We start from the raw sequence: 213,719 nt of genomic DNA on the forward strand, positions 1-213,719 counted from the left end.
TTTGAGAAAAACCAAGAAATTGTACATAGGTGTCCAAAATTAGGGGGCTGGACCGGATTCGATGATATCCTCTGAAATTCGATGATAACCCCCTAATGAATGCTGAAATTCGATGATAAAATCAAAAAACCGATGATAAATCCTATCGACATGAGAAAAAAGTCGTATCACTGTACTATTGACCCATTATAAGGTGCTGCTTTTCTACCAATCTTGCCCCGGTGGGAAGGACATTTGCAAAAAATGTTGAAACCTGTATAACGAGCAAGAAAAAATTCAACAGGAGGAATTATATGAGAAAGCATTTAATCATAGCAGCGATAAGTGGAGCACTGGTACTTGGAGGTACTGCAATCACTTCACCTGTCGTAAATGCAGCAGGAAACGGACCCGAGTACCAGGGACACGAAACCATCAACACACAGATTCTCCACACATATCAGGAAATGATGACTTTCCTTGAAACGCAAAACAAAAAGCAGGCGCAAATGGAAGTGGAAGTGATCGGCCAAACGGTTAAAGGACGCGACATTCCACTAGTTAAATACATGAGCGACCCCGCAAATCCTACGATTCTATATCTTGCACAGCAGCACGGTGATGAGGCATTGACCACCGAGGGGATGCTCGATTACATCAAGTCTCTTGGCACCGGAAAAAACAAAGGCGTGCTGGACAACGTTAATATACTACTAATTCCAATGTACAATGCCGACGGGGCAATGGGTGATGTGAATTATGAACTGGAGGATTACGCAGCAAAAGGACCACGCCACCTGACACGCTATAATGCCAACCAGGTGGATCTTAACCGTGATCACGAAGCACGTACCCAGCCGGAAACACAGGCGTTGCACCAAAATGTCCTGCAGAAATATGACATTGATTATATGATTGACCTGCATCACCAAGGAGCGCAATGGGTGAAGGACGATAAATATGTATCTGGAGCAATCTTCTATCCGTATCCAGAACATACAAAAGCGGACGTCCTTTATAAGTCCAAACAGCTCGGAGCGGTCGTTTATGAAGCAATCGAACCAAAAGGCTGGGGACATCTAGCAAAATATGCCGGTAAAGGATCAGCATATGGAGCAGGAATCGGCGTGTACGGCATCGCCAATGAATATGATATTTCAACACTTCTACTAGAAATGCGCGGTACAGCCGACAATGCTTTTGACTTCGAAGTCCTTGGTCAAAAAAGTAACGGCTACCTGACCAAGCAGTCGGTAATCGGAATGGAGAAAACAGCCCAGGCAATCGCCGATGGATCTGTTCTTAATGAAAGCATTGAATTCTGGGAGGACCTGCCTGTACAGGAGTCAATTCTAGAAGATTAAAATATATGTGGAATCCCGCTCTATGCTTGGTTGTGGAGCGGGATTAAAATTGTAACAGCTTGGTCCAAAAACATATTGACAAAAAATAAGGAACTGCTATATAGTTAATGATGTCGATAATTTTATATCATGATTCCGTAGCTCAGCTGGGAGAGCGCATGCTTGACAGGCATGAGGTCGTTGGTTCGAGCCCAATCGGAATCACTCTGAAACAGAAGCCTGTAACCTTTATATCTAAAAGGGTACAGGCTTTTTTGCACTTATACAGCATTAAAAAGAGCAGCTGATAGAATATTTGAGTTAATCATTATTTGGCAAAAGAAGCATTATTTTAGTGGTAATTCAGCGATCACGTTTGTACCATCTAGTACTATTATTTTGGCGTTTAAAGCCATTTTTTTAATTTTATCTGAATCACTCTTATGTTTATAAATATACTCTGCATGAAAATCACCTATTTTATCAGGAGGGATTCTTCCTGTACCACCAAATCCAGCAGGCTTCATTTTCTTATACTTTGTATTAGGTAGCATTTTCATGAATTGTTCTAACTTCTTATTTGGAACTACAACAACTTCTATTCCAGTATATTTGTAGCCAGGATAATCAAACTCCGTTCCAATTGTAGTGGAACCGGTATTCTTGATTTTTAAATCATAACGGATTATTTTCTCAGGTACAATTATTGTGGTATCCACATCTATTAATTTCAGGTGATTTTGATGACTAAACCCTGATAGAAGGAAAAGCGAAATCATAATTAAAAACAGTAATCGTACCATATAATAGCCTCTCCATTCGTAAGTGTTTCTCATAGTTATGCTTCTAAAATTGGTTTAATATGCATTCTCATATGTGAAACCTCTATCTTTTATAATTTATACACAAGAGGAAGGATTATTATTGGTCAATAATTTAGTTTAAACTTTTTTTTGCAAAGCAGTAGATTAGCTTTATATGGCATTTAAATTCTATATGTTTTGGCAGGATATTAAGAACTTTTCATTTGTATAGAACTAATTGTGGAATGACTTTTATATTGCGTAGTAGACTATTACTGTGCAGTAAAGTTCTTCATTTTTAATGGACTTTTTGTAAGAATGTACTTAAGCTAACTGAACAGGTAAGTTCAATAAAAAATGATTTCCTGTAAGTTGAAATAGGAGGAATTATAGATCTATTGACGTTTTTTACTCTGTTTTTAATCCCTTTTTCTTGTGTCGAAATCAGCATGAGTATTCATCGAACACAAATACATAAAACACCAGAAATCGCCTAAACTAACCAAGAATAATACTTGATTGTTTTCATATGGGGAGGTGAGTGTTCCTTGAGGAATTTCATAAAACAAAAAAACAATTCAATACATGATTTGTTTAAAGAGGTTTCTAAATCTGATGATTTTTACCAATTTTCCACTAAAAACCTCAATGAGTCACCCATATATTTTTCCTATTATAAGAGCCTTATTGATGAAAAAAAAATTCATCATCATCTCCTTCCATATATTCAATCTGCAGAGGAGGTATTTACAGAACTTACGGATGTAATGAATACCATACCTATAGAAGATCGAGAAATCACTTCCGATGCTAAAGTATTCATAAACAAACTGACAAAAGGGTACATATTCATTCATTTAACGAAAACTCCTGAGAAAGGTATTTTGGTTAATCTTTCGAATGGAATGAAGGGTTATAGAGATTTTAATAATGCTGAACATGAATATAGTGTAATCGGACCAAATGTGGGCTTTGTCGAAGATCTTGATACAAACCTCAGCCTATTGAGAAGGCAAATTACATCCGAAGATCTTGTTTTTAAAGAAATTACTAAAGGATCTCTTTCAAACACTCGGGTTATGATTGGATATATTGATGGAATTACAAATCCACAGCACATTCAAACCATGAAACAACGTCTTGAGGATTTAGATATGGATGTTATATTTGATAGTTCAATTCTAGATCAGATTATTTCTGATAACGCAAAAACACCTTTTCCGCTATTCATGTCTACAGAACGTTTGGATCGTACAATCTATATGCTTTTACTTGGACAAGTAATCGTTATTAGTGACGGTTCACCTTATGTTATCGCAGGACCTACTAGTATATTTAACTTTTTTATATCACCAGAGGATTATTACTCACCGTGGTCAGTAGGGTCTTTCTTTCGATTAATACGATTTATAGGTGTCCTCTTTTCAATTTTGGCAACACCAATTTATGTCGCAGTATTAACACACCATTATGCAATCATTCCGGAAGATCTGTTAACCCCGTTAATCATGTCAAGGGCAAATGTCCCATTTCCTCCTTTACTGGAAGCATTATTTTTAGAAATTACAATAGAACTCTTGAGAGAAGCAGGAGGCAGACTTCCGACAAAAGTTGGACAAACTCTGGGAATTGTTGGAGGTATTGTAATTGGGCAAGCTGCGGTTCAAGCTGCACTTACAAGTAACATTTTATTAATCATCGTAGCCCTTTCAGCACTTGCTTCTTTTACTACTCCTATTTTCAAGATGTCTAATACCATTCGGATATTAAGATTCCCACTTATTCTCTTAGCTGCAATTTGGGGAGGTTTTGGGGTAACCCTGGGTCTTACTTTTATCCTGTGCCATCTAATAAGGTTAAAATCTCTTGGCATGCCCTATTTGGCACCTCTATACCCATTCAGGTACAGAGATTTAAACGATAGTTTTATTCGGTCTTCTTTAAGCGTCACGACTAAACGTTTTACCTTCTTTAGACCTCTAAAGTTGCATAGGTACAATGTCAAAAAGCATAAAGACATCGAGGATGACTATAATAACGAATAACTTATTCCTTTTTCAAGAGGTTGTGGGCCATGATGAAATTTTTAAAAATCCTATGTGTCATGTTGTTAATAGTAGGATGCTCTAGGAATAAAATAGTCGAGGATTTAAAAATAATTGAATCATTAGGCTATGATCTTGAAGATGATAAAATAAAAGGGAGCGCCTCTTTCCATGTTCATTATGATGTACCAGCAGGGGCACCAGTAAAGCTTCTTACAGCAGAATCCGAAACTGCAAATGGAATATTTACGACGTTTACGCAACAAGTACAACACCCTGTTGCAATTGGAAAAACAAGAACAATAATAATGGGAGAACCTTTTGCAAAAGAAGGCATTAAAGATTTAATTGGTACTCTTGTCAGAGATACAATCATAGAAAGCAATGCAAAAATGGCAATATCAAAGGTGGATGCTGCTGAAGTCCTTAATCTTTCTATGAGATTTCCACCCTTTTATCTCTTCGATGTAATTGAACAAAATATAACACACGGAAATACGCCACAAACGAACATACATACAGTATTAAATCAGTACTATGGTGCTGGGCAAGATGTTTACTTGCCGGTCTTAACCATTTATGAATCTGATAAGATAATGGTTGATGGTTTAGGAATTTTTAAGGGTGACAAATTGATGATGCTCCTTCAGGATAGGGAAGCGTTCCTCTTTAAGATCATTAAAGACAAAAATATTAGTGGTACTTATGAGTTCATCAGCGAACAGAAAGAGAAAATCTTTCTAAAAATTATGTATGGAAAACGAAAAGTCTCCATTCAAAATACTCATCAAAAACCACAGGTGAAAATTAAACTTGATTTGTTTGCTCTTATTAAAGATTACCCAAGGTCTCTTGATCTTTCTAAAAAGAAAGATGTAGATAAATTATCTAAAAAGATCGAAAAAGAATTAAGCACAAAAATTGAAAAATTATTGGAAGAGTTTAAAGAGGAACAAGTAGATCCTGTGGGATTTGGAGATTTATTTAGAAGTGAAAAACGGGATTGGACGCAAGATAGCTTTAATGATCAATACCCAAATTTAGAGTTTGAAATTGAAACGAAGATAAACTTTCTAAAGACGGGAGTGAATGGATAGTGGAGCAAAATAAAAAAGAAAACTATTTAGTTTCTACTTTTTTTGTTTTCTTTTTGATTCACTCCTCTCAAACAGGAATTGGTCTTCTGAGCTTCCAGAATACGATTATTGAAAATGCAGGATATGATTCATGGATCTCAGTTATTATCACTGGTCTAAGCCTTCATATTATATTATGGATGATACTAAAAATGGTAAGTAACCCTACCAAAGACTTGTTAAAAATCCATCAAATTTCGTTTGGTGAAAAGACCGGGAATTTTTTATCGGTTATTGTTATTGGATACTTTTTACTTTTGGCTCTTACCGTTTTTCGTACTTATATAGAAGCTATACAGGTATGGGTATTCCCAATGATCAAAACTTGGGAGCTTAGCCTGGGGTTAGCATGTCTAATCATTTATATCATTACCGGAGGATTCCGAACATTGACGGGAATAAGCTTCCTAGGAGTGGTTCTACCTTCTATTCTTCTGTTAACGTTATATTTTCCTTTACAATATGCTAATTTTAGAAACCTAATGCCGGTTTTTAACCATTCAATTCTGGAAATAGCTCAATCCTCTAAAGCATCTTCCCTTATATTTATTGGGTTTGAGTCCTTGTTGATTTACTTCCCATTTATTAAGCACCCTTCTAAATCTGCAAAATGGGCACATGGAGCATTAGCATTTACAACTTTCATATATCTATTAGTTACATTAATAACCTTCATTTATTTTAGCCAAGGTCAACTTAAGCATACATTATGGCCGACATTATCTATGATTAAGATTGTTGAATTTTCTTTTATCATGCGAATCGAATTTATTTTTATCTTTACTTGGCTTTTGGTTATACTTCCAACCGTCTGTATTCCAATCTGGTGTTGTACGAGGATCTTAAAGAAAATAATGAAAGTTAAACCAAGGAAATCATTATATACGATTATGCTATTCATATTACTTTGTAGCATCTTTATTGATGACCATCTGAAAGTAGATGCACTAAGGAAATTCACCTCAGAGGTAGGTTTCTATTTTATATATAGCTACATTCCACTCTTATTTGCCATTTATTCCCTACGTAAAAGCAAATTTAAAAGCTCTGAGTATTAAGTTGTATGAAAACCTAGAAAATAGCTACTTTGAAGAATCTGGTGTTTAAGTAATTCAAAAGTTTTTCTATGTTTACTTTTCGACTTTAGTTATCTTACTGCTATTTATGCAGTTAGTACTAATTGGAGCAATGTTTCTAGTAAGCGGAATTCAATATGACCCAGTACCAAACATGGTAAGTTCTTCATTAAAATAATATTGAAAGAAAGAATATTCATGCCATACGTAAATATTAAAATGACAATAGAAGATGCTACTCCCCAAAAAAACGTGAGCTTATAAAATGCACAACACAATTACTTGTCGATGTCTTATGGAAAAATCCAAACACAACTGTAGAAATGATTGATGAAATTGATACTGGTAATTTTTCCCCTGCTTTTCTTCAACTAAACTGATTCTATACTCAATAAAAAAGTCCTACTCCTTCTTGAAGGAAAGCCCCCGTTTGTTGAACAAATATCTTGATTGTTTCAGACAGTTCTTTATATTGAATTGATATTGTATTTCTTTCGACTTTTTGAAGGAAGTTCGTTTTAGATATTAACTTCAATATTTTTGAATCATTATATTACCAACATCAGTTTGGTCAGATATATAAAATGTTGTTCCTTTTCGAAAGGTTCAATCCTAACACGGAAATTCTATGTGTGTTTAGGAAGAATTACTGATTCATGAATAATCAAGAATTTTATTGACAAACTAAAAAGAATTAGGTCTTGAGGGGGTATAAGAATGAACGTAAATGAATTAGGATTCCTTTGGTACTTACAATCAAGTTCAAACATGATCAATTTATTATTGAAATATCTTAGTGAAACTTCTGAGGATACTGATTTAAGAAATATTTTAAATGAAATGTATGAAATCTCTACATATCAAGAACAAGAGGCTACTCAATTATTGTCTGAGGAAGGTTATAAAGATACACCGTTCTTCAGGGAAGATGATATATATAGATCAACAACAAAGCTATTTTCAGACCAATTAATTATAGAAATCTTAAAGCATATAACGAGTAATGGATTGCGACCGCTTGCTATTCAATATGTTGAATTAACAGATTATAAAGTAAAAAATTTTTATAAAAAACTACTCAATGATGTAATTCAATTAGATTTTTCTTTATTAAAATTACTTAATGATAAAGATTTATTACAAAATAATTCCTTCTCTTACAAAAAAGCAGATGAAAGGGATGGGAAACTATTCAAAGTTGCATCAACTCAGCAACGGCCACTTAATGCGATAGAATTGGCAAATATGTTCAGTTCCCTTCAATGTAACAATGTTGGAGTTGCTCTTTGTATCGGTTTTTCTGAAGTCGTAGAGGATATGGACACAAAGAAATTTATACTAGATGGGAAAAAGTTAGCATATTATCAATCAGCCACTTTATCTGATATCTACAGAGAAAATGGAATTCCAACTACAACTGGACTAGAGGCTCACGTTAATAAAGTAAAGGAATCACCTTTTTCAGATAAATTAATGGCAAACTTAATAATGTTCCTAAATCCAGTAAGTATAAGCAATCTACAAAATGCAGTGGTATCCAGTTATAAAAAGGATCATATAGATTCTTTAAAGGAACTAATCAAAATGGTTGAAGACTACTCAGAGAAAGGGCTGAAGTTATTAATAAGGAAAAATTGGTTTAATGAACCACCTGTGTCTAATTGGTCACATAAATAGAAACGGTGGCAGGTGCTAATCAAGAAATGGTAATAAGATAGTCTTTTTTCGGGTGCTTATGTTTAAGAAGAACAACTAACAAAAAAATTTATCTGCTGCACAGTACAACGATACTGTTGAAGAATTAACGAAGAGACGATTACGTTTAAATGTAATCGTCTCTTCGTATTAGACACGTACTGCGTAATAAATATGCCCATTTTTTGGTGATTTTGTGAAATGACGCACTTAAGCTAATGGGAAGCTTAGTTGAATAATCCAATAATACCAAAGCAAAACATCCATACATTTGGAAGTTTTGCTCTTTTGCTAAATATAAACATTAAACTTTAACAGAGCCAATAAAAAAGAAGATCAATCATTGCTCTTCTTCCTTAGTGATTTCATTGTTATTTATTTTTTCGACAAACTGGGAAATATCAAGAGAACTTAATTCTAAGTAACTTAACAATCTTGTTTTATCTTCAAGTAGCTTTTTTTGGACTTCCTCTAAGACCTTTTTTGCCTTTTCTTCATCCCATTTAATCTTTTGTTCTACTTCATTTTTTGCATTGCTCTTCAAGGCTTTTAAACCCCACTTTATTCCAGCTGCGGTAGCAATCGCTACACCGATTCCAGGTAGCGCAGCACCTAAGCTACGCGACGCCGTAGCAGCAATAGTTCCAGCTGACAATAAGGAAGAACCTGAAATCACTTTAATGTAAGCATTTAGTGAATCTGGAGACTTGTAAGCAGATGGATTAATTTCCTTGACTTCTTTTATGCGCTTCTTGATTTCGTATGAAATGGATATGAAAAAAGCAAAGGCTAAAGTTTTGGTTAATCGAGACGGATCCTGTTCAATTTTGACAATTGTGGGACGGCTTACTCCCATTTTTTTAGCTAAATCCTCTTGAGTAAGATTTAATAACTGTCGGATATCAGCAAAGTTACTACCAAGCATTATTAAGTAATTATTCATATTAACACCTCTCTTATATTATTTTAACTTAAAGGAAAACTTATTTCAAAAAATAAAAATTAAAACTTAGTGTAAAAATATTTACATTTTGTAATAGTAACCCTATAATGTAAATAAATAAACAATTAAAGTTTGGAAGAGGTGGAAAAAGTATGAATTTCAACCTATTTAAAGAAATTTTTCTCGAAGTATTGAAATCAATTGAGAATGTCACCAAAAATCTAAAATAGGAGTGAGGGGGTAATGGGATTGAATAATGTTGTTGAATTTGTAAATGAAAAAAAAGAAGCTGTAATGGACTGGGGAATTAAGACAGTGAGCGTTACGATTGGAACGGCATCAGGAGGCGCAGCTGGTGGATCATCAGGTGCAGGTTTAGGTGCGGGTATTGGAATGGTTATAGGAGGTCCTCCTGGAGCAGGTATCGGGTTTGCAATTGGTAGTTTTGTTGGAACAGGTTCAGGAATAGCAGCGGGTGCAGTAGGTGGGAAAAAAGTGGGGAAAATTATCAGTCAATCATTAAAGGAGGACTAATGAAATGAAAAGGATATTTCTAAAAGGTGCTGAAGAAGGAATTAAAGAATTCATCAACTTAATAACCAGAATTTTAAATAAAAAGTATTAGAAGTTCGTTCTTATTGCGGGGTCAGAATAGGGGAGTTTTTGCTAATGTTGACTTCCAAGATGGTAAACTAGTGGACTAATGGAGTTATGCCACCAGGGTGAACTGAAGGACTTGTACAGGCATCTAAAGGTTATTTCAGAGTAAGTAGATAGTCAAAGAAGGATACCTCTTCTTTTTGTCGAACATTATAATATAGGGAAAGTTCCTAAATAGTCATTGATAGGAGGTGGGTGCTGAACAAACATGGGTAAACGCTTATAAAGGCATATGCTTGAAGTAAAGATTCAGATGTGAGGAGTGAAATAATGAATACATGTGAAAACTGTCAACAATCGTTGTCTGGCGGCGACTTAACTCTTCCTTGGGAAGACGGAGATAATTCTTATGCATACGTCACATGCCGACACTGTGGACATGAAAATATTAAATACGGTTTTGGCGAAGATGATGACTAAAGGTCCTTCTTTTCTTGAAAGGAGAAAAATATATGAAATGCCCAAGTTGCGAAGAGCATTTTAATGTAAGCGAAACTAGATCATGGTTTAATCACTATTATAGTGGAAGTGCTGAATGGGATTATGATAATGATCTATTAGAACGTTTATGTAAAGATTGTGCCGAGGACGATGTAAATTCTAGATGGATGGATGGAACACTTAAAGCTGCTGATGGGGACCCACCTCCAGAAAGTCAGAAAAAATGGTGGAATTTAAAAAATTAAGTATTTTTTCATAAGTAAGTAAATTTCATAAATCATAGCTAGGGGCGCTTATGTTGAACAAGACCTGCCATTTAAAATAATATCTTTGCTGCACAGTACAACGATACTATGCAATTGAAAATGATACCTAACGACCGAGAGGATATACGTAAGTAGTAAAGAAAAGACCGCAAAAATGTGTAAGGTTATTAATTACCCAAAAAAGTAAGCTGAACCAAAAAACTGTATTATAAATGTTGCACTCCTATTTATTATAACAGACCAACTACTCATTAACTTGCTAACAGTTTTGCTAACATACATATTTTTTTAAACAGATTTCAATTTACCAGTTAGATTCAAAATTCCTCGTATCCCTACTATACCGCACTTTTATAAATTATTTTAGTTGAACTCTTTATTAGCTGGCAAATAAGATTGACAAGGTGGAGGTCGTTGGTTCGAGCCCAATCGGAATCACTCTGAAACAGAAGCCTGTATCCTTTATATCTAAAAGGGTACAGGCTTTTTTTGCAATTCTTAAATAACGAAGAGTTTGTGTTGGCGGTTAACAGTTTATAACATTTAAGCAAAAAAAGGACGGAGATATTAACAATATGTAAACTTTAAGACAAACAATGCACAAGTACCATTATGCTGTATATTTTAAAGCCATAGATTTAAAATTGAGCTTTGGCTCCAGAATAAAGTTTGCAATAATAACTGGCACCAGAAATTCAAATAGAACACAAGATTGTTTGCGAACTGAATACCCATGTTCATAAAATGCGTTAAGTTTTTTGAGTACAAACCGACAATGTTATCATATTCATAACTGCATTTAGAAGGGATGGTCTTCTATGAATAACTTTAAAGCGTTAGTATTGGACAAAGTAAATGACCAACCGAAGCTGGAAGTAAAGCAATTAACGAAGAACGATTTATCAGAGGGAGAAGTCATCATACGTGTGGCTTATTCCAGTGTGAACTATAAGGATGGAATAGTAGGGATCAATGGCCAGATGGTAGAGTCTTACCCTTTGGTACCGGGAATAGACTTGTCAGGTACAGTAATAGAATCAGCCGATCACCGTTTTAATTCCGGGGATGAAGTAATCGCGACCAGTTATAAATTAGGTACTGGACATTCTGGTGGCTTTAGTGAAATCGCACGTGTGCCTGCGGAGTGGGTTGTTCCTCTCCCTGAAGGATTGACACTTAAGGAATCCATGATTCTTGGTACAGCTGGGTTAACTGCAGCATTGTCTGTTCAGAAGCTTGAACATAATGGATTGGAACCGGGTAATGGTCCTGTTTTGGTAGCTGGTGCTACCGGCGGAGTGGGCAGTATTGCGGTAAATATCCTGGCAAAAAGGGGATATGAGGTAGTAGCAAGTACAGGAAAAACTAATGAGACAGACTATCTAAAAGGTATAGGAGCTGAACGCATCATTCATCGCGATGAAATTGTAGATACTGAACAGAAACCGATTCGCGAGGAAAAATGGGCTGGAGCTGTAGACCCTGTAGGTGGAAAAACCCTTCAGTATATACTCAGCACCTTAAAATATGATGGTTCTGTAGCCACATGTGGATTAACCGGTGGTATTGAAGTTGCGACTACCGTAATTCCTTATATCTCACGGGGTATCAATTGGCTAGGGATTGACTCGGTTGAATGCCCGATGGATAAACGCTTGGATGCATGGAACCGGCTAGGTGATGATTTAAAACCAACAGTGTTAAGTGACGAGCTAGTAAATGAAATATCTTTAGAAAAACTTCCCGAAACGCTGGCCAAAATTTTGGAAGGAAATGTGCGTGGAAGAACAATTGTAAAAATGTAACCTCTTTATTAAAGTGCCCCTACTTAATGAAAGTAGGGGTTTTGAAATGTAGTGGCGGTTTAACAGTTAAAACATGCCATTCTCATTCGGTGAATCTTCAGGTACAGGCTGCCCGATGTCCCACATTTCAACGATGCGATCATCCTGGAAGCGGAAGATATGTACCACTGCGCCTCCATGATCATCTGGATTCTGCTTTACATGCGAGTGTACAGCAACCGTTCCCTCTTCCTCGATAACAAGCTTGACCTCGAATTGTTTGTTTGGACTTTCAACCGCACTTTCTTTCATCCCTCGCATGAGCGACTCAGCATCGCCCGGAAAATAGGCGTTGTGGTGACGAAAATCAAGGCCTATGTAGCGCTTGTATGCTTCCTGAACTTCCCCTGACGCCACCATCTGCAGGAACGAAACTGCAATTTCCTTGTGCGTAGATTGCTCTGTACTCATTTCAATCAACCTTTCCTATCGATATATTTCTTTTTTTAGTTAATAGAAGTATAAGGTATCCGGAAATCAATGGCAATTGCCACAGGTGCCAGAAATATAAAGTAGGCTGTATCGACAGGGGAAGAAATAGAGAAGGGCTGTTACCTGAAGGTCGTTTTAGTATTGTTTGTTGCAATTGATATAAATTTGTTTAGGTAGCAGCACAGTGCAACCATATTAAGACAAGATGGTACAACTTGAGAACTGTTAAAGATCGTACCGATGAATCACATATTTCCACATCCCCTCCTCATACTAAAAAAAGGAGGGAGGGATATGGATGGCAAAGCGAACAAAGAAAAATGATGCTGATCAGAAGAACAAGCATGGATTTGATTCCAGCAAGCGTGATGCAGAGTTTTCAAAAGAAGTTGGAAGTGCCCAGGCTAATCGGGCAAAAAAGGAAGAAGCAAAACAAAGACGAGCCGATCAATGGGAATTTTGATGATGGTACCTTACAAAAAATAAAGGAGTCACAAAATTATGAGCCGTTCAAAAGGACAAAAAGAACGAAACTGGCGAGCTCGAAAGAATGCCAAAAATCCACATGGCAAAGTGAAGTCATTTGAACAACTCGCAGAAGAAGCAGGGAAAGAGGAAAAGAAATAGTAAGGATTAGATAGAGGGCTAGGACATATTAATGTCTAGTCCTCAATCCATTTATAAGAGTTCCTTCCGATGGTTGCCCTTTTTTTGGCACGTTTACTTGTTATCTTCTTTTTTTTCAGTGAATCTTAGTTGTCCAATCCCCATCTCTTTTTTCTCCTGCTGTAACGATTTAATCAAACTAAATACCATGAATCCCAAAATAACCGAAAATGGAAGTGCTGCAATAATCATAGTATTTTGAAGAGCTAGTAGTCCACCAGAATAGAGTAGGGCAAGTGCAGTAACGGAAAGTATAATTCCCCAGGTTACCTTAATCCCCTTGGTTGGATTTTGGGATCCGTTTGTTGTCATCATTCCTAAAACAAACGTACCAGAGTCGGCGGAAGTAACAAAGAATGTAACAATAATGACGATAGCTAATATGGAAAAGCCAATACTAAATGGATAACTTTCCAATAATCCGAAAAGAGATTCCTCGGGTAATAATTTTGATATGGATAATACCCCGGATAACTCTGTTGAGATTGCTGCACCTCCAAAAGTCGTAAACCACAGGAAACTGATAAGTGACGGAGCGAGCAATACGTACAAAACAAACTCACGAATGGTTCTACCCTTGGATACCCTCGCGATAAATACCCCTACAAACGGCGACCAGGCTATCCACCAGGCCCAATAGAAGATTGTCCAGCTGTCAATCCAGCTTCGGGTCTCTTCGTTAACCGGAGCACTTCTAAAGCTCATTTGGATAAAATTATGAAAGTATGTCCCCAGGGTATCCATAAATAAATTCAAGATGAAAAGGGTAGGACCGAGAAAAAGTACAACAAAGAAAAGGAGCACGGAAAGCCCCATATTAAAATTACTTAAGATTTTAATACCTTTGCCTATCCCAGTTAGTGTTGATATCATAAACAGGACTGTAACCACAAGAATAATCATCGTTTGAGTCATGATATTACTTGGTATTCCAAATAAATAAGACAGTCCACCGTTTATTTGCATGGCTCCAAATCCCAGTGATGTGGCCACCCCCATAACAGTTGAAATGACAGCCACGACATCAATTACCCTACCAACAGCCCCGTCTGCATGTCTGCCGATCAGTGGTCGTAATGTCTTGCTGATTAAGCCTGGTTCTCCTTTTCTAAACGTAAAGTAAGCAAGAGTTAAGGCAATACTTCCATATATCGCCCAGGGATGAATACCATAGTGAAAGAACGTAAATCTCATTGCATCCTTGATCCCTTGTTCAGTGCCTAGTTCCCCTGTAGGTGAGCTGATGGCAAAGTGACTAATTGGCTCAAATGTACCGTAAAAAATCAATCCAATCCCAACACCAGCACTAAAAAGCATAGCTAGCCAGGTTGGACGTGAAAACTCAGGCTTGTCGTCCTGTTTCCCAAGCTTAATCTTGCCCACTGGGCTTACCAATAAATAAATTAGTACGATTACGAACACCGATACTATTCCTAAATAATACCAGCCAAAAGTGTTGGTAATAAAACTTTGTGTGCTGCTGGTAATCCTCTCTAACGATTCAGGTATGAATACTCCCATCAAAATAAGACATGTAAGGAGTGCCAGTGATATGTATAAAACAACGAGAGGTTTTTTCATTTTAGAATAACTCCTATCTTTTGTTTATGCGGCTTTTTTTAATTGGAAAACAAATAAGATATTCTCCCCCATATGGCCCAAAATTGATATTCCTTTTTTAGATTGTCACCAGCGGACTAAAATATTCTTATATCTGCTATTCAAAATCGACCGATTATCTGGATGATTTTAGCCATAAAAAGGACATTGATAACTTTAAGAATGGGGTGTGGTGGTATTAGTTAGGGGATAGGGAATAAAGTAACCAAATAATTCGCTTTTGCGCTCAAAAAACAACGGTACTTACCGCTACAACCAACCATATACATAAGTAAATGCGTTATAGGGGTAGGTATGATTGGATAATCAATATAGCCGGTTTAGGTGGGTTGTCTTCGCTGCGGTATTGTTAACTTACTTATTAATGTCGAGTCAGCGTACTGCGCCTGGATTGATCACCGAACAAATCATGCTGGATTTTAATGTAACAGCAACAACAATTGGGTTACTTACAAGTATCCAATTTTTTGTATATACTGGTTTGCAAATCCCGATGGGCCTTTTGGCTGACCGTTATGGGCCAAATTTTTTTCTGATAAGTGGTGCAATCCTTACAGGTATAGGTACGATTATTTATAGTTTCAGCACGCATGAATTTGTATTATTTTTTGCCAGAGCTTTGACGGGTGTGGGGGATGCGACTATTTGGGTCAATATGGTGTTAATCCTGGGCCAATGGTTTAATGCCAGGGAATTCACGCGTTTAATTGGTGTAGCGGCAATGATGGGGAATCTTGGTTACCTTTTGGCAACCGTCCCATTCTCCTTATTGATTGACCTCCTCGGTTGGCGCTCAGCATTTTTTTCAGCGGGACTACTTTTATGCTTGTGTGGTATTTTCCTTTACATTGTCCTCATACGAAAAACAAAGCAACCGATATTTATAAAAAGAGAAATACAACGCGAAAAAACTTGGGCTTTACTGCGGAGAATATTTTCAAAACGGCAGGCATGGGCTTTATTCTTTTGTCACTTTGGGATTGTCGGAACGTATGTGGGATTTATCAGTTCGTGGGGAGTACCCTATGGAATGAATGTATACGGAATGACACGCTCGGCTGCTAGTCAGCTTATTATGCTTGGGCTGATTGGGGCACTTATTGGCGCTCCTTTAGCCGGTTGGATTTCCAGTCGGTTAAAAACAATTAAAAAGCCGTATATTGTTGTTCACCTCATTTTATTATTGACCTGGTCAGTCTTTCTTTTATTTAATGGGAATCCTCCGTTTCGCTTGTTAACAGTGCTTTTCTTCATTATTGGTCTTGCATATGGCGCGAATGCCTTAACATTCGCTGCTGTCCGTCAATCGTTTCCTATAAAAGAAGCTGGCATTGTCTCCGGGTTTGCGAACACGGGTGGGTTTCTAAGTGCCATATTGCTTCCGAGCATTTTTGGAAAAGTACTCGATCACTTTCAGGTTGTGTCGGGAAGTATTAGTGAAGGATATTACTATGGATTCATCACTCCTGTTATTTTTTCTATAATTGGCTTGATAGGGGTAATTTCTCTTAAGGAAAAACGACCGATGCAGGAGGAGTTATAACCCCCTTGATTGAAAGGTTTGGTTAGACAGGTTGATTAAAATGTCCCCATTTTCATAGGCGGCATTGCACAAAAAACCCCAAACATAAAGTATTATGAATAGTAACCTTTAAATTTGGGATTTTTAGCTTGAAATAATCAGACCCTTAACGAGCCACGGAAGCCTCTCGCAGAATAATAGGACTCTGCTCCATTGTGGTACACAAAGACAGTGTCGTAGCGACGATCACAAAAGATGGCCCCACCTAGTTCTCTGATATTGGAGGGTGTTTCCACCCAGCTAGATGTTTTAGTGTCGAAATCTCCAAGTTTTTGCATCTCTCGGTATTGTTCTTCCGTTAAAAGCTCAATGCCCATGTCAGCAGCCATATCAACAGCGTTATTTTCAGGTTTATGTTTTTTTCTTGACTCTAGTGCCTCACGGTCGTAACAAACACTTCTGCGACCTTTAGGACTTTGCGCTGAACAATCATAAAAAATGTATGCGTCATTCTTTTCATCATAACCAACGACATCTGGTTCACCGCCAGTGCTTTCCATTTCATTAAGCGACCATAGTTTTTCAGTATTATTATCCAGCTTTGCCTGGATCTCATTCCACTCAAGACCTTCATGTCGATTCATGTTTTTTTCAAAACGAGCTTTTAATGCTTTGAGTAATTCTTCACGTTGTTCTGATGACAATTCTTTATTACTTTTTGTCATGCTTGTTCCTCCTTATTTCTTTACTCATGTTATTTCAGTTTACAATAAATTATAGGACTAAACCACATTCAATACGGCACCTTAAAAAAGTAGAGGTATCCGAATGCCCATCAATAAATATATTTCCTCTTGAGTGTTACAATGAAAATGTAAATAATGCAATGGAGTCTAACTACTTTTAAGGAGTGAGATGAATGCAGGAAAAACACTTAGAAAAAATGAGAGACGGAAAAGGTTTTATCGCAGCGCTTGACCAGAGTGGTGGAAGTACACCAAAGGCGCTTGCAGCATATGGAGTATCAGAAGACGAATATTCCACCGAGGAAGAAATGTTCGATCTTGTCCATGAAATGCGAACTCGTATTATTACTGCTCCAGCATTTGATTCGGAGTATATTCTCGGAGCCATTCTATTTGAGCAAACGATGGATCGTAAAATCGAGGAAAAGTATACCGGAGATTACTTAGCTGAGGAAAAAGGAGTCGTACCATTCCTTAAAGTGGATAAAGGGCTTGCTGAGCTTTCCAATGGTGTACAAAAAATGAAGCCAATCGATGATCTTGATGAGAAACTGGAAAGAGCCAACCAGCGCGGTATGTTCGGTACAAAGATGCGCTCGGTAATTAAAGAAGCAAATCAGGATGGAATTAAAGAAGTGGTTGATCAGCAATTCGAAATCGGTAAAAAAATAATCGATGCAGGGCTGGTTCCAATTATTGAGCCGGAAGTTAATATTCATAGTTCCGATAAAGAAAAATCAGAGGAAATTTTAAAGCAAGAAATCAAAAAACATCTGGATCAATTAAACGATAATGAACTAGTGATGTTGAAACTTAGCATTCCTACCAAGGAAAATCTTTATAAAGAGCTCATCGATCATCCCCAGGTTATTCGTGTAGTGGCTTTATCAGGGGGCTATTCCAGAGATGAAGCAAACGCAAAATTAAAAAAGAACGATGGCTTAATTGCTAGTTTCTCCAGGGCATTAAGTGAAAACCTGAATGTAAACCAGACTGAAGATGAATTTAACGCAGCATTAAGAGAAGCGGTTCAATCGATTTATAATGCATCAGTTAATAAGAATAGCTAATAATTACGTATTATTAAGTTGACTGATAGCATCATTCGGTCGGCTGGTATTTACCTTTTCCCCCTCTATTTTAACATTAAAGTAGAGGGGTTTATGTCTGCGTCTTGAAATAAATCATGTAGTTTTAGAAAAGAGGGGAAGATTAACTAAATAACGATTCGAAAATAGACACATAAAAAGCTCACACTGAAGTGAGCCTTTCGTGTATAGAGAATGTATAAATCAGGATATGATTTTAATTTTTTTGTGGTTGTTGAATTGTTCTAGTAGGTAAACTCCAGCCGTATCTTTGTGAAATCCCCCGTAATAGTAAAATGATAGCGAAAAGAATATAGAATTGATAGGACTCTGATAACAAATCCATGCCTATAATGAATCCTGCAAAGAGAGCCCATAATAGATAGACATCCTGCCGTAAAACAATTGGCTTCTTCTGCGCTAGCACATCCCGAATAATACCGCCGCCTGCTCCGGTTATCGCAGCTGAAAACATAACAGCAAATAGCGGTAAGTCAATTGATTGTGCATACATTGCTCCCTGAACAGCAAATGCTGACAACCCAACCGAGTCAAAAATATTCCATTTTGTTAAAAGATCAACTGCTTTATTCGACAATAAGATGACGAAACTTATGGTGATAAGAGCAGCAATAAAAAGCGAGGTTTGTTGCCATAATTCTGTGATAGGAATGCCGGTAAAAAGGTTCCTGATAGCACCGCCACCAAAGGCAGTAATTAAACCTAATACATAAGCGCCGATAATGTCGTATTTTACCTCCAGCGCAACCACTGCCCCACTCGCCGCAAAGGCAATGGTCCCAATCATGTTCAATACATCCCAAACCATACAATCCCTCCTATCATTAAGTAAGTATCTCTGTCCTTGTACCTGAGAGTTTTACCTAATTTAGAAGGTTACCCCGTGGGTGTGTGAAACGTTCTCCAGAGAAGCGTCCTGCGGTGGTCTTTTTACCTGAGAGATTCATCTTTTCAAAGATTTGCCCCTTCGGTGACGTCCAACGTTCTCTCCCACAGCAGTCATTCGCTAGTATCATTTTTTATAATTATACAATATAGAGGAGCTGCTTGACCTGTCAAAAATTTGGTGTGCGTGAATTAATGAGTGCTGTTTCTATCAATAACTAGGACCAAACACTTAGCGTAAAAATGATACTTTCTTCCTGCGAAAATTCACAAAAATCGAGCAATTTTTTAACATTCGTTTGCTAGAATGTAATCGAATAGTAATAGAAAGGGGAGATTTATATCAAAAGAAAACGCTGGTTGGGTATTTTCTTAGCTGCCAATGTAATCATGGCTGCGTTTGGTCCATCCGTTCAAGTAAATGCGCAGTCAAATCCTGTGCCAGAGGTTCGGAGTGGGTCATCGGATCGTACGGAACCGATTGTTACGGTTGGTCCGTCGGGAAAGACGCTGCTTGCGAATGAACACACGACTACGATAGGACCTGGGATTAAGCTAAGTAGTTTTGAACGGTTTGATGCACGAGGCTGGTTGAATGGACAGGTTATGACGATTGATCTTTCCGAAGAATCGGTGTCCGCAGATTTACTTTATCCGGGTGTAGTCACTGATGCTAAGCCATTATCGGAAATGGCAAACAAGCTAGGTGCAGTAGGCGGTGTGAATGGAGACTTTTTTGATATTAATGATACGAATGCTCCTTTGGGAACAATGATTCAAGATGGGGAAATAATTAAAGGACCACAAGGATCGCATACGTTGACCGCTGGAGTTAACAAGCAGGGTTGGGGAGAAATAACGAATATTTATCTCGAAGGAACGGTCGATTTGCCTGCCGGTGATGTTCAGTTATCGGCAATGAATCAGTCGGGTATTTCTGCGAATGGAATTGGTCTTTATACATCAGTTTGGGGTGACGAAGCACGTCCGGACGGCGGAAGTTCTGTCTATGAAGTAACGGTTAGTGAAGGGAAGGTAATTGAGGTCTCCGATCAAGTCGGACAAGGAACGATCGCGGAAAATACTTATGTCTTAGTAGGCCGTGAAGCTGGAGCAGACAAGTTAAAGGAGCTTGCTGTAGGGGATAAGGTGTCGGTTTCCTATGCACCTAAAATTGACGAAGATACGTTAATGGATTTTGCGGTAGGCGGAAATGTGAAACTCGTTGAAAACGGGGAACCTGTTGCAAACTTAAATGACAGTACCACGGCACCACGAACGGGAGTCGGCTTTTCAGAAGATGGGAAAACAATGATTCTAGCTTTAGTTGATGGACGCTCGGTGGAAAGTCGTGGAATGACATACAAAGAATTGGCGGAATTAATGAAGGAATATGGTGCAAACAAAGCATTGAATATCGATGGCGGTGGCTCGTCGACAATGGTAGCTCGTACACCGGGTTATGAGGATGCCAAAGTTGTCAATAATCCTTCCGACGGTTCACAGCGGCCGGTGCCAAATGGAATTGGAATTTTTGTGGACGACGGCAGCGGGGAATTGACAAACTTTACTGTCGAGACTGTAATCGATTCAGAATACAGTAATCGAGTTTTTCCCGGTTTGAGCAGAAGTTTTATTGGGCTTGGTTATGATGAAAATTATTCACCTGTAGACATAGAAGGAATAAGCTGGCAGGCGCTTCCGTCCGATGTTGGTTCTTTTGATGAAAATGGTGTTTTTTATGCCAAGAAACCAGGTCAGGCGGTAGCCGAAGCGCAAGTGAATTCGTCAAAAGGTACGCAGGAAATCACCGTTCTTGGTAAACTGGACCGAATAGAAACAACTGAATCCTATTTAAGTATGGAAATGGGAAGAAAAGGTATGTTTTCTGTTACTGGTTATGACGAAGATGGTTATTCCGCACCAATAGAAGTACGAGATATTACACTCGAATATGATAAATCTATTATAGAGATTACAGAAAATAAAGCAGGCGGTTTTTCTGTTGAGCCCCTGAAAGATGGTGGGTCAACAACAATCAAAGTAACCGTACAAGAGAAAGTAACCCATTTGCCAGTCACGATTGGGTTGGAAACGAAAAAGGTTTCTGGATTAGAAAGTGCAGAAGGATGGACTTCTACGAGATATCCTTGGAATGTTGGGGTGTCGATGGACGTGGTCCCAGGCAGAGATGGAAACGGGCTTCAGCTTAGTTATGACTTTACAACAACAACCGCTACCCGTGCAGCATATTTACAGGCTTCCCCGAACATTGAACTCCCTGGTGATGTGCTAAAGATCGGTATGTGGGTTCACGGTGATGGGAACGGGGCATGGCTGCGCACGGTAATTGAGGACGCGACAGGTACGAACTATACGTTGAGCTTAGCCGATAAAGTGGACTGGACAGGATGGAAATACGTAGAAACCTCGCTGCCTGATGGGATCCAGTATCCAGCGAAATTATGGCGGATTTATCCGGTCGAAACGAACCCGAATAATCAGTATACCGGCCAGCTCATTTTTGATGATCTAATGGTGGAAGTACCACCATCAATCGAAATGCCTGAACAAGCTTCGGTGGAAAGAGACCCGATCATCATGCAGAATGAAGTGATTGGAAAAGAACGTTATAAGTTTGCTGTTTTGTCTGACACTCAATTTGTTGCCAAGAACCCTACTAGTAGACAAGTAGAAATGGCACGTAAAGCATTAAGGCAAATTGTCGAGCAAAACCCTGATTTTCTGGTCATCAACGGCGATCTCGTCGATACAGCGTGGAAAGAGGACTTCTCTTTTGCCAAACAAGTATTGGAAGAAGAAGTTGGAGATAGCATTCCTATATACTATACACCAGGAAATCATGAAATTGCAGGTCCTGGAAATCTAGAGAATTTCCTGAATGTATTTAAAGAAAATCGTTATACCTTTGACCATAAAGGTACAAGATTAATTTTGCTGGACTCATCAACAGGAAGTTTTCGGACGAGTGATTTTGATCAGCTTATCGAATTAAAAAAATCACTGAATGATGCAGCGACGGATCCGTCCATCAATAACGTCGTCGTGCTGGGACATCATCCAACACGTGATCCGCTGCCAACGGATAATAGTGACCTTTCTGACCCGAAAGAAGCAGAGCTGATAGAAAATTGGCTAACGGATTTCCGTGAGACATCAAAAGGAAAAGGCGCGATGTATATTAGCAGTCATGCCCATACCGTTCATTTAGAGCGAGTGGAGGGTGTACCATACATGGTCGTTGCTTCAGCAGGAAAATCACCGTATGGCTCACCGGAAAATGGCGGATTTTATGCTTGGACGATGTTTGGTATCGATCCTTCTCCAGTTCCTGATCAAGCGGTGGGACCTGAACATGCTAATGACACTAGCAAAGTAGAAGGAACAGAATGGATTCGGGCAGAGGTCCGTCCTATCCTGGAATCGATTGAATTTGACGCTCCAGAGGAACTGGCAGTAGGAGAGACGGTTAAGTTACATGCAACTGGCGTACAGCAGGGCGGATTGGAATTCCCGCTTCGCTATCCGGCTTCCATCATTTGGGAAGGCAGTGAGAATGTCTTTGTTGGAAGCGGAAGTAAACTGAATAAGGCAGAGAATTCCGGTAAGTATGCTGCAGTGTTTAATACAGAAACAAACGAACTGAAAACATTAGTAGCTGGCGTTATTTCTATTCAAGTTAAATCGAATATGAAGGAAGCTGGTGAAAAAATAGTCATCAAGTAGTTCGGAAGATTAACAAGCTTTTTTATAATTAACAGGGGAGTGGTTTACCTTATAAGAGGTAGACCACTTTTTTGTAATAAAAAAAGAGGCATGATTAAGTTACTGAACTAACGAAACAGTTGAAGAAAGTTGAGTTTCAACTCAAAAATCAGCCTGTATTTGTTTTACGCTTTTATACATTTTATTACTATCACTGTTTTTAAAATACAAACTCATTTTTATAACGAAGTGAGCTCGTACCTATTCAATCACCACCTAGAATAACACCTCAAAAATGAGAAACAATAGGTTTGTCATGACAAGTGCGACAAAGTTAGTTTTCATAGTCATTGAATCCGCCTCCATAACTCCCCTATGATTAAGCTAGAAAGTTATGATGAATGCTTTCAATGAAAGGAAGAGTAAAATGGGTCAATCAAATATTAAAGTTGCAGTACAGAAGTTCGGTAACTTTCTGAGTTCGATGGTATTGCCGAACATAGGAGCTTTCATAGCCTGGGGATTAATTACGGCTTTATTTATTCCTACTGGTTTCTTCCCAAATGAAAGCCTTGCCAAATTGGTTGGACCAATGGTTACTTACCTGTTGCCTTTATTAATAGGTTACACTGGTGGTAAATTGGTTCATGACCAGCGTGGTGGAGTTGTAGGTGCGATCGCCACGATGGGAGTTATCGTCGGAGCACCTGATACCCCGATGTTCTTAGGAGCAATGGTAATGGGGCCGCTGGGCGGTTTCGTTATTAAGAAATTTGACCAGGCGATCGACGGAAAAGTCAGATCTGGATTTGAAATGCTCGTTAACAACTTCTCAGCTGGTATTCTTGGAGGAATTCTTGCGATTCTTGCATTTTTAGGGGTAGGGCCGGCAGTAGATGCTTTTACCGAAGTACTTGTAGCTGGTGTTGACTGGTTAATTGCTGCGGGTTTACTACCGTTAACAAGTATTCTAATCGAACCTGCTAAAATCCTATTCTTAAATAATGCAATAAACCATGGTGTTCTTTCACCAATCGGTCTCGAACAGGTTCAACAAGGCGGACGCTCGATTCTATTCCTTCTAGAAGCGAACCCGGGGCCAGGCCTTGGTGTGTTATTAGCTTTCATGCTGTTTGGAAGAGGGACTGCGAAACAATCAGCTCCGGGAGCTGCCATCATTCATTTTTTTGGTGGTATCCACGAGATATACTTCCCATATGTATTGATGAAGCCAATGTTGCTTTTATCTGTCATCCTTGGGGGGATAAGCGGCGTCTTTACACTTGTTCTATTAGGTGGAGGTTTGGTTGCACCTGCATCCCCTGGTAGTATTATCGCGATTACAGCTGTTACCCCTCCAGAGGGTATGGTGTATGTAGCAAACTTTGCTGCAGTTATCGTTGCGGCGGTCGTTTCCTTCATCGTCTCGGCTCTCGTGCTTAAATCAGGCAAGCAAACTGATGAAGACATTAACGAAGCGACGAAGAAGATGGAGCAAATGAAAGGTAAAAAGAGTTCTGTTGCTGGAAACGTAACTGAAGAAACAGCAGTAAATAACGGAACTTTCCCTGAAAAAGTAAACAAGATTATTTTTGCATGTGATGCCGGAATGGGTTCAAGTGCGATGGGTGCCTCACTTCTAAAAAAGAAAGTGAAAGAAGCGGGACTTGAGGTAGCAATTACAAATACAGCGATCAGTAGTATTCCGGCTGATACAGATATTGTTATCACGCAGGAAGAATTGACACCTCGTGCGAAAAACAAGATGCCCAATGCTTATCACATCTCAGTGGACAACTTCTTATCAAGTCCTGAATACGATAAGCTAATCGCTAGCGTGCAAAATAAAATAACAGAAGAACAGGCAGAGATTGTGGAAGAATCTGAGAAAGATGCGGTAGATGTAGAGCCGAACATGGACAAAGATGATGATCTGTTGCTAGAAGAAAATATCTTTATCGGCAAAGAATTTTCCACAAAAGAAGAAGCAATTCGTTTTACAGGAGAAGCGTTAGTAAAAGCAGGTTACGTAAAAGATAGCTATGTAGATGCAATGGTTGAACGTGAAGAAATTACATCTACTTATATGGGCAATAACGTGGCCATCCCTCATGGAACGGAAGATGCGAAGAAATCTGTTATCAAATCTGGCTTCACGGTTATCCAGGTTCCAGATGGAGTAAATTTTAATGGAGAGCTTGCGAAATTGATCTTCGGAATCGCTGGGAGAGATGGTACACACTTAGAAATCCTTTCAGGTATTGCAGTTATTTGTTCCGAGCAGGAAAATGTCGACCAAATGGTACAGGCTAAAACTGCAAAAGAACTAATGGATATCATCAACAGCAAATAAACATCTCAGGCTAGAAAGGCGGGTATTCCTGCCTTTCTGTTCTGCTTTCCATGCTTTTTCTCTTGAAAGAGGGGCACATCAATAAGTGAAATGAGTGAGAAGAATGTTTATTACCTCAAGAGAAAAATCCATTATTAATTTAATCGTACGAACATCAGGTAAGCATACAGTTCACTCTCTTTCTTCGTTCTTAGATGTTAGCGTGAGAACGGTACAAAGAGACCTGAAATCAGTAGAAAAAATCCTTCAGCAATTTGATCTGGAATTGAACCGTACGGCGAACGATGGGCTATTTATTGATGGTAAAAATGAACAGATTTTCAAGCTCATACAGAACCTGACAGATGTTAATACGACCGATGAAACACCTGAAGAAAGAAAGCTTAGGTTACTTATTACATTGCTTCATGAGGGTCCTTCTTTTAAAAAACAGGTGCTAGCAAATGAGCTGAAAGTCAGCGGTGTAACGTTATCCTCCTATCTGGATGATTTAGCTGATTGGATGAGCAAATTTTCAATTACCCTTACAAGAAAAAGGGGAGTAGGAGTAGAGCTTGTAGCGGAGGAAGCTAACAAAAGGCATGCACTAGCCAGCTACTTCCTGGTTTATTTTTACGAAGAGTTAATCGAAAATTTATACATACTGCAACAGGGGGAAGAGTTAACCGAAAAAATACTCGGTTATTTTTCACCTCGCTATTTGTTAGAAATAGACCATCTGGTGAATCAAAAAATCAACAAGGGACAAACAAGGTTAGCAGACAGTGATTATATCGGTCTGATTGTACACATTTGTCTGACGATTCAACGAACTGAACATAACTTTTTGCTGCAAAAAGAATACAAAGCAGAAAGTGAATCGACGAGTGAATTTCAGTTGATGGCAACTATATGTGAAGAACTGAATGAGAAGCTAGCAATTTCGATCACTAATAGCGATATCCATTTTTTAACGATGATTTTAAGAGGCTCTAAAGTTCAGGCCGCTGATGTGGTCTATTATGATAGTGTTTTGCTGGGCAAGTTGATTAAAAACGTTATTCAGGATGTTTCATCCAAACTGCATGTCGATTTGTCGGATGATTTTTCGCTGTTTCAAGGATTGCTGGCCCATATGGAACCGTCGATTTTCCGCCTGAAACAACAGTTGGAACTGTTTAACCCATTAACGGAAGAAATAGAAAGAAAGTATCCGGTTTTATTTATGGCAGTAAAGAAAAGCCTTAAAAACGGATTTAAGGACATCGACTTTCCGGATGATGAAATTGCTTTTATCGTGCTTCATTTTGGTTCAGCTTTGCTTATGAATGAAGAGAAAGTGATGGTCAACGCGGTTATTGTTTGTCCGACAGGGATTGGAGCTTCTAAAATGCTTGCAAGCCGAATCCAGAAAGAATTGGCGGAGATAAGCTCCGTAGAAATCTTATCGATTAAAGATTTTCAAACAGCGAATCTTAATGAGTATGACCTCGTTATTTCGACTGTAAGGCTTCCTTTTACGGATGTGGATTATATTCTCGTAAGTCCACTGTTGAGTGAGAAAGATATCGGATTCATCCAAAATTACTTACAGAATAACCTTGAGAAATCAACCAAAGAAAAACAGTATTTTAACCCTGAACATCAACCTGATGTATCACCTAAAAACACCGGGCAGGATATAAAGATCCTTTTAGAAGAAATAAAAGATGTCCATTCAAGTATTAATTTCATTCTTCAAAACTTGCAAGTATATCGAAAGCAACATTACGGGGATCGCTGGGAAGTTTTAAAAGAAATGGTGGAACAGGCAGAACAGGATGGCCTTCTCACAAATTCGGTTATTGTTATGCAACAACTAATGGAGCGAGAGAAAAAGGGCGGTCTGGGAATACCGAATACAAACATGGGCCTTTTTCATTGTAGAGATGAAAGTGTACAGGAACTAATCTTTCAGGTATCCCATTTAGACAGACCCGTGAAAATCAAAGGGATGCACGGCCAAGAAATGGTAGTGAAAAACCTGCTCTTGATGCTGGCGCCGGAAAACTTGAGCAACCGAGAGCAGGAAATTCTTAGTCTAATTAGTACAAGCTTGATTGAAAGTGACGTCGCAATGATGATTTTCTCATCTTCTAACGAAGCAATGATCAGAAAAAAGTTGGAAGAAATGTTTTTAGATTATCTGCAAAATAATTTGATAAAGGAATGATGATGTTGAAGCAAACCGTCCATTTTGGAGCAGGAAACATTGGCAGGGGTTTTATAGGAGCACTGTTTTCACTGTCAGGGTATCATGTAACATTTATTGATATCGCCGAACAGATCATAAACAAATTAAATGAAGAAAAAAGCTACCAAGTTAAGTTAGCTACCAAAGAGAAAGAGACAGTGACGATCAAAAACGTTTCTGGATTAAATAACATTAATCAGGAAAGCGAAGTGAAAGAAGCAATTAAAAACGCAACCTACCTGACTACAGCAATCGGCCCTAACATTTTACCAAGGATTGCACCGTTAATTGCCCGTGGAATCTCCGAGCGCGTTACTGTTACTGATGAAAAGCTCTATGTGATTGCATGTGAAAACCAAATCGGAGCGACAGACATTTTAAAGAAACATATATTCGATAATCTTGACGAAGAAACTAAGGAAAAAATCGAAGGAAGAGTATACTTCTTTAATTCAGCTGTTGATCGCATTGTGCCAATTCAGGACCAGGATTCACTGGATGTACTCGTAGAACCTTACTATGAATGGGTAGTGGAAACAATAGAAGATATTCCGCCGGTAAAAGGAATGAAAATCGTAGAGGACCTTGCTCCGTTTATTGAACGAAAGTTATTCACGGTCAACACCGGCCACGCCGTTATTGCTTATCTTGGCTACCTTGAAGGTAAATCAACAATCGATCAGACATTGACTGATGAGGAAATTGCCAATCAGGTCAGGGAGACACTTAAGGAGACTGGCGCCTATTTAGTTAAAGAATATGGCCTGGATGAAGAAGAACATCTAAATTACATCAACAAGAATATTGAACGATTCAAAAATCCATATTTGAATGATGGCGTCACAAGAGTAGGGCGCGCGCCAATAAGAAAACTGGGTCCTGAAGACAGATTGATTCGTCCTGCAATCCAGGCGGAAAAAGCAGGACTATCCTACACAAACCTGGCAAAAGCGATTGCAGCAACCTTATTGTTCGATAATCCAGAGGACGAAGAAGCAATGAAAATCCAAGAGATGATCAAAGAACACGGTCCTGCATATGTTCTGAAAACAGTAAGTAAGCTGGATGAAGAAAGTGAGATTACAAAAGAAGTAGTTCGTCAATATAAAGAACTAAAAAAATAATCCCCAGACTATTAAAACAAACATTCAACGTACACAATTATATGCTAATTTAGAGTCTGATTTAAATAACAAATCAGGCTCTTTTTCTTTCGATATATACGGAGAGTAATCCAGGCACCTTTATTGTAAGCTATCTAGATTTCACTACCACAAACGTATTACACACGTAGTTACCTGTTCAGTACTTGTTGGATGGGTTATTGGAGCATGGGGCTATAGTCAAGCTTTTATACTTTATGGGCTAGTTGATATGGTGGCTATACTTATAGGCCCCAAAAACATAAAAAGAAAATGAATACATCAGCGACAATGGAGTAAAAATCATACTGTGCATTCAGAGGGGCCAAAGGGTTACTGAGGGTGGCGAGAACCATATTTTATGATCCAGCAAAAAGCTAATCTATCATATTGATAGGCTAGCTTTCTATCTGACTAAGATTTTTTTTGCAACGACAGTAAAAAGATCATACCGATGATACACGCTGTCCCCAACCATTGAAATAATCCGAACGGTTGTTTTAACCAAAATACGGTTGTTAAAACGGCTGACATCGGCTCCAAACTTCCCAACAGACTTGTTTCTTTAGGCGAAAGACTTTGTAAACTTTCAATATAAAACCAGAAAGCAATCATGGTACCGAATATAATAACAAATACCAAGTATAAATAGGCCTCGATAGTTAAGCCTGCAAAGTCCAGTTGCCAAGGCGGGTGTATAAAACTTAATGTAAAACCTCCGATAATCATAGCCCAGCCCACAATGACAATGGAGTCGTATTTCTTTGTAAGAGGAACTGCATACAAAGTATAAAAGGCTAATGCAACGCCGGAAAGAACTCCCCATACGATAGAAGATGTGGGTACATTCAGCTCAGAGAATGAGCCATTCGTCAACAGGAAAAAGCACCCGCTTAAAGCAAGAAAAACAGTTATCAAATCCTGTCGTGTCAATACAGTTTGTCTGCGTAAAAGCAAGTAAATGATGATCATTACAGGCGCCAAGTATTGTAATAGTGTAGCAACAGCAGCATTACCATAATTGATGGATGCCATATAGGTGTATTGAACTCCAAGCATGCCGAGCAACCCGAAGATGATCAGTTGAACTGCTATCCCTTTATTTTTCCAGACACCAAATACCTGAGAGCGGTCTTTTCCAATAAATTGAACTGTTAAGAGTAAAATACCGGCTATGAGCAGTCTTGTCGTTACAAGCCAATTAACATTAATTGCATAACCTTGAAAAAGCTTTTGAGCAACCGTACCACCAACACCCCATAGTGTCGCTCCTGTTATAACGAGAAATAATCCAGTTTTTCTGCTAGGTTTATTCATGAACAATTCTCCACCTTAAATACAACAATAGTGTTATAATAAGTGAAAAATTGTTCCGATGATACTTAAATTGAATGAAAAAATATAAGTATATTGAGGTGAGTTTTTGCAAATCAAAAATATCGCAATCGATCAAAATTTAAAAGAACTGACCCAACACCGGACAGTGGCATTACCTGTCGCGTGTTACAATACAACAATTAACCAGCATCTACATGGATACATCCCATTACACTGGCACGATGAAATTCAATTTGTTCTAATTATAGAAGGAGAGGCCATCTTTCAAGTTAATGAAGAAAGACTGGTGTTAAAGGAAGGTAACGGGTTATTTATCAATAGTGGCTGTTTGCACATGGTTGAAGATAACGACAATTCAGGCTGTACCTATATTTGCTTGAATGCTTCCCCGCATATCCTCCTATCACAGGAACTCTTCACAACCTATGTGGCTCCTTATATTCAAGCGACAAACTTACCTTACGTTTTCATAGATTCAAATGAGCTTTGGGGAAAGAATATAATAGATGCCATTTTAAAAGTTAAACAATTGATTGAGCAAAGCCCCCAGTACTTTGAAATAGATATAACCATGCAACTAGCGCTAATTTGGAAAAACTTAATCTTTAATGGTTTTCAACCTGAATACATACAGACGGAAATGTTAAAGAGTCAGCGAATGAAGCAAATGCTTAATTGGATACATCTGAATTATGGTGAAAAAATCAGGCTGGAGAATATTGCAAGCGCTGGTGGGTTGAGCCGTTCGGAATGCTGTCGATACTTCAAGCATATTTTAAAAACTACACCTATAAATTATGTTATGGAGTATCGCATTCAAAAAAGCCTGGTCCTATTGCAACAAGAAGAGTCTAATGTCACCGAAGTTGCCTATCAAGTAGGTTTTAATAGTACAAGCTATTTTATTGAGAAATTTCGGAAGTCGATGAACATGACACCATTAGCATACAAAAAACATAAACTGTCCAGCTAATAGATTCAGAGAGCGCTGCCGTTAGACAAAAAGGGCTAATATATCGAATAAAGTTAATTTGAAAATAAGTGGTAAATCCAGTGGCAATTATCCCATGTTAGGACAAAAAACAGACAATAATATTATTAACGGGTTCGGTTTTGGAATACAAAATATAAAAAAGTAACCCTTTTAGCAGTCCAATTAACATATGAATTGGACTGCTGTTTTTGTTTATTTAACAATGTTTATTGGGGAATCTGAATATAAATTAGATGGACAAGTAACTATAAAAACCGATTATAAATAGCCCAAAGGCAGGGGTTGTCGTAAAGGTAAAAACTTTTAAGGTTTATGAAGTAATCGGGTGCGATTATTCAACTAGAACAGTCGCTTTTTGTGTTAACAAGGCATAAAGTTAAAGAAAAAATATGTATTTGATCAGTCCTTTGAAACAATATACATTTTGTATCGTATTTAACTTTCAAGGGGCAATTATATGAAAATAATATTTCTTACTTTGGTACCTGGTACTTCATATGACAACTGTCCATGAAGAGTACCAGGTACCATTTTTAAATATGTCAAATTCGACAAAACGGGGTGATTCAGGCACCCTTTATTTTTTCCACTCATGTGCTTGGAATAGCCACGTCCAGCTCCAGTGCCTACCCCCTTGAGGTCTTAAGTCAATCCACTATGTGGCAAAAAGCGCCATGCTGAGGTTTGTCTTAAGTTTGTCAGAGGCCCGCCATGCGGGTCATGCAGGCGTTCCACACAAAGTAGTGGTCTAAGCCTGTACTCTTTTATCAAGGCACTTGCCCTTTTGTTCTTTTTGAAAAAAAATTTATTTTTATTTGTAACAAATGTAATTTCCGTGTTACTAATCATATGACAGGAAAAATTCCGGGAGCTTTGCTGTTAGGATTTAGATAAGGAGAAGCGTTATGGAACTGGAGGAGCTATATAAAGAGGTGCATCCACGAATTTATGCCTTCTTTTACGTGAAAACGAGTAATAAACAAATAGCAGAAGACCTGACTCAAGAGGTTTTCTATCAAGCTATTAAAAAAATTAGTACGTTTTCTTTTGAGTCTTCGGTAGAGACCTGGCTGTTTGCGATTGCTAAAAATCGGTTGAGGAATTTCTATCGAAGCAAAAAATATCAGGATCATCTTTTACAAAAGCTCCCTAAAGAGGAAGTGGCGTTTACTTCTCCTGAGGAACAACTATTGGAAAAAGAACAACAGAAAACGCTAATAGAGGCTATTCATCAATTGGAGGAGCTACCAAAAGAGATTGTCACACTAAGAATCTATGGTGAATTATCGTTTAAGGAAATTGCAGCGCTAGTGAAAAAAAGTGAAAACTACATGCGGATTATTTTTCATCGAGCGAAATTAAAAATTCAAAATGAATTGGATGATCAAAATGGATAAACAGGTTCGGAAACACGTTGTAGAAGATTTACTTCCGCTTTATCAGGAAGGGTTGTTGAGTGAGGAGACTACAAAATGGATAGAGGAGCAACTAGAGGAAAATGATGAGTTAGGAAAACTAGCTCAAACACTTCAGATGCCGTTGGAAAAAGAAGAAATTCCTGAGACTACCGAGACTGATCGGGATAAAATGTTTAAGAAAATCAATCGTAAGCTTTCCCTGTACCAAATTATTTTTGTCGCATTATCTTTTGTAATAGCAATACAAACATCTCTATTAAATGACAGTTCTGGTTTCATTCTTTGGTATACCGTATTGGGTATATTGGTTTATCTCTTTTATTCCGATATGAAAATTATCTTTTACTTTTCGTTTATTCCAATTTTTATTTGGTCTTGTGTGGATGGAATATCCGATTATATGGCCGGTCACATTGATGAAAATGTATCTTTGATTGCCTATGCGGTTCAAGTAGGCCAAATGGCTGTTATGACATCCGTTATTCACTATGTTTTCGCACTAATTGGGAGTATTATCGGACTATTAATCCGGAAGTTAAAAAATAAGGAGGGCCTCTCATGAATAAAAAGAAGATATTTTTCAGTGTGCTCCTGGTATTGTTAATCGGGTTTGTTCTGTTTGTTTACAACGCATTTAATGGTAATCCAATTAGTAAATTCATCTCTAAACAGGTGTTAGAAGATTATTTGGAAGAAACATATCCAGATCAAGAGTTTCGCATTAAAGAAGGGTTTTATAATTTTAAATTCAGCGAATACAATTATACTGTCATTGAAATTGGTAACACTAATAAAGACGGCAATGTAAAGGAATATCAATTTAGAATTAATGGTTTTTTTACTCCCGAAGTTAGGTGGGATGGCCTTTATTATGCGAATTTAGATGAACAATTAGCTAATCAATTAAGTCAACAAGCAGAGAATGAAATCTTACCATTGCTAGAAGAACAGATTGAAAATATTCATCATTTTGAAATACGAATGGAAGTATTAAAGGGGACTTTTGAAGAAGATGTAAAATGGAGTAAGCACATAGCATTGGAAAAACCGATGGAGCTGTTTGTTCAACTGGATTCAACCGATCAAACAAAAGAAGATTTTTATTCGACAGCTAAAAATGTGAAACAACTATTGGATCAACATGATTATGATTATGAATCTATTTTATTTAATGCAAGTGGATTTGATATGGAAGGAGTTAAAGCGCAAACACATGGCTATTTAAAATTTTCATTAAAGGTAGAAAAAGATGAAACTGTTGATATGGGAAATATAGAAGAGCATAATCAGGATGCGTGGTAAGGAAGCAAGGGGAGGTTCTTGTATATAGGGTGCCTGTCCCCCCGTTTCTGTCGACTTGTGAACAATTGTACTTAAAGTAACGGGTGCTTTAGTAGCATAAGACTATAAAAAGAAACCTTCAGAGATTAAAAAATTTCTGAGCGTTTACCAGTGTAATTATATTGTGATTTTACTTGTTATTTTGGTTGCTAAATCTATTGCGTTTTAACCCTCTATTTGTAATTTTGTACTTCAAAACCGAACTACTTAAAATATTATCTGTTTGTTCTTCTCCTTAAAAGGAGTAGGATTCCCCATCTTCTGGCACTAAGACGTTAGGGGAGATTCCTTTTTCATTTGTAAAGCTCTTTCACTAGCCGAATTCAAGACGAGTTCAGTAAAAGCCCTTACTGCTGGAGACAACCACTTTTTCTTTTTGATCAGCATATGAGAATAAATTGGCTCGAACACTTCATTATGAATTAATAGTTTAAGCTTGCCGCTATATATTTCATCTTTGACTGTAACGTAAGGTAAAACAGAAAATCCTAGTCCACTCGCAACCATTTTTTTAATTGCTTCGATACTCCATAATTCCATTGTTTGAGCCGTATTTCAAAGTTGCCGGTGCAGCGTATTTACTTTACTTGGCCTGGCAGGTTGGTTTGCATAAAAGTACAAAGAAAAATTCTGAAAAAGTGCAATCCTCTTTCTTAGCAGGTTTTTTCTTTCAGATGATAAATGTAAAAAGCACTTTGTTCTTTTTAACCGTAATGAGTGCTTTTATATTACCGTTTAATTCGTCAACTAAATCAATCATCCCTTATTTGGCCATAACCATTTTTCTCGGGTGGTTGGCATTACTGTTGTGGTCAGGGTTTGGCTCGTTTTTCAATAAATTTTTCGTTAAGCATGACAAGTCTTTTCGACTTATTATGTCTTTGTTACTTGTTTACTCTGCGGTATCTATTTTTTTAAAGTTAAAGAAGAGGAAGTTAAGTTTCTTATTTTCTTAAGATACACAAAAGAGAGAGTCATTTGATGAACTCTCTCTTAATCTTTATTTCAACTCTACTATTCATTTGTCTTCTTGAAATACTTCGAAAGCGATAAACTGTGTGATTTGACTATCATTGAAGTTATTATCAGAAACGAGCACCAAGCTATCGTTTCCGTTGGGAAGCTTTTTGCCCCAGGTCATTCCTTCTACGTTATCCACTTTATCTAATCCTAGAGAATTTAGATTAACAATTAGTTCTTTGTTTAATGGGGTTACATCTTCTTGATTAATGGACTCCATGTCGCTAATGTCGGTTGCTCCCATAGTGCTTATTTTGTAGATACGAACGTAATTACTGTAGCTGCCGTCATCCGCCTGTACACTGGCACGCTCAAGTACTAAAAGCTCCTGGTCATTAATGGACAGTATTTCAGTTACCGCGTTGTCTGCATGCATTCCTTTGCCAGGCTCTTCAGGAATAGCATCCAATGGATAAGCATATTCGGCCAGTACATTTCCGTCTCTGTCATATTGGGTAATCCGTGTTAATGATCCGGACTCTGGATTTGGTAATGTATCATCTTGAATCAATGGACCTTCCATTGCTGTCCAGAATGTTTGTCCGTCAGCGGAAAACGTACTTCCTTCTAATGCTAGATTGTTTCGGAATCCTTTTTCAGCTAAGGGATTGATTTTAGCTGTATCTGTAACAGAAATATGTGATACGTAGCTTCCGTCTAATGATGCCTGGCGAATAAAAGGATTTAGGCCAAGGGAACGATCGCCTTCACTTGTATACCAGATGTTATTGGTCAGTGGATCAAATCGGATTGATTCCGTATCCGCAACGACCCCCTGCAGTTGTGATTGGTACTCACCCCTGTTTGGATAAACGGTTCCATCTGGCTGTTTTAAATAGGTCACATCTGTTAGATTAACAGTCTGAAAGCCCTTGGAGTTGTAGTTGACTTTGGCTGAATAAAAGCGTGTCGGATTTATATTGGAACGGTCATCACTGATAAGCAGCCATTTATGGTTGTGTGGGTTATACGTAATGCCGGAAAGCCCTCCAACCGTCGTTCCTTTATAGGTTAAGTTGTAAGGAAGGGTAAAGGACCCAATCATTTTAACCTGATCGACAGTACGTGTATCTTCCTCAAGTTGACTAATTTTCGCAATTGGCGCGGTTTGACTGGATTGGGGGACATTTGCATGCGCCACGCTTGAATCACCGTTCACCGTAAATGCGGCAATGCAAACAGCAGTAATTCCTGCCAAAACCGTTTTGTGTCCTATCTCCATAAAATCTAGCCTCCTTCAAATATTCTAAAAAAAGTCACATAAATAATGGGGACCTCTGCGTCCCCATTATTTATGATAGATTGCTAGCTATACAATTGGCATACCGTGACGTTGTAATGCAGCAGCTTCTAAAGTAGAGATTCCCTGTACCTCTGCAAAAGAAGTAAGAGTGTCAGAAATCTTCGGTCCATAATTTTCTGGAGGTGCGGCATGACCCATCATTCTGCCACGCCCTGCATTTCTACGAGCAAATGGTCCCCAGATTGCCAGTGTCAGTCCAGGAGACTGGATATTGACGAACAAGGTCTTTCCGTCCGGTGAAAAGGTTGGACCGGCCATCTCTGAATTATTAAGTACATTTTCAGCGAAGATGTATGTTTCTCCTTCCGGTGTTAATCCGACAATCCGGTCTGATGCGTCCCCATCTTCCACAATCCATAAGTCACCCCATGGCGTGATAGTAACATTGTCCGGTGCTTCCAAATCGTTTGATGTCGTTGATTCATAAAAGATTTCCAATGTATTCGTTGCTGGAAAATAACGATAAACCCTTCCTAGTTCTTTTTCGCCTGCATCGGTATCCGAAAACCAGAATACCCCGGCAACAAAATGGCAGCCTTCTAGGCGTGAAAACCTGATGCATCCTTTGTTGCGTGCATCTAACGTAGGTTTTTCAGGGTTAACATCCTTCCAGACTACACCATACTTTGTCCCAGAATAATAATCACTCATCTGGTTGGAACTCATTTCTTCAAAAGCCGCTGCCTGTAAGGTTCCTCCTTTATGCAGGGAACCGATTTTCTGGCTTCGGTCATTTGGGACAAACCGGTAAAAATAACTTTCTGGACCATCGTCTTCCGTTAAATAAACAATTCCTGTTGCAGGGTCCACGTCTACTGCTTCGTGGGAGAAGGAGCCCATTTCCCTAATAGGAGTTCTGGACAGATTATTTTCCGGATCATGTGGATCTACTTCAAATACATAGCCATGTCCTGTTTCAAGGGTTTCTTCACAAGTAATCCACGTTCCCCAAGGTGTACCACCACCGGCACAGTTCCGGATGGTGCCCGAGGATGTTACATACTCCTTGTGCACTTTTCGATCAGAGCCCACGATAAGCGCTGTTGTTCCACCCGTGTTCTCTTTATCGTAAGGATTTTTCCCAATTACCGGATTATCTGTACTGCCGGTCAATTCATGGTTGCGTACAAGCACAGTGGTATTATTTTTGCCTGGAAAAGCTGCCATCCCATCAAACATTCCTGGAATAGGTCGTCCGTCTGATAGATTTTTGCCTTCTTCCGAGATAATACGATACTGAAATCCTTGCGGAAGATTCATTACACCACCTGGATCTTTAACCAGAGGACCATATCCACCAAAGGAACCTTTTGAGGGAGCAGATGCAGCAAGTGCTTTATTACTGTTTCCGTTTAAGGAAAGAATGCCTGTTGTTCCTAAAGCTAATGTCGCCGTAGTAATCCCGCTAACCTTTAAAAAATTACGTCTGTCCATGCTAGATTTGTTTTCCAAACAAGACTCCTCCTTGAAAAAAATTGAGTGGTTTTCCTCTTGTAGTCTTCATGTACAGCGTAACAGCGGAAAATTAAGCGAATGATAATATATTGTAAATGTTTAGTAAATTCTAGCAAGGGGTGCTATTTTTTCCAGATAATCATGTTAGACTACGATTAGAAAATTTTTTCATTCTACAAAATAAAGGATGGTGCACCGATGTTATCAACGATAGGTATTCCAGGATTAATTCTAATTTTGGTGATCGCTTTAGTTATTTTTGGACCAAAAAAACTACCCGAAATCGGAAAGGCCACTGGCCAAACACTTAAAGAGTTTAAAAGCGCTGCACAGGATTTAACGAAGGAAGAAGGCGAAGATGATACGAAACGCGAGTCTAAGAAAGAGGAAAAGAATGCTTAGTTGATTGTTTGCACGCACGACTCAAAAGGAGATGCACGGAGGTATGGTGTGTGGATGTTCTGCGGCGGTTGGATTGGACAATTCGATGATAATTCTTTCTGATCCGCTGATATCGGCTTAGGATTCGATGATAAATCGCTAACTAGCAAAAAATCCGATGATATATCACGAAATTCGATGATAAATCTCAGGTAGAACCTTACATTGCTAAAAGGGAAGGATGTTTAAATTGGCGATGAGGCTGGCATGGAAGTCTAAACATGATAACGAAATGAATCTTGTCGGACATTTAACGGAATTAAGAAATCGGTTAATTGTAACATTCGTCCTGTTCATTTTGTTTTTTGCTATAGGGTTTATTTTTGTCCAGGATATTTATTCTTTTTTCATCAATGATATCGAGACAGACTTAACAGTAATCAGCCCTACAGAAATTGTATGGATCTATTTCAGGATGGCGGGGCTTGTTGCGTTTGCTGGGATTATTCCAGTTCTCGCATATGAAGTGTGGGCATTTGTGAAACCGGCGTTAACTCCACATGAGCAAAAGCTATCGCTGTCGTATATACCTTTTCTGTTTTTACTTTTTATTGGAGGACTTATCTTCGGTTATGTAGTATTTGTAAAGCAAATATTCCCCTTTATTCTGTCATTATCAGAAGGTATGTTTGACGTCATGCTTACAGTGGATCAGTATTTCAAATTTTTATTCCGTATAACAGTCCCGTTTGCTTTTCTGTTTGAACTGCCAATCGTCGCCATGTTTTTAACGACGATTGGAATACTGACACCGGATTACATGAAAAAAATAAGGAAGTATGCCTATTTTGTCTTAATTGTGATTTGTACGATGCTCACTCCGCCAGATTTTATTATGCCGATTATTTTGGCCCTGCCACTTATTTTGCTTTATGAAATCAGTATCCATTTGTCCAAACTTGTTGAAGGGAAAAAATTAAAACAGCATGAGGAATTCATGAGGTCGGAAAGTCTTTAGAAGTATTGGCTCCTTTTCCTGAAAAAACGGTTAATTACTTTAACTGCAGGAAAAACAGATGCTACCTATGATAAAATAGTAGAATGCGTGTTTCATAAACACACGTTGACTACCAACATAGGAGTGGAACAGGATTGGACAAAAAAGACATAGCCGATATTCGTAAACAGTTTAAAGTGGATAATGACTTATTAAAAATAAATGAAATTTTTAATGTGTATATCATGAAGGAGTCAAGTGATATTTACCATCATCAGAGTATGCCCTTTGAAATGCTGGAACAGGAACAGAAAGAGTTATTTATAGAAAACTTTAAAAAAGTATTATCAGGCCAGTTGGACGAAAAGTTATTTGAATTAAAGTTCCAGCGGGATGTGGAAAACAGCAGTCAGCTCATTCTTCATCAGGGCTTGTTAAGTAATGAGACGGAAGATTGGAAAGGGCACATGCTTCAGCTCGTGGAGAAAATGCTGAAGGATAAACAGTATGAGATGGACATTGTCGTGACTTTTATTCGCGGAGAATACATGAAACCGATGAAGCGGCAGAGTGATGAGTCGGAAGGAAGTGTTCGGGATACGGTTTATTCGAATCCATTTATATTGTGCAGTATGAATAAAACGCAGGATCCGAAGAAGGAATTACTTTTTGATTATGTTGAAAAAGAATTCAAATATAATATTGTCGTAGACCCGATTATCAATTTAAAAGCACCGATTTCAGGATTTCTTTTCCCATCCATCACAGATAATGCAGCGGATGTTAACCATGTCCTTTATTCAGCAGGGAAGAAGAATGAAATGAGTTATCACTTTGTCGAAGAAGTATTGAACGCGGAAGAAACGATGACTGCTGCCGAGGATAAAATTGTATTTGAGGAAATTGTAAAGAACGTGGCAGGTGATCAGAAAATCAATACATCCACGCTTTCCAATGTATATGAAGAGATTCATCGTGTCGTGGAAGAGAATGAAGAGGACGACATACCGAGGCTTGATTACAAAGATGTAGAAAAAGTTTTAACAAGCAGCGGGATAGAAGATGTTAGTACTGAAAAGGTGGAGTCCGCCTTTAAAACGGTGATTGATGATGAAAAATATGCGTTCAAAGCAACGAGTATTGTACCGAAGTATAACTCAAAATCTATTAAAATAGAGACAAAAATAGCGAATATATCAATTAGCCCACAGGACTTAAGACACGTACGTCAAGTTCATTTTCACGGAAAACGTTACTTAATGATGGAAGTGGAGGAGAATACAGTGATTGAAGGATTTGAAATGATCCCGGAGGCTTTATTCCAAAAAGCGCCTGATGATGAAGAGTGATTTGACAGAGTAAAGGGCTGCAAATGAGGCTCCATGTGTATTGCCACGTAAAAAGGCTGTATAACTTCCTAAGTAGTCGTAAGACTTTGGAGAACACCCGAAATAACAAGCTAATGAGACCAAAACATCATAGGATTAGTATAGCAAATACAGTTCAAATAGCACGCGAGAGGCTGTCCCAAAAGTAGTAGTTTTGGTGACTGCCTCTTTTTAATATATTATCCCCGCTGTAATAGCAGTATCAACAACGAGTTCTGTCTCCGTTATAGAGATAACTGCCAATACTTTAAATTAGTAAATTCCAAACTAAAGGTATGTAATGAAATTAACTTACAATTAGTAAGTTAATAATATATTTATATTAAACTCTAAGGAGGAACTCACATATGGGTAAATTAGATGGTAAAGTAGCAATTGTAACAGGAGTGGGTCTGGTATGGGTCGTAGTTTATGGGTTTTAATTAAATCTTAGAAAGAAGATGTTTGTTCTAGTTTCCGCTCTCTCCGTATCCCTGCATTAATTCCTTGAATATCTGTATTAGTTTTAAAGAAAACCTCTATATTCCTTTAGGGATGTATCGACACTTCTTACTTGTTACCGCTATATTATTCTTCATTGTAGGCATTTGAGACTTTGTTGTTTTTTATCAGAGGATGAATTAACCATCGTATAGGGGGACCTCGGATTAGAAAAGCATAGAGTTAACTATTCAAGGATAAATAAACCCGTTTTCAGTGGGAACCGGAAGATATTGAAGCGGTAATGCTTGAAGCACAGGATGTTTCATTTAAGAAAGCGGCACATAATTGGATTGATGAAAATCAGAAAAAAGTAGATAAATGGACAAAAGGCGTAGACAAGGTAGAGGGGAAAGCAATCGAATTGGCATCAACCCCGTGAGATACAGAACGTGCGTCTGGAAATGTAAAGAAATTGGAGTAAGAACAACAAGGTTATAACGTAACATTGTTGACCCAGCTATAATGTTTCAGGCGTTTGCCAATGGTGAGGGAGATGCATCACTTGCGCCATGGTTGGCAGTAACACACGATGCTTTCTATGAGAAACATAAGGAAAACATTGATTATTTAGGTAAGAACTTAACAGGTGCAAAAATTGGCATGGTTGTTCCTAAATATATGGAAATTGATTCAATTGAAGATATATCACCAAAAGAATAGTACTGTGTCAGGGTAAGATTTACTTGCTATTAAAGTGATCTGGCCTTTTTTGAGTAAAAAATATAGTCAAGACTTTTATTACGCCGGGGTGAATTAATTAACTGTGTTTTTTATTAAACTTGAGTAATAATAGGAACAATATAACACAATGAAATGGGGTATATTTATTTATAATTGAATAAAGGAATTTGAAAATATTTTTATAATAAATTAGTTAACGATGACAAATACTACTACAAAAAGGGAGGTTGTTAAATGCAACAACAATTACGAAGCTTTATGACACCAAACGTTTATACTGTTAACGAGACACAGTCTGTACAAGAAGCTGCAGCTCTCATGAGTGAGCATAGTATCGGTGCTATTCCGGTCACTAATAACAATGGACAAATTGTTGGGATGGTGACGGACCGTGACATAACTCTACGTTCTACTGCCCAAGGCGAAGCTTCAGAAACACCTGTTTCTCAAGTGATGACTGCCCAAAAAATCGTCCAAGGAACCCCGGATATGGATGTTCATCAAGCAGCACAACTAATGGCGGAGCAGCAAATTCGCCGTTTACCGGTAGTGGAAAATGGACAAATTGTTGGAATGGTTGCTTTGGGCGATTTAGCTGTAAATAGTCAATTAGGAAACGAGGCAGGGCAAGCACTTTCAAGCATCTCCACACCATCTGATCCTCAACAATAGTAGTATATGGAAGAGATATAAACATGTAAAGGAACCCAAGGTTAGTTCTAAAAAAACTTGGGTTCTTTTACATGATAAATTCGTTCATCATCCTTACTCGCCTATGAAAAAATGAAGAATACTTGGAGAAATGTTTCGTCTGTTTTTAAATTCTGCTAAGACCTTTATTGGTGCAACTCAAAATATAGAAAACCCAAGAAACCTTGAAGTAAATAATATAAGGCGGTTAATTTGAAAAAATTATTTCAATTAATTAGAGGGAAACATAACTATATTAACTTAATAAAAATAAAATTGAACGCCCCTCCAATAAGGGAGATTTTATTTATTTAATACACGCTTCATGGCTTGAAGGGATTGCAACTTATGAAGTGGCAATAATAGGAGTTTAATAAAGAATGGTAATTGAGGAGTAAGTATTTTATAAACACTTGCCTGACACAAAGCTTCCAAATTCCATAAAAAATTTGTTCATAAACTTTTGACAAATTTGTGAACAAGATGAATAATGGTGGTAACACTAAAATGAAAGCGCTATTAATCTTGGGGGATAAGGGGGGGCTGTATTGAATACACGTTTGAAAATATTACACGCAACCAAATGGGCTGGCAGTGTCACATTTATAACGGGAATGATTATTTTATTTTACGGTTTAACGAGCGGGCTGATGCCTGTAGTCGGCATAGGAATAGGCACGGTTACAGGAGCGGTAATGGTTTTTCTAATAGGTATGTTTTTTATCGCTACCGAAGAAATGGTAGAAGGTATGGAAAAGGGGACTGAAGTAAGTTCGGCTAAAGCAAGAAGCAAGTTCTATGTAGTAAAAGGATATAAGAAAGGGAGCATCTAAAAAGACGCTCCCTTTCCTTTTTTTACATATCCCAAAGAAAAATGAGTAAAGTTCCAAAGATGGTTATTAAGGCTATCGCAATCATGAAAAACACTTTACCATAAATAAGCCATTTATCATCCGTTTCACCGGCGTGCATGAAGACAACCAGCTGGAGCAGTGCCTGAACAAATGCTGTTACAACAAGGATCGTCATCCCTTGCGCAAAAGTCATGTCAAAGAAATAAACAGTAAGAGCAGCTGCGGTGAGAACTAAGGAAAAGACAAAGCCTATAATTTGTTTTCTTGGAAATAATTCGCTCATCTTACATCAGTCCTTTCAGATAGATGAAGCTGAAGATAAAGATCCAGACAACATCCAGGAAGTGCCAATACAACGAGAAGATAAATGACTTATTCGCTGTTTCCGGAGTCAGACCACGTTTTTTGATTTGTATAAGAATGGCTGCGCCCCAGAATAAACCAAAGGTAACGTGAGCCCCGTGCGTTCCAAGCGTTGTCATAAGAATCGCGGTGAATGCACTTGTCTGCAATGTTGCACCCTCGTGAATATACAACATGAATTCCTCAATCTCCAGACCCAGGAAAGCGAGTCCGAGAAGAAGGGTAATTACGAAAAATGTTTTCATTGCTTTAATTCGCCCGATACGCATTGCGTGCACACCAAGCCCAATTGTAAAACTACTTGTCAGCAGAATGATTGTTTCCATTAAAACAGGAATAATTTCAAAGATTTCGGCGCCGCTCGGACCGCTCCCGACCCTATTCTCTAGTGCGAAATAGGAGGTGAACAGAGTCGCAAACAGCATGATTTCAGCAGCAATGAAAACCCAAAAACCGAATATATTTAAATCATTTTGTTTTGTACTGTATTCCATTGGTAGCGAGTTATCTGTTTTCATTAGTTAGCACCTCGCAGTTTTGTTTCAGTTTCTTCTATTTCTTTCACCGAAATATGCCGGCCATGATCTTTTTCAAACGAACGGTAAGCCATAAATGCAAATATCGCTAACGTTGAGATGATAGCTGGAATCCACATTGAGAAGACCAGCGAGAATCCCCATACAAAGAATATTGCACTCATAATAAATGGTGCACCACTATTGTTTGGCATATGAATTTTATCCAATTTGCCAGGGAAGAGGTAATGCCCACGTTTCTTCGCGTCCCAGAACGCTTCACTTGAAGCAACTTGTGGCTCAACCGCAAAGTTGTACTCTGGAACAGGTGAGTGGGTTGCCCATTCAAGTGAGCGCGCATCCCATGGGTCTGCACTAATGTTTCTTGGTGAATAACGAATACTGTAATATACGTTATAAACAATTAAAGCAAAGCTGATTGCCATAATTCCTGCACCGAAAAATGAAAGCATGTTTAATGGCCCATAACCGGTTGCTTCTGAATAGGTGTACATACGACGCAGCTGACCGTCTAGTCCTGTAATATACATCGGGAAAAATGCCAAGCAGAATCCGATGGAAAGCGTCCAGAATGACCATTTTCCAATTCGCTCATTTAACATGAAGCCAAACATTTTTGGCCAGTAATACGTAAGACCTGCAAGCATGGCAAACACCACGCCAGGAATAATCGTATTATGGAAGTGTGCTACCAGGAACATGGTGTTATGGTACTGATAGTCGGCGGCCGACATCGCAAGCATAACACCCGTCATACCGCCGATTACGAACAGCGGAATAAAGCCTAGAGAATACAACATTGGCACAGTAAAACGAATTTTCCCTTTCCATAACGTAAATAGCCAGTTAAAAATCTTTACACCTGTCGGAACAGCGATTGCCATTGTTGTAATGGAGAAAAAGCTGTTTGCAAGTGCTCCCTGACCCATGGTGAAGAAGTGGTGCGCCCAAACCATACAAGAAAGGCCGGAAATAATAACCATGGAAGCAACCATAGATTTATAGCCATAAAGATTTCGACCAGAAAATGTTGATATAATTTCACTGTATATCCCAAATGCAGGAAGGATAAGGATATAAACTTCCGGGTGACCCCAAACCCAAAACAGGTTGGCCCAGAGCATATCCATACCGCCATTGGTCGACGCGAAAAAGTGAGTTCCAAATAATCTGTCCATGGTTCCCATCGCAAGTGCAACAGTCAAAACAGGGAACACCGTAACGATAATAAGGTTTGTAACTAACACGGACCACGTGAACATTGGCATTTTCATCAATGTCATGCCAGGTGCCCGCATTTTGAATATGGTTGTAAGCATGTTGATACCGGTCATCAACGATCCCAAACCGGATATTTGAATGGCGATCATATAATAATTTGTTCCGACAGACTCGCTAAATTCGTTCCCAGCAAGTGGGAAATAGGAAGTCCAACCGGCATCCGGTGATCCACCGATGATGAAAGAAACATTAAACAGCATTGCTCCAAAGAAGAACAGCCAGAAGCTCAATGCGTTTAATCTCGGAAATGCCACATCACGGGCACCAATTTGTAATGGAACCACGTAGTTCATGAAGGCGAAGATAAACGGCATCGCCATGAAAAGAAGCATGATTACTCCGTGTGTGGAAAAGATTTCGTTATAGTGCTGGGAATCCAGCAGCTGATTTTCTGGCATGGACAGTTGGGCACGTATCATGATAGCATCCACTCCACCACGGAATAACATTAGTAGAGCAGAAAGCATGTACATAATACCGATGCGTTTATGGTCAACGGTAGTCAACCATTCACGCCAGAGGTATCCCCATTTTTTGAAATAGGTTAACCCTGCGATAACAGCAATCACGGTAAGGCCAATTGCGACCATTGAAGCGTAGATTGCCAGACTTGGATGGGGTACGGCAAATCGTTCAAAGAATTCCATCCTTTAAACTCCTTTCGAGAGATCTATTTTAACGTTAGGTTTTGAATAAAGTTGTTGTTGTCTTTGGTAGAGAAGACTGCGCATAACAAGCTGTGAAAAGCGCAGTGTATTTACAGAGCGCTACACAGGGTTATTTATTTACTCATGATTTTGATGATCGGACATATCCTTTTCTGTTTGTGAATCTGTGTGTTCTTTGTGTTCCTTTGTCTGCTCCTCGGTTTCACTATGCTTGTGTGCTGGAGGAGGACTGAATCCTAAGTGGGTACCTTTGAAAGTCATCTGTCCAAGGTGCCCTGGTTTTAGTAACTCGGTAAATTTCTTCTCAGTTAACGGTTTTGCTGTATCTTTGACTTCTTTTACCCATTCATCAAATTCTTTCTGGGACATTGCTGTTACATTAAACTTATTTTCGGCCGTACCTTTACCACTGAAGTTCGCATTCTTTCCTATCATTTCACCTGGCTCAGAAGCGGCTAAGTGCAAGGTTGTCACCATATCAGCCATGGCGTATTTTTGCCCGCCAAGCTGTGGAATCCAAAAACTTGTGATCGGTCCAAAAGAATAGAGCTTAAATTCGAGTGGCCGATCTGTTGGAAGGTACAGGTAGTTAACCGTTTCAATATTTTGTTCCGGGTAACTGAAGTGCCACTTCCAGTTTGATGAAGAAGCATAAATTACTAACGGTTCCTTCTCCTCATATGCCTCAACCTCGGACTCTACAATATAGTTGCTTTGTACAGATACAACCGATAGATAAGCAACTATGAGAACAGGAATCCCGACACAAATAAGTTCAACCCATTTATTTCCTTCAATGTGTGGCGGTTCATAATCTTCACTTTGATTTGATGCTCGATACTTAATTAACATGTAAATGAAAATGGCGAAAACAACCAACACGATAAACGACATAATTCCAATTGATAACAGAATATCGTGAGCTTGCCGTGCAGCCTGGGGCCCTTTTGGATTAAGGACTGTTAGTGGTTCACATCCTGTAAGCACTGTGGTAATAGTGAAAACCAAAAGTAAGAAAGCCTTTTTAAACTTCATACTAGTGCTCCCTTCTATATATCAGAAATATATTGGTTAATTAATAACTTCCTAGAAATATAGTAATACCAATTTGCTTTAAAGGATACCCACTTGTGAAATGTGTCACAAAATCTCCAAAAAGAAGTCAAAAAGAATTCGACATTTGGACGAATTCATGACAAATTATTCGCTTGTTGGTAAGCAGGGTTATTGCAAAAAGTTAGTATTTGTGCTTTCGTTCCAAGACCTCCGAAAGCATAAGTTCTGTCAAAAAGGGGGAAAGAAATACACTTTTTCCTAAATAAATAAGAAGGAATTTCACATATGATGAAGAAACAATTATATAGAAACTCATTTACGAGGAGTGAGCACGTGGATCAGGGAGTTATCAGTGAAAAATCTGTAAAAGAATTAGGTGAACTAAAGATAGTAGGGTTTAGGGTAATTTGTGAAGATGAAAAGTACATTGAAGAAATACCAAAAGCAGCAAAGGAACTAGAAGAAAGAAAGGAAGAAATTGAGCATATTTTAAACCCGAATCAACAGATAGGGGCTTTTGTAGTAGAAGAAACGATATCTGAGAAGGATGGTTATTGGATCGGCGTTCAAGTTAGCGAATATGGAAACATACCAGAAAGTATGACGACTTTGACAATTCCTCCGCAAAAATATGCTGCCGTTTTACACACCGAGCCAATTCACCTAATAAGAAATAGCTATGCCCAATTACATAAGTGGATTGAAGAAAAAGGGCATACACGTTCCTATACGGCTTGGAACTTGGAGATATATCATTTAAAAAATGGTCCTGAAAATCTTCAAGTAGAATTATTCGACTCCATTCTGTAACCAGGTTGAGATAAAGCTAACGGGTTCGGTTTTGGAGTACATAATATAAACATAAACAACAAACCTTTTAGCAGTCCAATTAACATATAATTGGACTGCTTTTTTTATTGATTTAACAATGTTTATACACGAAATGATAACAAATTAACATCCTGATTAGCAGGTGTTTTAGCAAGATGACAATAGCTATTGTCACCTGTATAATTCGGTTACTAAAACGCTCTCCAATTACATTGCAATTTCTCCATACAAAATAAAGAAAAGGGGATAATTATGTTAAAGTCATAATATGATTGTGAATAATTGTACTTAAACGAACGGGGCAGTAATGTTGAAAAAGGAATCCCATATTTACATAAAAGTGTATTGAATATATGTGTAATATTCTAAAAGTTATTGGAAGGGTTGAGTTGAAAATGGACATAAGAAAACCAAATGAGGTAGAAATTGAAAAGATATTAGCACTTTCTCCACAAGCGATATTTGAGGGAACTTTAGGTGAAGCAGAACCAACGATTGAAAAAGCAAAACAACTGATAGAACCTCTTTTAAAGAAGGGGAGTTATTATTTAATATCAATTGAAAACAATGTAATAACGGGTTGGATTCTTATAGGAGGAAGCAAAGACCAGTTTTCAGATAAGGCACTCGGATTTATTTATGAATTATTTGTTTTAGAGGAATACAGAGGTAAAGGTATTTCAAAACAATTGATTAAAACAGGCGTTAAACAATTGAAACAAGAAGGATACTCCGAAATTCGTTTAAGCGTATTTGATGGAAATCAAGCAATTAAGATATATGAAAGTCTGGGCTTTAAAAACAGGACAATTACTATGAGTATTTCATTATAAATAATCTTCTTTCATTAACGGGGGCTTTAGTTGAATAAGGAGTTGTCGGCAGCTCCTGTTGAATATTGAGTGGCAGTTTTGTTGAATAAGGTATTTTTCAAGGGGGGTATAGTGGATAATGCTGCATGGATTATAAGTTTAATTTTTTTCATTTTTATTTTAGTTAATACGATAGAAGTGTTTTCAATAAGTAAACGACAAAGACAATTAGAAGAAAAGGCAGATGAAGTAAATCAGGATTTAAATGAGCTAATGAAAAATTTAAAAGATTAGTTGGTTTTTAAGTAACGGGTGCTAGAGTGGAACGAGGAGCTATCGCTTTGATAGCTCTTCTTGATTATTTAACTAACTGATAGGATTGTTTAATAAGAAAACGCCTTGTAATTAAAGACTATCTTAAGGTAAGAACATATTTAACTTAAAGACATCTATTTTTAAAAAAATTTTTTTGCTTTAAAATTAGCACCAAGTCTTAATAGTAAGTGGTAAAATATAAAATAGAATAATTTAATTAGTAGGAGGTGAATGTTTATGTCCAAATCAAAAGCTCGAATTACGGCAATAGGCTCTTATGTGCCTAAAAGAAGACTAACAAATCTAGAGTTAGAAAAAATGGTTGAAACGGATGACGAATGTATTGTCCAACGTACTGGTATTAAAGAACGAAGGATAGCAAATGAAGATGAGTTTACAAGCGACATCAGTTATAAGGCTGTAAAAAATTTAATGGAACGTTTTGATAAAATTGTGAAAGATGTTGATATGATTATTGTTTGTACATTGACTCCTGATTTTAAAACTCCAAGTGTAGCTTCTATTGTTCAAGCAAAGTTAGGCATAAGGAATTCTGGTGCAATTGATTTAAATGCGGCCTGTGCAGGTTTCACTTATGGCTTGCATATTGCCAATGGACTGATAACTTCTGGTTTTAATAAAAAAATTCTTGTTATTGGGGCAGAAACACTATCTAAAATTACGGATTATGAGGACAGAACGACTTGCATTTTGTTCGGTGATGGTGGAGGGGCTGTTCTTGTAGAATTTGATGATGAAAACCCAAGCTTTTTATCTTCTTATATAGGTTCGGATGGAGAAAAAGGGAAAAATTTATATTGTTCAAATCTTTCACATCATATGTTTGAAGAAGAGTTAGTCGATAGTAATAAGATTGTACAAAATGGGCGGGAGGTTTATAAATGGGCTGTTTCTACTGTTCCAAAAGGGATGAAAAGTGTAATGGCAAATGCTTCTATTTCATTAAATGATGTTGATTGGTTTGTCCCACATAGTGCCAATTTGAGGATGATTGAGTCTATATGTGAAAAAAGTGATTATCCTATTGATAAAACACTATATAGCCTTGTGGATTATGGAAATACCTCGTCTGCGACAATACCATTGTCATTAGATAAAGGCCTTTCCGAAAAAAACTCCAAAATAGTGAAAAAGCTTTATTATATGGATTTGGTGGTGGCTTAGCCCACGCAGGGTTACTTATTAAATGGACACTTTAGAAGGTTATGTTATTAAACTCATGGGCAGTTTAGTTCAATAGATTAAAGAAGGAAATATTACTGTAAATCAAATTTGTGAAATTATAAATGTGTATAGATTTTCATTATATAAAAATCTCTCTGAAGGTAATCATTAATCAATGTTTATTTAAGTGCCCTTATACGTATCATTATAAGACCACATAACTATGCATTTTAGATTTTTTATAAGTAAGATAGTAGTGATTTGCGAGTAAAAGGTACATACTCAAAAAAAGAAATGAGGTTTTATTTAATGGAATTATTTATTTATGACATTATTCAGGCTAAAAATCGAATTAAAAATCATATTGTCGAAACGCCTTTAGTTTTTTCGGATAGCTTGTATGGTCAACTATCTTTAAATGTTTATTTTAAATTAGAAAATCTCCAAAAGACGGGTTCTTTTAAAGCAAGAGGTGCACTCAGTAAAATTTCAACATTAAAAAATCAGGACAAAAGTAAAGGAGTCATCACAGCCTCCTCTGGTAACCATGCACAAGCGGTTTCCTATGCAGCTTCTTTATTTGATACTTCTGCACTTGTAGTCGTTCCAGAAAATACAGCCCAAGCTAAAATAAGTGGCATTCAAAAATTTGGTGGAGAAATTGTACAGTATGGTGCTACCTATGATAAGGCAGAAGAATATGCGGAGCAACTAGCAAAGGATACGGGTAGAACGTTTATTCATGCATTTGATGATGCTGTTACAATGGCCGGTCAAGGTACGATTGGTTTAGAGGCTATGCTTGAAAAGCCCGATTTTGATGTCATTTTAGTACCAGTCGGTGGTGGTGGACTTCTAAATGGGATTGCTACTGTTGCAAAAGCTATTAATCCTGATGTGCAAGTAATCGGGGTACAAAGCGAGGCTTCACCAGCGTGGCACGAATCATTCATATCTGGAAAAATGGTTGATGTAACTTATCAAGCTTCAATCGCTGATGGGATTTATGGTGGCATTCATGAAGCCCCTTTACAACTAGCTTTTTCAAGAGTAGATAGCAGTATATTAGTTAGTGAGAAAAGCATTGCACATGCGATGAAGTGGATGGCGACAAATCATCGTTGTATGATTGAAGGTTCTAGTGCTGTAACGATTGCAGCCTTATTACAGAACCAAGTGACTGATATTTCCGAAAAAAATGTACTTTGTATCATTACAGGTGGTAATGTTGATTCTTCATTATTTATGAAAGTGATGAATGCACATGAATAGTAGGTCGATCAGACATAGTTTGTGAAAAGATGTACTTAAACAAATGGGTGCTTTTCTGGAACAACGGCAATACCGATTTGTTACTAACGAGTTTAATTAACGATTATACTACTTAAAGGGGTGAAATGATGAAGTATTGGCAAACATCTCTTTGTATTGGAATGACAATAATTTTTTGGTGAAGGATTTCTTATTCGTTTCGTGCGAGACTCAGACTTATATATTACTGAATTTATTGGTGGCATTATAGGTATTATCATTTTAATTATTGGGATGTTCACTAAGGGTGAAACCAAATGATGATTCCTTCTTAAAGTAACGGGTGCAAAACTTCAATAGAAATAAGGGGCTTCTTATGAGATTTAATCCTGGGATTATTATGGTTATAGGTTTGCTGTTAACAGGGTGTGTAGACAATCAGACTGTGTCTGTTGAAGGAAAAATATACGCGGTAAACCATGACAATAATACAGTAGTAGTCTATGTAGGGGATACATTGACAGAAAAACAAAGAGAAACAGCGGATTTTGACGAAAATGAAAAAAACATTGAAGCGTTTGTAGTGCAGGCAGAGGAAGACACAGTGGTAAAAGGTGAGGTCGATTCGTTTAATGATTTAAAAATGGAACAAAAAGTATCCATTAAGATTAAAGGGGATTATGAAAAAGAATTGGTTACGATTGGTACTCTTTTTGATAACCATGATAAACTGCCCGCCTATGATACAGAGCAGGTAACAGTCGTCCCCTATTCCAAAGAAGAAATCGTGGAGGAAATGACAGTGAACAAAGGAGGATACGGGGAATATGGGCTTTATATTTACAATTTTAAAACTGACGAAAGCGGACAATACAGCCCTCCAGATTCGACTAAAATTATTCAATTTCAAAAAGTGGTATTGACACATGCGAGTGACGTTAAAAATACTAAAGAATTGTTAGGGTTATATGACGATTCACCGACGTATATCATTACGGATGATAAAGGTATTCTATTTAAAACAAACAATGAAAAAGAACTCAATGCGTTTGTAAAAGAATTAGGAGAAAAAGAAAAGAACTAAAATAGGTAAACGGTAAAAACACGAAAATCCTTCTTCCAAAACGGTGCCTTATGTTAAATAAGTAAATACACAAGTGAGGGTAAAGGAATGCAAAAATGCTTTTGTTACAATGAAGAGACAAAGAATGAGATTAAAGAATTTAATTCAGTTTTCATTATGAACCATTTCAAAAGTTGATCCTCTTTTGGTAATTTAGGGCTAATGGAATAACAAAGGGAACATCCGAAATGGACGTTCCCTAATTTTTTTACCCTGTAAATCTAACATAGCCTATTTTCATTAAATTTGTCAGCAACAAACTGCCAATCCTCTACTAAAAATAACTTCTTTAAGTTAGGCCGCCTTCTTACAGCCAGGGGATGATATGCTACCGTCGTCTGAATACCCTTGACATCATACATCTTGCCCCGTAAGTTTTTCACTTCTGCTTCATCATCCTGAAAGAAAGATCGGACCGCTACATTTCCTAGACAAATGATGTATTTCGGATTCTTATTTTGTAATTGGTATTCGAGATGGCGCATACAGATTTCACGCGTTTTTTGTTTATAGTATTTTCGAGTAGGTTTCCGTTTTAAAATGTACGTTACATACAGATCATCCGGTTGTAAGCCAACAGAATTCACCGTTTCTTGTAATGTTTGTCTGGTACCACATACAAATGGGTTCCCTTCACGATCTTCACGAACACCCGGGTTATCCAGAACCACCATTATCGGCGCATCAGAATTTCCCTCTCCCCAAATCATTCTGGATCCATGCTCGGCTAAACCGCATTTATCACAGTTATCGCAATCGTCAGGTGGGAATTCTTCAGGCCATATGCTTGGACAAAAGTCGCTCATCGTATCGTCATCTCCTTTCTTCACACATAGGTCCGTACCGGTCATTTCCCCTAAAAGCTTACCCGAATTTAATAGACCATAGTACACGGTTTTGAAAAATATCTGGAACTTTTACTTCAATCCAACCTGTATAAATTTAAAGTTTTCTGTCAACCTGCTAATATATTATCAAAGCGAATTATATAGATTTTTTTAATAGGAAATATTGGATTAATTATGGAAGGTGGATTTTTTGAAACGAAGGGTTGTTGTTACAGGTACAGGGGTTGTATCGCCACTAGGAAACGATGTGGAAACCATGTGGAAAAATATTATAAATGGAAAATCCGGCATTAAACGGTTGGAATCGGAAGAATATGAGGATATTAACACAAAGATTGCCGGTGCTATTGATGACTTTTCCGGAGAAAGGTACCTCGAAAAGAAGGAATTAAAAAAGTATGATTTGTTTACACAGTATGGGTATGCTGCAGCGGTTCAAGCTTTGGAACAGTCAAAACTGGATATGGAAACAGTGGATAAGGACCGAGTCGGAGTTTATATCGGCTCTGGAACCGGTGGACTGCAGACACTATTAAGTAATCACGAGACCATGCTGGAAAAAGGGACGAAACGAGTGTCTCCAATGTTGATTCCAACGATGATCAATAATATGGCATCTGGTTTAACAGCGATAAAGACAGGATTTCGCGGGCCAAGTTTTGCGCCTGTATCAGCTTGTGCAACGAGTAATCATGCGATTGGCGAAGCATACATAAATATTGCCCATGGTTATTCAGATGCAATTTTGGCAGGCGGAGCGGAGGCTACTATTACACCACTTTATTTTGCCGGCTTTTCAAAGATGCGTGCCATGTCCACCCGAAATGACACACCTGAAAAAGCATCACGACCATTTGATGCGGATCGGGATGGCTTTGTCATGTCAGAAGGGGCCGGGGTTTTATTTCTGGAGGAATATGAACATGCGAAAAGGCGTGGTGCTCCGATACTAGGTGAGATTGTTGGGTACGGCAGCACTACCGATGCGTATCATATTACCACGCCAGATCCGAGCGGGGCAGCAAAAGCTATGAAACTGGCAATCGAACGAGCTGAGGTTAATCCAGAAGAAGTGGATTATATAAATGCCCACGGGACAAGCACTCCGACAGGTGATGTTTCCGAGACGAAAGCGATTAAGGACGTTTTCAGTGACCATGCAAATCGCTTAAAAGTAAGTTCCACAAAGTCCATGACAGGTCATATGTTTGGAGCGGCAGGCGGGATCGAAGCAATCATTTCTTTAAAAAGCTTGGAAGATAATATTTTCCCGCCAACAATTAACCTTGAAAATCCGGATGCGGAATGTAACTTGGATTATGTACCAAATGAGTCAGTCACAGGAGACATAAACATCGCGCTGTCCAATGGGTTCGGCTTTGGCGGTCATAATGCAGTCATAGCGTTTAGGAAGGTATAGGCTTCTTTGGCGGTTGTAGCTGGATAATTCCCATAAATCCGTGATTTAGGGGCTGTAAATGGAACCTCAGTAAGCTATTTGCCTATTTCAGCCCAACTTTTGATTGAAATGGAGCATTTAGCGGAATCAGGTTCCGTCTCACCTCACTTTGGGAAACTTTTTATCTTGTTAACGGATTAAGGTTCCACAGGCCTGTCTAACCATAGTCACATAATAAAAGGGAGGAATACGATGTCAACTAACACACAACAAACCACGCTTAGTCAACGTGTAGCGGAAAGAAGAAAAGCACTGGAGGATCGGTTTCCAGTGTGGCCACGGGACACGATAGCAAGACACTTCTCAAAAGCATGTTCAAGCTATAAGGACCGTCCGTATATTTATATCGATGGCGAGGAATTCACATATGGAGAAGTATGGGAACAAGCAATTCAATATGCAAAAGCATTTATAAAGATTGGGGTAAAACGACGGGATCATGTTGCGGTTTTAATGAACAATGATTCCACGTATCCATCGTTAATGATTGCCTCTTCCATTGTTGGAGCGGTCTTTATTCCGATTAATGCTATGCTTGCGAAAGATGAGCTTGATTATATTATCACTCAGTCAGATACACAGTTCCTGATTTTGCAGGAAACGGTTAAAGACAGGCATCATGGAGACGCTGTTTCAGAATTACTCGATAAACCAGACTTAAAGGAAAACAGTCAATTGGAGCAGGTTATCAGTGTTACAGACCAAGAAAAGGTAATCGATGACCGTTTTCTTTCATGGACTGATTTTACCGAAGGGGCGCACTCCATTTCAGATGAGGAAGTGGAACAACGCTGGAATGATTCCCGCTATCCGGATGAAGTTGCCATCATTATGTATACCTCCGGGTCAACAGGGAGTCCTAAAGGTGTCATGCTTACCGATGACATGCTCCTTCGTTGTGCGTATAGCACATGTGTGAGCCGGGCGATTGAGGATGGAAGAGTGACGTTTGCGCCACTGCCGTTTTATCATTGTTTTGCAATCATTGAAGCGATATTTGCTATGTCGTATGTTGGGGGTTCTTTTATATCAGCACTTGGGGCATCGCCGCTTCAATCATTACAATTAATGGAGAAATATAAAGCAAATGATTATCTTTGTGTTCCTTCAACGCTGGTGCAATTATTGAACCATCCACGTGTTTCAGAATTTGAGATATCTAGTCTATTCGCGATGTGGTGTGGAGCAGCGCCGGCTCCAATACCTGTGTGGGAAAAGGCTATCGATGTATTGGGTCTAACCGAGGTTATTACCGGTTACGGGCAAACCGAGGTGGCATCATCTGGTGTAACAACAGAAATAGGCGATTCCCTTGAACGTTTAACCACTAGAGTTGGCCGCCCTAAGCTTGGTGGTACCAGTGGTCTACCAGAATTTAATGGGAGCTCCGTTCAGTATAAGACGATTGACAGGGATACTGGAAAAGACCTGCCAGCCGGTTCTGTTGGTGAACTTGCCGTAAGGGGTGCTTCTGTTACGCATGGTTATTATAAAAAACCGGATGAAACGGCCCAAGTCATTGATAAAGATGGATGGCTGAGGACCGGGGATGTCGGCCGACTTGATGAAAACGGCTATATCCAGCTTCTTGGCAGAAGTAAGGAAATGTACAAAGTATCAGGAGAATTAGTATCTCCTCGTGAAGTGGAAATCGTAATTTCTCAGCACCCTGCCGTTAATCAGGTTAATGTAATCGGTGTACCGGATTCAATGACAACAGAAATAGGTGCCGCTTTTATCGAATTGAAAGAGGGAGAATCGTGTACTAGACGAGATATTATTGATTGGTGTTCTTCTCGTCTGGCCCGTTTTAAAAACCCACGGCATGTCTGGTTTATAGATGCGTCTGAATGGCCTATGACAAGTACGGGGAAGGTACAGAAATTCCGTTTAGAGGAAATAGCAAAAGAAAAACTTTCCAGCAAAAAGAGTTAGTCTTATTTTGGGGAAGCATGATTTAGTGAGGGGCGAGAATATGTCTGGAAAATGGTATCAAAAAAATATGCGCGTCCAGTATAAAGATACAGATCAAATGGGTATTGCGCACCATGGTAATTATGTAACGTGGTTTGAAGTTGGCCGGACCGAGTGGATGCGGGAATATGGGATGTCTTATCATAAGATGGAAGCGTTAGGTCTGCTTCTCCCGGTAATCAATGTAAATGTTGATTATAAAAAATCTGCTAAATTTGATGACTGTGTCGCTATATTTAGTAGTGTCGCGAACTATTCACCAGTTCGCTTAGAGTTTGCCTATGAAGCTAGAAAAATAAGTGAGGACGAGTTTTTACAAGAAAGTAACGAAGGAGAAACAGTAGAGCCGTTAGGTGAGTTGCTTGCAAGAGGAAGCACCACCCATATGTGGGTTAAGCAGGATTGGAAACCTGCAAAAATTAATAAAGCAGCTCCTGATGTCTATGCAATACTGCAAGATTTAGGAGAAAGTGACCAGTCCAAGTAAGCTTTTACTACAGATTCATTCCAATCTAAAAGGGATTCTCTAAAAAGCATCGAACACTTTTAGAGAATCCCTACACGTATGCCAAGTTTTATTAATATCGATTATCTGGGTGGAATACTGTCTCATCACAATACATGGTATGAGATTCATATTTTCCTAAAATCTTTTATGTGTATCCGTTTACATTATCATCAACTCGTGCAAGAATAAGGGTGTAGGATTGTAACTTCGGACTTCGGTTATCTTCTAAAACTTAACAAGGGAGAGATGGGTAGAAGTGAAAACGTACACGCTTAAGTCGTCAACCTTGAAGGAAGAGCACATTAGAACCAGCTTGAAATTTGCTTGCAGGCACGCACAGGAACGTTGCAGAGAACTAAAAGAAAAAATTTTCTTGCTGGATGAAAAAGGAGAAGTCCGAAAGGTATACGAGCCGAAAACTTGATAATAGTCTAACATTCTCGAATATATGGTGAGCAGCAGGCCCTAGAGCCTGCTGCTTTTTGTGTGAATAATTTCATTCTCGAACACACGGATAACTTGTATTTTTTTATATTCTAATGGCCCGTTGAAAAAGTTTCTGAATACCATCCTGAGAAAGTTAAATTCACTTATTGACCAATATAGTCATATTTTGTTAAGCTTGATTTGACCATGTTGGTCACTTGAACTTCAAGAAAGGAGATAATCAAGATTAATTCACAATTTAAGAGTCTGCCAACGGAGAAACAAGAACGGATCATAAATGCTGCAATAAAAGAATTTGTTAAAAATGGATTTGAAAAGGCTTCCACAAACGAGATTGTAAAAGAAGCACAAATTTCGAAAGGATCATTATTTAACTACTTTGAAAATAAGAAGGATTTATACTTAAGCATTATGGAGTATAGTGTGGAGGTTATCAATCAGATTTATCCACTTATTGATTATAACGAACGGGATATTTTTAAACGAATCGGCCAAATCGGGGTAATTAAGTTGGGGATTCAAAAAAAATTCCCACAGGTTTTTGATTTCCTGGTGTCTCAAATAGCGGAGGAATCAGAGGTTGTAAAGGATGAAATCAGCAACTATACGAATGCAGTTTATGAAGAAGGCTTTGCGAAACTATATGAGAACATCGACTATTCGCTGTTTCGTGACGATATTGATGTAGAGAAAGCGATTGAGATCATTAACTGGACGATGCTTGGTTTTGGGGAAAAAGCAAGAAAGCAGCTAACCTCTTTTGAAGAAGTTGGTGAGATTCATCTCAAAGAGTGGGAGGACTATTCAGAAATTCTGAGACAAAGTCTTTATAAATAGGGGGATGGCAGATGAGCGTATTAGAGGTAAGTAAATTGACGAAGAGGTTCGGGAAGTTCACAGCTTTGGATGGAGTTGATTTTGAGGTTAACCGTGGGGAAGTGTTTGGGTTTATTGGTCCTAATGGTGCTGGAAAATCAACGACAATTCGTGTGTTGCTTGGTGCTCTCAAGGCTACGGACGGTGAGGCGAAACTTTTTGGTAAGGATGCATGGGATGACGCGGTTGAAATTCATAAACGTCTCGCCTATGTACCAGGTGATGTCAATTTATGGCCCAATTTAACAGGCGGAGAAGTTATCGATTTATTTGTTAAATTGCGTGGTGGCAATAATAAAAGCAAAAGAGAAGAGCTGATTAAAAAATTTGATTTGGACCCAACCAAAAAATGCCGTACGTATTCGAAAGGGAACAGACAAAAAGTTGCACTAGTAGCGGCTTTTTCGTCAGACGCTGATTTGTATATTCTCGATGAACCAACATCGGGACTGGACCCACTGATGGAACGTGTCTTCCAGGAATGTGTAATGAATGTTAAAAATCAGGGGAAAAGTGTGCTTTTATCAAGCCATATCCTATCTGAGGTTGAAAAGTTGTGTGATCGTGTGGGGATTATTCGCCAAGGTAAAATTATAGAGACCGGAACCTTAAATGAGCTCCGACACTTAACTCGTACACACCTTCTCGTGCAGACGAAGCAATCCATTGAATCGTTGAATGAACTTGAAGGGGTACATGACATCGAAGACACAGACCAGGGTGTAACTTTTCAGGTCGATACGGAGCAACTGGATGCTGTAATACGACATATTAGTCAATATGGAATAGTTAAATTGGAGAGTGCCCCACCAACTCTGGAAGATTTATTTATGCGTCATTATGAGGGCAACGAGAGATCGGAAAGGGCTGAGTCAGGAGGTGTCCGGTAATGGCGCAAAATGTACTTGCTAACACAGGGAAATTATCACGGTTTATCCTTCGTCTGGATAGGCTTAGAGTGCCATTATGGCTGATAGGGTTAACTTTTTTTACCCTAATAGTGCCTCCTGCCTTTGAAAGTTTATATGCTACTCAACAAGACCGGGATACAATCACGGAAACAATGACAAATCCGGCTATGACTGCAATGCTTGGGCCTGGTGATCTGGAAAATTATACGATTGGTGCGATGACAAGCCACCAAATGTTACTTATGACAGCGGTGGTTGTTGGGTTAATGGCCATATTACTTGTGACACGTCATACCAGGGCTGATGAAGAAGATGGTCGGATTGAAATGATTCGTTCGCTACCTTCAGGCCGTCTCTCGTATTTAAATGCGACATTACTTGTTACAAGCGGCACAAATATTGCCTTAGCCTTAATTACAGGCTTGGGGCTATATGCAATGGGAATTGAAAGTATGGATTTGGAAGGTTCGTTACTTTATGGAGCTGCTCTAGGTGGAACGGGGCTTGTATTCGCTGGGATTACAGCGGTCTTTGCTCAACTCTCGGAAAGTTCCCGTGGCACAATCGGATGGTCAATCGCGGTTCTGCTGATAGCTTATCTTTTTAGGGCAATAACCGATGTAAGTAATCAATCATTATCGTGGCTGTCTCCACTGGGCTGGGTCACAAAAGCAGAGGCGTATTCCTCAAACAATTGGGGACCTATCCTATTAATGCTGGCTGGTTCTATCCTCTTATTTGGGCTAGCAAACTACTTAAATAGTATTCGAGATTTGGAACAGGGATTCCTGGCATCTAAACCTGGGAAAAGTCAGGCCTCTCGTTTACTGCAAAGTCCATTTGGTCTGGCGTTTCGTTTGCAGCGTACAGGATTCATTGCGTGGGTAGTTGGCTTATATGTGTTAGGGGCTTCCTATGGATCTATATTTGGTGATTTGGAGTCATTTTTTGGTGGGAATGAAATGTACGAAAAAATGCTGGTGCAAGCCGAAGGGGCTTCCGTAGTCGAACAGTTTATCCCAACTTTGATGACAGTGATAGCTTTGATAGCAACCGTACCTCCGCTTATGGCAATGAATAAACTCCATGGCGAAGAGAAAAAGGGTCGTTTAGATCATTTGTTGGGCAGGGCTGTTTCCCGGGAAAAACTCTTGGGATCCTACCTGGTTCTTTCAATTATAAATGGTTTTGTGATGATTTCCATCAGCGCAGTGGGTCTGTGGTCTGCCGGAGCTTCTGTTATGGATGATGGGCTCGACTTTGGAGTGGTTTACAAGGCAGCGTTGGTTTTTTATCCGGCAATGCTGGTCATGATTGGAATAACTGTGTTGCTTATTGGGTTTGTGCCAAAATTGGTTAAATTAATTTGGTTATATCTGGTCTATGCATTCTTCGTATTGTATTTGGGAAATCTGTTTCAATTCTCAGAGTGGGTAGGCAAAATTTCTCCATTTGGTTATGTTCCCAAAGCCCCGTTAGAGGACGTGACATTTATGCCACTGTTTCTGTTATCACTCGTGGCCATGGGGCTAATGGTGATAGGGTTTGTTGGCTTTAGAAAACGGGATATTGAGTCAGGAGAGTGAATATAATTCATTGGCAGGAGCTGACTGACGCCGCTTTGGATAAATTGGAAGAAAAATGGGGGGACGAACGGACGGTTTTCATCGTTATTTCCTAATTTATATTTAACAGATTATATTCGATGAGTGGTTACCGATGATGTATTATTATCTGCTCTTTGATATGATTCAATCTTTCATGAAGAAATCAGTAGAAGATAAATTCAATTATGATATCGGATTGAAAGTAAAGACGGCTTACCCTAAGGTGCTAGTGGAGTCTGAATTGGTCAGTTGCGATTATTGAGTGAAATACTTAAGGAGAAACAGTACTTTGGTAAATAAGAAAGGTCTGAGTTTGGTATAGAGGGCCAAACTTAGGCTTTTTGGTATTCTTGTAAAAATAGTATATCTTCGGTTGATAAGATACGGTTATAAATCATCGGTTTTCCGCCTTTTGTCTTACCAAGTATCACTTTTCCGTCCACTAATTCCTTTTCTTGTAGAATATATGGAATTTCCTCCTCAATGAGCTTTCCTTCATTATCATAAAATAAATATCCTTCTTTTTCGTCATATATAAAGGAATTGATTTTCATTTTTGGCGTAATAAACAACGTTATCTTCTCAACGTCATTCCACATGACTTTTACAAGAATTTTTTTCTTCACTTTCTTTTCTACCAAGGTTTTCAAAGCGCTTAACGAAACGGCTTCTTCCATTGTTTTTTCCTCCATTTTGCAGCACACTGCTAATTGCTCATTCTTAAAACTGCTCAAATATTACATCTTTATCTTTAACATATATTAACTAGACAATCCAATGGAATGTTCTATATGAAAGCTAGGGGACGATTCTTGTACTTCCCATTGAACATATTTGTCCATGGGAGTAAAATAGTAATATAGGGGTTAAATATATTACCCTGAAAGGAGATGTAAGATCATGCAAGTACGTGATTTTATGATCTATAATGTATATACAGTTACACCTTCTACCACGGTTAAAGAGCTTATCTCATTATTGGAGACGCATCGTGTTGGGGGAGTTCCCGTTGTAGATGAGAAAGGAAATCTGGTTGGTATAGTGTCTGATGGGGATGTTGTACGCTTTCTTTCTCCACATAAAGAAAAGATTTATTTGGCTTATTATATCTCTTATGTAGAAGAGGCAGAGGGAATTGAAGATGTACTGCGTGAGAAAATGAATACACCAGTTGAACAAATCATGGTTAAAAAACATATTAAAACCTTGTTGCCTGATGAAGATTTTGAAAGTGCGTTACGGCTTATTTCCAAGCATCATTTCAAAAAGCTTCCTGTCGTGAATGGAGCTGGAAGGGTGATCGGAATTATTAGCCGGGGAGATATTATTCATAACCTATCTAAGAAAATTTTTGAAAAGGAAAAAAATCCTTCATTATAAAATGTGATGCCAACTCGAGTTGAGTTGGCATTTTCAATTTTAATCTGTTGGTTAAATGCTGTCATTTTCCTAAGCAAAGCATACTAGTATCTCTGATAATTTACGAAGGAATTTTTGTATAATTCTTCCGTTATATCGAAAAATAATCGTACATATCGGAAAGGAAGTGGTTGTGTGAAACGCCTAATCTATTTAACTTTTTCGGCAGTCCTTTGTAGTGTGTTTATTTTCGGGTCAGTTTCTTCACTCGCTCAAGAGGAAAAGGAAGTAAAGCAGGATATAAAATTAACCGAAGAGCAGCAGGGTGAGCTGGAAGTTTTATATAATGGCCTGTTTGAAAAGCATAAACAGATCATTAATAAATACATGGAGTATGGGGTCTTTTCTAAAGAAAAAGGTGAAAAGATTATTTCACATTTGGAGGAACGGCAGACTAAAATGAAAGAAAATGGTTACGTACCACCACATGGTCCTCATCCAAAACCTAAAAAAGAAAAATGGGATAAAGAAGAGTGACAGTTAAACAGGAACCAGTAGCTAAGACGACTGGTTCCTGTTTTTTCAATTTAGAGTAGCATTCTCGAATAAAACTCTCCAATTAAGGGTAACCAAATTATAGATAGTTTGGCACTGGAGGGTTTAGGAATGAAAAAGATGAACAGAGGAGTAGTGACAGCTCTCTCATCAATTGGAATCGCTCAGGCACTTAAAATCTATACACATAAGCGATTAACGGGTAAATGGGATATAAAGCAAGTGGCGACCACGGGTGGGATGCCGAGTTCACACTCAGCTGGCGTTTCAGCACTTGCAACTTACATCGCAGCAAATAAGGGTTCTCGTCATACGGAAACGGCGCTGGCAGCTATTTTCGGTGTTATTGTCATGTATGATGCGCAGGGAATCCGCCGGCATACAGGGGAGATTGCGCAGTTGGTTAATGATCTTGAAGATAAGTTTGCTGATTTATCCGGGGAATTTCCGAGTTTCGAATTTGTTGCAAGGGACAAGGAATTGAAGGAACTTCTTGGGCACCAGCCTTTGGAGGTTCTTGGAGGAGCAATCCTCGGTAGCGTTCTGGGATACTTTTCTGCTATGTATGAAAACAGGGAAAGAGATTAATAAAGAGCAGGGACATTGTTAAGTAAGGGGTTTGGTTTTGGAGTGCAAAACACTAAAAATAAAGTGAAATTAGCACCTTTATTGTTTAGAAATTAACCCTACAATTAACACTGAAATCAGCACAATAAAAAGGAGCTTGGATATCCGAGCTTCTTTTGCTGTGAATCGTAATCCCTCTAATTCTACTAACGCACCCTTTAGTTGAAGAAATTGCGTCGATTACCCACATTTACAATTCTTTTAAGTTCAAAAATTCGGTCTGTCCATCCCACTCTATAGTAAATTTATAACTGGTCGGTATTTCACTAAAAGTATAAGGCAGTGAAACCTTACCTTTATCTGTCAAATAGAACGGATTAGTAAACACCGTCCCGTTTCGTTCTTTAGACAAAATTATTTTTTTTCGGGAACCGGTCCATTACCAATGTATTCGACAACCATATTTTTATCTCTCCCATAGACAACTTTCCAATTTTCACTTTCCGCGGTGTAAATCCCCCTATAACTTTCTGAATATGATTCTGAACAAGAAGTTAGGAAAATGATTAGCAACAGAAAAAACATCAACCTTTTTTTAATCATTTGATACCCCCTTTTCAACTAATCTGCCAGTTAGTTCAATATCTCGACACTTCAATATTAACATAATATTCCTATAACATTATTTGATTTTTTCCAAAAGAAAAAGGCAATCAACTTTTGAGGATCACCTTGGTTAACTATCGCACCCGTTACTTTAAGAAGGAATCATCATTTGGTTTCATAGTACCCTTAGTGAATATCCCAATAATTAAAATGATAATACCTATAATGCCTCCAATAAATTCAGCAATATATAAGTCTGATTCTCGCACGAAACGAATAACAAATCCTCCACCAAAAATTATTGTCATTCCAATACCAAGAGATGTTAGCCAATACTTCATCATTTCACCCCTTTTAGTAGTATAATCTTTGATTAAAATCGTTAGTAACAAGTCGGGATTGCCGTTGTTCCGAAAAAGCACCCGTTATTTTAAGTGCACCTATTCACATTATCTTTGTACCAACTTATAAAACGATTTAGCACCAATATATATTCCGACAAATAAGATTACACTAGTAACAAAATAAGGTGCTAAATACTGTATAGTATTTCTACCGATATCTGGTCCACCACTCGCCCACAAAACCTGGTGCCACCAAAACAATCCATATCCACCAAGTAACGCTAATAATACACCTAAAATTGTTTTCAAAACTATTTGCCTCCTTAACCATTATAAATTCCTTCCTCCACTAACCTGCTTCGTTCAATAAGCCGAATTCTAACTAAACAATTGCGTACTTTTGTTAAATAAAATTTATTAAAGATTATCAACTTCGCCTTCATAAGCTAGCAGTGGATTATACATCATCAGAGCATGATTTTCAGTAATATATTCATCATCTATTTGCTTTCCTTGACCATTATAAACCTTTCTGTAGATGGTGTTATGTCTTACATAGCCACCCCAATGTTCATGTGTAATTTTATGGTCTTTCTCATAAACTTCATAAGTCCTGATTTCAGGGTTAATTGCGCGCCACTCTCCCACCAAATGAGTATCATTCAGATATATAAGAAGCTGAAAAGTATTATTTGTTCTGTTCTGAATCTGTAAATCTAAATAATTATAAGAACAAGTGGCACCACTTCCAAAGGGCTGGGTGCGTTTAAAATCAGGAAACACATCGTAACTGTGGCGATAACGCTCCATTACTGTTAAGGGTGTGTGGAGAGTAATCCAATAAATCAGATTAGATAACTGACACAATCCACCGCCTATGCCCGGCTTATATTTACCATAATGAAGAACCATTCCTTTTTTGTACCCTTTTCGTTTAGAGGGGCAACCGATAAGTTTCCAATAAGAAAAGGTTTCACCTGGATGGATTGTGATTCCATTTAGCTTATTTAAAGCTATTTTTAAGTTATCAATCTTATTCTCTTGATACCACATCTCAACATCTTTTAGTTGCCTTCGTAAAATTGTTTTATGGTTTTTAATTTGAAAGGAGTATGGCTTTAAATCAATGGTTGAAGAATATTTCTTATTATCTATAAACCATTCAATTCTCCTCTTAAGTCGGTAGTATTGGATTCCAAGGTATATTCTTAATTTGCTCCTTCTTACAGGTTTTATCTTCTCTGATTCTTGCCAGTTCCAATTCATAAGAGCCCCCCTTTTATTCAACTCTTCTGCCCCGTTACTTTAAGAATGAACTTTCACAAATTTTATAATTATTTTAACATAAAATCACGACTATTTTTCAATATGGGGGATATTCCAAATATAATCATTGTCATATTGAATAATGGGACAATCGCAAGGTAACCGCAGTCGCTTTTTCCTCCTTCAAATAACGGTGCAAAAGTTAAACAAGGCGATCATCCCACTTGATCATCTTTTCTTATTGAAAAACTCAATCGCATATTTGGGATATTATGTTAGTTTTTAAGTATTAAGAAATATTGAACTCCCATGAAAATAAAAACTATTGAAAATCTAAAAAAGTGCATATTTAAATTGACCCAACTAAATGTTTTTTTAAAAAAGGCTGAGCCTGAAGTAACCTTTGTAAAATTGTATTGAATGTAATTGATCTCTTCCTTCTATGTTTAATAGAAATAATTAAGCAGGCTGGTGCAAAAACCAGATTAGGATTAATCTCCCATGAGTGCTACCCATATAAGGTGCGACAGTCAGTGATGCACCGTGGTCGTTGGAGTCAGACTAACGGATGGGCTCTACGGCACCATAGTTCATCGACCTTCTTCGCCAGCCGTACAATAAAGTATAGACAAAGACATACATTTTCATGCTCTGTGGTGCAGGGCTGGTCTTGCGCTGCATGTGTGACTAACGGGGCAGTTTAGTTGAAGAAGAATGTAACCTTTTAAGAGTTTTTTTAAAAGTGCTTGTTCAAGGTAATATAAGTTTTGTTATTTTAGACACTCTTTTTTTTGGGAGTGTCTATTTTTTTGAAAAGACTATTCGATAAAGTTTGAATATTTTGTTCTAATAATATAGAATATATTGGGAGGTGAAAATATGGAATTATACTCAATTAGAACAAAGGAAAGAGAAACCTATAAGGTAGAACTTAAATTTTCACTATTATGGGAAGCTGCGCTAGGGATTGCAGCTATCACTAATGAATCTCTTGTGGAAACATTAGATCTCTCCACAGAGAAAAGGAGAGATATTAATGAGTCACTTTCCAACGATATGATTAAGCAGCTTGAATATGTACAAAAAAATAATACCTGGAAAACACTTCTTCAGGTATTACATAAAGAGAACTTCAAAGATCTACCTTCATACTGTTCTTTTATAAGAAACTTATCTCCGGAAGAATTAAAGTCTATCGCAATTCCTTACCTGGGGAGTAACCTTGAGAAACAAAGAAACGAAATACTTCAAGGTTCAGACAAAGCTCTAAAGGAGTTGCAGCAAAAAACAAAAGAAAATTCTTTTCTTCCGACTTACTTAGAATTTATTTGCAAGGCAGATGTTGAAAAGTTAAAAGATCACTTAGTCGAAGTAATGTCTGGTTGGTATAAGTCAATTATTGATCCAGATAAAGAGAAAATCCAAACGATACTAGAAAAGGATATCAAGTCAAAACAAAAAATGTTGGAAAAGATAGAGCCGGAGCAATTCATAGAGTGGGCAACCGATGGGATAAAGTACCCACCTGAACCAGGTGTGTATAAAGTGATCTTAATCCCTCATTTTATTTATCGTCCCTGGAATGTCGAAGCAGATTTAGAAGGGGTAAAAGTATTTTATTATCCTGTTGCTAATGAAAGTATCTCAGCTGAAGGCAAATATGTACCTAATAAAATGCTCGTACAAAGATACAAAGCACTTGGGGATGAAAACCGTCTAAAAATATTAAAGATGATAAAAATGAGAGGTCTTACCCTTCAAGAGTTAACAGACGAATTGAAGATGGGGAAAACAACGGTCCATCACCATTTAAAGATATTAAAATCAGCAAGATTAATATCTGATAAATCTTCTCGGTATGTGGTAAATGATCAAACATTAGCTCTTGTATCAGAAGAACTAAAACTGTACTTAGAGAAAAATGAAACCGGGGAAGTTTAGTATGAACGAACCTATAACTAGCATTCGTACTAAAAATACAGTTCCAAGTTTTAAAAAGAACTATCAGGTTTTTCGGTTTATAGGAGGAAACCTCGTTTCATTTTTTGGAGATCAAATATACCTGATCGCTTTACCCTTAATTGTTTTAGCTATAACCGGTTCTCCCTTAAGTATGGGAATTGTTGCCGCTTTAGAAAGGCTCCCAGTTATTATTCAACCATTTACAGGGGTATTTGTAGATCGTTATAACCGAAAAAAAATACTGCTTATTTGCGATTTAGGAAGGTTTTTAGTGGTTGGACTGATAGGGTCCTTGCATTTGATGGATGCCCTTTCTGTCTGGGAAATCTACATTGGTTCCCTAATAGTAGGTGTCTTGACTCAGGTTTATAATACTTCCCAGTTTGCCTCAATCCCAAAGTTAGTACAGAAAAAAGATTTGCAGTTAATGAATTCAATTAATACAGGGTTTTTTCAAACAGCTGTTTTTGTTGGTCCTGGATTGGGTGGAATTCTTATAAGTATCTTCAATCCAGGCTTAGGATTAATCGTTAACAGTTTTAGTTTTTTAGTAGGTTTTTTGGCAGTTCTAAGCTTGGATATAAATTATTCAATAGAGAAAAAAGAAACCAACAGTGACTTTAAAGTTATGGCCGAGATAAAAGAAGGTTTTGCTTTTGTCATTAAAAATAAAATTCTATTGTACACCAACCTTGCGATGCTTTTCTCTGTTTTTGGCACGACTCTTTTCCTGACTATGTTGGTTATTCACTTAAAGGCATCGGTCGGGTTTAATTCAGTCCAAATTGGCTATCTTCTTTCCATTGGGGGACTCGCAGCGATAGGTGGTTCTCTAATATCGAACCTATTAAGAAAGTATTTTTCTTATAGAAGTATTTTGTTTTTATCAGGTATAATTGGGGGCTTATCCATTATAGCATTTGGTTATTCAAAAGCTTTTCTATTATTAGTGATAATGAATGCAGTTGGCACGCTCTCAGCTTCCATTATGAGTCCGTGCATTGTTACCATTCGACAAACGCTTAGTCCTGAACATTTATTAGGTCGCGTTCAGGCTACTAGTCGTTTTATGACTTGGTTACTAATGCCAGTCTCAGCATTGTTTGCTGGGATAATAGCTGAGTACTATGGAACCGAAATTGTTATTATGGTTGGAGGCATTATCGCATCGATTGCTTCTTTAATTTACTTACACCCCTCCTTAAAAAGAGCTTAATTTATTCTTTTATAAAGAACCTATAAAAAGATTATACAGTGAAGAATGTGAAGAATTGTACTTAAAGTAACGGGTGCTTAGTTGAAGAAGAAAATAAAAAGAAACGCTCAAGATTAAAAATTTCTGAGCGTTTTTCAGTGCTAATTATATTGTGATTTTACTTGTTATTTCTGGTGCTAAATCTATTGCGTTTTTACCTTCTATTTGTGATTTTGTACTCCAAAAGCGAACCCGTTACTTTTTTAGTTCCTGCGCTTTATCACGTATCTCTGAATTTATGAAATGGACATTCTTTTAAAGAAGTATGATCATCTCTCAAAAAATACTGCTCCCACTCAAAGTTATCGTTCTTTCCATAAACCTTGAGGGAGGGATGGATAGGAACCACATCATAATTTCCAAGACGTTTACGGATTTTCTTTTTTATTTTATCTGCGTGGGGAATCGACTCGAAAAATTCCTTGAATGCCCACCTGGGGGTGATTGCCAGCATCATTGTCTGAAAGTGTCTGCTTCTCCGTTTAACATGGGCAGGGCTTGCGCAATACATAAAGTACCGTTCACCTGTAAAGCAAAACTCCCAGAGTGGTTCAGATGGATTATAAGGTATATCCGCTGGCCAATCACTTTCATCTACAGCCGCAAGTCCATTCAATTGCTGCCAGAACAGCTCCTCGTATTCTTCAACCGTATAATTTTTTTCATCCAATGGTTTATAAAAAATGATGAGTGAGGTATATTTTCCCAATTCTCTTGCTATATCGGTATATTGGCGTAATAAGCCTGCCAGTTCTTCAACTGTGGATTGTTCTTTGGGTCCGCCGACAAAACCGAAACGCATTTGATTAAGCGAAACGCCAATCGTAGCAGGTATACAGGGGAAAGGCTTATTCTTATCTGTCACTTTTTTCACAAACTGGTCAAGTATCTTCTTTTCCCAATGGTCAAGCTGGTGTCTGTTATCAAGGGTATCTTTGTATAGTCCTTGAATAATTATCACCTCACAATAGCTTCTTTAGATTATTCATGGGACATGTGCTTGGGTGTTTGTCTAGGTGGAATATGGGCGTTTTCCTGAAAAAATCTTAAGAAATTCTTCATTTTTTTCTAAATTGAATTTAAGAACTCCAGTTTATACTGAAGATATTCATAAAAAAACACATGATTAGGGACGGAGGGACAGGCTCCTTGTACCTCCGTCCCACTTTACTGCCTCTTCATCTTTATGTGATTTAAAAAATGGAATAAAGGGTATTTATGTTTATGTATCCAATTCAAAAAAAGATGAGAAAAGGAGGCGGTCGGGCAATGACCAATGACATGCATTACGGTAAGGACTATAAAGTTGTTCCAGCCACTTCTACCAAAAGCGGTACATTTGAGAAGATAGCGGAAGATTTATGGTATCAAACCATTCAAATTGTAAATTTATGCTATGTAACTAATCCAATCGACAACAAATGGGTATTGATTGATGCGGGGATGCCAAAGTCAGCGAACAATATCATTGACCACGTTACCGAAAAGTTTGGGAAAGACTATCCACCTGCGGCGATTGTGTTGACTCATGGACACTTCGACCATGTAGGAGGGCTTGTTGACCTTGTCAAGCACTGGAACGTTCCAGTTTATGCTCATGAGAAGGAACTTCCTTATCTTCGTGGGGAACAGGCTTACCCTGAACCGGATACTTCTGTAGAGGGCGGCATGGTAGCGAAAATGTCTAAATTCTTTCCAACAGACCCGATTGAACTTGGAGATATGGTAAAACCGCTCCCTGCAGACGGAAGTGTCCCATACCTAGAGGAATGGAAATGGATTCATACCCCTGGCCACACTCCAGGCCATGTCTCATTTTGGAGAGAGAAAGACCAAACATTAATTGTTGGAGATGCTTTCGTTACTGTAAAACAAGAAAACTTATATGACGTGATGGTACAGAATAAGGAAATCAGTGGGCCTCCCCGTTATTTAACACCAGATTGGAAGGAATCTCAAATATCGGTCGAAAAATTGAGAAATCTTCATCCAAAATTGGCTATCACGGGTCATGGCCTGCCAATGGAAGGTGAAGATATGACCAAAAACCTTGACTATTTGGCAAAAAACTTCAAGAAAATAGCGGTTCCTGATCATGGACGTTATGTAGAGACGGACAAGGGGACAGGCACCGTGTCCCAGTACAGGAAATGAAGTAAAAGGAACTTCCCGGTCGGGAGGTTCCTTTTTTGAATGAGGGGGACAAGGTGCCTGTCCCCTTGTCCCTTCAATTAGATAATAAGTCTTAATTGAATTACCTTATCGCTTTAATAAACTTCCAAACTTGAAGCAGTGTAAGGGCGCGGAGGATTTATGGAAGACATAAAAAATTGGAGCTCTCTTAGATTTCACTAGGGACTTAACTCCTGATTATTGTTTTTTTGTTGCAGAAGCTATAATCCTGTGATACTCTATCAATACAATATATTGTGATTAATATTTACTTTACAACTATATATAGTACAAACGAGTTGAAGGTGACATTTGTTGTCTTAAAAGGGAACCCAGTGAAATTCTGGGACTGTCCCCGCAACTGTAAGTGTGGACGAACGAGATTTCCACTGTACCGATTGCTTCACGGCAACGGTACGGGAAGGACTCCAGTAGGGTGAAGCACGAGTCAGGAGACCTGCCTTAACTTGTAGTTTCAATTCCTCGGGGTAAGAGAAGGTGAAACGATAGAGAAGCAGATACATATTTTCTGTCGTTTTATGTCCGTCTATCCTTTGGGTAGGCGGATTTTTTTAGTAGTAAATGCTTTCTTACTCCATAGGTGCAACAAAGGGCTTTCGCCATTAATGCTTGGCGAAAATATGAATTTTAGGGAGGTAATGAAATGACAATCATAGCAGCAAGGGGTTTATCGCAATTGATTGATCACGCAACAGAAGGTCTAAAAGTAGACAAAAATGTATTAATGGAGAAGCTTAACCCGGAAACGAAACCGGATGATTTAATTAAACATGCTCTGGAAAACATCGATGAAGCCAATCCTGATTGGACATTTGTCGCCAGCAGGATCTATTTACGTCAACTTTATAAACGCGCCGCGGAAAACAGGCGGTATGATGCTAATTTACGGTATGGAAATTTTCATCAATTAATTGAGTCTCTAACTGAAAAAGGGATTTACTCCGAGCGACTTTTGACAAAGTATACCAAAAAAGAAATCGACTTTTTTGCCAGAGTTATTGATCCGAAGCAGGACTTGTTATTTAACTATCTGGGATTATATACGATGGCAACCCGCTATATGGCAACAGACCATGATAAAAATACATATGAGCTGCCGCAGGAGCGCTGGATGATAATTGCAATGTATTTAATGCAAGATGAAAGTCAGGTTTATCGCAGTCAATATGTCATCGAAGCGTACTGGGCATTAAGTAACCTGTATATGACAGTCGCAACACCAACGTTAACGAATGCCGGCAAATCACATGGCCAGCTTTCAAGTTGTTTCATTGATACGGTGGATGACAGCTTGCAGTCCATTTATGACAGCAATACCGACATTGCCAAACTTTCTAAAAATGGCGGTGGGATTGGTGTTTATATGGGGAAGATCCGAAGCCGTGGCAGTTCAATTAAGGGCTATAAGAACATGTCAAGCGGGGTTGTTCCGTGGATTAAACAGCTTAACAATACAGCGGTCAATGTCGATCAGTTAGGAACCCGTAAAGGCGCAATTGCCATATATTTAGATATCTGGCACAAGGACATTGAACCTTTTCTTGATCTGAAATTAAATAATGGGGACGATCGGCTTCGGGCTCATGATATTTTTACTGGGGTCTGTCTGCCTGATTATTTTATGGAAAAGGTTGAGGAGCGAGGAGACTGGTATCTATTTGACCCGCATGAGGTTCGGCAGGTGATGGGGTACTCGCTCGAAGATTTTTATGATGAAGAAAGAGGACACGGTACTTGGCGTGAGCGCTACCTGGAATGTGTTCACTCGGCTGAATTAACCAAGAAAGTCGTCCCTGCGATTGACATTATGAAACGGATAATGAAATCCCAACTCGAATCGGGAACACCTTTCATGTTTTACCGGGATGAGGTCAACCGGAATAATAATAATTCGCACAATGGTATGATCTATTGTTCCAACCTGTGTACAGAAATTACCCAGAATCAGTCTCCGACAGAGTTTCTGGAAGAATTTGTAGAATTGGACGATACGATTGTAAAAAAATACAAAACAGGCGATTATGTCGTATGTAACCTTAGCTCAATTAATCTAGGACGGGCAGTGCCTGATAAGGTGCTTGAACGACTCATAAAAATTCAGGTACGGATGCTTGATAACGTAATTGATATAAACACGCTGCCGCTTAAACAAACGCAAATGACCAATCAGAAATACCGCGCAATCGGCCTGGGGACATTTGGATGGCATCATTTGCTGGCAAAAGAAAATATACAATGGGAATCTGAAGAAGCAGTCGGCTATGCTGACCATTTATATGAAAAAATTGCTTACCTAACCATTAAAAACAGCATGGATCTAAGCAAGGAAAAGGGGCGATATCCAGCCTTTGAAGGAAGCAAATGGCAGTCTGGAAGTTATTTTGCTGAAAAAGGCTACAGCGATGAAAAATGGTCGAAGCTACAGAAGCAGATCGCTGAACACGGAATCCGGAATGGCTACCTGATGGCAATCGCACCAAACTCATCAACTTCCATGATTGCGGGCTCCACAGCCAGTATAGATCCCGTTTTTAAGCCATTTTATTTTGAAGAAAAGAAGGATTTTAAAATCGCTGTGACCGCACCGGAACTGACTCACAAATCGTATGATATTTATCGTAGATCAGCATACATTCTGGATCAGCGCTGGTCGATTAAACAGAATGCAGCACGTCAGAAACATGTCGATCAGAGTATATCGTTTAATTTCTATGTGCCGAATACAATAAAAGCTTCGGTCCTGCTCGATCTGCATCTCCAGGCATGGAAGGAAGGGCTGAAAACCACGTATTATGTCCGCTCCACAGCCAACGATGTTGAAGAATGTGAGTGGTGTGAAAGTTGAGAAGTGTTATTGCCTATTTATCCTATAGTGGAAATACAAAAGAAGTTGCGGAAATGATTGAAACAAGGCTTCGAGCTGATGGAATGGCGGTCGATATGCACCGGATAGGAATTGATTCTCCAATCGATGGGGGGTTGTACGATATCGTTTTTATCGGGACGTTTACGTGGGATATGGGAAGTACACCGGACGAGGTAAAGGATTTCGTAATTGAACTTGGCTATAAACCTGATCATGTCGCCGTCTTCGGGACCGGGGATACGCAATTTGGCGGGGATAAGTTGTTTTGCCGTGCTGTATCTAAGCTGGAAAAGTTTTATGAAAGTAAGTGGAAAAGCCTCAAAATCGAACAGTCACCGCGAGGGTCACAGGAACAATTAGTCGAAACTTGGTTGGAAGGAGTGCTGCATGATGTCAAAGCATGTTCTTGAAAAAGCAAAAACATTAGAACCGCTGAATCCCAATAAGTCAACAGCTCTATTTGGCGGAAAATCTAGTGGAATCCTGAATTGGAATGATATTGCCTATCCGCACTGGTATAAAATGTACAAGCGGTTAATCGGAAATTATTGGCAGGCCGATGAAATCAATATGTCCGGGGATGTCCGCCAATTTTCATCTTTGAGCGAGTCTGAAAAAGAAGCATATTTAAAAATAATAGGCCTGTTATCAACACTGGATGCGCCCCAGACCAGGACGGCGCTCCTATTCTCGCTGTATGCAAGCGATCCATCAGTTCATTCGATTATGGCAGTGATTGCTCAGCAAGAAGCAGTTCATAATGAAAGTTATTCGTATGTTCTGTCGTCTGTTGTCTCACTCGATGAACAAAATGAAGCGTTTGAGCTGGGGCGTAATAACGCGGTTCTTAGGAAGAGAAACGAGCAACTTATGCAGCATTATAATGCGTTTGTTGCCGAGCCAACGATTGAAAATATACTTAAAACGATGGTCTATACCAGTCTTCTGGAAGGGATGTTTTTCTATTCAGGATTTGCATTCTTCTATAATTTAGCAAGGCAAAATAAAATGGTAGGCACTTCGACTATGATCAGTTACATTAACCGGGATGAACTCGAGCATGGCCGCTTTATTGCAGAATTGTTCCGGGCGACTCTAGCTGAAAATCCTGATTTGAATACAGCTGAATTCTCTGAATGGGTATATCAGCAGTTCAGAGAATCAGTTATGTTGGAAAAAGAATGGTCCAATTATGTCCTGGGTGATGTGGAGGGGATTGATTTGGATGAGATGGACGGATATATCAACTATCGCGCCAATAAAATGCTCCGAATGATGGGGTTGAGTGAAATTTACCCCGACAACACGGATAATCCCATGAAATGGATTCGTGCTTATGTCGATAATTTTGATGGTACTAAAACCGACTTTTTTGAACAAAAATCCCGACAATATACAAAAACAAGCGACCTAAACGGCTTTGATGATCTCTAGGTGGTGGAACGGGGGGACAGGCTCCTTGTCCCTGGGACAAGGAGCCTGTCCCCCTGTCTCATTATATTTAAAAGTATAAAATTTATCCTTGCTCAAAACATATAGGTAACATATTAAAGGAGAAGTTTTATGCACTCAACTAACAATTTACCTTTGGCAGCTTCCGAAATGGCTAGTCTTTGGACCCAATACATGTTTGATACCATGTCTATATGTTTCTTTAAATATGCATTGGAACATATTGAGGATACAGATATTCGGACTCTTTACGAGGAGGCATTGGAACTGTCAGAAGCACATGTGGAAAAAATAAAGGGTTTTTTCCAGGGAGAGAACTACCCTGTTCCCAAAGGATTCATCGATGACGATGTCAATGTAAAGGCACCACGACTTTTCCGTGACCCCTTTTATCTTAATTATTTATATATTATGTCACTGCAGGGGTTAACCGGGTACTCGCTCTCTGTGGGGACTTCTATTCGGGCTGACCTGCGCCGCTATTATATTGAAGTGAATTCAGAGACCATGCGGCTGTTTGAAAAGATATTGGATGCAATGCTGACAAAAGGGCTCTTTGCACGTCCGCCAGTTTTAATACCCCCAGATTCTGTAGATTTCGTAAAAAACCAGAGATTTTTGACGGGATGGTTCGGTGAGCGCCGACCGCTTACGGCTATGGAAATTGGAAACATCACCTTCAACATGAACAAAATGCATGTGCACGTTGCTTTAAAAGTAGGATTCAGTCAGGTTGCTAAATCTGACAGGTTTCGGAAGTACATCAATCGCGGTGTGAAAATCTCCAACAAGCATATTGATCAATTTCAGAATATATTCCGGGAAGAAAAACTAAATTCCCCGATGTCATGGCAAGCGTTTGTCAAGGATTCTACTACTTCACCATTTTCTGATAAATTGATGATGTATACGATTCAGTTGTCTACTCAAATTGCGATCGCTTTTTATGGGACTGCATTTAGTGTCAATTCCAGAAGAGACTTGGGTGCAAAGTATATGGTGTTGACTGGTGAATTGGCAAGGTATGCAGAGGATGGAGCAAACTTGATGATAGACAAAGGTTGGTTGGAACAGCCCCCTTTAGCCCCGGATCGCAGGAATTTGTCTAAAGGTAAAAAAGTATGAAAAAACTCATGGGCCTTTCGTAAAAAGGGCCTTTATTTTTTTGTAGAGATAATTAGGTTTAAAATTGTTCGATATTTATTCACAGTAATTCCATTGATATGTCATTACTTCACTGGTACATTCTTAGTAGAAGTCCACGCGTGTTTTTTAAAGTGACTCGAAAAGGATGGTAACAAAATGAACCGAAAATTATTAGCGATGTTTTTCTTGTTTATAATAGTTTCAATACTGGCCGGCTGTAGCGAGCAAACTATTCCGGATAAACTGGATTGGAAAGTGAAAGATTTTGAAGCCACCGATCAAGATGGTGAAAAAGTTTCGCTTGCTGACCTAAAAGGAGAAGTATGGATTGCTGATTTTGTCTTTACAAGCTGTAACACCGTTTGTCCTCCAATGACAGCGAATATGGTGAAACTGCAGGATAAGATAGAGGAAGCAGATGTACCGGTTCAAATTGTTTCTTTTACCGTTGACCCGGAACGTGACACACCTGATGTTCGAAAAGAATTCATTACAACCCGTGGAGGAGATTTATCAAATTGGTCTTTCCTTGGTGGGTACTCTTTTGATTATGTTAGGGAAATATCCGAGACATCATTTAAGTCATCCGCTATGAAGCCACCAGAGGGGACAGATCAGTTTACCCATGGGACAAGCTTCTACCTGGTCGACCAAGAAGGAACTGTAGTTAAGAAATACAGTGGTTTCAAAAACGTCCCATATGACAAAATAGTAGAGCATGCAAAAATACTTAATTCGAAAGGTCAGTAACGTATGAAAAAATTAATCGCTTTAATTATCTTTCTTTCCGTTATGTTCATAGCAGCCTGCGGGAGTTCAGGTGACAGTATAGAGGGAGAGACAAATGCAAACACTTCCCTGGAGCCGTTAAAGGTTGAGTTTATTACCAAACCTGATACTTTCCAACCGGGTAAAGAAGGAACAATTGAGGTTAAGGTTACCCAAGGGGACCAAAACGTCACAGACGCTGATGAAGTTCTATTCGAAATATGGAATAAAGGGCATCAGGATAAATCCGAAAAATATGAGGCTGAAAATAAAGGTAAGGGTGTTTATTCACTGAAACATTCTTTTAACGAAAAAGGAGTTTATAAAGTGACCGCACACGTAACAGCACGGTCAATGCACACAATGCCGGCGAAGGAGTTTAATGTAGGCAGAGTAGAGGAGAAACATGCACACGGCAATCATCATGACGAAAATAATCTCATGGTAATGCTTATGAAAGAAGATACCATCCAGGCCAATAAAGAAGCAACACTGATGGCTCATCTGCAAAAAGATAACAAACCTCTCACGGGAGCATCCGTTAGATTTGAGTATTGGATGGAAGGTCAGGATAAACATACCTTCGTTGAGACAGAGGAAAAAGAAGCAGGGAAATATCAAGCAAAGATAATGTTTAATGAACCTGGAAACTATACGGTGAAAACGCATGTGAAAAAAGATGATCTCCACAGCCATAAAGAAGAGACTATCGAAGTACAGTAACAAAAATTCCATGACCCTTCGTCTAACCTCCTTTCTATAAGGCGGTTAGACTTTTCTTTTATTAAACCCAGACACTTAGTTTATAATGGAAACATTATGAATTTCCCGGGAGGACGTACTATGACGTTTAATAAACTTATAGGGTTGCCGGAAGTTGACGAGAATAAAAAATTAATCGAAGAGTTGCTGTCCGTGGCATCATCATTCGGGATGAACGCATTCTCCTTGTCCATCCCAATCTAGGAGACTACGAGTTTCCTGTCGGTGGAGTGGAATAGGGTGAGACCTATGAAGTGGCTTTGGTTAGGGCGAAGAAACTGGATATCTTAAAGGTATTGTGATTAAGAAAGCTGGCGTAGTTATTCAGCGGCATATTGATACATATGATGGAGAAGCGATTTTTGAAATGGATTCTCACTATTATGTTTGCGAGGTATCCGGTCAAAGAAGCACGCAGCAACTCGATGGTAATGAAATCGATCAGGAATATACCCCAATATGGGTTCCAATCGAGGAGGCCATTAAGCAAAATGAAGGCGTACTTTACGCAAAATCCGCAAAACAGGTGGATTCACCGGGAAAATTATGTGTTAAAAGTTCTAAAGCAAAGAATTTGATCCACCCGTACGAAGGTTCTAAACCGTAAATCGTCTTTTCAGATTTTTTTCGAGAAAAGACAGTGAATTACCGTTATAATTGAATTAATTAACTTATTTAGTGGGGGATATATATGAAACTTGCAATCATATTAATAATTATTGTTTCACTTATCGGTCTTGTACTTACTGTTAGGGAAATGGGAAGAAGTGACGAGGGCTACTACAAGGCTTCTAAAAAGAATGTTACATCTTTAACCATGATTTATGTAGTGGCAATTCTGGGGTCGCTCATTGCTTTAGCAGTGTTTATCGTTAAGACGGTTTAGTCATACCTGATAATGAAAAAAGCACCACTTTAATGTGGTGCAGAAAAAGAGTTTAATAGCTTCTCTTGTCAAATTCACTTCCAATGATAACCAACAATACAAATAGTACCACCAACAGAATAAAGTCATTTTTGTTGTTGAAAAAGGACATACAATACTCCTCCTTTCCTTTTATATCGTGTTTCTATATTAGGGTATGCCCGATTGTTTGTATGGGAAAGGCAAATGTCAGGGAAAGTTGAAAAATAGGGGAATGTCAGACGAGTTAACTCGTTAAAATAACCAGCAGAGTATTGCTGGTTATTTCTCGTGGGGTAACAATTTTCACCTAAGTCCATTAAAGTCTGATTTCCATAAATACAACATCGCAAGAACAGCTTTGATGGTAAAACAGCAATTCCCCCAGAAGTTTAAGGTCTGCGAATATATTCGCTGTAACCAGTGTGGCAGATCGCATAGCGTATTAAAGAAATTCCATTTGTGTCGTATCTGCCTTCGTGAATACGCGTGTAAAGGACAAATACCTGGCGTAAAAAAAGCCAGTTGGTAAATATATAACATGCATTTCCATCTTTGGAAGGCTTTTTATAGTGGGTTATAGTAACTAAGTTCTTTCGTATGTTTTCATCCGAGCGTTCCCCCGAAACATTAACTAGATTGGTCCCTGTGATATACTGAAAAAAGTCCGGGGGAGGGGATTCATTTGATTAGAGCAGTGCTGTTTGACCTGGACGGGACATTGCTGAATCGGGACTTATCTGTTCGGAAATTTATTCATGACCAGTATGAACGTTTACTTAACGTGTTAGTGCACATACCAAAAGAAGAATATGTGCAACGGTTCATTGAACTAGATTATCGAGGGTATGTTTGGAAGGATAAGGTTTATCGGCAGCTGGTCAAGGAATACGCTATTAACGAAATCACGTGGGAAGAATTACTCGAGGACTACCTTGCCAATTTCCGGCATAGCTGTGTGCCGTTTCCTAATTTGATCCAGATATTGGAAAACTTAAAAGGAAGTGGCATGTCACTTGGAATGATTACCAATGGAAAGGGTCAGTTTCAACTGGATAATATCCGAGCGCTAGGGATTGCGCCGTATATTGATGCCATCCTGATTTCTGAATGGGAAGGAATTAAAAAACCGAACGAGCAGATTTTTCAGCGTGCGTTGAATAAATTAAGTGTTCGGCCTGAAGAAAGCATCTTCGTCGGTGACCATCCGGAAAAGGATATTGCTGCCGCTCGCAATGTTGGGATGAGAACTGTATGGAAGAAGGACCTTCACTGGGAAGGCTCCAATGCCGATTACATAATTGAGGATTTAATAGAGTTGTCAAACATATTAGAAATGGAGGAAGCAGAGACGAATGAGAGATGAGAAATGCGTATTCTGCCATCCGCGCCTTGAAGCAGAGCAGCGGATTATTTTAGAAAATGAACACTGTATGTTTTTGCAGTGGGAAAGTGCAAGTCTAAAGGGTAGTCAGCTTGAAGGAGCTGGACTGATTGTACCAAGACAGCACCGTGAGACGGCTTTTGATTTGTCAAAAGAAGAATGGAACGCTACTCATGACCTGTTACATGAAGTAAAAGCGTATCTGGATGAAAAACATGGCCCTAACGGATATAATATCGGCTGGAACTGCGGTGAAGTCGGGGGTCAGCATATTTTCCATGCACATTTCCACGTGATTCCCCGATATGCCGATGAGCCAATGGCCGGAAAGGGAATCAGATACCTTTTTAAAGGGCCTGGTAATGTACGAAAAGAAATGGGGGAGTAATAAATTGGATAAATCTACTCTTGCAATGCGTTTTAAGTCATTTTCCGAAAAAGAATGCAAAGGGTCGAGCAGATTGTATGAGCATTTAGCGAGTAAGGTTGCGGACGATGAATATCTGCTCAGCTTATGTTCCTATGTGCGGGAAGGACAGCCGGTCCCAAACATGCTTTTCGGAGCAGTGCATTACCTACTATTGAAAGGTGAAAGTCACGAGCTTGCTGACTACTATCCCAGTTTAACTGATTCGCCCGGAGAGCCCCGGGATGCTTTTCCATCATTTAAGAACTTTTGCAAGATACATCAGGAAGAGATAATTCCGCTTATGAAACATAAGCTCGTGCAGACTAACGAAGTAAGACGAACAGGTTATCTATATCCGGCATTCTGTTTTATTTACGAAAAAATAAAGAAACCGTTAGCACTGATTGAAATTGGTACGAGTGCAGGACTGCAGTTATTTTGGGACCAGTACAGCTATTCATATGGTTCAGATCAAATTTACGGTAACCGCAGTTCCGAAGTGCATATAGACACAGAAGTTAGAGGCAATAATTTTCCGTTTCTACTTTCCGAAAGCCCGCCAGTTATCTCAAGAACCGGGCTAGACTTACATATCAATGATGTTACTGACCCGGAGGATTATCTATGGCTAAAGGCGCTTATTTGGCCTGAGCACGTGGAGCGGAGAAAGTTGTTTGAGTGTGCTGCCAATTATGTCAACACGAATTCCGTCAGCTTGATTGAAGGCGATGGAATCACTATGTTGCCAGAGACCGCTCGTGATATTCCAGTAGACGCAGCAATTGTTGTTTTCCATACCCATGTTGCAAACCAGCTTTCATATCAAGCGAAGGCCAATCTTCTTCGCAGTATAAAAGATATTAGCGGGGAGCGGGAAATATTCCATCTCTACAACAATATTCAGGACACTGACTTGCATCTCGATTATTTTATTAATAGTAAGGAATATAAAAACAAAGCTGGTGAGACAGATGGACATGGTAGATGGTTTACATGGGAGCTTGAGTAACCATTGTATCACCAAAAAGGGGCAAATTGGTCTCTTCTGCTGTGCCAATGAGCTAATAAGTAAATCAATAAATAAATTGGAAATGAATAATAATGTTCCCACTTTAGTAATTCGTAAAAATTAAAGTAAGTAAAAATTGATCCTCCTATAAATGAGGACAAAACTGCAAAAATTATACCCTTTAATAAAGGAGACAGATTGGGTTTGTATTCAATTAAGCTGATAATCGATATGGGGATTAACGTCCAATCCCACGGAATGAATGCTGGCAGCCAGGGGAGGACTTCATAGTAATAAATCCAAAGCCCAAATTGGGTCCCCAGAAAATCAAGGTATGAAGAAATTACTGCTACCAGCAAGCCGGTATAAAATAAGCGGTTCCTGCTTGCTTTTTTCGAGAGGAGCACCCAGACTATCCAAGGTACTATGGATAACAGCAAACCAACCCACCAATAAGTAGTGAATAACACATGTTCAAGCCAAAGAGAAGTCTTTTGTTCTTGTGAAAATGTTACTGGCTCATGTAACTGAAGTACTTTTTCCTGATATGAAGATTGCAGCATAAAGATACCTCCCGCTATTAAATGTATTGTGTCCTTTTTCCGGCTAAGCTATGAGGAATAAGTGACTGGCAATGGGAGAAGTGGGAGAAACAATTACCAAGCAACTAAAAAATAAAAGACCAAAGAATCATCTTTGGTCTGAATCCTATATTTCCTATTGATTTCGCAACAGGGTATCAAATAAGTCGCCAACTGACATGCCGCTTACCTGTTCAACGAGCTTATCTCTTTCGGTTTTCTTCCTTAACGAACCTAACGAACCTTCCAGTAGTACCTGCAAGGTTTGTTGCCGATCAAGCAAAACATATTCTACTTCGAGGACGTTCACTAAAATTGCTGTAATTACCGCAATCTGCTGTGACTACAGGTTAAGCCCTCCCAATAAACTGTTAAGTTCCGGATCACCAAACTTATCATTCTTCGCAGTATTCTTGGACATATTAGTCACCTGCTACTGTATTGTGGATGTACTGAATGGAAATACGTTGTCTTCCTCAGCCTAGGTTTCGACATCTTCTCCGTCTTCAAGGGCAAAGGAAATGAATACATATAGCGCTGCAATTAGTAATACCGTTCGTTTGAATTCATCATCCATTTAAAAACAACAATTCTTTTCAAAAAAACTGTAGGCGTTAATCTGCTCTCTATAAAGTGTATGCGTTTGCCCAGTTTTTGTGCTATATCCTTTGCCTCTACAATGATGGCCGTTTTAGCATGGAACAGGAGGGGAAATAATAATAATGAATACTGCTTCCAATCCAGTACGGAAGGAGGTAGTTATCATGGCGGATAAATCCGTAAATTTTTATAAGGCTTTTAGTCTTGGAATCGGATGGATTGGAATAATCGTCGCAATTATAGGTTTTCTTTATTACCCGTTATGGCTGGGGATTTCAGCCATTGTGTTGGGGGCCGTGGCACTGACCGGACCTGCGAAAGGTGTTCCGGCAACTTCAGTCGGATTAGGAATTATTGTTCTAATCTGGCCGCTTTTTAATTAATTTACTCAAGCAAATATTGTAAGATAGAATGTTTAGACCCTTGACCAGCGTGGAAAACTATTATTGAAAGATAAAAAAAACTCCACAATGTGCAAAGGAGGTAGTTTATAATGGCTACTAATACAGCGCATATGAGTAAAGGTACAGGTTTAAGTCTTGGTTGGATTGGTATTATCGTTGCCCTGATTGGCTTTATATGGGCGCCAGTATGGATGGGGATTATCTCCATCGTACTAGGAGTAATTGCACTTTCTACACCATCTACTACTGCTAGAGGTTCTGCAATTGCTGCGGTTATCTTAGGTGCCGTTGTATTGATTTCGACATTTATCGTCTGACTTGAACCATGGAACAAGTGGAGAATAATCAGGTTTGAATATGGAGCCTTCTGTGTCCTGTTTAGGGATGCGGAAGGCCTTTTTTGTACTGCCCAGGATTTTTTAAAAAAACCTTTGACAATTGATCTAATAGAGCGTAGTTTATACTTTATCGCTCTACGACAGAAGACTTCCTCTTCAATTGCGCGAAGGGCTTTAGCCCAGCGATAAGGGGGAGATGAATGTCGGTTGGCGATAGCCAATACACCTCCTTCCATGGTATAATGAGAACAAACGTTCCTGAGAAGTGGGTGATTTCATGTTGGTCAAAAAAGCTTTTAAATTTCGCATATATCCCAATCGAAGACAAATCGAGCTAATCAACAAGACCATTGGTTGCTCCAGATTTGTATTCAATTTCTTCCTTGCAAAACAGAAGCAAAAAGACGCCTACTGGTACATAACAGAAGAGATGGTCCAAAACGGCCAACTTCCCTCCAACAACTGGAAAGGTGGGTTTTTCAATAAATATGAAGCTGTAAGGGCGGTTCGTCAATTAAAAGACAATTATCCCTTTTTAAAAGAAGTGGATAGCATCTCCCTTCAAAAGTCCGTGGAGAATCTGGCTGACGCTTACCAACGGTATTACAAGAAACAAAATAAAGCGCCTACATTCAAAAGTAAAAAAAATAAGGTCCAGTCGTATACCACCAAACAAACCAATGGGAATATCACTGTTTTTGATCACCACATAAAGCTGCCTAAAATTGGTCTCATTCGTTTTGCCAAGAGTCGTGAAGTGGAAGGACGAATCATTAATGCCACCGTTCGGCGTAATTCGAGCGAAAAGTATTTTGTGTCTGTTCTTGCGGAAGTGGAGGTCTTACCATTACCAGCGAACAACTCCAATACGGGTGTGGACCTGGGATTGAAAGACTTCGCTGTGCTGTCGGATGGAACTACATACAAAAACAACCGTTACTATAAAACCCTGGAACAAAAACTGATAAGAGCTCAACGTGTGCTATCGAGGCGTGTGGTGGGTTCTGGTAACTGGAACAAACAACGAATCAAAGTAGCCCGCATTCATGAAAAAATCGCCAACAAGCGCGAAGATTTCTTGCATAAGACCTCTACCGATATCATCAAAAACCACGATGTGATTGGAATCGAGCGTCTGCAGGTATCGAATATGATGAAAAACAGGAAAAGCGCTCAATCCATTGCGGATGTGTCCTGGTATCAATTCAAGGTCATGTTGAAATATAAAGCTGAATGGTACGGCAAAACTGTGGTGGAAGTGAGTAAAACCTTTCCCAGTTCGCAGCTGTGTTCGTGTTGTGGTTATCAAAACAAAGACGTTAAAAATCTGCATGTGCGTGAGTGGACCTGTGTATGTGGGGCCCACCACCAACGAGATGTCAACGCAGGATTAAACCTTCAAAATGAAGCGATAAGACTTCTAACCGCAGGGACTGCGGGGATAGCCTAATCCATAACTGGCGGTTACGCCGGTGTTCTTAGGAATCCCCCACTTCAATCAGACCGCAAGGGAGATAAGTGGTGGGTAGTTCAACAAACTATATATGATCTGATACCTTTATCGCTGAATCTATTGAACGGGGGACCGAATAATGATAGATTTATTCTATCTTGGGGTGAATCTTACATGGTAAGAGGGGATACTCTCAGTCCCTAACCCGACAGCTAACCTCGTAAGCGTTGATATGTTGAGGGAGAGGTCGCAGGTTTATCCTAGGACCATTCTCTCGTGATGGTCTTTTTATGTTCTGAAAGAAATTGGGTGAAAATATGAGGAAGTTTACGGTGAAAAATTTTTACAGGAGTAATGGCTTAAGGCCGGCACAAATAATTGTGTTGTTCTATATTATAGCAGTTATGGTCTCTGTGGGTCTCTTGAGCCTCCCGGTAGCACTTAAACCAGGTGTTGATTGGACGTTTATAGATATCCTGTTTACCGCGGTCAGTGCTGTCAGTGTGACCGGATTAACCGTGGTTTCGACCGCTGATACGTTCAGTATTACGGGTAAATTTATACTGCTGTTTATTCTGCAGTTCGGTGGTATCGGAATTATGACGCTTGGAACCTTTGTCTGGCTATTAATGGGCAAAAAAATCGGATTGAAAGAGCGTCAGCTTATTAAAACAGATCAGAATCAGTCACACTTGTCAGGTTTGGTTGAATTGATGAAGCAGATTTTAATCATAATTATTGCTATTGAGCTTGCTGGAGCACTAATTTTAGGTATTCATTTTTTGAATTATTTTCCGACTTGGCAGCAGGCTTTCTTTCAAGGCTTATTTGCTTCTGTCAGTGCAACGACAAATGCTGGTTTCGATATAACTGGAAGTTCACTTGTTCCATTTGCCAATGACTACTATGTACAGTTTATAACAATCATTCTACTGACATTAGGGGCTATCGGATTCCCGGTACTAATCGAGGTGAAGGATTATATAAAACAAAGAAAAGGGCACAGGTTAAGTCGGTTTAGTCTATATACCAAATTGACAACACTCACATTCTTTTCACTAATGTTTTTCGGGACGATTGTTATTTTGCTGTTTGAAGCAAATCATTTCTTTGACGGAAAAAGCTGGCATGAATCGATTTTCTATGCATTTTTTCAATCGGCAACCACGAGAAATGGTGGACTTGCAACGATGGATGTCAGTCAATTTTCTTATTCAACACTGTTAGCTTTATGTTTTTTGATGTTTATTGGGGCGTCGCCAAGTTCGGTTGGTGGCGGGATACGAACGACTACTTTTGCCGTTATTATCCTGTTACTCATTACATTCGCTAAGGGCAGAAAAGATATTAAAGTGTTCGGGCGTCAGCTTCACGAAGAGGATATTCGTAAGTCGGTCGTAGTAACGTTCATGGCTGTTATGCTCTGTTTTACTGCTATTATGATTCTTGCCAGAACCGAGCCATTCTCCTTGATGGAAATCATGTTTGAAGTAAGCTCGGCATTTGGTACTACTGGACTTTCTATGGGAATAACTGCTGAACTCAGTACGATTGGAAAATCAGTAATTATTGCACTAATGTTTATTGGGCGAATTGGTATATTATCTTTTATTCTGTTATTCCATGTTAGACATCGAGAAGCAAATTACAAGTTCCCGGAAGAGCGTATTATCGTTGGTTAAAACTGCATGAAAATCACCGTAATAACCAGGAACAGGCAGAACACGCCAGTAAACAGCAGCGAATGCAGTCTTGATGTGCTGGCGTCCTGAATATTTTTCCAATTAATCGGTTTAATTCCACTAAGCCAGTAAACAACAATGGCGGATAATAGAATGGAATTGATGTTGATTACCAATAACAACAGAGGCTGAATTGCTGACTGCCATTCAAAGGCACCCATCATCATACCAAATACAATAGCAGGAGGGAGTACAGCAAGTGAAATCATCACTCCAACGAGCTGCCCCTGCGAGCGTTTTACAAATGAAAGTGCACCGGCAGCCCCGGCGGCAATTGCCACTAGAATATCGAGTAAAAAGACATTTGTCCGCGCCAGAAATTCAGTACTATTAATCGGAAGCGGAAAAAGAAATCCAAATAGGGCGGCAATGGAAACAGGAATCAGCAGTCCGAATAGTGCTGTAACGGATGATTGCCGCATTATTTTTTTTTCACCGAGGACGGAGGAAAATGATACTCCCATCAACGGCCTGATTGACGGATCGATAATATTGGCACCAAGTACCAGAGCGGGACTGTTTTGGATAATCCCAACAGTTGCAACTACCGCGGCAAATACGGTAAACCATGAAAAGCTGCCGTCAATTTTGCTGGAGGTCTGCACAACCGATAAAAGTTCATGCCGGCTTGCCCGTTGAAACTGCTCCTGATCGTCATTAGGGGTATTTTTTTCGTTCAAATGACTTGGTATGTACGCTTTTACGGAATAAAGAAGTGCATCAAACTGATTGCTTTCATCTGATGCCGCCTTTTCAAGGTAATTAAGTATCTGCTCAGCATCTTGCTTCTCCACGAGAATATGAATATGTACGTCTTCCTCTCCCTGGGTTACCCATGACACAGTATGGTCGAATTTTTCAAGTATATGCTCCTCGTTGAACGCTTGCGGTGCAAGTATTTCAATCATCTGCAGCTCCATTAGTGTATCCCCCATTTCCCGTTGTGGCGTGGAATTCTTTAGTATTTTAACCGGTTAAAGGGAAGTTTATTGATAAATCGTATCAATAAATCTTATACTTGAAGTAAAAGTTCTTTAGAAAAATTACATAGTTTCTTAATAATGAGGATGTAAAATAAAGGATGAAACGGGTATAATCCCCAACAATTCATCAGGGAGTGTTCAGATTACAGATGAAAAGATTACTTATGATTGCAGCTGTGCTAGCTGGAACGGTTGTCGTCCCATTTACTGCTTTTGCGCATGGAACGGAAGAGAGCGCCACAGGTTCCGTTACTAATTACTGGAACTACGGCCTGATTGCCGGCATTATTTTATTTGTTATATTCGTGGGACTATACTTCTTTAGGAAGACAAAAAAGAAATCGAACCGGAACAATGTTTTTATGTGGGGATCCATTTTATCAGCTGTCTTGGTTGTTTTTATTCTGGTTATGGCGAACGTAAATGACGGGGAAAGCTCAGCCGATGACCACCACGAAAATGTTACATTCACCCATATCCATGGGCTTGGCTACACAAGTGACGGAGAGGAGCTTTATGTTCCGGCACATGATGGCCTGAAGGTTTTCAAAGACGGTGAATGGACCGATCCGAATACAACCCCACACGACTATATGGGCTTCTCCATGTTTGAAAATGGATTCTATAGTAGTGGGCACCCGGCCGAAGGGTCAGATCTTAAAAACCCACTTGGAATCGTTAAAAGTACGGACAAGGGAGAATCGATTGATATTTTGGGACTGCACGGAGAAATTGATTTTCATGGCATGACGGTTGGCTATGAAACGCAGGAAATTTATGTTTTTAATCCAGCAGCGAATTCGCAAATGCCTGAGCCGGGATTTTATTATTCAACCGATGAAGCAAAAAACTGGACTAAGAGTGAATTGGAAGATTTAAAGGGGCAGGCAAGTTCACTTACAGCACATCCAACGATATCCGGTACGGTTGCTGTTGGTACGAATGAAGGCGTGTTTGTGTCAGCTGACCATGGCAATACATTTAAAAAAATGCCAGTAAATGGCCATGTTACGGCAGTGGCTTTTGGTTATCAGCATAACCTTCTTGTTGCGACTCAGTCCAATGAGGTTAACTTGTACAATGTCAGTCTGCCAACAAACGAACTTAATAAGCTGAGTATACCAAAATCTGTGGAAACTCCGATTATGTATATTCAGCAGAATCCTGCGAAGCCAAAGGAACTGGTTATTGCTACAGATGATAAAGACATATACTTCTCGCATAACAGCGGTCAGACATGGGAGTTAAGTGTCGATAACGGAACAGCAGTAGAACATTGATAAGCCTGTCGCTTATTTTAGGAGGGGAAGGTATTGGGAAAATGGTTTCCACGTATATATGACACGGCGATGAAACCGCTGGAAAAGAACAAGTTCAATCTTATACGGAAATCCCTCGTGGAACAAGCTTACGGAAGGGTGCTTGAGGTTGGTTCAGGTACCGGCATTAACTTTCCTTACTACAAGAATGTAACCAGGTTGGATGCCATTGAACCCAACCCCAGGATGCAGGAAAAAGCCATTCCCCGGGTAGATGACGCCAGCATTCCCATCCAAACCTATACAGCAGGAGCCGAAAAACTTCCATTTGATGACAACACTTTTGACTCTGTCGTTGCAACGCTGGTGTTCTGTACGATTCCAGATCCTGTAGCTGCGCTTCGTGAAATCCGTCGGGTCGCAAAACCAGGGGCCCGCATGTTATTTTTTGAACATGTGAAGATGGACCAGCCGGCTTTGGCTAAAGCCCAGAGCTTTATGACACCTGTCTGGAAGCAGGTTTGCGACGGGTGTCATCTTGACCGGGATACACTTGGTCTGTTGCAGGATTCATCCCTTGAGATTTTGAAAATTAACCGTTACTATCGCGGACTTTTCCTAAGTATTGTAGTGAATAATCAGCCTATTTCATATTAAAACCTGCTTCCTTTCTTAGTAATGAAGCGTTTTTTATCTTACTGAACCAGTTTTCTCTATACTTTAAATGGGTAAAAAATACACCATGTGGGTTTTGGGTAATACTAATCGACAAGAGAGGAGGAGCAGAATTAATGGATAAACATAATAAGGCGCATGGCCAGAAACATCACAACCATGAGCATGCTGCACATCAAAACAATGAACCAAAACACGAACATCATCACCCTCATGAGAAAGTCGAGGATGAGGGCCGTCACAATTTACATGATGACAGTGGGCATGAAAACCATGATCATCACGGTCATCACGAAGAACATGACCATGGAGATATGGTTAATGACTTTAAAAAACGTTTTTTTATTTCGTTAATTATTACGATTCCCATTCTGATTTTATCACCGATGATTCAGTCTTTAGTTGGGGTGAATTGGGACTTTACTGGTGATAAGTATATTCTGTTTGCGTTTGCCACATTTGTATTTTTCTATGGAGGCTGGCCGTTTATTACCGGGGCTATCAGTGAACTGAAAGACAAAAACCCGGGAATGATGACACTAATTGGTCTGGCCATCCTGGTGGCGTATGGCTACAGCTCCCTTACCGTATTTGGCTGGGAAGGTAAGGATTTTTTCTGGGAATTGGCAACTCTGATTGATATCATGCTATTAGGTCACTGGATTGAGATGCGTTCGGTTATGGGCGCGTCTAATGCGCTCGAGGAATTGATCAAACTAATGCCGAATGAAGCACATAAGCTTGAAGAAAACGGTGAAGTAGAAGACGTTCCAGTGTCCGAATTGAAGAATAATGATAAGGTCCTTGTTAAACCTGGTGAAAAAATCCCTGTGGACGGCACGATAACAGACGGTAAATCAGCGGTAGATGAATCTATGTTAACAGGTGAATCCGTACCGGTTGAAAAGTATCAGGGCGATGAGGTGATTGGTGGTTCTGTTAACAACGAAGGATCGATCACCATCCAGGTTGAAAAAACAGGGGAGGACTCGTACCTCTCACAGGTCATAAATCTGGTAAAAGAAGCTCAGGAGTCCAAATCAAAAACACAAGACCTTACCAACCGTGCAGCAAAATGGCTGTTTTATCTTGCTTTGGGATCTGGTATAGTCACGCTTGTAGTCTGGCTGATGCTCGGCTATTCTTTTGATGTCGCGCTCGAGCGAATGGTAACGGTGATGGTAATTACTTGCCCGCATGCACTTGGACTTGCTGCACCATTGGTGGTTGCGGTATCGACTTCCATATCGGCAAAACAAGGACTTTTGATTCGTAATCGTGCAAATTTTGAAGGGGCACGGAATCTGAATGCGGTTGTTTTTGACAAGACGGGTACACTGACAAAGGGTGAGTTTGGCGTTACCGACATTGTGGCTGAAGAAGGATACTCAGAAGATGATGTATTGACTTGGGCAGCGAGCATCGAACAAAATTCTGAGCATCCGATTGCAAGCGGCATTCTGTCCGCTGCAAAAGAAAAAGATTTGAAGTTGAAGAAAGTTAATGATTTCCAGTCGATTACTGGAAAAGGCATAGAAGGTAATATTGACGGTAAAAAAATAAATGCGGTAAGCCCCGGGTATGTGAAGAATAACAATTTGGAGTACGACGTGGATAAGTTCAATCATATGTCAGAAGAAGGGAAAACCGTTATATTTGTATTAATGGACGATAGACTTATTGGCATGATAGCGTTGGCCGATATGGTCCGTGACACGGCGAAAGAAGCAATCAATTCACTACGTAACAACGATATCCATTCCATTATGTTGACAGGTGATAACAGTAAAGTTGCTCATTGGGTGGCCAAACAGCTTGATATTGACGAGGTCTATGCTGAGGTATTGCCTGATGACAAAGCAGATAAAGTAAAAGAAATTAAAGATAGAGGCTGGCGGGTCGCCATGACAGGCGATGGCGTGAATGATGCTCCGGCACTGGCAACAGCTGACCTTGGAATCGCGATAGGAGCCGGAACCGATGTAGCAATGGAGACTGCGGACGTCGTACTTGTCAAAAGTAATCCATACGACGTTGTATCACTAATTGACTTGTCGAGAAAAACTTATCGAAAAATGGTACAGAACTTATGGTGGGCAACCGGGTACAACATCTTTGCAATCCCACTAGCTGCGGGTGTACTTGCACCTCTTGGGATTGTACTCAGCCCAGCGGTTGGGGCGGTTCTTATGAGTTTAAGTACGGTTATTGTGGCCATCAATGCAAAGTTATTAAAACCGTAAACAGAAAATGGTCAAGGACTCTGAGCCTCTAAAGCTTAGGGTCCCAATTATTTCAGGAGGATTTTTTATGAAACTGAGCGTACTGGATCAGGCACCAATCTCGAGAGGGTCTGACGCTATACATACACTAAACAATACACTGAAACTGGCCAAAATAACCGAGGATATCGGATATACACGTTACTGGGTGGCTGAGCATCATAATACCAACGGCCTTGCCAGCACATCACCGGAAATTCTGATTACTCGGATTGCTGCCCACACAGAAAGAATTCGTGTCGGGTCCGGCGGGGTTCTTTTACCACAGTACAGCCCGTTTAAAGTGGCGGAGAACTTTAAAACAATTGAAGCTTTTTTCCCAGGACGGATTGATCTCGGAATCGGGAGGTCACCAGGTGGTTCGCAATTAACACGCATGGCAATAACCGATAATATGGATCGAAGTATGCGGGAATTTCCAAGGCAGCTAGCTGATCTGCAGGGATTTCTGCACAATACACTGCCAAAAGACCACCAGTTCCGGATGGTGAAAGCTGCACCCAGATTGGAAAATGTTCCGCCATTATGGGTGCTCGGGTTGTCGGAACGCGGCGCAAAGAATGCAGCCAAGCTTGGTACAGGGTTTGTGTTCGGTCACTTTATTAAGCCTGATAATGGAGCAAAAGTTATTCAAACATACCGAAATAACTTTCAGTCTTCACCCAGCATAGAGAGTCCAAAGACCGTTGTATGTATTTTTGTCGTGTGTGCAAAAACGCAAGAGGAAGCAGAGGAGCTGGCACTCAGTCAAGATAAATGGCTCCTTAGTGTAGGAAAGGGTGCCGATACCAAAGTGCCGTCGATTGAAGAAGTGAAAAAGAAAACCTTCAGCCAAGAGGAGTTGGAACAAATCAGAAAGAACCGCGAGCGGGCGATTGTCGGGACACCGGATAAGGTGAAACGCAAATTGGACCGGTTAAGCGAGCAATACCAGACCGACGAATTTATGATTATAACGAACATTTATGATTTCGATGCCAAAGTGCGGTCCTATCAGTTGTTGGCGGAGGAGTTTCAACTATAAAAGTGCTCCACTAGAGGTGGATTCTTGCCAAACACCGCTCATCGGCGTTATGAGAGACTGAAGGAAGCCGGAATTCAAGCCAAATGCCTCTCATCGGCCTTATGAGAGGTCGAAGGAGTCGAGAATTTATGCCAAACACCGCTTATCGGCGTTATGAGAGGTCGAAGGAATCGGGAATTCAAGCCAAACACCTCTCATCAACCCTATGAGCGGTCGAACGGGGCGCTTTTTTTGTTTGATAATCAATATTTATTTAGAATTAATTAACTGGAGTCCTAAGCCGTGTCAAAAATAAAGGAACCCAACAATCTGCAATCCCAACTACAAAACCATTCGGTTGTGATCAAATATCACTGCCTTATTTCCATCATTTAAACTAATAATCCTCAGCCCGAACAGACTAAGCGAAATTATTCAATAATCCTTGATTTTATAGGAAGTCTGTTTGTTTCCCCTCAAGGCTTTCCTAACTTGCATAAAATTTGTCCAGTGAATCATCCTATAGTATACCCACCTAGTCCAAACATGGAAGGATGGTAGGATGAGCGCCAGGCAGAGAAAAAAGCAGCCCATTTTTAAAAGACGTAAAACGAAACAGTCGGACAAAGGTCAGATAACTGAGTCTTCAAACCCAGGCGGAATAGATGCGGAACTGCCGTCTGACCTTGCTGAAGCAGAAGAGATATTGCGCAATGTATATGAAAACTGTTCAGATGTTATGTTCCGGTCCTTTTACATAGATAAAAAACATAAGGCGCTTCTAGTATATATAGAAGGACTTGTAAATGGTGAGGAACTGGATGAAAATGTTCTTTCGCCATTGTTCCAAGGGAGTGATATGGATTCAGAAACCGAGGAGGTAATTTATAAACGTTTGCCCGTTTCGACTGTTAAGCAAGTAAGAAGTCTTTCCGACTGTATTGGCCAAATTTCCACAGGTAATCCGGTAATACTGGTGGATAAGGAGAATTCCGGTTTTTCGGTTGGCCTTTCTAAATGGGATAAGAGAGCAATTGAGGAACCTACCGCTGAAACTGTTGTACGCGGGCCAAGGGAAGGGTTCGTTGAGACCATTTCTGTCAATACCTCACTTATCCGGCGAAAAATACATAGTCCCAAACTGAAAATGATGTCATTAAACGTAGGGGATTATACGGAAACCAAAGTAATTATTACATTTGTGGAAGGACTGGCCGATCAAACACTAATTGATGAGGTTACAAATCGGATAAGCCGGTTAAACATTGACGGTGTACTGGAGAGTGGAGTACTTGAAGAGTTTATTGAGGACAATCCACATTCTCCTTTTCCTCAAATCTTATCCACGGAAAGACCTGATGTCGTCGCAGCAAACCTGCTGGAGGGGCGGGTTGGGATTATTGTCGATGGAAGTCCCCATGCGCTTGTGGTTCCCGTCACATTCTATTCTTTTTTACAGGCAAGCGAGGACTATTATCAACGTTATATTATTGGTACATCTATACGCTTACTTAGGTATCTTTTTCTACTGATCTCTTTATTCCTGCCATCTATGTATGTTGCACTGCTTACTTTCCATCAGGAAATGATTCCCACTTCACTGCTGATCAGTATTGCCGCCTCCCGCGAACAGGTACCGTTTCCAGCATTAATTGAAGCATTGATGATGGAAATAACTTTTGAAGCACTTCGTGAAGCCGGGCTTCGGTTGCCAAAACAGATAGGTTCTGCTGTCAGTATTGTCGGTGCGCTTGTTATCGGTGAGGCAGCAGTGTCAGCTGGGATAGTTTCGGCACCAATGGTAATCGTTGTGGCGCTTACAGGGGTCGCCTCATTTACTATTCCGCGCTACTCCGCTTCAGCGGCAATCCGGATGCTTAGGTTTCCGATGATTATTCTTGCCGGTACACTAGGATTACTCGGGATAATATTGGGCATTATCACTATTGTTGTTCATATGGCCACAATACGCTCGTTCGGTGAACCTTATCTCAGCCCGATGGCACCTATGAAGAAAAACGAAATGAAGGATGTGTTGATGCGCGCACCTTGGTGGAAGCTGGACAGACGGCCGCATTTTACAGGACAATACAACAAGTATCGCCAATCAGGAAATCAAAGGCCTTTTCCAGATAAGGGCAAAGAATAATTTGTGTTGGAGGTGAAATGAGATGATTGAGAAGGGTCGTATCAGTGCAATGCAAGCTGCTATACTGCTGTATCCAACAATTATGGCTACAGCGGTTTTGCTGGTTCCCTCCATCACAGGGAAAATAGCACGTCAGGATATGTGGCTCTCACCAATATGGGGCTCAGTATTCGGTATTATTGCAGTAATTTTAGCTGCTAAACTCAATAATCGTTTTCCAAAACAGACAATCATTCAATACAGTAGTGAGTTGGTTGGAAAAGTTACTGGCAAGCTGATAGGGTTCCTGTATTTATTTTTCCTGATTCACTCACTGGGCATAATTCTGCGTGAATATGGAGAATTCATCAAGGGATTCTTTCTTCTGCAGACACCTATCGCGGTGATAATAGGGAGCATGGTGCTTGTAAGCGCTCTTGCCGTCCGGGGCGGGATTGAAGTAATGGCGAGAAGCGCGCAAGTGTTTGTTCCAATTGTGTTTGTTTTATTTATTCTCATCGTTATTTTGTTAATGCCTGAGATGGATCCAGGCAATCTTTTCCCAATATTGGAAAATGGACCGATGCGTTCCCTAGAAGGCGCTATTGTTCCTGCCAGCTGGTTTCAACAATTCTTTCTTTTATCGTTTATGTTGCCCTTTATGAATGATAGGGAAAAAGGTGCCAAATGGGGAATGGTGAGTGTTATCGCCGTGATGTTTACCCTGGTAATTTCGAACTTGGTTGCAATGTTTTTGTTTGGTAACATTACGTCTCATTTCACATATCCAGTTATGGAAGCTGCCAGATATATCAGTCTTGCAGAATTTATACAGCACATGGAATCAGTTGTCATGGCTATTTGGGTTGGTGGGACATTTGTGAAAATATCAGTTTTTTATTATGTTTTCGTCATCAGTCTTTCGCATTGGCTCCATTTAAGTGACTATCGTCCAACGGTTCTTCCGTCTGGTGTTATATTGACCGTTCTAGGGATTTGGGTTGTCGATAACCTACCCCACCTAAATGAGTTCCTAAGTACTGTTTATCCCTTTTATGGAACATTATTCTATGGAATTATTCCGGTAATCCTGTTGGTGGTTGCTATGATGAGGAGGAGTTGAGCACCGTGTACCTAACTAGATGCATGTATGTGTTTGCGGTTTTCCTTGTGCTTATTATTCTTTCTGGATGCTGGGACCGTATGGAAGTTAACGATCTGGGAATAGTGGTCGGTGTTGGACTTGAGGAAACGGAAGATAACCAGGTAGAGTTTTCGGCCCAAATAGTAAACCCTCAAGGTATGAGCGGTGGACAGCCCTCCACTGTAAAAACGGCAAAGGGAAAGACTGCTTTCGATGCTGTATCTAAATTGCAGCAAAAGTTTTCCCGACGCCTGTTTATCGGGCACAATCGAGTTTACATTATAGGCGAGAAGATGGCCAAACAGGGAATTAGGAATCACATCGAGCTTTTTACTCGGCATCCCAATCCGCGGCTGCGAGCATATGTGTTTGTCACTAAGGGTAATCCGGCAGATTTACTTCGGATTACCCCTGTTCTGGAAAGAGGATCCGCTGAATTTATGCGGGAATTGGCAAACTTCAAAATTGGAGTGCAGGTGACATTGAAAGATTTACTCCAAATGACTGCTTCTCCCTCTAGAGGAGCTATACTGCCGGTGATTGAACCGGGTAAGGACACTGAATCACCAGGAGTTCGCCTAAATGGATCAGCCATATTTAAGGATGGCAAGATAGTCGGCTATGTCAACACTAAATTAACCCGGGGGATACTCTATGTGCTAAACAAGGTAGACAAAGCAGTAATAACAATACAGCCAGAGGGCGAAGAAGGGTTTATCACCTTTGATATTATCCGAACAAGCACTGAGCTTATCCCCGAGATAAAAAATGATAACTGGAAAATGACAATAAAAATAAATTCGGTAGATGATGCTGTTGAAAACGATACAACGCTTAATCTGATGAATCCTAAAATAGTAAGAAAGTTGGAAAGTCAGTTAGAAAAAGCACTTGCAAAAAGAGTACGTCTTGCGGTGAAAAAAGTTCAGGAAGAGATGCAGGTGGATGTTCTCGGCTTTGACAAGATATTTCACCGGAAATATCCTAATGATTGGGCAAAAGTGAAAAACAGATGGGAAGGAAAGTTTCCAGATGTAGAGGTGAAGGTTCAGGCGACGGTCCGTATCCAGCGACCGGGAAGGACAACCTATCCACCAACAGTGCCTGAGAATGAGGTGACTGGAAAGTGAGTCTTTTGAAAGTCATTTTTATTCTTTCCGCAGCCGTGCTGATCTTTCTTTTTGAATGGTCGAACATAGATAAAGACCAAAAAAGGGAAAGACGCGCGTTTATCATTCTTTTAATTGGCGGCGTAACAACTGGGATTGTGCTGGTCTATTTTCCCGATCTGCCCAGTCCAACTTTTTTAGTAGAACTGTTTTTTAAACCCTTATCGAATATACTGGCAGGATAATCTAAAAAAACTCAGGGTTGCATATTAGTTTGCTTCCTGAGTTTTTCTTCGTTGAGCTCTTATCGCTCTATGTCTTAAGCACGGTCTCTGTGTGACAAGGTCCACCCTTTGAGCCTTTACTTAACTGTAGGGGATCAATCACGCGCTTGCGTTTTTCCTATTATATCCGTTCCCCATTCTTCAGCCGTTCGATTAGTTCATCAAGATCTTCCCGCTTAACTCGCCAATGGCGGCCAATTTTGAAACCGGGAATTTTATTTTCTTGTACTAGTTTATATGTTGTCATCTCGCTAAGTTGCAGATATTCTGCCACCTGGGCGATTGTCATGATTTCTCTTGTCATCGTAGTGCCTCCAAACCGATAGCTGACTCTATCATATCATAATTTCTTCATTTTCATGAAAAACCCTCAGCTAAACATACTCAGTTATACTCAATTATAAAAGAATATACTAATTTTGTTATTTATGAAGTTGTATAAAAAATGAAAGAAAAATGAAGGATTCAAGAGGTATATTCAAATGTTCACGTTTACATGCCGTTTTGCCCCTTCTGCAAAATATGGTATGATTCGTTTTGTTGAAAACGGAAATTGATTCAGCGGGGAGCTGGATTCTTAAAATCTATAAATTAATAGAGGTGCTTCATTGAATATACAAGCATTGAAACAAGAATGGTTTGGAAACGTTAAAGGAGATGTACTGGCGGGTATGGTTGTGGCACTCGCTCTGATTCCAGAAGCGATTGCATTTTCTATCATCGCTGGTGTTGACCCGATGGTTGGGCTATATGCATCATTCTGTATTGCGGTAGTAATTTCATTCGTTGGCGGACGCCCAGGTATGATTTCAGCAGCGACTGGTGCAATGGCACTATTGATGGTTGACCTGATTGCCGACTATGGATTGCAGTATTTGCTCGCAGCTACAATTCTAACAGGAATTATTCAAATATTAATCGGTGTATTTAAACTGGCTAAGGCGATGAAATTTGTGCCACGGTCGGTAATGGTCGGATTTGTAAATGCATTGGCGATTATGATTTTCACGGCTCAATTGCCGCATTTCATTGGAGAAACATGGGTTATGTACGGACTAGTTGCGTTGACTCTTGCTATTATTTATATTTTACCACGATTTACAAAGGCAGTACCTTCAACACTTGCTGCAATCACAGTAGTAACATCACTCGTAATCTTTGGTGGTATAAACGTTGGTACGGTAGGTGATATGGGCGCGCTCAGTCAGCAGTTGCCGGTATTCCTGTTTCCTTCAATTCCACTGACATGGGAAACATTCATGATTATTTTGCCTTATTCGTTGTCACTAGCCGTTGTTGGCTTGCTTGAGTCACTGCTCACTGCCAACATTGTCGATGATATGACGGATACGGAAAGCGATAAGAATAAAGAAAGTAAAGGTCAGGGCATGGCTAACATCGTAGCTGGATTTTTCGGCGGTATGGCTGGTTGTGCGATGATCGGACAGTCTGTAATCAATGTTAAATCTGGTGGTTCACGGAGACTTTCCACTTTTGTTGCAGGGGTATTCTTGATGTTCTTGATCATCGTTCTTGGGGGTTTGGTTGTCCAGATTCCAATGGCAGCACTTGTTGGTGTGATGTTTATGGTATCATTCAGTACGTTTGATTGGTCGTCAATTAAGAGTTTGAACAAGCTGCCTAAATCAGATGCAGCTGTAATGGTAACAACCGTAACTATCGTAATTCTAACGCACAACCTGTCTATTGGGGTTCTTGCTGGAGTATTACTGAGCGCAATCTTCTTCGCATCAAAAATTTCCAAGGTGAAAGTGACCGAGGAACTCGACATGCGAATGCAGCGTAAGATTTACCGGGTTGAAGGACAATTGTTCTTTGCATCGGTAAGTGAATTTCCGGCTAAGTTTACGTTTGCCGACACGGTAAAAGAAGTAGAGATAGATCTTTCGCAGGCCCACCTGTGGGATGATTCTGCAGTGAGTGCTCTGGATAAGATAGAAGCGAAATTTGAGGAGAATGATATCGAAGTCCATTATTCAGGACTGAACGATGAAAGTAAGCTATTGAAAAACCGGATCGGCGGGCTTTCAAAAGTTTCCGGACATTAAAAGAACGGCTTGGCATTAATGTAATAAAGACAATAGAACTTTAATTAAGAAGACCAAATCGCATATGATTTGGTCTTTTTGTTTGGGTTTGCAGATATTGACGCAGAGTACAAACGATTAAAGGGGTGAAGATTACTATGGAATCGACAAAAATGGGCAATGTCACAATAGCTGTCTTTGACGATACAAGCGGCAACCTTATTCAGATAATACAGGAGTAAAATCTAAGTAATAGAACCTGTAAAGAGTGAAACAAGGCGAGTATAATACTTTATCTCCTTGTTTCTTTTTTTATGAAACAATAATGTATTTGGAATATTATGTTAGTATTGAATTATTGAGATATTGAACTAAAGTGTGACTGGATACTCTAAGAAGGCCTATAAGGGGCTAAAATGGAAATTTGCTTAGTTGAGGATTTACCGATATTACATACGAAAAAGTAAAAGTAGGGGGGAAAACAAAATGAAAACAACTTCGAATAAGAGATTTTTAAACATACGTGGGAAAGATATGTATGTGGAAATTCACGGAGACGAGGATGCTTATCCGCTGTTGTACCTTCATGGTGGTCCGGGTGAGAGTTGTTATGAATTTTGCTATCATCAGGCTAAAAGGCTCCAGGAAAGTTTCAGGCTTATTGCTATTGATCAGCGAGGAGTATGCCGGTCAGAGATGATTAAGAATGATGAGCGTTTTTCATTGGATGACATCTTGTTAGATTGTGAAGAGCTGAGGAAGGAATTAGGGATTGAAAGTTGGGCATTGCTGGGACACTCATTTGGTGGTTACATTGCTTTGAAATATGCAACGATGTTTTCTGATTCAGTAAGCCGTCTTATTTTTGAAAGCCCAACTTTTGACTTTGGGCTTTCCGGCAGAAGTCTGTTAAGGAAAACAGCACAAATTTCCCATGACGAGAATATGAAGGAATTGGCGGAAAAGTGTCTTGAGTTGGCTCAATCTGATAAATCGGCCAAAGAGCTCATGCTCAAATTTATTGAAATTCGTTCTGAACTAGGTGAAAAAGGCAAGGAGATTCATATACATAACCCTAACCACGAGACTGATTACTCCTTTTATACAGATCAAGAATGGGAGCGGTTTTATAAAAGAACCACCATTCATAATAACCGATTGCTGGAAGGAGGAGAGATGTTTGAGTCACTCCTGTCCAAACTGAAAGTTATAGAACAACCCTCAATTTTAATTAGGGGCAAGTATGACCCGGTAACATGTGAAGAGCAGATGAAAAAGTTTCAAAAAGATGTTCCAGATGGTGAAGTGGTTACGCTCAGAAATAGCGGGCATTTTCCGCATTTCGAAGAACCGGATGAGTTTACTAAATCGGTTGTTGAATTTTTGAAGTGAATATGACATGAAAAACAAGATCAAAGTATACCGGTTAATAAAAATTCCTTTTTTATTACATTAACGGGTGTTTTCCTTGAATAGGGTTATAACTTAGCCTTAAAAATAAGGAGGGGTAATATCAAGAAACAGGTTTTAATCGGAGTAGTGGCATTACTTATTCTCCTTTTAACAATAAACTTATTTACTGAAGAGCGAAAGGCACGTAAGGATCCTGAATTGGTTAAAGATGAAGAAACTGAATCAATAAACGAAGAAACTAACATGGAGCCTGAATCAAAATACCAAAAGATTCATATTGAAATTGACTCAGAGGTTTATCAAGACTTTTTCAATGATGTTCCAAGAGACGCCTCATCTAATTCTAAATCAAAAACAATAACGCTAATTGAAAGAGCGGCAATGTCAGTAAATCCTAAAGGAGAAACACAAATCCCTGATCCCGAGAAACTTAACTCGTTTTTTGATGGGGGTAATGATGAGCTAATGGTATTACATCAGAAAAACAACACGGATAATACTGGAAAGCTTATACGTGTTTTAGCGGAAAAACCTTTTGTTTTAAAACAGGCAAGAGATTTAGTCGAGAATGAACGAATTAAAAACGATTTAAATTATCTTGCAAAAGAACTGTTTAAGCTAGAATTCTATCGGATTAGTGAGATGAAAGAATTTATTACAGCATATGAAAAGTATGTAAGCATTCAAAAGAAGATATTGAAAATATACTATGCTATTGAATCAGTTACGAAAATTAAGTCATAAGTGGCGAGGGGTGGAAGAATGAGTACAAAAAAACTTCATTTTTTGATTGCTTCGATATCTTATCCTATAACAATGTTACATTTTTTCTTCGGTGATTATACGAGTGAAAAGCTTCTATCTGGCATTACATTTATTTCAATTGCAACTGCCATCTATGTTGGTTTTGTTTACTTGTTTTTTAAAAGTGACATAGGTAAGAAAATAGTATTATTGGGATTATTTCTCATTGGAGTAACTTCAATATTCTTAGCCTTCAAACCAGCATAACAAGGTTTTTATTTTACAATTGTATCAAAAATTACTTCCTCCTCCATGACCAGGTCCATCCAACTTGTTGGAAATTTCCTTTAGTAACCTGTTGCGTTCCTTATTTGTGGTGATTAACGTGATGGCGAACCAGATTATGAAGGCAATAATTGCAAGGTAAAAGACCATAACTAATAGTGATATCATAGCATCCACTGGGTGACACCTCCCTTAATGGCAACTTTATTCAAATCTAACATATGTAACCCTGTAAATGGGCAAAGTTTCATAGTTTACGATACTCTTTTCGTGATATACTTTTAATGTTTAGAAAATTGAGCAACCCCAGTAACAGATAACTTAATAGGGGGCGTTACATAATGTATAAAAAAATTCTGCTTGCTTCAGATGGTTCCGAACATGCTAAACGGGCTGCTGAGAATGCGGTCAATTTAGCAAAATTATCTTCTGGTGCTCAGCTGGAGATTGTATTTGTTGTCGATCCCTCCAAGGCGAAGAGCGATGTATTGAACAACTGGAATACGGTGGATATTAACGATGAACGTTACAGCAGGTTCCGAGAGGTAAAAGAACTGGCCAAACAGGCCGAGGTTTCCTATGAAGTAAAGATTTTGCACGGCGAGCCTGGACCAACAATTGTCCACCATGCAAATAATAACGATTTTGATGTAGTCGTAATTGGTAGCAGGGGATTGAATGTTTTGCAGGAGTTTGTGCTGGGAAGTGTCAGCCATAAGGTCGCCAAACGAGCCAAATGCCCGGTTTTAATTGTGAAATAGTGGGACAAGGAGCCTGTCCCCCTGTCCCTGTTTAATTTTTACGAGAACATGCATACTACATGGGGAGGTGAAGTAAATGTACAAATTATTATCCCATAATGATCTGGATGGTGTCGGCTGTGGCATCCTTGCAAAGCTGGCTTTCGGAAAGGATGTTAAAGTACGGTATAACTCTGTTTCAGGGTTGGACCGTGAAGTTGAGTGGTCATTAGAAAATGATGATCTTGAAACCTTTTTGTTTGTTACGGACCTGTCCATAAACGAAGAAAATGAGAAGCGGCTGGAGGAAAGGTATCAGACAAACGGCAAGGTTCAGCTGATTGATCACCATAAAACATCCCTTACATATAACGATTATGCGTGGGGACATGTTGTTGTGGAGGATGAAGAAGGGAAGCTGACTTCTGCGACCTCGCTGTTATACGAATATCTTGTAGGGCACGAGCTCCTGGAAGAATCCCAAGCGGTCAGCGAATTTGTTGAGCTTGTCCGCCAGTATGATACGTGGGAATGGGAAAAGAATGACAACCAGCAGGCGCAACGGCTTAATGCACTTTTTTATCTGATATCCATTGATGAATTTGAAGAGAAGATGATAGAGCGGCTGAAACAGAGCGATCGCTTTTATTTTGATGAATTTGAAAAGAAAATCCTTAATATGGAAGATAACAAAATGGAGCGATACATCCGGCGAAAGCGTCGCCAGCTTGTTCAGACCAAGGTGGGTGACCATTATGCCGGGGTTGTTTTTGCGGAATCGTATCATTCGGAGCTAGGAAACCAGCTTGGAAAGGAATATCCGCACCTCGATTATATCGCGATTATGAATATCGGTGGCAGGCGTCTCGGTTTCCGGACAATACATGATGATGTTGATGTGTCTGAAGTTGCTTCCCGGTTCGGTGGGGGTGGTCATGCAAAAGCGGCAGGAGCGGCGATGAATGAAGAGGCATACAAGCTGTTTGTTGCCGATAGTTTCCCGCAGGAACCACTGCGCGAGGATGCTCACAGGAACCGGTTTAACCTCAAAGAATCTTCATTCGGTTCATTGTATAAGACACGGCAGGAAGAGCTGTTCCTTTTATATCCGGAAAACGATGGTAACTGGGCAATCGAACAGAACGAGACCCTACTGGATATGACATTTAAGAGCTTTGAAGAGGGCGAAAAGTACCTGAAACGGAATTTCGAAGCGTGGCTGGTAAGGGACGATACCTTTGTCCAGTACTTGATGGAAAAAATTAAATAATGTGTTGGAGAACGACCGGGTGATTAGGCCGGTCGTTCTTTTACGTTTAGGCGTGGTCGTGAAGGTGATTCGCTGATAAGTTACTTGATCTAGCCCCCGCCAGATTCTAGGTAAAAAAACCTCTTCCAATTTTTAGAAACATGCATATTAATCTGAATATTTGTGTTATGATAGGTATATCTCACTAATTAACAGATAATGGAACAGAGGAGGGGGAGTATTGGATAAAAGGACGCTTTTGTTTTATATCTTCTTTTTGGCTATTTTTCTTATATTATTTCAGGGTTACCGGTTATTCTTTAACGCGGTTGTACCGTGGAACAGTTTTACTGATGTATTATCCGTTGCAGTTATAATTATTGTTCTGATCCCGTTGTCACTCATTTTTGGTAAAAAAGTCACAGATGTCTTCTTACTTGAAGAACAATGAGAGGAGGTTTTATAGAATGGGGATAGTAAGCTCGAAAAGTCTGCAACAAAATTTATTAAATACGCTGCAGCGATTGGAATTATTATATTTGTCAGTCTGATGATTATCGGGATAATAGGAGTCTTTACCGGCTAACATTCGGAGGTGAAATTATGATTTGGGTGATTATCATCATAATAGCGTACCTGCCAATTTTTTACCGGTTACATAACACACTGCGGCACCTGGGAGATGAGAACAGGGGGCTTAAAGCAGAATTGGAAACATTGAAAAACAACTTGAATAACTAATAAGCAGACGAGGTGTATACATGAATGTAAGTAATCCAGCGGGTTTTGGCGTTAGGTTTTTTGCACTTATTCTAGATGGAATTCTTGTTTCGTTGGTAACAGGATTAATTTCTTTAGCTATTTACAATGAATTTTTTATGGAAAGTTATTCACCACTTGATTGGCTTGTTTTAATTTATCATATAATACTTCCGGTTCTCTGGTATGGATATACGATTGGGAAACGATTATTGGGCATCCGTATTGTAAAAGTGAACGGCGAAAATGTCGGTATTGGTAATATGCTGATGCGGCATCTAGTGGCGGGGCTGGTTTATGCCTTGACCTTGGGTATTGGGGTCATTGTAAGTGTTTTTATGGTCGCCATCAGGGAAGACAAACGCGCAATTCATGACTTTGTGGCTGGTACATATGTGACGTATGACTCACCGGACAAATTAGAGGAGGGGGTTGTTTGAGGAAAGTACTGCTGATTTTGTTTTCAATCGTCTTCTTAGCAATAGGATCGGGATGCACGGGCCAGCAAGGAGGGGCAACAACGATATCTGCAAACCCTGATTCCAACTATGTTAAGACATTTAAAGATTTAGAGCTGGGAATCCTGTACGACTTTAAATTCAACTTAGAAAACGCTAAAGAAAAGTGGGTTAACGTTTGGGTTGAACGATATACGGATGGAAAAAAGGATTCCAATCCGTTAGTCGATTTGTCGTATGGAATGAGCCCAAGAGATAGTTTAACAGGTCACTTGGGTTTTGGGATTATAAACCCTAATTCTGATAGTACAATGGTCTTTTTATATGCACCGGGAGTTAAGAGTCATCCCATCCTGCTGGCACAACCCTTTCCCAAAAACCACCCCCGAACATGGGGATATAGTATAGGGGATGAAGAAGTGGAGCTAGAGCCGGAAAAGACCAAGGTGCTTGGTGTTTATCGTCAGTCGTCATCGAAAAACTCAATCCGCGGATATAATATGAAAGACCCAGAAGCGATAAAGCAAATGATCAAAAATGACAAGGTGGTACTTTTATTAAAAATTAAGGTAGAAGACAGGAGAAAGTCTGATGAAACTACCTGACTGCTGGTCGTGTGGTTATAACTTTAAGTGGCGAGAAGTAATATTCTTCATAAGTGGGAGGAAGAAATGCCCGAATTGCTTCAATAAGCAATACACCACAACGAAGAGCGTCCGGAAAATGAGTTTGTGGGGGCTACCCTTCTCACCACTTCCATGGATTCTAACAAGTTTTCTGTCCTGGGTATGGACGTGGGGTATTTTGCTGATTGTCTTTGTGATTTATTTGGCACTGATGCCGTTTCAAGCAGAATTCACCCATGAGCAGGAACCACTATTTTAGGTTTGGGAAAATTGAATACTGTATTGTGTGTTTCCAGGATATTTGGATCGAGGGGGAATTACGTTTTGAAAAAGATTGTCTTAGCAGGGGGAACAGGGTTCATTGGTGAATATTTTCAAAAGAAGTTTAACGAGCTTGGTTATGAAGTGAAAATTATTTCTAGGAAGCCAAGGTACATATCATGGGATAACAAAAAGGAAATAATTGAAGCATTGGAAAATGCAGAGATGCTGGTTAATCTTGCTGGAAAATCAGTGAATTGCCGCTACAACGAGGCTAACAAACGTGAAATCATGAATTCGAGAATCAGAACTACCAACATCCTGGGGGAAGCTATACATGCGTGCCAAAAACCGCCTGAAGTATGGATGAACTCCAGCACAGCGACCATTTACCGGCATGCTGAAGATCGGCCGATGACCGAAGAAGATGGTGAGATAGGATCAGGATTTTCGGTTGATGTAGCGACAAACTGGGAACAGGCATTTTTTTCTTATGAATTACCTAAAACCCGGAAAGTAGCGCTTCGCACGGCTATTGTACTGGGACCAGGTGGCGGGGTTATGACGCCGTACAAGAACCTCACCAAGTTTGGTCTTGGTGGAGTTCAGGGACCTGGAAATCAAAAATTCAGCTGGATTCATATAGAGGACATGTTTCGAATTGTGCTTTTTTTGAATAAAAGAAAAGACCTTGAAGGAGTATTTAACTGCTCTGCACCAAATCCAGTCGATAATCGGGAGCTGATGGAGTTGATGCGGAAGCAAATGAATGTTCCGATTGGTCTGTCTTCTCCCAAATGGTTGCTTGAGCTTGGGGCTATCTTTATTAAAACTGAGACGGAGCTAGTGCTAAAAAGTAGATGGGTTACTCCTGAACGGTTGGAGCGGGAGGGTTTTGAATTTAGGTATGATACATTGGATAAGACTTTGCAGGATATCTTAAAGATTGATAAAAAATAATAGATTAGTAGTGTCTGGGGGAGCTTCATTGTTAAAAATAATTCGTATTGTTTTAGGTGTACTCATTATAATAATAGCCACATATGGGAGGTACACAAATAATTCCGAAGTTTTTCCCGTGATGATGTTGTTACTAGGAAGTCTTATGATAATTATGGGGACAGAGGAGTTTGAGAAAAACCGAAATTCAATTTTGGGTTATATGTTAGTAGGAGTTTCATTATTATGTTTTTTCATTTCTATTCAGGAATTATTGTTGTATCTATAGGTACAAAAGAAGAGGAGGCGTAATATGAAACCATTGCAAGGAAAGGTTGCACTTGTCGCAGGAGCCACACGTGGAGCAGGGCGGGGCATTGCAGTCAGTTTGGGAGAGGCAGGAGCAACGGTCTATTGTACCGGTAGAAGCACAAGAGGGAATCCTTCCCCAATGAACCGGCCGGAAACAATTGAAGAAACTGCAGAAATGGTTACAGCCCGGGGTGGGGAAGGAATCCCTGTCCGAACTGACCATAAGATTGAGGACGAGGTCAAGGCTTTGTTTGAGCGGGTAAAAGAAGAACAGAACGGTCAGTTGGATATTTTAGTTAACGATATCTGGGGATCCGAATCGTTAATCGAGTTTGGAACACCTTTCTGGGAAATGGTTATTCAGAAAGCAATAAAGGTTCACGAAACGGCGGTACATACACACATGATAACAAGCAGATACGGTGTGCCATTGATGATTGAGCAAGGGAAAGGTTTAATCCTCGAGATTACGGATGGTGTCACATATAAGTACCGGGGAGCCTTGCCGTACAGTATGGCGAAAATCGGTACCATTCATTTGGCTGAGGCCATGGCCGGTGATTTGGTAAATAAGGGTTATCCCGATATCACAGCAATTGGTCTTACACCAGGTTTTCTCCGGTCTGAGGAGATGCTAGAAAAGTTCGGGGTTACGGAGGAAAACTGGCAGGAGGGAGCTAAAGTTGACCTGGACTTTCTAATGTCTGAAACCCCCTATTATGTTGGCCGGGCAGCAGCTTCCCTGGCGGCAGACCAGAATGTCCACCGGTTGAATGGTAAAACCATGTCATCATGGGCCCTAATGCACGAATATAACTTTACGGACATTAACGGGACTCAGCCGGACTGGGGCAAACATTTCAAGGAGAAATATGGTGAAGAAGCTCGCTGAATTAAAAAATCTTCTTCTCCGCCTGTTAAATTGGGCCATAGGTTAACATCACCTGGTACGTATGCTATTCGCTTGTGAATCTCGACCGTACCAAACCAAGCATCCTTTCCGAAAAATTGTTGCCTCTCCATTTGTTGCTTTTATAATCCCTAAAAGAACAGGATATGGATAATTTCTTGACCAATTACATTTGATCATCAATTAAGTTGCCGTGATGTGTAGTCACGGCAATTTGGTTTTCTTCGAGGTCGGCCATATCCTCAGCAAAAATACCAAGAAGCAATGCACCTTTCGAGAAAAGGTAATATTATACTGTCCCCGATGCAACACCGGCATCGTGGGCAATTTCCTCTATGAATGCCTTCTGCAACCCCTTTGCCTTGAACAGTTTCTTCGCTGATTGGAGTTTGTTTTTCTAGTTTATTTGTTTGTTTTTCCTCCGCAATCCGGAAATCATTTGTCACCTCAAAATATGAATATATTCATTTTTTTCACCCTTGTGTGTATCGTGGGACAAAGAGCCTGTCCCCTTGTCCCAGGAATTTTGATAATTAGCAAAAAACTTAATACTTTACATAACATGATTACTTTTATATAATAACTTACGTAAAGTAACTACAAGGTTTTAGCAGTACTCAAAATCTTTTACAGAAGGTAAGGCGGTGGCAACATGGGATTTTTAGATAAATTATTTGGTAAAACACCAGAGGAGGAAAATACAATGAATGAAAAACTTAACATCGGAATTATTTTAGGAAGTACAAGAGAAGGACGCGTCAGCCCACAGGTTGGGGAATGGGTAAAATCTATAGCTGACCAGCGTGAAGATGCAAATTATGAAATCGTTGATATAGCAAACTACGACCTTCCATTTATGGGTACTGCAGAAACAGCAGGAATTGCAGCATGGAATGAAAAGCTTGCTGAACTTGACGGATTCGTGTTTGTTGTACAGGAATACAATCACAGTATCAGTGCTCCGCTTAAAAATGCGCTTGATTCCGCTCGTGAAGCGTGGAACAACAAAGCTGCTGGTATTGTAAGTTACGGTTCAACAGGCGGTGCCCGTGCAGCTGAACATTTGCGCGGAATACTTGGAGAATTAATGGTTGCAGATGTTCGTACACACCCAACTTTGTCCCTGTTCACTGATTTCGAGAACATGGCACAATTCAAACCACTGGAAATTCACCTTGAAAATGTCAACATGATGCTTGATCAGGTAAATACCTGGAGCAAAGCTTTAAAAACAATTCGCTAAATAGTAAATAGCACAGTCTGAGGGAGATCACCATTTAGGTGGATCCCTCTATTTTTTTGACTCTCTTCATCCATTGAATAGTTTTCCTTAAATAGTATAAATTAAGAAAATAAAATGTCAGAAAGGTGCCTATATACTATGACAAACAAACCTCAATTAACATCGGCTGAGATGGGGAAGTTATGGGCCACATACCTTGGTAATACGATGTCCCAATGCGTACTGGGTTATTATTTGAACAACGTGGAAGATAAGGAAACAACCGATATTTTACAGTTTGCCTTAAATTTAAGTGATTCAATTGTTAGGGACATTAAAGACATATTTGAACGAGAAAATTTCGCTGTGCCGGTTGGATTTACGAAAGATGATGTTAATATGGATGCTCCAAGATTATTTGAGGATGCTTTCTACCTCCACTATTTAAAATACGCCGGAAAAGCAGGGATAAGCCTTTATTCACTGGCAATTTTCATGGTATCAAGAGAGGATATAAGAGAATTTGTAACGGAAACGTTATCCTCAACAGTTAAATTGATGAATAAGATAAATGCGACTTTACTTAATAAAGGACGGCTGATGGACCCACCCCCAATCCCAATACCTAAGAAAGTTGATTTTATAAAAAAACAAAACTACTTGAATGGTTACCTGGGAAATGAGCGGTCATTGCACGGACTGGAAATCGGTCATTTGTATGAGTGTTTGCAGAATGATATAACTAGTAAAGCATTAATTATTGGTTTCGCGCAGGTGGCACAGGACACGGATGTAAGAAACTTTTTTAAACGTGGGAAGAAAATTAATCAGCGGCATATCGACCTGTGTTCACAAAAACTGGATCAGGCGAGTCTGCCGTCACCGTCGTTAATTGACCATTATGTTACCACTTCTACGGAAGCTCCTTTTTCCGACAAGTTAATGTTGGCACATAAAATTGATATGTTTTCCATGAAGATACGGTCCTATGCAAATGGCGCGTCCCTGAACGGTAGAAGAGATGTTGGGTTGGTGTATGGCAGAATGCTGGCGGACGTTGGTCTGTATGTGGAAGATGGCGCCAACATTATGATTGATCATGGCTGGATGGAACAGCCACCCAAGGCTGTAAACCGAAACCATTTAACATCAGAATAAATTCACACAGTAGTGCTAGGGCGTGGCTGTGTATTACGGTACCAGTGGTAACACAAGATGATAATGATTGCTGCATCAATAAAATCACCGCCATAATACATGAGTATAGCTCCGTCTTCTGCCTGAGGAACCGTAACATCGGCCGGGGGATGGGCATATATAAATTTAGCCAGGATGCCATGCCCGGCAAGCGCAATGATAAAAACAATTGAACGATAGAAATAACTATAGCGATGGGGATTTGGATCAATATAAATGAAAGATGCGGTGAACAGGTATCCGGCAATGAAGACATGCATCATAATAAGAACATGAACAACCATGTTTTCATGCATAAGGCTGTATAAGTTTGTTGTATACAGTAGCCAGAGTCCACCTACGTTTAAAATAGTCGTGACAATCGGGTTCGTATAGACGCCAAACAGCCGACTTCTCAACAGACGGGAGAGTCGACGTGCTTTTGGTACCGGTAATGCACGTAACAACAGGGTCGTCGGCGCAGCAAGAACAATCAGTAGGGGAGCGAGCATACCAAGCAGTAAGTGGGTGAGCATGTGCATTTCAAAGTCCATCATAGCTAAATTCGCTAAGGGACCAATTACGGAAATAAGTGCACATGTTATACCAAGTATTAAAAGAACAACACGGTAAACCGGCCATGGTCTGTGCTTGCGATTCGCTGTAATGACAGCAAATATGTAGCCAAATAGTAATAGCAAGAAAGGAATCGCCAGAAGTAGTTGGAACTCATCCATGGGTACCAGCCTTCCTATTTCTCTTCGTACGTACCAGCAGGAAAACTCCGATAAGGGTAATTATCAACCCTGTGATATTCCATACCAGGTCATAAATATAGAGACTTTCTACATATCGAATCTGATGAATCCGCATTAATTTATGTTGAATAATTCCATCGTAGACTTGGAAACCACCAACTCCAGTTAGAATTCCACCCCACCATCTAGTCTTGTATAAAGCCTGCCGCCTCCGTAAGTCAGCATACATAAATAACCCACCAACCGTCGCAAACCAGCTGAATGCATGAAAGAAACCATCGGAAACTAAGCCGATTTCCGTGGTTGATTTATCGTAAAAATGATGCCAATGCAACAACTGATGAAAAACAGCTTCGTCAAAAAACGCCATAAGCCCAATTCCCACCAGGATACCTGACCATACATTTCTTGCCGAATAAACAGATTGCGTGCGATTAGTTATACTCTCAGCCACCGTTTGCGCCTCCCGTAAAAATGTAAGTAATGGCTAGTTTTTCCAAAGTTAACGATAAAAACACTCCTTTTACCCATACCTCGGAAAAAATTAAGAAAAACGACAAGATTTTACAAAAATTTATGGTACTATTGTAAGGGTGAAGCATTTTAGTCATTTCATCTGGTAATATTTACATGGTTCTACATTTAACTTATACTTTGATTAGACAAACAATATAGAAAAAAACTAGGTAGGGATTATACATACAAACGTTATAATTGCCGATATGAATAATAGAACTGAGAGGGAAATATTATGCAAAATACACTTAGAAAATCTACCCTACTAAATGAAGAAAAACGGACTACGATATGGTTTTTGTGGCTGTTTTATGTCATATATTTCCTGTATGATATAACCTATTATTATATTATACCTCTTACGCCATGGGATTTAGAGGCCGTGGGAACAAAATTTGGTATAGGGTCGGTATTATACATAATTATTCTTGGGCTTTTGCCTTTGGCGTATTTTTTATTAAAGACGGATAATCCTTGGCCAATTAAGTATTTGTTCTTTCTAATCTTTACTCTTTCTAATATTGTGACCGAAATTTTATTTTATAGTGGAAATAGTCTCCCTTATACAAGTGGTAACATAGTAGAAATAGTTATAGTTTTGTTTTCTCCCATATTTGTTAATAAAAAGTTCTTTTATCTAGTGTCACTAGGCACAATTTTTAAATTTGTTTTTGTAGGCTTGGCTATTCAAGATCCAATAGTTATTATCCCTTTGCTTTTGGTAGTAATTCTTTCGATGATTGCCTATATTCTTCTGCATCGCTTTCTTGGATTTGTATCAGCAATAGAAAGTTCTTATGGTAGACAGTTGGAAGGGATTGTAAAAGGTATTATTGCTACCCTGGAACTCAAGGATCCGTACACCCGTGGGCATAGTGAGCGTGTAGCCGAATACGCGCTTAGTCTGGCAGAAACCACGAATGAGTTTAAAGATAGCGACTTAAAGTTTTTTTACTATTCTTGTCTACTTCACGATATTGGAAAAATAAATATACCAGACTCTATTTTGTCTAAACCAGGAAGATTAACTAAAGAGGAATTTGATGTGATTAAGACCCATCCTGTTGTAGGTGCAAAAGCTGTACAACAAGTGGAAGGGATTTCCGATAATATAGACGTAATTAGACACCACCATGAACGGTGGGATGGGAAGGGCTATCCTGATGGATTAAAAGATAAAGAGACTTCGTACTTGGCTAGAATTACCGCAATTGCCGATGCATTTGATGCAATGACATCTTCAAGATCTTACCGTGCGGCTCTCCCTTTGAACAAAGCGTATCAACAGATAATTGATGGTAAGGGTACCCAGTTTGACCCAGAGCTTGTAGAACTGTTTGATAAAGTATATCCCACTTGGGTGAAATACCATAAAAACTATCATGCTTCAGATGGTAGTGGGGATGAAGCAGCTTCTACTACTCAAAGGGGGTGAAAACATAATGAAAATCCGTAAGCTTAGCAAAATAAAAGTTCCATGCTGGTGGTGCACATTTTGGGGCGGTTGGTAAAATTAGATGGATGCTAATAATCTAGCATCCTATTTCTCTATTATGGGGGGTGTCAGGATGAAGATTTCACTAGATTCTCAATTGATTTTAAATCCCCTGACAATTCGCCAGGATAAAAAAAATTACATTGTTGAGGATAGCCAAACAGGTGATTTTTTTGAGATGCCTAAAATTTGTATCGATGCGATTGAGATGATTGAAAGTAATATTAGCCTCAGGGAAATTGAGCTGACTCTTGCCCAAGAATACCCGAACGAGAAGGTAGACTTAGTTGATTTCTCTGAACAGTTGCTTGAATTGGGGCTTATCAGGGAAATTGATGGGGAAAAGATTCATACAGCGAAAAAGAATGAACAGCCACGCGGCTTTACATGGTTGGCTCCCTCAATTGCAAAGTTATTTTTCAATAAGGTTACAATCAGAAATCTTTTTCCTTCCATCATTCTTATCAATATTCTACTGATTATAATGAATCCTGAACTTATGCCGTCTTACGCTGATATTTTTATTTTCGATGCAATGACGTTTAACATTCTTACATATACAGGAATTTCGTTGGTCCTGATTCTGATTCATGAGTTTGGGCACATACTGGCAATTCGTGCACATGGTTTGCCAGCACAACTGTCGGTAGGGCACCGGCTATTTCTTGTCGTATTTGAAACGGACCTGTCTCCGGCTTGGAAACTGGAACCAAAACAGCGCAATGTATTGTACCTTGGGGGTATTTTTTTTGATCAGACGGTGGTCTTTTTGGCGCTTATTGGATGTATTATTTTGCCGAGTGGGATAGTTGGAGGACTCCTGGCGTTAATTGTTCTCGATATTTTTATCAAATCGATTTACCAATGCTGCTTTTATATGAAGACAGATCTCTATTATCTCTGTGAGAATATGACCGGTTGCTACAATTTGATGGAAAATGGCAAGCAGTATCTCAGCAGGTGGCTACCGTTCGTGAAAGCTGATTCCACAACGCAGACCTTTCAGGATGAGGGAAAATTTGTGCGAATGTACGGGGTTTTTTATCTAGTCGGTGTTCTGTTGACACTCAGTTTGTTCGTTTTTTACTTTATTCCGCAATTGGTTCATATGTATGCATACACCTTGCCTGAACTCATGCAGCCTGTCGGGAATCCATATTTTTGGGATGCGCTGATCTTTGTGGGGCAGACACTTATCATGATTGGACTTCTGGCTTACTCGTGGCATAAATCAAGAACCTCCCGAACATACTAAGCCTATGTTAAGGAGGTTTTTTTAGTGGAAAATAAAGATTTTGAGAAAATATATGCGGAATACCAGAGCCAGGCTCAGCCTGAGGGGCAGCAGGAGACCCAGACGGGACAGGAACAAATTGTAGCAGTACGGAAAAATGATGAAGGTGACATTATTGCATTCAAGACAGAAAGTGGCCGGGAACTGGATTATCTAACAGCATTGGATGAGGCCAAGGCCGGAAAACTTGCCCATGTGGATGTGTTCCATAAATACGGGAGGGATATTATTCGCAGTGAACCAGATGGCATTGAAGAGAACAACCTGGATAACCTGGATACCTTCTAAAAAGTGTGGTCAATTCCCATCATATCAGCAAGCGCTTACAAAGTCGCAGGGATTTAAATCCTGCAAAATTTGTAGTAAGATGTTACTTATGTGGAAATTACATAGTACTTTGTAACGTTTAATACAGGTAAGCAAAGGAGAACTTGTCGTGAAAATTGGAATTGATAAAATAGGTTTTTATACACCACACTTATACGTTGATATGAATAGATTGGCCGAGCGGAGAGGCGTTGATCCTGCTAAATTTACGATCGGGATTGGACAGGAGAAAATGGCTGTACCGCCAATTACGCAAGATTCAGTAACGCTTGCTGCGAATGCGGCGCTTGAAATACTGGATGAAGCGGACAAGGAACAGATTGACTTCGTTATTTTCGGAACCGAGTCTGGCATTGACAGTTCCAAATCAGCAGCGGTTTATGTTCACGAACTCCTTGGGCTGAATCCGTATGCGCGCGCAATTGAAGTGAAACAGGCTTGCTACGGCGCAACTGCCGGAATTCAGATGGCAAAAGGGCATATTGCGCTTAATCCGGAGAGCAAGGTTCTGGTTCTTGGTTCGGATATTGCACGGTACGGACTTGACACACCGGGTGAAGCGACACAGGGGGCAGGTGCTGTGGCGATGGTGATCAGTGCCAACCCGCGTGTGCTCGAGCTTGAAGAGCAGAGTGTTTATTTTACCGCCGACATCATGGACTTCTGGCGACCAGTTTACAGTGATGAGGCATTTGTTGATGGGAAACTGTCCAATGAACAGTACATCTCCTTCTTTTCAAAAGTATGGGACCAGTATAAGGCAAAGACAGGCCTTGACCTGGATGATTTTGAAGCAATCTGTTACCATCTGCCATATACGAAAATGGGAATGAAGGCGTTGCGGACAGTGATTGAGGAGGCTCCCGAGGATGTCCAGGAACGCCTCAAGGCTAATTACAAAATCAGTACCGGTTATAACCGCAATGTCGGAAACATTTATACAGGAGCACTATACCTTAGCTTTCTCTCATTGATTGAAAAAAATGAAGAACTTGCAGCCGGAGCTCGGATTGGCATGTTCAGCTATGGTTCTGGAGCGGTCGGTGAGTTCTTTACCGGAATCCTAAGGGAAGGTTACCGTGAGCACTTGCATGTCAATAACCATTCGAAGCTGTTTGCTTCCCGTAAAGAAGTTTCGGTTGATGAGTATGAAAAAATTTTCAGTGAGACATTACCGGTCCAGGGAGAAACCGTTAAATTTAACATCGATTCCGACCCGGCGGCGATCTGTCTTTCTGGTATGGAAGAGAATAAGCGGCTGTATGTTAATAAAACAAAATAAGCTTATTTTAAAAGGACTGTTCCAAAGAGGAGCAGTTCTTTTTTTGAATTGATATTCAATATGACAATACTAGGGATTCTGAAACCATTTATTAAAGGGCAAAATTATTAAAGATTTTTTAACGGTGCTGTTATCTTTTTTGCGCTTAAGTAAGGATGTGCTTATGGCAATGCTTTGGCTGGCGTTTGTAATTACCCCACCAGCTTGGCAATCCGCGTTTAAGGCTCTATGATAGGGGATCCCAGGCGATGAGGGGTGTTTGGAGAGGAATGCCGCCTCCTTTCGCCTCTTATAAGGTATCGGGTTACCAGTTCCAGGAAAAACCAAACGAATTCACGATACAGAATATCCTGTATGGTGAATTTTTTTTACCAAAAAAAATTCTGGGAATTTATATGCCATGAGACGGCGCGAGTGTACTATAATAGACTTACAGATAAATAGTCGTTAATTAATAGGAAAGGGGAGAAAAATATGAAATTTTTCCACACAGCGGACTGGCACCTTGGCAAGCTAGTTCAGGGGGTATACATGACCGAGGATCAACAACACGTTCTCGAAGAATTCATTGAAGCAATTGAAAAGGAGAAGCCGGACGCCGTAATCATTGCCGGGGATTTGTACGACCGGGCAGTTCCGCCGACTGAAGCGGTTCATCTTTTGGACGATGTCCTGCAAACAATCGTGTTGAAGCTTAACACGCCGGTGCTTGCGGTCGCTGGTAACCATGACAGTCCCAGCAGACTGAATTTCGGCAGCAGAATAATGAAGCAGAACGGGTTTCACATTGTCGGAAATTTCACGGACAAGCTTAAGCCGGTAGTACTGGAGGATGAGCATGGCCCGATACATTTTCATCTCGTACCATACTGTGATCCAAGTATAGTACGGAATGTGTTCGAGGACGATTCGATTAAATCGCATAACGATGCAGCCGGGAAGATTGCAGAACGCATCAGCCGTGACATGGATCCTGACGCTCGTCATGTATACATAGGCCATGCATTCGTTACTCCTTTTGGTGAGGAAAAAGAAAACACGAGTGATTCGGAGCGACCGCTTTCCATAGGTGGAGCCGAGTACGTCGATGCCAACCATTTTAAGCCTTTCCATTATACAGCGCTCGGCCATCTTCACCAGGCCCATCATGTCCACCATGAAACGGTACGGTATTCCGGGTCTCTTTTAAAATATTCGGTTTCGGAAGCCAACCATAATAAGGGGTATCACATTGTTGAAATGGATGCTGATGGCAGGGTGGAAGTCGAAAAGCGCCTCCTGACACCGAAACGGGATATTCGCCGGGTCGAGGATACGCTGGAGAACTTGCTGACACACCCGGTCAGTGAGGATTATGTGTTTGTCCGGCTGCTTGATGAGGCACCTGTACTTTCACCGATGGAGCGGATTCGCTCGGTTTACCCGAACGCCATGCATGTGGAGCGCGGCAACTATATTCTTTCACCTGATGAGGAAACGAACGAGGAGCGGTCCAGCCGAAGTGAGATGAGTGACCTTGAATTATTCAAAGCCTTTTATAAAGAAGTGAAGGGTCATGATGCGTCGGAAGATACCGAGTCTATTTTCAAGGAAGTACTCGATGAATTGTTAAAAGAAGAGAATGAGACAGGGACGGCACGGAAAGAAGCCATTAAAAATTAAGCCTCCGGGCAGAAAGGAGTGCAGTAGATGAAACCACTAAAACTGTCAATGACCGCATTCGGTCCGTATAAGCATACCGAATGTGTGGATTTCAACGAGCTTGAACAGAATAAACTGTTTGTAATATCAGGGAATACTGGTGCAGGGAAAACAACGATTTTTGATGGGATCTGCTTTGCCTTGTATGGTAGTGCGAGCGGAACTGATCGTGAGGATAATAAAATGCTGCGCAGTGACTTTGCCGATGACGATACCCATACGGCGATTGAGCTTGAGTTTGAACTGCATGGACGATATTACCGGATTCTCCGTCAGCTGGGTCATGTGAAAGCCGGCAATAAATCCAAAACCGGTGAACGGTATGAGTTTTATGAAAAAGTGGATGGAAAAGAAGTACCATGCGTTGACCGACAGATTGTATCGGAGATTGATAAAAAAGTAGAAGCCATCATTGGACTTACACAAGATCAGTTCAAGCAGATCGTTATGCTCCCACAGGGAGAATTCCGGAAACTGCTGACCTCCCAGACGGAAAATAAAGAAGCCATTCTGCGCCGGCTTTTCAAAACGGAGAGCTACAACCAGATTAACCAACTGCTCAGAGATAAAAAGAACCAGGTTGATCAGGGCTTTAAGCAGGCACAACAACAGCGTGATACCTACATACAGAATATTTCGGCGACCTTGCCTGTACGGGAAGAATCTAAGTTGTTTCAGGTGCTGGCTGAGCCGTATTACAATGTAAATCAGGTTATTGCAGGACTGGAAACTGAGTCGAGATATTATGCGGAAAAAATCGAGCTAGACAGTCAGAAGTATGATGATGCATACAAGGCACACGACAAAAAACAGACTGATTATCACCAGGCGAAGTCGCTGAATGAGCGATTTACTGAGCTTGATCAGAAAAAGGGCGACCTCGAGAAATTGGAAGCACAAAAAGAGGAATACACCAACCGGGAAAAACGGCTGGAAGAAGCTGAACGAGCTAGCCACCTGGAAGTATACGAAAGACAGGTAACCGACTGGAAAAAAGAGGAGCAGGCAAAGCGCCAGGTTCTCATACGAGCAGAAGCCAGCAGCAATGCAACTGCCGGGGAGTTAAAGCAGGCACAGGAAACATATGAGAAAGAAGCAAATAAAAAGGATGAACGAGAAGCGACCGGTAAAAAACTTGAACAGCTAAAAGGCTATCTGCCAACCGTAAAAGAGCTTGATGAGCGGAAAAATAAACTAGAACGCCTGGTAGTGAACGGTAAAGAAGCAGCGCATAAGCTGGATAAGGTGAAAAAGGACGTTCAGCAGAAAACAGAAGGGGCCAACGTGCTGGAGAAACAAATCAGCCAAATGGACGAAGCGGTTGGACAGCTGCCTGAAAAACAGCAGGAACTAACCGAGACCCGCGAGCAGGCAAAAGTTGTTCGGGATTTTATCAACTATCGCAGTGAACTTTCCCAGCTGGAAAAGGATTTCCAACAGAAGAAAGAGGCTTTTCTAAAAGCCCAAAAAGAATATAAGCAGAATGAAGAAGCCTGGCTCAATAATCAGGCGAGCATTCTCGCCGAGCACCTTCATGATGGGGACCCGTGCCCAGTTTGCGGGAGCGTTGACCATCCGAACAAAGCCGTTAGTCTCGGTGAAACGGTAACACGTGAACAGTTGGACGGGCTGAAAAAGCACCTCGACGATAAGGATAGATTGTATAAAGAAGCGGATGCGAATTATAAATCAAAACATAACCAAGTTACTGAGAAAGAGCAGGAACTTGCCCAGTTTGAAATTCAGCCGGCAGACGCCCAATCGGTAAAAGAACAGCTGTTTGAAAAAGGTAGCCGCTTAAATAATGAAGTTGAGACATTGAAAAAACAGCGTGATGAGCTAAAAGGGAAGAAAGAGCAACTAGAGAAAGCCAAGAATGAGCTTAAACAGTTGGAGACACAGCATAAGAATCTGGAGCAGGAATACCAGGAACAAAAGCTAGAATACAGGTCGAGCAAAGCGGTTTACGATGATATTTTGACGAAAACTCCTGAAGAAGTGCGGGTACTTGCGGAACTGGAAAAACAAATCAGCGAAACAGATACACGGAAGCAACAACTCGATAAGTCATGGGAAGTGGCCCAGGAAACACTTCAGAAGAAAAAAGAAGCTGAGACGAAAGCAACATCTGACCTGGAACACGCCCGGAAGCAACTGAACGAAACAAAGGAAAAGTTGGAAAACGCGATTAAACAGTTTGACAGGGAGTTGACGAAAGCTAACTTCGCGTCCGAAGAGGCGTATCATCAGGCAAAAATGCCGGAAGAGAAGCGGCAGGAATGGAAGGAAGCAATTCGTCAATTTAAGGAAGACCTCTCCTCTAAACAGCAAAGTGTCAACGATTTGCAGGATGCCTTGAAAGACAAAGAGCGTGTCGACCTTTCTGCAATGGAAGAACAGCTCCAGGCTTTAAAGGCAGCATACGAAACAGCACTGAAGACACTGGAAGATTCCAGAGAGTATCTGAAAAAAGCGGAGACATTTAAAACAGATATCCTGAATTCACATGAAGAAGTTGCCAAACGAGAGAAAGAACTCGCGACAATCACGGACTTGCATGATGTCCTTCGCGGGCAAAACGATCGGAAAATCTCATTTGAACGCTACCTGCAGATTGAATACCTCGAGCGGATAATTGACGCTGCGAACAGCCGGCTGAAACGGCTGTCAAACGGACAATTCTATCTGATGCGGAGTGACCGTCAGGAATCACATGGCCGACAGAGCGGACTTGCCCTTGATGTTTATGATGCATATACCGGACAGACCCGTGATGTAAAAACACTATCTGGCGGTGAAAAATTCAATGCTTCACTCTGTCTAGCGCTCGGAATGTCCGATGTTATACAGAGTTTCCAGGGTAATATTTCCATTGATACCATGTTCATTGATGAAGGATTTGGATCACTGGACGAAGAATCACTAAACAAGTCCATCGACACACTAATTGAACTGCAGCAATCAGGACGGATGATCGGGGTTATCTCACACGTTCAGGAATTAAAGACAATGTTCCCAGCAATTCTGCAGGTTTCCAAGACAAAAGAAGGCCATAGCCGGACCAGCTTTTTGGTAAAATAAATCTCTTTTAAAGAAATGCCTGTCAACATAGATAATAAGTTGACAGGCATCATTTTTAAATGCTTGGAGGGGGTAAATAAGTGCAAATCAGACAATTAAACGCAGAAGACGCTGAACAATACCTTGAATTAAGACTCGGATCTTTAAAGAATAATCCAGAAGCATTTTCGGCAAGTTTTGAAGAAGAAAAAGAGAGACCGCTTGAAGTATACACCAAACGACTACAATCGCAAGAAATATCGTCTACTTATGGAGCGTTTGTAGATTCCAAGCTTGTCGGGATGGTTACCCTTCTTTTAGAGGATAAGTTAAAGTTGAAACACCGGGCAACTATTGTTTCCATGTATGTAATCCCTGAGATACGGGGAAACGGTATAGGCAAGTCATTGCTGAAAGAGTCAATTGAAAAAGCGGAAGCCATACCTGAAGTTGAGCAGGTTTATTTAACGGTCGCTTCCCTGAATCAATCTGCCAAGAAGCTATATAGAAATGCTGGATTTAAAAAGTACGGAATAGAAGAAAAGGCATTGAAATATAAAGGTAATTATTTTGATATCGACCACATGGTTCTGTTTTTGGAAGGCGGAAACAGGTAAGGCTAAAAGTTCGTTAAGGTATCAATCTCAAAACGTGCTTCGGCAAGGGAACACTGATTAGTGGGAGGTGAAATAGTGCAAGTGAACTGGGAGAGGGTTAAACCTGTAAAATCGTTGTCTGAGCGAGAAATTGAAAAAATGCTGCAATCATTTATGCCAGGGAAGAAGATTGTTTCTGCTCAATTGCTGGGCGGCGGTTTAAGCAATTCCAATTATAAACTGTATATCGAATCATTGACCAATCCCTTGTTCTGCGGATTAGGATACCTGTCGTATGGAAACTTCATTGCACGAAATGTTACATAACCATCTTCCTGTCCCAGAAATCTACTACAGTGCATGTCGGCAAGAACTAGCCTTCTCCTTCATGGAATGGATAGAAGGAATTCAACTGAAAGAAGTCATGTATGGTAATCAGCCTGAACGAATTAAATCGGCTGCATTTACAGAAACTGAATGACCTGATTGCGCTTTGCGATCTGCTGAATAACCACTGTGGTGGAAAGAATAAAGTAGATGATATTAACGATTAATTACACAAACATTGGATAACGGGGAACATTATTGAAGGCTGCTCCCTTCCTGAATAAATTTGTCACGTGTACGCAAACTAATTCTATGATTAGTTTTTCTGGGAGGATCCAAATGGAAAAGCAACCAAATAATAAGCAGCAGGTTGATGAGCGGCAGCAGTATAAACAGCTTACTTCATCGGAGTTAGCTGACCTGTTTAACAATTATCTTGGCGATTCGATGTACAGTTGTGTCTTTGAGCATTTTCTTCAGGTGGTAAAAGATGATGAAATTAGAGATTATATTAAATTTGCGCAAACCATATCAAAGAGACATCTGAAGGAAATCGAGAAGATTTTTAGGAGTGAAGATATACCAGTTCCTGTTGGCTTTGGGGAGCAGGATGTTCGTAAGGATGCACCAAAGCTCTTCGGTGATTTATTTATGCTTTTTTATACCGTCCAAATGACAGGTCCAGGTGCCTTAACATATGGAAGTGCATTAACAACTGCAACTCGCCATGATGTTATGCATTATTTTCGTCAGTGTATCAGGGATACCGAGGAAATGTACGCACGAGGGGTTCATCTGGCTTTGGCGAAAGGTTTGGATATGGCTTACCCCAATATTCCATACGCCAAGAAGGTTGATTTTGTGGAGAAGAAGTCATTTATTTCCCTAATCACAGGACGGGACAGACCGCTTCTGGCCATGGAAATAAAGCATTTGCAGTATAATATTAATACGAATATATTAGGCAAGGCTATCATGCTGGGATTCAGCCAGGTTGCTTCCTCAGAAACAGCACGTAAGTACTTCCGTGAAGGTGCACAGCTTTCGGAAAAGCAGTTTAAACAATTTGGAGAATATATGACTGGCCAGGATTTGCCAACGCCTAAGCTTGTGGACGCGTACATCACGGATTCTACTACGCCACCTTTTTCAGATAAATTGATGCTGTATCATACGTCACTCGCAGGTAAAATCGCCATGCAGAACCTGGGCAATGCTCTTGCCTCTATGATGCGACATGATATTGCAGCTGAGTTTGGCCGGCTTATAACTGTGGTCGGTAAGTTTAATAATGATGGCTTGAATATGCTGATTGAGCACGGATGGTTGGAAGAACCGTTTTCAGCTGCCGATCGAAAAGAACTGTCAAAACATTCGCATGGTAATGAGTAAAAAGAAGCTGCCTCTCAAAAATCTGGAGGCAGCTTCTTGAAATTTTTACCGTACAACTTCAGTTGGGTACATTGCTGTGTTTTCTGTTCTGCTGTCGACGAATGTGCGATAAACAGCATTTTGTTTTTCTTCATTCGCTTCCACTAGTACAATCACTTTGCCATCTTTAAGGTATTTCTCATATTGCTTTGCCTGTTCTTCTGGAATTCCGGCGCCAACGAGGGCTCCGACAATACCGCCGCCACCGGCACCAACTCCGGCTCCAGATAGTGTCAGGGCTATAGGACCTGCAGCTGCCACAGCACCGATTCCAGGAATGGTCAACAGTCCAATACCTGCAATCCAGCCGGCAATCCCGCCAAGAACACCACCGGAAACAACACCATAACCAGCACCTTTACCGGCATTTTTACCGCGACCGGATTTGTTGTGGGATACGTCGGTTTTGGTATCATCTTCAATATCGTTCACTTTGTCCTTGTCTTTAGCGAATACAGAAATGTCGTCACTACCATACCCTTCAGACTTTAACGCTTTAATAGCTTTCTCTGCATCGTCAACATGAGAGAATACACCACCGATAATTTTCTTTTCCATCTTTCTCAACCTCCTTTTATTTTGTCTGTACTAGTCGATACCCGGTGACAGGGACATCATAAACGAGCTTTATCGCATAAATCGAAAACTTCTCCTACTGGGCTGTCAGCGAATAATCAACCTGTAACGGGGAATACTTTTATAAACATCATAAAAGGAAGGGTCTATCAATTTGTGGGTTATTATATACGCAATATTTATCCTATTTAATATAATTTCATACTTCTCGCCGAAAAGAATGACCAAAATAGAGATATACGCTACAGGCTTGTTCGCCTTTTCCTACGGGGCGCTAACTGACATGGTGCTGGATTTACATTATCATCTTTACGGTTATTTTGAAAAAGGCTTTCAGTGGCTGGGTCTCCTTGGTATCATTTTATATTTTCCTTCAATTAGTTTCTTGTTTCTCAATTTTTTCCCGTCAGATAAAAAGAAATCAAGAAAGATACTTTATGTGTTGCTGTGGTCTTTGTTTGCCATTATCTTTGAATGGTTTGCTCTTAAAGCAGGTTACTTTTATTATAACGGTTGGAAATTGTGGTACTCCTGCGCGTTATATCCCTTCATCTTTCTTTCACTAATCCTGAACCTCCGACTGATCCAGCGTCTTAATAAGTCATCTTGAACCTTACACCCAGCATTTATTCTGGGTGTATTTCTGTTTCGAACTGTTATATAATTGCGTAATATATTTTTTTAACAGGGGTGATTAAATGGAATTGGAGAAAGCGCTTGATAAGATTGTAACCAGTTTAAAAAAAGATCCCTACATACAGGCAATCTATGTGAAAGGTTCCATGGGAAGAGGCGAACACGATGAACATTCGGATATCGATCTCTACTGTCTGGTTGATGAAAGGGATGAAAAGGATTTTCTGAAGAGCCGTCTGAATCATCTGCGAGCATACAGAGAGTTATTGTTCCATGACGATATTTTTATCATTGCGCCTCAGATAATAGCGGTGTACGATAACATGCTTCATGTGGATTTATTTACGGTCACTGAGGCGAACTTTAAAGAGAAGGATTATTTTATGGTTCTTTACGATCCAGATAACCGGTTGGAGAAATATACCGTCACCCAAACGCTAGTACTTTCACATGAAGATTTTTTTGACGATGTAATTGATGTAGCATGGTTTTTATTTCAGTACAAAAAATCTGCTTCTCGTGGCAATGATATCTGGTCAGTAAAAATGCTGGATCATGTTGTTATACATCTGGCACGTGTATTGCTCCATCACTATTGTCCCGATCGGGCCGAGCTAGGGATTAAGACAGTTGAAAAATCTCTTCCTGTGGGTTTGGTCAAAAAATCATTCACGAAAGCGATGGAAAGTAATACACCAGACAATCACCGTATAGCCGCAAAGCAAATCGCTGCTATCTTTGCTGCTGAGAAGGACTGGATTTTTTCAGTCCTTAATGAGAACGAAATCGCTAAAATTAAACCATTAATGGAAAAAATGCTAGATTATTTACTAGAATAATTGTCGGAGGTGTAGGAAATTGAAATTGAAAGAAACGCTTGAAATATTAAATGACAAGGATAATTTTAGCGTGGAAAACGTGGATTTATATAATTTGATAGATTCAATGCTAGTCAACATTGGGACGACTGACCCGGTGCTAAGGGACACGTTGATGTACACTACTTTCGGCAAATTAGTTATGGAAGATTATCTGTCGGAAGAACAAATGAAATACATACTTAGAGTATCCCTGGATAATGAGCATTTGTTTTTTAAGATAGGAGAACGGGACAGTGATTCGGTATTTACCCGCTCGTTCTCGGCTCTGGTAGTTGCGTTGATACTGGAAAAAGAAAAACAGGATCGCTTTCTCGAACCTGAAATCTTGGTTAATACGACCAATGCGAGTCTTACTTACCTGAGCAAGGAACGGGATATTCGTGGTTACGTCGAAGAGAAAGGCTGGGCCCATAGTATCGCGCACGGAGCGGATATGCTGGAAGGGGCAATCCGCGGCAAGGATTTCGATAGAGATCTTACGGGCCGTTGTCTGGAAACTATTAAAGTGTGTCTGTTTAAGGGAGAAGCAGGAGATGGACCGTATATTGACGATGAGGAAGAAAGGCTGATTTTTGCAGTGGAAGCCCTGTTAGATAAAGGTCTACCTGCTGAAGCGCTTGATAATTGGGTCGTGGGTTTATCCGAAAGTTTGCAAGACGTATGGAACGAGGAAGGCTTTAGTTTACTATTCTTCAGAAAAAAATCAAACGTTCTAAACTTCCTTAAAGCGTTGTATTTCAGGCTGGCTTTCAGGGGCGAGTGTTCTGGCGTTAGAGAAAGTATTCAGTCACTGCTAAAACAATGGCATGACAAGTTTTATAGTCATGGAGACTAGTGTCTAGGATTTTCAATAAGTATACGATTATGAATATTAAAGGCGATTATAGTAATTTTGAATATTAAAGATAGGTTTATTATGGAACTTTAATTCTAATTGTGGCTTTAGTCGTTGCTTTTATGAATTACCTGCTTACTATGCTAGTAAGTCTTCCATTTTCAGAGATAAAGAACCCTCCAGGAATGGGAGCAATAAAAGTATAAACCCTTCATTCGGTCACTCATAGCCTCGATGAGTAACGTTTAGTAAGGCTGATCGCTTCATTCGGTCACTCATAAGCTTGATGAGTGACGTTTAGCTAGGCTTAACGCTTTATTCGGTCACTCATAGCCTCGATGAGTGACGTTTAGCTAGGCTTAACGCTTTATTCGGTCACTCATAGCCTCGATGAGTGACGTTTAGTAAGGCTGATCGCTTCATTCGGTCACTCATAGCCGCAATGAGTGACGTTTAGTAAGACTGATCGCTTCATTCGGTCACTCATAGCCACAATGAGTGACGTTTAGTAAGGCTGATCGCTTCATTCGGTCGCTCATAGCCGCAATGAGTGACGTTTAGTAAGACTGATCGCTTTATTCGGTTGCTCATAGCCTCGATGAATGACGTTTAGCTAGGTATTCCGCTTTATTCGGTCACTCATGGACTGGACAGTCCTCGATACGTATAACGCTTACAAAAATCTAAGGGTTAAATAACTGTCCGAAATCCGAGCAATGTCTTCGCTACCAGAAAACCTTCCTGTTAATCCGCTAATAAAACTATCCAGATAGCTAATGTACCCCAGCGCGCTTCCTGGTCGGGGGTGTAAATCTGATATGTACCTTCCACCATTTCTTCAAGGGAAATTTCTTCCTCGCCGAAATAACGGTAGGGGATATCCTGATACATCGCTGGAAAGGTTTTATAGCTTTTCAGGTCAGTAACCTGAACTTTTATCGTTTCGTCCCTGGAAGGCAAGTTCGTAAATTCTATCGTGTCACCAATATTGATGTTTCTCCGCTTTTCATCATGAAGTCGTACCTCAACGGTTTTTTTGCCTTCTTTAATCGCTGTAAAATACTCCTCGTAAACCCCCATTGTATGATTCATTTCAGTTCCCCGCATTCTCAAGATCTAACTCTTCCAATAGCTCAGGGTGTTTTTTCTTTATTTTATTGAGGGTCGATTGGATAGCCCGCTTCACTTTATACCTGTCATCCCGCAAGAGTTCATGGATAATTAATCTGGACTCCCGGACGTGTTTCATCCCTTCCGCTGTAGAAAAAATTTTAGCGAGATTCCACCGTGCATTTTCATCTTCCAGCTCAATCCATTTATCCAGCCTTGCGATAACTTTATCAGGATAATATCGCAGCAATCCATCACCAATCGCAAACTGCCCGAGATTCTTTTTTACATAGCTGGCACTGTCGGTGAGTAGTTGTTCTACTAGATTCAGGAGTGGCTCGCCGTATTCTTCTTTACGGGTTTTGCCGGCGTACATTGCTGCAAGGGCAGCGGCACGCCGGACATTGTCGGATTCATCAGCTGTCCAGTCCATCATTTCTGGATAGAAAGTATCGAAGTTATTGGACAGAATTTCGCCACACCCGCCGGCGACCCATTCTCTGACTTCCCAGTTCTCATCATTGGCAAGCACCCTGAGTGCTTCTGAGACCTTCTCCGGTCGTTCAGCGTAGGCAAATGCAAGCAGGTGTGCGGCTATTTCTTTTGCGGCAGGGTCATCGATATGCGCCAGCTTCAGGGCGATATGAAGAACCTCCTGCTTTTCTTTTATAGTTGAAAATACAGCCTTAATCGCTTTCCTTTTAACACTTGCTTTAGGGGTGTTTCTTGTTCCGGTATCTTGTTCATATAGCGTATCGAGAGCTTTGCCAAAATTATTTTGTTTTAGTTCATCCACGAAATCATTCATAAAACTGTCTCCCATTATTTTTTTACCATGGTTATGAAGTCAGATGAGGCTGCACTAAATTCATCCTTTTTTACAAAGCCGAGCTTCTCATACAGGTGAATAGCCCGCTCATTGAATGTGGCAACGGACAGTCTGATTGGCGTATCGGTAAAAACTTTTCGGATGTGGTCTACTATGAAAGAAGAGAAATCATAGCCATTTCCTTTACCGGTCAGTTCGGGATTCATGCCTAAACCAAGGTCCACATAGTCGTCTTCATAGACACCGAACTCATGCCCTGCTGGTACTTGTGCAGATCTTCCAGTACAAAAAAATCCGACAAGCGTATTATCTTTGTTTATAATTCCATAGTATGTGCCGTCCAGCATTTCGGCCATTGCCTCATCGGTGGTTTCATTATTATAAAAATCATACGGCTTTTCGTACCGCCAATTGAGCGCTTCCTGTGCCATTTTTTCATTCATCATTTTTATTCTCAATGTAGTCATCCCCTCTGCTAGAAATAGTGTAACATAATTCGAATTTTTGAAGATTTTTTTGACGGAATCTAGTAGAATAAATAATTAAAACAGGGAGGGGGAGGATGCTTATGACAGTTATAGTACGAAAGATGAAGGAAGAGGATATTCCGCAGGTCCAGCAGGTCGCCAAAAAGAGTTGGAATGCAACATATGATGGGATTATCCCAGATGAAGTACAGGAAAATTTTCTAAAGTCCGCGTACAGCGATACAATGATGCGAAAGCGTTTTGACATCTCGCATTTGTTTGTGGCGGAAACTGAGGGAAGGGTTACAGGGTTTGCCAACTTTTCACCGGTCAATGAAGCGGGTAAGGCCGAATTAGGTGCTATCTACCTTCTACCGGACCAGCAGGGAAGAGGAACAGGAACGATGCTGCTGGAGTTGGGGCTGGAGACCATTGAAGGAATTCAGGAGCTTACTGTTGATGTGGAAAAGGATAATAAGATAGGAATGAACTTTTATAAAGCGAAGGGTTTTGAGAAGGTCGGAGAATATGATGATGACTTCAATGGGCACATATTGAGAACAATTAGGATGGTACTGCACCAAGCTCCACAAAAATAAAGAAGTAACCACAATAATCCAAGGTTACTTCTTCATAGCATGTCAGTTGTTAGTAGCCATTCGGCCAAGCGGGCCATCTTCATCAATTATATCCTGAATGGTATATACGGAGATTGGGAACATTGGAAAGCCGAATACATACGGCGTAATATCATACAGTTGAAAATAGACGACCAGGGTTTTGTCGGCGATGTAAAAGTCCTGGTTGGGCTGAACTTCCACCGACTCTTCGAATGTGGAAATATCTCGCTCTTTGATCTGCTCATTGACTAGCGTGGAAAGTCGCTCCGTATAATTGCTTCCTGGTTTAAATAGGTCACTTAAACTGCAGCGTTCCCCTTTTACAAGATCAAACGTCAGTGATTTAATATAGGTCATCCCATGGGCAGCTTGCGCGTGATAGGCATAGTTAGTCAGGGTCAGACTCAGGACATTTCGCTGGTTATTCTTAATTTCAAAAGAACCATCCATTTCTTCGAGTGTGGTTGGCATCGCGCCTAATTGCGTATTGATAAGCTGCTGTGTTTCATAAGTAATCGATCGGTTTATGAACCGCTCCATTGCCTGGTCCTCTAACCCATAAACCTGCGGGTAGATAACTTGAATTCCTGGACCGCTTGTAACCCTGAATGGCTCTATATTAACAGGTAATGCTAATGGCATTTTATTCACCCTTTAAGATTGGATTTATGCCTATTCTATTCCGGATGAAATTGGAGTGTGTTTTACTGACAGGGGGGCATCTCCTTGTCAATGTAGGAGGGAAAATTATTAAAGAGAAATTTATGATTGAAAAGGAAACAAAACGACTGTTAATACGCCCGTTAAGTGAAGGGGATTATGATACCTGGCTGGAAGGATTTAGTAATAGGCTGCCTTCCCACCATCGGCACGACCAAGGGGAAGTGGATACGAGTAAGTGGGATTATAAAGGTTATGTTGATGTGGTTCGTAAGCATCAGAAGCTGGCTCTAGATGATACAGCATATATATTTGCCATATTTCGAAAAAAAGATGGTACACATTTAGGGTTCGTGGATTTTTCCACGCTGATGCGGGAAGAATTTCAATGGGCCGCAATCGGATATAGCATTCATAATCAGTATTGGGGGAATGGCTATGGCAAGGAAGCTGCGAAAAAAGGAATCGAAATAGCATTCAGAGATCTTGGGTATCATCGTCTTGAAGCACACATTAATTTGGACAATCCTGCTTCCGTGAGCCTGGCAAAAAGTATAGGGATGCAATATGAATGCACGCGGAAGGATTTTATTTTTGAGTTTGGGGAATGGACGGATAACCTGATTTATATTATAAATGCGAATTAAATGTGCTGATCCGACCATGGTGCCTGCAGGTCTTTTCTAACGCACTCGCCCCATGGTCAAATTCAAAAGCAATAATCCCATTCTAAAACGGGTAAACTGTAACTATCTTTGTAATCAAGGCCGAGGAGGTACCGGATATGATTGTACGGATTGAGTTGACATATAAAACACCAAAAGGAACGAAGACCATGTTTACGTCAGAAGAAATGCAGGCAAAAAAAGCCCTGTTGCTTGCTGAGGACCTCGATCGGACTGGACGGCTTGAATCGATCAATTTTATAGACAACCATGATAACAGCTGGAACCTGAAAGAACTGAATAAGCAGATGGAAGAAATACAGACCGAGCCGCATGATGTTACCGTTTATTTTGATGGAGGATTTGATTTGAAAACGCGTAAGGCAGGCCTCGGATGTGCAATTTATTATGAACAGAACCATAAACAGTATAGACTTCGAAAAAATGCTTTGGTCGACGAGCTGGAGACAAATAATGAAGCAGAATATGCAGCTTTAAATTTGGCGCTTCAGGAACTGGAACTGTTAGGGGTTCATCATATGCAAGTTAAATTTGTTGGGGATTCGCAGGTGGTCATCAACCAGATGGAGGAGGATTGGCCGGTCTATGAAGAAGAGCTCACCAGGTGGGCTGACCGGATTGAAGCGCATATGGACGTTTTAGGCATTGATCCGGAATACGAGCTGGTTTCCCGAAAACAGAACAAGGAAGCAGATCAGCTGGCATCCCAGGCCTTACGGGAAGTTGAAATTACGAGTACGAGTGAAGTTGAATAAGTGGTGCCTACCCCAATAAACGGGTCAGGCACTTTTCTCATCTGACCAGCTGTTTTAAAATTTCCCTGTTTTTCTCCTTAAACGCGTCGTAATGTATTTAAAAATCAGCTGAAAGGAAACCCTGCATGGGAAAACCTTAGCTTCGTAAAAAAAGCTGGAAATACTCATCAGATACCGGGAGACACACCGGTTTTCGGTGGTATTGTCCGCTAAGGTCCTGGCTGAAGAACTGATCTCGACCATCAGGAAGGTCTCGTTACTAGGCTATTTAGACAGTTGGCCGTAGTGAGATCAGCTCCACGATTCATGAAGCGTAACCCTGAAAAGCTGGTTCAGCTCATCAGTAGGATCAGTTGTTAAAGGTTGTAATGTTTTTGCATAAGTATCAAGCTGCTCCAACCGTTCAGACGCAAATTCACTAATCTTTGTTGAATCAAAAGGAGCGGCTTTGTTCCCGGTTTTTTTATATGCAACCAATTGAGAGATATCCTGAAAAAGTTCTCCCTCTGGCACAAGAGTATCGATGAGAATTTTGAAATTAACAGGCGGAAAGCTGTTATGTTGTCTGATCCATTCTGCTGCAAGAACAGGTCGAAGGATATTAATCAAGATCTTTATGTCTTTATGATTTTTCCTGAGATTAGTTCTGGCAACATTTATATAATGAAGGATGCATGCTTTCTGATTGAACACGTCAGGAAGCATTTTTTCCATGTCGGAAATGGCATGATTAGGCTGACTGTAAATAATATCTGAGTGCAGCCATTCCAGCAAGGACGGGTTAGATTTTCGAAACAGTCGCAATGTTTTGGTCAAGTCCCAGCCGCTCAAGTCAAGCGAATTACCGATTGGCTTTTCGAACACGTCCCGCTTTTTACCAATACCGACCGGGTCAATGCTCAAATAGTATTCCGGCTGATGAATATAAATAAACCGAACATCATAGTCACTGGTGTCAGATGCAAGATCCCACGCACGACTGCCTGCCTCGCATGCATAAAGAATTTTAACCTTTTTAGTTTCTTCAATCAGGCTTAGCGTAGCCTGTATTTCCTCTTTCACGTTTATGGCCCCCTAATCTCAAAGGACGGTTACTCCTGTATAAACCCCGGCTAAAAAAATCGTTATAATTAAAATAACATGCACCCCTATCCATGCCCAATTACCATATCGGAATGAAATGGCTGGAACTGGTTTACGAAGGTTATCAGGAATTATTTTTCCGCTCAATAGTTCGAGAAGTAGGAAGTAGATCCACCATAATGTGTAGCTGTCCCATAAATCCCATTCGTCTTCAAACCGGAAGAAAAAGGTATGCTTAAATATAACTTCCCCCAAAATCCCGAGATGGACAACAGCCCAATAGAACGGAATCTTCCATATCCACTGTTCGGGACTGTATCTTGCACCAAACATTACGATAAAGGGAAAGGTGGTGGAGACTAAACCATATGGAACAAGGAATGGAATAGTATAAGCATTATTAAATGTATATAATCCAGCTGAAATAAACATTTGACAGAATATGTTACCGAATATCAGGCTGATCAGGAACAGAGCACCGTACCGCTTCCAATCCAGCCTGATGAAGTAGATACATCCTATGCCAAATAACAGGATAACAATCAGCAGGGCGCTCATTAACAAAAATTTTAGATCCACATAGTTCACCACATTTTTTCTTGGTTTTCTATATTTGATGGTACTTTTTTATGGGGAGAACCGATTATAGTAATAGAATCTTTAATCATTATAATCGGTTTTCACCCAGGTTTGGTGGCATGAATAAATGAGAAGATACAGCAAAAAAGAGATGTCATTTAATGGGATACGTTCTCTTTTTTGCGGTACGTATCAATTCTGCTTTTTAGTTTTCGCAATTTCAATATTATCAATTGATGCAGGTGGCTTTTCCATCCAGCCATGTTCAATCAGGATATTAGCGCCATCTTCTGCATATTGAGCAGCTTCCAATGTAATACGCAGGAATTTTGCGCCAAGGTCACGTCTTGAAACAGTTCCAATTGCCACCCCATAATAGCCTAGAGAAGCTCCGGATAGCAAGGACACCTGAAACATAATCAGCTTATCCGAGAAAGGAGGTGTTGTCGATTGAAGAACTTCAGATTCCAATGTAGGGGTCTGAGAAATATTTTCCTTATTCAGGATTTTTGCCAATAACTCGACTACTTTACTGGCAATATTGGCTCCTCTGACCATATAATTTCGCACCTTTTGCAGTCCAGCTGTCTGTGCGAACCCCAATAGTAATGCTTTCCCTATGGCATTACGTTCCATATTGTTATAGAAATGGATGATTTCGACAGCATTCATTGGACGCCTATCTCCAAGCCACCCAGTTAGATACCTCTGTTTCTGTATGAACTCTGCTTTTTCGGGAATCGGGATAGGGGCAGCTCTGTTGTATAAGCCTTTTTCCAGTACAAGGTCCAATGATTTATTATATAGCTCCCTGTCAAGATCAAGGCACTTAGAGAAAAGTTCCCGAACGTCATCTCGTGTACTGCCAGCAAATGACGCACTATAAGAAGTCATTCCATGCTTGGCCATATTATGGACAAACTTCAGGTGAAATGTATCAGAATATAATGCAGGGGCATTCAGATTTACATCCTCATTTACACTGAAGGCAACGGGGATAGCATGACCCTCTTTCTCATATATTGCCGTAATATTCTTAAGCACTGTATCTGCAATTTCGAGGGCGAATTCTAATATCGATTTAATTTCCGAATCCTGTGTCTTTGCTTTAAAGTAAAAAAGCATACAATAAGACATGCTATTGTTCATATAGGCGGACCATAGTGATCCAAGTTCCGATGAGGTGAGCCTGATGTTGTGTTCTATATCCATATTTCTGTTATCCTCCCATGTACAATTCATATTACTTAATATGTGCTAAAACTGTATTATTATGGTGAGAAAATAAAAAAAGACCCTCAGAAGGGGTCATTTTTTACAAGGTAAGAAAGTATATAATTTTGGCTCTATAAAGCTCTTTGCCAGCAAGAGCCACGTCCAGCTACAGCGCCCATCACCTAGTGCCCTTCCGGACTCTTCTTACGATAAGTCAACATCAATTCGCTTTGCTCATTGTGTTTCCTTTATCTCATACGACTCCGTCCAGGTCATACGGTGATAAGCAGGGCGCTTGCGCTTTTGTTAAGGATAATATTTTATATTCTATTTGCTGACGAAGAGTATTTCGTCTTCACTGGCCTTGACATTGGACTTGTCACTTAATCGGATTTCATTCATGTCATCGGTATTTGTTATGATGACCGGGATTACCGTTCCTTTTGCTTTTTCTTTAATTGTTTCCATATCAAAGGTAATGAGTTTATCACCTGGCTTGACGCTGTCACCCTCGTTGACGTGGGATACAAACCCTTCGCCTTCCAGGTTGACGGTGTCCAGCCCAATGTGAATCAGGATTTCCGCGCCATTCTCTGCTTTGATTCCGACTGCGTGTTTGGTGGGGAAGACTTGAATGATTGTTCCTTTAACAGGCGCGTTAACCTCATTACTAGCAGGATTAATTGCAATTCCATTACCCATCATTTTCTGTGCAAACACAGGATCAGGCACATCTTCCAGAAAAGTTAACTCCCCGTCAACTGGGGCCAGTACAGATATATCAGTTATTTCTTCTTTTTTTCGGAACATTTTTTTGAACAATCCTAACACTCCTTAAAAATAGGTGATTACTCGCAAACTTTTTTCAAATTCCACCTGTACACATCAGCTGTTACCGTACCATCAACAGAGAAGGTGATTTCTTTGGTGTCTGGTTCATCAAACACTCGGGAGGAGAATACTTCCTGACCATTGTTTAAAAAAACTTCGATGGAAGAGGAATCCTTGAACAGATGGATTTTTTCCAGAGTATCTAGTTGGCAATGTCGATACTCAACTGTATCATCGGTAAATCGCTTTCTCTGAAAGGTGAAGGTTTTCTTGGATTGGTTATAGATAAGTCTATTATTGTGACCAATATTTACGGAAAAAGATTCGGCCTGCCATTCGGTAATTGCTATTTGTAATTCAAAGACAGTACCCTTAACACCTTCTAGCTTCTTTTCCTGCTCACGGAACTCGACCCCGGTGTAATTCACGCCGTTTTCTCGTAATTGTTCCAGTTCTTCTACTGGACGCTGGTAAAGCTTTCCGTCTTTCCATTCGAGCTGACGGGGGATGGTTAGGGCGTGTATCCAATGGTTCCGGACTGTTGGTTGAGGGGTATCACACGTCTCGGCATTACCCATCCAGCCGAACAGTATTCGCCGACCATCGTTGTCATTAGTTGTCTGGGGAGCATAAAAATCGAATCCACGGTCTAATTCGTCGAAAGTTCCATGCTTAAATGTTACTCCATGTAGATCCAAATCACCTGCAAGATACCCCGACTGAAAAACATTGTTATATCGGTATCCTTCAGCCTCAAGACCTTGAGGGGAAAAAATCAATAAATCTTTTCCGTGCAGTGTAAATAGATCCGGGCATTCCCACATATATCCGAATTCTCCAAGGCCATTTTTGTTACTTCCCGCTATTGGACCAAGGAAATCCCAGTTTTCTAGGTCGGGAGAAGAATATAAAACAACCTCGCCGTTCCCTTCAATAGTTTGGGCACCGATTACCATATACCACAAGTTATCTTTATAAAACACTTTCGGATCCCGAAAATGCGAGGTGTATCCTTCAGGAATATGAATCACCGGACCTTTTTTTTCAAAAGAAATACCATTTTCCGAAACGGCCATGCACTGATAAGACTCCCGGTTATTTGATTCGTCCTTAACATTACCGGTATAAAATAAATACATTTTTCCGTTGTGGACAATAGCACTGCCTGAGTAGCAGCCATCCTTGTCATACCATTGGTCAGGTGCCAATGCGATGGGGGCTGGTTCCCAATGAATCAAATCATCGGAAATATAATGTCCCCAGTATTTTATCCCATGTGCTGTTTCAAAGGGATTCCACTGGTAAAAAACATGGTATTTACCTTTGAAAAATACGAGACCATTCGGGTCATTGAGTAGACCAACAGGCGGCATAAGGTGGTAATGCAAACGATATGGATCATCGGTTACCATATCCCTGTATTTATCAATCCGATTATAGATAGCTTCCGTATTTGAAAGATTTGATTGCGTCATTTCTCTAGGTGCACTCCCATAAAGACAGGCGATAGAATCGCCTGTCTGATTTATAGTCTCTAATCCTGTACGGTTTCTTTTATTTTTTTATCGGAGAATCCGAACAACCAGGTAAGGGTGAATGCTACTGCAATTGCCAGCAGGTTGACCAAAATGTAAGGAATGACCTGACCATTCAGATATAAGAGGGTTCCCGGGATAACTGTAATAGCCATACCAGTTCCTGCTAATCCGATTATTGCGGCTGCAAATCCACCAACACCGCCGCCAATCAAGCCCATTACAAATGGTTTGCCATATCGCAGATTTACACCAAAAATAGCTGGCTCGGTGATTCCCAGAAATGCTGAGAAGGAAGACGGCAGTGCGAGTGCTTTCAGTTTCTTGGACTTGGTTTTCAGTCCGACTGCAAGTGCAGCGCCACCCTGAGCAGCTACTGCTGATGTAACGATTGCGTTATACGGATTATTGCCGAATTTCTCAAGCAGTTGAATTTCAAGTAAGTTGAATATGTGATGGACCCCGGTGATAACAATAATCTGATTAAAGAATCCCAGTACTATTCCGGCAATACCAAATGGTAATTCCAGCACGACAAGTGTTCCCTGTAAAATATATTCTTCAACAGTATGGAAAATAGGGCCGATTATGAATAGTGCTGCTGCAATCATGATTAATAAGGTTAAAAATGGTGTTACGATTAAATCCAATGCCTCTGGAACGCGTTTCCGTATTCTTTTCTCAAGTAAAGCACCAACAATACCAGCAATAAAGGCAGGTAATACAGCACCCTGATAACCAACTACTGGGATGAACCCGAAAAAGTAGAGCGGATCAGCGCCGGTTGCAACTCCCCATGCATTAGGCAGAGAAGGGCTTACGAGCATGAGGCCAAGAACAAGTCCAATGATTGGTGTTCCGCCAAACACTCTAAAAGTCGACCAAGCAACAAGTGCAGGCAGGAAGATAAAGGCCGTATCGGTTAAAATCTGTGTGAACAGAATAAAATTCTCGGAGACATCTGCAGGTGTCATCCCGAACAGGGCCAGTATTTTTTCCTGCATGACAAGTCCGCGTAATCCCATGAATAGCCCGGTTGCCACAAGTACAGGGATAATTGGTACGAAGACATCTCCTAGCGTTCGGACAGCGCGCTGCAGAACATTACCACTTTTTTTGGCTTCTTTTGACTGTTCAGATTTAGTGGTGCTTTTTAGTCCCATTTTTTCTACTTCTTCATAAATCCGGTTTACTGTACCAGTGCCAAGGATGATCTGGTATTGTCCTGAATTGAAGAAAGCACCTTTTACCTTATCGATATTTTCGACAGTACCCTGGTCGATTTGTTCCTTGTCATTTACCATGACTCTTAACCGGGTTGCACAGTGTGCGACTGATTGAATATTGTTTTCACCGCCGACTGCGTCAATAATCTCTTTTGCGATTTGCTTGTTGTCAGACATTCTCTCCACTCCTTAATAATAAGAACTCTGTGGAATCGATTCCACATATTTTAAATAAAAAAATGCTATTAATTAAGAAAAACTGGTGGTGTTCACATGGAATCGATTCCATAATATACAAAGCTTTGATGTAACCGATTCCACTAAATCATACACTATCTCGAATAATTAGTCTATAGTCCAGTATAATTTTTTTAATTGGCTTTTGAGAGTTAATGGTAGCCAACAGTTGATGTGCCGCTTCTTTACCGGCTTTTTCATTTTGATAATCAATTGTTGTAAGTGGGGGATTCACGTACTGGGAAATTTCCGATGCCCCTATACTGGCGATTGCCATCTGTTCTGGAACCCGTATCGCTTTTTCCTTCAAATAGCTCAACGCCCCAATTGCAAGCCGGTCCGTTACAGCAAAGGTGGCTGTTGGTTTCTCCTCGGCCTCTTCCAGAATTAATTTCATTGCGTTACGTCCTGAATCAATATCAAAGATTCCTTTTTGAATCCATGCTGGGTCAGTTGGCAGGTTGTTTGCCTTCATTTCATCCATATAGCCTTTTTTACGTAACAGACCAACAGCCCGGTCCGACTCATCCACCCCGATAAACGCAATTTTCTGGTGGCCTTTACTAATAAGAAATGAAGTCAGTTCTCTCGAAGCATGGTAGTCATCGTACAACACGTTAATTAATCCGTCAGCTTCTTGTCCAATCATAACAAGCGGTATATTAAGCGTATTTATTTTTTGGATAAGAGCAGGATCCGTATTGGTTGCAACAAGGATAATGCCATCAACCTGGCGCGCTTTCAGAAGATCAAGAAATTCGATTTCTTTTTCTTTATCCAGATGGGTATTGGTCAGCAGGATTTGGTAGCCCTGTTTGGATAATTCCATATCGATACCGGAAACAATTTTACTTGATGTCTCGGTCTGGATTGTCGGAAGGATTACCCCAATAACTTTCGTCTTTTTCGTACGTAACGACTTAGCCTGTTCACTAGGAGCATACCCCGTTTCCTCAATCACTTTCTGTATGCGTTCTCTTGCTTCTTCACTTACGTATCCGGAATTATTAAGGGCACGGGAAACGGTCGTTCTGGATACATTGGCCATTTCAGCGATTTCTTTTATCGTTAACAATTGCTTCTCCTCCAATATTGCCACACGGTCTGTCTGTTTGTAATACTATAATAGTACAATATTTACGGATTGTTTTAAATACATGATTATGGCAAAGTAAATGATAAACTGTAGATTGAATACATATCGAGGAGGAACACAGATGGAAAAGCAGGGAGTAGTCTCGCTGGGGGAAGCGTTAATCGACTTTATACCAACTGATAAAACAAATACAATTTATCATAAAAGCCCAGGCGGAGCACCAGCGAATGTAGCTGTTGGGCTAGCTAAACTTGGCGGGAAGTCCACCTTTCTTGGGAAAGTTGGGGATGATGTTCTGGGCAAGTTCCTAAAGCGTACTCTAAGTGAATATGGCGTAAGAACCGCCCAAATGCAATTTTCCAAGGATATTCGGACAGGGATTGTGTTTGTAACCAATGCAGCAGATGGTGAACGCAGCTTCGATTTTTATATTGATCCAAGTGCGGACAGGTTCCTTGAAATTCAGGAAATGGACGAGGAAGATTTTACCCGGCACCGGATTCTTCATTTTGGCTCGATTTCGCTGATCAGTAATCCATCAGCCGATACAACCCGGCACGCTGTCCAGCTGGCAAAAGAACATAACATGCTTGTGTCGTATGATCCAAATTTGCGTTTGGCATTATGGAATTCTGAAGAAGAGGCCAGAGAAACAATTAACTCGATGATTGGTAAAGCGGATGTTTTAAAAATATCGGAAGAAGAACTGGAGTTTCTGACTGGGGAAACAGACGTTGAAGAAGGCGTTCATAAACTTGGAAACGAAGAGGTTTCGCTTACTATCGTTACGTTGGGGGCTGAGGGCTGCTACGTATTTACAAAGGACGGCAGCAAGCATGTCCCGGCAATGAAGGTTAAAGCCGTTGATACTACAGGCGCTGGTGATGCATTTGTTTCGGGGCTGCTGTATCAGCTCAATAACTATGATGGGAAATTGGATGAACTATCGTTGGAAGAAGCCGTGAAGATGGCCGAGTTTGCATCCGTTTCGGGAGCTCTTGCTGCAACCACAAAAGGCGCCATGACCTCACTCCCAACGTTATCGGAAACTGAAAAATATCTGCGTTAAAAACCTGTCACTCACGATTGTCCAGAATAGTTGTGGGTGACGGGTTTTTTATTCATTCGATCGGTTGTTGAGAGGCGTTTTAAAAGGATTTCTGATTCGTTCGACCTTTCATCACCTCGATTAAATTTGCTGAAGGGAGTGCTAACCCTAAGCGTATAACGCAAAATTCAGTGAAATAGGAGACTAAGGACAAACGAGATATATCCGGGAGGTAATCAGCCATTATTTTCAAAATTAAACAAAAAATATACTGAAATTATGTTATTATTTTCCTAGATTACTAGAACAGGGGGCGCAGACTATGGAGATTGAACTCAAGCCAATGAGCGAGGAGAAATTCAATCAGTATTATAAAAAACTGACAGAAGAATATGCTGCTGATCATGCAAAGGCGGGCAACTGGAGTGAAGATGAAGCCGTTGATAAGGCCAGGAAGCAGATTGAAAAACTATTGCCGGAAGGTGTAAAGACAAAAGAAAATTATCTGTATTCCGTTTGTGATGGGGATGATCCGCTCGGAGTTTTATGGTTGAATGTCCGGCCAACACCGCAGGGAAACCATGCATACATTTATGACATCCGGCTTGATGATGACCAACAGGGCAAGGGCTATGGAAAAGCTACCATGCAAAAGCTTGATGAGTATGCAAAGGAACATGAAATATCCAGAATTGCTTTACATGTTTTTGCCCATAATGAGCGGGCGATAAAATTGTATACGAAGACTGGATATGAAATGACTGATCACCTAATGGCGAAAACCTTTAAATAAAAGGAGCTGATTTTATTGAAATATGAATGGGGAAGCGGGGGAAAAACACCTCTTATTCTGCTACACGGGTTGGGGAGTGCCGCTTTGAGTTTTGGGGAACTGGCCACGTACCTGTCAGACTATCATGTGATTGCATTTGATTTGCCAGGGCATGGTCAGGCGGAGGAATTACAGCGAGAAGAGGATTATCAGCCATTAAACATAGTGGATAAAATTGAAGCTGAGATAACCAAAATGGGCTTGGATGAGTTCTATATTGCTGGACATTCCTGGGGTGCTGACCTTACGCTCTATTATGTGAAAAAATACCCTCAGCACGTTAAGGGCATTATTTTGCTGAATGACGGATATTTGCCTAATGAAGGCAACCTTGAACAAGAGCTTAAGGATGTGGAGGCTTTCCATGACAGTGTTAGGTTTCCTTCGTGGGAGTCATTTATCGAATCGGAGAAAAGTGAAGTTGATAGATGGTCAGCTGAACTGGAGGCTGCCTCACGTTCACAAGTGAAAATGGTAGATGGTGAGCTGCAGCTTGCTGTATCAAAGTTTACTGCCAAATCAGTCGTGAAGGGACGCTACGTCGAACCGAATGACGATGCCTACACGAATATTACCCCGACCTGTTCTCTTGCTCCGGGGTACCGAACCTGACGAAATGGAAGCTCTGCGAGAGGATTCTGCAGCCAAATTCAGAAATACAATGGTAAATGCTGAGGTAATTGCAATAACCGGGGCGACACATGATATTTATCGAGATGCCCCTGAGAGAGTTGCAGATGAGATACGCAGGTGGGTTAGAAGTATTCAGAATTAGAGCCGAATAAATACTCATCAGGATTGCTCAGAATGCGGGTAAATATAATAGATTAGAATGGGAAGGACAATCAATATGCAGCAATTAATCGCCCTTGGTGGCGGAGGTTTTTCGATGGAGCCTGAGAACCCACTGCTTGACACCTATATTCTCAATCAGTCAGCGAAGAGCTCGCCCAAAATCTGTTTTGTTCCAACCGCAAGCGGCGACTCGGAAAACTATATCTCGAGGTTCTATAATTTTTTTGAAAAGCAAAACTGTAAGCCTTCTCATCTTTCATTGTTCAATCCTCCGACCAGGGATTTGGAGAGTTATCTGCTTGAAAAAGATATCATATATGTTGGAGGAGGTAACACCAGAAATTTGCTGGCTCTGTGGAAGGAATGGGACCTGGATAAAGTCATGAAGAAAGCATTAAAACAGGGAGTAATACTCGCTGGGATAAGTGCTGGTTCCATCTGCTGGTTCGAGGAAGGTGTTACTGATTCATTCGGGGATGGTTTGGAACCATTAAAAGGCTTGGGGTTCTTAAAAGGGAGTAATTGCCCTCATTATGATGGTGAAGACGAGAGAAGGCTTTCCTATCAGGAAATGATTTCTTCAGGCAAAATTAAGGCGGGAATTGCCGCTGACGATGGTGTTGCACTCCATTATATAGAGGGTGCTTTAAGCAAAATTGTTAGTTCCAGGCCGCAAGCTAAAGCGTATCAGGTTTACTTCGAGCAGCAACTTAAGGAGATAAAATTGGAAACCAGATATTTAAAATTTGGGACGAATAAAAGGGGGCAATAACTTGTTTAAAGGTCTGCATCATGTCGAACTATATGTTTCCAATATAAAAAAATCAACAGCATTTTGGGGCTGGTTGCTTGAGGACTTAGGTTACACGAAGTATCAGGAGTGGGAAAGTGGACAGAGCTGGAAAATAGGAGATACATATATCGTTTTTGTACAGGCGGAAGAAAGATTTCAGGATATCCCTTACCATAGATGCCGAGTAGGCCTAAACCATCTTGCATTTCATGCGCGTTCACGTGACCATGTGGATCAAGTGACCAGAAAGATTAGGGATACGGGAACTCAAATTCTTTACGAGGATAACCATCCCTATGCCGGTGGGGAGGGTCATTATGCCGTTTATTTTGAAGATCCGGACAGAATTAAGGTGGAATTAGTAGCACCAGACGAATAAGGGGATTTCAATGGAATATATAAAAGAACTTCGAAAACTTGTAGGGAGTATACCACTTATAGTGTGTACTGCTGGCGTAATCATTACCGATAATTCAAATAGGATTTTACTGATAAAGAGAACGGATGATGGTAACTGGTGTATACCAGGAGGAGCAATGGATATGGGCGAAAGCGTTGAAGAAACCGCAAGAAGGGAGGTATACGAGGAGACCGGCCTGTCAGTGGGGCAGTTAAAGTTATTGAATGTATACTCCGGTGAGCAACAGCACCATATCTATCCCAATGGTGATGAAGTATATTTCGTGAATGTGATTTTCAGCTCATCACTCTTTCAAGGCAATCTTCGGACAGATGGGGATGAAAGTAAGGAGGCAGCATTTTTTTCTCTAAATAATTTGCCAGCAAATATTTCACCTACTAATCTGCCATTTATTTCAGATATCAGGCGAATAGGGTAACATTTAAAGATATATCTGCATTCCTGGACCTTCAGCTGGTCGTTCCTCGAATCCAAACTTCTTATAGAAACCTGAGTATGTTCCAGTACAGGAAGGAGATGGTGTATTCTGGGAAAAGGAAGAGTGGCATGAGACCAAAACAGAGAGCGGATTAACCGCAATTGTAATAGAAAGTGAAGGGCTGGATCTTGAACAGTTTATGGCTAAAGAGAAAAAATAGTTAGAATTAATGGGGGAGTATTATGTTTATAAATAAAGTCAGCCTGTATAGTAACAGACTGAGGGAGACGAAAGACTTTTATACCGAAACACTGGGCCTTGAACTCTTAGGTTCAGAGGAATCATCCTTCAGAATCAAGGTGGGTGAGAGTGTGCTGGAATTTATAGAGAGCAAGCAGAAAATTGAGCCGTTCTATCATTTTGCCTTTAACATTCCAGACAATGTATTTAATGAAGCTAAAGAATGGACAAGAAGTAGAGTTAACCTCAATGAGGACGAGGGCGACGATGAAGCTCACTTTGAGTTTCTTAATTCCCGTGCTTTTTATTTTAATGATCCTTCTGGCAACATAGCTGAGTTTATCGCCCGCAGGAACAATCAATCTCCAGCAAAAGAGTTCTCTGTTGACAGCATTATGAACATCAGCGAAATAAATTTAACGGTAAAAGATGTAAAATCGGCAGCTAATCAACTGGTGAAGTTTGGAATACCAGTGAGGGAAAACGAGTCTGTAGAAGAAAACAGTCTTAATTTTATGGGGGAAGCTGAGGATGCTGCTTTTTTGCTGTTAGGACCTGAAGGCAGACGATGGATTTTTTCAGAGAAATACTCGGAGGTTCATCCGGTTTCCATACAGGTAGACAACCAAAAATTGATTAAGTTGGATAATGGAGAGTTAAAGCTCGAAGGAACGGAATGAAAAAAGTACCAACAAAACGATTAAAAGAGGAGCGACATCACTGAATGGGATGTCCCGATGAGAATTGGTGTTAGTTAAACAATTGAAAATTTATAGGTGAAAAACGATGAGAAAAGAATTAGAAGAGATAGTATCAGAAGTACAGCGTGAGGTTAACTTTTCGGGAACAATTTTGGTTAAGAAGGAAAACGACATTTTGATGGATAAAAGTTTCGGGTATGCTAATTGTTCGGACAAATTGGAAAATAATTCGGAGACCCGCTTCGGAATAGCATCGGGCTGCAAGCTGTTCACAGCAATAGCCATTTGTCAGCTTATTCAAAACGGCAAGCTTTCTTTTGAGGATCGGATAAAAGATGTGCTGGATTATGAATTTGCGCATTTTGATGATAGTGTAACGGTTCACCATTTGCTGACTCACACTTCTGGTATACCAGATTATTTTGACGAAGATGAAATGGATGACTTCGAGGAACTTTGGGTTAAGCATCCTATGTACGCCTTGCGTGAATTAAAAGATTTTCTTCCTCTATTTCAACAAGAAAAGATGAAGTGCACCCCAGGAGAAAAGTTTCACTATAACAATGCAGGCTTTATCGTATTGGGACTTATTTTGCAGCAGGTAAGTAATATGAAGTTCCAAGATTATATTGAGGAGTTTGTTTTCAAAAAAGCCGGAATGAATTGGTCCGGTTACTTTGCGTTCGATTTACTGCCATCAAATGTGGCGCAGGGCTATATAGATAATAAGGACGGCACGTGGCGAACAAATATCTATTCACTTCCTGTTATAGGCGGATCGGATGGCGGGGCTTACGTTACAGCAGGAGATATGGCGCGCCTATGGGAAGCCCTAGTGAATGAAGAGCTTCTGGATAAAAAGTATACAGAGCTTTTACTTAAGAAGCATGTATCTGTAAATGAGGATAGCTATTATGGATATGGTGTGTGGATCAGAGAGGGTAGTCTGCCTAAATACCATGTGATGGGTTATGACCCAGGAGTTAGTTTCCATTCCGGGTATTATCAGGAATCAAGTATCACAATGGTGGTCTGCTCTAATAAATCTGATGGAGCATTTGAAATCATGCGTGCAATAGAAGAAGAGATCAAGTGAAGCTAGTTAGGGTTTAACAAATAATTTATTTAAAGGAGAAATTCGGTGGCTGAGAAGGTGAAATCGTTGATTGATGGGATTCATTATTTCAGGGTTCCCGTTGTGGAGGTAGAATCATCGGTAGATTGGTATAGGGATGTTCTTGGGCTGACCTTGCAACATCAGGAAGATGAACTGGCTGTATTTCATGTGAACGACGGTTTGCTCCTCGTGCTGGTTGAAGCGGATGCCGAATCACATGCCCACTTTACCCGTAATGGGGAGTTAGAGTTTTCGATTGGCTTTACCAGTTCTAAGCTAAATGAATTAAGGGAGCACCTCATTAGCCAAGGAGTGAACGTTGAGGAAATGAAGGAAGATAATGGGCACCATTTTTTCCATTTTTACGATCCAAGCGGTAACAAACTGCAGGTGCATTGGTAGATAGGGGGGATTTAATTGAACCGACCAGAAGTAGTCTTGAATATTTTTTCTTCTATAGATGGAAAAATCACAACAGCACCCGGCCGGAATGTGACTGAATGGTCAGCTGCTGGTATTGACGGAAATGCACATGACGTTACCCATCGGCTCTACGATGAGCTGAATTGTGACGGGCTTATCTCCGGCAGTGAAACGCTTATGGTTTACGGAAATCATTGGATAGATTCTGACCAGCCTATTTATGAACCAAAAAAATCAGAGGCATATATCGTCTTTGATGGGCGGGGAAGAATTGACTGGCACCAAACTGAGGGCTTGCTAGTTGTCACCAGGGAGGACGTATCATCTGATTACATAGAACAACTTACTAGAAAAGGGATCAACTACATCCAAGCAGGAAGTGGCGAGTATATTGACTTGCCGCTTGCGCTGGAAAAATTATACACACTAGGGTTTACACGGCTTGGACTGAGTGGTGGCGGGGGGATAAACGGTGCCTTTCTTCGTCATGGCCTAATAGATGAAATCAGTCTGGTGCTTGCGCCGTTAGCAATTGGTGGAAAAATAACACCCTCCATTTTTGATTGCGACGAATTACAAGATTTAAGTGGAATCGCCGAATTGGGATTAATCGAGACTAAACCTATGGAAGGGGGCGCCGTTTGGGTCCATTATAAGGTGAAATGATCGATATTGATGTATAAAATAACAAGTGAGTGCTAAATAAACTGAGATTATGAATGCTTATACCTTAAACTAACTATGAAGCTTAATTTTTCGAAGTTACTTTGAGAGATCTATTAGGATATTTTCTTATTTCACAAGCTATAATTACGAGGATTATTGTGTGTGCTATCCGACATTGGCTGGATCAATTAAAGCTTCAGCGGCATTTGTAGGAAATAAGGGTGGTCAATTAAGTTGGGGCACAGAATTTGGCGTATCGACACCTGTACTATTTTTGCTAATCTTAGGTGCAGGCTTGGTTTGTATTCTTGATTGTTAAGAAAGAGAGAGATTGACGTTGTTTGATTAAAGGGAGGGGAGAATGGTGAAGTTGATTGGTGTATTATGGATTCAGATATGGGATTCACGGACTTCTTGAATCAAATTGATACTATCTTATATGGAAGAAAAAGCTACGATTTGTGGGGACAATATACTCCCGAAAATGAATCTGATACTGAAAAAGAAATTTGGGAATTGGTTCATAGTAAAGAGAAATATGTGTTCTCCAGAACGCTACAAGGGACTGATAATCAAGCAATATTTATAAATAATAATATTGTTGAAGAAGTAAATAAGTTAAAGAATAAGCCTGGTAAAGACATTTGGCTATATGGCGGAGCCGGTCTTATTACAACTTTTATAGATCTAAGGCTAGTTGATGAATTTAGACTATCTGTTCACCCTGTTCTTCTGGGAAAGGGAAGACCTTTATTTACTGATATTACACAAAGGTTAAATCTAAAACTTGTTAATACCAGAACGTTTTCCTCTGGAGTTGTTCAGCTATGCTATCATCTTGATGAGAAGTAAGGGGGAAATTCAATGGCATCTTTATTCGTATGGTTATTACTGTTAGTAATTGGGGGAATTGGCGGAATAGGCATTTGTAGTGCTTTAGAGTGGAATGAAGTATTTTCTGGATATGCTGCCATGTTAGGAATGATTGTAGCTTTATTAAGTGCTATTTTTTTCCAATTAGATTTAATGCAAAAAAATCAGGAGTAGATTCTGTCCCAACGGAATTCATATCACTATGGATGTATAGAAATAGTTGCCCATATTACAAATGATAAGATGGGGTGAATTTATATGCGAAATTTGATCGGTGACTTACCTGATATGTTAATATTACTTATTTTATACGGCTTTCTTATAACTGGGGTTATTATTACGGTTAAACTATTAAAGTTGTTAGATAATAAGAAACAAAACACTAACGGTAAAGTAATATTCCTTATCGCTATGTTGTTTAATTCTTTGAATTTCTATATTATATTTGACTTGATGACTGTTTCACCCCAGAGTAGTTCTGGTAATGGTAATCCACATATTCCGTATATATTTATTTCATTTCCACTATTTCTTTCTTTTTGTATTGTTCTCTCGAAGAAGATATTTGATATTCTGTTAAAGAAGAATGGTTTGTTAAGTTTATTAGTAATTACAATTACTTTAACGATAGGTTATTTATCAATTGTTTTCCAATTAGATTTCATTTCAAACATACAAGAAAAACTTTACTATCCAATGAATAGCTGGCTGCATTGGTGGAAAGACATACATTTGAATTATCTGTACTTCAATTCTTATACTTTTCTATTCGGAATTAGTGTTTCTGGATTAACCGCTGGAATTCTGGCTTTAATCAAAAAAAGAAGTTTATAGAGTTAACATCTTAATAATTGCGGGTGATTTAATGGTCCAAGGATCTCTCGTTGTGCTTTTAAAAATTAGTGGTTGGTTTGAACTCTTCTCACAATGCTATTTAACGAATGGTTTTATTCGAAAAGCATACCTGAATTATTTTAAGGTACACTAATAGCGGAGGTGAAGAATGTGACAAAACGAAAAGTTAATCCGTCAAAGAGTAGTATGGGGTCATCAGAAACGGAAGGGCAAGGAACTACCAATAGAGAGACTGGAAGAACAAAAGCTGATTCTTCAAGAAAGAAACAAAAACGTTCTTGATATCAATTTCACAATAAACAAAACAGGTGGAAACTAATCCACCTGTTTCGTTATCCTGAAAACGTTACTCCTCTTCTTGCATAGCGCTATTTGTATCCGGTGCCACTGCTCTATATACAAACAGTGACATTATAAATGCAAATATAGATACACCAAACGCAATGAAGTACACCAGCTCAACTCCTGCCACCAGTGCTTCACTGATGGTTGCCGGATCATTTGGGGTGGTCGCATCTTTTAAAAAGCTTTTCTGTTTAGCGCTCATGATACTAATGAATACCGAAACGCCGATAGCTCCCGCGACTGGCTGCAAAGTCGTAATTACCGCGGTACCGTGTGGATATAGGTGTTTTGGCAACTGATTCAAACCATTCGTTTCAGCGGGCATCATGATTGCTGATACAGATAACATTAATAGGATATACCCAAGAATCACCATCCATAGTGGTGATGTCATATCCAGTCTGCTCATCATAAACATGGTTACACTTAACACGAAGGTGGCAGGTATCATCATTACCTTTGGACCGAATTTGTCGAACAATCCCCCCATTACCGGCGACATTAGGCCATTTAAAATACTCCCCGGCAACAGGACCAACCCGGCAGTCGCAGCTGTTAATGCTAAAGGTCCTTGCATATACATCGGTAAAATAATTTCCGACGCAAACATCGCCATGATAATGATTATGAACATAATTACTGCATGGGTATACATCGGGAATCTAAAGACTCGCAAATCCATTACAGGTTCTTCAAGTTTTAACTGTCTTATTGAAAAAAACACGATTCCAGTAAAGCCGATTATAATTGGGACATATGCGTTTGGATTAAGAAATCCAGCCTCCGTTTGTCCCGCAGAACTAAACCCATATACAATGCTTCCAAAGCCAATGGTGGAAAATATAATAGATAAGACATCTATTTTCGGTTTTGTCACTTCGGATACGTTTATTAGGTATTTATACGCAAACGCAATTGAAAAAACAGCGAATGGAATTACGGTGATAAATAGATAACGCCAGCCAAGATGCTGGACGATAATTCCTGAAAGAGTAGGACCGATTGCTGGGGCAAACATAATAACCAGTCCAACAATCCCCATTACTTTTCCCCGTCTGTGCGGCGGAAAGATTAATAAGAATACGTTAAAAATAATCGGAATCAACAGCCCCGTCCCTACAGCCTGTATTAACCGGCCAACAAGCAGAACAGAGAAAGTTGGAGCAATTGAACAAATAATTGTACCCACGGTAAAAACCGTCATCGTCCCCAAAAACAACTGTCGTGTTGTAAACCACTGCAGCAACAGGGCAGAAACCGGAATTACGATTCCCATTACCAGCATAAAGCCTGTCGCCATCCATTGAACAGTAGTAACAGAAATACTGAACTCTTCCATTAATGTCGAAAGCGCAATATTTAATAACGTTTCATTTAAAATCGCAAAAAACGCACCAATTATGAGTGAAAGCATAATTGGCATGACTTTTACGTTCGGGTTTTCTGATAAATACTCATACTTAGTTGGTTCATTGTTATCTGGCATATTGAACTCTCCTGCATTCTATATCGAAGTATACAACAATTGCTTTCTGTACACCGCTCCTAATTTTACCATTCCCTTTTTTAAAAAGGTATACTATTCTTTATAATTTTTCGAAATTTGATTAGTCAGACTGCTGATATTCTGCTATTATGGTAGGAATATTTATATTCAGGAGGAAGGCACTATGAAATTTGTACTTATTTTCGGCCCACAGGCGGTCGGTAAAATGACCGTTGGACAGGAGCTCGCAAAGATAACAGGCTTAAAGCTGCTACATAACCATATGACGATTGATCTGGTCGAACCTTTCTTTGGCTTCACTCCGGAAATGTGGAGACTGTCATCCCTATTTCGCCGTGAAATATTCAAGACATTCGCTGCAAGTGATCAGGATGGAATGATCTTTACATATGTCTGGGCTTTTAATCATACGGAGGACTGGGAAGCTGTCGATAAGATGACTGGGGTTTTCAGGGACCAGGGAGCTGACATTTTTTTCGTAGAGCTGGAAGCCGATGTAAACGAGCGGGTGAAACGGAATAAGTCCGCAAACAGACTGGAAAATAAACCGACTAAGCGTAACGTTGAATATTCGGAGCGTGAACTATTGAGTTCGATGGACACAATGCGCCTTAATTCACACAAGGGAGAAATTGAGGAAAAGAATTACATGCGGATTAATAACACGAAACTTACGGCAGAAGAAGTGGCGCTACGGATTAAAGAAGAGCTTGGACTGTAGGAAGAACCGGAATTTCCTATGCCATCATCGTGAATGAAACAAGACATTCTGCAAAAACTAGAATTATTGATGTTTGTCTGCAGAGGTGTCTTATGATTGTTGAACAGGCTAAAAAACGACGGAAACTAGCAACGCTCAGTATTTTTGGTACAACACAAATACACCCAAAGAACCCGTATATTATTATGTGCTGGTCAGTTGCTTTTCCCGGATACGGCCACTTACTGCTGTCCAAATATTTGCGAGGGTTTTTACTGGTAATCTGGGAACTGTTCATCAATCAGATGACAAATCTTAATACGGCTATGTTTTATTCGTTTATAGGAGAAATCGATGCGGCAAAAGAAGTACTTGATACCAGGTATCTTATGTTGTACATTCCGGTTTATTTGTTTGCAATTTGGGACAGTTATCGTACCACAGTTGATATGAACAAGATTTATTACCTGAGTGAAAAAGATGCCGAGCCGGTTACCCCTCTGACTATCAATCCGATTGAGATTAATTACCTTGACAAGAGAGATCCTAGAATGGCGGTCTTCTGGGCGGCGTTGATTCCCAGCATGGGTCATCTGTATATCCATCGGTTATTTAATGCACTGTTCACGCTTGTAACCACGGTCTTGTTTGTCCATTTTTCATATATATTGGAAGGGATTCAATACCTTTTTCTTGGGGATATCCAAAAATCAACAGAGGTACTGAACCCGCAGTGGCTGTTTTATATACCTTCTTTTTATTTTTTCAGCATTTATGATACGTATATGAACGTAGTGGAAAATAATAAATTGTATGAATCCGAACAAAAGAATTTTTTGAAAAAGCACTATCAACCAGGATCTTTTACCATAAAGAAAGGTATTAAGGTGTAATAAAATGCAGATCTTCGCTACGTTTGACCACTCTTCTTATCTGGAACTTGTGATAAGCAGGCTTGAAGAGGAAGGGGTTCAGGACCTGTTTGCAGTTCCCTTGGATAAGCGGGGAGAACAGCCTAAGCTTTTTGACACAATACATCAAGCAGATGGATTGTCCCTAATAAATAAAGGAATGTTTCTGGCAGTTATCTTCTCTGTAGTTGCCGCAAGCCGCGGTTTTGTACTGGAGTGGGGCCCGATTTACTGGGGACTCATTGGTGCCGTGTCCGGCTTTATCCTGGGCGTAACGATCGACCTGATTATCCTTAAATTCAAAAATAAGAATCGGAGAAAGTTGAAAGAGAAAAGTTCCGAAGTAATTCTAATTGTCGAATGTAAGGAAGAGGACAGTAAACGTGTGGAAGAGATTTTATGGAACCACTTTGCCTTAGGGCTGGCAAAAATAAAACAATGACTCAATCCTATGCCTCCCTTTGTTCTCTCACATGAGAATAAAGGGTTTTATTAATAAAGTGTCGAATATTGATTGTGACCAATAACGGTAAAGTGGTGATATGCGTGAATTTATTTTTATCAGGCGGCGGTAATAAAGAAGAATCTGAAACTATTGATAAAGAATTTGTAAACCGCTTGGATATTGAGAAACCAATGCTTTATATTCCGATTGCGATGAAGGGGGGAATTCCATATGAAGACTGCTATAAATGGGCAACCAGCGTATTCGAACCCCTTGGGATTTCAGATATCACCATGTGGACAGGTTTGAACGGCAGGTCTCAGGATGATCTTCAGCAGTTTTTGGCCATCTATATTGGTGGAGGAAATACCTTTAACCTGCTGCATGATCTAAGAAAAACGAACTTTGACAAGCTGTTAATGAATTTTATTACAAAAGGTGGGGCGGTCTACGGTGGAAGCGCAGGGGCGATAATATTAGGTACTGACATTATGACGTGTGCCCACATGGACCCAAACGAGCCTGGCCTGGTGGATACGCAAGGATTGGGTCGTGTAGGGCCTTATTCTATCTGGTGTCACTATGAAGAGGAGAATGATAGATTAATAGATTCTTTTATAAAAGAATACCGGCAACCTATAATTGCCCTCCCGGAAGCAACGGGAGTTTTTGTGAGCGATGCATTTGTTAAGGTGATTGGGAAGTCTTCTGCATATAGGTTTGACGGTAAAACAAAGAAGTCAGTGCGGCCAGGTGAGAGCTTTTCGTACTGAAAGGTCTATAATAAACTAATTCAGGGAGCGGGAAGGGGACTGATTCATGTTAATATCAGCTGCAATTTTAGGCTGGATAGGAATTGGTATCATGATGCTGATTGCCTTAACTTTTCCTAAGCTGGCAAAACAAAATCAATTTGGTTTTATACATATTTTAATGGCATTGATGTATACGATGTGGCTGCCGCTGCCTCTGGCGATGAATTCCATGATAGAAAGAGAGATAGCGCAGGTCGGTATGATTTTCGGATTGGCATATCTGATTATGATGGTGGTCACGATGACCCTACAAACTGGTCATATTATATTTGCAGCGAAAAATAAAAGTGGAATTTCAAGTGAGCACTTAATGGCAATGCTGTCTGAGCCATTTGAACTGATGGCTAATATTTTGAAATGTATTTGGGCCATTTTTCTGGCGGTGGGATTTTGGTCAAGCGGCAATTTCATAATGGCATGGCTGATGATCTTATTCAGTCTGTTAATTGTTTATTTTTTTGCAATGTTACTGGATAGAAGTCTTGTTAAGCAAATTAAGATACTCTCCAAATTCAAAGGTAACCCATACCTGTTTAATCTTGAGACAGTGGGATTTTTCTTGGCTTTAGTAATTTATTCGTCAATATCTATTTAAGGAATTTAGAGGGGAAATACAATGGGATACATAGAAGATTTACGTGCGCTAGTCGGGCACCATCCACTGATATTTGTTGGTTCGGTAACCGTGATTGTAGACGAAAGAGGTCGACTTCTCCTGCAACAGCGGAAATCTCCGTATGGTGTATGGGGGTTAACCGGCGGATTGATGGAACTTGGTGAATCCACCGAGGATGTTGCCAGACGGGAAATATACGAAGAGACTGGACTGAAGGTTAACAAATTGAATTTGATCAATGTTTATTCGGGTCCAAAGCAATACATAAAGGCTGCAAATAATGATGAGTTTTACGTTGTAACAATTGCTTATTACGCAGAAGGTTTTGAAGGGGAGCTTAACGTTGACGAGTCGGAGTCAATCCGATTTGAATTTTATTATCCGAATGAACTGCCTGAGAATATAGTGGGAAGCCATCGAGTGATAATTAAGGAATTTATGGCCAATCATTATCAGCCGCGTAACTATGATGATGAAGGCGACCTGGTTATTCGGCCGATGAAAGAGAAGGACATAACCGGTTTTGTGAAGGCATTTGCCGAGCAGAACTGGCACAAGCCACAAGAGTTGTTTGAGGATTATTTTACCCAGCATAGCGTAATGGTGGCAGAGGTTGATGGGAACGTCGCTGGATATGTGACTCTGTTGCCTGAAGCTCAAGAAGGTCCATTTGCCGGAAAAAACAACCCGGAGATTGTGGATCTCAATGTACTCATGAAATACCAGGGACATGGGATAGGCAACCGATTAATGGATACGGTGGAGAGGCTGGCAAAAGAAAGAAGTAGCATTGTTTCACTGGCCGTGGGATTGCATAATGGGTATGGAGCTGCTCAACGTATGTATGTGAAACGTGGATATATCCCGGATGGAAGTGGCGTCTGGTACAAAGGTGAGCAGCTTGAACAGTATGCGCCTTGTGTAAACGACGATGAACTGGTTCTTTACTTCTCGAAGGAACTTACCAGGTAGTAGGGGCAACTTAAACAATTGAAAAGAACCTTCTAATGGGCAAGGTGGATATAATGCTATTTCAGAACAGAAAATTAGCGGTTCGTAAGATGAAAGCAAAAGATAGGTATATAATGGCACAATGGCTTTCTGACCCGGCAGTTCTAGAATTTTACGAAGGACGGGATCAGCCATTCACTCCTGAAAAGATAGATGAGAAATTTTTAAATCGGGATGATGGTGTGACCCGCTGCATGGTTGATTACGGTGGAACAAACATCGGATATATCCAATTCTATCCGCTTGACGAAGAGGAAAGAAAAATTTACGGCTACGAGGATGAATATATCTTTGGAATTGATCAGTTCATCGGGAAAACATCGTATTGGAATATGGGTATAGGAACGTTGCTTGTGAAGTCGATGGTCCGCTATTTAATTGTCGAGAAGAATGCGTACCGTGTCGTAATGGATCCGCAGGTAAGGAATCCAAGGGCGCTTCGGTGTTATGAGAAATGTGGATTCCAAAAGGTAAAACTATTGCCGAAACGTGAACTTCATGAGGGCTTATATGAGGATTGTTGGTTGATTGAATATAATACCAAGGGAGACGAAGATGGACTATAACGTAGAGGTATTACTGGAAAACAACGAAGAATTTGCCGGTTATTTAAAGAATAGAATAAAAGAATTTAATAACATTCACTCGGCCCACCATAAGAATGTAAGGAAGGCAGGATCTACTCAATACATTAATATAATTGTATCGCAAAACAGCGATTGGGTCGGTGGTATATCAGCAGATGTTTACTGGGGATGGCTCGAGATAAACGATTTTTGGTTTAATGAGGAGCTCCGTGGAAGAGGGTTTGGCAAAACCTTACTGCAAAAAACGGAAGAGATTGCCATTGACAAAGGTGCGCAAAAATCCTTGCTCACGACATTTGATTTCCAGGCACGAAATTTTTATACGAAATATGGTTACGAAGTGGTGGGTGAAATAAAAGATTATCCGCCTGGGAGCAGTTACTTCACGATGGTAAAAACGCTGGTTAAGGAGGGAACGGGTTGGCAAAAAAAGAATACATAATTGCTGGGTTACTGGCTGTGTCGCTGATTTTTAATTATGTCACCTGGAGTCAATTGCAGGAGGTAATGGAGCAGCAATTCACCTATGCGACACAACAGCAAGTGAACGAGGCAAGGGATGAAATTTACTTCCTGCATGATCAAATCAACCAAATAAAACAAGAGCGTGCATGGATCCAAGACTCGTCGTTTGAATTTAACAGGGAGTCCTCTGATTTTTATAACGCAAATCTAGAAGGCCAGTGGACATTTAAACAGCTTAAGCAGGATCAGACGCCGTATCTATTGCTGAAGAAAGAAGATGCTGAGTGGAAAGAGATTAAGCTCGATAAATTGAGTGGGCTAACATATGGAACTGTTATGAAACTATCTACTGAATCGAATTACCAATATAAACTCACAGCCAAAGGTCCCACTTCACAATCAACTGAAGTGAGATCGGTACCTTACCATTTGTACGGCATTCCAAGGGTGGAAGTAAAGTATGCAAAGAGCGGAACCTCTGAAAATGGGGTGATATTTGATTTTATGGCGATAGTCGATCCTAACCCTGTTTTTGAAGAAATGGTTCCTGAAGAGATATTTGTGGAACTTCAAAGAGATGGCGAGCCTGTCCAAAAAGTTAAGTTAGTTCCTTCCAAGAAAGAAGACAACGTATGGAAAGTAAACTGGACAGCAGAGGATATTAAATCACTAGAGGATTACAAACTTTTCACTATCGCTAAGTTCAGCAACGGTTTTACCAAAAGGGAAGAAGTGAAACGGTTTGGGATGGAATTTTAAGAAGGGGGAGTTTGGTTGAAAAAACTGCGTAGGCTGGTTTTAATTCTAATCGCAATTTTTATTCTTCTCCATATAACACCTCAGATGGCGATTCGTACCCATGTGATATTTATGGGGTATCCCGTTGCGGCAGTGACCAGCGGTATTGTGGAATACGAGTCTCATAACAAGACTGACCGGGAAAGGCTCGAGAAGTTGAATGCAAAAGTATACACATTAACCAATCCCCCCGTAGAGGAAGCTACCCAGGGGGAATTAAGGAATTTTATTGTAAAAAAATATGGCTTCATCTATTTTGCTGAGTACTATGGACACGGATGAATGGGATACGGTTCACCATTTAACTTTTAGGGGGGACTATTGATGGAATTTAAAGAAATGGAAACGGAGCGGCTTTGGCTCGTTAAAATTACAGACGAACATACACAACGGTATTTCGATATCATGTCTAATGACGATGTTACCAGATATTATGGGATGAACAGCCTGGAAAGTATAGAGGAAGCAGAGCGGCTTATTAAATCTTTTCGCGTTACATTTGAAAATAGGAGAGGCGCCCGCTGGGGGCTGGTGTGGAAAGATACCGGGGAGTTCATTGGGACAGTCGGACTTAATAACCTTAATCTAAGGAGCAAAAAAGCTGAGGTAGGGTTTGAACTTCATCCAGACTACTGGCAAAAGGGAATAACGACTGAGGCGGTTAAGGCAGTGTTACGATATGCATTTGAGGAACTCAACCTTTACCGGATGGGAGCCGTTACCTTTCCGCAAAATAAAGCATCGATAACCTTGCTGGAGCGAATTGGATTTCAGAAAGAAGGCTTATTACGCGGATACCTTTATCAGAACGACCGCTCGCACGACGTACTGATTTTCTCATTATTAAGCACCGAATATGCGGAGAGAAAATGGTGATACATGCAGTATTTGTCGACAGGGACGGGACAATTGGTGGGAGCGATAAGGTGGAGTATCCAGGGGAGTTTGCGTTATTTCCTTCTGTAGAGGCCAGTTTAGAGAAATTGAAACAGGCAGGCGTGAAACTTTTTTCTTTTACCAATCAGCCCGGGATATCCAAAGGCGAGGCAGCAAGGGAGGACTTCATAAGGGAACTTGAGGGATTCGGCTTTGACGAGGTATGTCTTTGCCCACACCACCCAGATGAGGGATGCCGTTGCCGAAAGCCCGGGACTGGAATGCTCATGCAGGCTAGAGAAGACTACCAATTGGACCTTGCCAAATGTGTGGTGATTGGTGACCGGTGGACAGACATGGTTGCAGCGGATATAGCAGGTTGTATCAGTATTCTAGTGAAAACCGGGGCTGGAGCGGAAGCATATAAAAAATTTCAAAACAATACGTATACCGGCAGATGGGCTGAAGTGGATCCTGAACTGGTAGCAAATAATTTTGAGCAGGCTGTGGATTGGATTTTCGAAAGGTATTTTTAAAGGGGGCTTTAAATGGAACAAAAACATCCGAAACATATCATTGCTGTCTCAGGCTACATAACGAATGAAGATGGTGAGGCACTGCTGGTAAAAACCCATGATCGTTCAGATACATGGGAATCCCCGGGTGGACAGGTTGAAGAGGGCGAGGCCTTGGACGAAGCAATGTGCAGGGAGGTTTTGGAAGAGACCGGATTGGTAGTGGAGGCGGTAGGCATAACGGGCATGTACTATAATGCATCCATTCATCTTTTATCTGTTGTTTTTCAGGCAAAATGGATAGGTGGATTGCTTAATGTCCAGCATGAGGAAATTAAGGAAGCCAAGTTGTTCGGCTGACCGAGTCAAACATTGGTAACTATATAACCCGTCCGCACTTCAATTCACGTACGCTGGATGCTATGAGGGCAGAGACCTATGTTCCATATGAGGCATGGGATACAAAAACATATAACTTGCTCGGCAGATTGGAGGGAGGCAACTAATTGAAATTCAAAGTTAAAGAGGCAACGCTGGATGATTACGAAAGAATTAAACCAATTCATAAAATGGTTCATGAACTGCACGTTAACGGCAGACCTGACAGGTACAAACTGGTTGAAAACACGCTGGATAAAGATTACTTCAGAGGACTTATTGAAGGGGAAGACGGCAGTGTTTTCATTGTGGAGCAGGAGAAGGAAATCATTGCCTTTGCTTTCGTGAGAGAAACGGAAACACCCAAACGTGCAACGTTAATACCCAAAAAGAACGTATTTATTGAGGACTTCGGAGTGGATGAGAAATACAGAGGCAAAGGGCTAGGTAGAATGTTGTTCAATAAAGCCCACGATTTAGCGAAAGATATTAACGCTGACAGCCTTGAACTAGGTGTCTGGGAATTCAATGAAGAAGCGAGAGAATTCTATGAAACAATGGGGATGACTACGCAGGCAAGAAAAATGGAATTGAAAATCAAATAGATTAAGGAGACGCAATGAATGAAATACGGAGTTTCAGTTAAGGATACATCAAAGGTAAATGAAATAGAAGCGAGCGGATTGGCGCTTTTAACGGAACTGAATGATTTCGCAGACTCGCTGAAAGCTATTATATCAATTGAGGAACCACCACGGGGGATTATTTTTCATGATCTGGAGTCAGCAACAAAACTTTACTCAACCATACCGCTGCCTGCTTATACTTCAAGGGATTTAATCCATATTACTCCTCTAGTCGAGACATGGAAAGAAATTTTTCTTGCTTCAGCAGGTGGAGTGGATGAAGCAGTTGAATATTATAATAATCTTGAGCTGGCTGATGTAGTTGAGATTGCTGCTCATGAGCTGACGCATCATTCGGACTTCTTCCATGATGATTTTGACGGGGACGAAGAGAATATGTGGTTTGAGGAAGGGTTATGTTTTTATATTCCACGTAAACTGATTTATTCTGCTGAAAAATTCGAGCGTATCATGGATGTGGAGAAAAAGTTGATTGATAGATACAAAGCTGAGTATGGTGACTATACGCTTGATAAGTTCGGGGAAGCCGGTTACCGGGGCGGAGAAAACTTTAGCTATTCAGCAGCATTTTACGACTATTGGCGGAGTACGATAACCGTGAAACGACTGGTTGAAGATTATTGTGATGGTAATCTGCAGGAGTTGATTAAAATTTATACAGAATGGACAGAGGATGACCGAAAGCAAAAGCTGATAGATTATTTCAGACAAAAATTCAATATGACACATCAGAAAGCTCATGATTTAGGGCTTGCTGAGTAGAAAAGAAACTCAATGAAGCATTACTATAATTTACAGGGCAGGAGATTGCTAGTGCTGGAAACCTTATCATTTATAGGCGAAAGATTAAACAACAAAAGGATTACCTGGTCGGTTGGCGGCTCACTCCTCTTAAAATTTCATGGTTTGGTAGATACCCCTAATGATATTGATATACTAGTTGATGAGGACCATATAAATTCTGCCAAGGATACGCTGTCGCAAATCGGTAAACCGGAAGAGGCGATACATAAAGAACCCTTCCGTACTAGATTTTTTTCAACGTATAAGATTGGAAGCTTTAATGTGGATGTAATGGGTGGTTTCGCAGTCAAACATGATGCAGGTGTATACAGGTTGCCATTTCGGAAGTCTTCGATTGTTGCCTATGAAAATATCAATGGCGTGAACATCCCATTGAGTTCGCTTGAGGACTGGTACATACTTTATTGGTTGATTCCCGGCAAACAGGAAAAAGCTGCTCTATTGGAAAATCATTTTAAAATCAATGGGATTAACTGCCCAAGTCTTCTTGAAAAAGCATTAGAACGGCCACTGCCAAGGGAGATTAAAGACAGAGCTAAGAAATTATTGAGTCAACGAGGTGAAATGGGATGGAAGTAACGATCGCTAAGCCCAGCGAGCACCATACAGAAGGGATTGCGTCCGTCTGTGCAGCTGGCTGGAGGCAAACAGTAGAAGGTAAATTAAGCGTAGCATACCAGGAGCAAAATGTGGAGTTCTGGTATAACCATCAACGGGTTCGGGATGATATAAAAGCAGGAAACTACTCGCATGTTGCATTGCATAATTTAGAAGTTGTTGGTGTTGCTGGCGGTGGGATGACTGGTCCTAAAACAGGTGAGGTATTTGTGTTGTATGTCGACGAATCCTGCCGGTATCAGGGGATCGGCCGTCAGCTGCTGGAAGCGCTGACAGATGAGCAAATTGAACTGGGGGCGAATGAACAGTGGGTATCGGTCCAGGAGGATAATCAATACGGTATCCCTTTTTATGAGGCTAGAGGGTTTATTTTTCAGGAAAAAAGAATTACAGAAACCGAAACAGGAGAGAAACAGGTATCACGACGGTACCTGCGAAAATTGAGGGAGAGATGACAAATGGATAATAAAATTACAAGCAAAATGAAAATAAACAAGCCGGCTGGTGAGGTGTTTGAGGCATTTGTGGACCCTGATAAAATTGGGAACTTTTGGTTCTCATCAAGCTCGGAAAGATGGCATCAGGGAAGTACAGTAACGTTGAGATATGATGAGTATGATGCGGAAGGCGCCATCGACATTTTGGTGATCCAGCAAAATGAGAAAATTGTCTATGTCTGGGGTCCAGAAAAAGGTGAGAAAACAACTGTAACTATCGAGTTGAACTCCCAGCCTGATAAAAGCACCATTGTTGAAGTGACAGAATCAGATTTCAATGAGGATGACCCTAACATAGTTGCTATAATGCTCGGACAAAAAGAAGGTTGGGTGTATATGTTAACTTGTTTGAAGGGCTATTTGGAGCATGGAGTAAGTGATCTTAGGGGATCGCTGGTCCATTAAGTTATAAATGGTTAATTCAGCTAGGAAAGTGTACATAAATCATAAATCCAGAAAACAGCTTTGTTAATTGATTAACAAGGCTGTTTTACTTTTGTGTTTTGAAACTTATTGAAACTTTATGGACTTATACTTGCTCTAATCAGTGAAAGGAGGTTGGAAGTTGGAAAAGTCGGAACTTGTTAAAAAATCTATAAATGGTGATGTGCAAGCTTTTGAAAGATTGGTTAAAGATGAGAGTGAAAAACTGTATAAGACAGCAATACTGTATGTCAGAAATAAAGAAGATGCACTTGATATATTACAGGAATCCATCTATAAGGCATTTATTTCTATGAATCAGTTAAAACAACCAGAGTATTTTAATACCTGGCTCACAAGAATTCTTATTCATACTTCCTATGATTTTTTACGAAAGCGGAAGAAGATAGTTCTTGATGAAAATGTTATGCATGAGGTATCGGAGGTTAATGATCAGGATATCGAAGGAAGAATTGATCTCTTAAATGCCGTTACCAAACTAAATAAAAATTACCAAACTGTTATAATCTTATTTTATTATCACGATTTACCTATAAATCAGATAGCGGAAACGATGGGTACGCCCCAGAATACAGTTAAAACGTATTTGCGCAGGGCCAAAATGGAATTGAAAAATCTTATTGAGGGAGTGAGAAACTGTGAAAAAAGAGCATTTCGATAGGAAAATCAGTGAAATAGACGTCCCGAAAGGTGAGGTTTTTAATGCAATTGACAAAGGGATAAATAGAGGCATAAAAGAAAAAACTCGAAGCAAAAAGTCAGGTTTTAAAATGTTCGGGTTGGTATCCTCTGTTGCAGCGTCATTATTCTTAGCATCTGGGTTGGTCTTCGCCCCAGTATCAAATGTGCTGGCATCTGTCCCACTCATTGGTTCTGTATATGCAAACTTTAGCTTAGAAATTGGCTCCCAACTAATGAAGAGTGAACTAATAACGAAAATAAACCAGAAGGCATCAAGTAATGGGGTCGACATCACTGTTACCAGTGCATATTATGATGGCAATGTTATAGGTATTACATTTAAAGTAGAAGGCGATAAAGTTTCGCTTAGTGAAATCGGAGATCAGGGCCCTGAAACTGGATACAGATTCCATTTGTTTGATGGAAAGGAAAAGAAGCAATGGCCGGGAACTATGACTGGTCTCAGAAAAACTGCCGATGGGTATGTAGCCGCAATGGAATTCTATAATCAGTTATCTGATTTACCAAACGATTTCACCTTACCTCTAACTTTTACTTCCATAACAGGTGTGAATGGAGAATGGCAATTTGATGTACCAGTGAAGCAGATTCCACCGACAGTAATTCAAGTTGATGATACAAAAGTTTCTTCAGAAGGTGAATATGCTGTGGAAGTAGAATCCATTTCAAAAGGTAAAGCAACAACTTTAATTAGTTACAGTACAAAATTACCGTTAATTGGCAAAGAGGATTATCTTTCTATTGATGTTTTCGATAGTGCTGGAAGCAGGTTGGGAAGGGGAAGCGGTAATGTATTGAGTATCGATGAAAAATCAGGGACTATCAAAAAAGAACTTCGACTTCTGCTGCCAAATGAAATCGACACCGATACTGAGTTTATAACAATTAAACCAATCTTAGAAAAATATGAAAAACCTACTGTGGCAGCGTTGGCTCAAAGTGTTCCATTTTCTATTGAGAGTGAGCGGTTTAATTATAATATAGAGATACGTAATATTGAACAAGAAGGAAATGAATTTATACTTGAATATGTTGTTGATACAGAGAATAATTCCACCATTAAGAATGACGTCGTTCAAAATTTCGCAGACTTTATCATGCTTACTAAATCCGAGGATGTTCACTACAAGGAAAATGGTGAGCTGGATATGAATAACACCATCGGACATCAGATCAGAAGCGTTGACGTCAAACGTCTAAAGGATGATAAACGCTTATTCCGCTCAGTTTACAGGGTTAAAAATATCGACACTTTTGATATAGATAATTATTCTTTAATGGTGCCATTTGGAACACTGAGTCTAAACAGCAAAAATACTGAAATGAAACCGATAAAGATAGATTTAAAATAGTATGGTTGAAGAGGAATGTAAAAATGTCACGTTTAGTTACTGGCAAGTATGTAAATTTAGTGTGTTACCTTGTTGGGAGTTAGTTCTGAAACCTTTATGGTGGCTGTCAAGCCAGAAGATCCACTAGTTGCCCATGATACCGAAGTAAAGCTAAACTTTCGTACTAGTGTTTATTGGTTTGAAATTCTTCATCAAGTAATTTTAATAGCAACAATGGAGGCAGGTTCTTACCAAAGACCATTATTTGATCGAGCTTGATGAAGATTAATCATTAATAATTATGTTAAATCCCTATTATAGAACTGCATCCCAAATGATGGTGCTATCAAACATTTTGGGTGCAGTTTTCTTTTTCTGGATAATCTACTCCATATTCACAAACGGATCAGGATAATTTAATTCACCTTTGATACGTTTCACGTTAATGTTTTGACCATACAGCCACTTAGAGAAATCGAAAATGACAGGCTTGCGATCAGGACCAATCACGAACCAGGCTTTTAATTCTTTCGGAAAATATACGGATGTATGAATGGTGCCTGCTGAGGCATCGTATTTTTTTGAGAATACGTCATTGGCAGGGTCATTCATAACTTTGAAAGCTTGATATGGGTTCGTTGCATGCATCTGTTTAGTTTGAATAGTCTTCTCCCGTTGCCGTGTTTCCTCCTGACGGTAACGATTTTCTTCATCGAGCAGGTGGAAATGGTTCGTGCATACGTTGGACTTCCTTGCAGCCACATGTCGTGGCGAAGCTTCAACCACATAAGATTCTCCCGATGGATCGAGTAGTACATAACTGAACGAATGTCTATGTGGAATTTCTTTAAGCAGAGAGATTGCCTCGTCCACATCCTTACACGTTTCCAAAATTAAGCGGCCAATCATATTGCACAGAAATCCATCGCCCGATTTTTTGCTGTGTGTGAAATTATAGCCCATCACAAGACCCTTCTCGTTCATTCCATCAATCCGCCCGGTGATTTGCATAGACGGACCAATCACCGAAAACCCCTGGTCAGTCGGCTGATACAGCATATATCGACCCTCATAGCCTCTTGGATGACTGTCATAATTTCGGACCATAAAATTGGGGTCGGTAAATATAGAGCAGCCACTCCTGACAAACTCCAGGTAATAACCGCCAAACAGACGGAAAGCGTCATCTATATTCATTTGAAGCGCGTCAGCAAGTCCATTGATTTCTTCCAGAATGCCCGGCACAATTTTTGTTATGAGTTCTTTATATTTTTCTGAATCAATTATAAAGTGCCGATCTTTCTTCGGCCCCCATTGCTTTTCGCGGTTAGGCAGAATTGGTGAATCCTTGAGCAGCTCACCCTGAAAATATCCAAAGTCATAATGGGTACCTCTAAATTGAATTACGTCACTGAAAAACTGTTTCATTGTCTTCATTCCTCTAAGAATAGTGATTTAGCCAGGTGTTCTTTGTTTTACCCATTTTACTATGTATTCATCCGGGAAGTCTTTTCAGAAGTTTAAGGCAGAGAAAATAAAGGGATTTACACGAATTACGGCGAATTAAGAGAGTAGTGAAAAAATATGCAGGAAATGATTTTGAAAAATGGTATAGCCGCTTATTAAAAAGGAGATTTGTTAATGAACCTACGTATGGAACTTTTTGTAGAAAACATGGAGAGGACCATCGAGTTTTACTCAGATATACTGAATTTTGAGGTGCTTGGTGAGGTGAATCATACATACACGTCAATCAGAAATGGAAGCGTTCAAATTGGACTTGGAAAAATGGAAAATCTTCCTGACAACCATCCTCTCAAAGTTAACGACCGTAACCAACAAAAAGGACTTGGGATTGAAATTGTGATAGGCGTAGATGACGTGCATCAAACATATCAGAAAGTCCTGGAAACGGGCTACCCGATCAAGTCAGAAATGGCGGAGAGACCGTGGGGACTTGAGGATTTCAGGTTAATCGATCCTGACGGGTATTATATTCGTATAACATCCTGACATCTATGCTCAAATTTATTATAACATTGGATTGACGAAAATATCAGTCTATTATTTTTCCCAATCATTGATAAGCTGTAAATACCATGTGATAGGAGACGGAAAAATGATAGATTACAGAATTAGTCCGACGAGGGGCTTTAGCGAGAAGATAGGTGAACTTGTTTCCATGCTTGAGCATACAAGAGCTGTGACCATCAGTGAGATAGAACATCTTCGGCAGGAAGAACTGGACTTTTTACCAGACGAGTCGGCAAACTCCATAGGTGGACTGCTTTCCCATATAGCCTCAATCGAATTCGTCCATCAGATCATTTCTCTTGAAAAACGAGATCCAACCGAGAGTGAATTGCAGAAATGGACAGATTCGCTTGAACTGGGAAATAACGCCCGGACAAACATTAAATGCAAGTCGATTGAGTATTATTTAAATGAACTGAAAACTGTCAGGGAAGATACACTTTCATTGCTGCAGGAAAAAGAAGACAGCTGGCTGTTCGAGGAAAATAAATGGGATAATGGTGTGCCGTTTAATAATTATTATCTCTGGTTTCACGTAATGGAAGATGAAATTAACCACCGCGGACAAATTAGAGTAATTAAGCGACAAATGAACCGTTAGTATTTAAAAGGGGAGAAACTTTTTATGACTAAAAAATTAGCTGAAAGCCTTATTCAACAGATGGAACTTCCGGCAATTGCTTCACCAATGTTTCTGGTTTCAAGTAAAGAGATGGTAATTGAAAGCTGTAAGGCTGGTATTATGGGGTCTTTTCCGCTGGCAAATGCCCGAACGCTTGAGGATTTAGATGAGTGGATGACTGCAATTACCGAAAGTCTCTCGGCAGCAAAAAAAGATTCGGACGGAAAGATTGGTCCATGGGCGGTTAATATTGCTGTTCACCGTACCAATAAGCGGTATGATGAGGAACTGGAATTTATTAAAAAATACCAGCCTCCTGTCGTTATTACGTCACTTGGAAATCCCAGTCGGGTTGCAGATGTTGTACATAATTACGGAGGACTCGTTTTTTCCGATGTGATTAATCTGAAGCATGCCAAAAAAGCTGCTGAAGGAGGCACAGATGGATTGATACTTGTCTGTAACGGTGCTGGAGGACACGCCGGCAGTCACAATCCGTTTGCGTTTCTTAACACTGTAAAAGAATTCTGGAATGGCATTACCATTCTGGCTGGCGGAATTTCAACTGGGCGGGATATTCTTGCTGCCAAAGTGATGGGTGCGGACTTTGCATATATGGGAACAAGATTTATTGCTTCTAAGGAGAGCTTAGCTAATAGCGATTATCAAAAGATACTTATAGAATCATCACTTGAGGATGTAATATATACCGATGTATTCAGCGGGGTCAACGCGAATTATCTGGTTCCAAGCTTGGAAAGAGTTGGGATCGATCCGAAGCACTTGCCTACAAAACAAGAGTTTGACTGGTCAAAAACAAGCGGAAAGAAGATAAAAGCGTGGAAAGATATTTGGTCAGCAGGGCATGGAGTAGGTTCGGTGAAGCAAACGGAGTCTATCGCTGAAATTGTTGAGCAGCTTAAGAAAGAGTACAAAGAGTCTAATAAGACTATAGAAGCGGTGAATTAATAACAGGGACTAAGATTTGGATAGGATAAACCCAGTCCAAACATAGACACTTTGCCATTTACTTATTTTGAGTAAAAAGAAGGGGCTGACAAAATGAGAAAATTATATAGGTCCACTAAGGAAAAACAACTCTCAGGTGTGTTAGGTGGCTTAAGTGAAATGTACAATATTGACGTAAGCTTGCTTAGGATTATTACTGTCCTGTCAGGCTTTTTTACAGGTGGGTTAACCTGGCTGATTTATATTATTGCAGCAGCGGTCATGCCAACAGATAAACAGTTAAATAGATAGGCATCGATGTAAATTCCGAAAATGACGTTATTAATGAGGCAGATGGAAAAGTATTTGAAGAGGTTTTTTAAGCGGAGGAAAAAATGGGATGTCGGGTGTTTCCTATTTAACTATATTCATAGAAGTTAAGAAGAGAGAAGGGAACGGAGAAAGTAGTAACCAGGAAAGTTAGAAAACGGTTTCTGTCTCAGATGAGTACAGCTAAACAGGATTGTCTTAGACTGGAATACTGATAGCTATGAAGCAATGGGGCAGTTTACAGAATTACATTATGAGCTGAGGTAGAGAGAAGGATATTATGGAAGTTAGGTTAAAGAAAGCAACAGTTAAAGATGCACCAGCTATTTTGGATATTCAAGTTACAGCTTTTATGCCAATGCTGAAAAAATATAAGGATTATGAGTCCAACCCAGCGAATGAGAATATTGAAAGAGTAATAACAAGGATAAATAATCCAAAGGGTGGTTTTTATAAAATATTAGCTAACAATATACTTGCGGGTGCTATCTGTGTTTTTTGGAAGGAAGATCAGCAGTTTTGGATAAGTCCTATGTTTATTCTGCCTTCTTATCAAGGAAAAGGAATTGCTCAAAAGTCTATCACCCTAATAGAAGAAAGATTTCCACAAGCCACTGATTGGAATTTAGCTACATTAATAGAGGAAAAGGGAAATTGTTACCTATATGAAAAAATGGGTTATTCCGCAACAGGAGTTAGCAAGAAGTTAAACGACAAGGCAACACTGATTTTCTATAAAAAAGGCTGCTCATAAAAAAGCTAAACTGGAGCATTAGGTTGCGATAGAGATTGTAAAAGTGGAGGTAGCACCGTGACGCATAATTTAGCAAGTGGGATGGTAGTGGTGCAAGATAATAAAGTTCTTTTGGTTAAACAGAAACATGGTTGGAGTTTGCCTAAGGGGTCAACGAAACTGGGGGAAACTTTTTTAACTACCGCGAACCGACACATAAAATTAATGAACATTTTATTAAGTCTATTGATAATAGTAAGCCTATATTGTACATACCAATAGCTGGCGGAGAACGGACGAGACCTTACAAATCAAGTTTAGAATATGTACATAGTATCTTTAATCCTATGGGTTTATATAAAATCACGATGTGGACTGACTTACATAATAGAAACATAGAAGAAATTAATCAGTTTTCAGGGATTTATATTAGCGGGGGAAGTACTACTTCATTGTTGAATGATTTTAAAGTAACAGGTTTCGATAAGGTCTTAGTTGATTATTTTAAGAGTGAAGGGGTGATTTATGGGCAAAGTGCGGGGGCAATAGTATTTGGGAAAGAAATTTCTCATACCGATTCGAAAAGTCATTGCTCACAAACACTACATGGTTTAGATATGGTTAGAGGCTATTCACTTTGGTGTCATTATAAAGAAGAGGATGCGGCAGGGGTGATAGAGAGTTATAAATGCCCATTCATTTTACTTCCTGAAGGGTCAGCGGTATCACTACAGGGAGGGGTTATGAAAAGTTTCGGCATAAAGAAAGCCCTCTTTTTTAGAGATGGGATGAAGTGTCCAATTAAACATGAGGATAAGTGATTACGATTTTAACCAGTGAAGCTGGCTCGGTTGAATCAGAGCTTTTTTTAATTTTTAATGGTTTCTGTCCCAGATGAGCACAGATTAACAGGATTGCCTTACATATTGTTTGTAGACTGGATTTAGGAAGGGAGAGATGGTAAATGGAGGGTCTTCAAAGAATGCTGGACAGCATTGAATATATGGAATGCAACTTGAGCAGTGACTTAGTTATTGATGATATTGCTGCTGCAGCCTGTATGTCTAAGTTCCACTTCCAGCGGATGTTCAGTATGCTAACAGGTTATACGGTAAGTGAATATATCAGAAATCGTCGACTTACAGTTGCTGCACAAGAACTGGTTTATTCCGAGGCTAAGGTAATAGACACTGCCCTAAAATATGGGTATGAAAGCCCGGAGTCTTTTTCGAAAGCATTTAGGAAGATTCATGGTATCAGTCCGTTGGCAGCTAAGAGACAAAGTCAATCTTTGAAGGCTTATCCCAAACTCTCCTTTCAAATTCAGTTAAAAGGAGATGTTGAGATGGATTACCGTATTGTGGAGAAAGAGGCATTTAAAGTTGTGGGGAAAAGTATACGTACCAATACAATTGGAGGAGAAAACAACCGAAATATAGCTGATTTTTGGAAGGTGTCTAATCAAAATGGCTTTGTCAATGAACTCGAACACAATTGCGGGCCTCTGGGGGTAGTAGGTATTTGCATGGACTTTGATAAAGATCAAGAAAATCTAACTTATCTGATCGGTGCCGAAAAAAATATTGATCAGCTGCCGTCTGATTGGGAAGAAAGACAAATTCCATCAGCAAGCTGGGCGGTTTTCCCGGTTCATGGCGCAATGCCCGGTGCCATACCAAAAGTATGGGAGCGGATATTTTCTGAATGGTTTCCCTCAACCGGCTATGAGCATGCAGATGGGCCGGAAATGGAAGTTTATGAAAGTGATGCTGACCCTTACCAAGAGGATTATTATAGTGAAATTTGGATACCAATTAAAAAGTAAGTAATGAAAAGCACAAGGACATACCACGTTCTTGTGCTGTTGGTGTAAAATTCCGTTGGGATTCTAGGAAAAACATGGTAAAATTCAATCGTCTAATAATTATAAACATTAATTTCCAGTCAATTTTTATAAGGAGGTAGATATCATGACAAACAATATATATTTCAGTATGAAGAAGGGGAATATGTCTAATTAAGTAGCGTTTCCCTAATTTGGAAAGGGGAAGTTATTTGAATCAAACATTGTTAATTATTGATGCACAACAGGAATTAATTGATGGGAATCAGGAAGAGCATGAGGTTTATCAAAAGGAACGGCTGATCAGTAATATTAACCTGGTTATTGATAAAGCTATTAAATCAGATGTCCCAATTATATTTGTTCGTGACCTTGAAGTTGCTGAAGGAACAGGTAAAGGGTTTCAGGTTCATGATAAAATCAATGTACCTGCGGATGCGAGTTTTTTTGATAAAACTGCAACAAACTCCTTTCATGGGACAGGACTTTTAAGGCATTTGCACTTACTCGAGACTGAACATGTGGTCATTATGGGATGTACTACACAACATTGCATCGATAGTGCCGTCAGAACTGCTACGATTAAAGGATTCGATGTCACATTAGTCGGTGATGGACACTCTACACCTGACTGGGGTACTTTAACTGCAGAACAGATTATAAGGCACCATAATGACACCCTTGATGGGCATTACAATGTTGAACACTTTTCGGTTGTAAGAAATACAGAGGAGGACGTGTTCAATCCAACTCATAATTCATACAGGTGATTTAAGATTAACCTATATGTAATGTTTGCTAGTAGACCTGTAAGTGTTAATGAAAAAGGCTCGGTAAAGCCCCGGGCCTTTTTGCAGTAATCCCCATTTTAATAGAGCATTTTCATCGAAATTTAATGGTAGGTGGTTGAGGTTTGAAGAAGAGATATTATGTTATAGGTATTGTTATTCTGTTAGTTATTTTTACTACAAATTTACCTGCCATACAATCTCACCTATATAAAGCTTCCATCGATAAAAACAAGAAAAGCTACTAGAAGATATTGTTCTTGATTTGAGTTTCTGTAGGGGGCAGCGAGAATGGACGAAGAGAAACAGAAGAGACACTTATCAATATTAATTGGAAAATGTAGGATTTTTACTAACAGGATTAGGCATGATGCGATTTTTAGTAATTTATGATGATCGATTTGGCCAGGGACTGTTGCTTTTTGGCTTTTTGTCGGTGCTAAGTTATTTAAGGTTTTTAGAAAAAAGAGCTGGAGTAACTAAAAAAGAGAAAAACATAAGCTGGGTTGCTTTCGCTGTTACATTTACATTAGCTTCATACATATTTTTCTTTTAAAAATTATTGCAGTCCATTTTACATACATACTGGGGGAATTAAATCATGAAGAAAATTATTATAGGGGGAATACTTTGCTTACTTACACTGGCAGGCTGCGATAATGAAAAAGTGGTGAAACCAGATACTGCATCTAATGCTTCACACCTAATGAAACTTCAAATAGATAATCAAAATTATAGTGCCTTCCAATCTTTGTTTTACGAAGGTACCGAAACAGCAGTCTCAATAGATACTTTTCAAGAGTTCGAGGAAATTTCAACGGCAGGTGCCGACTTTAAAAACTTTGAACTGGTCACCTTTACAAATGGGGAAATGCTTTTAGTAGAGTTTAAACCAAAGGCAGACGATGAGGACGAGTACAAAATTGTTAATGTGAAAAGAGTACCAGATGATATGAAAGCTTTATTTAAATAGTGCAAATAAAAAGGCTCGGGATATGCGAGCCTTTTAGTTATTTAGATATTCACTTTTTAGGAACCGGCTTTATTGGCAGTACGCTCCCGATAAACGCAATAGCTGCCGAGGCAAGGAAGAGCTCCTGAAATCCAAACACAGCGATTCCCGCAACACTGCTGAAGACGATCAAATCACAAACAGAATCAATAATCGAGAGCAGTGAGATCGTAGTCGCCCGTACATTGGATGGGATAATATCGTTGGCAAGCTGTGAATAAACCGGATACCGTACTGCCTGGATAAATTGAAGAAGAACCATCGTTCCAATCAAAATCCATAGGGTTTCCCGATAAAATGCAACAATGAAAAGACACATCACACCTAGACCGCCGGTTATATAGAGAAACGTTATTCTGGGTATACGAGATGTCATCCATCCGATTGACCTTGAAAAAAAGAAGCTGATGACTGCCAGACCGGCAAATACAAAGCCTAGCAGATATACTTCCATTCCGGCGTCGACGAGAAGTTTGTCACTGAATTTATTAAAAATAGCTGCTGTCGGAATAAACACAAGCGTTATATTTAAAAACATCCAAAGGACCTGTGGTGCTCTTTTGATAGCGACTAGGCCTTCTTTGATCTGATTAAATGGATTTCCAGTATAGGTTCCCTGATTCTCTGGATTTTTTACAAAGAGAATTAGGATTAACTGTACTGACTGGAAAATTACTCCCAACAAAATCAGCAGATTGAACTGACCGGTAGCCAAATCTTTTGCAATGATGGCGCCGAGAATCACTACTAATACAGTTACTGCGAACTTGGCTGATTGGATATTACCCATGGCCCGGTCCATCAGATTTTGTTCTGCGGAGACTTTCAGAGACTCAAAGATTAATGCTCATCCGCTCCACTGAAAAAAGTCACCGCAAAACCGCTGAGGATGCTACTGATAAAAAACATCCACGGTTCAAACGTCCAAATCAGCATACCGTGGCTGAAAATATTCAGCAGGGCACCGATAAAGAAGGACTTTTTTGCCCCATATCGATCCGCGAATATACCTGTTGGAATTTCTCCAATCAGCACACCGGCACTCCAAAACAGCATAACCCAAATAATTATTGCTTCATCCAGGCCTCTGGAAAAGTAAAATAGCGCAATTACCGGTTGCAGAAACACAGCACTCCCGAATAAATTACACCAGAATAAAATCCGGATATTATGTGATGCTAATGTATTCTTTTTCATTCATTTATTTCCTCCTGCTTATTAACTTGATATCTGGTGGATAAACAAGCAGGAGTGATCATATGAATTCAGTTATTCAGTTTTCACCCCTGCTTTCGGATATGAAAAAAATGTTAGGATTTTTTGCATTGTCAAATTCCTCCCGTAAAGTAATATGTGATTCATTATAATGGAAAAGTTGAATGATTAATAGTGAATTTTTAAAAAGCTTTAGGGTAGGTAGCAAGTGAATTGCTGCCTTACATGAGCCAACATCAACATCAAAAAAAGGACCAGCATCCTAGTAGGATGCCGGTCAATCTGAAATTAAACCTTTTTTGTAATATAAATCCAGTAACCAAGGCCAGCCAAAAGGTTAAGTGACATTAGTGTGGTGATGCATATCCGGAGAAGGGTATAGTCTATCGTTTTCCAGCTCGTTACGAAGATAATGAGAGCCAATCCACCTAAAAGAAATGTGAAGAGGAAGCTGAACAGTTTATACCCCATATACTGGGAGCGTTCATCTCTGCCTTCTTTTTTCACCAACCCCATTAAAATTAAAAATGCTACTAATGCTACTACTGTTAAACCATTTGTGATTGTAATCAATAAATCCATTTAAATTTCCTCCTTATTTTTGGTGAATTGAAATACGTCGGTGATTTCCACCCCAAACGCATCGGCTATTTCGAATCCGAGCACTAGTGAGGGGGTGTACTTTCCTTTTTCAATTGAAATAATCGTCTGCCTAGTGACACCGACTTTCTCAGCCAGGGCTTTTTGTGTCATACGATGCTCTGCACGAAGAACACTGATCCGGTTCGTTAACTCGCCAGTCTCTTTTCCCATGTGAAACCTCCAAATGTTAAGTATTCTTTACTTATAGTAAAACAAACTTCACCAAAAGTAAAGTATTTTTTACATATTTATTTTAAAAATTACCAGCAACCTATGTGGTTGGCGGGTTGAACCCTGTTATTGGAAGCTTTCTTTCTGATCTGCTTTTGGTGCTTGTTTTTCATAGTACATTACCACTGGTATGAATAATGCTATTCCAGCAGCAATCACTTCGATTGGCCCGCCAAGCAGAAAAATTTTATGTACACCAATTCGGTCGATCAGCCAGCCGCTGCATGCTTGTGCGAGGGGGGTGACTCCTTGTGCAACGACAAGGATAATGCTGTATACTCTGCCCATCAGATGCTGGGGGATAATAGTCTGTGAAATGCTCTGTTCAAGGATACCTAGCACCGCACCGGAAGCACCAATTAATCCAATTAGGATAGCGACTTGCCAGTGATTTTGAGTGAAGCCAATTAATAAAATAATCAGTCCCTGTAAGAAAAGAACAGCCATCATGATACGCGGCTGGGGCTTCTTGATAATGATTACAACTGACAATAGAATGGACATTATGATTCCACCAAGACCAAGGCTGGCTGACATTTGACCGAGTCCTTCAGCACCTACCTGGTATTCTTTTGCTAAAAATGGAAGTCCAACGGTTACCGTGCTCATCGCCATATTGCCAAAAAGGGCTGTGCCGACGATTACCAGCAACAAAGGGCTGTTGCGGACAAACTTTGCACCGGCGACCATTTCCGAAAACATATTTTTCCTTGGTTCTGTGGTATCGACTGAGACCTGACGGGGGAGAAGGTTGATAAAAAATAATGTGACTGCTGAAATTAAATAAAGTAATCCGGTTACAGAATAACTCCATCCGAAGCCAATCAGCGAAATTAAAGTGCCTCCGAGCAGGGGACCAATGATTGCGGAGATTTGCCATGTACCTGTTAGAACACTGTTCGACTGTGTATAATGGTGTTCTTTTACAATCCGTTGTCTAATCGCAGTTACTGACGGCCAGTAAAAAGCATCTACGACACCAAAAATGCTTCCTAGTCCAAACAGAACAGGAATTTGGAGACCATCAGTTATGGATAGCCAGGCGAATATAAAGAGTACAATACCGCGAATTAAATCAGAAATAAACATCACAATTCGTGGTGAGAACCGGTCAATAACCGCACCGCCCACCAGCATAAGAACAACCCTCGGTACTCCAACAAACAACAGGAATGTTCCCATCATGGTGCCGGAATTTGTTTTTTCAACGATATACCATGATACTACTAGTATAAAAATTGCGTCCCCCATGGCAGAGAACAGATAGCCGAGCCAATACATTACGAAGTTTTTAAGTTTGAATAATTCCCAACGATTCATACCAAAACACCTCCTGAATCTACTTCCAGCTTATCATAAATATTCAGAAAACCGATGTGTCTTTTATGATAAAATAGTGTCTAATAACTAAGCCATGGAAGGAGTGAAAGCAGTTGTCGGAAAAAGCGGCTCCAATCTTAAATAATTACATAAATGGATAGCGAAAAAAGACAAATGGAATATGGAAAGAATCTACAACGGGCAGGACCGATAATGTGGACATTGAGTTGATGGATAATACTATTAAGTGAATGAGAAAGCGGGACGGATTCTTAGTCCATTGGTTTTGTAGATGGAGGGGTGGAGTATGTATAGTGTTGAGGAAAGAAAGACATATTTTGAAAATACTATTCAGAAATTAGATTCTTCTAATTTAATTGAGGGTGTTATCCAGTTAGGTTCCGGGGTCATTGGATATAAGGATGAATACTCTGATATTGATTTAATGGTTTGTACCTCCAAAGTGGAGGATACTGAAGCAACGAAAGATTTCGTTTACCAAACCTTAAGTGGTTTCAATCCCATATATTTTAAAGAGAAAAAGTTTAGTGAAAATATATTTCTTCTTATCGCTATAATTTCGAATAGACTTGAGTTTAATATCTCCATTGTTCCAAGAGACTTATTAACGGTAAGATCGCCGTTGTGGAAAATAATATTAGATAAAACTGGCCTAGTTACGGAGAAAATGGATCGTGAGAATGAACAGTTTGAAAATAAGTCTGTAAAATATGATGTACAAATTGACTTGCCGTTTGAATTTGCCTATTGTGCTATGAGTTTGGAAAAAGAAATAAAGCGAAATAACTTAATCTATGCGGAAAAGATGCTAGAGAATATGAGGAATTATACCCTTCTTGTACAAGCAATGAACGAGGGTAAGAAGCTACATCAATTTAAAGCTTACGAGACATTGACGCCTACCTTTGTTAAAGACTACCTTTCAACCTTTCCAGAAAAAATTACTGTTGATAATTTGATGAAGTCATCTGAGAGATTAAAAGATCTTTTCACTGAAACAATAAGGCAAAGTTCAGCGTACTCTATAGATAGAGGTTTGGAACAGCTTATGAATAGCTGAAAAATACGCAGAGGTACAAATGCCTCTGCGTTTTCATTAAAGAGTTTATTAACTACCAGTGAGGGTGGGACAAGGACACTGTCCCCTTGTCTCATTTTCGTCGGACGCCTGCTGCATAGAGGATAGTCAGCATGATAAACAGACACAGGAATCCGTCTCGGAACCCGATTGTATCGATCATCAGGCCAAACAGTGGAAATAACAGCATGATACTGAAGCTTTCGACTACGCTGATCATTGAAAAGAAGGTGGCGCGGACATTTGACTCCAGTTTTTCCTGTATAAAGTTAGAAAAAATCGGTTCATATAATGTCACTAGCTGCGACAGTATCAAGAATGAAAGCACGATTGCCCAGTCTGGTGACCAGATAAAGAGCAGAAAGAATAATAAATACATCAGATAACCGTAATTTGTTATACTGCCGAAACTCCACTTTCCTTCCAACCGGTGTGCAATCTTTGCCATCACGACTCCCAGCAAACCTTCTACCGTGAAAATAATTCCGATTGTAATCGAGCTGAATCCGAGTCGGGTAAAGTATTCCTGACCGTAAAATGTCAGGATCACAATTGATGTGACAACCATAATGAAAAAGACAATCGGAATGTGGGCTGACTTGTTCTTCCGCCAAATTTTTAGCCCGGCACGTAATTGACTCATCCATTGCTGCTTAATACCACGATGGACCTCCGGATTCTTTTCCCGCTCTGGTTCATGCAGTAATAGAATTGGAATAAGTGCAAGGATATGCGTGACGATAATCCCGCCGTATACAAGTTCCCAGCTGATTTCAGCCATCCAGCCGCCGGCAAGCTTGGCAAAACTGAGAGAAAGTAAGGCAATGGCTGTCATATTTCCGAACACGCGCGTGTACTGCTTTTCCCGGCCCTTTTCCTTCAATGTATCGTAAACGAGTGCTTCCTCAGCTCCGGACTGGAATGTCATGGCTACTCCAAATGACATTAGTGTAAGACCAAATAACGTTAACGAATCACTAATAAGCATGAATGTTCCATATCCGATACTGAGAACATTACCGATAAACAGGCTTACTTTCCGGCCATATATATCAGCAATCATTCCGGTTGGAATCTCAAACAATACGATTCCTAAGTGGAGAAGTGCCTCGACGATTCCAATCTCACTCATGCTCAAACCTTTGTCGTTCAAATAAATAACCCATAACGCCCGGTCAAAAAATAACTGGGCGACAAATATATAAATGTAAATAAATCGAATGTTTTTAGTTAAACTTGTTGTTTTCACTTTTCGTATCCTCCAGAGACTGACGCAAAAAAGCCACAGGCAAAATTACTTACCTGTGGCGCGAGTGAAGGATAGACCTTTCTCTGTATACCGCTATATTCGAGGCAAGAAATCTTTTACGTCAGATATGATTTTTGAAACTTAAGCTAAAATTAGACATACGTATCCAATTTTGCTGAACAGCTCCAAAAATAGACGCCATGAATGCTATAAAACGCTTCACTTCGTCCATACCCAACGTAATCATTTTTATTGCCTCCTTTCTGAATTTTATATTTCCATCATAATTCATCCTGGGTAAAAAAACAACTGGGACAGGGGGACAGGCACTTTGTCCCACATTAAACCGGGACAAAGTGCCTGTCCCCCTGTTCCACCTTAATTTATTTTCTGTTATAATTTAAAAAAACAAACTTGAATGAAAATTTAAACAAAGGGGAGTCAATTATGACGCATGGGGTGGAGTGTAAAGGGGTAAGCAAGGTATTCCAAGGAGATGGGGTAAGTACGTATGCACTTGAGAATGTAAACATTAAGCTGGAAGAAGGAGAGTTTGTTGCGATTGTGGGGCCTTCCGGGTCAGGGAAGTCTACGCTGCTCAGTCTACTCGGCGCATTGGATCTGCCGAGCGACGGGGAAATTTTGTATGGAGGCAGTCCGGTCAATAAGCTTAACTCCAGAAGGCTTGCTGACTTTCGGTTTGAAAATATCGGGTTTATTTTTCAGCAGTTTCATTTGCTGCCGACACTGACAGCATTGGAAAATGTGATGTCACCGTTATTTGCCCGAAAAGTTTCCTACAATAAAAAAGAACGTGCGGAGGGGCTGCTTGAACAGGTTGGACTTGGTGATAAATTTAACTCACTACCGTCTCAGTTGTCAGGTGGCCAACAACAGCGTGTGGCGATTGCCCGGGCGTTGGTGCATGAGCCGCACTGGCTGCTTGCGGATGAGCCGACAGGGAACCTTGATACCAATACCGGAGAAATTATATTCGAAAGGTTGTCCAATCTGAACAGGGAAAAAGGATGCGGTGTTATTTTCGTGACACATGATGCTGACTTGGCATCTAGAGCTGATCGGATTATTGAGATGAAGAACGGCAAGGTGATCAGCGACACCCGGAGCGGGGCGTATGCTTAGATTCATCTGGAATTCGTGGTGGCGGCATAAAGAGCGCTTCATTCTGTTGATTGTCGGTGCCTTGATTGTCAGTATCGGGTTAAGCTACCTGGTCGGTATTACACAGGCGTCCAATGCAACAATCGTGGATGAACTGCAGAAACGCTGGAAGTCATCCTACCATATTGTCGTACGTCCGCCTGATTCCCGGAGTGTTACCGAGGATAAGAACCTGCTGGAACCGAACTATTTAAGCGGACTTGCCGGCGGGATTACAATGGAACAGTACGAAAAGATTAAGAGTATGGAAGATATTGACGTTGCAGCACCTATCGCGATGATGGGGTATATCTATAACACTACAGAGCTAGGGCAATTAGATTATAAGGAACCTGGTGTCTATCGACTTACGAGGAAAGAGACAACTGATACAGGTGTTGCAAAAGATAGTTGGAGCTACACTGATTACTTTACGGTTGGTTGGTCAGGACCACTGGATCCCAGGGAATATGGAGTAGGTAATTACGTTGAGAGCCCAATTGCTTATGGTTCCAATGTGTTGGTTGCGGGTATTGATCCTGAAGCGGAGGCAGCTTTAGTAGGGATTGATGATGCCATTATCGAGCAGGAGAACAACAGATATTTCACTAAGGAAGACATATCTCAAGAAATACCACTGGGAGAATCACTCACGAACCATCAGATTCCGGTCATCCTGAGCAACCAGACATATGTCGATGGCAAAATAACCTTTACAATCGAAAAAGTTGATATAGATGCTGGTGAAGACCTGAATGCTGCAATGGAAAAGGTTAAGGAGAAGGGCGGCAAAGAGTTTCTAGATAAACGTGCTGCTACACAGATTGATAAGCTTACCTTTACGGCCGAAGATGCACATGAGGCGATAATTCAGCAAGTAAGTGAAGGTTCCGGGTCTGTCGAGGACTTCAATTGGATGCCATATAAACCTTCAGCAGTCAATTATAGGGAGGTGTCCAGCCCTTTTGTTGATCGCTGGCCATTCGCTTATGAGGTTGAACCTTACGTTGTTCCTGAAGACTCACTGTTGGCTGTAGATTATGCATACCGTCCGGTGAATGTGTACAGCGAGGATAGCAAGCTTTGGCCAAGGCTTAAGCTTGACTTTAAAGGGGTATTTGACCCGCACAAACTTGATATTTCAAAAGACCCTTTGACCGAACTTCCGATGGAGACATATTTTCCGTCAAAAGCACAGCTGGTTCTAAATAACCAAGAGAAACCTGTCAACCCACCTAGAAAAATGAAACCGCTTAACAGTCCGTATGGCTTCATAACAAAACCACCATTGATCCTAACAACACTCGAGGCAGCTGAACAAGTACTTGGCGAAAAGTCGATTTCCGCTATACGGATTAAGGTCAAAGGTGTAGAACAAATTAGTTTAGAGAGTGAACAATTACTTAAATCCGTAGCTAGGAAGATAGAAGAGGAGACTGGGCTTATAACCGATGTAACACTTGGATCGTCTCCTCAACCGGCATTAACTCATATTCCGAGTGTAGGGGATAAAGAGAATATCGGCTGGGTTGAGCAGCCATGGATTAAACTCGGTTCATCGGTCACTATTTTTCATGAATCCAAGGTAGGTTTGTCCGGCATCATCGCGAGTGTAATAGCTGTTGCGATTTTGTATGTTTTCTCGTCAAATGTCATTATGATGTACGCGAGGAAAAAAGAGTTTGCCGTATTGCTGTCAGTTGGCTGGCGTCCGAATCAGCTGACAAAACTGTTGTTTATGGAAGCTACGGTTATTGGTTTGTTTGTATCATTGGTCAGTTGGTTGATACTTGGGTTGATTTATGTGATACATGATGTAGAAACCTCCGTATGGCGAATACTTTTAATTGGTATCTTTGGAATGGCAATTTATACGCTGGGCGCACTGCTACCAGGCATATTAGTAAGAAAAATAGCCCCGTTTGAAACGATGAAAAGCGGTGAGGTTTCACAAAGTAAACGACGTCTGTTTAAAACACGGACTATTTTTGGCATGAGTCTGAAGAATTTTTTAACCAAATGGAAAAGAAGTATGTTGTCCGTTATCGCCATTGCCCTGCCAACAGGATTGCTGATTTTCTTCCTGTATGTCACTTTCCGGCTTAGAGGGGCCATGTACACAACTTGGCTTGGCGAATTTGTTGCGATGGAAGTTGGCCCAATGCACTACGTTGCAATGGGAGTGGCACTGGCGATTGCAATCCTTACCACTGCCGAAATCATCTGGCAAAATGTTACCGAACGTCAGCCTGAACTAGCCGTTCTTAAAGCTGTCGGCTGGAAAAACCGCACCGTCCAAGCGCTTGTTTTAATTGAAGGGGCTCTATGCGGTTTGCTGGCCGGAGTTATTGGCCTGTTAATCTCTATGGGAATTATTTATGGAATGTACGGAGAATTTCCAATGGACCAATTGCCATTCTTCACCGCAGCGATTTTAATTCCTGTGGTCACCGGTGTTCTTGGTGCAATTCTTCCAGCAGGAAAAGCAGGCAGGATTCAGCCGTATCAGGGCTTGAGTGGAGGTTTTAGTAATACGAAGAAAGTGGAGAAGAGTTTTCAATATGTCTTCGCAATAGCAGGTGCAGTGCTTTTTATTGGAATTATTGGGCTATTGACTCAGGCTGTTCCTGAAGCTCAGGATTCCGCAGTCGACAGCGAAGTAAATAATTCAAACGTTAAGGGAACTTCAGGAGAGGTGAAGGATGTAATTTCTGTAGATTCAGATAATGAAGAGCAAGAATCTGAGAAAGAGGAATCAGATGCTTCCGATGATGAGCAGAATGTTTCTCAGGAAAAAGAATCCATTGAAAGCATCGTGAAGGAATCTAGGGAAATTTACGAACTAGGCAAAACTTATACCGATAACTTGGATGTCAGTTATACCTTTAACTTAAGTAATGATCACCCAAAAGAAGCGGGCGAAGCATCTTCAAACAACGAGTTAATGACTCTAATACTTGATGTTAAAAACGAACATGAATTCGAAGGTCCTGCCGTACAGTATCTTCCCCAGAGCACATATAATCTGGTGGACGGTGAAGGAAATCTCTATGAACCAGTAAATTGGGAAGTGATTAAATCAGACAACTGGAAGGGAAGGTATCGACTTCATTCACCAGGACATCTTGTGATGGCACTAACGTTTGAGATTCCAAAATCAACGCCAGAATTGATTCTTAAGGGTTATCACAGTTTCTGGGCAAAATCAGGCATCCTTGTGGTAGATCTGATGGGGAATGTAGCAGCAGGTGAAGGGTTGTAGAAACTACTGCCTGCGATTATGGTGGTCACTATAACGTTTGGAGTATTACTCCAGGCGTTATTTTTTTATCTTTATCATTTTTTATCCAAATAGATAAAGTCATTGGGCTCCAACTTCATTAAATCCGAACATTGAGTTTACCAGAAATTAATATTCGGTTGGTAAGATGAAACTACAAACGATTAAGGGGGCTGTAAAAATGAATGTGCGTGCGATATTTATCGATATGGATGGAACACTCTTGAATGCATCACAAAACATTTCCTGTCGCAATCTTGAAGCAATAAACAGGCTCAGTAATCAGGGTGTCAAAGTCTTCCTTGCGACTGGACGCCACTACGAAGTAACTGCACCTTATCATAAAGATATAGGATTGCGAACCCCGATGATCTGTTTGAATGGAGCCGTAATTCACGATGCGTTGACAGGAAGAGTTATGCAGATGCGAACCGTTCGATTAAATGAAGAAAGATTTCACCACATGACCGCTGAAGACCCTTGTAATGTTATTGTCCACACAGTAAATGGGCTTTATTGTAAGGAAACAAATGAAGAAATTGATTATTGGACAAAGGTTGGAAAAGTTGAGCCGCAATATATCGGCGATTTAAGACAGGCAAGTTATAAGGAAGTTTTAAAATATAGTGTGCGAACTGGAGGACCATGCCCTGAATTATCCGCATTATTTAAAAAGGAAGCTGAAGTCATTGATTGGAAGGATGGATTTGAGCTGGTTGCCCCCAACGTTTCAAAGTGGTTTGCTATTAAACGTCTGCTCCAGGCATTTCGCATTCATCCCGATGAAGTGGCCGCCATTGGAGACGGACCAAATGATGTAGAAATGCTTCGTCGTGTTGGTGTAGGCGCTGCAATGGGTAATGCATGTGAAGAGGCAAAAGCAGCAGCAGATATTGTAACAAGCCACAATGAAGAAGATGGGTTAGCAGAGTTTATAGAAAATTACCTTCATGAACCAAAGGAATCTTATGTGATTTAAGGTTATATTTAAAAATGACAGGTGTGATTCTAATTTAATTAGATTTGAACCTGTTATTTTTTTGTCGCAATTGACTATTGAATCTCAAAAAATCATATCGAAGCCCTTTTGGTTGAAAACCCGCCCAATTGGCAATCATGATAACAGAAATGTTGATTGGAGCGGAATGGAAATGAAGTTTTTGACATTAACCGTAGAGATTATAACCGGTTTTATTATTTTATTTTTTTTAATTAAAATTCTTGGGAAGAAAGTCATTAACCAAATCACCCCGTTCACATTTATCGCAGCAATTGTGTTCAGTGAACTGCTCGGTAACGCTTTGTATGATGATAAAATTGGGGTAGAGTATATCATCTACGCGATGACACTATGGGCCATAATGATTTTTACGGTTGAAGTTTTAAGCCAGAAGAATCTTCTTTTCAGAAAAATAGCAGAGGGAAAGCCGTCTGTCCTTATAGAAAACGGCATTATTAATCGTGACCAATTAAAACGGAACAAGATGAATATCAACCAGCTTCAGAGTCTGTTGCGTCAGTCTGAGACCTTTTCCATAAGGGAAGTGGCGTATTGCTATCTTGAGGCGAACGGGTCCATCAGCATATTGAAAAAGACACCTAAGCAAAAATTACAGCAGGAAGACCTGCAACTGCCACCAAAATCGGTGTATGTGCCAGTAACCCTTATCCGGGATGGAGAGCTGCTGGAAGATGAATTAATTGATATTGGAAAAACTACCGTTTGGTTAAATAATGAATTAACGAGTCAGGGCATAAATGATTTTCATGATGTATTTCTGGCTGAATGGCTGGAAGGAGACGGGTTATTTGTCCAGACGATTAAACAGGTATCAGGATAGAGTAATTACACAAACTAGTTGCTGAGGTGATAATAGATGGCAAACAACAAAAACAAGAAAGACCCAGCGAACGAAAACAGGTTATACAATCCGGACGCAAAGTATTATGAGAAAAAAGGTGAACCTGGAGCTCCAAATCAAACTATGAACCAAAAGAAAGACTAATGACCAAATCCCCAAAGTAAAATGACCACCAATCGTATGTTGAATGGTGGTCATTTTTTTTGAGCTCGATGCATCAGTCTATCTATTTTTTCAAGTTGGCAGCTGGAATGTTATGTTAAAATTTACTAATGGAAAAGGTTTCGTAAAGACCACTGAGGCCAAGGGGGGAAGAAGATGAAGAAGTTTTATGTAGCATCAAGTTTTTCAAACGTAGAAAAGGTCCGTGAAGTTAGTAAACGGTTGATAAATAAGGGATTTATTCATACGTATGATTGGACAAAAAATGAAAAGGCTTCATCCATTGAAGAATTGAAGAAGATTGGACAATTAGAAAAAAATGCTGTTATGGATGCAGACTTTGTTATTGTATTATTACCCGCCGGAAAAAGCAGTCATATTGAATTAGGTATTGCTCTTGGACAAGGTAAAACAATTTTTTTAAATTCGCCTAGTGTGGATATTCGTGATTTCGAAACCACCAGTACCTTTTATCAGCTGCCTGAAGTTATAAAATGTAATGGTACGATTGATGAGTTAGTAGATATGTTAACTAATGAGAACTAAAGTAAAAATAACAGACTTAGAATCCGACAAATCACGGTTGTTGGCTTAATAAAAGAGTCACCCACGATGGATGACTCTTCGTGTTAGTTGTTATTTTGGCAAATCATTAGCATATTGCCATCTGGATCTTTAAACACGAAAAAGTGCTCGTGCTGGACTTCTGTAACCAATTCAACGTTATTCTTCTTCATAAACTTATAGGAGTCATGAATATTGTCAGTATCGAACATCATCGCTGGTACATTAAAAGTAGCCAGTTCTCCATTTTCGTCACGCCAATTTGGCATGGTATCTAATATCATTCCAGTATCCTGCATTTCGGCGGTATATAGATGGCCGAAATGAATTTCTCCACCATTTAAACCTAGTATTTTTGAATACCATTCTTTTGCTTTTTCTATATCACGTACAGGGATAAACACACTACTTATTTTATTTTTAACAGGGCTTTTCATAACTTCATCTCCTTTAGATTAAAGTTTAACTACCATTGGACTGGAGGTTTATCAAGTTGTGGTGGAATTCCCAACTCTTCACATGCTGCAAAAATTAATTCTTTCCGGAAGAAAAAACTACGATGAGCTACAATTTTTCCATTTTCCACTTCCTGATATTGAATGTCGTGTATGTGCGCTTCGTCCTCTAAATCAGCAAAAACCACAATAACAGGTTTACCCCAGAGCAGTTTTTCTTCTGCACGTAACCCTCGTAAACCATGTTGCATAGAACCTTTTCGCATTTCGTCTTTGGTGAATTCCTGAAATCCTAGGTCTGCTTCGTTTACGGAGTAGTCACTTATCAGGGAGAGCATTTCATCAATATTTCCTTCATTAAATGCCTTTAGGTAAGTTTGGATAACCTTTTCTTCGGCAGGTGTTCTGTTCAATGTTGTAGGATGATTGCTATTCATTTCTTCAGGTAATTCTTTAAGTTTACTTCTTATTCTTCTTACTGTTGCGTAAATTGCCCCAGGAGTTGTTTTTAGGATTCCGGCTACTTCTGACGCTGTAAACTTAAACACATCCATTAATAGAAATGCTGCAGTTTGCCTTGGCGGAAATAAGGAAAAAAGTTGTTCGAGCATTTGTTCCAGTTGAAGGGTATCACTGAACTCCTCTAACGGCTCATGTTCTTCCTCCAGATAGCCAACATTTCTCTTTTCTTTTCGGCACTGATCTATCCATGTGTTGGTCGCAATCCTGTAAATGTAGAATTTTGGATTTGTAGGGTGCCAGCGCTGGTAGAGGGCCCCAAATGCCTTAATTAAAGTTTCCTGGTAAAGGTCCTCTCCTTCCCAGGGCGATCCTGTCAAATATCGGCAGTATTTCCACAGGTCCTCCCGATATGCTTCGATTAGGTTATTGAAATCGAATTTTAGCTCTCTGGACTTTTCTGAGAACTTTAAAGCTGCATCGTCTTCTTTCTTACCCATATAATCCTCCTTCTCTATCCGTCTCTCATTATGTATAACGGATGAAATGAATAAAATTATACAAAAAAAAGAAATTTTATATAAGAATTTTAAATCTGGATCGAGAACTTATAATGTAAGGGAAGAAAACAGTTATTAATCCTTCAGAAGTTCCCGCAGTAATTTCTCTCTATTCTGCAAAAAGTAACTTGTTATTTGATAATGATCGGTTGATTCATAATCCGTCTGTCGGATTTCATCATCGTCAAAGCTGTAGATATAGCTTCTGGATATCCAAACAAAATTGACGAGTGTGTTGCGATAATAAATTGACATTCGCCGGTTGATACCGCATCATGCATTATTTTTAAAAACGAGAGCTGGCGCTGTGGTGAAAGAGCAGCCTCAGGTTCGTCAAGTAGATAAATAGCCTTTCCATTGAATCGGTTTAAAAAGAGTGATAGAAAGGATTCTCCATGTGACTGATGATGCAATGATCGGCCGCCGTATGCGTCAGACGCGCCTACCTCGTCAATATGAGTGGCAAAGCTGTAGAATGATTCTGCGCGGAGAAAAAAACCACTAGTAACTTTAGGCATCCAGGAGAGCCGGATATACTCGCCAAGTGCCGACGCGGATTGATTTACTTCATATTGGTTATTCCGGCCACCACCAGCTGTGTTGAATCCACATTTATCTGCTATGGCTTCAATCAGGGTCGATTTGCCTGAACCATTTTCACCGACGAAAAAAGTGACGCTATCTTTCAGCTCTAATTGCCGATGATTCTTTATGGTAGGAATTGAATAAGGATATTCTTTATACGACGGGACATGTTCATGCTGGAGAGTAATTCTTTTTAAGAACAATATAATCACCTGCTAAAAATAGTAGAATTATATTTAATGTAACATAACTACTACATAAAGGAACCCCGGATATCAACGTTTGTCACGGGTCAACCTTCAACGTGCATATGTTATCAGCAGGTACGACCAAGACAGGAGGTAAGCGAATGATGAATTGGTATACAAACGGTCCCCAGTATAGAATGCCCTATGGAAATCTGCCGCATTATCAGGCATATTCACATAGACAACAGACGGTTCAAGGCCAGGCTACGTGGACTGAAGGAGGTCAGGTTACCAAATGCGGTATTCCGTGGTCAGCAAATCAGTACATGACTGCAGCAGTTAGCGCCAACTCTCCGTATCAATGCGGCCAGACGTTATTAATATCAAATCCAGCAATTCAAGCACGCGATATTATTGTTACGGTAGTGGATGAAGTTCCGGGTTATCCCGCAAACCGCATCAATCTGCATAGGCGGGCATTTATCGCACTCGGAGCTAGTCCTAACCAGGGGATAATCAATATCGAGATTACGCCATCGCCTGAACTGGAAGCACAGGAATGGGGAAAATATTTAATTGAAGTAATCCAGGTTGGATACCCAAATTATAATGTGGTGGAATACGATAAAACTGGTGAGACACAGTTGGCAGGCAATCAAATTAGAGAAACATACGAATTTGTTCTGGAGTCACCACAGGAACGGATTACAATTAGGGGAACGGTAGTATATAACGCTGCCACGGACCGAATTGTGTCATTTGATATTCGGGAGGTTAATCAGTAGATATAAACTATTTGAAGGTAATGAGGCTGTCCCCCAGTCGTAGGAGGACAGTCTTTTAGTATGCATTTTCAGAATAGGTCAACTCATAACTATGAGAGTATATTTCAAAGACGATACCAAATGGATCTTCTACGTAAACCATTCGATACGGTTTTTCATCAGGGTAATATTCACGGATCGGCATACGCTGCTTGCCGCCATGTTTCTTGATTTTTTCCACAAGGCCTTCGATATCAGGGTCCTGGATACAGTAGTGAAAGAGACCTGTCTTCCAGTAAGGCATTTTATTTTCCGGCTGTTCATTTCCCGGAAACTCAAACAGTTCCATACCTATCCGGTCTCCTGTTGAAAGGTGGGAAATTCTTAAGGTAGACCATTCATCCCCAAACGCATCCCGGCACATTTGGCCGACTGGGGAGTCATCATTTTTCACCTCTGTAGGTTCAACAATTGTGTACCATCCAAATACTTCCGTGTAAAATTTTATTGCATCCTCGAGTTTTGGGACTGACAAACCGATATGTGAAAATGTTCGTGGATATGTGTGCATATAGTGATTCCTCCTTCCTTAACACTCTTTTCACCATATTTCCTTTCTTAAACTTTTCCTGTGTGCTAAATATTCTTAATTAATGGTATAATTCCATTAAATGGGATTGACAGGGTGGAGAGAAGTAGCGCAACATTCCCAATAGGATAGTTAATGATAGGAGAGGAATTGTATAAATGCCAACTTGCCAGAATTGTGACCAGAAATGGAGTTGGGAACAAACTTGCAAAAAATCGTTTACGTTAGATACTAGGATGACGTGTCCATACTGCGGGGTTAAACAATATGCCAGTTTGCGAACAAGAAAGAAGACCACTCTTATTACGTTGACAACTCTTTCCGTAACTACGTTTGGTAACCTCTTTTTTGGCCCTTCCTTAGTTTTTGTATTTATCTTGTTAGGTTCGATTCCATTACTTGTTAGTCTTTATCCATTTTGGCTAGAACTGTCCAATAAAGAAGAGTTTCCTATGATGAAAAAATAATAATGGGGAGGATCCGCATTGAATAAAGTATTAAGAAAATCGTCCGCAGATAAATCCATAAACGGCGTTTGTGGAGGCATAGCTGAATTTTTCGGTATATCCTCTTTTGGAGTTAGACTGATATTTATTTTTTTGCCAGCTAACTTGATTATATATATTATACTTGCCAATACAATGCACGAGAGCCCCCCCATCATTGTAGCTAAACCAACTTATAAGTAAAATGGGGGGTCACAATTGAAAAGGCTTGTAAAAGTATTAGCGGTAAAAGAGGAAGAGATAGTCCTCATTGAGCAGTTTAGAAAGCAATTAAACAGAAATACAGTTGAATTGCCAGGAGGAAAAATCGAAAGTGGAGAAACTCCGACAGAAGCTGCTAAAAGAGAATTAAGAGAAGAAACAGGAATTATAGCTGACGAGTTTTCAAGCTTGAGAAGTTACATAAATAATGATGGTACTGTTGAAGTTAATTTGTTCTTCACTAATAAGATTGAGCGAGTAGAAGAACAGAAGCTGGATCACGATGAAAGTATCGTTGTTCAGCATTATCCTTCCCAATTGGTGTTGGAAAATATATTTACAAATAAATGGGATGATATCAGGTTGGGAATTGCTTTTCTGATTGCTAGAAAGAACGGACTATTACGATAAAAATATAACAAATACGGGGGCAAAATACATGACTACACCAAAACACATTGTTTCAGCAGCTACCATTGTAACGAATGATAAAAATGAAATTTTACTAATTAAAGGGCCACGTAGAGGATGGGAAATGCCTGGTGGTCAGGTGGAAGAAGGGGAGTCTTTAAAAGACGCTGCAATCAGGGAAACGAAAGAGGAATCTGGCATGGATATAGAGATTATTAAATTTTGTGGGGTTTTTCAAAATGTACCTGGATCCATTTGTAATACATTATTTTTGGCTAAAGCCGTTGGAGGGGAACCAACTACTAGTCCGGAAAGTCTTGAAGTAGGTTTTTTTCCAATAGAAAAAGCGTTGAAAATGGTCACTTGGAAAAATTTCAGACAGCGAATTGAATATTGTTTAGATGATGAGACGCAACCATTTTATGTTGAATTTTAAAGGGGCGAATTTTATTGAGTAATGGTAAGGAATCTCCTCAAAGAAGAGAAAGATTAAGACAAGAAGAATTAAAAGATAATCCAACAGGTAATATGAATGATGCTTATAATCGTTCACAAAATGGAAGCCTTGTTGATTTGGTAGGGGGTCTAGGATGGAGAGGTACTGGAATACTCATCCTTGTACTGATCTTTGGGTTTATTATATTTTCCATCTTTTTTCGGTAACAGGGTGAGTTATCAGCGGAAGCACTCTTATTCGGGAAGGGACTTATTTGCGGATGTAATGTCGATGTCCATTAGCTACATGATTATGAACCAGCGAACCATCTAAAAAATCTAAGGTGTAAAATATGAAGCCAAAACAGAAATGGATAGGTAAGTGCGGAATGCCAATACTTCCAACCATTGTGATAAAAATAACCCGATTTAATTGATAAAAACTCAAAAGTTAGACAAAAAATAGTCCAGAAAAAAGTGTACCTGAGCTTAAGAACAAAGGCTTTATTAAAAGGGAAGAAATTCATGTACAAAATGCCTGCTGTAGGAAAAAGAATTAGTATTGGTAAGAAACCTGTAAATTGCACTCCAGGTTTAATATATCCATAGACATTGTATTTAAGATCTGCAGTTATATCTGTAACAAACCCTAATACAATTGAAAATAGAGCAACTGCGTATAGTTCTGAACGCTTTATCTTTTTTGGAGCCAGAAACGTTACTGCTAAAAAAACAACTACAGAAATAAGCAGGAAAACCATAAGCATACCCTTCCAAGTAAATTTTATCAGTACTTGAAATAGTCTGCCAAATTTTTTAAGATATTATTCAACCAACGAACATACTTGAATAAGACCAGTTTAGTTCTAAATACTAAACTGAGGTGATATTTATGAATAAGCTAGTTGTCAGTCTTGCTTTAATAATATTTTTTGTAAGTTATAACACACCAGCATATACCCAAACGATAAATGAAGCTGATACTGAATTGTGCGAAACACTAAAATATGCGCTAATCAACAGCCTAAGAGAGCCAGTTGACAGGGCATTAGCTGAGATTTATAAAGATGATGAGTACGCACCAGAAGGTCTCACCTGGGCTTCATACGATACGAATATAATCAAGATTGAGCAGTTATCTGGTGTTGCCGGTGCATATGAAATTATTTTAAAAGTAAAACCTTATTATCGGGCTCATATTACATATGGTGAAGATATAATTGTAGTAAGTGCAGATGGTAAGTTAATTGATTTTAAACATCTAAAAACTTATCCAAGAGTGGATTTTAACTAAATACGTACAACTTCATTAACAAGCTCATTAACAGAAAAACTAACACGCAGCAGACACACCCCTGCGTGTTTTACTTTTCCACATCAATTGTAAGATCACCGACATTTTCAATCGTCAGTTTTACTTCGCCAGTTTCGGAAAAAGAATATGGCTCCAGCTTATATACACCCTTAAAATCATAGTCTTTAACAAAATTTTCATGAACAGGGGTAAGCGATGTTTTCCATGTTTGGGCATCACCGGAAGGATAGAGGATGTTAATAGCTAATTCCGATTGATCAAGCTTTTCCCAGCAGACAAGATGTAGCGTGACCGGCTGATTTATTTGTATGCCGTTATCCGCGTAATAGCCCAGTTCCCCGATGTTTCCCATAATTAAATGCTTCTTTGTCTCTGTCTCTGCGATAAGGATAGGGGGTTGATAGGTCATCTGGTAATAAACCCCGTATGCCAATGAAAGAGAGCCGGCAAGCGACAGTCCGATCAACAGCTTCTTGAAGGTTCCAGGCTTGAAACTTGTAATAAAGGCGGAATGTGGTGCGAACTTATCGGCAAAGATTACAATTATCAACGTGATTAAGAGCGCAATTCCTATCAATATGTACAGTGAGTTCACCTCCAGGGATCGGTGTGGTTATCATGTGAATTAGTAAAAAAGGGAGAGCTAAATATGGATTGAGTTATTGTTTATTCGTTCAAGAGCTCAATCCTCATCTACGTATTCTTTAACAAAATATGCAACTATTCTAATAATATCATACTTTTTAATTAATTCGGGATAATTATATGGAATTTAATGTTAAAATAAGTTAAGTTTTTAAGTTTAAGGAACTTAATATGAAATAGAAATATAATTTAACACCTGCAGGGGGAGGATGAAATGAAGAAAAGAAATTGGCTAATTTTCGGTTCTATATTAGTTTTGTTTGCTGTGACCTTATTTGTATATCAAAAAATCACTGATAATACGTATCGAGGGATGACCATTATCCCTGAAAAACACGAAGATATACCTTTATTCAAGGGCTTGGAGCCGACTGAGAACGAATATGTTCTAGATGGAAATCGTTGGATTAATATATACGAATTTTATTTAAAAGAACTTCCTAGGCTTGGTTGGGAAATGGAATACGAAGGTTCAGCGCTTAATGATAATGAACGAGATAATGATTGGAGCGGATTCCATTCAGGGTGGAGAAAAGAGGGGTTCGATGGTGAATTGAGCATTTCAGCGCATTACAATCAATATGAGGAGCAAACGGAGGTGACCTTCGATAAAACCCCGATATACGACTCAACCAATTGGATTAGTCAGGCTCCGGAAAGTATTTGCATATATCAAAGTTTAAGTGATGAGAAATGTTCCGAGATAAAAGATGAAGGCAAGGTACAGAAAATAGTAGGTTTCATAAATGATGCTATTGATTGGAAAGAAGAGGTCTTGCCACGTGAAAAGTCCAGTGTAATTAATATCGGTGATATGGATATAAAGGTTCATTATGAGGCCGAGAAAGAAATTTATTTTCAATCAGAAAATGGTACCAAATTAATGAAACCAGAGCCCGATTTCTTTAAACTTACAAATCTTTCTCGATAGGCTTTTTAATAAAAAAGTTAAGAATGTTTTGAGCAGGATAGTAGTTGTGAAAGTAGGATTCGCAACTTCTACCTCGGGTGATAACATAGAATGTTACGGAGAAAATGTTAAATTCACGTCTGATTCTAGGGGACATGGTGATGAAATTTAAAATGCTGGTAATGGGTTTATTAACAATATGTTTGTTTATAGTTACTGCTTGTGAAGATTCAGAACCTAAAATTTCTCAGGAAGAAGCAAAAGCCATTGTGGTTGATCACAATTCTGGAGACAAAGAAGATATTAAAATAATATCTGTGAGTCATAAATTGGGTAAGTATATAGTGAAATGGGAAAACGAGGGAAACTGTGAGAGTGGTTGATGACCAAGACGGCAGTCTCATAAAAGGTGAAGTTTCAATTTGCTAATATAAGATGACAAAAAAGATGGTAGTTTATCCATTAAGTTTGAACCGGATAAGATGTTCATACAACTGTTACCTGAAAAATACTAATAAGTTGCTGGTGAAATACTACCCTTCTTCAGAAACATATGTTATTTTTATATTGTCAACCAATATTAAAATATGGTTAACAATACTTGGAGTAGGGAGGACATTCTTTTGTATACGAGTAAATCGAACCTAAGAGGAATCATTTTATGTGGAATTTTTGCAGCGGTGACAGCGGTATTGGCCCAAATTGAGGTTCCACTGCCGATTGTGCCTATTAGTGGCCAAACATTAGCCGTTGGGTTAACGGCAACAATTATTGGCAGCAGGTATGGTGCTATTGCAATGGTTTGTTATGCCTTATTAGGGGCAGCAGGTTTGCCGGTGTTTGCTGGGTTTAAAGGTGGAGCACAAGTATTAGTTGGGCCAACAGGTGGATACATATTCGGTTTTATTGTTACAGCGTTTGTAACAGGTTTAATACTAGAAAAAACAAAACATAACCTAACGATGGCGATGATAGCCAACACTGTAGGGATGATTATTACTCTTATTTTTGGATCAATTCAGTTAAAAATCGTGTTGGATATGACGTGGAATCAGGCGTTAGCTGCAGGGGTTTATCCGTTTATCGTAGTAGGACTGATCAAGGCATTTCTAGCTAGTTGGATTGGAGTTACTGTCAGAAAAAGGCTAGTCCAAGCAAATCTTATAGAGTCTAAACCGACAAAAAAAGTTGCCGCATAACTGTAGAACTACCTAAACCCTTAAACGAAATGAACTTTTATAGTCAAAATGCACTGCGGGATTGCAGTGCATTTACTATGTGTAATTTACATTTTTAAACCCTTTCGACCAATAAATATAGCCATTATTTATAAAATGGGCAATCATAAACCTCTTCCTATCCCCTACCTTCTTTGATTTCATTAATCCGGACCAAACGCTCCAGTTTATCGAGTTCGAAAAATAATTCAATAATACTGTTGGCGATTGGAAATACAACATTCCACCTGCCAAACTCGGAGCCCTGCAACTCCTCGATCAAATTATTGATTGTTATTTGCATCGCTGTTTTCGTTTCTTTCTGCAGGTCTGTGTTCAAGATAATTTTGTCTTCATACAGCAACAGTATATTCTCGCTGTAACTGTTCATTTCTTTAACTAGTTTTTTAATCAAATATGCTTTATTCCCGGGGATTTCCTCGATTTCCCGGATATGTCGCTCCAGCTGCTCGATAAGATTTTGTTTTTTTCCGAGGACACGGATCATGTGCTTGAAAATAACAATATTCCGATAGAAATGAACCCGGTCCTTGATAAGAATCCGGCTGCGCTCATCGGATATTATTTCAAAATAATCCTTAGCATCATTTATCAGTTTCTCAACTTCTTCGTTTTCTTTTTTGATTTCCGGAATGCTCATTGTTTTATTCGGTAGGACGCGCAGCATAAAATTCATTTTTTCGCTTGCCTGCTTAATCAGGCTAAACAAATTCTTTTGATGGTCAGGTGGGAAGATGACGACATTGACGATAAAGGCGGAAACTACACCAATCGTAACGAGTGACAATCGGGTCAGCACATACAATAGGCTCAGGCCTTCCTCATTGACGAGCATCAGGGTAATGATTGTAAGCACAGTCAAGCTTACCGTTTTATTGAGGCCAAGCCGGATGTTAATCGCAATCGAAATAATAACTACCACACCAACGGATAGGGGATGTGTGCCCAAAAGGAATGTACCGAGCAGCGCAAACAACAGCCCAACACCATTGGAAACCACCACTTCTTTTATGTAGTTATAAGAACGCATAATTGACGGCTGCATTGCCAACACCGCAGCAATCGCCGCAACAATCTCTAATTCTAGTCCTAGCCAGTCAGTAACAATTAACGTCAGTGCCACCGCCAGGCCTGTCTTTACCATACGCGGACCAATATTAAACTCCATCTATTTACACCTCTTAACTGGGACACTAACACTGACCCCCTGTCCCTGATATAATAATTATATACTTATGTTTTAACCGGGGGAAGCTATGAATAAAACTATTGGAATTTTAGCGCATGTGGATGCTGGGAAAACGACTTTTGCGGAACAACTTCTATATCATACGAAAAGCATTCGGCAGAGGGGACGGGTGGATAACCAGGATGCTTTTTTGGATAGCCATCAAATAGAGAAGGAACGGGGAATCACGGTTTTTGCTGATCAGGCTAAGTTCTCCTATAACGGTCCAACCTACTATTTGATTGATACGCCTGGTCATGCGGATTTTTCACCGGAAATGGAGCGGGCAATCCAGGTAATGGACTACGCTATCGTGATTCTCAGTGCTGTTGAAGGGGTGGAAGGCCATACGGAGACTGTCTGGCAATTACTGCAGAAGCATCAGGTTCCAGTGTTTTTCTTTATTAATAAAACGGACCGTGAAGGAGCGGATCCGGAGCGAGTACTTGAAGAAATCCAGGCCAATCTAACCGGAGATGTCTGTGATGTGACCGCATCGCTTACCGAAGGAGATATGAATGAGGATTTAATAGAGTTTCTTGCCGAGCGGGATGAAACACTGCTCAATCGATATATGGACACCGGATATGACGGCGAGTTATGGTTGCAGACGATGAAACGGATGATCCGCGAAAATAGACTGTCAGTGAGTTCTTCAGGTTCGGCACTTAAAGACATAGGCGTTCTCGATTTTTTTGAAAAAGTAGATGAGCTGACTGAAACATCATATGACGAGAAAGGACTGTTCGCCGGGCTGGTTCACAAAATACGCTACGACGAGAGCGGGAGCCGGGTCACATATATGAAGTGCACAAATGGTGCTCTGTCTGTTCGCGATATAGTCACTTACGGGGCTGAAGAAAGCAGAAAATCGGAAAAAGTGAACCAGCTGCGGCTATACAACGGCAGCGAGTATGAACAGGTAGACCGTGTGGAAGCGGGAGAATTGTTTGCGGTGGTAGGGCTATCGGAAGCTTCCATAGGCGAGGGTGTTGGAGAATTCAAGGAAAGTTCTAGTTACGAAATGGTTCCCACTCTGAAATCTAAGGTTCTTTTCAATTCTTCAATGCCGGTAAAAGAAGTACTGCATTCCTTCAGACAGTTGGACGCAGAGGATCCATCTCTTCAGGTTGTCTGGGATGAGGTATTTCAAACGATATATATCCATGTGATGGGAGCTATTCAGCTAGAAGTACTTGAACAAGTCGTTAACGATCGCTTCGGATTCAAGGTGGAATTTGCAGAACCAGAGATTCTTTACATGGAGACAATTGATACGGCTGTTAACGGATATGGACATTTCGAGCCACTCAAGCATTATGCGGAAGTCCATTTGAAATTAGAACCTGGAGAAAGAGGCAGCGGCATTACATTTGAGAATGTATGTCATACGAATAATCTGTCTATTGGCCATCAAAATTTGATCATGCATCATATTTTTGAGCGGCACCACCACGGATTGCTGACAGGATCACCGCTCACGGATGTAAAAATAACCTTGCTGACTGGTCGAGCGCACAACAAGCATACGTCTGGCGGAGATTTTCGGGAAGCTACGTACCGCGCGATAAGGCAGGGGATTGAAAAGGCGCAGAATATCGTACTCGAACCCTTTTATAATTTTAAGATAAAAGTGGATTTGGACTCGATGGGAAGGGTGCTGGCCGATGTAGAGAAAGCACACGGAACTTTCAACCCACCTGAAACTGTTGGGGATAAAGCAATCATTACCGGGAAAGCACCTGTGGCCACGTTTAAAAACTACAATATGGAATTAGTATCATTTACACATGGCAAGGGGGTTATGAGTCTCCGGTTTGAGGGATACGACCGATGTCATAATGAAGATGATGTGATTAGTAAGATAGATTATGATAAAAATGCTGACCCGGAATACACTTCCACGTCCATATTTTGCACGAAAGGAAAGGGCTACAAAGTTCCCTGGGATGAAGCGGAGGAAGCCATGCACGTGGAGAAGAAGTAAGGGACATGGGGACAGGCACCGTGTCCCGATTTATTTTCAATAAAAGGGGTTGGTTTTATGAAAAATGTTTCACCTGCAATTAATGGACCAAATGTTTTGCTAAGAAAACCTGTAGAGAGTGATGTTATAGATTATTTAAATGTGGAAACTAGTCGGGAACTCATCCATATGTATGGCGGGAATACTAAGAAAATAAGCCCTAAGACAATTGAAAAAGCACAAAAATTCATCCAGAAAATCAGGGAAAATGAACTGGAATGGTGTGTTGAATATGAGGGGAGAATGGTTGGTCAGGCAAGACTAACTGTGAATAATTCTGACAATCGTGCTAGATACGCTGTTGGGTTGTTTGACCCGAATGTCTGGGGAAAAGGGTTAGGTACGGAAATTACACAGATGGTTCTTCAATATGCTTTTGAAGAACTTGGTCTTCATCGGGTCGACTTACGAGTTCTTGAGTATAATAAGCGAGCGATAAAGTGTTATGAGAAATGCGGATTTATTCAGGAGGGATTTGAAAGAGAGGGAGCCCTTATCGAGGGTATCTATGAAACCGACGTTTTGATGGGAATTTTGGACAGAGAGTATAAAGCTTTGAAACATAGTTTTGTCGAAATGCGACTATTAACTTAATAGGTCACCTTGATCTAGTAAAAGGAAACTTTCCAGGTCAGAATCCCGTATATTATAACAACTTATCAGTTGGAGGTTGTGTAGTATGTTCCAATCAAAAAGACTCCGGTTGCGGAAAGTGGAAAAAGACGATACGGAGCAGTATCACAAGTGGCGGAACGATATGGACGTCATGGAATCTACCAATCCTGCACTTGACCTTTATTCGAAGGAGGAGACAAGGCAGTTTGTTGAGAATGTCCTGATAGGTTCTTCGTCTTCTAAGAGTTATATCATCATGGAGAAAGAGAGTGGAACTGTAATAGGTATAACTTCGCTTATTAATGTGGATCTCAAAAATCGGAATGCTGAATGCATTATTGACATAGGCGAGAAAGAATACTGGGGCAGAGGATATGGCAGGGAGGCGCTAGAATTGCTTCTTCATTATGCGTTTCAGGAGCTAAATCTGCACCGAATCTCACTTAAAGTTTTTTCTTTTAACGAAAAAGCGATCCATTTATACAAAAAGCTGGGCTTCATAGAGGAAGGCAAAAGCCGTGAAAGTCTGTTCCGCAATGGAAAATGGCATGACATCTTACATATGGGGATTTTGAGAGAGGAATACATAAGTGGGACATAAGGGTCTGACCCCCTGTCCCAGCGGTAAGGGAGGGGTCTCTATGAAAATATTAGAACTGAAAGACGTTGAGACGCAATTAGGTGGGACTACATTGCTTCGCGATATTTCTTTTTCTTTGGATAAGTCATCCATCGCTGCTCTCGTGGGCCATAATGGCGCGGGGAAATCGACCATGATAAAAACTATCTTAGGAGAACTCGAAAAGGCTAATGGTGAAATTATCATCAACGAAGCAGCCACGCTGGATAACAATTTTTTAACCTATAAAAAACAAATTTCCTACCTGCCGGAAGAGCCGATATTGCTGTCAGAGTTAACCGTCATGCAGCATTTTCAATTGTATGCGACGAGTTATGGGGTAGACGAGGTAACTCTAAAAGAAAAAACAAAAACCTATACAACAGGGTTCGAAGTGGCAGATAAACTAAACGAATATCCGGAATCCTTATCGAAAGGAATGCGGCAAAAAGTACAGACAATCTGCGCATTGCTGCCGGAGACGCCATTACTCTTAATAGATGAGCCCTTTATGGGGCTGGATGTTTATGCGATGGATTACCTCGAGGACCTGATAAAAGAAAAGGCTCGCAACGGTACGGCGATACTACTGACAACCCACCAGCTGGGACGGGTAAAGAATCTGGCTGATACATATATTATGCTGCAGCACGGGGAGATTTTGGACCAGGGGCCAATAGAAAACCTGAAGACAATCAGACGGAGAACGTATGATGAATAAGACAGCTGACCTTCATGCATTTTTGTTTATTCGCAAGGCCCGTTTTCACAAGAAGCTAAAGATCTATAAGCAAGTGGCTGCATTGGTTTTTGACCTGACGACAGCTATTTATACAGTAGCATTACTAGGTTACTTAGGTATAACCATGTTCGTTACCGGAGATATCATTCAGGAGCTTGAACCATATTTTTCTATGGTGGAAAAGAATGCAAGCATAGGTTACTCGGTATTGTTAAGTGTGCTGCCGATCAGATACGTATTTAGTTCTTTCCGGCAACCAGGACTGTTGTTTTCCACCTCTGAATTTCAGTTAGGACTGCTTCCATTCCGAAGAGGAAAAATCTGGACATTTGTTTTGGTTGAAAAGATGTTAAGACTGCTGCTGACATTGGGAGTCATTGGTACGCTATTGATTTTAGTGACACCTATATCAGGTAAATTGATAATCTCATATCTTGCACTTTTCGCTATATACGAGCTTGTCATGACCGTGCCCCAGTGGAAACTTTATCAACAGCAATTCCTGATAAAGGCCGGCTGGTTGCTGCTTTTCATAGTAAGTTGTATTGCTGCGGCTTTGTTTGGTGGAGGCCCGATACTTCTAGTAATTTTAATTCTAGCGCATATCGTCCTAATTCCTCGGTTGTTTAGGGGAGTTAAATGGGATAAGGTTACGGATATCAGTAATTATCAAATCTGGAACATGATGGTTGTCTCAGCCGCGTCGAAAACGAAATTTAAAAAGAAAAAGAGTTATAGTATTTTCCGGAATTCTGCTAGAAGAAAGCGAGATTTTACTACTACAGACGCAATATATCACCGGTTGTGGCAGTTGTATTTCAACAAAAACCTTGGTGTAATTGCTCAGGTGATTGGAGCTATCATGCTTATGCTGGTCGTATTTCAATTTTTGGAGGGATGGCTTTATTTCGTTGGCATGGCAATTGGTATATATATTTATAGCTCCCTTTGCGCCAATTTGTTTCATAATAGGTTCAGTATGGATGTTGTTGAGGTGCTCCCGTGGGACCTGCAGCGTTATAAACGTATATTTTTTAAATGGATGACCATAGGCGGTGGACTGGTAATTATACCTGTGTTGGTGTACTTCATCATTAATTGGAATTTCTGGGCACCCTTTCAATTGCTATTTGTGATTGCGGTATTATTATATACATATCATGTCAAAATGGATAAAGCTGTTATTCTTCTGGCAAAAAAACCCCAATTCACTCAGTTGCGGGAGGGACTAAATGTAATATTTCTCGCTTTAATAGTTATAAGCTATTTTCAGCCGGTTGTTTCCCTGGCAGTGATAGGGGTAGTAATGTTATTACTGAAGAAGCCACAGGTTAATCTATTAAATTAAGGAGAGGAAAAAATGAACTTAGATCTCCGTAGTATTGAGTCTAAACAGGCGTATAAACTCCTGACCGGATCTGTTATCCCCCGTCCAATCGCATGGGTATCAACGACAAGCGCTCAGGGTGAAAATAATTTAGCGCCTTACAGCTTTTTTACAGTTGCTTCACGCCAACCACCGGCGCTTTGTATTTCGATTGGTGCAGGAACAGAGGAACGTGAAGGTACCGTAAAAGATACGCTTGCTAATATCAAGTTGCAGAAGGAATTTGTCATTAATGTGGTTCCATCCTCGCTGGGGAATGAAATGCAGAAAAGTGCCGAGTATGTTCCAAGCAACGTGGACGAATTTAAAACGGCAGGTCTGACACCGGTTGAAAGTACATCAGTGAAACCTCCAAGGGTAGGAGAGGCACCAATTTCAATTGAACTTGAGCTCAATCAGATCCTCGAAATAGGTTCTGACCACCTGGTAATTGGTAATGTTGTTCACTATCATATCAAGGATGAGTATTATCTTGGGAACTATAAGGTAGACATAGAAAAGATAGGAATCCTTGGACGTCTCGCGGGGAATTACGGTGAGATTACGAATATCCATCGTTTGCCCAGGTAAAGTGGGACACGGGTGCCTGACCCCGTGTCCCATTAGTAAGGGTTTGGCCTATTGACCAACCCCTTTTTTGTATTCCATTTACGGTTGTTGTGACTGCTGTGCTTGTTGAAGTTGGTCCATTGTAATTACTTGTGCGTTATTCTTAACATTCTCAGGAATAGTGATTTCCTTATCTACTTTTCCTTTAATTTCCATGTTCATATCCATGTCAATCTTCATGGTTGCACCGTCTTTAGATATCTCCATTAACATTTGTTGTTACATTTTCTTTTGGTCAAAGGTTTTTTTGTCGATAAAGAAAGTTTGCTTTAATCCCCTAATTTTCATGTTTTCCATTACGTTAGGGATTCCCATTTGCTCAATTTGTTGCATAACGCTCTTCGTCTGTTCTTTTATAATATCCATTACTTGTGAAGACGCTTCTTCGTTTAGATCCATTGTAATTACATACATATTATCCTGTTCTTCCATGGTAATGATATCTTTTGTATTACTTTCAGAAGAAATCTTGTCAAGCATTTCAGTGAATTGCTTCATCGTTTGAGAGGGATCTTGCCCTTGTGTTTGCTTTTGAAACTGGTCAAGGTTCATTCCTTCAATTGCAATCCAGCCCTGTGGAGCTTTAGTGTACATGGTGCTGTCCAGATAATAATTTTCAATGGGAGCCTGTTGATCTTGCATCTTCATTGTACCGGTCATATGCATGGTCATAGGATCCATTGTCATCTTCGTTTCCATAGAAAATGTTTGGTCGAACGTGAAATTCTGATCGCCTTTTGAAGCATCGATAGTCTGAGTTCCATCCATTACATAATGAATTCCTGACCAATCTTGCATCGTTTCACTGGATTTTGTGATAATTTCTTGCGGAGTTAATTCTTCTATCTTTTCTTCTTTTTTAGGAGCTTCACCATTTGAATTGTTGCTCTCTCCGCCATTACTATTTGCACTTTGACCGCATGCGGCAAGCACGGTAAGCATTACCAACGTTAACGTAGCCAATAAAAATTTCTTCATTCAGTTTGTTACCTCCATACGTATAAATTATTTGATTTGTACCTTCTCTGAATTGGTATAACCGAACTTTTATTAAAAAATTAAGAAAAAGATACAAATATGTTATAACATACTGTACGAAAACCTAAATGAAAAGTTTCACAGAATTTTCTTTTAAAAAGGGACATAGGGACAGGCACCCTGTCCCACGTGGGAAGAAGGTTTATAGATTATATCCCAACAAGAAAAGCATAAAAAAGTAGGGGTTATAGAGGTTTGCGTATAAATTTAAAACAAATCCCCAACAGAAATGATTCGACCTTGCAATTACACTAACTTGAAAAGGTGTAGCATTATCTAAACGAAGAAGAATATTTTATACAAAATATTCTCAATTTATGGTATAATTTCATAAAATAGGAGGGGTCTCAGTGAATGAAATAAAGCAAATAACGCCTTTGCAGCTCTACAGCAAAATGATGAACTTGAATCTTTTTTATCAGCCCAATTTAGTCCGCTGATAAATAATAAGAGTTGGTTGGAGGAATGGCATTACGTTGCACAACGTTTTCGATTAATGAAATTTAAAGATTTTGAGGAGGAAGAAGCATTATCCTATCAATGGGATACCGATAAGGTGAAAAACATAATCGAGGATACAGTTTTAGAGGTAAGGGAACTTTTATCGCTTGGTAACCTGAATATTACTGTTGTTCCTGCCCTGTCTTTTCCCTGGTTAGAAAACCATGACCGTAGTATATGGACGAATGGTTTTACCAACAGTCCTAACTGCATTCAAATAGCAATTCCCCCAACACCTGATGAGGACTTCCTGAAATATATGATTGCTCATGAATTACATCACGCCTCTCCAATCAACCCAATATACAATCTTACTGATGAAACATTTACCCTAGGTGAATGGTTTAAGATGGAAGGAACAGCAGAGTTTTTCAGTCTTAGTTTATACAAGGATAAACGGTGGTGGAAAAGCGATTTCACTAAAACTGTTGAAAAAGAATACTGGAGTAAAGTTCAAGACAAATTTGCTATAACGGATGATAGTGAAATGGGCAAATTTTGCTTTGGGGATCTCGATAATGGCATTCCTTATATGGCAGGATATGCGTTTGCATATGAAATGGTAAAAAAATACGTGGAAAAACACCCAATTGACAATTATGAAAAGCTTTATTCTGTTGGGGCTTCAGACTTGGTTGATACGTATAGCTCCCGAATCATTTAAGAAAATCCCTTTAGTGTGAGTCGAAAAATTGAAGAAGAGGATTTAGCTGAAACGATATATATAAAGCAAATAACGCTTGCTAATTCCCAAGCGTTATTTCATATCTTGTATTTGTATGGCCTGTTAATTCTTTTGCTTACCTCTCACTATCTTCCAAACGTCTGAAGCCTTCCTGTTCAAGGTAATTGATTGCACTGTTGTACGTTTCGAAAGTGCCATCAAGCATATCACCAGCATAAATGTTCCACAAGTCAAAGTCATTAACGAGTCTCAGTGTTTCATTCTCGTCGTTTATCCATGTCTCCGGCTTAGCTTCCGATAATGATTCGATTGATTTTCTGATTATTTCGCGCAGTTCATCTTCCGAATAGCCACGTATGTTTACCATCCCTTTTGAGTCGGTAGGATAATCCTCATCAATCAGTTCTGCATATACAAAGCCGTTTCCGTTGGGATGCAGGCGGTATACCACAATTTTCTTCTCCTTCACACTTTCTTCATAATGAAAGTTGATCCGTCCGAGCGAGACATCGTTCCGCGTCAGTTCAGGAAATGATTCTATAATGGCAAGTTTCTCTTCAAATGTAAGCATAGTACCTCCAGGGATTTGTGTAATAGTCTAAACCTATTTTACCATTGTAAGGTAAAAAAATTCGAGCATTAACTGGGACAAGGTGCCTGTCCCCCTGTCCCAGGCATGATTTGTCCTTTTGCTGAATAGCATTAGTAGTAAAGTTGGTCTGGCAGGGGGAGTGTTTTATGCTGCAGTTAATTTTGGAGTTGTTTACGAGCGAGCAAACCGCAAACGATATTTTGGCGAATCAAACCACTGAACTTATTTTCATGATTTTGTTCACTGCTTTTTTCCTCACACTTTTGGTTCATTTCGGTTTATATACCAAACTAAAACGAATCAGAAATTACATAGATACTACAAATCAATTGGATATTGAACCACTGCGTACGTTTAAACAACAATACGAAGCGGCCAGGGAAAAAGAATCAATCAAACCGGAAACGTTCGTCCAGGAGAAGTTTTCCGGTTGGCGTGTATTCAACGTGCCTGTTGTGAATCTAATTAAAATGGTGCAGATGACGGTGTCCATATTTATTTTAATCGGGGTACTCGGAACTTTTATCGGTCTGACAATTTCTTTGGGAAGCATCAATGCGACCGGCAGCCAACTTGTGGAGAATGTAGCGGCAGTACTGTCAGGGATTGACGTTGCTTTTTACACCAGTATTGCTGGTATGGGACTGTCCCTGATCATGACTGTCATTACGAAGGTGTTAAATACCGAATACATGCTGACGGATATTATGCTAAAAGTCGAATCCAATCTGGAAGAAAATGAACAGCAGGGGATAAACCGTCTGATTGAGGTATCAGAGGCCATCAATAATTCTATTCAGCATCTTGAGGAAACGAACCAGAAATCATTGACAGGAATGGAAAGTGCCTTTTCTGGTTTTCAGGAGTATACTACTGGTCTGCAGCAGTCAGCAAAAGATCTGGCGCAGTTTAACGAGGGGCTTTCCAACAACCTGGAGGACTTCCAGGAGCTGTTCCATCATGTAAAAGAGGTAACCGATGGATTTGGCGATTCCACCACAAAGCTGAATGATAATTTTGATTCGTTATTTTCTTATTTTAAGAAGATGGACACCAGGAATGAGCGAATGGCTAATGCATTTGAAAATACCTTTGAGCGAGTAAAAGAAGTATCGTCTGTACAGATGGATACTCTCAATAATTTCGAGGATTCTGTCACCGAGCTGAAAAACTTTATATCCTCCATCATGGAAGAGCAGCAAGCCATCCACACCAAATTTGAAAGCCTTACACAGGTAAGTGGGGACCTTGCTAAAACAATGGAGTCACACAACAAGGAATTCAAACAGATATTTGGTAATGATGTAAGCACGAAACTGACCGGCATCATTACGCACATAGGAGAATTATCCAAGGACTTTGACCGGATCGGCGACCCAATCGGACAGTTGCCACAGGCGCTCGAAGTAATCAATCAGACGCAAAGCGACTATAAATATTTGCTGTCTGACCGTTTCGACGAGTTGAAGGATTTTAACCGCACCTTCAATAATCATTTGAAGACACATGCTGACGATTCACAGGCATTTGAACGGAAGATTCATGAGGCGACCAACACGTATGAAAGAATCGGAATGCAAAATAACCAGCTGATCAATGAAATAAACAAGACCATTTCTCAGATGAACAGCACATTCAACCAACGCGAAAATCAGATGGAAGCAAGTGTTGAGGTTTTAAAGAACACGCTTTCCAGTTATGTAGCGGGTCTGGAAGGCGCACTTGGAGGGAAGCTTGATAACGTAGGCAGGAATATCAGCGAATCAGTGGAGCGGACAAATCAAGGACTCAAGAACGAATTCCAGGAAATTCGACGGCTATCCAATGAGTTTCAGCAAAATAATTCTCGCTTTATTCAGCAGACACTTCAGGAACTTAACAGGGAAATACAAGGGCTGAACCGGCAATTAGGTAAGTTTGGCCGCCCGGTGGAAAATAATAATGTAAGGCTGAGACAGAATGACTACTAAATACCAGCGGCTTTTCAAAAGGGAACAGGACGAAGGACATTTCTGGCCATCGTTTACCGATCTGCTGACCATTATTTTGTTATGTTTTATTCTAATTTTCATTGCGATGATGATTATCAAGTCGCTGCAAATTGAAGAAATGAAAAAGACCATTGATCAAATCATGGGTGTAAGGGCAAAGCTTGTAAATGAGCTGCAGGCGGAGTTCAGTGATTCATCCCTGGGCATTGAAGTGGATGAAAAAACTGGTGCTATCATCTTTAATACAGAAATACTGTTTGCTTATGATAAATCTGAACTGAAGCCGGAGTCCTATCAGTTTTTGAATGAATTTGTCCCTAAGTATTTGGACATTTTGCTGCAGAACGGATTTGAAGACTACGTAGCTGAAATCATTATCGAAGGCCACACCGACCGTGATGGAAGCTATTTATATAACTTACAGCTTGCACAGGAGCGGGCGTACAGCGTCGCAGAATATATTTTAAGCGATGATTTTCCGTATAAAAATATTCAAAAGCACCTGCAGGAGAAACTAACGGTTAACAGCAAGTCTTTCACCGACTTTCGCAACAATGAGTCCGGTGAATACAGCGCAGCTGCTTCACGTAGAGTGGAATTTAAATTTAGGCTTAAGGATGAAGAGATCCTGGAAAAGACAAGGGAAATTTTGGCGAAATAGAAGAAAGGATTAAGGTGGTTAGTAACAGCTGGTTCTTTTTTCCGTATGCAAAGTTGTTTACTATTACGAGCAAGGAATCATTCACACGTTTGTATCCACCTTTTTACCTGGTTTGAAAAAAAATCACTTTTCTTACTTGACAGCTTTTTCTGTGTTCGATACTATTATGTACAATTATAAAAATTGAATAGTACTCTTATCCAGAGTCGGGGGAGGAAACTGGTCCTGTGATCCCGCAGCAACCTGTCATTATAACAAGGTGCTAATTCCAGCAAGCATTGCGCTTGAAAGATGAGATGGAGCTTTTTTTAAATTGACCTCTTCCTCATCGGGAGAGGTTTTTTAGTTTTTAAGGGGGGAGGTTGGAATACAGGAAAGCGTAATGTTTTAAACCAAGTAAAGTAATAAGTTTAGTACGTATTTAAATTTATTTAGGGAGAGATGAAAATGACAGTTACAAAAAACGATAGTCTGTACAAAAAATCTTATTTTAGCAGAATCACAGAATTGAAGAATTATGCGCCGGAGACATTCCAAGCTTTTTTCAACTTTAATGATCAGGCATTAGCCGATGGGAAGCTATCCGTTAAACTCAAGGAATTAATCGCCGTTGCGGTCGCCCATATCACTGGGTGCCCCTATTGCATCGAATTGCACGTAGGAAATGTGAAAAAGAACGATGCCTCGAAAGAAGAAGTGTCAGAAGCAATCTTTGTAGCGACCGCATTGAAAGCAGGCTCATCGTTCGCTCACGGAGTAAATGCCCTGAACGCATTTGACGGGGAAGGTGATGACGAGCTCTATAAAGCTTCCTACTTCAACCGGATTAAGGAGTTTTCTGGACTGAATGGTGATGCTTTCACAGCTTTTCTGGATTTTGACAAGAAGGCAGTTAAAGCCGGGAAGCTTACGGTAAAAGAAAAGGAATTAATTGCTGTGGCGTCTGCACATACAACAGGGTGTCCCTATTGCATTGACCTGCATACCAAGAATGCCAAGAAAGAAGGAGCAAGCCTGGAGGAAATCTCTGAAGCTATCTTTGTCGCAGTAGCTCTAAAAGCAGGATCGGCTATCGCGCACAGTGTCAACGCATTAAACGCTTACGATGACTAAGATAGCATTCTTGTAAAAAAAACACCTAAAAAAAGGAGACCTGCTGTATGGCTAAACAGATTCATTTAAACGGATTTATCCAGAATTCACCATCACCGCATTCAACTGGTTTATGGAAGCATGAGAAAGATGAAGGGGTTAACCATAATAGTCTTTCCTATTGGATTGACGCTGCTCAAACGCTGGAACGTGGTAAGTTTGATGCGCTTTTTATCGCTGATGTGCTTGGCACGTATAGCGTTTATGAAAACAGTCACCGTGCCGCAGCAAAAGGGGCTGTGCAGCTACCAGCCCATGACCCGCTGATACCGATATCCGCGATGGCTGCTGCCACGGAAAGCCTTGGGTTTGCACCAACCATTTCTGCTACATATGCCCAGCCCTATGCTTTAGCACGGCAGTTGTCGACGCTAGATCATTTAACTGGCGGAAGGGTCGCCTGGAATGTGGTGACATCATACCTGGAGAGCGAAGCAGTGAACCTGGGACTTTCCGGCCGTATGCCAAAAGAACTTAGATATGATCGCGCGGATGAATTTCTTGAAGTAGTTTATAAGTTGTGGGAGAACAGCTGGGATGATGAGGCTGTGGTTTATGACAAAGAAAACGATACATTCGCTGACCCGGAAAAAGTTCATTTGATTAACCATGAAGGGGAATTCTTTAACGTACCGGGACCGCATCTTGTGGAGCCTTCTCCTCAGCGGACACCAGTTTTGTTCCAGGCAGGGGCATCTCCAAAAGGAAGAGATTTTGCGGCCAAGCATGCTGAAGCTGTTTTCACAAAAAATCATTCACTGGATGCACTGAAGCAATATACAGCCGATATTCGTGAACGTACTAGACTACAGGGTAGAAACCCGGAAGATGTACTTATCTTTCCTATGATACTACCGATTATCGGATCAACGGAGGAAGAAGCATACGCAAAATATCAAGATTTAACCAGTCAGGTCAGCTATGAAGGTACAGCCGCACTTTTATCTGGCCATACTGGCATAGACTTCTCCCGATATGATCCGGATCAGTATATCGAGGACATGGAAACTGATGCTGTCCAAGGAAACCTGGATATGTATGCAAAGGACCCCAATAAAAAATGGACATTGCGTGAAGCGGTTAAAAATCATGGCCTTGGTAATGGAACCGTGAAGTTTATCGGTACCCCGGAACAAATCGCAGATAAAATCGAGGAATGGGCGAGAGAAGGCGATGTCGATGGTTTCAATATCGCGCAGACACATTCGCCAGGTACATTCCGTGAATTTGTGGATTACGTTGTCCCTGAACTCCAGAAGCGAGGAATCTATCGAAAAGAATATGAGGGTAGGACATTAAGGGAGAACATGTTTGGAAAAGGGAACGTCAGATTGCCGGATAATCATCCCGCGAAAAAGCTTGGAACTGTTAGCACCTGATTGTTGTTTTAGGACTGCGTATCGGATTATTCTAACGCAAGGGATTAGGAAATCGCGGAATAAGGTCCCGGCAGTCCAACTAAGTGGAACCTCATTCCGTTAATGGGGTGTAAAGGTGTCCAAAAAGAGGCCAAGTGGATCGTGGTTCCGCTATATGAACAATATCCACTGAAATTGACGATGAAATAAGCCAATAGAGGAATGATGTTCCAAATGAAGAGCTTAAACAGCTAAAATATGGCCCATAACGGAATGAAGTTCCATCACAATAGGTAATCTCAGTTGCACCTGAGATTACCGGTGAGTTTTTAGCACAGTCGATCAGCAGCAAATGTCGAAGCTCATATCAATCGCGTGGTTAATGAAATAGCCACAAACTAAATGGAAAGGGGACAGAGATGAGTACTGTAACATTATATACGTGGATAGGATTTATTGTATTTTTGGTTGTCATGTTTGTCTTAGGATTCATGAGTGCCAGAAAAACAAAAAATGTCAGCGACTTCGCTATAGGCGGGGCAAACCTGGGGCCTTATGTACTCGGTCTGTCCTTTGCAGCAACCTACTTAAGTGCAGCCACATTTCTTGGATATCCTGGGTGGTCCCATGCCTGGGGGCTCTCGAATCTATGGTTATTTTTAGCAATCATTGGCGGTGGACCAATTGGTGTGCTAATGGTAGCCAAGCGAGTACGAAAACTAAATACAGGGCAAAAATCACTTTCTTTACCAGACTGGCTGGGTGACTTTTACAATAGTGATATTTTGCGGGTAGGAACAGGTTTGATTCTGCTGTTTAATATCTTCTATATTGCAGCACAATTTGTTGCCGGTGCCCGTATATTTCAATATTTGCTTGATATGTCCTACACCGGAGGGCTAATATTCATTGCAACCATAGTAGTGCTTTATGTCTTCGCCGGCGGTGCGTTTGCCGATATATATACGGATGCTGTCCAAGCTGTCATGATGGCTATTGCTGGTACGTTTGTATTTGTTTCGGGAATTATCGTTTTCTGGGATGGAAGCATTACGGCGACATTTACGGATATTACCCAGAAACTAGCTGAGCGGGATACTAATTTAATAGAAGTATTTAATCCGGACTCAACCCATTTCTATTCTTTCGGTGTTGTATTCGGTGCAATTATCATCCAATGGGCATTTGCCTCAGCACCCCACTTATTTAACAAAGTGCTTGGTTTAAAAAGCGAAAAGGATCTGGGGAAAATGATTTTGACCTATGTCGTTGCGGCGTCATTCTCACTAGTTGTTCTTTTCGGAGGGCTATACAGCAGGGCGGCCCTGGGTGATAACGTGGCAGCTGCTGACCTGGCGTTAATGGAGTATGCGACTTGGGCTTTTCCTGCCATTATCGTAGCAATATTAGGGGTGGTCATCCTAGCTGCAGCAATGTCAACAACGGATGGTTTATTTGTATCTATATCGACCGTATTTGCCAATGATATTTTTCTAAAAGTATTAGTAAAACGGGGGATTGTCAAAGTTGATGACCAGAAGGCCCAGAAGATTGCACTGCAAATCAGTCGCATGGCAGTACCATTAATTGGTGTTTCTGCGTTCTTGATTGTCTTGCAGCCGCCTGCCTATATGGGGGACATTATGTGGATTGGAATCTCAGGAGTGGCTGCAGGAACGATGGGACCAATTCTATACGCTGTCTATGGTAAGAAAAAAGCTCCTGCACGTGCAGCAGAACTATCAATGGTTATTGGACTACTTTCCTATCTGGTCATCTACTTTGGAGGAATAAGCCCCAGTACGATGACAGCAGGTGCAGTGGCAACCCTTATTGGAATTGTAGCAATGGTTATTCTTGCAAATACATTAAAAATCGCGAAGACCCCTGTAGTGGAAAAAGAAGAAAATAGACACCGAAAAATAAATTAGAGAAAGGGTGAAATGCCATTTTTGTTACTCCAATGCTTACCGTGTGGCTATACGGATTTATCGGGTTTCTTTTTATCATCGGCTTCTCACTATGGAAATGGTATTTTACGAAGTAGATTTTAAGATGGAGGTTTTTCAATGACACAAACAAAGATAGAAATACTAAAAAACTATGTAGGTGGAGAATGGATTGAATCCAATTCCGATAAAACAGAGGAGGTATTCAACCCGGCAACGGGAGAAGTGATTGCCCATGTACCTGTTTCATCGCAGGAAGATGTTGACCATGCAGTTGAAACAGCGTACCAGTCATTTCAGCAATGGAAGGAGGTCCCTGTTCCAAAGCGGGCAAGGATTTTGTTTAAATACCAACAATTACTCGTCGATCATTGGGATGAGCTGGCGGAGATTGTAACGGTTGAAAATGGCAAAAGCCTTAAAGAAGCAAAAGGCGAAGTTCAACGAGGGATTGAAAACGTTGAATTTGCTGCAGGCGCCCCGTCTTTAACGATGGGAGAGCAACTTCCGTCCATTGCGGAAGGACTTGAATCAGGGGTTTATCGATACCCAATCGGAGTTGTCGGTGGAATCACACCATTCAACTTTCCAATGATGGTCCCGTGCTGGATGTTCCCGCTGGCAATCGCGACTGGGAACACGTTTGTACTTAAACCTTCCGAACGCACACCATTATTGGCAAATCGTTTGGCCGAACTTCTCGAGGAAGCAGGATTACCAAAAGGTGTCTTCAATATTGTTCACGGAGCGCACGACGTTGTAAATGGGTTATTGGAACATAAAAAAGTAGCGGCTATCTCATTTGTGGGTTCTCAGCCAGTAGCTGAATATGTTTACAAAAAAGGAACGGATAACCTAAAACGTGTTCAGGCACTTTCCGGAGCTAAAAACCATTCAATTGTATTAAGTGATGCTAATTTACAAAACGCGGCAACGCAGATTACAAATGCTGCATTCGGGTCTGCTGGTGAACGGTGCATGGCTGCATCTGTAGTAGCTGTCGAAGAATCCATAGCGGATCGTTTCATTGATCTGCTTATCGAAAAGGCTAATGAAATTAGGATAGGAAATGGATTAGGTGAAGATGTATTCCTTGGACCGGTTATCCGCGAGGCACATAAAGAGCGAACATTAGATTATATAGAAACAGGTGAAAAAGAAGGAGCGAACCTAGTTCGTGATGGCCGAATTGATGAGGATACTAAGCGTGACGGCTATTTTGTCGGGCCTACTATTTTCGATAACGTTACAGCGGATATGGAAATCTGGCAGGATGAGATATTTGCACCAGTACTCTCTATTGCAAGAGTTAAGGACCTTAATGCGGCAGTGGAGTTAACCAATCAATCACGTTTTGCAAATGGAGCCTGTATTTTTACCAAGGATGGAGGCGCAGTCCGGCAGTTCCGCGAAACAATCGATGCGGGAATGCTCGGCGTGAACATAGGAGTGCCTGCTCCGATGGCATTTTTCCCATTCTCCGGCTGGAAAGATTCCTTTTATGGGGACCTTCATGCCAATGGAAAGGATGGAATCAACTTCTATACACGGCAAAAGGTCATAACTACTCGCTGGGTGTAGAGTTTAACTTGCAGGCCTGTTTGGACTATAAACACAAGTAGTTTAGTTCATTGATTTATTAATGATTTAGAAAAAAATAAACAAAAATAGCATAGCAATTGGCGCCCTTATAGCGCCTTGACAAAAAACTGTCGTCGTGCGGATAAGGGTGCTATTTTATTTGTTATTTTACTTTTCAATTCCCAATTATATTGAGAAAAATCAAATAATAATTTCATTATATGGTAAAATATAGTTAAAGATTTTGAAAATTAAGTTCTTCAACTACGTGGCAGGTTAGTTTAAGATGAGTATGAGAACTTTTATGTGGCATTTGACAAAAAACGAGTAACAAAAAACCTCTTAAGAGTAAGAGGTTAAATCAATCGTATTTTCATTTATTAAAAGTTGTAGGGCTTCCGCTGATTCTTCAATATTATCAAATAATTTGACCGTATTGTTTTTAAAATTGGTTATCTCTATAGTCCTTGTAAGTTTTAAGCATCGTACTGTCATTACTGGTTGTTCATTAGAGCTAAATGTATGTGTAATTTCAACATCGTTGTACTGACAAAGAGTTTCAAGCATTTTTATTAGACTTTCTTTTGACATTTTAGTGTCTCCTCCTTAATGATGGAAGAAGACTAAGGAAAGTCAAAAAGGTTCCCAACAATTGTATTCTTAATATATTAAGTATAACATATATATGGTATATTGCATAGTATTTTATGAATATTTAGAATAATGTGTGTAAAAAAACGAAGATTCTTATTGAACTCCCATGAAAATAAAAACTATTGAAAATCTAAAAAAGTGCATATTTAAATTGACCCAACTAAA

General features: G+C 40.0%; 232 protein-coding genes, 1 tRNA gene, 10 pseudogenes and 5 riboswitches. Of the genes and pseudogenes, 182 read left to right on the plus strand and 61 right to left on the minus strand.

Features of this window, described 5'->3' with window-relative positions; genetic code table 11:
- Positions 1-293: 293 nt before the first annotated feature.
- Together ACFO3D_RS17655 and ACFO3D_RS17660 are read left to right on the plus strand one after the other, a co-directional pair.
- Positions 294-1,343: a M14 family zinc carboxypeptidase gene (locus tag ACFO3D_RS17655; protein ID WP_390299271.1), complete on the plus strand. Its 1,050-nt coding sequence runs from the start codon at positions 294-296 to the stop codon at positions 1,341-1,343.
- Positions 1,344-1,474: 131 nt separating this feature from the next.
- Positions 1,475-1,547 (plus strand) — tRNA-Val (locus ACFO3D_RS17660).
- Between the two features lie 122 nt (positions 1,548-1,669).
- On the opposite strand, the gene ACFO3D_RS17665 is transcribed toward ACFO3D_RS17660, so the two are convergent.
- Positions 1,670-2,125, minus strand: a complete 456-nt coding sequence (locus tag ACFO3D_RS17665) for a hypothetical protein (protein ID WP_390299274.1) — start codon at positions 2,123-2,125, stop codon at positions 1,670-1,672.
- Between the two features lie 548 nt (positions 2,126-2,673).
- Between ACFO3D_RS17665 and ACFO3D_RS17670 the strand changes: the two genes are divergently transcribed.
- The 5 genes from ACFO3D_RS17670 (at position 2,674) to ACFO3D_RS17690 (ending at position 8,059) form a co-directional block, all read left to right on the plus strand.
- Positions 2,674-4,170 carry a spore germination protein gene (locus ACFO3D_RS17670; protein ID WP_390299278.1) on the plus strand — a complete coding sequence of 499 codons (1,497 nt, stop codon included), beginning with the start codon at positions 2,674-2,676 and terminating at the stop codon, positions 4,168-4,170.
- A gap of 29 nt (positions 4,171-4,199) precedes the next feature.
- Entirely contained in the window at positions 4,200-5,267 is a 1,068-nt protein-coding gene (locus ACFO3D_RS17675; protein ID WP_390299281.1) for a Ger(x)C family spore germination protein, read from the plus strand.
- Positions 5,267-6,364, plus strand: coding sequence for a GerAB/ArcD/ProY family transporter (locus ACFO3D_RS17680; protein ID WP_390299284.1), 1,098 nt, complete (start codon positions 5,267-5,269; stop codon positions 6,362-6,364). Before ACFO3D_RS17675 ends, ACFO3D_RS17680 begins: the two co-directional genes overlap by 1 nt.
- Before the next feature lie 278 nt (positions 6,365-6,642).
- On the plus strand, positions 6,643-6,762 hold the full coding sequence (locus ACFO3D_RS17685) for a tautomerase family protein (RefSeq protein ID WP_390299944.1): 120 nt from the start codon (positions 6,643-6,645) through the stop codon (positions 6,760-6,762).
- A gap of 337 nt (positions 6,763-7,099) precedes the next feature.
- On the plus strand, positions 7,100-8,059 hold the full coding sequence (locus ACFO3D_RS17690) for a DUF3231 family protein (protein ID WP_390299287.1): 960 nt from the start codon (positions 7,100-7,102) through the stop codon (positions 8,057-8,059).
- A gap of 358 nt (positions 8,060-8,417) precedes the next feature.
- Here ACFO3D_RS17690 and ACFO3D_RS17695 read toward each other — a convergent pair whose 3' ends face one another.
- Positions 8,418-9,020: a helix-turn-helix domain-containing protein gene (locus tag ACFO3D_RS17695; protein ID WP_390299290.1), complete on the minus strand. Its 603-nt coding sequence runs from the start codon at positions 9,018-9,020 to the stop codon at positions 8,418-8,420.
- Between the two features lie 249 nt (positions 9,021-9,269).
- Here ACFO3D_RS17695 and ACFO3D_RS17700 point away from each other — a divergent pair, with 249 nt between their 5' ends.
- From ACFO3D_RS17700 to ACFO3D_RS17710, 3 genes are all read left to right on the plus strand, one after another.
- Entirely contained in the window at positions 9,270-9,554 is a 285-nt protein-coding gene (locus ACFO3D_RS17700) for a hypothetical protein (protein ID WP_390299293.1), read from the plus strand.
- A gap of 578 nt (positions 9,555-10,132) precedes the next feature.
- Positions 10,133-10,366: a hypothetical protein gene (locus tag ACFO3D_RS17705; protein WP_390299296.1), complete on the plus strand. Its 234-nt coding sequence runs from the start codon at positions 10,133-10,135 to the stop codon at positions 10,364-10,366.
- An 839-nt stretch (positions 10,367-11,205) separates the two neighbouring features.
- Complete coding sequence (locus ACFO3D_RS17710) at positions 11,206-12,192, plus strand: acrylyl-CoA reductase family protein (RefSeq protein ID WP_390299299.1); 987 nt, start codon at positions 11,206-11,208, stop codon at positions 12,190-12,192.
- Positions 12,193-12,258: 66 nt separating this feature from the next.
- On the opposite strand, the gene ACFO3D_RS17715 is transcribed toward ACFO3D_RS17710, so the two are convergent.
- Positions 12,259-12,642: a nuclear transport factor 2 family protein gene (locus ACFO3D_RS17715; RefSeq protein WP_390299302.1), complete on the minus strand. Its 384-nt coding sequence runs from the start codon at positions 12,640-12,642 to the stop codon at positions 12,259-12,261.
- A 319-nt stretch (positions 12,643-12,961) separates the two neighbouring features.
- On the opposite strand from ACFO3D_RS17715, the gene ACFO3D_RS17720 reads away from it, so the two are divergent.
- Both ACFO3D_RS17720 and ACFO3D_RS17725 read left to right on the plus strand, forming a co-directional pair.
- Complete coding sequence (locus ACFO3D_RS17720) at positions 12,962-13,126, plus strand: hypothetical protein (RefSeq protein WP_390299304.1); 165 nt, start codon at positions 12,962-12,964, stop codon at positions 13,124-13,126.
- 38 nt (positions 13,127-13,164) lie between these two features.
- Positions 13,165-13,290: a DUF6254 family protein gene (locus ACFO3D_RS17725; RefSeq protein WP_390299307.1), complete on the plus strand. Its 126-nt coding sequence runs from the start codon at positions 13,165-13,167 to the stop codon at positions 13,288-13,290.
- Between the two features lie 93 nt (positions 13,291-13,383).
- On the opposite strand, the gene ACFO3D_RS17730 is transcribed toward ACFO3D_RS17725, so the two are convergent.
- On the minus strand, positions 13,384-14,910 hold the full coding sequence (locus ACFO3D_RS17730; protein WP_390299310.1) for a BCCT family transporter: 1,527 nt from the start codon (positions 14,908-14,910) through the stop codon (positions 13,384-13,386).
- A gap of 337 nt (positions 14,911-15,247) precedes the next feature.
- On the opposite strand from ACFO3D_RS17730, the gene ACFO3D_RS17735 reads away from it, so the two are divergent.
- The gene (locus tag ACFO3D_RS17735; protein WP_390299313.1) at positions 15,248-16,492 is read left to right on the plus strand and encodes an MFS transporter; all 1,245 of its coding nucleotides are present in this window, start codon (positions 15,248-15,250) and stop codon (positions 16,490-16,492) included.
- Between the two features lie 137 nt (positions 16,493-16,629).
- Here ACFO3D_RS17735 and ACFO3D_RS17740 read toward each other — a convergent pair whose 3' ends face one another.
- Positions 16,630-17,196 (minus strand): DUF4256 domain-containing protein, encoded by a 567-nt coding sequence (locus tag ACFO3D_RS17740; protein WP_390299316.1) that lies wholly within the window; start codon positions 17,194-17,196, stop codon positions 16,630-16,632.
- A gap of 194 nt (positions 17,197-17,390) precedes the next feature.
- Between ACFO3D_RS17740 and ACFO3D_RS17745 the strand changes: the two genes are divergently transcribed.
- Positions 17,391-18,287, plus strand: coding sequence for a fructose bisphosphate aldolase (locus ACFO3D_RS17745; RefSeq protein WP_390299319.1), 897 nt, complete (start codon positions 17,391-17,393; stop codon positions 18,285-18,287).
- A 235-nt stretch (positions 18,288-18,522) separates the two neighbouring features.
- On the opposite strand, the gene ACFO3D_RS17750 is transcribed toward ACFO3D_RS17745, so the two are convergent.
- Entirely contained in the window at positions 18,523-19,134 is a 612-nt protein-coding gene (locus tag ACFO3D_RS17750) for a trimeric intracellular cation channel family protein (protein WP_390299322.1), read from the minus strand.
- A gap of 27 nt (positions 19,135-19,161) precedes the next feature.
- Positions 19,162-19,236, minus strand: a riboswitch (glycine riboswitch).
- 2 nt (positions 19,237-19,238) lie between these two features.
- A riboswitch (glycine riboswitch) is annotated at positions 19,239-19,329 on the minus strand.
- Positions 19,330-19,571: 242 nt separating this feature from the next.
- Here ACFO3D_RS17750 and ACFO3D_RS17755 point away from each other — a divergent pair.
- From ACFO3D_RS17755 to ACFO3D_RS17770, 4 genes are all read left to right on the plus strand, one after another.
- A complete protein-coding gene (locus ACFO3D_RS17755) occupies positions 19,572-22,958 on the plus strand; it encodes a phosphodiester glycosidase family protein (RefSeq protein ID WP_390299325.1) in 3,387 nt (1,128 codons plus the stop codon).
- 406 nt (positions 22,959-23,364) lie between these two features.
- Positions 23,365-25,290, plus strand: coding sequence for a PTS mannitol transporter subunit IICBA (locus tag ACFO3D_RS17760; RefSeq protein ID WP_390299328.1), 1,926 nt, complete (start codon positions 23,365-23,367; stop codon positions 25,288-25,290).
- Positions 25,291-25,393: 103 nt separating this feature from the next.
- Entirely contained in the window at positions 25,394-27,481 is a 2,088-nt protein-coding gene (locus ACFO3D_RS17765) for a BglG family transcription antiterminator (RefSeq protein ID WP_390299331.1), read from the plus strand.
- A 5-nt stretch (positions 27,482-27,486) separates the two neighbouring features.
- Positions 27,487-28,626 (plus strand): mannitol-1-phosphate 5-dehydrogenase, encoded by a 1,140-nt coding sequence (locus ACFO3D_RS17770; RefSeq protein WP_390299334.1) that lies wholly within the window; start codon positions 27,487-27,489, stop codon positions 28,624-28,626.
- A gap of 432 nt (positions 28,627-29,058) precedes the next feature.
- On the opposite strand, the gene ACFO3D_RS17775 is transcribed toward ACFO3D_RS17770, so the two are convergent.
- Positions 29,059-29,961, minus strand: a complete 903-nt coding sequence (locus ACFO3D_RS17775; protein WP_390299337.1) for an EamA family transporter — start codon at positions 29,959-29,961, stop codon at positions 29,059-29,061.
- A 106-nt stretch (positions 29,962-30,067) separates the two neighbouring features.
- Between ACFO3D_RS17775 and ACFO3D_RS17780 the strand changes: the two genes are divergently transcribed.
- From ACFO3D_RS17780 to ACFO3D_RS17795, 4 genes are all read left to right on the plus strand, one after another.
- Positions 30,068-30,955, plus strand: a complete 888-nt coding sequence (locus tag ACFO3D_RS17780) for an AraC family transcriptional regulator (protein WP_390299341.1) — start codon at positions 30,068-30,070, stop codon at positions 30,953-30,955.
- Between the two features lie 926 nt (positions 30,956-31,881).
- Entirely contained in the window at positions 31,882-32,373 is a 492-nt protein-coding gene (locus ACFO3D_RS17785; protein WP_390299344.1) for an RNA polymerase sigma factor, read from the plus strand.
- Complete coding sequence (locus tag ACFO3D_RS17790; RefSeq protein ID WP_390299347.1) at positions 32,366-32,956, plus strand: hypothetical protein; 591 nt, start codon at positions 32,366-32,368, stop codon at positions 32,954-32,956. The genes ACFO3D_RS17785 and ACFO3D_RS17790 overlap by 8 nt, the downstream gene beginning before the upstream one ends.
- Positions 32,953-33,696 (plus strand): YfjL-like protein, encoded by a 744-nt coding sequence (locus tag ACFO3D_RS17795; protein ID WP_390299350.1) that lies wholly within the window; start codon positions 32,953-32,955, stop codon positions 33,694-33,696. The genes ACFO3D_RS17790 and ACFO3D_RS17795 overlap by 4 nt, the downstream gene beginning before the upstream one ends.
- Positions 33,697-34,002: 306 nt before the next feature.
- Here ACFO3D_RS17795 and ACFO3D_RS17800 read toward each other — a convergent pair.
- A pseudogene (locus ACFO3D_RS17800) lies at positions 34,003-34,281 on the minus strand (LysR substrate-binding domain-containing protein); the annotation flags it as partial.
- A 59-nt stretch (positions 34,282-34,340) separates the two neighbouring features.
- On the opposite strand from ACFO3D_RS17800, the gene ACFO3D_RS17805 reads away from it, so the two are divergent.
- Positions 34,341-34,691, plus strand: a complete 351-nt coding sequence (locus ACFO3D_RS17805) for a hypothetical protein (protein ID WP_390299353.1) — start codon at positions 34,341-34,343, stop codon at positions 34,689-34,691.
- Positions 34,692-34,753: 62 nt separating this feature from the next.
- On the opposite strand, the gene ACFO3D_RS17810 is transcribed toward ACFO3D_RS17805, so the two are convergent.
- Complete coding sequence (locus tag ACFO3D_RS17810) at positions 34,754-35,977, minus strand: esterase-like activity of phytase family protein (RefSeq protein ID WP_390299356.1); 1,224 nt, start codon at positions 35,975-35,977, stop codon at positions 34,754-34,756.
- 87 nt (positions 35,978-36,064) lie between these two features.
- Positions 36,065-37,510, minus strand: a complete 1,446-nt coding sequence (locus ACFO3D_RS17815) for an alkaline phosphatase PhoX (RefSeq protein ID WP_390299359.1) — start codon at positions 37,508-37,510, stop codon at positions 36,065-36,067.
- A gap of 201 nt (positions 37,511-37,711) precedes the next feature.
- Here ACFO3D_RS17815 and ACFO3D_RS17820 point away from each other — a divergent pair, with 201 nt between their 5' ends.
- From ACFO3D_RS17820 to ACFO3D_RS17850, 7 genes are all read left to right on the plus strand, one after another.
- Positions 37,712-37,915 (plus strand): twin-arginine translocase TatA/TatE family subunit, encoded by a 204-nt coding sequence (locus ACFO3D_RS17820; RefSeq protein ID WP_390299362.1) that lies wholly within the window; start codon positions 37,712-37,714, stop codon positions 37,913-37,915.
- A 235-nt stretch (positions 37,916-38,150) separates the two neighbouring features.
- Complete coding sequence (tatC, locus tag ACFO3D_RS17825) at positions 38,151-38,912, plus strand: twin-arginine translocase subunit TatC (RefSeq protein ID WP_390299947.1); 762 nt, start codon at positions 38,151-38,153, stop codon at positions 38,910-38,912.
- 134 nt (positions 38,913-39,046) lie between these two features.
- Positions 39,047-40,240, plus strand: coding sequence for a DUF4317 domain-containing protein (locus tag ACFO3D_RS17830; RefSeq protein ID WP_390299365.1), 1,194 nt, complete (start codon positions 39,047-39,049; stop codon positions 40,238-40,240).
- Between the two features lie 763 nt (positions 40,241-41,003).
- A complete protein-coding gene (locus ACFO3D_RS17835) occupies positions 41,004-41,141 on the plus strand; it encodes a hypothetical protein (protein ID WP_390299368.1) in 138 nt (45 codons plus the stop codon).
- Positions 41,142-41,224: 83 nt separating this feature from the next.
- Positions 41,225-41,422 (plus strand): glycine betaine ABC transporter substrate-binding protein, encoded by a 198-nt coding sequence (locus ACFO3D_RS17840; protein WP_390299370.1) that lies wholly within the window; start codon positions 41,225-41,227, stop codon positions 41,420-41,422.
- 255 nt (positions 41,423-41,677) lie between these two features.
- Positions 41,678-42,115: a CBS domain-containing protein gene (locus ACFO3D_RS17845; RefSeq protein ID WP_390299373.1), complete on the plus strand. Its 438-nt coding sequence runs from the start codon at positions 41,678-41,680 to the stop codon at positions 42,113-42,115.
- A gap of 566 nt (positions 42,116-42,681) precedes the next feature.
- Positions 42,682-42,966: a hypothetical protein gene (locus tag ACFO3D_RS17850; protein WP_390299376.1), complete on the plus strand. Its 285-nt coding sequence runs from the start codon at positions 42,682-42,684 to the stop codon at positions 42,964-42,966.
- 22 nt (positions 42,967-42,988) lie between these two features.
- Here ACFO3D_RS17850 and qoxD read toward each other — a convergent pair whose 3' ends face one another.
- From qoxD to qoxA, 4 genes are all read right to left on the minus strand, one after another.
- Positions 42,989-43,270, minus strand: a complete 282-nt coding sequence (gene qoxD / locus ACFO3D_RS17855) for a cytochrome aa3 quinol oxidase subunit IV (protein WP_390299379.1) — start codon at positions 43,268-43,270, stop codon at positions 42,989-42,991.
- A gap of 1 nt (position 43,271) precedes the next feature.
- Complete coding sequence (gene qoxC / locus ACFO3D_RS17860) at positions 43,272-43,868, minus strand: cytochrome aa3 quinol oxidase subunit III (protein WP_390299382.1); 597 nt, start codon at positions 43,866-43,868, stop codon at positions 43,272-43,274.
- Positions 43,868-45,814 carry a cytochrome aa3 quinol oxidase subunit I gene (qoxB, locus tag ACFO3D_RS17865; RefSeq protein WP_390299385.1) on the minus strand — a complete coding sequence of 649 codons (1,947 nt, stop codon included), beginning with the start codon at positions 45,812-45,814 and terminating at the stop codon, positions 43,868-43,870. The genes qoxC and qoxB overlap by 1 nt, the downstream gene beginning before the upstream one ends.
- Before the next feature lie 138 nt (positions 45,815-45,952).
- Positions 45,953-46,870, minus strand: coding sequence for a cytochrome aa3 quinol oxidase subunit II (gene qoxA, locus ACFO3D_RS17870; RefSeq protein ID WP_390299388.1), 918 nt, complete (start codon positions 46,868-46,870; stop codon positions 45,953-45,955).
- A 354-nt stretch (positions 46,871-47,224) separates the two neighbouring features.
- Between qoxA and ACFO3D_RS17875 the strand changes: the two genes are divergently transcribed.
- The 7 genes and pseudogenes from ACFO3D_RS17875 (at position 47,225) to ACFO3D_RS17905 (ending at position 52,369) form a co-directional block, all read left to right on the plus strand.
- Positions 47,225-47,701, plus strand: coding sequence for a GyrI-like domain-containing protein (locus ACFO3D_RS17875; protein WP_390299390.1), 477 nt, complete (start codon positions 47,225-47,227; stop codon positions 47,699-47,701).
- A 416-nt stretch (positions 47,702-48,117) separates the two neighbouring features.
- On the plus strand, positions 48,118-48,555 hold the full coding sequence (locus tag ACFO3D_RS17880; protein ID WP_390299393.1) for a GNAT family N-acetyltransferase: 438 nt from the start codon (positions 48,118-48,120) through the stop codon (positions 48,553-48,555).
- A 111-nt stretch (positions 48,556-48,666) separates the two neighbouring features.
- Positions 48,667-48,828 carry a hypothetical protein gene (locus ACFO3D_RS17885; RefSeq protein ID WP_390299396.1) on the plus strand — a complete coding sequence of 54 codons (162 nt, stop codon included), beginning with the start codon at positions 48,667-48,669 and terminating at the stop codon, positions 48,826-48,828.
- 258 nt (positions 48,829-49,086) lie between these two features.
- Positions 49,087-50,069 (plus strand): annotated as a pseudogene (locus ACFO3D_RS17890) (beta-ketoacyl-ACP synthase 3).
- Positions 50,070-50,113: 44 nt separating this feature from the next.
- Positions 50,114-50,206, plus strand: a pseudogene (locus ACFO3D_RS17895) (recombinase family protein); the annotation flags it as partial.
- Positions 50,207-50,343: 137 nt separating this feature from the next.
- A complete protein-coding gene (locus tag ACFO3D_RS17900; RefSeq protein WP_390299399.1) occupies positions 50,344-51,306 on the plus strand; it encodes a threonine ammonia-lyase in 963 nt (320 codons plus the stop codon).
- 355 nt (positions 51,307-51,661) lie between these two features.
- The gene (locus ACFO3D_RS17905) at positions 51,662-52,369 is read left to right on the plus strand and encodes a hypothetical protein (RefSeq protein WP_390299402.1); all 708 of its coding nucleotides are present in this window, start codon (positions 51,662-51,664) and stop codon (positions 52,367-52,369) included.
- A 260-nt stretch (positions 52,370-52,629) separates the two neighbouring features.
- Here the strand turns inward: ACFO3D_RS17905 and ACFO3D_RS17910 are convergent, their stop codons facing one another.
- Entirely contained in the window at positions 52,630-53,214 is a 585-nt protein-coding gene (locus ACFO3D_RS17910; RefSeq protein WP_390299405.1) for a uracil-DNA glycosylase, read from the minus strand.
- A gap of 232 nt (positions 53,215-53,446) precedes the next feature.
- Between ACFO3D_RS17910 and fabF the strand changes: the two genes are divergently transcribed.
- The 8 genes and pseudogenes from fabF (at position 53,447) to ACFO3D_RS17950 (ending at position 61,300) form a co-directional block, all read left to right on the plus strand.
- Positions 53,447-54,676: a beta-ketoacyl-ACP synthase II gene (fabF, locus tag ACFO3D_RS17915; RefSeq protein WP_390299408.1), complete on the plus strand. Its 1,230-nt coding sequence runs from the start codon at positions 53,447-53,449 to the stop codon at positions 54,674-54,676.
- 231 nt (positions 54,677-54,907) lie between these two features.
- Positions 54,908-56,650 carry a class I adenylate-forming enzyme family protein gene (locus ACFO3D_RS17920; protein ID WP_390299411.1) on the plus strand — a complete coding sequence of 581 codons (1,743 nt, stop codon included), beginning with the start codon at positions 54,908-54,910 and terminating at the stop codon, positions 56,648-56,650.
- A gap of 40 nt (positions 56,651-56,690) precedes the next feature.
- On the plus strand, positions 56,691-57,176 hold the full coding sequence (locus ACFO3D_RS17925) for an acyl-CoA thioesterase (protein WP_390299413.1): 486 nt from the start codon (positions 56,691-56,693) through the stop codon (positions 57,174-57,176).
- Positions 57,177-57,917: 741 nt separating this feature from the next.
- Positions 57,918-58,040, plus strand: a pseudogene (locus ACFO3D_RS17930) (TetR/AcrR family transcriptional regulator); the annotation flags it as partial.
- A 27-nt stretch (positions 58,041-58,067) separates the two neighbouring features.
- Positions 58,068-58,481, plus strand: coding sequence for a hypothetical protein (locus ACFO3D_RS17935; protein ID WP_390299416.1), 414 nt, complete (start codon positions 58,068-58,070; stop codon positions 58,479-58,481).
- An 11-nt stretch (positions 58,482-58,492) separates the two neighbouring features.
- Entirely contained in the window at positions 58,493-59,410 is a 918-nt protein-coding gene (locus tag ACFO3D_RS17940) for an ABC transporter ATP-binding protein (RefSeq protein ID WP_390299419.1), read from the plus strand.
- Complete coding sequence (locus ACFO3D_RS17945; protein WP_390299422.1) at positions 59,410-61,017, plus strand: ABC transporter permease; 1,608 nt, start codon at positions 59,410-59,412, stop codon at positions 61,015-61,017. Before ACFO3D_RS17940 ends, ACFO3D_RS17945 begins: the two co-directional genes overlap by 1 nt.
- A gap of 133 nt (positions 61,018-61,150) precedes the next feature.
- Positions 61,151-61,300 carry a hypothetical protein gene (locus ACFO3D_RS17950; RefSeq protein ID WP_390299425.1) on the plus strand — a complete coding sequence of 50 codons (150 nt, stop codon included), beginning with the start codon at positions 61,151-61,153 and terminating at the stop codon, positions 61,298-61,300.
- A gap of 70 nt (positions 61,301-61,370) precedes the next feature.
- On the opposite strand, the gene ACFO3D_RS17955 is transcribed toward ACFO3D_RS17950, so the two are convergent.
- Positions 61,371-61,715, minus strand: coding sequence for a hypothetical protein (locus tag ACFO3D_RS17955; RefSeq protein ID WP_390299429.1), 345 nt, complete (start codon positions 61,713-61,715; stop codon positions 61,371-61,373).
- Between the two features lie 223 nt (positions 61,716-61,938).
- Between ACFO3D_RS17955 and ACFO3D_RS17960 the strand changes: the two genes are divergently transcribed.
- The 3 genes from ACFO3D_RS17960 to ACFO3D_RS17970 all read left to right on the plus strand — a co-directional run bounded on the left by ACFO3D_RS17960 (position 61,939) and on the right by ACFO3D_RS17970 (position 63,540).
- A complete protein-coding gene (locus ACFO3D_RS17960; RefSeq protein WP_390299432.1) occupies positions 61,939-62,418 on the plus strand; it encodes a CBS domain-containing protein in 480 nt (159 codons plus the stop codon).
- A 174-nt stretch (positions 62,419-62,592) separates the two neighbouring features.
- Entirely contained in the window at positions 62,593-62,934 is a 342-nt protein-coding gene (locus tag ACFO3D_RS17965) for a DUF2680 domain-containing protein (RefSeq protein ID WP_390299434.1), read from the plus strand.
- 129 nt (positions 62,935-63,063) lie between these two features.
- On the plus strand, positions 63,064-63,540 hold the full coding sequence (locus ACFO3D_RS17970) for a divergent PAP2 family protein (RefSeq protein WP_390299437.1): 477 nt from the start codon (positions 63,064-63,066) through the stop codon (positions 63,538-63,540).
- Between the two features lie 731 nt (positions 63,541-64,271).
- On the opposite strand, the gene ACFO3D_RS17975 is transcribed toward ACFO3D_RS17970, so the two are convergent.
- From ACFO3D_RS17975 to ACFO3D_RS17985, 3 genes are all read right to left on the minus strand, one after another.
- Entirely contained in the window at positions 64,272-64,466 is a 195-nt protein-coding gene (locus ACFO3D_RS17975; protein ID WP_390299440.1) for a hypothetical protein, read from the minus strand.
- 108 nt (positions 64,467-64,574) lie between these two features.
- The gene (locus tag ACFO3D_RS17980) at positions 64,575-64,778 is read right to left on the minus strand and encodes a hypothetical protein (RefSeq protein WP_390299443.1); all 204 of its coding nucleotides are present in this window, start codon (positions 64,776-64,778) and stop codon (positions 64,575-64,577) included.
- Between the two features lie 108 nt (positions 64,779-64,886).
- The gene (locus ACFO3D_RS17985; RefSeq protein ID WP_390299446.1) at positions 64,887-65,735 is read right to left on the minus strand and encodes a VanW family protein; all 849 of its coding nucleotides are present in this window, start codon (positions 65,733-65,735) and stop codon (positions 64,887-64,889) included.
- 879 nt (positions 65,736-66,614) lie between these two features.
- Here ACFO3D_RS17985 and ACFO3D_RS17990 point away from each other — a divergent pair.
- Positions 66,615-67,676, plus strand: a complete 1,062-nt coding sequence (locus ACFO3D_RS17990; protein ID WP_390299449.1) for an ArsR/SmtB family transcription factor — start codon at positions 66,615-66,617, stop codon at positions 67,674-67,676.
- A gap of 1 nt (position 67,677) precedes the next feature.
- A complete protein-coding gene (locus ACFO3D_RS17995) occupies positions 67,678-68,913 on the plus strand; it encodes an MFS transporter (RefSeq protein WP_390299452.1) in 1,236 nt (411 codons plus the stop codon).
- Positions 68,914-69,172: 259 nt separating this feature from the next.
- Here the strand turns inward: ACFO3D_RS17995 and ACFO3D_RS18000 are convergent, their stop codons facing one another.
- Positions 69,173-69,904 (minus strand): YqcI/YcgG family protein, encoded by a 732-nt coding sequence (locus ACFO3D_RS18000; protein ID WP_390299950.1) that lies wholly within the window; start codon positions 69,902-69,904, stop codon positions 69,173-69,175.
- A gap of 317 nt (positions 69,905-70,221) precedes the next feature.
- Between ACFO3D_RS18000 and ACFO3D_RS18005 the strand changes: the two genes are divergently transcribed.
- The 10 genes from ACFO3D_RS18005 to ACFO3D_RS18050 all read left to right on the plus strand — a co-directional run bounded on the left by ACFO3D_RS18005 (position 70,222) and on the right by ACFO3D_RS18050 (position 79,025).
- Positions 70,222-71,106 carry an MBL fold metallo-hydrolase gene (locus ACFO3D_RS18005; RefSeq protein ID WP_390299455.1) on the plus strand — a complete coding sequence of 295 codons (885 nt, stop codon included), beginning with the start codon at positions 70,222-70,224 and terminating at the stop codon, positions 71,104-71,106.
- Positions 71,107-71,409: 303 nt separating this feature from the next.
- Positions 71,410-71,603: riboswitch (cobalamin riboswitch) on the plus strand.
- Positions 71,604-71,869: 266 nt separating this feature from the next.
- Complete coding sequence (locus tag ACFO3D_RS18010) at positions 71,870-73,990, plus strand: ribonucleoside-diphosphate reductase subunit alpha (RefSeq protein WP_390299953.1); 2,121 nt, start codon at positions 71,870-71,872, stop codon at positions 73,988-73,990.
- Positions 73,987-74,421 (plus strand): flavodoxin, encoded by a 435-nt coding sequence (locus tag ACFO3D_RS18015; RefSeq protein WP_390299458.1) that lies wholly within the window; start codon positions 73,987-73,989, stop codon positions 74,419-74,421. Before ACFO3D_RS18010 ends, ACFO3D_RS18015 begins: the two co-directional genes overlap by 4 nt.
- Positions 74,402-75,445 (plus strand): ribonucleotide-diphosphate reductase subunit beta, encoded by a 1,044-nt coding sequence (locus ACFO3D_RS18020; RefSeq protein WP_390299461.1) that lies wholly within the window; start codon positions 74,402-74,404, stop codon positions 75,443-75,445. The genes ACFO3D_RS18015 and ACFO3D_RS18020 overlap by 20 nt, the downstream gene beginning before the upstream one ends.
- 129 nt (positions 75,446-75,574) lie before the next feature.
- Positions 75,575-76,588, plus strand: coding sequence for a DUF3231 family protein (locus ACFO3D_RS18025; protein WP_390299464.1), 1,014 nt, complete (start codon positions 75,575-75,577; stop codon positions 76,586-76,588).
- Between the two features lie 177 nt (positions 76,589-76,765).
- Entirely contained in the window at positions 76,766-77,359 is a 594-nt protein-coding gene (locus ACFO3D_RS18030; RefSeq protein ID WP_390299467.1) for an SCO family protein, read from the plus strand.
- 3 nt (positions 77,360-77,362) lie between these two features.
- A complete protein-coding gene (locus ACFO3D_RS18035; RefSeq protein WP_390299469.1) occupies positions 77,363-78,100 on the plus strand; it encodes a FixH family protein in 738 nt (245 codons plus the stop codon).
- A gap of 120 nt (positions 78,101-78,220) precedes the next feature.
- Positions 78,221-78,343: a hypothetical protein gene (locus tag ACFO3D_RS18040; RefSeq protein WP_390299472.1), complete on the plus strand. Its 123-nt coding sequence runs from the start codon at positions 78,221-78,223 to the stop codon at positions 78,341-78,343.
- Positions 78,344-78,437: 94 nt separating this feature from the next.
- Positions 78,438-78,746 (plus strand): hypothetical protein, encoded by a 309-nt coding sequence (locus ACFO3D_RS18045; RefSeq protein WP_390299475.1) that lies wholly within the window; start codon positions 78,438-78,440, stop codon positions 78,744-78,746.
- Between the two features lie 84 nt (positions 78,747-78,830).
- A complete protein-coding gene (locus ACFO3D_RS18050; protein ID WP_390299478.1) occupies positions 78,831-79,025 on the plus strand; it encodes a hypothetical protein in 195 nt (64 codons plus the stop codon).
- Between the two features lie 52 nt (positions 79,026-79,077).
- On the opposite strand, the gene ACFO3D_RS18055 is transcribed toward ACFO3D_RS18050, so the two are convergent.
- Entirely contained in the window at positions 79,078-79,176 is a 99-nt protein-coding gene (locus ACFO3D_RS18055; protein WP_390299482.1) for a YjcZ family sporulation protein, read from the minus strand.
- A gap of 228 nt (positions 79,177-79,404) precedes the next feature.
- Between ACFO3D_RS18055 and ACFO3D_RS18060 the strand changes: the two genes are divergently transcribed.
- The 4 genes from ACFO3D_RS18060 to ACFO3D_RS18075 all read left to right on the plus strand — a co-directional run bounded on the left by ACFO3D_RS18060 (position 79,405) and on the right by ACFO3D_RS18075 (position 81,845).
- Positions 79,405-79,575, plus strand: coding sequence for a type Z 30S ribosomal protein S14 (locus ACFO3D_RS18060; RefSeq protein WP_465270753.1), 171 nt, complete (start codon positions 79,405-79,407; stop codon positions 79,573-79,575).
- Positions 79,576-79,728: 153 nt separating this feature from the next.
- On the plus strand, positions 79,729-80,409 hold the full coding sequence (locus tag ACFO3D_RS18065; RefSeq protein WP_390299486.1) for an HAD family hydrolase: 681 nt from the start codon (positions 79,729-79,731) through the stop codon (positions 80,407-80,409).
- On the plus strand, positions 80,399-80,815 hold the full coding sequence (locus ACFO3D_RS18070) for an HIT family protein (protein ID WP_390299490.1): 417 nt from the start codon (positions 80,399-80,401) through the stop codon (positions 80,813-80,815). The genes ACFO3D_RS18065 and ACFO3D_RS18070 overlap by 11 nt, the downstream gene beginning before the upstream one ends.
- Positions 80,790-81,845, plus strand: a complete 1,056-nt coding sequence (locus tag ACFO3D_RS18075; RefSeq protein WP_390299493.1) for a DUF2332 domain-containing protein — start codon at positions 80,790-80,792, stop codon at positions 81,843-81,845. Before ACFO3D_RS18070 ends, ACFO3D_RS18075 begins: the two co-directional genes overlap by 26 nt.
- Positions 81,846-81,853: 8 nt before the next feature.
- Here ACFO3D_RS18075 and ACFO3D_RS18080 read toward each other — a convergent pair whose 3' ends face one another.
- Positions 81,854-82,408, minus strand: coding sequence for a CBO0543 family protein (locus tag ACFO3D_RS18080; protein ID WP_390299496.1), 555 nt, complete (start codon positions 82,406-82,408; stop codon positions 81,854-81,856).
- Positions 82,409-82,562: 154 nt separating this feature from the next.
- Positions 82,563-82,709: a hypothetical protein gene (locus tag ACFO3D_RS18085; RefSeq protein ID WP_390299500.1), complete on the minus strand. Its 147-nt coding sequence runs from the start codon at positions 82,707-82,709 to the stop codon at positions 82,563-82,565.
- Between the two features lie 481 nt (positions 82,710-83,190).
- Between ACFO3D_RS18085 and ACFO3D_RS18090 the strand changes: the two genes are divergently transcribed.
- The 4 genes from ACFO3D_RS18090 (at position 83,191) to ACFO3D_RS18105 (ending at position 86,903) form a co-directional block, all read left to right on the plus strand.
- On the plus strand, positions 83,191-83,409 hold the full coding sequence (locus tag ACFO3D_RS18090; RefSeq protein WP_390299503.1) for a hypothetical protein: 219 nt from the start codon (positions 83,191-83,193) through the stop codon (positions 83,407-83,409).
- 110 nt (positions 83,410-83,519) lie between these two features.
- Positions 83,520-83,747: a hypothetical protein gene (locus tag ACFO3D_RS18095; RefSeq protein WP_390299506.1), complete on the plus strand. Its 228-nt coding sequence runs from the start codon at positions 83,520-83,522 to the stop codon at positions 83,745-83,747.
- 298 nt (positions 83,748-84,045) lie between these two features.
- Positions 84,046-85,218 carry an IS200/IS605 family element RNA-guided endonuclease TnpB gene (tnpB, locus tag ACFO3D_RS18100; protein WP_390299509.1) on the plus strand — a complete coding sequence of 391 codons (1,173 nt, stop codon included), beginning with the start codon at positions 84,046-84,048 and terminating at the stop codon, positions 85,216-85,218.
- Positions 85,219-85,320: 102 nt separating this feature from the next.
- A riboswitch (cyclic di-AMP (ydaO/yuaA leader) is annotated at positions 85,321-85,463 on the plus strand.
- A gap of 75 nt (positions 85,464-85,538) precedes the next feature.
- Positions 85,539-86,903 carry a TrkH family potassium uptake protein gene (locus tag ACFO3D_RS18105; RefSeq protein ID WP_390299512.1) on the plus strand — a complete coding sequence of 455 codons (1,365 nt, stop codon included), beginning with the start codon at positions 85,539-85,541 and terminating at the stop codon, positions 86,901-86,903.
- Here the strand turns inward: ACFO3D_RS18105 and ACFO3D_RS18110 are convergent.
- Positions 86,900-87,883: a TIGR00341 family protein gene (locus ACFO3D_RS18110; RefSeq protein ID WP_390299515.1), complete on the minus strand. Its 984-nt coding sequence runs from the start codon at positions 87,881-87,883 to the stop codon at positions 86,900-86,902. The two genes, ACFO3D_RS18105 and ACFO3D_RS18110, sit on opposite strands and share 4 nt — an antisense overlap.
- A gap of 212 nt (positions 87,884-88,095) precedes the next feature.
- Between ACFO3D_RS18110 and ACFO3D_RS18115 the strand changes: the two genes are divergently transcribed.
- From ACFO3D_RS18115 to ACFO3D_RS18150, 8 genes are all read left to right on the plus strand, one after another.
- Positions 88,096-89,226 carry a F510_1955 family glycosylhydrolase gene (locus tag ACFO3D_RS18115; RefSeq protein ID WP_390299518.1) on the plus strand — a complete coding sequence of 377 codons (1,131 nt, stop codon included), beginning with the start codon at positions 88,096-88,098 and terminating at the stop codon, positions 89,224-89,226.
- 33 nt (positions 89,227-89,259) lie between these two features.
- Positions 89,260-89,862, plus strand: coding sequence for a class I SAM-dependent methyltransferase (locus ACFO3D_RS18120; protein WP_390299521.1), 603 nt, complete (start codon positions 89,260-89,262; stop codon positions 89,860-89,862).
- A 134-nt stretch (positions 89,863-89,996) separates the two neighbouring features.
- Positions 89,997-92,123 (plus strand): heavy metal translocating P-type ATPase, encoded by a 2,127-nt coding sequence (locus tag ACFO3D_RS18125; RefSeq protein WP_390299524.1) that lies wholly within the window; start codon positions 89,997-89,999, stop codon positions 92,121-92,123.
- A 67-nt stretch (positions 92,124-92,190) separates the two neighbouring features.
- Complete coding sequence (locus tag ACFO3D_RS18130) at positions 92,191-93,186, plus strand: LLM class flavin-dependent oxidoreductase (RefSeq protein WP_390299527.1); 996 nt, start codon at positions 92,191-92,193, stop codon at positions 93,184-93,186.
- A gap of 541 nt (positions 93,187-93,727) precedes the next feature.
- Positions 93,728-95,314, plus strand: coding sequence for a spore germination protein (locus ACFO3D_RS18135; RefSeq protein ID WP_390299530.1), 1,587 nt, complete (start codon positions 93,728-93,730; stop codon positions 95,312-95,314).
- 22 nt (positions 95,315-95,336) lie between these two features.
- The gene (locus ACFO3D_RS18140) at positions 95,337-96,416 is read left to right on the plus strand and encodes a GerAB/ArcD/ProY family transporter (RefSeq protein ID WP_390299533.1); all 1,080 of its coding nucleotides are present in this window, start codon (positions 95,337-95,339) and stop codon (positions 96,414-96,416) included.
- A gap of 5 nt (positions 96,417-96,421) precedes the next feature.
- Entirely contained in the window at positions 96,422-97,567 is a 1,146-nt protein-coding gene (locus tag ACFO3D_RS18145; protein ID WP_390299536.1) for a Ger(x)C family spore germination protein, read from the plus strand.
- The gene (locus tag ACFO3D_RS18150; protein WP_390299539.1) at positions 97,564-97,791 is read left to right on the plus strand and encodes a hypothetical protein; all 228 of its coding nucleotides are present in this window, start codon (positions 97,564-97,566) and stop codon (positions 97,789-97,791) included. The genes ACFO3D_RS18145 and ACFO3D_RS18150 overlap by 4 nt, the downstream gene beginning before the upstream one ends.
- Positions 97,792-97,951: 160 nt before the next feature.
- Here ACFO3D_RS18150 and ACFO3D_RS18155 read toward each other — a convergent pair whose 3' ends face one another.
- Positions 97,952-98,134 (minus strand): helix-turn-helix domain-containing protein, encoded by a 183-nt coding sequence (locus ACFO3D_RS18155; protein ID WP_390299542.1) that lies wholly within the window; start codon positions 98,132-98,134, stop codon positions 97,952-97,954.
- Between the two features lie 304 nt (positions 98,135-98,438).
- Here ACFO3D_RS18155 and ACFO3D_RS18160 point away from each other — a divergent pair, with 304 nt between their 5' ends.
- The 5 genes and pseudogenes from ACFO3D_RS18160 to ACFO3D_RS18180 all read left to right on the plus strand — a co-directional run bounded on the left by ACFO3D_RS18160 (position 98,439) and on the right by ACFO3D_RS18180 (position 102,302).
- Positions 98,439-99,899 carry a SulP family inorganic anion transporter gene (locus ACFO3D_RS18160; RefSeq protein ID WP_390299545.1) on the plus strand — a complete coding sequence of 487 codons (1,461 nt, stop codon included), beginning with the start codon at positions 98,439-98,441 and terminating at the stop codon, positions 99,897-99,899.
- A 78-nt stretch (positions 99,900-99,977) separates the two neighbouring features.
- Positions 99,978-100,120: pseudogene (locus ACFO3D_RS18165) on the plus strand (VOC family protein); the annotation flags it as partial.
- 244 nt (positions 100,121-100,364) lie between these two features.
- On the plus strand, positions 100,365-101,270 hold the full coding sequence (locus tag ACFO3D_RS18170) for an alpha/beta fold hydrolase (protein WP_390299548.1): 906 nt from the start codon (positions 100,365-100,367) through the stop codon (positions 101,268-101,270).
- A 147-nt stretch (positions 101,271-101,417) separates the two neighbouring features.
- On the plus strand, positions 101,418-102,035 hold the full coding sequence (locus tag ACFO3D_RS18175; protein ID WP_390299551.1) for a hypothetical protein: 618 nt from the start codon (positions 101,418-101,420) through the stop codon (positions 102,033-102,035).
- Between the two features lie 18 nt (positions 102,036-102,053).
- Entirely contained in the window at positions 102,054-102,302 is a 249-nt protein-coding gene (locus ACFO3D_RS18180) for a hypothetical protein (protein WP_390299554.1), read from the plus strand.
- Positions 102,303-102,326: 24 nt separating this feature from the next.
- Here ACFO3D_RS18180 and ACFO3D_RS18185 read toward each other — a convergent pair whose 3' ends face one another.
- Positions 102,327-102,497 carry a hypothetical protein gene (locus ACFO3D_RS18185; protein WP_390299961.1) on the minus strand — a complete coding sequence of 57 codons (171 nt, stop codon included), beginning with the start codon at positions 102,495-102,497 and terminating at the stop codon, positions 102,327-102,329.
- A 164-nt stretch (positions 102,498-102,661) separates the two neighbouring features.
- Here ACFO3D_RS18185 and ACFO3D_RS18190 point away from each other — a divergent pair, with 164 nt between their 5' ends.
- The 9 genes from ACFO3D_RS18190 (at position 102,662) to ACFO3D_RS18230 (ending at position 108,556) form a co-directional block, all read left to right on the plus strand.
- Positions 102,662-103,081, plus strand: coding sequence for a universal stress protein (locus ACFO3D_RS18190; protein ID WP_390299557.1), 420 nt, complete (start codon positions 102,662-102,664; stop codon positions 103,079-103,081).
- 76 nt (positions 103,082-103,157) lie between these two features.
- The gene (locus ACFO3D_RS18195) at positions 103,158-104,330 is read left to right on the plus strand and encodes a DHH family phosphoesterase (protein ID WP_390299560.1); all 1,173 of its coding nucleotides are present in this window, start codon (positions 103,158-103,160) and stop codon (positions 104,328-104,330) included.
- Between the two features lie 220 nt (positions 104,331-104,550).
- The gene (locus ACFO3D_RS18200; RefSeq protein ID WP_390299563.1) at positions 104,551-104,760 is read left to right on the plus strand and encodes a hypothetical protein; all 210 of its coding nucleotides are present in this window, start codon (positions 104,551-104,553) and stop codon (positions 104,758-104,760) included.
- Between the two features lie 152 nt (positions 104,761-104,912).
- Entirely contained in the window at positions 104,913-105,050 is a 138-nt protein-coding gene (locus ACFO3D_RS18205; RefSeq protein ID WP_390299566.1) for a hypothetical protein, read from the plus strand.
- A 20-nt stretch (positions 105,051-105,070) separates the two neighbouring features.
- Positions 105,071-105,508 carry an RDD family protein gene (locus tag ACFO3D_RS18210; protein ID WP_390299569.1) on the plus strand — a complete coding sequence of 146 codons (438 nt, stop codon included), beginning with the start codon at positions 105,071-105,073 and terminating at the stop codon, positions 105,506-105,508.
- The gene (locus ACFO3D_RS18215) at positions 105,505-106,131 is read left to right on the plus strand and encodes a hypothetical protein (RefSeq protein ID WP_390299572.1); all 627 of its coding nucleotides are present in this window, start codon (positions 105,505-105,507) and stop codon (positions 106,129-106,131) included. Before ACFO3D_RS18210 ends, ACFO3D_RS18215 begins: the two co-directional genes overlap by 4 nt.
- Positions 106,118-106,411: a TIGR04104 family putative zinc finger protein gene (locus ACFO3D_RS18220; protein WP_390299575.1), complete on the plus strand. Its 294-nt coding sequence runs from the start codon at positions 106,118-106,120 to the stop codon at positions 106,409-106,411. The genes ACFO3D_RS18215 and ACFO3D_RS18220 overlap by 14 nt, the downstream gene beginning before the upstream one ends.
- A gap of 65 nt (positions 106,412-106,476) precedes the next feature.
- Positions 106,477-107,373: a TIGR01777 family oxidoreductase gene (locus tag ACFO3D_RS18225; RefSeq protein WP_390299578.1), complete on the plus strand. Its 897-nt coding sequence runs from the start codon at positions 106,477-106,479 to the stop codon at positions 107,371-107,373.
- A 292-nt stretch (positions 107,374-107,665) separates the two neighbouring features.
- Positions 107,666-108,556, plus strand: coding sequence for an SDR family oxidoreductase (locus tag ACFO3D_RS18230; protein ID WP_390299581.1), 891 nt, complete (start codon positions 107,666-107,668; stop codon positions 108,554-108,556).
- 14 nt (positions 108,557-108,570) lie between these two features.
- Here ACFO3D_RS18230 and ACFO3D_RS18235 read toward each other — a convergent pair.
- Positions 108,571-108,715 (minus strand): annotated as a pseudogene (locus ACFO3D_RS18235) (ABC transporter ATP-binding protein); the annotation flags it as partial.
- A 511-nt stretch (positions 108,716-109,226) separates the two neighbouring features.
- Between ACFO3D_RS18235 and ACFO3D_RS18240 the strand changes: the two are divergent.
- Together ACFO3D_RS18240 and ACFO3D_RS18245 are read left to right on the plus strand one after the other, a co-directional pair.
- Entirely contained in the window at positions 109,227-109,817 is a 591-nt protein-coding gene (locus tag ACFO3D_RS18240) for an NADPH-dependent FMN reductase (RefSeq protein WP_390299584.1), read from the plus strand.
- 138 nt (positions 109,818-109,955) lie between these two features.
- Positions 109,956-110,954 carry a DUF3231 family protein gene (locus ACFO3D_RS18245; RefSeq protein ID WP_390299587.1) on the plus strand — a complete coding sequence of 333 codons (999 nt, stop codon included), beginning with the start codon at positions 109,956-109,958 and terminating at the stop codon, positions 110,952-110,954.
- A 2-nt stretch (positions 110,955-110,956) separates the two neighbouring features.
- Here ACFO3D_RS18245 and ACFO3D_RS18250 read toward each other — a convergent pair whose 3' ends face one another.
- Complete coding sequence (locus ACFO3D_RS18250) at positions 110,957-111,709, minus strand: cytochrome c oxidase assembly protein (RefSeq protein WP_390299590.1); 753 nt, start codon at positions 111,707-111,709, stop codon at positions 110,957-110,959.
- A complete protein-coding gene (locus ACFO3D_RS18255; protein WP_390299593.1) occupies positions 111,702-112,184 on the minus strand; it encodes a DUF2243 domain-containing protein in 483 nt (160 codons plus the stop codon). The genes ACFO3D_RS18250 and ACFO3D_RS18255 overlap by 8 nt, the downstream gene beginning before the upstream one ends.
- Positions 112,185-112,481: 297 nt before the next feature.
- Between ACFO3D_RS18255 and ACFO3D_RS18260 the strand changes: the two genes are divergently transcribed.
- The 10 genes from ACFO3D_RS18260 to ACFO3D_RS18305 all read left to right on the plus strand — a co-directional run bounded on the left by ACFO3D_RS18260 (position 112,482) and on the right by ACFO3D_RS18305 (position 123,720).
- Positions 112,482-113,681, plus strand: coding sequence for an HD-GYP domain-containing protein (locus ACFO3D_RS18260; protein ID WP_390299596.1), 1,200 nt, complete (start codon positions 112,482-112,484; stop codon positions 113,679-113,681).
- 133 nt (positions 113,682-113,814) lie between these two features.
- Entirely contained in the window at positions 113,815-114,996 is a 1,182-nt protein-coding gene (locus tag ACFO3D_RS18265) for a peptidase (protein ID WP_390299599.1), read from the plus strand.
- Between the two features lie 24 nt (positions 114,997-115,020).
- The gene (locus tag ACFO3D_RS18270; RefSeq protein WP_390299602.1) at positions 115,021-115,323 is read left to right on the plus strand and encodes a DUF3892 domain-containing protein; all 303 of its coding nucleotides are present in this window, start codon (positions 115,021-115,023) and stop codon (positions 115,321-115,323) included.
- Positions 115,324-115,471: 148 nt separating this feature from the next.
- Complete coding sequence (locus tag ACFO3D_RS18275) at positions 115,472-116,644, plus strand: hydroxymethylglutaryl-CoA synthase (RefSeq protein WP_390299605.1); 1,173 nt, start codon at positions 115,472-115,474, stop codon at positions 116,642-116,644.
- 474 nt (positions 116,645-117,118) lie between these two features.
- Positions 117,119-118,306, plus strand: a complete 1,188-nt coding sequence (locus ACFO3D_RS18280; protein WP_390299608.1) for an exonuclease SbcCD subunit D — start codon at positions 117,119-117,121, stop codon at positions 118,304-118,306.
- A gap of 27 nt (positions 118,307-118,333) precedes the next feature.
- The gene (locus ACFO3D_RS18285; protein ID WP_390299611.1) at positions 118,334-121,426 is read left to right on the plus strand and encodes an AAA family ATPase; all 3,093 of its coding nucleotides are present in this window, start codon (positions 118,334-118,336) and stop codon (positions 121,424-121,426) included.
- An 80-nt stretch (positions 121,427-121,506) separates the two neighbouring features.
- A complete protein-coding gene (locus tag ACFO3D_RS18290) occupies positions 121,507-122,022 on the plus strand; it encodes a GNAT family N-acetyltransferase (protein WP_390299614.1) in 516 nt (171 codons plus the stop codon).
- Positions 122,023-122,097: 75 nt separating this feature from the next.
- Positions 122,098-122,328 carry a hypothetical protein gene (locus tag ACFO3D_RS18295; RefSeq protein ID WP_390299616.1) on the plus strand — a complete coding sequence of 77 codons (231 nt, stop codon included), beginning with the start codon at positions 122,098-122,100 and terminating at the stop codon, positions 122,326-122,328.
- Between the two features lie 101 nt (positions 122,329-122,429).
- Positions 122,430-122,555 (plus strand): hypothetical protein, encoded by a 126-nt coding sequence (locus ACFO3D_RS18300; protein ID WP_390299619.1) that lies wholly within the window; start codon positions 122,430-122,432, stop codon positions 122,553-122,555.
- Positions 122,556-122,667: 112 nt separating this feature from the next.
- A complete protein-coding gene (locus ACFO3D_RS18305; protein WP_390299623.1) occupies positions 122,668-123,720 on the plus strand; it encodes a DUF3231 family protein in 1,053 nt (350 codons plus the stop codon).
- Positions 123,721-123,765: 45 nt separating this feature from the next.
- On the opposite strand, the gene ACFO3D_RS18310 is transcribed toward ACFO3D_RS18305, so the two are convergent.
- Positions 123,766-124,317, minus strand: a complete 552-nt coding sequence (locus ACFO3D_RS18310) for a general stress protein (protein WP_390299626.1) — start codon at positions 124,315-124,317, stop codon at positions 123,766-123,768.
- 238 nt (positions 124,318-124,555) lie between these two features.
- Here ACFO3D_RS18310 and ACFO3D_RS18315 point away from each other — a divergent pair, with 238 nt between their 5' ends.
- The 3 genes from ACFO3D_RS18315 (at position 124,556) to ACFO3D_RS18325 (ending at position 126,687) form a co-directional block, all read left to right on the plus strand.
- A complete protein-coding gene (locus ACFO3D_RS18315; RefSeq protein ID WP_390299958.1) occupies positions 124,556-124,945 on the plus strand; it encodes a CBO0543 family protein in 390 nt (129 codons plus the stop codon).
- Between the two features lie 88 nt (positions 124,946-125,033).
- Positions 125,034-125,810 (plus strand): nucleotidyltransferase domain-containing protein, encoded by a 777-nt coding sequence (locus ACFO3D_RS18320; RefSeq protein WP_390299629.1) that lies wholly within the window; start codon positions 125,034-125,036, stop codon positions 125,808-125,810.
- 19 nt (positions 125,811-125,829) lie between these two features.
- Positions 125,830-126,687: a DUF2785 domain-containing protein gene (locus tag ACFO3D_RS18325; protein WP_390299632.1), complete on the plus strand. Its 858-nt coding sequence runs from the start codon at positions 125,830-125,832 to the stop codon at positions 126,685-126,687.
- Between the two features lie 744 nt (positions 126,688-127,431).
- Here the strand turns inward: ACFO3D_RS18325 and ACFO3D_RS18330 are convergent.
- From ACFO3D_RS18330 to ACFO3D_RS18340, 3 genes are read right to left on the minus strand one after another with little or no spacing between them, the layout of a single operon-like run.
- A complete protein-coding gene (locus ACFO3D_RS18330) occupies positions 127,432-127,779 on the minus strand; it encodes an ASCH domain-containing protein (RefSeq protein ID WP_390299635.1) in 348 nt (115 codons plus the stop codon).
- 1 nt (position 127,780) lies between these two features.
- Complete coding sequence (locus ACFO3D_RS18335) at positions 127,781-128,605, minus strand: HEAT repeat domain-containing protein (RefSeq protein ID WP_390299638.1); 825 nt, start codon at positions 128,603-128,605, stop codon at positions 127,781-127,783.
- Positions 128,606-128,619: 14 nt separating this feature from the next.
- Positions 128,620-129,093, minus strand: a complete 474-nt coding sequence (locus ACFO3D_RS18340; protein WP_390299641.1) for a GNAT family N-acetyltransferase — start codon at positions 129,091-129,093, stop codon at positions 128,620-128,622.
- Positions 129,094-129,194: 101 nt separating this feature from the next.
- Between ACFO3D_RS18340 and ACFO3D_RS18345 the strand changes: the two genes are divergently transcribed.
- Complete coding sequence (locus tag ACFO3D_RS18345) at positions 129,195-129,692, plus strand: GNAT family N-acetyltransferase (protein WP_390299643.1); 498 nt, start codon at positions 129,195-129,197, stop codon at positions 129,690-129,692.
- Between the two features lie 42 nt (positions 129,693-129,734).
- On the opposite strand, the gene ACFO3D_RS18350 is transcribed toward ACFO3D_RS18345, so the two are convergent.
- A complete protein-coding gene (locus ACFO3D_RS18350; RefSeq protein ID WP_390299646.1) occupies positions 129,735-130,355 on the minus strand; it encodes a DUF3298 and DUF4163 domain-containing protein in 621 nt (206 codons plus the stop codon).
- Between ACFO3D_RS18350 and ACFO3D_RS18355 the strand changes: the two genes are divergently transcribed.
- Together ACFO3D_RS18355 and ACFO3D_RS18360 are read left to right on the plus strand one after the other, a co-directional pair.
- Positions 130,349-131,020 carry a GNAT family N-acetyltransferase gene (locus ACFO3D_RS18355; RefSeq protein WP_390299649.1) on the plus strand — a complete coding sequence of 224 codons (672 nt, stop codon included), beginning with the start codon at positions 130,349-130,351 and terminating at the stop codon, positions 131,018-131,020. The genes ACFO3D_RS18350 and ACFO3D_RS18355 overlap by 7 nt on opposite strands.
- A 137-nt stretch (positions 131,021-131,157) precedes the next feature.
- Positions 131,158-131,814 (plus strand): reverse transcriptase-like protein, encoded by a 657-nt coding sequence (locus ACFO3D_RS18360; protein ID WP_390299652.1) that lies wholly within the window; start codon positions 131,158-131,160, stop codon positions 131,812-131,814.
- 291 nt (positions 131,815-132,105) lie between these two features.
- On the opposite strand, the gene ACFO3D_RS18365 is transcribed toward ACFO3D_RS18360, so the two are convergent.
- From ACFO3D_RS18365 to ACFO3D_RS18395, 7 genes are all read right to left on the minus strand, one after another.
- Positions 132,106-132,876, minus strand: coding sequence for a nucleotidyltransferase domain-containing protein (locus ACFO3D_RS18365; RefSeq protein WP_390299655.1), 771 nt, complete (start codon positions 132,874-132,876; stop codon positions 132,106-132,108).
- Between the two features lie 18 nt (positions 132,877-132,894).
- Positions 132,895-133,476, minus strand: coding sequence for a CBO0543 family protein (locus ACFO3D_RS18370; protein ID WP_390299658.1), 582 nt, complete (start codon positions 133,474-133,476; stop codon positions 132,895-132,897).
- A gap of 192 nt (positions 133,477-133,668) precedes the next feature.
- Positions 133,669-134,688 carry a DUF3231 family protein gene (locus ACFO3D_RS18375; protein WP_390299661.1) on the minus strand — a complete coding sequence of 340 codons (1,020 nt, stop codon included), beginning with the start codon at positions 134,686-134,688 and terminating at the stop codon, positions 133,669-133,671.
- Positions 134,689-135,018: 330 nt separating this feature from the next.
- Entirely contained in the window at positions 135,019-135,513 is a 495-nt protein-coding gene (locus ACFO3D_RS18380; RefSeq protein ID WP_390299663.1) for a PTS sugar transporter subunit IIA, read from the minus strand.
- Positions 135,514-135,539: 26 nt separating this feature from the next.
- Positions 135,540-136,997, minus strand: a complete 1,458-nt coding sequence (locus ACFO3D_RS18385) for a glycoside hydrolase family 32 protein (RefSeq protein ID WP_390299666.1) — start codon at positions 136,995-136,997, stop codon at positions 135,540-135,542.
- A gap of 59 nt (positions 136,998-137,056) precedes the next feature.
- Positions 137,057-138,460, minus strand: a complete 1,404-nt coding sequence (locus tag ACFO3D_RS18390) for a sucrose-specific PTS transporter subunit IIBC (RefSeq protein WP_390299669.1) — start codon at positions 138,458-138,460, stop codon at positions 137,057-137,059.
- A gap of 148 nt (positions 138,461-138,608) precedes the next feature.
- Positions 138,609-139,595, minus strand: a complete 987-nt coding sequence (locus ACFO3D_RS18395) for a LacI family DNA-binding transcriptional regulator (RefSeq protein WP_390299672.1) — start codon at positions 139,593-139,595, stop codon at positions 138,609-138,611.
- A gap of 142 nt (positions 139,596-139,737) precedes the next feature.
- On the opposite strand from ACFO3D_RS18395, the gene ACFO3D_RS18400 reads away from it, so the two are divergent.
- From ACFO3D_RS18400 to ACFO3D_RS18465, 14 genes and pseudogenes are all read left to right on the plus strand, one after another.
- On the plus strand, positions 139,738-140,685 hold the full coding sequence (locus tag ACFO3D_RS18400) for an aminoimidazole riboside kinase (protein ID WP_390299675.1): 948 nt from the start codon (positions 139,738-139,740) through the stop codon (positions 140,683-140,685).
- A 301-nt stretch (positions 140,686-140,986) separates the two neighbouring features.
- Positions 140,987-141,457 (plus strand): GNAT family N-acetyltransferase, encoded by a 471-nt coding sequence (locus tag ACFO3D_RS18405; RefSeq protein WP_390299678.1) that lies wholly within the window; start codon positions 140,987-140,989, stop codon positions 141,455-141,457.
- A 15-nt stretch (positions 141,458-141,472) separates the two neighbouring features.
- On the plus strand, positions 141,473-142,108 hold the full coding sequence (locus ACFO3D_RS18410; RefSeq protein ID WP_390299681.1) for an alpha/beta fold hydrolase: 636 nt from the start codon (positions 141,473-141,475) through the stop codon (positions 142,106-142,108).
- Between the two features lie 238 nt (positions 142,109-142,346).
- Positions 142,347-143,063, plus strand: coding sequence for a Type 1 glutamine amidotransferase-like domain-containing protein (locus ACFO3D_RS18415; RefSeq protein WP_390299683.1), 717 nt, complete (start codon positions 142,347-142,349; stop codon positions 143,061-143,063).
- A gap of 1 nt (position 143,064) precedes the next feature.
- On the plus strand, positions 143,065-143,463 hold the full coding sequence (locus ACFO3D_RS18420) for a VOC family protein (protein ID WP_390299686.1): 399 nt from the start codon (positions 143,065-143,067) through the stop codon (positions 143,461-143,463).
- 10 nt (positions 143,464-143,473) lie between these two features.
- The gene (locus ACFO3D_RS18425; RefSeq protein WP_390299689.1) at positions 143,474-143,923 is read left to right on the plus strand and encodes an NUDIX hydrolase; all 450 of its coding nucleotides are present in this window, start codon (positions 143,474-143,476) and stop codon (positions 143,921-143,923) included.
- 242 nt (positions 143,924-144,165) lie between these two features.
- Positions 144,166-144,843: a VOC family protein gene (locus tag ACFO3D_RS18430; protein ID WP_390299692.1), complete on the plus strand. Its 678-nt coding sequence runs from the start codon at positions 144,166-144,168 to the stop codon at positions 144,841-144,843.
- A gap of 106 nt (positions 144,844-144,949) precedes the next feature.
- On the plus strand, positions 144,950-145,960 hold the full coding sequence (locus ACFO3D_RS18435) for a serine hydrolase domain-containing protein (RefSeq protein ID WP_390299695.1): 1,011 nt from the start codon (positions 144,950-144,952) through the stop codon (positions 145,958-145,960).
- Between the two features lie 45 nt (positions 145,961-146,005).
- Positions 146,006-146,383: a VOC family protein gene (locus tag ACFO3D_RS18440; protein WP_390299698.1), complete on the plus strand. Its 378-nt coding sequence runs from the start codon at positions 146,006-146,008 to the stop codon at positions 146,381-146,383.
- 15 nt (positions 146,384-146,398) lie between these two features.
- On the plus strand, positions 146,399-147,070 hold the full coding sequence (locus ACFO3D_RS18445; RefSeq protein WP_390299701.1) for a RibD family protein: 672 nt from the start codon (positions 146,399-146,401) through the stop codon (positions 147,068-147,070).
- Positions 147,071-147,424: 354 nt separating this feature from the next.
- Positions 147,425-147,922 (plus strand): annotated as a pseudogene (locus tag ACFO3D_RS18450) (dihydrofolate reductase family protein); the annotation flags it as partial.
- Positions 147,923-147,934: 12 nt separating this feature from the next.
- Entirely contained in the window at positions 147,935-148,117 is a 183-nt protein-coding gene (locus ACFO3D_RS18455; RefSeq protein ID WP_390299704.1) for a hypothetical protein, read from the plus strand.
- Between the two features lie 84 nt (positions 148,118-148,201).
- Positions 148,202-148,777: a hypothetical protein gene (locus tag ACFO3D_RS18460; protein ID WP_390299707.1), complete on the plus strand. Its 576-nt coding sequence runs from the start codon at positions 148,202-148,204 to the stop codon at positions 148,775-148,777.
- Positions 148,778-148,948: 171 nt separating this feature from the next.
- The gene (locus ACFO3D_RS18465; RefSeq protein WP_390299711.1) at positions 148,949-149,080 is read left to right on the plus strand and encodes a YuzL family protein; all 132 of its coding nucleotides are present in this window, start codon (positions 148,949-148,951) and stop codon (positions 149,078-149,080) included.
- Between the two features lie 64 nt (positions 149,081-149,144).
- Here ACFO3D_RS18465 and ACFO3D_RS18470 read toward each other — a convergent pair whose 3' ends face one another.
- Positions 149,145-150,629 (minus strand): MDR family MFS transporter, encoded by a 1,485-nt coding sequence (locus tag ACFO3D_RS18470; protein ID WP_390299714.1) that lies wholly within the window; start codon positions 150,627-150,629, stop codon positions 149,145-149,147.
- 184 nt (positions 150,630-150,813) lie between these two features.
- On the opposite strand from ACFO3D_RS18470, the gene ACFO3D_RS18475 reads away from it, so the two are divergent.
- The 20 genes and pseudogenes from ACFO3D_RS18475 to ACFO3D_RS18570 all read left to right on the plus strand — a co-directional run bounded on the left by ACFO3D_RS18475 (position 150,814) and on the right by ACFO3D_RS18570 (position 163,831).
- Positions 150,814-151,371: an AAA family ATPase gene (locus ACFO3D_RS18475; RefSeq protein WP_390299717.1), complete on the plus strand. Its 558-nt coding sequence runs from the start codon at positions 150,814-150,816 to the stop codon at positions 151,369-151,371.
- Positions 151,372-151,463: 92 nt separating this feature from the next.
- Positions 151,464-152,243 (plus strand): hypothetical protein, encoded by a 780-nt coding sequence (locus ACFO3D_RS18480; protein ID WP_390299720.1) that lies wholly within the window; start codon positions 151,464-151,466, stop codon positions 152,241-152,243.
- Between the two features lie 4 nt (positions 152,244-152,247).
- Complete coding sequence (locus ACFO3D_RS18485) at positions 152,248-152,703, plus strand: hypothetical protein (RefSeq protein ID WP_390299724.1); 456 nt, start codon at positions 152,248-152,250, stop codon at positions 152,701-152,703.
- A 104-nt stretch (positions 152,704-152,807) separates the two neighbouring features.
- Positions 152,808-153,479 (plus strand): Type 1 glutamine amidotransferase-like domain-containing protein, encoded by a 672-nt coding sequence (locus ACFO3D_RS18490; protein ID WP_390299727.1) that lies wholly within the window; start codon positions 152,808-152,810, stop codon positions 153,477-153,479.
- Between the two features lie 46 nt (positions 153,480-153,525).
- Positions 153,526-154,116: a hypothetical protein gene (locus tag ACFO3D_RS18495; RefSeq protein ID WP_390299730.1), complete on the plus strand. Its 591-nt coding sequence runs from the start codon at positions 153,526-153,528 to the stop codon at positions 154,114-154,116.
- Between the two features lie 21 nt (positions 154,117-154,137).
- A complete protein-coding gene (locus tag ACFO3D_RS18500; protein ID WP_390299733.1) occupies positions 154,138-155,109 on the plus strand; it encodes a GNAT family N-acetyltransferase in 972 nt (323 codons plus the stop codon).
- Positions 155,110-155,162: 53 nt separating this feature from the next.
- Positions 155,163-155,714 (plus strand): GNAT family N-acetyltransferase, encoded by a 552-nt coding sequence (locus ACFO3D_RS18505; protein ID WP_390299736.1) that lies wholly within the window; start codon positions 155,163-155,165, stop codon positions 155,712-155,714.
- The gene (locus tag ACFO3D_RS18510) at positions 155,704-156,177 is read left to right on the plus strand and encodes a GNAT family N-acetyltransferase (protein ID WP_390299739.1); all 474 of its coding nucleotides are present in this window, start codon (positions 155,704-155,706) and stop codon (positions 156,175-156,177) included. Before ACFO3D_RS18505 ends, ACFO3D_RS18510 begins: the two co-directional genes overlap by 11 nt.
- Entirely contained in the window at positions 156,156-156,959 is an 804-nt protein-coding gene (locus ACFO3D_RS18515) for a hypothetical protein (protein WP_390299742.1), read from the plus strand. The genes ACFO3D_RS18510 and ACFO3D_RS18515 overlap by 22 nt, the downstream gene beginning before the upstream one ends.
- A 15-nt stretch (positions 156,960-156,974) precedes the next feature.
- Positions 156,975-157,280 (plus strand): hypothetical protein, encoded by a 306-nt coding sequence (locus ACFO3D_RS18520; protein WP_390299745.1) that lies wholly within the window; start codon positions 156,975-156,977, stop codon positions 157,278-157,280.
- 42 nt (positions 157,281-157,322) lie between these two features.
- Positions 157,323-157,874, plus strand: coding sequence for a GNAT family N-acetyltransferase (locus tag ACFO3D_RS18525; protein ID WP_390299747.1), 552 nt, complete (start codon positions 157,323-157,325; stop codon positions 157,872-157,874).
- A complete protein-coding gene (locus tag ACFO3D_RS18530; protein WP_390299750.1) occupies positions 157,868-158,410 on the plus strand; it encodes an HAD-IIIA family hydrolase in 543 nt (180 codons plus the stop codon). Before ACFO3D_RS18525 ends, ACFO3D_RS18530 begins: the two co-directional genes overlap by 7 nt.
- Positions 158,411-158,422: 12 nt before the next feature.
- Positions 158,423-158,895 (plus strand): annotated as a pseudogene (locus tag ACFO3D_RS18535) (NUDIX hydrolase).
- Positions 158,896-159,372: a GNAT family N-acetyltransferase gene (locus tag ACFO3D_RS18540; protein WP_390299752.1), complete on the plus strand. Its 477-nt coding sequence runs from the start codon at positions 158,896-158,898 to the stop codon at positions 159,370-159,372.
- A gap of 18 nt (positions 159,373-159,390) precedes the next feature.
- Entirely contained in the window at positions 159,391-160,176 is a 786-nt protein-coding gene (locus ACFO3D_RS18545) for a hypothetical protein (protein WP_390299755.1), read from the plus strand.
- Between the two features lie 51 nt (positions 160,177-160,227).
- Positions 160,228-160,797 carry a nucleotidyltransferase family protein gene (locus ACFO3D_RS18550; RefSeq protein ID WP_390299758.1) on the plus strand — a complete coding sequence of 190 codons (570 nt, stop codon included), beginning with the start codon at positions 160,228-160,230 and terminating at the stop codon, positions 160,795-160,797.
- Positions 160,788-161,291 (plus strand): GNAT family N-acetyltransferase, encoded by a 504-nt coding sequence (locus ACFO3D_RS18555; RefSeq protein WP_390299761.1) that lies wholly within the window; start codon positions 160,788-160,790, stop codon positions 161,289-161,291. The genes ACFO3D_RS18550 and ACFO3D_RS18555 overlap by 10 nt, the downstream gene beginning before the upstream one ends.
- A gap of 3 nt (positions 161,292-161,294) precedes the next feature.
- Entirely contained in the window at positions 161,295-161,738 is a 444-nt protein-coding gene (locus ACFO3D_RS18560; RefSeq protein ID WP_390299764.1) for an SRPBCC family protein, read from the plus strand.
- 160 nt (positions 161,739-161,898) lie between these two features.
- A complete protein-coding gene (locus ACFO3D_RS18565) occupies positions 161,899-162,438 on the plus strand; it encodes a sigma-70 family RNA polymerase sigma factor (protein ID WP_390299767.1) in 540 nt (179 codons plus the stop codon).
- Entirely contained in the window at positions 162,416-163,831 is a 1,416-nt protein-coding gene (locus ACFO3D_RS18570; protein WP_390299770.1) for a DUF4179 domain-containing protein, read from the plus strand. The genes ACFO3D_RS18565 and ACFO3D_RS18570 overlap by 23 nt, the downstream gene beginning before the upstream one ends.
- A 363-nt stretch (positions 163,832-164,194) precedes the next feature.
- Here ACFO3D_RS18570 and ACFO3D_RS18575 read toward each other — a convergent pair whose 3' ends face one another.
- The gene (locus ACFO3D_RS18575; RefSeq protein WP_390299773.1) at positions 164,195-165,238 is read right to left on the minus strand and encodes a C45 family autoproteolytic acyltransferase/hydolase; all 1,044 of its coding nucleotides are present in this window, start codon (positions 165,236-165,238) and stop codon (positions 164,195-164,197) included.
- 213 nt (positions 165,239-165,451) lie between these two features.
- Here ACFO3D_RS18575 and ACFO3D_RS18580 point away from each other — a divergent pair, with 213 nt between their 5' ends.
- The 10 genes and pseudogenes from ACFO3D_RS18580 to ACFO3D_RS18625 all read left to right on the plus strand — a co-directional run bounded on the left by ACFO3D_RS18580 (position 165,452) and on the right by ACFO3D_RS18625 (position 172,081).
- On the plus strand, positions 165,452-165,823 hold the full coding sequence (locus tag ACFO3D_RS18580) for a VOC family protein (RefSeq protein ID WP_390299776.1): 372 nt from the start codon (positions 165,452-165,454) through the stop codon (positions 165,821-165,823).
- A 106-nt stretch (positions 165,824-165,929) separates the two neighbouring features.
- Entirely contained in the window at positions 165,930-166,445 is a 516-nt protein-coding gene (locus ACFO3D_RS18585; RefSeq protein WP_390299778.1) for a DinB family protein, read from the plus strand.
- A 24-nt stretch (positions 166,446-166,469) separates the two neighbouring features.
- Positions 166,470-167,435 carry an NAD(P)H-dependent flavin oxidoreductase gene (locus ACFO3D_RS18590; protein ID WP_390299781.1) on the plus strand — a complete coding sequence of 322 codons (966 nt, stop codon included), beginning with the start codon at positions 166,470-166,472 and terminating at the stop codon, positions 167,433-167,435.
- A gap of 93 nt (positions 167,436-167,528) precedes the next feature.
- Entirely contained in the window at positions 167,529-167,726 is a 198-nt protein-coding gene (locus ACFO3D_RS18595; RefSeq protein ID WP_390299784.1) for a PspC domain-containing protein, read from the plus strand.
- A 298-nt stretch (positions 167,727-168,024) separates the two neighbouring features.
- A complete protein-coding gene (locus ACFO3D_RS18600; RefSeq protein WP_390299787.1) occupies positions 168,025-168,498 on the plus strand; it encodes a GNAT family N-acetyltransferase in 474 nt (157 codons plus the stop codon).
- 57 nt (positions 168,499-168,555) lie between these two features.
- The gene (locus ACFO3D_RS18605) at positions 168,556-168,759 is read left to right on the plus strand and encodes an NUDIX domain-containing protein (RefSeq protein ID WP_390299790.1); all 204 of its coding nucleotides are present in this window, start codon (positions 168,556-168,558) and stop codon (positions 168,757-168,759) included.
- Positions 168,693-169,298 (plus strand): annotated as a pseudogene (locus tag ACFO3D_RS18610) (Type 1 glutamine amidotransferase-like domain-containing protein); the annotation flags it as partial. The gene ACFO3D_RS18605 and the pseudogene ACFO3D_RS18610, both read left to right, overlap by 67 nt.
- Positions 169,299-169,441: 143 nt before the next feature.
- Positions 169,442-170,302, plus strand: a complete 861-nt coding sequence (locus ACFO3D_RS18615) for an AraC family transcriptional regulator (RefSeq protein WP_390299793.1) — start codon at positions 169,442-169,444, stop codon at positions 170,300-170,302.
- A gap of 230 nt (positions 170,303-170,532) precedes the next feature.
- Complete coding sequence (locus ACFO3D_RS18620; RefSeq protein ID WP_390299796.1) at positions 170,533-171,090, plus strand: cysteine hydrolase family protein; 558 nt, start codon at positions 170,533-170,535, stop codon at positions 171,088-171,090.
- A 619-nt stretch (positions 171,091-171,709) separates the two neighbouring features.
- On the plus strand, positions 171,710-172,081 hold the full coding sequence (locus ACFO3D_RS18625) for a hypothetical protein (RefSeq protein WP_390299799.1): 372 nt from the start codon (positions 171,710-171,712) through the stop codon (positions 172,079-172,081).
- Between the two features lie 49 nt (positions 172,082-172,130).
- On the opposite strand, the gene ACFO3D_RS18630 is transcribed toward ACFO3D_RS18625, so the two are convergent.
- From ACFO3D_RS18630 to ACFO3D_RS18650, 5 genes are all read right to left on the minus strand, one after another.
- Positions 172,131-172,910 carry an MFS transporter gene (locus tag ACFO3D_RS18630; protein WP_390299802.1) on the minus strand — a complete coding sequence of 260 codons (780 nt, stop codon included), beginning with the start codon at positions 172,908-172,910 and terminating at the stop codon, positions 172,131-172,133.
- 50 nt (positions 172,911-172,960) lie between these two features.
- Positions 172,961-173,317, minus strand: a complete 357-nt coding sequence (locus ACFO3D_RS18635; protein ID WP_390299805.1) for an MFS transporter — start codon at positions 173,315-173,317, stop codon at positions 172,961-172,963.
- A gap of 306 nt (positions 173,318-173,623) precedes the next feature.
- The gene (locus tag ACFO3D_RS18640; RefSeq protein ID WP_390299808.1) at positions 173,624-173,917 is read right to left on the minus strand and encodes a hypothetical protein; all 294 of its coding nucleotides are present in this window, start codon (positions 173,915-173,917) and stop codon (positions 173,624-173,626) included.
- A complete protein-coding gene (locus tag ACFO3D_RS18645) occupies positions 173,918-174,148 on the minus strand; it encodes a helix-turn-helix transcriptional regulator (RefSeq protein ID WP_390299811.1) in 231 nt (76 codons plus the stop codon).
- 126 nt (positions 174,149-174,274) lie between these two features.
- Complete coding sequence (locus ACFO3D_RS18650) at positions 174,275-175,528, minus strand: MFS transporter (protein ID WP_390299814.1); 1,254 nt, start codon at positions 175,526-175,528, stop codon at positions 174,275-174,277.
- A gap of 307 nt (positions 175,529-175,835) precedes the next feature.
- Here ACFO3D_RS18650 and ACFO3D_RS18655 point away from each other — a divergent pair, with 307 nt between their 5' ends.
- Entirely contained in the window at positions 175,836-176,609 is a 774-nt protein-coding gene (locus ACFO3D_RS18655; protein WP_390299817.1) for an aminoglycoside 6-adenylyltransferase, read from the plus strand.
- Between the two features lie 91 nt (positions 176,610-176,700).
- Here ACFO3D_RS18655 and ACFO3D_RS18660 read toward each other — a convergent pair whose 3' ends face one another.
- Entirely contained in the window at positions 176,701-177,876 is a 1,176-nt protein-coding gene (locus ACFO3D_RS18660) for an MFS transporter (RefSeq protein WP_390299820.1), read from the minus strand.
- A gap of 121 nt (positions 177,877-177,997) precedes the next feature.
- Positions 177,998-178,123, minus strand: coding sequence for a hypothetical protein (locus ACFO3D_RS18665; RefSeq protein ID WP_390299823.1), 126 nt, complete (start codon positions 178,121-178,123; stop codon positions 177,998-178,000).
- Between the two features lie 200 nt (positions 178,124-178,323).
- Here ACFO3D_RS18665 and ACFO3D_RS18670 point away from each other — a divergent pair, with 200 nt between their 5' ends.
- The 6 genes from ACFO3D_RS18670 to ACFO3D_RS18695 all read left to right on the plus strand — a co-directional run bounded on the left by ACFO3D_RS18670 (position 178,324) and on the right by ACFO3D_RS18695 (position 184,887).
- A complete protein-coding gene (locus ACFO3D_RS18670; protein ID WP_390299826.1) occupies positions 178,324-179,019 on the plus strand; it encodes an ABC transporter ATP-binding protein in 696 nt (231 codons plus the stop codon).
- Positions 179,012-182,299 carry an ABC transporter permease gene (locus tag ACFO3D_RS18675; protein WP_390299829.1) on the plus strand — a complete coding sequence of 1,096 codons (3,288 nt, stop codon included), beginning with the start codon at positions 179,012-179,014 and terminating at the stop codon, positions 182,297-182,299. The genes ACFO3D_RS18670 and ACFO3D_RS18675 overlap by 8 nt, the downstream gene beginning before the upstream one ends.
- A 199-nt stretch (positions 182,300-182,498) precedes the next feature.
- A complete protein-coding gene (locus ACFO3D_RS18680; RefSeq protein WP_390299832.1) occupies positions 182,499-183,296 on the plus strand; it encodes an HAD family hydrolase in 798 nt (265 codons plus the stop codon).
- Between the two features lie 172 nt (positions 183,297-183,468).
- Complete coding sequence (locus tag ACFO3D_RS18685) at positions 183,469-184,158, plus strand: DUF421 domain-containing protein (protein WP_390299836.1); 690 nt, start codon at positions 183,469-183,471, stop codon at positions 184,156-184,158.
- A 36-nt stretch (positions 184,159-184,194) separates the two neighbouring features.
- On the plus strand, positions 184,195-184,323 hold the full coding sequence (locus ACFO3D_RS18690; protein ID WP_390299839.1) for a hypothetical protein: 129 nt from the start codon (positions 184,195-184,197) through the stop codon (positions 184,321-184,323).
- A 174-nt stretch (positions 184,324-184,497) separates the two neighbouring features.
- On the plus strand, positions 184,498-184,887 hold the full coding sequence (locus ACFO3D_RS18695; protein WP_390299842.1) for a group-specific protein: 390 nt from the start codon (positions 184,498-184,500) through the stop codon (positions 184,885-184,887).
- Positions 184,888-184,970: 83 nt separating this feature from the next.
- Here ACFO3D_RS18695 and ACFO3D_RS18700 read toward each other — a convergent pair whose 3' ends face one another.
- From ACFO3D_RS18700 to ACFO3D_RS18710, 3 genes and pseudogenes are all read right to left on the minus strand, one after another.
- Positions 184,971-185,342, minus strand: a complete 372-nt coding sequence (locus ACFO3D_RS18700) for a VOC family protein (RefSeq protein WP_390299845.1) — start codon at positions 185,340-185,342, stop codon at positions 184,971-184,973.
- 29 nt (positions 185,343-185,371) lie between these two features.
- Complete coding sequence (locus tag ACFO3D_RS18705) at positions 185,372-186,319, minus strand: RNA polymerase sigma factor (RefSeq protein ID WP_390299848.1); 948 nt, start codon at positions 186,317-186,319, stop codon at positions 185,372-185,374.
- Between the two features lie 135 nt (positions 186,320-186,454).
- Positions 186,455-187,167: pseudogene (locus tag ACFO3D_RS18710) on the minus strand (AAA family ATPase).
- Between the two features lie 146 nt (positions 187,168-187,313).
- On the opposite strand from ACFO3D_RS18710, the gene ACFO3D_RS18715 reads away from it, so the two are divergent.
- Positions 187,314-187,937, plus strand: coding sequence for a DUF3889 domain-containing protein (locus tag ACFO3D_RS18715; RefSeq protein WP_390299851.1), 624 nt, complete (start codon positions 187,314-187,316; stop codon positions 187,935-187,937).
- 55 nt (positions 187,938-187,992) lie between these two features.
- Here ACFO3D_RS18715 and ACFO3D_RS18720 read toward each other — a convergent pair whose 3' ends face one another.
- Positions 187,993-188,487, minus strand: coding sequence for a lactoylglutathione lyase family protein (locus tag ACFO3D_RS18720; RefSeq protein WP_390299853.1), 495 nt, complete (start codon positions 188,485-188,487; stop codon positions 187,993-187,995).
- A gap of 176 nt (positions 188,488-188,663) precedes the next feature.
- Between ACFO3D_RS18720 and ACFO3D_RS18725 the strand changes: the two genes are divergently transcribed.
- The 5 genes from ACFO3D_RS18725 to ACFO3D_RS18745 are packed head-to-tail and all read left to right on the plus strand — an operon-like array spanning position 188,664 to position 190,286.
- Positions 188,664-188,972, plus strand: a complete 309-nt coding sequence (locus ACFO3D_RS18725) for a TIGR04104 family putative zinc finger protein (protein WP_390299855.1) — start codon at positions 188,664-188,666, stop codon at positions 188,970-188,972.
- 18 nt (positions 188,973-188,990) lie between these two features.
- Positions 188,991-189,194 carry a PspC domain-containing protein gene (locus ACFO3D_RS18730; RefSeq protein WP_390299858.1) on the plus strand — a complete coding sequence of 68 codons (204 nt, stop codon included), beginning with the start codon at positions 188,991-188,993 and terminating at the stop codon, positions 189,192-189,194.
- 15 nt (positions 189,195-189,209) lie between these two features.
- The gene (locus ACFO3D_RS18735; RefSeq protein ID WP_390299861.1) at positions 189,210-189,623 is read left to right on the plus strand and encodes an NUDIX hydrolase; all 414 of its coding nucleotides are present in this window, start codon (positions 189,210-189,212) and stop codon (positions 189,621-189,623) included.
- A gap of 28 nt (positions 189,624-189,651) precedes the next feature.
- Positions 189,652-190,059: an NUDIX hydrolase gene (locus ACFO3D_RS18740; protein WP_390299864.1), complete on the plus strand. Its 408-nt coding sequence runs from the start codon at positions 189,652-189,654 to the stop codon at positions 190,057-190,059.
- Between the two features lie 14 nt (positions 190,060-190,073).
- Positions 190,074-190,286 carry a DUF6366 family protein gene (locus ACFO3D_RS18745; RefSeq protein WP_390299867.1) on the plus strand — a complete coding sequence of 71 codons (213 nt, stop codon included), beginning with the start codon at positions 190,074-190,076 and terminating at the stop codon, positions 190,284-190,286.
- Between the two features lie 83 nt (positions 190,287-190,369).
- Here ACFO3D_RS18745 and ACFO3D_RS18750 read toward each other — a convergent pair whose 3' ends face one another.
- The gene (locus ACFO3D_RS18750) at positions 190,370-190,819 is read right to left on the minus strand and encodes a CBO0543 family protein (RefSeq protein ID WP_390299870.1); all 450 of its coding nucleotides are present in this window, start codon (positions 190,817-190,819) and stop codon (positions 190,370-190,372) included.
- A gap of 131 nt (positions 190,820-190,950) precedes the next feature.
- Between ACFO3D_RS18750 and ACFO3D_RS18755 the strand changes: the two genes are divergently transcribed.
- A complete protein-coding gene (locus ACFO3D_RS18755; protein WP_390299873.1) occupies positions 190,951-191,352 on the plus strand; it encodes a DUF3888 domain-containing protein in 402 nt (133 codons plus the stop codon).
- Between the two features lie 70 nt (positions 191,353-191,422).
- Here ACFO3D_RS18755 and ACFO3D_RS18760 read toward each other — a convergent pair whose 3' ends face one another.
- The gene (locus tag ACFO3D_RS18760) at positions 191,423-191,950 is read right to left on the minus strand and encodes a hypothetical protein (RefSeq protein ID WP_390299877.1); all 528 of its coding nucleotides are present in this window, start codon (positions 191,948-191,950) and stop codon (positions 191,423-191,425) included.
- Between the two features lie 282 nt (positions 191,951-192,232).
- Here ACFO3D_RS18760 and ACFO3D_RS18765 point away from each other — a divergent pair, with 282 nt between their 5' ends.
- The 3 genes from ACFO3D_RS18765 (at position 192,233) to ACFO3D_RS18775 (ending at position 194,127) form a co-directional block, all read left to right on the plus strand.
- A complete protein-coding gene (locus ACFO3D_RS18765; RefSeq protein ID WP_390299880.1) occupies positions 192,233-192,949 on the plus strand; it encodes a hypothetical protein in 717 nt (238 codons plus the stop codon).
- 140 nt (positions 192,950-193,089) lie between these two features.
- Positions 193,090-193,311, plus strand: a complete 222-nt coding sequence (locus ACFO3D_RS18770; protein WP_390299883.1) for a hypothetical protein — start codon at positions 193,090-193,092, stop codon at positions 193,309-193,311.
- Between the two features lie 240 nt (positions 193,312-193,551).
- Positions 193,552-194,127 carry a biotin transporter BioY gene (locus ACFO3D_RS18775; protein ID WP_390299886.1) on the plus strand — a complete coding sequence of 192 codons (576 nt, stop codon included), beginning with the start codon at positions 193,552-193,554 and terminating at the stop codon, positions 194,125-194,127.
- Positions 194,128-194,284: 157 nt separating this feature from the next.
- Here ACFO3D_RS18775 and ACFO3D_RS18780 read toward each other — a convergent pair whose 3' ends face one another.
- Positions 194,285-195,334 (minus strand): FUSC family protein, encoded by a 1,050-nt coding sequence (locus ACFO3D_RS18780; RefSeq protein WP_390299889.1) that lies wholly within the window; start codon positions 195,332-195,334, stop codon positions 194,285-194,287.
- 88 nt (positions 195,335-195,422) lie between these two features.
- Here ACFO3D_RS18780 and ACFO3D_RS18785 point away from each other — a divergent pair, with 88 nt between their 5' ends.
- From ACFO3D_RS18785 to ACFO3D_RS18810, 6 genes are all read left to right on the plus strand, one after another.
- Positions 195,423-197,381: a GTP-binding protein gene (locus ACFO3D_RS18785; RefSeq protein ID WP_390299892.1), complete on the plus strand. Its 1,959-nt coding sequence runs from the start codon at positions 195,423-195,425 to the stop codon at positions 197,379-197,381.
- Positions 197,382-197,438: 57 nt separating this feature from the next.
- The gene (locus ACFO3D_RS18790) at positions 197,439-198,014 is read left to right on the plus strand and encodes a GNAT family N-acetyltransferase (RefSeq protein ID WP_390299895.1); all 576 of its coding nucleotides are present in this window, start codon (positions 197,439-197,441) and stop codon (positions 198,012-198,014) included.
- An 85-nt stretch (positions 198,015-198,099) separates the two neighbouring features.
- Complete coding sequence (locus ACFO3D_RS18795; protein WP_390299898.1) at positions 198,100-198,636, plus strand: GNAT family N-acetyltransferase; 537 nt, start codon at positions 198,100-198,102, stop codon at positions 198,634-198,636.
- Positions 198,637-198,676: 40 nt separating this feature from the next.
- Positions 198,677-199,375, plus strand: a complete 699-nt coding sequence (locus tag ACFO3D_RS18800; protein WP_390299901.1) for an ABC transporter ATP-binding protein — start codon at positions 198,677-198,679, stop codon at positions 199,373-199,375.
- Entirely contained in the window at positions 199,368-200,744 is a 1,377-nt protein-coding gene (locus ACFO3D_RS18805; protein WP_390299904.1) for a hypothetical protein, read from the plus strand. Before ACFO3D_RS18800 ends, ACFO3D_RS18805 begins: the two co-directional genes overlap by 8 nt.
- 12 nt (positions 200,745-200,756) lie before the next feature.
- Positions 200,757-201,353, plus strand: coding sequence for a flavin reductase family protein (locus tag ACFO3D_RS18810; protein ID WP_390299908.1), 597 nt, complete (start codon positions 200,757-200,759; stop codon positions 201,351-201,353).
- A gap of 78 nt (positions 201,354-201,431) precedes the next feature.
- Here ACFO3D_RS18810 and ACFO3D_RS18815 read toward each other — a convergent pair whose 3' ends face one another.
- Positions 201,432-201,572 (minus strand): hypothetical protein, encoded by a 141-nt coding sequence (locus ACFO3D_RS18815; protein WP_390299911.1) that lies wholly within the window; start codon positions 201,570-201,572, stop codon positions 201,432-201,434.
- Positions 201,573-201,611: 39 nt separating this feature from the next.
- The gene (locus ACFO3D_RS18820; protein WP_390299913.1) at positions 201,612-202,370 is read right to left on the minus strand and encodes a DUF6612 family protein; all 759 of its coding nucleotides are present in this window, start codon (positions 202,368-202,370) and stop codon (positions 201,612-201,614) included.
- Between the two features lie 556 nt (positions 202,371-202,926).
- Between ACFO3D_RS18820 and ACFO3D_RS18825 the strand changes: the two genes are divergently transcribed.
- Positions 202,927-203,595 carry a DUF2268 domain-containing putative Zn-dependent protease gene (locus ACFO3D_RS18825; RefSeq protein WP_390299916.1) on the plus strand — a complete coding sequence of 223 codons (669 nt, stop codon included), beginning with the start codon at positions 202,927-202,929 and terminating at the stop codon, positions 203,593-203,595.
- A gap of 136 nt (positions 203,596-203,731) precedes the next feature.
- Here the strand turns inward: ACFO3D_RS18825 and ACFO3D_RS18830 are convergent, their stop codons facing one another.
- On the minus strand, positions 203,732-204,187 hold the full coding sequence (locus ACFO3D_RS18830; RefSeq protein WP_390299919.1) for a hypothetical protein: 456 nt from the start codon (positions 204,185-204,187) through the stop codon (positions 203,732-203,734).
- Positions 204,188-204,354: 167 nt separating this feature from the next.
- Between ACFO3D_RS18830 and ACFO3D_RS18835 the strand changes: the two genes are divergently transcribed.
- The 6 genes from ACFO3D_RS18835 to ACFO3D_RS18860 all read left to right on the plus strand — a co-directional run bounded on the left by ACFO3D_RS18835 (position 204,355) and on the right by ACFO3D_RS18860 (position 212,900).
- Positions 204,355-206,178 (plus strand): MotA/TolQ/ExbB proton channel family protein, encoded by a 1,824-nt coding sequence (locus tag ACFO3D_RS18835; protein ID WP_390299923.1) that lies wholly within the window; start codon positions 204,355-204,357, stop codon positions 206,176-206,178.
- Positions 206,168-206,860 (plus strand): OmpA family protein, encoded by a 693-nt coding sequence (locus ACFO3D_RS18840; RefSeq protein WP_390299926.1) that lies wholly within the window; start codon positions 206,168-206,170, stop codon positions 206,858-206,860. The genes ACFO3D_RS18835 and ACFO3D_RS18840 overlap by 11 nt, the downstream gene beginning before the upstream one ends.
- Positions 206,861-207,053: 193 nt before the next feature.
- Positions 207,054-207,158: riboswitch (SAM riboswitch) on the plus strand.
- 149 nt (positions 207,159-207,307) lie between these two features.
- A complete protein-coding gene (locus tag ACFO3D_RS18845; RefSeq protein WP_390299929.1) occupies positions 207,308-207,973 on the plus strand; it encodes a carboxymuconolactone decarboxylase family protein in 666 nt (221 codons plus the stop codon).
- 47 nt (positions 207,974-208,020) lie between these two features.
- Positions 208,021-209,391 carry an LLM class flavin-dependent oxidoreductase gene (locus ACFO3D_RS18850; protein ID WP_390299932.1) on the plus strand — a complete coding sequence of 457 codons (1,371 nt, stop codon included), beginning with the start codon at positions 208,021-208,023 and terminating at the stop codon, positions 209,389-209,391.
- Positions 209,392-209,789: 398 nt separating this feature from the next.
- Entirely contained in the window at positions 209,790-211,301 is a 1,512-nt protein-coding gene (locus ACFO3D_RS18855) for a sodium:solute symporter family protein (protein WP_390299935.1), read from the plus strand.
- Positions 211,302-211,439: 138 nt separating this feature from the next.
- A complete protein-coding gene (locus ACFO3D_RS18860) occupies positions 211,440-212,900 on the plus strand; it encodes a CoA-acylating methylmalonate-semialdehyde dehydrogenase (RefSeq protein WP_390299938.1) in 1,461 nt (486 codons plus the stop codon).
- A 342-nt stretch (positions 212,901-213,242) separates the two neighbouring features.
- Here the strand turns inward: ACFO3D_RS18860 and ACFO3D_RS18865 are convergent, their stop codons facing one another.
- Complete coding sequence (locus ACFO3D_RS18865) at positions 213,243-213,491, minus strand: hypothetical protein (protein WP_390299941.1); 249 nt, start codon at positions 213,489-213,491, stop codon at positions 213,243-213,245.
- Between the last annotated feature and the right edge of the window lie 228 nt (positions 213,492-213,719).

Origin of the sequence: Virgibacillus kekensis, from assembly GCF_042654125.1 — a bacterium.
Classification (GTDB): domain Bacteria; phylum Bacillota; class Bacilli; order Bacillales; family Amphibacillaceae; genus Lentibacillus; species Lentibacillus kekensis.

Coding starts and splice junctions, on each gene's coding strand:
- ACFO3D_RS18640 (WP_390299808.1), bottom strand. CDS start 173,917: ATGGATTTATTGATTACAATCACAAATGGTTTAACAGTAGTAGCATTA.
- ACFO3D_RS17695 (WP_390299290.1), bottom strand. CDS start 9,020: ATGAATAATTACTTAATAATGCTTGGTAGTAACTTTGCTGATATCCGA.
- ACFO3D_RS18095 (WP_390299506.1), top strand. CDS start 83,520: ATGGCTACTAATACAGCGCATATGAGTAAAGGTACAGGTTTAAGTCTT.
- ACFO3D_RS18850 (WP_390299932.1), top strand. CDS start 208,021: ATGGCTAAACAGATTCATTTAAACGGATTTATCCAGAATTCACCATCA.
- ACFO3D_RS18780 (WP_390299889.1), bottom strand. CDS start 195,334: ATGGAGTTTAATATTGGTCCGCGTATGGTAAAGACAGGCCTGGCGGTG.
- ACFO3D_RS18220 (WP_390299575.1), top strand. CDS start 106,118: ATGAAACTACCTGACTGCTGGTCGTGTGGTTATAACTTTAAGTGGCGA.
- ACFO3D_RS17785 (WP_390299344.1), top strand. CDS start 31,882: ATGGAACTGGAGGAGCTATATAAAGAGGTGCATCCACGAATTTATGCC.
- ACFO3D_RS17750 (WP_390299322.1), bottom strand. CDS start 19,134: ATGGTTTGGGATGTATTGAACATGATTGGGACCATTGCCTTTGCGGCG.
- ACFO3D_RS18690 (WP_390299839.1), top strand. CDS start 184,195: ATGGCAAACAACAAAAACAAGAAAGACCCAGCGAACGAAAACAGGTTA.
- ACFO3D_RS18250 (WP_390299590.1), bottom strand. CDS start 111,709: ATGGATGAGTTCCAACTACTTCTGGCGATTCCTTTCTTGCTATTACTA.
- ACFO3D_RS18530 (WP_390299750.1), top strand. CDS start 157,868: ATGGTGATACATGCAGTATTTGTCGACAGGGACGGGACAATTGGTGGG.
- ACFO3D_RS18125 (WP_390299524.1), top strand. CDS start 89,997: ATGGATAAACATAATAAGGCGCATGGCCAGAAACATCACAACCATGAG.
- ACFO3D_RS17960 (WP_390299432.1), top strand. CDS start 61,939: ATGCAAGTACGTGATTTTATGATCTATAATGTATATACAGTTACACCT.
- ACFO3D_RS18260 (WP_390299596.1), top strand. CDS start 112,482: ATGCAAAATACACTTAGAAAATCTACCCTACTAAATGAAGAAAAACGG.
- ACFO3D_RS17725 (WP_390299307.1), top strand. CDS start 13,165: ATGAGCCGTTCAAAAGGACAAAAAGAACGAAACTGGCGAGCTCGAAAG.
- ACFO3D_RS18805 (WP_390299904.1), top strand. CDS start 199,368: ATGAATAAGACAGCTGACCTTCATGCATTTTTGTTTATTCGCAAGGCC.
- ACFO3D_RS18825 (WP_390299916.1), top strand. CDS start 202,927: ATGAAATTTAAAGATTTTGAGGAGGAAGAAGCATTATCCTATCAATGG.
- ACFO3D_RS18860 (WP_390299938.1), top strand. CDS start 211,440: ATGACACAAACAAAGATAGAAATACTAAAAAACTATGTAGGTGGAGAA.
- ACFO3D_RS17940 (WP_390299419.1), top strand. CDS start 58,493: ATGAGCGTATTAGAGGTAAGTAAATTGACGAAGAGGTTCGGGAAGTTC.
- ACFO3D_RS17705 (WP_390299296.1), top strand. CDS start 10,133: ATGAAATGCCCAAGTTGCGAAGAGCATTTTAATGTAAGCGAAACTAGA.
- ACFO3D_RS18790 (WP_390299895.1), top strand. CDS start 197,439: ATGAAAAATGTTTCACCTGCAATTAATGGACCAAATGTTTTGCTAAGA.
- ACFO3D_RS18590 (WP_390299781.1), top strand. CDS start 166,470: ATGACTAAAAAATTAGCTGAAAGCCTTATTCAACAGATGGAACTTCCG.
- ACFO3D_RS18115 (WP_390299518.1), top strand. CDS start 88,096: ATGAAAAGATTACTTATGATTGCAGCTGTGCTAGCTGGAACGGTTGTC.
- ACFO3D_RS18655 (WP_390299817.1), top strand. CDS start 175,836: ATGTATAGTGTTGAGGAAAGAAAGACATATTTTGAAAATACTATTCAG.
- ACFO3D_RS17740 (WP_390299316.1), bottom strand. CDS start 17,196: ATGACAAAAAGTAATAAAGAATTGTCATCAGAACAACGTGAAGAATTA.
- ACFO3D_RS17765 (WP_390299331.1), top strand. CDS start 25,394: ATGTTTATTACCTCAAGAGAAAAATCCATTATTAATTTAATCGTACGA.
- ACFO3D_RS17810 (WP_390299356.1), bottom strand. CDS start 35,977: ATGGAGATAGGACACAAAACGGTTTTGGCAGGAATTACTGCTGTTTGC.
- ACFO3D_RS17760 (WP_390299328.1), top strand. CDS start 23,365: ATGGGTCAATCAAATATTAAAGTTGCAGTACAGAAGTTCGGTAACTTT.
- ACFO3D_RS17905 (WP_390299402.1), top strand. CDS start 51,662: ATGAGATTTAATCCTGGGATTATTATGGTTATAGGTTTGCTGTTAACA.
- ACFO3D_RS18525 (WP_390299747.1), top strand. CDS start 157,323: ATGGAATTTAAAGAAATGGAAACGGAGCGGCTTTGGCTCGTTAAAATT.
- ACFO3D_RS18090 (WP_390299503.1), top strand. CDS start 83,191: ATGGCGGATAAATCCGTAAATTTTTATAAGGCTTTTAGTCTTGGAATC.
- ACFO3D_RS18575 (WP_390299773.1), bottom strand. CDS start 165,238: ATGAAACAGTTTTTCAGTGACGTAATTCAATTTAGAGGTACCCATTAT.
- ACFO3D_RS18750 (WP_390299870.1), bottom strand. CDS start 190,819: ATGGTTTTCCTGCTTATTTCTGTAGTTGTTTTTTTAGCAGTAACGTTT.
- ACFO3D_RS18400 (WP_390299675.1), top strand. CDS start 139,738: ATGGAAAAGCAGGGAGTAGTCTCGCTGGGGGAAGCGTTAATCGACTTT.
- ACFO3D_RS18055 (WP_390299482.1), bottom strand. CDS start 79,176: ATGTCCTTTTTCAACAACAAAAATGACTTTATTCTGTTGGTGGTACTA.
- ACFO3D_RS18460 (WP_390299707.1), top strand. CDS start 148,202: ATGCGAAATTTGATCGGTGACTTACCTGATATGTTAATATTACTTATT.
- ACFO3D_RS18650 (WP_390299814.1), bottom strand. CDS start 175,528: ATGAATCGTTGGGAATTATTCAAACTTAAAAACTTCGTAATGTATTGG.
- ACFO3D_RS17880 (WP_390299393.1), top strand. CDS start 48,118: ATGGACATAAGAAAACCAAATGAGGTAGAAATTGAAAAGATATTAGCA.
- ACFO3D_RS18280 (WP_390299608.1), top strand. CDS start 117,119: ATGAAATTTTTCCACACAGCGGACTGGCACCTTGGCAAGCTAGTTCAG.
- ACFO3D_RS18035 (WP_390299469.1), top strand. CDS start 77,363: ATGAAAAAATTAATCGCTTTAATTATCTTTCTTTCCGTTATGTTCATA.
- ACFO3D_RS18070 (WP_390299490.1), top strand. CDS start 80,399: ATGAGAGATGAGAAATGCGTATTCTGCCATCCGCGCCTTGAAGCAGAG.
- ACFO3D_RS18815 (WP_390299911.1), bottom strand. CDS start 201,572: ATGAAGATTGACATGGATATGAACATGGAAATTAAAGGAAAAGTAGAT.
- ACFO3D_RS17790 (WP_390299347.1), top strand. CDS start 32,366: ATGGATAAACAGGTTCGGAAACACGTTGTAGAAGATTTACTTCCGCTT.
- ACFO3D_RS18580 (WP_390299776.1), top strand. CDS start 165,452: ATGAACCTACGTATGGAACTTTTTGTAGAAAACATGGAGAGGACCATC.
- ACFO3D_RS18240 (WP_390299584.1), top strand. CDS start 109,227: ATGGGATTTTTAGATAAATTATTTGGTAAAACACCAGAGGAGGAAAAT.
- ACFO3D_RS18480 (WP_390299720.1), top strand. CDS start 151,464: ATGATTGTTGAACAGGCTAAAAAACGACGGAAACTAGCAACGCTCAGT.
- ACFO3D_RS18845 (WP_390299929.1), top strand. CDS start 207,308: ATGACAGTTACAAAAAACGATAGTCTGTACAAAAAATCTTATTTTAGC.
- ACFO3D_RS18080 (WP_390299496.1), bottom strand. CDS start 82,408: ATGCTGCAATCTTCATATCAGGAAAAAGTACTTCAGTTACATGAGCCA.
- ACFO3D_RS18135 (WP_390299530.1), top strand. CDS start 93,728: ATGAGCGCCAGGCAGAGAAAAAAGCAGCCCATTTTTAAAAGACGTAAA.
- ACFO3D_RS18360 (WP_390299652.1), top strand. CDS start 131,158: ATGATTGTACGGATTGAGTTGACATATAAAACACCAAAAGGAACGAAG.
- qoxC (WP_390299382.1), bottom strand. CDS start 43,868: ATGAAAACAGATAACTCGCTACCAATGGAATACAGTACAAAACAAAAT.
- ACFO3D_RS17795 (WP_390299350.1), top strand. CDS start 32,953: ATGAATAAAAAGAAGATATTTTTCAGTGTGCTCCTGGTATTGTTAATC.
- ACFO3D_RS18705 (WP_390299848.1), bottom strand. CDS start 186,319: ATGGGTAAGAAAGAAGACGATGCAGCTTTAAAGTTCTCAGAAAAGTCC.
- ACFO3D_RS18470 (WP_390299714.1), bottom strand. CDS start 150,629: ATGCCAGATAACAATGAACCAACTAAGTATGAGTATTTATCAGAAAAC.
- ACFO3D_RS18230 (WP_390299581.1), top strand. CDS start 107,666: ATGAAACCATTGCAAGGAAAGGTTGCACTTGTCGCAGGAGCCACACGT.
- ACFO3D_RS18335 (WP_390299638.1), bottom strand. CDS start 128,605: ATGAATGATTTCGTGGATGAACTAAAACAAAATAATTTTGGCAAAGCT.
- ACFO3D_RS18675 (WP_390299829.1), top strand. CDS start 179,012: ATGCTTAGATTCATCTGGAATTCGTGGTGGCGGCATAAAGAGCGCTTC.
- ACFO3D_RS18010 (WP_390299953.1), top strand. CDS start 71,870: ATGGAGAAGCTTAACCCGGAAACGAAACCGGATGATTTAATTAAACAT.
- ACFO3D_RS18830 (WP_390299919.1), bottom strand. CDS start 204,187: ATGCTTACATTTGAAGAGAAACTTGCCATTATAGAATCATTTCCTGAA.
- ACFO3D_RS18155 (WP_390299542.1), bottom strand. CDS start 98,134: ATGACAAGAGAAATCATGACAATCGCCCAGGTGGCAGAATATCTGCAA.
- ACFO3D_RS18105 (WP_390299512.1), top strand. CDS start 85,539: ATGAGGAAGTTTACGGTGAAAAATTTTTACAGGAGTAATGGCTTAAGG.
- ACFO3D_RS18625 (WP_390299799.1), top strand. CDS start 171,710: ATGAAGAAAATTATTATAGGGGGAATACTTTGCTTACTTACACTGGCA.
- ACFO3D_RS18555 (WP_390299761.1), top strand. CDS start 160,788: ATGGAAGTAACGATCGCTAAGCCCAGCGAGCACCATACAGAAGGGATT.
- ACFO3D_RS18865 (WP_390299941.1), bottom strand. CDS start 213,491: ATGTCAAAAGAAAGTCTAATAAAAATGCTTGAAACTCTTTGTCAGTAC.
- ACFO3D_RS18635 (WP_390299805.1), bottom strand. CDS start 173,317: ATGAAAAAGAATACATTAGCATCACATAATATCCGGATTTTATTCTGG.
- ACFO3D_RS18180 (WP_390299554.1), top strand. CDS start 102,054: ATGAGTACAAAAAAACTTCATTTTTTGATTGCTTCGATATCTTATCCT.
- ACFO3D_RS18435 (WP_390299695.1), top strand. CDS start 144,950: ATGAGAAAAGAATTAGAAGAGATAGTATCAGAAGTACAGCGTGAGGTT.
- ACFO3D_RS18585 (WP_390299778.1), top strand. CDS start 165,930: ATGATAGATTACAGAATTAGTCCGACGAGGGGCTTTAGCGAGAAGATA.
- ACFO3D_RS17910 (WP_390299405.1), bottom strand. CDS start 53,214: ATGAGCGACTTTTGTCCAAGCATATGGCCTGAAGAATTCCCACCTGAC.
- ACFO3D_RS18600 (WP_390299787.1), top strand. CDS start 168,025: ATGGAAGTTAGGTTAAAGAAAGCAACAGTTAAAGATGCACCAGCTATT.
- ACFO3D_RS17655 (WP_390299271.1), top strand. CDS start 294: ATGAGAAAGCATTTAATCATAGCAGCGATAAGTGGAGCACTGGTACTT.
- ACFO3D_RS18110 (WP_390299515.1), bottom strand. CDS start 87,883: ATGGAGCTGCAGATGATTGAAATACTTGCACCGCAAGCGTTCAACGAG.
- ACFO3D_RS18595 (WP_390299784.1), top strand. CDS start 167,529: ATGAGAAAATTATATAGGTCCACTAAGGAAAAACAACTCTCAGGTGTG.
- ACFO3D_RS18300 (WP_390299619.1), top strand. CDS start 122,430: ATGGTAATCAGCCTGAACGAATTAAATCGGCTGCATTTACAGAAACTG.
- ACFO3D_RS18485 (WP_390299724.1), top strand. CDS start 152,248: ATGCAGATCTTCGCTACGTTTGACCACTCTTCTTATCTGGAACTTGTG.
- ACFO3D_RS17975 (WP_390299440.1), bottom strand. CDS start 64,466: ATGAAGTATTGGCTAACATCTCTTGGTATTGGAATGACAATAATTTTT.
- qoxD (WP_390299379.1), bottom strand. CDS start 43,270: ATGAGCGAATTATTTCCAAGAAAACAAATTATAGGCTTTGTCTTTTCC.
- ACFO3D_RS17845 (WP_390299373.1), top strand. CDS start 41,678: ATGCAACAACAATTACGAAGCTTTATGACACCAAACGTTTATACTGTT.
- ACFO3D_RS17675 (WP_390299281.1), top strand. CDS start 4,200: ATGATGAAATTTTTAAAAATCCTATGTGTCATGTTGTTAATAGTAGGA.
- ACFO3D_RS18560 (WP_390299764.1), top strand. CDS start 161,295: ATGGATAATAAAATTACAAGCAAAATGAAAATAAACAAGCCGGCTGGT.
- ACFO3D_RS18195 (WP_390299560.1), top strand. CDS start 103,158: ATGTACAAATTATTATCCCATAATGATCTGGATGGTGTCGGCTGTGGC.
- ACFO3D_RS18190 (WP_390299557.1), top strand. CDS start 102,662: ATGTATAAAAAAATTCTGCTTGCTTCAGATGGTTCCGAACATGCTAAA.
- ACFO3D_RS18695 (WP_390299842.1), top strand. CDS start 184,498: ATGAAGAAGTTTTATGTAGCATCAAGTTTTTCAAACGTAGAAAAGGTC.
- ACFO3D_RS18210 (WP_390299569.1), top strand. CDS start 105,071: ATGAATGTAAGTAATCCAGCGGGTTTTGGCGTTAGGTTTTTTGCACTT.
- ACFO3D_RS18205 (WP_390299566.1), top strand. CDS start 104,913: ATGATTTGGGTGATTATCATCATAATAGCGTACCTGCCAATTTTTTAC.
- ACFO3D_RS18265 (WP_390299599.1), top strand. CDS start 113,815: ATGAAGATTTCACTAGATTCTCAATTGATTTTAAATCCCCTGACAATT.
- qoxB (WP_390299385.1), bottom strand. CDS start 45,814: ATGGAATTCTTTGAACGATTTGCCGTACCCCATCCAAGTCTGGCAATC.
- ACFO3D_RS17730 (WP_390299310.1), bottom strand. CDS start 14,910: ATGAAAAAACCTCTCGTTGTTTTATACATATCACTGGCACTCCTTACA.
- ACFO3D_RS18615 (WP_390299793.1), top strand. CDS start 169,442: ATGGAGGGTCTTCAAAGAATGCTGGACAGCATTGAATATATGGAATGC.
- ACFO3D_RS18795 (WP_390299898.1), top strand. CDS start 198,100: ATGTTCCAATCAAAAAGACTCCGGTTGCGGAAAGTGGAAAAAGACGAT.
- ACFO3D_RS18385 (WP_390299666.1), bottom strand. CDS start 136,997: ATGACGCAATCAAATCTTTCAAATACGGAAGCTATCTATAATCGGATT.
- ACFO3D_RS18455 (WP_390299704.1), top strand. CDS start 147,935: ATGGCATCTTTATTCGTATGGTTATTACTGTTAGTAATTGGGGGAATT.
- ACFO3D_RS17820 (WP_390299362.1), top strand. CDS start 37,712: ATGTTATCAACGATAGGTATTCCAGGATTAATTCTAATTTTGGTGATC.
- ACFO3D_RS17945 (WP_390299422.1), top strand. CDS start 59,410: ATGGCGCAAAATGTACTTGCTAACACAGGGAAATTATCACGGTTTATC.
- ACFO3D_RS17900 (WP_390299399.1), top strand. CDS start 50,344: ATGGAATTATTTATTTATGACATTATTCAGGCTAAAAATCGAATTAAA.
- ACFO3D_RS18725 (WP_390299855.1), top strand. CDS start 188,664: ATGCCAACTTGCCAGAATTGTGACCAGAAATGGAGTTGGGAACAAACT.
- ACFO3D_RS18320 (WP_390299629.1), top strand. CDS start 125,034: ATGGAATTGGAGAAAGCGCTTGATAAGATTGTAACCAGTTTAAAAAAA.
- ACFO3D_RS18715 (WP_390299851.1), top strand. CDS start 187,314: ATGATGAATTGGTATACAAACGGTCCCCAGTATAGAATGCCCTATGGA.
- ACFO3D_RS18350 (WP_390299646.1), bottom strand. CDS start 130,355: ATGCCATTAGCATTACCTGTTAATATAGAGCCATTCAGGGTTACAAGC.
- ACFO3D_RS18310 (WP_390299626.1), bottom strand. CDS start 124,317: ATGGAAAAGAAAATTATCGGTGGTGTATTCTCTCATGTTGACGATGCA.
- ACFO3D_RS18425 (WP_390299689.1), top strand. CDS start 143,474: ATGGAATATATAAAAGAACTTCGAAAACTTGTAGGGAGTATACCACTT.
- ACFO3D_RS18645 (WP_390299811.1), bottom strand. CDS start 174,148: ATGGGAAAAGAGACTGGCGAGTTAACGAACCGGATCAGTGTTCTTCGT.
- ACFO3D_RS17985 (WP_390299446.1), bottom strand. CDS start 65,735: ATGAATTGGAACTGGCAAGAATCAGAGAAGATAAAACCTGTAAGAAGG.
- ACFO3D_RS18755 (WP_390299873.1), top strand. CDS start 190,951: ATGAATAAGCTAGTTGTCAGTCTTGCTTTAATAATATTTTTTGTAAGT.
- ACFO3D_RS18770 (WP_390299883.1), top strand. CDS start 193,090: ATGAAATTTAAAATGCTGGTAATGGGTTTATTAACAATATGTTTGTTT.
- ACFO3D_RS18500 (WP_390299733.1), top strand. CDS start 154,138: ATGGGATACATAGAAGATTTACGTGCGCTAGTCGGGCACCATCCACTG.
- ACFO3D_RS18475 (WP_390299717.1), top strand. CDS start 150,814: ATGAAATTTGTACTTATTTTCGGCCCACAGGCGGTCGGTAAAATGACC.
- ACFO3D_RS18680 (WP_390299832.1), top strand. CDS start 182,499: ATGAATGTGCGTGCGATATTTATCGATATGGATGGAACACTCTTGAAT.
- ACFO3D_RS18740 (WP_390299864.1), top strand. CDS start 189,652: ATGACTACACCAAAACACATTGTTTCAGCAGCTACCATTGTAACGAAT.
- ACFO3D_RS18665 (WP_390299823.1), bottom strand. CDS start 178,123: ATGATTACGTTGGGTATGGACGAAGTGAAGCGTTTTATAGCATTCATG.
- ACFO3D_RS17955 (WP_390299429.1), bottom strand. CDS start 61,715: ATGGAAGAAGCCGTTTCGTTAAGCGCTTTGAAAACCTTGGTAGAAAAG.
- ACFO3D_RS17775 (WP_390299337.1), bottom strand. CDS start 29,961: ATGAATAAACCTAGCAGAAAAACTGGATTATTTCTCGTTATAACAGGA.
- ACFO3D_RS18050 (WP_390299478.1), top strand. CDS start 78,831: ATGAAACTTGCAATCATATTAATAATTATTGTTTCACTTATCGGTCTT.
- ACFO3D_RS17950 (WP_390299425.1), top strand. CDS start 61,151: ATGATGTATTATTATCTGCTCTTTGATATGATTCAATCTTTCATGAAG.
- ACFO3D_RS18495 (WP_390299730.1), top strand. CDS start 153,526: ATGTTAATATCAGCTGCAATTTTAGGCTGGATAGGAATTGGTATCATG.
- ACFO3D_RS18140 (WP_390299533.1), top strand. CDS start 95,337: ATGATTGAGAAGGGTCGTATCAGTGCAATGCAAGCTGCTATACTGCTG.
- ACFO3D_RS17995 (WP_390299452.1), top strand. CDS start 67,678: ATGAACGAACCTATAACTAGCATTCGTACTAAAAATACAGTTCCAAGT.
- ACFO3D_RS18315 (WP_390299958.1), top strand. CDS start 124,556: ATGACCAAAATAGAGATATACGCTACAGGCTTGTTCGCCTTTTCCTAC.
- ACFO3D_RS18765 (WP_390299880.1), top strand. CDS start 192,233: ATGAAGAAAAGAAATTGGCTAATTTTCGGTTCTATATTAGTTTTGTTT.
- ACFO3D_RS17925 (WP_390299413.1), top strand. CDS start 56,691: ATGTCTGGAAAATGGTATCAAAAAAATATGCGCGTCCAGTATAAAGAT.
- ACFO3D_RS18685 (WP_390299836.1), top strand. CDS start 183,469: ATGAAGTTTTTGACATTAACCGTAGAGATTATAACCGGTTTTATTATT.
- ACFO3D_RS17710 (WP_390299299.1), top strand. CDS start 11,206: ATGAATAACTTTAAAGCGTTAGTATTGGACAAAGTAAATGACCAACCG.
- ACFO3D_RS17990 (WP_390299449.1), top strand. CDS start 66,615: ATGGAATTATACTCAATTAGAACAAAGGAAAGAGAAACCTATAAGGTA.
- ACFO3D_RS17690 (WP_390299287.1), top strand. CDS start 7,100: ATGAACGTAAATGAATTAGGATTCCTTTGGTACTTACAATCAAGTTCA.
- ACFO3D_RS18285 (WP_390299611.1), top strand. CDS start 118,334: ATGAAACCACTAAAACTGTCAATGACCGCATTCGGTCCGTATAAGCAT.
- ACFO3D_RS17840 (WP_390299370.1), top strand. CDS start 41,225: ATGTTTCAGGCGTTTGCCAATGGTGAGGGAGATGCATCACTTGCGCCA.
- ACFO3D_RS18355 (WP_390299649.1), top strand. CDS start 130,349: ATGGCATTTTATTCACCCTTTAAGATTGGATTTATGCCTATTCTATTC.
- ACFO3D_RS18800 (WP_390299901.1), top strand. CDS start 198,677: ATGAAAATATTAGAACTGAAAGACGTTGAGACGCAATTAGGTGGGACT.
- ACFO3D_RS18510 (WP_390299739.1), top strand. CDS start 155,704: ATGGACTATAACGTAGAGGTATTACTGGAAAACAACGAAGAATTTGCC.
- ACFO3D_RS18340 (WP_390299641.1), bottom strand. CDS start 129,093: ATGACTACATTGAGAATAAAAATGATGAATGAAAAAATGGCACAGGAA.
- ACFO3D_RS18630 (WP_390299802.1), bottom strand. CDS start 172,910: ATGGGTAATATCCAATCAGCCAAGTTCGCAGTAACTGTATTAGTAGTG.
- ACFO3D_RS18345 (WP_390299643.1), top strand. CDS start 129,195: ATGACAGTTATAGTACGAAAGATGAAGGAAGAGGATATTCCGCAGGTC.
- ACFO3D_RS18670 (WP_390299826.1), top strand. CDS start 178,324: ATGACGCATGGGGTGGAGTGTAAAGGGGTAAGCAAGGTATTCCAAGGA.
- ACFO3D_RS18075 (WP_390299493.1), top strand. CDS start 80,790: ATGTACGAAAAGAAATGGGGGAGTAATAAATTGGATAAATCTACTCTT.
- ACFO3D_RS18170 (WP_390299548.1), top strand. CDS start 100,365: ATGAAAACAACTTCGAATAAGAGATTTTTAAACATACGTGGGAAAGAT.
- tnpB (WP_390299509.1), top strand. CDS start 84,046: ATGTTGGTCAAAAAAGCTTTTAAATTTCGCATATATCCCAATCGAAGA.
- ACFO3D_RS18855 (WP_390299935.1), top strand. CDS start 209,790: ATGAGTACTGTAACATTATATACGTGGATAGGATTTATTGTATTTTTG.
- ACFO3D_RS18005 (WP_390299455.1), top strand. CDS start 70,222: ATGACCAATGACATGCATTACGGTAAGGACTATAAAGTTGTTCCAGCC.
- ACFO3D_RS18030 (WP_390299467.1), top strand. CDS start 76,766: ATGAACCGAAAATTATTAGCGATGTTTTTCTTGTTTATAATAGTTTCA.
- qoxA (WP_390299388.1), bottom strand. CDS start 46,870: ATGAAGTTTAAAAAGGCTTTCTTACTTTTGGTTTTCACTATTACCACA.
- ACFO3D_RS18405 (WP_390299678.1), top strand. CDS start 140,987: ATGGAGATTGAACTCAAGCCAATGAGCGAGGAGAAATTCAATCAGTAT.
- tatC (WP_390299947.1), top strand. CDS start 38,151: ATGAGGCTGGCATGGAAGTCTAAACATGATAACGAAATGAATCTTGTC.
- ACFO3D_RS18430 (WP_390299692.1), top strand. CDS start 144,166: ATGTTTATAAATAAAGTCAGCCTGTATAGTAACAGACTGAGGGAGACG.
- ACFO3D_RS18130 (WP_390299527.1), top strand. CDS start 92,191: ATGAAACTGAGCGTACTGGATCAGGCACCAATCTCGAGAGGGTCTGAC.
- ACFO3D_RS17970 (WP_390299437.1), top strand. CDS start 63,064: ATGAAAAAGATGAACAGAGGAGTAGTGACAGCTCTCTCATCAATTGGA.
- ACFO3D_RS18720 (WP_390299853.1), bottom strand. CDS start 188,487: ATGCACACATATCCACGAACATTTTCACATATCGGTTTGTCAGTCCCA.
- ACFO3D_RS18245 (WP_390299587.1), top strand. CDS start 109,956: ATGACAAACAAACCTCAATTAACATCGGCTGAGATGGGGAAGTTATGG.
- ACFO3D_RS17665 (WP_390299274.1), bottom strand. CDS start 2,125: ATGGTACGATTACTGTTTTTAATTATGATTTCGCTTTTCCTTCTATCA.
- ACFO3D_RS18545 (WP_390299755.1), top strand. CDS start 159,391: ATGAAATACGGAGTTTCAGTTAAGGATACATCAAAGGTAAATGAAATA.
- ACFO3D_RS17835 (WP_390299368.1), top strand. CDS start 41,004: ATGCTTGAAGCACAGGATGTTTCATTTAAGAAAGCGGCACATAATTGG.
- ACFO3D_RS17720 (WP_390299304.1), top strand. CDS start 12,962: ATGGCAAAGCGAACAAAGAAAAATGATGCTGATCAGAAGAACAAGCAT.
- ACFO3D_RS18020 (WP_390299461.1), top strand. CDS start 74,402: ATGTCAAAGCATGTTCTTGAAAAAGCAAAAACATTAGAACCGCTGAAT.
- ACFO3D_RS17745 (WP_390299319.1), top strand. CDS start 17,391: ATGCAGGAAAAACACTTAGAAAAAATGAGAGACGGAAAAGGTTTTATC.
- ACFO3D_RS18330 (WP_390299635.1), bottom strand. CDS start 127,779: ATGAATCATACAATGGGGGTTTACGAGGAGTATTTTACAGCGATTAAA.
- ACFO3D_RS18390 (WP_390299669.1), bottom strand. CDS start 138,460: ATGTCTGACAACAAGCAAATCGCAAAAGAGATTATTGACGCAGTCGGC.
- ACFO3D_RS18810 (WP_390299908.1), top strand. CDS start 200,757: ATGAACTTAGATCTCCGTAGTATTGAGTCTAAACAGGCGTATAAACTC.
- ACFO3D_RS18820 (WP_390299913.1), bottom strand. CDS start 202,370: ATGAAGAAATTTTTATTGGCTACGTTAACGTTGGTAATGCTTACCGTG.
- ACFO3D_RS18040 (WP_390299472.1), top strand. CDS start 78,221: ATGACGTTTAATAAACTTATAGGGTTGCCGGAAGTTGACGAGAATAAA.
- ACFO3D_RS17715 (WP_390299302.1), bottom strand. CDS start 12,642: ATGAGTACAGAGCAATCTACGCACAAGGAAATTGCAGTTTCGTTCCTG.
- ACFO3D_RS18505 (WP_390299736.1), top strand. CDS start 155,163: ATGCTATTTCAGAACAGAAAATTAGCGGTTCGTAAGATGAAAGCAAAA.
- ACFO3D_RS18840 (WP_390299926.1), top strand. CDS start 206,168: ATGACTACTAAATACCAGCGGCTTTTCAAAAGGGAACAGGACGAAGGA.
- ACFO3D_RS18025 (WP_390299464.1), top strand. CDS start 75,575: ATGCACTCAACTAACAATTTACCTTTGGCAGCTTCCGAAATGGCTAGT.
- ACFO3D_RS18305 (WP_390299623.1), top strand. CDS start 122,668: ATGGAAAAGCAACCAAATAATAAGCAGCAGGTTGATGAGCGGCAGCAG.
- ACFO3D_RS18375 (WP_390299661.1), bottom strand. CDS start 134,688: ATGGATATAGAACACAACATCAGGCTCACCTCATCGGAACTTGGATCA.
- ACFO3D_RS18785 (WP_390299892.1), top strand. CDS start 195,423: ATGAATAAAACTATTGGAATTTTAGCGCATGTGGATGCTGGGAAAACG.
- ACFO3D_RS17920 (WP_390299411.1), top strand. CDS start 54,908: ATGTCAACTAACACACAACAAACCACGCTTAGTCAACGTGTAGCGGAA.
- ACFO3D_RS18835 (WP_390299923.1), top strand. CDS start 204,355: ATGCTGCAGTTAATTTTGGAGTTGTTTACGAGCGAGCAAACCGCAAAC.
- ACFO3D_RS18415 (WP_390299683.1), top strand. CDS start 142,347: ATGCAGCAATTAATCGCCCTTGGTGGCGGAGGTTTTTCGATGGAGCCT.
- ACFO3D_RS18700 (WP_390299845.1), bottom strand. CDS start 185,342: ATGAAAAGCCCTGTTAAAAATAAAATAAGTAGTGTGTTTATCCCTGTA.